212 protein-coding genes and 2 pseudogenes (2 of these 214 only partly in view) are annotated in these 230,686 nt (G+C 68.5%); 96 read left to right on the forward strand and 118 right to left on the reverse strand.

Features of this window, described 5'->3' with window-relative positions; genetic code table 11:
- The 3 genes in view from ACQPYS_RS18485 to ACQPYS_RS18495 are tightly spaced (at most 10 nt apart) and all read right to left on the reverse strand, a layout consistent with a single transcriptional unit that may run on beyond the window.
- On the reverse strand, positions 1-244 hold the 5' portion of the coding sequence (locus tag ACQPYS_RS18485) for a MerR family transcriptional regulator (RefSeq protein WP_433490317.1). 107 nt of this gene lie to the left of the window's left edge; 244 of the gene's 351 nt are visible here — the first part of the coding sequence; it begins with the start codon at positions 242-244; its stop codon lies beyond the left edge, outside the window.
- A 10-nt stretch (positions 245-254) separates the two neighbouring features.
- The gene (locus ACQPYS_RS18490; RefSeq protein WP_433490318.1) at positions 255-1,082 is read right to left on the reverse strand and encodes an SDR family NAD(P)-dependent oxidoreductase; all 828 of its coding nucleotides are present in this window, start codon (positions 1,080-1,082) and stop codon (positions 255-257) included.
- Positions 1,049-1,588 carry a DoxX family protein gene (locus ACQPYS_RS18495; protein ID WP_433490319.1) on the reverse strand — a complete coding sequence of 180 codons (540 nt, stop codon included), beginning with the start codon at positions 1,586-1,588 and terminating at the stop codon, positions 1,049-1,051. Before ACQPYS_RS18495 ends, ACQPYS_RS18490 begins: the two co-directional genes overlap by 34 nt.
- Before the next feature lie 89 nt (positions 1,589-1,677).
- Here ACQPYS_RS18495 and ACQPYS_RS18500 point away from each other — a divergent pair.
- Together ACQPYS_RS18500 and ACQPYS_RS18505 are read left to right on the forward strand one after the other, a co-directional pair.
- Positions 1,678-1,806, forward strand: a pseudogene (locus tag ACQPYS_RS18500) (transcriptional regulator); the annotation flags it as partial.
- A gap of 175 nt (positions 1,807-1,981) precedes the next feature.
- On the forward strand, positions 1,982-3,037 hold the full coding sequence (locus ACQPYS_RS18505; protein ID WP_433490320.1) for a Gfo/Idh/MocA family protein: 1,056 nt from the start codon (positions 1,982-1,984) through the stop codon (positions 3,035-3,037).
- A gap of 145 nt (positions 3,038-3,182) precedes the next feature.
- Here ACQPYS_RS18505 and ACQPYS_RS18510 read toward each other — a convergent pair whose 3' ends face one another.
- Positions 3,183-3,884, reverse strand: a complete 702-nt coding sequence (locus ACQPYS_RS18510; RefSeq protein ID WP_433490321.1) for an NAD(P)H-dependent oxidoreductase — start codon at positions 3,882-3,884, stop codon at positions 3,183-3,185.
- Between the two features lie 54 nt (positions 3,885-3,938).
- Here ACQPYS_RS18510 and ACQPYS_RS18515 point away from each other — a divergent pair, with 54 nt between their 5' ends.
- Entirely contained in the window at positions 3,939-4,316 is a 378-nt protein-coding gene (locus tag ACQPYS_RS18515; protein WP_084481405.1) for a MerR family transcriptional regulator, read from the forward strand.
- Between the two features lie 654 nt (positions 4,317-4,970).
- Here the strand turns inward: ACQPYS_RS18515 and ACQPYS_RS18520 are convergent.
- From ACQPYS_RS18520 to ACQPYS_RS18530, 3 genes are all read right to left on the reverse strand, one after another.
- On the reverse strand, positions 4,971-5,861 hold the full coding sequence (locus ACQPYS_RS18520) for a Vgb family protein (protein ID WP_431940229.1): 891 nt from the start codon (positions 5,859-5,861) through the stop codon (positions 4,971-4,973).
- A gap of 89 nt (positions 5,862-5,950) precedes the next feature.
- Complete coding sequence (locus ACQPYS_RS18525) at positions 5,951-6,385, reverse strand: hypothetical protein (protein ID WP_433490322.1); 435 nt, start codon at positions 6,383-6,385, stop codon at positions 5,951-5,953.
- Positions 6,386-6,412: 27 nt separating this feature from the next.
- Complete coding sequence (locus tag ACQPYS_RS18530) at positions 6,413-6,565, reverse strand: alpha/beta fold hydrolase (protein WP_433490323.1); 153 nt, start codon at positions 6,563-6,565, stop codon at positions 6,413-6,415.
- 163 nt (positions 6,566-6,728) lie between these two features.
- On the opposite strand from ACQPYS_RS18530, the pseudogene ACQPYS_RS18535 reads away from it, so the two are divergent.
- The 3 genes and pseudogenes from ACQPYS_RS18535 to ACQPYS_RS18545 all read left to right on the forward strand — a co-directional run.
- Positions 6,729-6,857 (forward strand): annotated as a pseudogene (locus ACQPYS_RS18535) (cobalt transporter); the annotation flags it as partial.
- A 247-nt stretch (positions 6,858-7,104) separates the two neighbouring features.
- Entirely contained in the window at positions 7,105-8,232 is a 1,128-nt protein-coding gene (locus tag ACQPYS_RS18540) for an NDMA-dependent alcohol dehydrogenase (protein WP_433490324.1), read from the forward strand.
- Positions 8,233-8,291: 59 nt separating this feature from the next.
- Positions 8,292-9,386 carry an NAD(P)H-dependent amine dehydrogenase family protein gene (locus ACQPYS_RS18545; RefSeq protein WP_433490325.1) on the forward strand — a complete coding sequence of 365 codons (1,095 nt, stop codon included), beginning with the start codon at positions 8,292-8,294 and terminating at the stop codon, positions 9,384-9,386.
- Here ACQPYS_RS18545 and ACQPYS_RS18550 read toward each other — a convergent pair.
- Positions 9,372-9,797, reverse strand: coding sequence for a nitroreductase/quinone reductase family protein (locus ACQPYS_RS18550; RefSeq protein ID WP_433490326.1), 426 nt, complete (start codon positions 9,795-9,797; stop codon positions 9,372-9,374). The two genes, ACQPYS_RS18545 and ACQPYS_RS18550, sit on opposite strands and share 15 nt — an antisense overlap.
- 83 nt (positions 9,798-9,880) lie before the next feature.
- A complete protein-coding gene (locus tag ACQPYS_RS18555; protein ID WP_433490327.1) occupies positions 9,881-10,495 on the reverse strand; it encodes a lipocalin family protein in 615 nt (204 codons plus the stop codon).
- An 88-nt stretch (positions 10,496-10,583) separates the two neighbouring features.
- On the opposite strand from ACQPYS_RS18555, the gene ACQPYS_RS18560 reads away from it, so the two are divergent.
- From ACQPYS_RS18560 to ACQPYS_RS18605, 10 genes are all read left to right on the forward strand, one after another.
- A complete protein-coding gene (locus ACQPYS_RS18560) occupies positions 10,584-10,949 on the forward strand; it encodes a hypothetical protein (RefSeq protein WP_433490328.1) in 366 nt (121 codons plus the stop codon).
- A gap of 81 nt (positions 10,950-11,030) precedes the next feature.
- Positions 11,031-11,873, forward strand: coding sequence for a MerR family transcriptional regulator (locus ACQPYS_RS18565; RefSeq protein ID WP_433490329.1), 843 nt, complete (start codon positions 11,031-11,033; stop codon positions 11,871-11,873).
- 175 nt (positions 11,874-12,048) lie between these two features.
- Positions 12,049-13,374 carry an NAD(P)/FAD-dependent oxidoreductase gene (locus ACQPYS_RS18570; protein ID WP_433490330.1) on the forward strand — a complete coding sequence of 442 codons (1,326 nt, stop codon included), beginning with the start codon at positions 12,049-12,051 and terminating at the stop codon, positions 13,372-13,374.
- Positions 13,371-14,093, forward strand: a complete 723-nt coding sequence (locus ACQPYS_RS18575) for a DUF1365 domain-containing protein (protein ID WP_433490331.1) — start codon at positions 13,371-13,373, stop codon at positions 14,091-14,093. Before ACQPYS_RS18570 ends, ACQPYS_RS18575 begins: the two co-directional genes overlap by 4 nt.
- 2 nt (positions 14,094-14,095) lie before the next feature.
- Positions 14,096-15,367, forward strand: coding sequence for a class I SAM-dependent methyltransferase (locus tag ACQPYS_RS18580; RefSeq protein ID WP_433493078.1), 1,272 nt, complete (start codon positions 14,096-14,098; stop codon positions 15,365-15,367).
- Between the two features lie 4 nt (positions 15,368-15,371).
- Positions 15,372-16,382 carry an SDR family NAD(P)-dependent oxidoreductase gene (locus tag ACQPYS_RS18585; protein WP_433490332.1) on the forward strand — a complete coding sequence of 337 codons (1,011 nt, stop codon included), beginning with the start codon at positions 15,372-15,374 and terminating at the stop codon, positions 16,380-16,382.
- A gap of 67 nt (positions 16,383-16,449) precedes the next feature.
- Positions 16,450-17,559, forward strand: a complete 1,110-nt coding sequence (locus ACQPYS_RS18590; RefSeq protein ID WP_433490333.1) for a 4Fe-4S binding protein — start codon at positions 16,450-16,452, stop codon at positions 17,557-17,559.
- 552 nt (positions 17,560-18,111) lie between these two features.
- Positions 18,112-18,747 (forward strand): precorrin-8X methylmutase, encoded by a 636-nt coding sequence (locus tag ACQPYS_RS18595; protein ID WP_433490334.1) that lies wholly within the window; start codon positions 18,112-18,114, stop codon positions 18,745-18,747.
- Entirely contained in the window at positions 18,744-20,318 is a 1,575-nt protein-coding gene (locus ACQPYS_RS18600) for a precorrin-2 C(20)-methyltransferase (protein ID WP_433490335.1), read from the forward strand. The genes ACQPYS_RS18595 and ACQPYS_RS18600 overlap by 4 nt, the downstream gene beginning before the upstream one ends.
- 56 nt (positions 20,319-20,374) lie before the next feature.
- Positions 20,375-20,902 (forward strand): PadR family transcriptional regulator, encoded by a 528-nt coding sequence (locus tag ACQPYS_RS18605; protein WP_433490336.1) that lies wholly within the window; start codon positions 20,375-20,377, stop codon positions 20,900-20,902.
- A gap of 170 nt (positions 20,903-21,072) precedes the next feature.
- Here the strand turns inward: ACQPYS_RS18605 and ACQPYS_RS18610 are convergent, their stop codons facing one another.
- From ACQPYS_RS18610 to ACQPYS_RS18625, 4 genes are all read right to left on the reverse strand, one after another.
- Positions 21,073-21,846 (reverse strand): cobalt-precorrin-6A reductase, encoded by a 774-nt coding sequence (locus tag ACQPYS_RS18610; protein WP_431940354.1) that lies wholly within the window; start codon positions 21,844-21,846, stop codon positions 21,073-21,075.
- Positions 21,843-22,466 carry a hypothetical protein gene (locus ACQPYS_RS18615; RefSeq protein WP_431940240.1) on the reverse strand — a complete coding sequence of 208 codons (624 nt, stop codon included), beginning with the start codon at positions 22,464-22,466 and terminating at the stop codon, positions 21,843-21,845. The genes ACQPYS_RS18610 and ACQPYS_RS18615 overlap by 4 nt, the downstream gene beginning before the upstream one ends.
- A 93-nt stretch (positions 22,467-22,559) precedes the next feature.
- Positions 22,560-23,828, reverse strand: a complete 1,269-nt coding sequence (cbiE, locus tag ACQPYS_RS18620) for a precorrin-6y C5,15-methyltransferase (decarboxylating) subunit CbiE (RefSeq protein WP_433490337.1) — start codon at positions 23,826-23,828, stop codon at positions 22,560-22,562.
- A complete protein-coding gene (locus tag ACQPYS_RS18625) occupies positions 23,825-24,589 on the reverse strand; it encodes an SDR family NAD(P)-dependent oxidoreductase (protein WP_063038703.1) in 765 nt (254 codons plus the stop codon). The genes cbiE and ACQPYS_RS18625 overlap by 4 nt, the downstream gene beginning before the upstream one ends.
- 84 nt (positions 24,590-24,673) lie before the next feature.
- Between ACQPYS_RS18625 and ACQPYS_RS18630 the strand changes: the two genes are divergently transcribed.
- Positions 24,674-25,078 carry a PPOX class F420-dependent oxidoreductase gene (locus ACQPYS_RS18630; protein WP_063038705.1) on the forward strand — a complete coding sequence of 135 codons (405 nt, stop codon included), beginning with the start codon at positions 24,674-24,676 and terminating at the stop codon, positions 25,076-25,078.
- A gap of 113 nt (positions 25,079-25,191) precedes the next feature.
- Here ACQPYS_RS18630 and ACQPYS_RS18635 read toward each other — a convergent pair whose 3' ends face one another.
- Complete coding sequence (locus ACQPYS_RS18635) at positions 25,192-25,776, reverse strand: TetR/AcrR family transcriptional regulator (RefSeq protein ID WP_433493079.1); 585 nt, start codon at positions 25,774-25,776, stop codon at positions 25,192-25,194.
- A 76-nt stretch (positions 25,777-25,852) separates the two neighbouring features.
- Here ACQPYS_RS18635 and ACQPYS_RS18640 point away from each other — a divergent pair, with 76 nt between their 5' ends.
- Positions 25,853-26,746 (forward strand): NADP-dependent oxidoreductase, encoded by an 894-nt coding sequence (locus tag ACQPYS_RS18640; protein WP_433490338.1) that lies wholly within the window; start codon positions 25,853-25,855, stop codon positions 26,744-26,746.
- Between the two features lie 184 nt (positions 26,747-26,930).
- On the opposite strand, the gene ACQPYS_RS18645 is transcribed toward ACQPYS_RS18640, so the two are convergent.
- Complete coding sequence (locus tag ACQPYS_RS18645; protein WP_433490339.1) at positions 26,931-28,070, reverse strand: M24 family metallopeptidase; 1,140 nt, start codon at positions 28,068-28,070, stop codon at positions 26,931-26,933.
- A gap of 71 nt (positions 28,071-28,141) precedes the next feature.
- Between ACQPYS_RS18645 and ACQPYS_RS18650 the strand changes: the two genes are divergently transcribed.
- Positions 28,142-29,110, forward strand: coding sequence for a 5'-3' exonuclease (locus ACQPYS_RS18650; RefSeq protein WP_431940245.1), 969 nt, complete (start codon positions 28,142-28,144; stop codon positions 29,108-29,110).
- A 63-nt stretch (positions 29,111-29,173) separates the two neighbouring features.
- Here ACQPYS_RS18650 and ACQPYS_RS18655 read toward each other — a convergent pair whose 3' ends face one another.
- The 11 genes from ACQPYS_RS18655 to dop form a co-directional block, all read right to left on the reverse strand.
- A complete protein-coding gene (locus ACQPYS_RS18655) occupies positions 29,174-29,926 on the reverse strand; it encodes a DUF4333 domain-containing protein (protein WP_433490340.1) in 753 nt (250 codons plus the stop codon).
- A 141-nt stretch (positions 29,927-30,067) separates the two neighbouring features.
- Positions 30,068-32,767, reverse strand: coding sequence for a DEAD/DEAH box helicase (locus tag ACQPYS_RS18660; RefSeq protein WP_431940247.1), 2,700 nt, complete (start codon positions 32,765-32,767; stop codon positions 30,068-30,070).
- 69 nt (positions 32,768-32,836) lie between these two features.
- A complete protein-coding gene (tatC, locus tag ACQPYS_RS18665; protein WP_431940248.1) occupies positions 32,837-33,805 on the reverse strand; it encodes a twin-arginine translocase subunit TatC in 969 nt (322 codons plus the stop codon).
- Between the two features lie 169 nt (positions 33,806-33,974).
- The gene (gene tatA, locus ACQPYS_RS18670) at positions 33,975-34,229 is read right to left on the reverse strand and encodes a Sec-independent protein translocase subunit TatA (RefSeq protein WP_063038718.1); all 255 of its coding nucleotides are present in this window, start codon (positions 34,227-34,229) and stop codon (positions 33,975-33,977) included.
- Positions 34,230-34,385: 156 nt separating this feature from the next.
- Positions 34,386-35,369, reverse strand: coding sequence for a helix-turn-helix transcriptional regulator (locus ACQPYS_RS18675; RefSeq protein WP_433490341.1), 984 nt, complete (start codon positions 35,367-35,369; stop codon positions 34,386-34,388).
- Entirely contained in the window at positions 35,366-36,361 is a 996-nt protein-coding gene (locus tag ACQPYS_RS18680; RefSeq protein ID WP_157107337.1) for a helix-turn-helix transcriptional regulator, read from the reverse strand. Before ACQPYS_RS18680 ends, ACQPYS_RS18675 begins: the two co-directional genes overlap by 4 nt.
- A 496-nt stretch (positions 36,362-36,857) precedes the next feature.
- Positions 36,858-38,216, reverse strand: a complete 1,359-nt coding sequence (gene pafA, locus ACQPYS_RS18685) for a Pup--protein ligase (protein WP_218020796.1) — start codon at positions 38,214-38,216, stop codon at positions 36,858-36,860.
- 759 nt (positions 38,217-38,975) lie between these two features.
- Positions 38,976-39,728, reverse strand: coding sequence for a proteasome subunit alpha (gene prcA, locus ACQPYS_RS18690; protein WP_063038724.1), 753 nt, complete (start codon positions 39,726-39,728; stop codon positions 38,976-38,978).
- On the reverse strand, positions 39,725-40,597 hold the full coding sequence (gene prcB, locus ACQPYS_RS18695) for a proteasome subunit beta (RefSeq protein WP_063038726.1): 873 nt from the start codon (positions 40,595-40,597) through the stop codon (positions 39,725-39,727). Before prcB ends, prcA begins: the two co-directional genes overlap by 4 nt.
- On the reverse strand, positions 40,594-40,788 hold the full coding sequence (locus tag ACQPYS_RS18700; protein WP_030521323.1) for a ubiquitin-like protein Pup: 195 nt from the start codon (positions 40,786-40,788) through the stop codon (positions 40,594-40,596). The genes prcB and ACQPYS_RS18700 overlap by 4 nt, the downstream gene beginning before the upstream one ends.
- 165 nt (positions 40,789-40,953) lie before the next feature.
- On the reverse strand, positions 40,954-42,453 hold the full coding sequence (gene dop / locus ACQPYS_RS18705) for a depupylase/deamidase Dop (protein WP_039825236.1): 1,500 nt from the start codon (positions 42,451-42,453) through the stop codon (positions 40,954-40,956).
- Between the two features lie 92 nt (positions 42,454-42,545).
- Here dop and ACQPYS_RS18710 point away from each other — a divergent pair, with 92 nt between their 5' ends.
- The 4 genes from ACQPYS_RS18710 (at position 42,546) to ACQPYS_RS18725 (ending at position 46,802) form a co-directional block, all read left to right on the forward strand.
- A complete protein-coding gene (locus tag ACQPYS_RS18710) occupies positions 42,546-43,733 on the forward strand; it encodes a DUF418 domain-containing protein (RefSeq protein WP_433490342.1) in 1,188 nt (395 codons plus the stop codon).
- 156 nt (positions 43,734-43,889) lie between these two features.
- Entirely contained in the window at positions 43,890-45,233 is a 1,344-nt protein-coding gene (locus tag ACQPYS_RS18715) for a DUF3533 domain-containing protein (protein WP_433490343.1), read from the forward strand.
- 87 nt (positions 45,234-45,320) lie between these two features.
- Positions 45,321-46,241, forward strand: coding sequence for a helix-turn-helix domain-containing protein (locus ACQPYS_RS18720; protein ID WP_063038728.1), 921 nt, complete (start codon positions 45,321-45,323; stop codon positions 46,239-46,241).
- Complete coding sequence (locus tag ACQPYS_RS18725; protein ID WP_431940253.1) at positions 46,242-46,802, forward strand: dihydrofolate reductase family protein; 561 nt, start codon at positions 46,242-46,244, stop codon at positions 46,800-46,802.
- Between the two features lie 311 nt (positions 46,803-47,113).
- On the opposite strand, the gene ACQPYS_RS18730 is transcribed toward ACQPYS_RS18725, so the two are convergent.
- The 4 genes from ACQPYS_RS18730 to arc all read right to left on the reverse strand — a co-directional run bounded on the left by ACQPYS_RS18730 (position 47,114) and on the right by arc (position 51,729).
- On the reverse strand, positions 47,114-47,791 hold the full coding sequence (locus tag ACQPYS_RS18730; protein ID WP_063038732.1) for a TIGR00266 family protein: 678 nt from the start codon (positions 47,789-47,791) through the stop codon (positions 47,114-47,116).
- A 73-nt stretch (positions 47,792-47,864) separates the two neighbouring features.
- Positions 47,865-48,230: an arsenate reductase family protein gene (locus tag ACQPYS_RS18735; RefSeq protein WP_431940254.1), complete on the reverse strand. Its 366-nt coding sequence runs from the start codon at positions 48,228-48,230 to the stop codon at positions 47,865-47,867.
- 18 nt (positions 48,231-48,248) lie between these two features.
- The gene (locus ACQPYS_RS18740) at positions 48,249-49,775 is read right to left on the reverse strand and encodes an ArnT family glycosyltransferase (protein WP_433493080.1); all 1,527 of its coding nucleotides are present in this window, start codon (positions 49,773-49,775) and stop codon (positions 48,249-48,251) included.
- A gap of 193 nt (positions 49,776-49,968) precedes the next feature.
- Positions 49,969-51,729 (reverse strand): proteasome ATPase, encoded by a 1,761-nt coding sequence (arc, locus tag ACQPYS_RS18745; protein WP_063038736.1) that lies wholly within the window; start codon positions 51,727-51,729, stop codon positions 49,969-49,971.
- A gap of 179 nt (positions 51,730-51,908) precedes the next feature.
- Between arc and ACQPYS_RS18750 the strand changes: the two genes are divergently transcribed.
- On the forward strand, positions 51,909-52,445 hold the full coding sequence (locus ACQPYS_RS18750; RefSeq protein WP_433490344.1) for a hypothetical protein: 537 nt from the start codon (positions 51,909-51,911) through the stop codon (positions 52,443-52,445).
- A gap of 65 nt (positions 52,446-52,510) precedes the next feature.
- On the opposite strand, the gene ACQPYS_RS18755 is transcribed toward ACQPYS_RS18750, so the two are convergent.
- Entirely contained in the window at positions 52,511-53,344 is an 834-nt protein-coding gene (locus ACQPYS_RS18755) for a tRNA (adenine-N1)-methyltransferase (RefSeq protein WP_431940256.1), read from the reverse strand.
- Between the two features lie 84 nt (positions 53,345-53,428).
- On the opposite strand from ACQPYS_RS18755, the gene ACQPYS_RS18760 reads away from it, so the two are divergent.
- On the forward strand, positions 53,429-54,325 hold the full coding sequence (locus ACQPYS_RS18760; RefSeq protein ID WP_431940257.1) for a RecB family exonuclease: 897 nt from the start codon (positions 53,429-53,431) through the stop codon (positions 54,323-54,325).
- Positions 54,326-54,843: 518 nt separating this feature from the next.
- On the opposite strand, the gene hisG is transcribed toward ACQPYS_RS18760, so the two are convergent.
- The 8 genes from hisG to metH all read right to left on the reverse strand — a co-directional run bounded on the left by hisG (position 54,844) and on the right by metH (position 66,506).
- The gene (gene hisG / locus ACQPYS_RS18765) at positions 54,844-55,695 is read right to left on the reverse strand and encodes an ATP phosphoribosyltransferase (RefSeq protein WP_063038744.1); all 852 of its coding nucleotides are present in this window, start codon (positions 55,693-55,695) and stop codon (positions 54,844-54,846) included.
- 35 nt (positions 55,696-55,730) lie between these two features.
- On the reverse strand, positions 55,731-55,994 hold the full coding sequence (locus tag ACQPYS_RS18770) for a phosphoribosyl-ATP diphosphatase (protein WP_030521337.1): 264 nt from the start codon (positions 55,992-55,994) through the stop codon (positions 55,731-55,733).
- Positions 55,995-56,238: 244 nt separating this feature from the next.
- Positions 56,239-58,053, reverse strand: coding sequence for a choline/carnitine O-acyltransferase (locus ACQPYS_RS18775; protein ID WP_433490345.1), 1,815 nt, complete (start codon positions 58,051-58,053; stop codon positions 56,239-56,241).
- Positions 58,054-58,096: 43 nt separating this feature from the next.
- Positions 58,097-58,918 carry a class I SAM-dependent methyltransferase gene (locus tag ACQPYS_RS18780; RefSeq protein ID WP_433490346.1) on the reverse strand — a complete coding sequence of 274 codons (822 nt, stop codon included), beginning with the start codon at positions 58,916-58,918 and terminating at the stop codon, positions 58,097-58,099.
- 44 nt (positions 58,919-58,962) lie between these two features.
- Positions 58,963-59,823, reverse strand: coding sequence for a HalD/BesD family halogenase (locus tag ACQPYS_RS18785; RefSeq protein ID WP_431940260.1), 861 nt, complete (start codon positions 59,821-59,823; stop codon positions 58,963-58,965).
- Positions 59,824-60,196: 373 nt separating this feature from the next.
- Positions 60,197-60,895: an HAD family hydrolase gene (locus ACQPYS_RS18790; RefSeq protein WP_063038749.1), complete on the reverse strand. Its 699-nt coding sequence runs from the start codon at positions 60,893-60,895 to the stop codon at positions 60,197-60,199.
- Between the two features lie 109 nt (positions 60,896-61,004).
- Positions 61,005-62,591, reverse strand: a complete 1,587-nt coding sequence (locus ACQPYS_RS18795; protein ID WP_431940261.1) for a serine/threonine-protein kinase — start codon at positions 62,589-62,591, stop codon at positions 61,005-61,007.
- Between the two features lie 318 nt (positions 62,592-62,909).
- On the reverse strand, positions 62,910-66,506 hold the full coding sequence (gene metH, locus ACQPYS_RS18800) for a methionine synthase (RefSeq protein ID WP_433490347.1): 3,597 nt from the start codon (positions 66,504-66,506) through the stop codon (positions 62,910-62,912).
- A 144-nt stretch (positions 66,507-66,650) separates the two neighbouring features.
- Between metH and ACQPYS_RS18805 the strand changes: the two genes are divergently transcribed.
- Entirely contained in the window at positions 66,651-67,538 is an 888-nt protein-coding gene (locus tag ACQPYS_RS18805; RefSeq protein ID WP_030521346.1) for a PAC2 family protein, read from the forward strand.
- Positions 67,539-67,568: 30 nt separating this feature from the next.
- Here the strand turns inward: ACQPYS_RS18805 and ACQPYS_RS18810 are convergent, their stop codons facing one another.
- Positions 67,569-67,874: a hypothetical protein gene (locus ACQPYS_RS18810; protein WP_063038755.1), complete on the reverse strand. Its 306-nt coding sequence runs from the start codon at positions 67,872-67,874 to the stop codon at positions 67,569-67,571.
- 214 nt (positions 67,875-68,088) lie between these two features.
- On the opposite strand from ACQPYS_RS18810, the gene ACQPYS_RS18815 reads away from it, so the two are divergent.
- On the forward strand, positions 68,089-69,321 hold the full coding sequence (locus ACQPYS_RS18815; protein WP_433490348.1) for an XRE family transcriptional regulator: 1,233 nt from the start codon (positions 68,089-68,091) through the stop codon (positions 69,319-69,321).
- A gap of 145 nt (positions 69,322-69,466) precedes the next feature.
- On the opposite strand, the gene ACQPYS_RS18820 is transcribed toward ACQPYS_RS18815, so the two are convergent.
- The 6 genes from ACQPYS_RS18820 to ACQPYS_RS18845 all read right to left on the reverse strand — a co-directional run bounded on the left by ACQPYS_RS18820 (position 69,467) and on the right by ACQPYS_RS18845 (position 74,998).
- Positions 69,467-70,015 carry a M15 family metallopeptidase gene (locus ACQPYS_RS18820; protein ID WP_433490349.1) on the reverse strand — a complete coding sequence of 183 codons (549 nt, stop codon included), beginning with the start codon at positions 70,013-70,015 and terminating at the stop codon, positions 69,467-69,469.
- Between the two features lie 161 nt (positions 70,016-70,176).
- Positions 70,177-70,923, reverse strand: a complete 747-nt coding sequence (locus ACQPYS_RS18825) for an HpcH/HpaI aldolase family protein (RefSeq protein ID WP_433490350.1) — start codon at positions 70,921-70,923, stop codon at positions 70,177-70,179.
- A complete protein-coding gene (locus ACQPYS_RS18830) occupies positions 70,923-71,675 on the reverse strand; it encodes an SDR family NAD(P)-dependent oxidoreductase (RefSeq protein ID WP_431940357.1) in 753 nt (250 codons plus the stop codon). The genes ACQPYS_RS18825 and ACQPYS_RS18830 overlap by 1 nt, the downstream gene beginning before the upstream one ends.
- 134 nt (positions 71,676-71,809) lie before the next feature.
- Positions 71,810-73,132: a histidinol dehydrogenase gene (gene hisD / locus ACQPYS_RS18835; protein ID WP_433490351.1), complete on the reverse strand. Its 1,323-nt coding sequence runs from the start codon at positions 73,130-73,132 to the stop codon at positions 71,810-71,812.
- Positions 73,123-73,857: an alpha/beta fold hydrolase gene (locus ACQPYS_RS18840; protein ID WP_063038762.1), complete on the reverse strand. Its 735-nt coding sequence runs from the start codon at positions 73,855-73,857 to the stop codon at positions 73,123-73,125. Before ACQPYS_RS18840 ends, hisD (ACQPYS_RS18835) begins: the two co-directional genes overlap by 10 nt.
- A 1-nt stretch (position 73,858) precedes the next feature.
- Positions 73,859-74,998 (reverse strand): cupin domain-containing protein, encoded by a 1,140-nt coding sequence (locus tag ACQPYS_RS18845; RefSeq protein ID WP_063038765.1) that lies wholly within the window; start codon positions 74,996-74,998, stop codon positions 73,859-73,861.
- A gap of 316 nt (positions 74,999-75,314) precedes the next feature.
- Here ACQPYS_RS18845 and ACQPYS_RS18850 point away from each other — a divergent pair, with 316 nt between their 5' ends.
- From ACQPYS_RS18850 to ACQPYS_RS18880, 7 genes are all read left to right on the forward strand, one after another.
- A complete protein-coding gene (locus tag ACQPYS_RS18850; RefSeq protein WP_433490352.1) occupies positions 75,315-76,319 on the forward strand; it encodes a LacI family DNA-binding transcriptional regulator in 1,005 nt (334 codons plus the stop codon).
- A 429-nt stretch (positions 76,320-76,748) separates the two neighbouring features.
- Positions 76,749-77,669, forward strand: coding sequence for a carbohydrate ABC transporter permease (locus ACQPYS_RS18855; RefSeq protein ID WP_433490353.1), 921 nt, complete (start codon positions 76,749-76,751; stop codon positions 77,667-77,669).
- Entirely contained in the window at positions 77,666-78,553 is an 888-nt protein-coding gene (locus tag ACQPYS_RS18860) for a carbohydrate ABC transporter permease (protein WP_063038771.1), read from the forward strand. The genes ACQPYS_RS18855 and ACQPYS_RS18860 overlap by 4 nt, the downstream gene beginning before the upstream one ends.
- Positions 78,550-79,938 carry an ABC transporter substrate-binding protein gene (locus ACQPYS_RS18865; protein ID WP_157107338.1) on the forward strand — a complete coding sequence of 463 codons (1,389 nt, stop codon included), beginning with the start codon at positions 78,550-78,552 and terminating at the stop codon, positions 79,936-79,938. The genes ACQPYS_RS18860 and ACQPYS_RS18865 overlap by 4 nt, the downstream gene beginning before the upstream one ends.
- 35 nt (positions 79,939-79,973) lie before the next feature.
- Entirely contained in the window at positions 79,974-81,005 is a 1,032-nt protein-coding gene (locus ACQPYS_RS18870; RefSeq protein WP_433490354.1) for an ester cyclase, read from the forward strand.
- A 1-nt stretch (position 81,006) separates the two neighbouring features.
- Positions 81,007-82,089, forward strand: a complete 1,083-nt coding sequence (locus tag ACQPYS_RS18875; protein WP_063038777.1) for an ABC transporter ATP-binding protein — start codon at positions 81,007-81,009, stop codon at positions 82,087-82,089.
- Positions 82,090-82,253: 164 nt separating this feature from the next.
- Entirely contained in the window at positions 82,254-83,237 is a 984-nt protein-coding gene (locus ACQPYS_RS18880; RefSeq protein ID WP_063038779.1) for an ester cyclase, read from the forward strand.
- Here ACQPYS_RS18880 and ACQPYS_RS18885 read toward each other — a convergent pair.
- Positions 83,231-84,166, reverse strand: coding sequence for a LysR family transcriptional regulator (locus ACQPYS_RS18885; protein WP_433490355.1), 936 nt, complete (start codon positions 84,164-84,166; stop codon positions 83,231-83,233). The genes ACQPYS_RS18880 and ACQPYS_RS18885 overlap by 7 nt on opposite strands.
- Positions 84,167-84,169: 3 nt before the next feature.
- Between ACQPYS_RS18885 and ACQPYS_RS18890 the strand changes: the two genes are divergently transcribed.
- The 10 genes from ACQPYS_RS18890 to hisD (ACQPYS_RS18935) all read left to right on the forward strand — a co-directional run bounded on the left by ACQPYS_RS18890 (position 84,170) and on the right by hisD (ACQPYS_RS18935) (position 95,356).
- Positions 84,170-85,702, forward strand: coding sequence for an amidase (locus ACQPYS_RS18890; protein WP_433490356.1), 1,533 nt, complete (start codon positions 84,170-84,172; stop codon positions 85,700-85,702).
- A 325-nt stretch (positions 85,703-86,027) separates the two neighbouring features.
- The gene (locus ACQPYS_RS18895; RefSeq protein WP_433490357.1) at positions 86,028-86,516 is read left to right on the forward strand and encodes a DUF1269 domain-containing protein; all 489 of its coding nucleotides are present in this window, start codon (positions 86,028-86,030) and stop codon (positions 86,514-86,516) included.
- 115 nt (positions 86,517-86,631) lie between these two features.
- Positions 86,632-87,171 carry a hypothetical protein gene (locus ACQPYS_RS18900; protein ID WP_063038785.1) on the forward strand — a complete coding sequence of 180 codons (540 nt, stop codon included), beginning with the start codon at positions 86,632-86,634 and terminating at the stop codon, positions 87,169-87,171.
- Positions 87,172-87,405: 234 nt separating this feature from the next.
- Positions 87,406-88,446 carry a GAF domain-containing protein gene (locus ACQPYS_RS18905; protein WP_433490358.1) on the forward strand — a complete coding sequence of 347 codons (1,041 nt, stop codon included), beginning with the start codon at positions 87,406-87,408 and terminating at the stop codon, positions 88,444-88,446.
- Positions 88,331-89,323, forward strand: coding sequence for a PucR family transcriptional regulator (locus ACQPYS_RS18910; protein ID WP_433490359.1), 993 nt, complete (start codon positions 88,331-88,333; stop codon positions 89,321-89,323). The genes ACQPYS_RS18905 and ACQPYS_RS18910 overlap by 116 nt, the downstream gene beginning before the upstream one ends.
- Positions 89,324-89,472: 149 nt before the next feature.
- Positions 89,473-90,747, forward strand: a complete 1,275-nt coding sequence (locus ACQPYS_RS18915; protein WP_433490360.1) for a hydroxymethylglutaryl-CoA reductase, degradative — start codon at positions 89,473-89,475, stop codon at positions 90,745-90,747.
- Position 90,748: 1 nt separating this feature from the next.
- Positions 90,749-91,711, forward strand: coding sequence for a hydroxymethylglutaryl-CoA lyase (locus ACQPYS_RS18920; protein WP_063038789.1), 963 nt, complete (start codon positions 90,749-90,751; stop codon positions 91,709-91,711).
- A 33-nt stretch (positions 91,712-91,744) separates the two neighbouring features.
- Positions 91,745-92,236 carry a hypothetical protein gene (locus ACQPYS_RS18925; protein ID WP_433490361.1) on the forward strand — a complete coding sequence of 164 codons (492 nt, stop codon included), beginning with the start codon at positions 91,745-91,747 and terminating at the stop codon, positions 92,234-92,236.
- The gene (locus ACQPYS_RS18930) at positions 92,233-93,612 is read left to right on the forward strand and encodes a tripartite tricarboxylate transporter permease (RefSeq protein ID WP_063038793.1); all 1,380 of its coding nucleotides are present in this window, start codon (positions 92,233-92,235) and stop codon (positions 93,610-93,612) included. Before ACQPYS_RS18925 ends, ACQPYS_RS18930 begins: the two co-directional genes overlap by 4 nt.
- Before the next feature lie 415 nt (positions 93,613-94,027).
- A complete protein-coding gene (gene hisD, locus ACQPYS_RS18935; protein ID WP_433490362.1) occupies positions 94,028-95,356 on the forward strand; it encodes a histidinol dehydrogenase in 1,329 nt (442 codons plus the stop codon).
- Between the two features lie 156 nt (positions 95,357-95,512).
- On the opposite strand, the gene ACQPYS_RS18940 is transcribed toward hisD (ACQPYS_RS18935), so the two are convergent.
- Positions 95,513-95,848: a hypothetical protein gene (locus tag ACQPYS_RS18940; RefSeq protein WP_433490363.1), complete on the reverse strand. Its 336-nt coding sequence runs from the start codon at positions 95,846-95,848 to the stop codon at positions 95,513-95,515.
- A 499-nt stretch (positions 95,849-96,347) separates the two neighbouring features.
- On the opposite strand from ACQPYS_RS18940, the gene ACQPYS_RS18945 reads away from it, so the two are divergent.
- The 4 genes from ACQPYS_RS18945 to ACQPYS_RS18960 all read left to right on the forward strand — a co-directional run bounded on the left by ACQPYS_RS18945 (position 96,348) and on the right by ACQPYS_RS18960 (position 98,269).
- Positions 96,348-97,235 (forward strand): helix-turn-helix domain-containing protein, encoded by an 888-nt coding sequence (locus tag ACQPYS_RS18945; protein ID WP_431940282.1) that lies wholly within the window; start codon positions 96,348-96,350, stop codon positions 97,233-97,235.
- Positions 97,222-97,431 (forward strand): DUF397 domain-containing protein, encoded by a 210-nt coding sequence (locus ACQPYS_RS18950; RefSeq protein ID WP_431940283.1) that lies wholly within the window; start codon positions 97,222-97,224, stop codon positions 97,429-97,431. The genes ACQPYS_RS18945 and ACQPYS_RS18950 overlap by 14 nt, the downstream gene beginning before the upstream one ends.
- Before the next feature lie 218 nt (positions 97,432-97,649).
- Positions 97,650-97,964, forward strand: a complete 315-nt coding sequence (locus ACQPYS_RS18955; protein WP_433490364.1) for an Rpn family recombination-promoting nuclease/putative transposase — start codon at positions 97,650-97,652, stop codon at positions 97,962-97,964.
- A complete protein-coding gene (locus ACQPYS_RS18960; RefSeq protein WP_433493166.1) occupies positions 97,910-98,269 on the forward strand; it encodes a hypothetical protein in 360 nt (119 codons plus the stop codon). The genes ACQPYS_RS18955 and ACQPYS_RS18960 overlap by 55 nt, the downstream gene beginning before the upstream one ends.
- Before the next feature lie 140 nt (positions 98,270-98,409).
- Here the strand turns inward: ACQPYS_RS18960 and ACQPYS_RS18965 are convergent, their stop codons facing one another.
- Positions 98,410-99,294 (reverse strand): SDR family oxidoreductase, encoded by an 885-nt coding sequence (locus tag ACQPYS_RS18965; RefSeq protein WP_433490365.1) that lies wholly within the window; start codon positions 99,292-99,294, stop codon positions 98,410-98,412.
- A 491-nt stretch (positions 99,295-99,785) separates the two neighbouring features.
- On the opposite strand from ACQPYS_RS18965, the gene ACQPYS_RS18970 reads away from it, so the two are divergent.
- The 5 genes from ACQPYS_RS18970 (at position 99,786) to rph (ending at position 105,605) form a co-directional block, all read left to right on the forward strand.
- A complete protein-coding gene (locus ACQPYS_RS18970) occupies positions 99,786-100,562 on the forward strand; it encodes an alpha/beta fold hydrolase (RefSeq protein WP_433490366.1) in 777 nt (258 codons plus the stop codon).
- Positions 100,563-100,980: 418 nt separating this feature from the next.
- A complete protein-coding gene (locus tag ACQPYS_RS18975) occupies positions 100,981-101,505 on the forward strand; it encodes a winged helix-turn-helix transcriptional regulator (protein ID WP_063038803.1) in 525 nt (174 codons plus the stop codon).
- Between the two features lie 263 nt (positions 101,506-101,768).
- Positions 101,769-102,239, forward strand: a complete 471-nt coding sequence (locus ACQPYS_RS18980; RefSeq protein WP_431940289.1) for a MarR family winged helix-turn-helix transcriptional regulator — start codon at positions 101,769-101,771, stop codon at positions 102,237-102,239.
- Positions 102,240-102,298: 59 nt separating this feature from the next.
- The gene (locus ACQPYS_RS18985; protein WP_063038808.1) at positions 102,299-102,676 is read left to right on the forward strand and encodes a DUF5313 family protein; all 378 of its coding nucleotides are present in this window, start codon (positions 102,299-102,301) and stop codon (positions 102,674-102,676) included.
- Positions 102,677-102,986: 310 nt separating this feature from the next.
- Positions 102,987-105,605 (forward strand): rifamycin-inactivating phosphotransferase, encoded by a 2,619-nt coding sequence (rph, locus tag ACQPYS_RS18990; RefSeq protein ID WP_433490367.1) that lies wholly within the window; start codon positions 102,987-102,989, stop codon positions 105,603-105,605.
- Between the two features lie 76 nt (positions 105,606-105,681).
- On the opposite strand, the gene ACQPYS_RS18995 is transcribed toward rph, so the two are convergent.
- From ACQPYS_RS18995 to mftE, 4 genes are all read right to left on the reverse strand, one after another.
- Positions 105,682-106,998, reverse strand: coding sequence for an acyltransferase (locus tag ACQPYS_RS18995; protein ID WP_433490368.1), 1,317 nt, complete (start codon positions 106,996-106,998; stop codon positions 105,682-105,684).
- A 271-nt stretch (positions 106,999-107,269) separates the two neighbouring features.
- On the reverse strand, positions 107,270-108,946 hold the full coding sequence (locus ACQPYS_RS19000) for a fumarate hydratase (RefSeq protein ID WP_063038994.1): 1,677 nt from the start codon (positions 108,944-108,946) through the stop codon (positions 107,270-107,272).
- A gap of 452 nt (positions 108,947-109,398) precedes the next feature.
- Positions 109,399-110,616 (reverse strand): pre-mycofactocin synthase MftD, encoded by a 1,218-nt coding sequence (gene mftD, locus ACQPYS_RS19005; RefSeq protein ID WP_433490369.1) that lies wholly within the window; start codon positions 110,614-110,616, stop codon positions 109,399-109,401.
- On the reverse strand, positions 110,613-111,314 hold the full coding sequence (gene mftE, locus ACQPYS_RS19010; protein WP_433490370.1) for a mycofactocin biosynthesis peptidyl-dipeptidase MftE: 702 nt from the start codon (positions 111,312-111,314) through the stop codon (positions 110,613-110,615). The genes mftD and mftE overlap by 4 nt, the downstream gene beginning before the upstream one ends.
- A 245-nt stretch (positions 111,315-111,559) precedes the next feature.
- Between mftE and mftR the strand changes: the two genes are divergently transcribed.
- The 7 genes from mftR (at position 111,560) to ACQPYS_RS19045 (ending at position 117,366) form a co-directional block, all read left to right on the forward strand.
- Entirely contained in the window at positions 111,560-112,177 is a 618-nt protein-coding gene (mftR, locus tag ACQPYS_RS19015) for a mycofactocin system transcriptional regulator (protein ID WP_063038817.1), read from the forward strand.
- A gap of 117 nt (positions 112,178-112,294) precedes the next feature.
- Positions 112,295-113,197: an STAS domain-containing protein gene (locus tag ACQPYS_RS19020; protein WP_157107340.1), complete on the forward strand. Its 903-nt coding sequence runs from the start codon at positions 112,295-112,297 to the stop codon at positions 113,195-113,197.
- Between the two features lie 10 nt (positions 113,198-113,207).
- Positions 113,208-113,594 carry an STAS domain-containing protein gene (locus tag ACQPYS_RS19025; RefSeq protein ID WP_063038819.1) on the forward strand — a complete coding sequence of 129 codons (387 nt, stop codon included), beginning with the start codon at positions 113,208-113,210 and terminating at the stop codon, positions 113,592-113,594.
- On the forward strand, positions 113,572-113,997 hold the full coding sequence (locus ACQPYS_RS19030) for an anti-sigma regulatory factor (RefSeq protein WP_063038821.1): 426 nt from the start codon (positions 113,572-113,574) through the stop codon (positions 113,995-113,997). Before ACQPYS_RS19025 ends, ACQPYS_RS19030 begins: the two co-directional genes overlap by 23 nt.
- Positions 113,990-114,634, forward strand: coding sequence for a SpoIIE family protein phosphatase (locus ACQPYS_RS19035; protein WP_084481426.1), 645 nt, complete (start codon positions 113,990-113,992; stop codon positions 114,632-114,634). The genes ACQPYS_RS19030 and ACQPYS_RS19035 overlap by 8 nt, the downstream gene beginning before the upstream one ends.
- 16 nt (positions 114,635-114,650) lie before the next feature.
- On the forward strand, positions 114,651-116,981 hold the full coding sequence (locus ACQPYS_RS19040) for a SpoIIE family protein phosphatase (RefSeq protein WP_433490371.1): 2,331 nt from the start codon (positions 114,651-114,653) through the stop codon (positions 116,979-116,981).
- 46 nt (positions 116,982-117,027) lie between these two features.
- A complete protein-coding gene (locus tag ACQPYS_RS19045; protein ID WP_063039000.1) occupies positions 117,028-117,366 on the forward strand; it encodes an STAS domain-containing protein in 339 nt (112 codons plus the stop codon).
- A 71-nt stretch (positions 117,367-117,437) separates the two neighbouring features.
- Here the strand turns inward: ACQPYS_RS19045 and ACQPYS_RS19050 are convergent, their stop codons facing one another.
- Entirely contained in the window at positions 117,438-118,478 is a 1,041-nt protein-coding gene (locus tag ACQPYS_RS19050; protein ID WP_433490372.1) for an LLM class F420-dependent oxidoreductase, read from the reverse strand.
- A 130-nt stretch (positions 118,479-118,608) separates the two neighbouring features.
- Here ACQPYS_RS19050 and ACQPYS_RS19055 point away from each other — a divergent pair, with 130 nt between their 5' ends.
- The 7 genes from ACQPYS_RS19055 to ACQPYS_RS19085 all read left to right on the forward strand — a co-directional run bounded on the left by ACQPYS_RS19055 (position 118,609) and on the right by ACQPYS_RS19085 (position 126,483).
- Entirely contained in the window at positions 118,609-119,271 is a 663-nt protein-coding gene (locus ACQPYS_RS19055) for a cyclodeaminase/cyclohydrolase family protein (RefSeq protein WP_063039002.1), read from the forward strand.
- Between the two features lie 217 nt (positions 119,272-119,488).
- Positions 119,489-119,773 carry a hypothetical protein gene (locus ACQPYS_RS19060; RefSeq protein ID WP_157107341.1) on the forward strand — a complete coding sequence of 95 codons (285 nt, stop codon included), beginning with the start codon at positions 119,489-119,491 and terminating at the stop codon, positions 119,771-119,773.
- A gap of 174 nt (positions 119,774-119,947) precedes the next feature.
- Positions 119,948-121,195: a glycosyltransferase family 4 protein gene (locus tag ACQPYS_RS19065; protein ID WP_433490373.1), complete on the forward strand. Its 1,248-nt coding sequence runs from the start codon at positions 119,948-119,950 to the stop codon at positions 121,193-121,195.
- Entirely contained in the window at positions 121,192-123,303 is a 2,112-nt protein-coding gene (locus ACQPYS_RS19070; RefSeq protein ID WP_063038832.1) for an amylo-alpha-1,6-glucosidase, read from the forward strand. The genes ACQPYS_RS19065 and ACQPYS_RS19070 overlap by 4 nt, the downstream gene beginning before the upstream one ends.
- Before the next feature lie 119 nt (positions 123,304-123,422).
- Complete coding sequence (locus ACQPYS_RS19075) at positions 123,423-124,175, forward strand: L,D-transpeptidase (RefSeq protein WP_433490374.1); 753 nt, start codon at positions 123,423-123,425, stop codon at positions 124,173-124,175.
- 119 nt (positions 124,176-124,294) lie between these two features.
- Positions 124,295-125,422 carry a hypothetical protein gene (locus ACQPYS_RS19080; RefSeq protein ID WP_433490375.1) on the forward strand — a complete coding sequence of 376 codons (1,128 nt, stop codon included), beginning with the start codon at positions 124,295-124,297 and terminating at the stop codon, positions 125,420-125,422.
- 68 nt (positions 125,423-125,490) lie between these two features.
- Positions 125,491-126,483, forward strand: coding sequence for an Acg family FMN-binding oxidoreductase (locus tag ACQPYS_RS19085; RefSeq protein ID WP_433490376.1), 993 nt, complete (start codon positions 125,491-125,493; stop codon positions 126,481-126,483).
- Positions 126,484-126,495: 12 nt separating this feature from the next.
- Here the strand turns inward: ACQPYS_RS19085 and ACQPYS_RS19090 are convergent, their stop codons facing one another.
- From ACQPYS_RS19090 to ACQPYS_RS19165, 16 genes are all read right to left on the reverse strand, one after another.
- A complete protein-coding gene (locus ACQPYS_RS19090) occupies positions 126,496-127,722 on the reverse strand; it encodes a cytochrome P450 family protein (protein WP_433490377.1) in 1,227 nt (408 codons plus the stop codon).
- A 26-nt stretch (positions 127,723-127,748) separates the two neighbouring features.
- Positions 127,749-128,879, reverse strand: a complete 1,131-nt coding sequence (locus ACQPYS_RS19095; protein ID WP_307718775.1) for a cytochrome P450 — start codon at positions 128,877-128,879, stop codon at positions 127,749-127,751.
- Between the two features lie 363 nt (positions 128,880-129,242).
- Entirely contained in the window at positions 129,243-130,505 is a 1,263-nt protein-coding gene (locus tag ACQPYS_RS19100; RefSeq protein WP_431940301.1) for a cytochrome P450, read from the reverse strand.
- 145 nt (positions 130,506-130,650) lie between these two features.
- The gene (locus ACQPYS_RS19105; protein ID WP_431940302.1) at positions 130,651-131,868 is read right to left on the reverse strand and encodes a cytochrome P450 family protein; all 1,218 of its coding nucleotides are present in this window, start codon (positions 131,866-131,868) and stop codon (positions 130,651-130,653) included.
- A gap of 11 nt (positions 131,869-131,879) precedes the next feature.
- Complete coding sequence (locus ACQPYS_RS19110; RefSeq protein WP_063038845.1) at positions 131,880-133,151, reverse strand: cytochrome P450; 1,272 nt, start codon at positions 133,149-133,151, stop codon at positions 131,880-131,882.
- Positions 133,148-133,771 carry a GTP-binding protein gene (locus ACQPYS_RS19115; RefSeq protein WP_063038847.1) on the reverse strand — a complete coding sequence of 208 codons (624 nt, stop codon included), beginning with the start codon at positions 133,769-133,771 and terminating at the stop codon, positions 133,148-133,150. Before ACQPYS_RS19115 ends, ACQPYS_RS19110 begins: the two co-directional genes overlap by 4 nt.
- Positions 133,746-134,093: a DUF742 domain-containing protein gene (locus ACQPYS_RS19120; RefSeq protein ID WP_063038849.1), complete on the reverse strand. Its 348-nt coding sequence runs from the start codon at positions 134,091-134,093 to the stop codon at positions 133,746-133,748. Before ACQPYS_RS19120 ends, ACQPYS_RS19115 begins: the two co-directional genes overlap by 26 nt.
- Positions 134,090-134,524, reverse strand: a complete 435-nt coding sequence (locus ACQPYS_RS19125; RefSeq protein WP_030521402.1) for a roadblock/LC7 domain-containing protein — start codon at positions 134,522-134,524, stop codon at positions 134,090-134,092. Before ACQPYS_RS19125 ends, ACQPYS_RS19120 begins: the two co-directional genes overlap by 4 nt.
- A complete protein-coding gene (locus ACQPYS_RS19130) occupies positions 134,524-136,104 on the reverse strand; it encodes an ATP-binding protein (protein WP_063038851.1) in 1,581 nt (526 codons plus the stop codon). The genes ACQPYS_RS19125 and ACQPYS_RS19130 overlap by 1 nt, the downstream gene beginning before the upstream one ends.
- 822 nt (positions 136,105-136,926) lie before the next feature.
- A complete protein-coding gene (locus ACQPYS_RS19135) occupies positions 136,927-137,316 on the reverse strand; it encodes a metal-sulfur cluster assembly factor (protein ID WP_431940305.1) in 390 nt (129 codons plus the stop codon).
- On the reverse strand, positions 137,313-137,816 hold the full coding sequence (gene sufU / locus ACQPYS_RS19140) for a Fe-S cluster assembly sulfur transfer protein SufU (RefSeq protein WP_431940306.1): 504 nt from the start codon (positions 137,814-137,816) through the stop codon (positions 137,313-137,315). Before sufU ends, ACQPYS_RS19135 begins: the two co-directional genes overlap by 4 nt.
- Positions 137,817-137,819: 3 nt before the next feature.
- On the reverse strand, positions 137,820-139,073 hold the full coding sequence (locus tag ACQPYS_RS19145; RefSeq protein WP_063038857.1) for a cysteine desulfurase: 1,254 nt from the start codon (positions 139,071-139,073) through the stop codon (positions 137,820-137,822).
- Between the two features lies 1 nt (position 139,074).
- Positions 139,075-139,845, reverse strand: a complete 771-nt coding sequence (sufC, locus tag ACQPYS_RS19150; RefSeq protein WP_063038859.1) for a Fe-S cluster assembly ATPase SufC — start codon at positions 139,843-139,845, stop codon at positions 139,075-139,077.
- Between the two features lie 44 nt (positions 139,846-139,889).
- Positions 139,890-141,068, reverse strand: a complete 1,179-nt coding sequence (sufD, locus tag ACQPYS_RS19155; protein WP_433490378.1) for a Fe-S cluster assembly protein SufD — start codon at positions 141,066-141,068, stop codon at positions 139,890-139,892.
- Positions 141,068-142,504, reverse strand: coding sequence for a Fe-S cluster assembly protein SufB (gene sufB, locus ACQPYS_RS19160; protein ID WP_039825481.1), 1,437 nt, complete (start codon positions 142,502-142,504; stop codon positions 141,068-141,070). Before sufB ends, sufD begins: the two co-directional genes overlap by 1 nt.
- A complete protein-coding gene (locus ACQPYS_RS19165) occupies positions 142,501-143,352 on the reverse strand; it encodes a helix-turn-helix transcriptional regulator (protein WP_431940358.1) in 852 nt (283 codons plus the stop codon). The genes sufB and ACQPYS_RS19165 overlap by 4 nt, the downstream gene beginning before the upstream one ends.
- Before the next feature lie 488 nt (positions 143,353-143,840).
- On the opposite strand from ACQPYS_RS19165, the gene mptB reads away from it, so the two are divergent.
- The 4 genes from mptB (at position 143,841) to ACQPYS_RS19185 (ending at position 148,567) form a co-directional block, all read left to right on the forward strand.
- Positions 143,841-145,562: a polyprenol phosphomannose-dependent alpha 1,6 mannosyltransferase MptB gene (gene mptB, locus ACQPYS_RS19170; protein WP_431940308.1), complete on the forward strand. Its 1,722-nt coding sequence runs from the start codon at positions 143,841-143,843 to the stop codon at positions 145,560-145,562.
- A complete protein-coding gene (locus ACQPYS_RS19175) occupies positions 145,559-146,491 on the forward strand; it encodes an ABC transporter ATP-binding protein (RefSeq protein WP_063038868.1) in 933 nt (310 codons plus the stop codon). Before mptB ends, ACQPYS_RS19175 begins: the two co-directional genes overlap by 4 nt.
- A 245-nt stretch (positions 146,492-146,736) precedes the next feature.
- The gene (locus ACQPYS_RS19180) at positions 146,737-147,528 is read left to right on the forward strand and encodes an ABC transporter permease (protein ID WP_063038869.1); all 792 of its coding nucleotides are present in this window, start codon (positions 146,737-146,739) and stop codon (positions 147,526-147,528) included.
- Positions 147,529-147,592: 64 nt separating this feature from the next.
- Positions 147,593-148,567 carry a COX15/CtaA family protein gene (locus tag ACQPYS_RS19185; protein ID WP_433490379.1) on the forward strand — a complete coding sequence of 325 codons (975 nt, stop codon included), beginning with the start codon at positions 147,593-147,595 and terminating at the stop codon, positions 148,565-148,567.
- A gap of 194 nt (positions 148,568-148,761) precedes the next feature.
- Here ACQPYS_RS19185 and ACQPYS_RS19190 read toward each other — a convergent pair whose 3' ends face one another.
- Both ACQPYS_RS19190 and ACQPYS_RS19195 read right to left on the reverse strand, forming a co-directional pair.
- Positions 148,762-149,994 carry a PucR family transcriptional regulator gene (locus tag ACQPYS_RS19190; RefSeq protein WP_433490380.1) on the reverse strand — a complete coding sequence of 411 codons (1,233 nt, stop codon included), beginning with the start codon at positions 149,992-149,994 and terminating at the stop codon, positions 148,762-148,764.
- A 138-nt stretch (positions 149,995-150,132) separates the two neighbouring features.
- Complete coding sequence (locus ACQPYS_RS19195; protein ID WP_431940313.1) at positions 150,133-150,483, reverse strand: hypothetical protein; 351 nt, start codon at positions 150,481-150,483, stop codon at positions 150,133-150,135.
- A 138-nt stretch (positions 150,484-150,621) separates the two neighbouring features.
- Here ACQPYS_RS19195 and ACQPYS_RS19200 point away from each other — a divergent pair, with 138 nt between their 5' ends.
- Complete coding sequence (locus ACQPYS_RS19200; protein ID WP_431940314.1) at positions 150,622-151,587, forward strand: quinone oxidoreductase family protein; 966 nt, start codon at positions 150,622-150,624, stop codon at positions 151,585-151,587.
- Between the two features lie 21 nt (positions 151,588-151,608).
- Here ACQPYS_RS19200 and ACQPYS_RS19205 read toward each other — a convergent pair whose 3' ends face one another.
- On the reverse strand, positions 151,609-152,211 hold the full coding sequence (locus ACQPYS_RS19205; protein ID WP_431940315.1) for a TetR/AcrR family transcriptional regulator: 603 nt from the start codon (positions 152,209-152,211) through the stop codon (positions 151,609-151,611).
- Between the two features lie 96 nt (positions 152,212-152,307).
- Between ACQPYS_RS19205 and ACQPYS_RS19210 the strand changes: the two genes are divergently transcribed.
- Positions 152,308-153,735 (forward strand): FAD-dependent monooxygenase, encoded by a 1,428-nt coding sequence (locus tag ACQPYS_RS19210; RefSeq protein WP_433490381.1) that lies wholly within the window; start codon positions 152,308-152,310, stop codon positions 153,733-153,735.
- An 84-nt stretch (positions 153,736-153,819) separates the two neighbouring features.
- Here the strand turns inward: ACQPYS_RS19210 and ACQPYS_RS19215 are convergent, their stop codons facing one another.
- Positions 153,820-154,809 carry a heme o synthase gene (locus ACQPYS_RS19215; protein ID WP_431940317.1) on the reverse strand — a complete coding sequence of 330 codons (990 nt, stop codon included), beginning with the start codon at positions 154,807-154,809 and terminating at the stop codon, positions 153,820-153,822.
- A 351-nt stretch (positions 154,810-155,160) separates the two neighbouring features.
- Here ACQPYS_RS19215 and tkt point away from each other — a divergent pair, with 351 nt between their 5' ends.
- From tkt to pgl, 5 genes are read left to right on the forward strand one after another with little or no spacing between them, the layout of a single operon-like run.
- Positions 155,161-157,302, forward strand: a complete 2,142-nt coding sequence (gene tkt / locus ACQPYS_RS19220; RefSeq protein WP_433490382.1) for a transketolase — start codon at positions 155,161-155,163, stop codon at positions 157,300-157,302.
- Positions 157,303-157,308: 6 nt separating this feature from the next.
- Positions 157,309-158,514 carry a transaldolase gene (gene tal, locus ACQPYS_RS19225; protein WP_084481432.1) on the forward strand — a complete coding sequence of 402 codons (1,206 nt, stop codon included), beginning with the start codon at positions 157,309-157,311 and terminating at the stop codon, positions 158,512-158,514.
- 5 nt (positions 158,515-158,519) lie between these two features.
- Complete coding sequence (gene zwf / locus ACQPYS_RS19230; RefSeq protein ID WP_433490383.1) at positions 158,520-160,094, forward strand: glucose-6-phosphate dehydrogenase; 1,575 nt, start codon at positions 158,520-158,522, stop codon at positions 160,092-160,094.
- The gene (gene opcA, locus ACQPYS_RS19235) at positions 160,091-161,002 is read left to right on the forward strand and encodes a glucose-6-phosphate dehydrogenase assembly protein OpcA (RefSeq protein WP_174551720.1); all 912 of its coding nucleotides are present in this window, start codon (positions 160,091-160,093) and stop codon (positions 161,000-161,002) included. Before zwf ends, opcA begins: the two co-directional genes overlap by 4 nt.
- Positions 160,992-161,735, forward strand: a complete 744-nt coding sequence (gene pgl / locus ACQPYS_RS19240; protein WP_433490384.1) for a 6-phosphogluconolactonase — start codon at positions 160,992-160,994, stop codon at positions 161,733-161,735. Before opcA ends, pgl begins: the two co-directional genes overlap by 11 nt.
- 144 nt (positions 161,736-161,879) lie before the next feature.
- Here pgl and ACQPYS_RS19245 read toward each other — a convergent pair whose 3' ends face one another.
- Positions 161,880-162,011, reverse strand: a complete 132-nt coding sequence (locus tag ACQPYS_RS19245; protein ID WP_431940320.1) for a hypothetical protein — start codon at positions 162,009-162,011, stop codon at positions 161,880-161,882.
- Between the two features lie 154 nt (positions 162,012-162,165).
- Between ACQPYS_RS19245 and ACQPYS_RS19250 the strand changes: the two genes are divergently transcribed.
- The 6 genes from ACQPYS_RS19250 to ACQPYS_RS19275 all read left to right on the forward strand — a co-directional run bounded on the left by ACQPYS_RS19250 (position 162,166) and on the right by ACQPYS_RS19275 (position 169,577).
- A complete protein-coding gene (locus ACQPYS_RS19250) occupies positions 162,166-164,526 on the forward strand; it encodes a thiamine pyrophosphate-dependent enzyme (protein ID WP_433490385.1) in 2,361 nt (786 codons plus the stop codon).
- 245 nt (positions 164,527-164,771) lie between these two features.
- Positions 164,772-165,758, forward strand: coding sequence for a hypothetical protein (locus ACQPYS_RS19255; protein WP_433490386.1), 987 nt, complete (start codon positions 164,772-164,774; stop codon positions 165,756-165,758).
- A 125-nt stretch (positions 165,759-165,883) separates the two neighbouring features.
- On the forward strand, positions 165,884-167,533 hold the full coding sequence (locus ACQPYS_RS19260; protein ID WP_433490387.1) for an AMP-binding protein: 1,650 nt from the start codon (positions 165,884-165,886) through the stop codon (positions 167,531-167,533).
- A 21-nt stretch (positions 167,534-167,554) separates the two neighbouring features.
- Complete coding sequence (locus ACQPYS_RS19265) at positions 167,555-167,827, forward strand: acyl carrier protein (RefSeq protein ID WP_433490388.1); 273 nt, start codon at positions 167,555-167,557, stop codon at positions 167,825-167,827.
- Positions 167,828-167,845: 18 nt separating this feature from the next.
- Positions 167,846-169,093 (forward strand): cytochrome P450, encoded by a 1,248-nt coding sequence (locus ACQPYS_RS19270; RefSeq protein WP_433490389.1) that lies wholly within the window; start codon positions 167,846-167,848, stop codon positions 169,091-169,093.
- Between the two features lie 94 nt (positions 169,094-169,187).
- Positions 169,188-169,577, forward strand: coding sequence for a hypothetical protein (locus ACQPYS_RS19275; RefSeq protein ID WP_433490390.1), 390 nt, complete (start codon positions 169,188-169,190; stop codon positions 169,575-169,577).
- A gap of 271 nt (positions 169,578-169,848) precedes the next feature.
- On the opposite strand, the gene ACQPYS_RS19280 is transcribed toward ACQPYS_RS19275, so the two are convergent.
- The 3 genes from ACQPYS_RS19280 to ACQPYS_RS19290 form a co-directional block, all read right to left on the reverse strand.
- Complete coding sequence (locus ACQPYS_RS19280; protein ID WP_433490391.1) at positions 169,849-170,685, reverse strand: SMP-30/gluconolactonase/LRE family protein; 837 nt, start codon at positions 170,683-170,685, stop codon at positions 169,849-169,851.
- 97 nt (positions 170,686-170,782) lie between these two features.
- Positions 170,783-171,451 carry an HAD family hydrolase gene (locus ACQPYS_RS19285; protein ID WP_433490392.1) on the reverse strand — a complete coding sequence of 223 codons (669 nt, stop codon included), beginning with the start codon at positions 171,449-171,451 and terminating at the stop codon, positions 170,783-170,785.
- A gap of 5 nt (positions 171,452-171,456) precedes the next feature.
- On the reverse strand, positions 171,457-171,939 hold the full coding sequence (locus ACQPYS_RS19290; RefSeq protein WP_433490393.1) for a MarR family winged helix-turn-helix transcriptional regulator: 483 nt from the start codon (positions 171,937-171,939) through the stop codon (positions 171,457-171,459).
- A gap of 78 nt (positions 171,940-172,017) precedes the next feature.
- On the opposite strand from ACQPYS_RS19290, the gene ACQPYS_RS19295 reads away from it, so the two are divergent.
- Positions 172,018-172,887 carry an alpha/beta fold hydrolase gene (locus ACQPYS_RS19295; protein WP_433490394.1) on the forward strand — a complete coding sequence of 290 codons (870 nt, stop codon included), beginning with the start codon at positions 172,018-172,020 and terminating at the stop codon, positions 172,885-172,887.
- A gap of 81 nt (positions 172,888-172,968) precedes the next feature.
- On the opposite strand, the gene ACQPYS_RS19300 is transcribed toward ACQPYS_RS19295, so the two are convergent.
- Positions 172,969-173,895 (reverse strand): alpha/beta fold hydrolase, encoded by a 927-nt coding sequence (locus tag ACQPYS_RS19300; protein WP_063039008.1) that lies wholly within the window; start codon positions 173,893-173,895, stop codon positions 172,969-172,971.
- 96 nt (positions 173,896-173,991) lie between these two features.
- Here ACQPYS_RS19300 and ACQPYS_RS19305 point away from each other — a divergent pair, with 96 nt between their 5' ends.
- Positions 173,992-174,840, forward strand: coding sequence for an SDR family NAD(P)-dependent oxidoreductase (locus tag ACQPYS_RS19305; RefSeq protein ID WP_063038900.1), 849 nt, complete (start codon positions 173,992-173,994; stop codon positions 174,838-174,840).
- Between the two features lie 8 nt (positions 174,841-174,848).
- Here the strand turns inward: ACQPYS_RS19305 and secG are convergent, their stop codons facing one another.
- The 3 genes from secG to ACQPYS_RS19320 all read right to left on the reverse strand — a co-directional run bounded on the left by secG (position 174,849) and on the right by ACQPYS_RS19320 (position 178,341).
- Complete coding sequence (gene secG / locus ACQPYS_RS19310; protein WP_063038902.1) at positions 174,849-175,082, reverse strand: preprotein translocase subunit SecG; 234 nt, start codon at positions 175,080-175,082, stop codon at positions 174,849-174,851.
- Between the two features lie 177 nt (positions 175,083-175,259).
- Positions 175,260-176,870, reverse strand: a complete 1,611-nt coding sequence (locus ACQPYS_RS19315; RefSeq protein WP_157107342.1) for an MFS transporter — start codon at positions 176,868-176,870, stop codon at positions 175,260-175,262.
- Between the two features lie 121 nt (positions 176,871-176,991).
- Entirely contained in the window at positions 176,992-178,341 is a 1,350-nt protein-coding gene (locus tag ACQPYS_RS19320) for an MFS transporter (protein WP_433490395.1), read from the reverse strand.
- Between the two features lie 145 nt (positions 178,342-178,486).
- Between ACQPYS_RS19320 and ACQPYS_RS19325 the strand changes: the two genes are divergently transcribed.
- A complete protein-coding gene (locus ACQPYS_RS19325; protein ID WP_431940328.1) occupies positions 178,487-179,281 on the forward strand; it encodes an META domain-containing protein in 795 nt (264 codons plus the stop codon).
- 58 nt (positions 179,282-179,339) lie between these two features.
- On the opposite strand, the gene ACQPYS_RS19330 is transcribed toward ACQPYS_RS19325, so the two are convergent.
- Complete coding sequence (locus ACQPYS_RS19330) at positions 179,340-179,885, reverse strand: type VII secretion system-associated protein (protein ID WP_433490396.1); 546 nt, start codon at positions 179,883-179,885, stop codon at positions 179,340-179,342.
- A 144-nt stretch (positions 179,886-180,029) separates the two neighbouring features.
- Between ACQPYS_RS19330 and ACQPYS_RS19335 the strand changes: the two genes are divergently transcribed.
- Entirely contained in the window at positions 180,030-181,055 is a 1,026-nt protein-coding gene (locus tag ACQPYS_RS19335; protein ID WP_433490397.1) for a hypothetical protein, read from the forward strand.
- A 390-nt stretch (positions 181,056-181,445) separates the two neighbouring features.
- Here the strand turns inward: ACQPYS_RS19335 and tpiA are convergent, their stop codons facing one another.
- Genes tpiA through gap form a run of 3 tightly spaced genes read right to left on the reverse strand, consistent with a single transcriptional unit; the run spans position 181,446 to position 184,483 of the window.
- Complete coding sequence (gene tpiA / locus ACQPYS_RS19340) at positions 181,446-182,231, reverse strand: triose-phosphate isomerase (RefSeq protein WP_433490398.1); 786 nt, start codon at positions 182,229-182,231, stop codon at positions 181,446-181,448.
- Positions 182,232-183,455 (reverse strand): phosphoglycerate kinase, encoded by a 1,224-nt coding sequence (locus tag ACQPYS_RS19345; protein WP_063038912.1) that lies wholly within the window; start codon positions 183,453-183,455, stop codon positions 182,232-182,234. It abuts the gene before it with no gap.
- Positions 183,456-183,463: 8 nt separating this feature from the next.
- Positions 183,464-184,483 (reverse strand): type I glyceraldehyde-3-phosphate dehydrogenase, encoded by a 1,020-nt coding sequence (gene gap, locus ACQPYS_RS19350; protein ID WP_063038914.1) that lies wholly within the window; start codon positions 184,481-184,483, stop codon positions 183,464-183,466.
- Positions 184,484-184,648: 165 nt separating this feature from the next.
- On the opposite strand from gap, the gene ACQPYS_RS19355 reads away from it, so the two are divergent.
- Positions 184,649-185,248 (forward strand): GNAT family N-acetyltransferase, encoded by a 600-nt coding sequence (locus ACQPYS_RS19355; protein ID WP_431940333.1) that lies wholly within the window; start codon positions 184,649-184,651, stop codon positions 185,246-185,248.
- 83 nt (positions 185,249-185,331) lie between these two features.
- On the opposite strand, the gene whiA is transcribed toward ACQPYS_RS19355, so the two are convergent.
- From whiA to uvrC, 4 genes are all read right to left on the reverse strand, one after another.
- The gene (gene whiA / locus ACQPYS_RS19360) at positions 185,332-186,309 is read right to left on the reverse strand and encodes a DNA-binding protein WhiA (RefSeq protein WP_174372421.1); all 978 of its coding nucleotides are present in this window, start codon (positions 186,307-186,309) and stop codon (positions 185,332-185,334) included.
- A complete protein-coding gene (locus tag ACQPYS_RS19365) occupies positions 186,306-187,370 on the reverse strand; it encodes a gluconeogenesis factor YvcK family protein (RefSeq protein ID WP_063038915.1) in 1,065 nt (354 codons plus the stop codon). Before ACQPYS_RS19365 ends, whiA begins: the two co-directional genes overlap by 4 nt.
- Complete coding sequence (gene rapZ / locus ACQPYS_RS19370) at positions 187,367-188,323, reverse strand: RNase adapter RapZ (RefSeq protein WP_084481436.1); 957 nt, start codon at positions 188,321-188,323, stop codon at positions 187,367-187,369. Before rapZ ends, ACQPYS_RS19365 begins: the two co-directional genes overlap by 4 nt.
- 143 nt (positions 188,324-188,466) lie before the next feature.
- Positions 188,467-190,521, reverse strand: coding sequence for an excinuclease ABC subunit UvrC (gene uvrC / locus ACQPYS_RS19375; RefSeq protein WP_431940334.1), 2,055 nt, complete (start codon positions 190,519-190,521; stop codon positions 188,467-188,469).
- 220 nt (positions 190,522-190,741) lie between these two features.
- Between uvrC and ACQPYS_RS19380 the strand changes: the two genes are divergently transcribed.
- Both ACQPYS_RS19380 and ACQPYS_RS19385 read left to right on the forward strand, forming a co-directional pair.
- Positions 190,742-192,694 carry a gamma-glutamyltransferase family protein gene (locus ACQPYS_RS19380; protein WP_433490399.1) on the forward strand — a complete coding sequence of 651 codons (1,953 nt, stop codon included), beginning with the start codon at positions 190,742-190,744 and terminating at the stop codon, positions 192,692-192,694.
- A 72-nt stretch (positions 192,695-192,766) separates the two neighbouring features.
- Complete coding sequence (locus tag ACQPYS_RS19385) at positions 192,767-194,113, forward strand: DUF1254 domain-containing protein (RefSeq protein WP_433490400.1); 1,347 nt, start codon at positions 192,767-192,769, stop codon at positions 194,111-194,113.
- 58 nt (positions 194,114-194,171) lie between these two features.
- Here ACQPYS_RS19385 and ACQPYS_RS19390 read toward each other — a convergent pair whose 3' ends face one another.
- The 5 genes from ACQPYS_RS19390 to ACQPYS_RS19410 all read right to left on the reverse strand — a co-directional run bounded on the left by ACQPYS_RS19390 (position 194,172) and on the right by ACQPYS_RS19410 (position 198,336).
- Entirely contained in the window at positions 194,172-194,672 is a 501-nt protein-coding gene (locus tag ACQPYS_RS19390) for a PH domain-containing protein (protein ID WP_433490401.1), read from the reverse strand.
- A gap of 3 nt (positions 194,673-194,675) precedes the next feature.
- Positions 194,676-195,155 carry a 6,7-dimethyl-8-ribityllumazine synthase gene (ribH, locus tag ACQPYS_RS19395; RefSeq protein ID WP_433490402.1) on the reverse strand — a complete coding sequence of 160 codons (480 nt, stop codon included), beginning with the start codon at positions 195,153-195,155 and terminating at the stop codon, positions 194,676-194,678.
- A 28-nt stretch (positions 195,156-195,183) separates the two neighbouring features.
- Complete coding sequence (locus tag ACQPYS_RS19400) at positions 195,184-196,428, reverse strand: bifunctional 3,4-dihydroxy-2-butanone-4-phosphate synthase/GTP cyclohydrolase II (RefSeq protein ID WP_030521457.1); 1,245 nt, start codon at positions 196,426-196,428, stop codon at positions 195,184-195,186.
- 78 nt (positions 196,429-196,506) lie between these two features.
- Complete coding sequence (locus tag ACQPYS_RS19405; RefSeq protein WP_063039020.1) at positions 196,507-197,127, reverse strand: riboflavin synthase; 621 nt, start codon at positions 197,125-197,127, stop codon at positions 196,507-196,509.
- 96 nt (positions 197,128-197,223) lie between these two features.
- Positions 197,224-198,336: an IS630 family transposase gene (locus ACQPYS_RS19410; protein ID WP_433492984.1), complete on the reverse strand. Its 1,113-nt coding sequence runs from the start codon at positions 198,334-198,336 to the stop codon at positions 197,224-197,226.
- 639 nt (positions 198,337-198,975) lie between these two features.
- Between ACQPYS_RS19410 and ACQPYS_RS19415 the strand changes: the two genes are divergently transcribed.
- A complete protein-coding gene (locus tag ACQPYS_RS19415; protein WP_063038925.1) occupies positions 198,976-199,437 on the forward strand; it encodes a hypothetical protein in 462 nt (153 codons plus the stop codon).
- 88 nt (positions 199,438-199,525) lie between these two features.
- On the opposite strand, the gene ACQPYS_RS19420 is transcribed toward ACQPYS_RS19415, so the two are convergent.
- The 3 genes from ACQPYS_RS19420 to rpe all read right to left on the reverse strand — a co-directional run bounded on the left by ACQPYS_RS19420 (position 199,526) and on the right by rpe (position 202,562).
- Positions 199,526-201,403 carry a caspase, EACC1-associated type gene (locus ACQPYS_RS19420; protein ID WP_433490403.1) on the reverse strand — a complete coding sequence of 626 codons (1,878 nt, stop codon included), beginning with the start codon at positions 201,401-201,403 and terminating at the stop codon, positions 199,526-199,528.
- Positions 201,403-201,768 (reverse strand): effector-associated constant component EACC1, encoded by a 366-nt coding sequence (locus ACQPYS_RS19425; RefSeq protein ID WP_431940343.1) that lies wholly within the window; start codon positions 201,766-201,768, stop codon positions 201,403-201,405. Before ACQPYS_RS19425 ends, ACQPYS_RS19420 begins: the two co-directional genes overlap by 1 nt.
- 122 nt (positions 201,769-201,890) lie before the next feature.
- A complete protein-coding gene (gene rpe, locus ACQPYS_RS19430; RefSeq protein WP_063038931.1) occupies positions 201,891-202,562 on the reverse strand; it encodes a ribulose-phosphate 3-epimerase in 672 nt (223 codons plus the stop codon).
- 237 nt (positions 202,563-202,799) lie between these two features.
- Here rpe and ACQPYS_RS19435 point away from each other — a divergent pair, with 237 nt between their 5' ends.
- The 3 genes from ACQPYS_RS19435 (at position 202,800) to ACQPYS_RS19445 (ending at position 206,458) form a co-directional block, all read left to right on the forward strand.
- A complete protein-coding gene (locus ACQPYS_RS19435) occupies positions 202,800-203,222 on the forward strand; it encodes an ATP-binding protein (RefSeq protein ID WP_063038933.1) in 423 nt (140 codons plus the stop codon).
- Positions 203,223-203,338: 116 nt separating this feature from the next.
- Positions 203,339-204,112 (forward strand): SigB/SigF/SigG family RNA polymerase sigma factor, encoded by a 774-nt coding sequence (locus tag ACQPYS_RS19440; protein ID WP_431940362.1) that lies wholly within the window; start codon positions 203,339-203,341, stop codon positions 204,110-204,112.
- A gap of 195 nt (positions 204,113-204,307) precedes the next feature.
- Entirely contained in the window at positions 204,308-206,458 is a 2,151-nt protein-coding gene (locus tag ACQPYS_RS19445) for a molybdopterin oxidoreductase family protein (RefSeq protein ID WP_433490404.1), read from the forward strand.
- A gap of 58 nt (positions 206,459-206,516) precedes the next feature.
- Here ACQPYS_RS19445 and ACQPYS_RS19450 read toward each other — a convergent pair whose 3' ends face one another.
- From ACQPYS_RS19450 to ACQPYS_RS19545, 20 genes are all read right to left on the reverse strand, one after another.
- Positions 206,517-206,864 (reverse strand): MmcQ/YjbR family DNA-binding protein, encoded by a 348-nt coding sequence (locus ACQPYS_RS19450; RefSeq protein ID WP_433490405.1) that lies wholly within the window; start codon positions 206,862-206,864, stop codon positions 206,517-206,519.
- Positions 206,865-206,927: 63 nt separating this feature from the next.
- The gene (locus ACQPYS_RS19455; protein ID WP_431940346.1) at positions 206,928-208,238 is read right to left on the reverse strand and encodes an RsmB/NOP family class I SAM-dependent RNA methyltransferase; all 1,311 of its coding nucleotides are present in this window, start codon (positions 208,236-208,238) and stop codon (positions 206,928-206,930) included.
- Between the two features lie 833 nt (positions 208,239-209,071).
- Positions 209,072-209,992 (reverse strand): methionyl-tRNA formyltransferase, encoded by a 921-nt coding sequence (gene fmt / locus ACQPYS_RS19460; protein WP_063038939.1) that lies wholly within the window; start codon positions 209,990-209,992, stop codon positions 209,072-209,074.
- The gene (gene def / locus ACQPYS_RS19465) at positions 209,992-210,534 is read right to left on the reverse strand and encodes a peptide deformylase (RefSeq protein WP_063038941.1); all 543 of its coding nucleotides are present in this window, start codon (positions 210,532-210,534) and stop codon (positions 209,992-209,994) included. Before def ends, fmt begins: the two co-directional genes overlap by 1 nt.
- Positions 210,535-210,736: 202 nt before the next feature.
- Positions 210,737-211,690, reverse strand: a complete 954-nt coding sequence (locus ACQPYS_RS19470) for an esterase/lipase family protein (RefSeq protein ID WP_433493081.1) — start codon at positions 211,688-211,690, stop codon at positions 210,737-210,739.
- A 134-nt stretch (positions 211,691-211,824) separates the two neighbouring features.
- Complete coding sequence (locus tag ACQPYS_RS19475) at positions 211,825-212,496, reverse strand: PadR family transcriptional regulator (protein WP_433490406.1); 672 nt, start codon at positions 212,494-212,496, stop codon at positions 211,825-211,827.
- 306 nt (positions 212,497-212,802) lie between these two features.
- Positions 212,803-215,217: a primosomal protein N' gene (locus tag ACQPYS_RS19480; protein WP_433490407.1), complete on the reverse strand. Its 2,415-nt coding sequence runs from the start codon at positions 215,215-215,217 to the stop codon at positions 212,803-212,805.
- A 104-nt stretch (positions 215,218-215,321) separates the two neighbouring features.
- The gene (gene metK, locus ACQPYS_RS19485; protein WP_433490408.1) at positions 215,322-216,533 is read right to left on the reverse strand and encodes a methionine adenosyltransferase; all 1,212 of its coding nucleotides are present in this window, start codon (positions 216,531-216,533) and stop codon (positions 215,322-215,324) included.
- A gap of 292 nt (positions 216,534-216,825) precedes the next feature.
- Positions 216,826-218,046 carry a bifunctional phosphopantothenoylcysteine decarboxylase/phosphopantothenate--cysteine ligase CoaBC gene (gene coaBC / locus ACQPYS_RS19490; protein WP_431940350.1) on the reverse strand — a complete coding sequence of 407 codons (1,221 nt, stop codon included), beginning with the start codon at positions 218,044-218,046 and terminating at the stop codon, positions 216,826-216,828.
- 42 nt (positions 218,047-218,088) lie between these two features.
- A complete protein-coding gene (rpoZ, locus tag ACQPYS_RS19495; RefSeq protein WP_030521475.1) occupies positions 218,089-218,367 on the reverse strand; it encodes a DNA-directed RNA polymerase subunit omega in 279 nt (92 codons plus the stop codon).
- A gap of 62 nt (positions 218,368-218,429) precedes the next feature.
- The gene (gmk, locus tag ACQPYS_RS19500) at positions 218,430-219,002 is read right to left on the reverse strand and encodes a guanylate kinase (RefSeq protein ID WP_431940351.1); all 573 of its coding nucleotides are present in this window, start codon (positions 219,000-219,002) and stop codon (positions 218,430-218,432) included.
- Positions 219,003-219,022: 20 nt separating this feature from the next.
- Positions 219,023-219,343, reverse strand: a complete 321-nt coding sequence (gene mihF / locus ACQPYS_RS19505) for an integration host factor, actinobacterial type (protein WP_030521477.1) — start codon at positions 219,341-219,343, stop codon at positions 219,023-219,025.
- Between the two features lie 877 nt (positions 219,344-220,220).
- Positions 220,221-221,045, reverse strand: coding sequence for an orotidine-5'-phosphate decarboxylase (gene pyrF, locus ACQPYS_RS19510; protein ID WP_063039946.1), 825 nt, complete (start codon positions 221,043-221,045; stop codon positions 220,221-220,223).
- Between the two features lie 11 nt (positions 221,046-221,056).
- Positions 221,057-224,416 (reverse strand): carbamoyl-phosphate synthase large subunit, encoded by a 3,360-nt coding sequence (carB, locus tag ACQPYS_RS19515; protein WP_431939617.1) that lies wholly within the window; start codon positions 224,414-224,416, stop codon positions 221,057-221,059.
- Entirely contained in the window at positions 224,416-225,534 is a 1,119-nt protein-coding gene (gene carA / locus ACQPYS_RS19520) for a glutamine-hydrolyzing carbamoyl-phosphate synthase small subunit (protein ID WP_431939618.1), read from the reverse strand. Before carA ends, carB begins: the two co-directional genes overlap by 1 nt.
- Positions 225,531-226,028: a hypothetical protein gene (locus tag ACQPYS_RS19525; RefSeq protein ID WP_063039953.1), complete on the reverse strand. Its 498-nt coding sequence runs from the start codon at positions 226,026-226,028 to the stop codon at positions 225,531-225,533. The genes carA and ACQPYS_RS19525 overlap by 4 nt, the downstream gene beginning before the upstream one ends.
- Positions 226,028-227,359, reverse strand: a complete 1,332-nt coding sequence (locus ACQPYS_RS19530; RefSeq protein ID WP_433490409.1) for a dihydroorotase — start codon at positions 227,357-227,359, stop codon at positions 226,028-226,030. The genes ACQPYS_RS19525 and ACQPYS_RS19530 overlap by 1 nt, the downstream gene beginning before the upstream one ends.
- A gap of 71 nt (positions 227,360-227,430) precedes the next feature.
- On the reverse strand, positions 227,431-228,387 hold the full coding sequence (locus ACQPYS_RS19535) for an aspartate carbamoyltransferase catalytic subunit (protein WP_063039957.1): 957 nt from the start codon (positions 228,385-228,387) through the stop codon (positions 227,431-227,433).
- Positions 228,384-229,016 carry a bifunctional pyr operon transcriptional regulator/uracil phosphoribosyltransferase PyrR gene (pyrR, locus tag ACQPYS_RS19540; protein WP_063039959.1) on the reverse strand — a complete coding sequence of 211 codons (633 nt, stop codon included), beginning with the start codon at positions 229,014-229,016 and terminating at the stop codon, positions 228,384-228,386. The genes ACQPYS_RS19535 and pyrR overlap by 4 nt, the downstream gene beginning before the upstream one ends.
- A 165-nt stretch (positions 229,017-229,181) precedes the next feature.
- Positions 229,182-230,024 carry an SAM-dependent methyltransferase gene (locus ACQPYS_RS19545; protein ID WP_433490410.1) on the reverse strand — a complete coding sequence of 281 codons (843 nt, stop codon included), beginning with the start codon at positions 230,022-230,024 and terminating at the stop codon, positions 229,182-229,184.
- Positions 230,025-230,126: 102 nt separating this feature from the next.
- On the opposite strand from ACQPYS_RS19545, the gene ACQPYS_RS19550 reads away from it, so the two are divergent.
- Positions 230,127-230,686: the 5' portion of a TetR/AcrR family transcriptional regulator gene (locus ACQPYS_RS19550; RefSeq protein ID WP_245664713.1), read on the forward strand. The gene runs 4 nt beyond the window's last position; only the first 560 of its 564 coding nucleotides appear in the window; the start codon lies at positions 230,127-230,129; its stop codon lies off the right edge, out of view.

Genomic DNA, 230,686 nt, shown 5'->3' on the forward strand with positions numbered 1-230,686 from the left:
TGGCGGGACAAAGCGTAGCGGCGGCGAGGTCCTGATCCAGGCAGGGCAGGAGGGCCCGGACGTCGTCGGTGGTGAGGCCGAGGGAGAGTAGGAGCCTGATTCTGCCGACGTGGCCAATGGTTGTCTCGTCGTACTCCCGGTAGCCGTTGGGTGCTCGCTGGGGATGGAGCAGGCCCTGCTGTTCGTAATACCGCAGTGCGCGAATGGTGGTGCCGGCCGCGTTCGCCAGTTCTCCGATCAGCATCAGTCCATTTTCACCCGGCCGCGCTCAGTCCGCCGTCGACGCGGATGACCGCGCCGGTGAGGTAGCCGGCTTCGGGGCGCGTTGCGTTCACGATCCACCACGCGATCTCGTTGGGCTCGGCGATGCGGCCCAGTGGAATTCGGGCCCGAAGCTGCGCCCCCGCCGCAGCGATCTGCTCGTCGGATAGACCGGCGTGGGCGAGTACCGGTGTCGCCGTGATCCCCGGTGCCACCGACAGAACGCGAATGCCTCGCTGCGCGAGTTCGACAGCCCACGTGTGGGTGAGGAAGTCGAGAGCTACTTTCGTGGATCCGTAGACCGAATTGTTCGGCCATCCGTAGTACGGCGGGTTGGATGTGACGTTGACGATGGTGGCACCGGACCGCAGATGCGGCAGAGCATGCTGGGTGAGAAAGATCGGCGCGAGAAGATTCGTGGCGAGTTGTTCCTCGGCGACCCTCCGGTCGATGGCCCCGAGGGGAGCCGGCCGGGTGATCGCGGCATTGTTGATCAAGACATCAATGCGTCCGAAGGCCTCCAACCCGGCGGTCACGATACCGGCGGCGGCGGTCGACTCGGTGACGTCGGCCACGAATGCCCGAATTCGGGGATGCTCGTCGGCCGTCTCCGCCAACCGCCCGGCGGACCGGCCGACGATCAGGACGTCGGCGCCCGAGGCCGCGAACTGTAGGGCCGTCGCCCGACCGATCCCGCTGCCCCCTCCGGTAATCAGCACTGCTCGCCCGTACAGGGTGTTCGTCTCTTCCATGCCCGAGACGCTAAGCCTTGACCCGGGCGTCAAGGTCAAGGCCCGGAACGGGAAACGCGCGGCGGACACCTCGCATCATGCCCTCGCCGATCCCCGTCGCGAGTGAACCGAGCACGCTGGGCTATCACCGCGTCCAGTGACCAGCGGCCGGGGCCGGCCCACAGCAGGAAGATCAGCCCGAGCAGCATCGCGAAATCGGTGCGGGCATCGTGGGCCATTTCCCAGAAACCCTCTTTCCCATCGAACCCGCCGGGGCGCAGCTGCGGCAGTTTGGTCAGCACGATCGCCCCGCTGATGTCGACGAGCAGAGGGATCACCGCCACACGGGTCAGCAGGCCGAAGACGATCAAGGCGCCGCAGGCGATCTCGACGGCCCCGTCGAAGTCGGCGAAAAACGTCGCCGCCGGTATCCCGATCTTCTCGAAACGATCCGGCCCCAGCGTGTGCGGGTAAAGGAACTTCTGGATCCCCTCACTGAGGAATACGAACCCCACCGCCACCCGGATGCAGATCACCGCCGCTGGGCCCTCGGAGCCCAGTATCTGCGGCCACGACCACCGTCGCGTTTCCGTCATCGGTACTCACCTCCCGATCCCGTCATCTGCTACAACTTCCTTGAAATTTCATCATTTCCTGAATCAGATTCAGATGCACTCTTCCGGGTATGGAAACCGCCGTACACACCGATGCCCTGGCCCGGTTCGGGCACGCCTGATCCGATCAGACCCGCACCCGGGTCCTGCCGTCCCTGCGCCGGGCACTCGGATATCCCTCCGAACTCGCCGAGCAGATTCACTGGTGAATCATCGCCGACCAGCGATGATCACGCGCGCCCACTGTTGAGGAACGCATCCTTTTACGACACTGCGTCGCGGCGCACGGCGATGAAGGACGAAGGACGTTCCCCCGGCACGTGTTGGATGCGAAAAACCTTTGTGGGTTTTCCGCTGTGTGTGTACACCGGTGGGGTGCGTATCGGAATCGTGGGTTTGTTGCGGGGTCTGTATATAGCCGAGTTGGCATACCGGATCGGGGTCGAGGTGATCGCGATCTGTGATCGCGATTCCGAACGACTGGCTGCTGCACAGGCGAGTTTTCCGGCAGCCCGGGCGACCGAGCACTGGACGGAACTGCTCGACGCCGGTCTCGATGGTGTCGTACTCGCCAATGATTTCGACGCGCACACGGCGTTGGCCGTCGCATTCCTGGATCGCGGGATCCATGTGCTGTCGGAGACGGCGGCCTGCGTGTCCGAGGAGGAAGGGCGTCGGCTTATCGCCGCGGCCGAGCGGTCGACGGCGACCTATTCGTTCGCGGAGAACTACGTCTTCCATCCACACACCCGACTGCTCCGGGAGTCGGTGGATTCCGGCGAGCTGGGCGCCATCGCATTGGTGGAGGCCGACTATCTGCACAGCCTGTCGCCCCAGGACACCGCCGCGCTGATCGGTGATCCAGCGCACTGGCGTGGTCGCATCGCGCCGACTGCCTACTGCACCCACACCGTCTCGCCGCTGCTGAACCTCACCGGAGAATGGCCGGTCGAGGTCAGCGCCTTCCCGGTCGGTCGGGGCGGCGACCGACCTGCCGCCGTGGTTCTGGCGATCCGGCTATCCGACGACACCCTGGCCCTGGTTCGCCATGGTTTCCTCGCCGGCGAAACAGGCAGCCATTGGAGCTGGGTCTCTGTGCGCGGCGCCCACGGCCTGGCCGAATCCGTCCGTGCCACCGACGGAGATGCTTGGTCGGTGCGAGTACGCAAGGAGGGCTGGGCACAGGCCGACGGGCAGGCATGCGAGCAGATCCGCGTACCGGGTCCCTACCTTGTGGACGACGAACCGGTCGACCGTATGGCGGAGGGGACCGTCGCGGTACTCGAAGGATTCCGTGCCACCGTGGAACGCGGCACGCCTCCACTTATCCCGGTGCGTCCCGCGGTCGCGGCATCACTGGTCGGCGTTGCAGGTGCGGAATCGCTCGCGAGGGGTTCCGCGCCGGTTCCCGTTCCGGACGTATGCCCCTAGGTTCCTGATCGCACTTACCGGCGTCCAGGAATGCGTCAGTTTGTGAATAGTGCACGAAAGCGGTATCGCATGCCAGGGGCGTTTCCGGAGGCTCCACCCCGATGAAAATCAGCTCCAGCCTCCCGCTCCTCGTCAGATCTGGACATCAGCGTTTCGCTGCCCCACCGGCACCGCGTTCGGTCACCGGTCCCGCGGCTGGGTTGTGACGCTCGATCATTCGGACCGCGACCGAGTCGTACGCAATCTGCGCACGCTGCGCCATCGCGACGCCGATTTCGTATCCCTGAGCGATCAGTTGCTCGTGGACTGCCGAGTCCTCGGACTCGGTGTCGTAGAGAAATTCCATGGACGAGTCGCCGATCTGCGAGTAGTCGGCGATGCCATGCATCGTCTGAGTTGTCAACGCAGTCTTGTATCCGTGCCGGGCGAACGTACTTTCACCGAGACCGGCACTTGCGACGAGATGTAGTTGCTTCACCACACTGGGGCTACCGTGCGAAACATCGTCGTAGGCCCCGAATACCCGGTCGAACCAGCCTTTGGTGAGTGCCGGCATGGACCACCAGTAGACCGGGAAGAGAACGACGGTCACCTCGGCGGATTCGAGCAGTTCCTGCTCCCGCCGGACGTCGGGGGAAAGTTCGGAAAGCCCTCGATGATGCGCCAGATCCGCCTTTCGGTAGACCGGATCGAAACCGGATGCCACCAGGTCATGGGTAATGGCGGTGGTACTTCCATCGGACTCGATGCCCTGCTCGATGGCCCGTGCAATGGCCCAGGTAGCCGAATCGTGGTCCGGATGCGCAACTACGAGCATCACCTTCGGTCGGCTGCTTTCGTTCATCATGCCGGCCAAACTAAAGTATGACGCTGACGTCAATGTCAAGGAGAAGGCAGCTGGATGCGGATACGCGAATTGAGCCAGGCCACCGGTGCGAGCCCGCGAATGCTCCGACACTACGAGGGCGCCGGGATCCTGTCGCCCGAACGCGACTCCAACGGCTACCGGAACTACCGCCCAGACGATGTGCAGATCGTGGACCACATACGCTGCTTGCTGGCATCCGGCCTGTCGCTGTCGGAGGCATCCGCGATACTGCAGGTCGCATGCCTCGATCCCGGCGGCGCCTCCGAAGCCGACCGGAGAGCCGCATTAACGCAACTCGACGAGCGGGCAAGCCAATTGAACGCTGGAATCGCCCGCCTCAGGACCCAGGAAGCCGAGATCCTCCGACTTCGTGCGAGCATCGAGGCCGCGGCCCCTCCCCCATCGGATTGATTCGATACAGGCACGGCCGGAACCACGCTGCGACCGCCCCGACCGGACTCCGGCCCTCAGGTGGATTCGAGCCACCACCCGCGCACTGGGTACCTGCCGCGAGCGTATTCGCCACCATCACAGTCGCGGGCCGGGGAGAGTGATGGGCACACCAGTCGGCCGGGAACATGGCTGGGTCTGATCCAGCGATTCGGCGCCCAGCAGGGACGATTACTCGAAACGGACGAAAACGAGGCAGACACCTATCCCGACCCCGGCGCCACAGAGTCTCAACTACTGATGGCCGAGCACCGACTCGGTCGCCCTCTGGATCCGCAGTATCGAGTGTTGCTGCCGGCAGCCGATGGTTGAGACTACTCCTATCTGTTCTCTCCTCGCTCGGCACAGCCGACCTTGGCACCGGCCCGCGCCGGGAATCGGCTTCGGAGCCCGCTCGGATCTGGTTCGAAGACCCCGAAAGGGCGAGGAGATCAGCGGCCTCGACGACTGTGCGGCATATAGGCGTCCAGTAATGCGTCGTTCGACGGATGCTTGTCCGAACGTGCAGCTCACCCGTTGATGAGTCCTCCGGGCCGGAGGCGCACACGTGGCTGTGTACTGCCCACCGCGATTTCGGAAGTCGCCGAGATCGACCGCCTGTGGCAGTCGCCTGGGTCACGGCGCGACGCGGGCGATTGCTCCGATCTCCAGTGCCGCCCACACCGCGCCGTCGGGGCCCACGGTGATGCCGTGTGGTTCGGATTCCGGTGTGGGCAGGTCGTGTTCGGTGATGGCGCCGGCGGGGTCGATCCGGCCGAGCCGGTTGGCTCCCCACTCGGTGAACCAGCAATCACCGGAAGCCGATGCGGTGATGGCGTGCGGTTTCGCCGCGGGGTCGGGCAACGGGAACATCGTCATCGTGCCACCGGGCTCGAGGCGGCCGATCCGGCCTGCCGCGATATCGACGAACCAGATGGCGTCCGGACCGCACGTGATCCCCACCGGCGCGCCCGGATCGGGCAATGGGTACTGGGTGACGTTGCCGTGGTGGTCGACCCGTCCGATAGCGCCGGCCTGGTTGAGGGTGAACCACAGTCCGCTGTCGGGACCGCGGGTGATCATGGATGGGAATCCGCCCCGGACAGGGAGGTCGATGTGGGTGATCTGTCCGTTGGGCGTGATACGGCCGATGCGGTCGGTGTTCATCTCGGTGAACCATATGGCCTCGTCCGGACCGGCGCAGACCCCGAACGGGCCGCTGCCCGCCGGTAAGCCGAACGCTGTCACGATCCCGTCCGTGGTGATGCGCCCGATGTGGTCGTCGCCGGTTCGGGCGAACCACAGGGCGTCGTCCACGCCCGCGGCGATGACGGTAGGCCGGCATCCGGAGGGGCCGGCCGAATAGCGGTCGAGCACACCGTCGACGGTCAGGCGAGCGATCTCGCCGCTCTGCGCCAGCGTGATCCAGAGCGCGCCGTCGGCACCGGTGGTGATGCCGTAGGGTCCCGCTGCGGCGTCGGCCACCGGAAACTCCTGGACGAGGCGACTTTCGGCATTGCGTGTCATTGATGGCCCTTTCCGGCTCGGTTATTCGGTGGCAGCGGCGACCCGGTACACCAGGTCGACAATGATCGCAGCCAGTTCGGCGGGCCGGGTCATCGGCACATTGTGTCCGGATACACGACCGCCTCGGGGTCCGGCACCGCGGTCGACGCGATCTCTTCTACGGTCGGCCGCCGCACATACCCGCCGTCCGAATGCGGCATGAAGCAGCGGCGCACGACCTCCCGCACCAGCTCCGGACGGGCGCCGGCGTCGAGCCGATCCGTTCGGGCCTCCCGCGCGCACTGCTCGATGTAGTCGAGCATTCGGCGTTCGTCGGCGCGCCACCCGTACCGAAACATCTCCCGCAACTGTCGAGCCGCTGCCGGTCCTCGCCACTGCGCGTTGCCGCGCACCGCTGTCTCACGATCATCGAGCACAAGCCCATCGACCACGCACAACGCCGCCGGATCGACGACACCGGCACTGTCGCTGCCGTTACCGCGTATCCACCGGTGGAATGCCCCACCAAGACCGGCCGATCCCATCCCAGAGCGGCCACCACCTCGCCGAGATCACGCCCAATACTGCTCGGGTGTGCGCGAATCGGCCGCCGTATGCCCGTGCCCGCGCAAATCGAATGCCACCGCACGGCAGTGCGCCACCAGAGAAGACGCCACCTCCGACCATGCCACACAGTTGTGGCCGCTTCCGTGCACCAACAGCACCCTGTGCCCTCGCCGCCGAAGTCCACCCCCGAGAACACACCACCGGATACACGCACCTCGACCTCGGTCCCCAACACAAGTCCGACACTGTGCCCGCCGCAGACACCACCCGCAACTGTTTATCGGTACAGGGACTCATATCCGCGCACCCCGGAGCCGGCCCTCGGCGGCCGCGGTCGCCTGACAGTTCGCCGGCCGCGACCCCGACGCCCGGCATAAGATCACGCTGCGGATCATCGCCTTCTCCTTCTGCGCTCTTGCCACCTACGTGGTCGTCGACTCGGTGCGCAGCGCCGCGCCGGCCGCGAACTCGGTTCCGCGTCTCCGACCTGCCGAACCGCGGGGCCCCGCTACGCCGCTGTCCTCCGATCCTGCATTCGGTCGATCGGGTCCGCACCGGCGTTATTGCCGGACGGATTCCGCGACGCCGGCCACACCCGTGTCGTATTGTCGTCTGGACTGATGTCCATACACTTGTGCATTCAGCCGGACCCGGCTACTTCCCGGACCCGGAGCGGTAGGAGAAAGCAGGTTCACCGATGAAGACCAAAGGCGCTCTCATCTGGGAATTCGACCAGCCGTGGCAGATCGAGGAGATCGAGATCGGCGATCCCCGCAAACATGAGGTCAAGGTCCAGCTGGAAGCGGCCGGAATGTGCCATTCCGACCACCACCTGGTCACCGGCGGCATCCCGATGATAAGATTCCCGGTACTCGGCGGGCACGAGGGCGCCGGCATCGTGACCGAGGTCGGCGAGGGCGTGGAGGATCTCGCGGTCGGCGACCACGTCGTCCTGTCGTTCATCCCGTCGTGCGGGAAATGCAAATCCTGTCAGGCGGGTCTGCGCAACCTGTGCGATCTCGGCGCGCTCCTGCTCGCGGGCACCTCGGTCACCGACGGATCGTTCCGGATCCGGGCCCGCGGCCACGATGTCTACCCGATGGCCCTGCTGGGCACCTTCTCCCCGTACATGGTGGTGCACCAGAGCTCGGTGGTGAAGATCGACCCGACGATTCCGTTCGAGGTCGCTTGCCTGGTCGGCTGCGGTGTCACCACCGGATACGGGTCGGCCGTCCGCACCGCAGATATCCGGCCGGGTGAGGATGTCGCGATCATCGGCCTCGGCGGCGTGGGCATCTCCGCGCTACAGGGCGCGGTGCACGCGGGCGCCCGCTACATCTTCGCGGTCGACCCGGTGCCGTGGAAGCGCGAACAGGCCCGGAAATTCGGGGCCACCCACGCCTACGCCACCATCGAGGAGGCGACCGCCGGTTGCGCGGAGGTCACCTGGGGCGGTATGGCCAAGAAGGTGATCGTGACCGTCGGCGAGGTGCACGGCGAGGACGTGGACAGTTGGTTGGGCATCACCGCCAAGGCCGGAACGTGCGTCCTCACCGCCATGGGCAGCCTGACCGAGAACAAGACGACCCTGAACCTGGCCATGCTCTCGCTGTTGCAGAAGAATCTGCAGGGCACCATCTTCGGTGGCGGCAACCCGCACTACGACATCCCGCATCTGCTGTCGATGTACCAGGTCGGCAAGTTGAACCTCGACGATATGGTCACCCGGCAGTACCGGCTCGAGGACATCAACGAGGGATATCAGGACATGCTGGCCGGCCGAAATATCCGCGGCATCATCCGCTACACCGACACGGACCGCTGAGCCGCCCGGACCCATCGCCGCCGGCCTGCCGCGCGACCGGACACCGACGAGGAGGACATGTGAGCTACCGGGTCGTGCAGTGGGCCACCGGATCGGTCGGCCGGGCCGCGCTGCGAGCCATCATCGATCACCCCGATCTCGAACTGGTGGGATGCTGGGTGCATTCACCGGACAAACGCGGCCGCGATGTGGGTGAGATCCTCGGCCGCGCACCCGTCGGGGTGCGGGCGACCGACAGTCTCGACGAGATCCTCGCGCTACCCGCCGACGCCGTGGTCTACGCGCCACTGCTCCCGCGCACGCAGGAGGTGGCGGCACTGCTGCGGTCGGGGAAGAACGTGGTGACACCGGTCGGCTGGTTTTATCCCGACGAGGAGCAGGCCGAACCGGTCCGGCAGGCCTGTCTGGCGGGCGGGGCCACATTGCACGGCACCGGAATCGATCCCGGTGGGGTCACCGAGGTGTTCCCGCTGATGCTGTCGGCCATGTCCGCGGCGGTCACCTTCGTGCGCGGCGAGGAGTTCTCCGATATCCGGACCTACGGCGCGCCCGATGTGGTGCGCCATATCATGCGGTTCGGTACCACTCCCGCCGAGGCAGCCGCGGGCCCCATGCGGAAACTGCTCGACGGCGGCTTCCGCCAATCGGTCCGGATGATCCTGGACACGCTGGGTTTCGGCGGGAACCCGGAGATCCGCACGGTGCACGAGACGGCGGTCGCGACCGCACCGATCGAATCACCGATCGGCACCATCGAACCCGGGCAGGTGGCCGGCCAGCGCTTCCACTGGGAGGCGGTGGCCGGTGGTGAAACCGTCGTACGCATCGGGGTCAACTGGCTGATGGGGCAGCAGCATCTCGACCCGCCATGGACCCTCGGCGCCGAGGGCGAACGGTTCGAGATCGAGATCGACGGCGACCCGGGCACATTCGTCACCATCCGCGGCTGGCAATCCGAACCCGGTGACCCGCCGGAGGCCGAGAATCCCGGGATCGCCGCGACGGCCGCGCACTGCGTCAACTCCGTCCCGTACGTCTGCGCGGCCGAACCCGGTATCCGCACCTCGGTCGAACTACCGATGGTGGCGGGCCGGGCCCATCCGCGATTCGCGCGCGGATCGCAGGCGCCCGGCGGACCGCTAGGCGCGCCGTAAGGCCAAAACCGGAATGGTGCGGAAGCCGGCCGCCTTCTGCTCGTATTCGGCGAAGCCGGGATAGCGCCGGGCCTGTTCGCCGTAGATGCGGTCGCGCTCCGCGCCGGTCACCTCCGTGACCGTGACGGGGTAGCTCTCGGTGCCCCGCTCCACCGTGGCCTTACCGGCCGCGGTCAGGTTGCGATACCAGTCGGGATTCGTCGGCGCACCCGCCTTGCTGGCGAATACGTAGACCAGGCCGTCGGGATCCTGTTCATCGGCCAGGTACATCATCGGCGTCACCGACTCGCGGCCGGTACGCCGGCCGCGATGGTGCACCAATGCCAGCGGGGCACCCTCGAAAGGCCCCCCGACCCGGCCCTCGTTGGCCCGGAATTCCGCGATGACCCGGTCGTTCCAGTCGTCTGCCATACCCGGCATTATGCAGCGGCCGGGCGGCCGGGTCCGTACTCCCGGCCGCGCGGCGGGTTATCGCCGAATGCGCGGCGCGGCGGTCAGCGCAGGCACAGCGGCGTGATATCGGAGCGGCCACCAGTGGTGGGCGAGCTCAGGTACATACACGTTGTCTGGCCCGCCGCGGTGATGGCGGACTTCACCTCGTCCCAGGTCGGCGCGTCGAGCGCGGCCGAGCGGGCCAGTACGAAACCCGACAGCCGGCTCGGGTCGGTCACCAGAGCCCAGGAGTAATCGGGCGCCAGCGCGGTGACGATGTAGTTCGTCGGGCCGTCGAGCGAGTCCTGACCCGGCACTCCGGGGAAGCTGACGTGCAACTGCGCACCCGTCACCGGGTCGTTCACCTTCGCGGTGCCGCGGATCTCGTTCCGGCCGCCCGCCCAGGTGGTGCAGGAATTGTGCACGGCGACATTGCCCTGCGGGTCGAGCGTGTACCGCGCGCGGGTATCGCGCGCGCAGTCCAGGTTGAACAGCTGAGGTACCGCGGCGAGCTGGTTCCAGTCGCCGAGGTACCGGTTCAGGTCCAGCGCGGGGACGGGGGCGGGCCCGGCCGGCAGCGGCGGCTGGGCGACCGAGCCACCGGCGGCGAGGGCACCGAAGGTCAGCAGGGCGGCCACGAGGCCGGCGGTGCGGCGAACTGCGCGATGTGCTGTCACGGAAACTCCTCGCGTATCGGCGGTGTGCGACCACTCTAACCCATATAGATGCATAATCGATGCATCCCCAGTCGGTACAGGAGGATCGATGGTAGCTATGGGACTCGCCGGATTCGCGGGAGCGGCCACGGCGTGTTACGGACTGGCCGTGGCGATCCGCCCGGCGGTGCTGCTGCGCCCGTGCGGCTGGGCCGAGGACGATCCCGCCGCCCGCGCGCTGGCGCGGATGACCGCCTGCCGGGATATCGTCTCGGGCCTCGGGATGGCCCTCGCCCCGACCCCGGCCGCCCTGCGGGTGGCCACGGGCTGCCGGGTGCTCGCCGACCTGTCCGACGCCGTGGTCCTCGCCGCCGCGCTGCGCGACCGGCCGCAGCGCACCAAGGCCGTCGCGGTGGCCGCCGGCTGGGGCCTACTGTGCGGCACGGCGGGCCTGACCGCGTCGCGGACCCGGTGAATACGGACGTAGTGCCGGGGCGCCCACGCCGAAGTCCCGGGTCCACCCCGGCCGGCGAATCGGGACAGGCAGAATAAGACGATGCCCGACGGTTCCAGCTCCGCTTCCGACGCGGCCGGCTACACCGTCCGCGCGGTCGCCGAGCGGCTCGGTATACCGACCGCCACCCTGCGCAGCTGGAACCGTCGCTACGAGATCGGCCCCACCGGCCACCGGCCGGGTACCCACCGGCTGTACACCGAAGCCGATATCGCCCAGCTCGATCGGATGCTCGGACTCATCCGCGGCGGCGCCACCCCGGCCGGTGCCGCGTCCGCGGTGCGGGCACCGGCCGTCGCGCCGGGTGACCTACCCTCGCTGCTGACCGCAGCCTTCGCCCTCGACTACCGTTCGGTGACAGCGCAATTGGCCGGTGCACTACGAATCTACGGCGTGGTCGACACCTGGGAACGGCTGTGCCGCCCCGCCTTCGCCGAGATCGTCGCCCGCCAACTGGGCGGCGAGGGCTGTATCGACGTCGAGCATCTGCTCTCCTGGTGCATCACCTCGGCGCTGCACCGCAACAACCCGCCGGACCGGCTGCGCCCGCGGCCGATCGTGCTCGCCTGCACCGGCGGCGAATCCCACGCGCTCCCCCTCGAGGTGCTGCGGGCCGCACTGGCCGAGCGCGAGATCGGCGCGCAGATGCTCGGCGCGGATGTACCCACCACAGCCCTCGCCGACACCCTGGCGCGGCTGGACCGGCCGGCCGAGCTGGTGCTGTGGTCGCAGCACGAGTCGACGGCGCTGACCTCCAGCGTGCGGGCCGGCACCGACGCCGGCGCACAGGTCTTCGTGGGCGGCCCGGGCTGGGACGCGGTCATCCTCCCGGCGGCGGTCGAACGCCTGGCGAGCCTCCCGGAAGCGGTCCGGCGACTCGGCTGAGTCCGCTTCTCCTCTCACCCACCCGGCGCACCCATCCGGCATCCCGGACACCGCGAACCACCACGCGGCCACGTGCCCAACGGCCCGTCTACCGGCACCGGGGTCGCCATAGACCATAAAACGATGCATACTCGATGCAGACAAGCGGCCGGTGGTCGCCGAGCAGAGGAGTGTGATGGTCGATCAGGGCAAACCGGACCGGTCCGGGCGCCGGGTCGCGGTCGTGGGCAGCGGGGTGGCGGGTCTCACGGCCGCCTGGGTGCTGTCCGGCTCGGCACAGGTGACTCTCTACGAAGCCGACCCGCGGCTCGGCGGCCACGCCGATACCCATACGGTCCGCACGGCCGCGGGCCGCGAGATCGGGGTGGACACCGGATTCATCGTGCACAACGACCGGACCTACCCGACCCTGCTTCGACTGTTCGCCGAGCTGGGAATCCGAACCCAGGAGACCGATATGAGCATGTCGGTCCGCTGCGACGGCTGCGGACTCGAATACGCGGGAGCCCGCGGTCCCGGTGGCCTGTTCCCCACTCCCGGGACGGTCACGCGGGGCCGCTACCTACGGTTGCTCGCCGAAGTGCCGCGCTTCCACCGGCTGGCCCGCGCCGAACTCGCCGCCGCGCCGGAACATGAGCTCACCCTCGGCGAATTCGGGCGCCGTGGCCGCTTCTCCGGCTACTTCATCAGCCACTTTCTGACTCCGCTGGTGTCGGCGGTCTGGTCGTGCGATCCGGCGACCGCGTTGCGCTACCCCGCCCGCTATCTGTTCACCTTCCTCGAACACCACGGCATGCTCACGGTTTTCGGCTCCCCCACCTGGCGCACGGTCCGCGGTGGATCGGCCACCTATGTGCGGGCGGTCGCCGAACGCCTCGATTCGGTCCGCACCGCCACCCCGGTACGCAGCGTGGACCGACTGGCCGACGGCGTGGCGATCCGCGACGACGGTGACGAGGTCGCGGTATTCGATGCGGCGGTCATCGCGACCCACCCCGGCCAGGCACTGCGGATACTGGCCGAGCCCACCGCCACCGAACGCGCGGTCCTGTCCGCCATGCCCTACTCGGTGAATCACACCGTGCTGCACACCGACACCACCGTGCTTCCCGGCGCCCACCGGGCGCGCGCCTCGTGGAACTACCGGCTTCCCGCCTGTGACGCCACCCCCGACCGGGTCCTGGTGAGCTACGACCTCACCCGCCTGCACCGGCTCGGCGAGTCCGGCGAACCCCGATTCGTGGTCACCCTCGGCGACGCCGACCGCATCGACCCCGCCGCCGTACTGGACCGGATGGTCTACGAGCATCCGCAATACACCCCCGACTCCGTGGCCGCCCAGCGGCGACTCGGCGAAATCGGCGACGACCGGATCGCGTTCGCCGGCGCATACCACGGCTGGGGCTTCCACGAGGACGGGGCGCTGTCGGGCCTGCGCGCTGCCGAGCGCCTCGGCGCCCGCTGGCCCGTCCGCGCCCTCCGTCCGGTCCCGGCGTCATGAGCGCGCGGATCGTCTACACGACTATCGACCATGTACGCCGGACACCGATTCATCACCGGTTCCGCTATCGCAGCTACAGCTGGCTGGTCGACCTCGACGATCTGCCGCGGCTGCCCCGCCCGCTGCGTCCGCTGGCCCGCCTGAGTTCCCGCGACCACCTCGGCGATCCGGAGCGCAGCCTGCGCGCCAATATCGACGATTACCTGGCCACGCACGACATCGCGCTACCGGGCGGCCGGATCCTCATGCTCACCAACGCGCGCGTACTCGGTTTCGTATTCAATCCGCTCACGCTGTACTGGTGCCGCGACCGCGCCGGAACCCCGGTGTGCGTAGTGGCCGAGGTGCACAACACCTACCGCGAGCGGCACCGCTACCTGCTGCGGACCAACGGCAGTGGAGGCGCCGAAACCGCCAAGCAGTTCTATGTCTCGCCGTTCGACGAGGTGTCCGGTGGGTACCGGATGTCGCTGCCGGAACCCGAGGACCGGCTGCGCCTGTCCATCACCCTGCACCGCGACCGGCCGGTGCTCACCGCGTCGATGACCGGGGACTGCCGCCCCGCGACCACCGGCGCCGTCCTCGCCGCCGCATTGACCATGCCGCTGGCCCCGCTCGCCGTGGCCGCCCGGATCCGCGTGCAGGGCATCCGGCTCTGGTTACGCCGTCTTCCCCTTGTTCCCCGCCCCGTCTCGCCGCTTCAGGAGCCGTCCCGGTGACCATCGATCTGTCGACCCCGATCCCGCCCCCCACCCTGCGCCGGCCCGATATCGACCGGGCGCCCGCGGGCTTGCGCGCCACCGTCGCCGCGGCCGTCGCCGGCGGGCTCTTCCGCCGGGCGGTCCGCCGGTTGCCCCTGCGGGTCGAATACCCGGACGGGACCGTGCTCGGGCAGCACCCGGACGACCGCACCGCCCCTACCCTCGTCCTGCACCGGCCCGACGACTTCGCCGCCCGCCTCGGTATCGGCGGACTGATCGGTTTCGGCGAGTCATATATGGCCGGTGACTGGTCGGCACCCGATCCGGCGGCGGCCCTCACCGTGCTCGCCGCGAATATCGAGCACCTGGTCCCGCCGGTCCTGCAGACACTGCGCGGGCTCTATGTCGCGAAACATCCCGGCTCCGAACGCAACACCCGAGCCAACAGTCGCGCCCACATCGCCCACCACTACGACCTGTCCAACGAGTTCTTCGCACTCTTCCTGGACGAGACCATGACCTATTCGAGCGCGCTCTTCCCGGCGACCACCCCCGCCCCGCAGTGGGCCGACCTGGCCGGCGCCCAGCACCGCAAGATCGACCGCATTCTCGACGCGGCGCGAGTCGGTCCCGGGACACGGTTGCTCGAGATCGGCACCGGATGGGGGGCGCTGGCCGTCCGGGCCGCCGCGCGGGGCGCCCGCGTACGGTCGGTGACGCTCTCGGCCGAACAGCGCCGGCTCGCCCTGGCCCGGATCGAGGCGGCGGGCGTGGCCGACCGCGTCCGGGTCGACCTGCTCGACTACCGCCTGGTGGACGGCGAATACGACGCCGTGGTCTCCGTCGAGATGATCGAAGCTGTCGGATGCGAATATCTCGATATCTACTTTCGCTGCATCGAGGGATTGCTCGCCCCCGGTGGCCGCGCGGCGCTGCAGTCGATCACCATGGCCGACCACCGCATGCACGCCACCCGCGACACCTACACCTGGATTCAGAAGTACATCTTCCCCGGTGGATTCATACCCTCCGACCGGTTGATCGCCGAGACCGTCGCCGCGGGCACCGGTCTGCGGGTCACCCAGCGATTCTCGATGGGCGAGCATTATGCGCACACACTGCGGCTGTGGCAAGAGCGATTCGATGGGTATATCGAAGAGATGAGCGCGCTCGGCTTCGACTCCGTGTTCCAGCGCATGTGGCGGTTCTATCTGGCGTATGCCGGGGCGGGCTTTCGCAGCGGCTATCTGGATGTCGAGCAGTTCGTGCTGATGAGACGAGGCGAGGTGTGATCCGATGATCCGTACAGTCGACGCTCTGCTCGACCGGACGATAGTGCCCGGCTACACCCGCCTCGGCTACCACCTGCGCAAGGTCTCCTGGACCCGGGACGATCCGGCCACCGACGCTCTGCGCGGGCGAACCGTCCTGGTCACCGGCGCGAATTCGGGAATCGGGAAATCGATCGCCACCCGCTTCGCGGGCCTGGGCGCACGCACCGTGCTCGCGGTCCGGGACGCGGGCCGCGGCGAGCGGGCCCGCCGGGAGATCCGCGACGCCGTCCCCGGGGCGCAGGTGGAACTGGAGATATGCGATATCGCCGAACCCGGCAGTATCGATGCCTGCGCTCGGGCCCTGCACGCACGCCACGAGGCGCTGGATGTGCTCGTCCACAATGCGGGCGTCCTGCCCGGCGACCGCACCGAGAACTCCGCCGGGCACGAACTGACCCTGGCCACCCATGTCCTCGGCCCGTTACGCCTCACCGACCGCCTCGCCCCGCTGCTCGCCGGCTCCGGCGACGCCCGTGTCATCTTCGTGGCCTCCGGTGGGATGTACACCCAGCCGCTGCCGTTCCGGGATCCGCAGTATCGCCACGGCGCATACCGGGGCGCCACCGCCTATGCCCGCACCAAACGGATGCAGGTGGCGTTCGGGCCGCTGCTGGACGGGCGTCTCGCCGATCACGGGGTGAGCGTGCACAGTATGCATCCGGGCTGGGTGGCCACACCGGGGATCACCGCCGCGCTCCCCCGTTTCAGTTCCGCGCTGCGCTCGGCGATGCGCACCGCCGCCGAGGGCGCCGATACCGCGGTCTGGCTGGCCACCACTACCCCGGCGCCGCTGTCGGGCCATTTCTGGCACGACCGGCGTATCCGTGACGAACACTACCTGCGCCACACCCGCTATACCGAGGGCCACCTCCTGTCGCTGTGGGAGTACTGCCTCGACGCGGCGGAAGTGCCCTTGCATCCGCCCTGCCGCCCACCCGCCCGCCGGCCGGGCCGGTGGCACGGCGACCGATGAATTCCGCTCGCCCACGCCGTCGTTCACAGTGAGCCCGCGTGGATCTCGTCGCGAGTAAGGAGTCCCGATGCCGGATACCGAGCACGAACCGGCCGCCCCGCGGCGGCTGGCACAGCATCCGACCGTCCGGCGGATGGCCGGTCGGGAGCGCGAGAAACCCGACCCGGTCCTCGCCGCCGACCGGCTCCGCGAGATCTGCCGCACGGCCGGCGCCGACGATATGGGGTTCGTCGCCGTCACCGACCCCCGGGTCGCCGACGAACTCGAGCACGCCCGGGCGATCCTGCCCGCCGCACGCACTTTCGTCTCGTTCTGTGTGCGGATGAACCGGGATAATCTGCGCAGCACGCAGCGCAGTCTCGCCAATACCGAGTTCAATCACGCGGACGACGAGACCAACGCGGTATCCCGCCGGATCACCCGGGCACTCCAGGACGCCGGTTATCGCGCGGTCTATCCCGCGCCGGGATATCCGATGGAAGTGCAGCAGTTTCCCGGGCGTATCTGGGTGATCGCGCACAAGGTGGTCGCCGAGGCCGCCGGGCTGGGGGTCATGGGCATTCACCGCAATGTGATCCACCCCCGGTTCGGCAATTTCATCCTGCTCGGCACCGTGGTCACCGACGCGGTGATCGATACCCCGAGCGCGCCGCTGGATTTCAATCCCTGCCCCGAATGCAAACTGTGTGTCTCCGCCTGCCCGGTGGGCGCGATCACCCCGGGCGGGGGTTTCGATTTCCAGGCGTGCTACACGCACAACTACCGGGAATTCATGGGCGGCTTCACCGATTGGGCGGAAACGGTCGCCGACAGTGCCGATCGGGACGAGTACCGGCAGCGGGTCACCACCGGGGAATCGTTCTCGATGTGGCAGAGCCTGTCGTTCAAACCGAACTACAAGGCCGGCTACTGCATGGCCGTGTGCCCGGCCGGCGAGGATGTGATCGGTGCCTACCTCGACGATCGCCGAGCCCATCTCGACGAGGTGGTCCGGCCGCTGCAGAGCAAGACCGAACCCGTGTACGTGCTCCCCGGTTCGGCGGCCGAAGAGCATGTCGCGCGCCGCTTCCCGAACAAGACACCGCAGCAGGTCACCAATGGTTTCCCGGACGAGGTCAACGATCTGCTCGACCAGATCGGCCCGCGCCCGCGGGGCGGCGCCGGTGGGACCGCGTAAGCCCGGCCCGCTCCCCCGGTGAGACGGGTGCCGCTCCGGTAGCGTTGTCCGCAGGAGGTCGAGGCGTGACGTCGGCCGCGGGGGCGATATTCGCCGGATACCCGGCCTGCTGCCGGCCACCCCGGCCGATACCGGCTACCAGGGCGCCCTGCGCCGATCTCGACGTCCTGAACAACGGCGGCGCACCGGCCGTGGAATACGCCCAGGACAATGACCTCATCTACTACGTCCGGTCCTTCAGGCGCGCGATCCGCGACGCGACTCCACCTTCGCCACCGATATCGACAACGACAGCACCCGGGAACAAACGTGGACACGTCCCTCGGGGCGAGGGCGGCAGCGCTGGAGCGACTATCCCGGCACCGGTCTGTTCACAGTCTCCTTCGACGACCCCGGCCGGGCCTGGTCGTCCCCGATATCTCCTGGCCGCACCACACCGGGCAGGAGATCGTCGGCCGCTGGTGGGCGGCGGCCGGCGGTCACCCGGGCACCCCGGTGACCGAGGCCCACCCACACCGGCCCGGTGCGCCCGGCCCGGCATAGGGTGTCCGCATGCCCGACACGCGCACCAGCTACGTCACCGACGCGGCCGAGATCTACCGCCGGTCGTTCGCGATCATCCGAGCCGAGGCCGAACTGGACCGCTTCCCGGCCGATATCGCGCAGGTCGTGGTGCGGATGATCCACGGCTGCGGCCAGGTCGACCTGGCCGGCGACGTGCTGTTCACCCCGGGGGTGGTGGCCGCGGCGCGGGCCGCGCTGCGCGCCGGCGCGCCGATTCTGTGCGATGCGAACATGGTCGCCGCGGGAGTCACCCGGACCCGGCTGCCCGCGGACAACGAGGTGCTGTGCCTGCTGCGGGACCCCCGGGTGCCGGGGCTGGCGGCCGAACTCGGGACCACCCGGTCGGCGGCGGCACTGGAGTTGTGGCGGGAGCGGCTCGACGGCGCGGTGGTGGCCATCGGCAATGCGCCGACCGCGCTGTTCCACCTGCTGGACATGATCGCCGCAGGCGCCCCGAAACCGGCCGCCGTGCTCGGTATCCCGGTGGGCTTCGTCGGCGCGGCCGAATCGAAGGACGCGCTCGCGGCGAGTACGGGCGTGGAGTTTTTGACGGTGCGCGGGCGGCGCGGCGGCAGCGCCATCACCGCGTCCGCCCTGAATGCGATTGCGAGCGAAGTGGAATGACGGTGGCTACGGGAAAGCTCTGGGGGGTCGGGCTGGGCCCGGGCGATCCGGAACTGGTAACGGTGAAGGCGGCCCGGGTGATCGCCACGGCCGATGTGATCGCGTTCCACAGTGCCCGGCACGGCCGCAGTATCTCGCGCGGTATCGCCGAACCGTACATGCGGCCGGGCCAGCTCGAGGAACACCTGATCTACCCGGTGACCACCGAGACCACCGACCATCCCGGCGGTTACCAGGGCGCGATCGACGAGTTCTACGCCGCGGCGGCCGAACGGCTGGCCGCGCATCTGGCGGCGGGACGGTCGGTGGCGCTGCTGGCCGCCGGGGACCCGCTTTTCTACAGCTCCTATATGCATATGCACCGGCGGCTGGCCGACCGGTTCGAGGCGGAGATCGTCCCCGGGATCACCTCGGTGAGCGCCGCGTCGGCGGCCCTGGCCACTCCGCTGGTGGAGGGGGAACAGGTACTGACGGTATTGCCCGCGACCCTGCCCGCCGACGAACTCACCCGCCGCCTCGCCGACAGCGAGGCCGCCGCGATCATGAAACTCGGCCGCACCTACCCGGCTGTCCGCAAAGCGCTCGCCGACTCCGGCCGCCTCGACCGCGCCTACTACGTCGAACGGGCCAGCACCGGACGCGAGCGGGTGCTCCCCGCCGGCGAGGTGGACGACGCCCAGGTCCCGTATTTCGCGATCACCCTCGTCCCGGGCCCCGAACCGACCACCCCGGTCCCCGCCCGCCGGAGCCCGGCGGCCGCCGAACCGGTGACCCGTGCGGCGAGCACTCCGGCGGCCGAGAGCGCCGCGCCGCGCGGTGCCACGGGCTCCGGGGAGGTGGTGGTCGTCGGCCTGGGCCCGGGCGATACGCGCTGGACCACCCCGGAGGTCTCCGCCGCGCTCGCCGCCGCCACCGACCTCGTCGGCTACACCACCTATATCGACCGCGTCCCGGCCCGCCCCGGTCAGCGGCGGCACAGCAGCGACAACCGGGTCGAATCCGAACGCGCCGCCATGGCTCTGGACCTGGCCCGCCGCGGCGGCCGGGTCGCCGTGGTGTCCTCGGGCGACCCGGGCGTTTTCGCGATGGCGGCGGCCGTCCTGGAAGAATCCGCGGACCCGCAGTGGGCGGGGGTGCCGGTGCGGGTCCTGCCCGGGATGACGGCAGCGAACGCGGTGGCGAGCCGCGTCGGTGCCCCGCTCGGGCACGACTACGCCACGATCTCCCTGTCCGACCGCCTCAAACCGTGGGACGTGGTGGCCCGGCGCCTGGCGGCGGTGGCCGCGGCCGATATGGCCATCGCCGTCTACAACCCCGCCTCGAGCAAACGCACCTGGCAGGTGGGGGCAATGAAGGACATCCTGCTCGCGCACCGCGCGCCGGACACCCCGGTGGTTCTCGGCCGCGATGTGGGTGGCCCGGGCGAATCGGTGCGGGTGGTGCCGCTGGGTGAACTGGAACCCGCCGAGGTCGATATGCGGACGCTGCTGATCATCGGCGCCTCCACCACCGCGGTGGTCGACGGCACCGGGGCACCGCGGGTCTACACCGCGCGACGCTACAACGCCTGAGCGCACCCATCCGATAGCATTCCACTATGGAATAGTCTCGGTGGAAGGACAATGCGGTGAACGGCAAACAGAAGCGGCCGCTGAACTCCACGGCCGCCTCACTTCTGGGTTTTCTGCACGAGGGTCCTATGTCGGGCTGGGATCTGGTGACGCTGGCCCAGGACCGGATCGGCGATTTCTGGACCATCACCCAGAGCCAGGTCTATCGGGAACTCGCCAGCATGGACTCGGCGGGCCTGGTGGTCAAGGGCGAAACCGGTGCCCGCGAACGCACTCCGTACCACATCACCGAGGCCGGCCGCGCCGAATTCGCCGAGTGGATCGCGCGCGATCCCAGCCCGGAAACCATCCGGTTCCCGCTGCTGCTCACCCTGCATTTCGGGGGTCATATCGAGCCTGCGCATCTGGCCTCGATCATCAACAACGCTCGTAAGATCCACCAGGAAAGGCTGGACCGTTACCGCGCCGAGGAAGCGGGCCCGGACCTGTCCCCGCATTCCCGGGCGACACTGGAATTCGGTATCGGATACGAGCGCGCGGTCCTGCACTGGTTCGACCGCCTCCCCGACCTGCTCGGCTCCTGAAGGCGCACTATCGATCTCGCGCGGCTCTTCGCGGCAACCCGTGATCGGCAGCCGGTCCCGGGCCGTTCCGGGCGACTGCGGTGCCCGCCGAACAGCACCTATGTGCGGATACCGCCGAGCACGCGGAGCAGTCCGGCCGGGTAGCGCCCGGAAGTGGAATCCGAAATCGATCAGCGCGTTCCGCCCGGCCGCCCACCGCGGCCCGCGGCGACCCACGCGGACAGCACTTCCCGCGCCTCGTCGACGGTGGTCACCACCGTGACCCCGGACGGCAGGGGCGGCCGGTCCACGACCACCACCGGAATACCGGCGATACGCGCGGCGGTGAGCTTCGCGGCGGTCGCCGTACCTCCGCTGTCCTTGGTGACCACGACATCGATCCGGTGCCGGGTCAGCAACTCCGATTCGTCGGACACTGTGAAAGGCCCGCGGGCCAAGAGTATTTCGTGCCGCGGGGGAAGTTGGTCCGTGGGCGGGTCGATGGCTCGGATCAGATACCAGGGCCGGGTATGGCCGGCGAAGGCCGCCACCCCCTGACGGCCGATAGTGAGTAGGACCCGGTCCCCCAGTCCGGCGGCGGTGTCCGCGGCGGCGGCCAGGTCGGGGACCCTGTACCAGCGGTCGCCGGGGCCGGCGGTCCAGCCCGGACGGCTCAACCGGATCATGGGCAGCCCGAGTCGCGCGGTGGCCTGCGCGGCATTGGCGGTGATCACCCCGGCGAAGGGGTGGGTGGCGTCGATGACGAGTTCCATCCGATTGTCCGCCAGCCAATCGCGCAGCCCGTCGGCGCCACCGAAGCCGCCGACCCGCACCTCGCCGACGGGCCGGATCGGCGCGGAGACCCGACCGGCGAGCGAGGACACGATCTCGTGTTCCCGCTCGCCGGTGAGCAGTCGGGCGAGTTCCCGGGCTTCCCCGGTGCCGCCCAGTAGCAGAATTCTCAGGGCTGGCCGCTGAAGTAGGCGATGGCCGAATCCAGCAGCGGCGGGCCGCCGGCGACGGCGAGCCCGATACCCGCGCCGATGATCGCGCCCGGGATGAATCCGACCCCCAGGAACAGGAGGCCGACGGCAGCGCCGATCGCCGCGCCCACGGCCGCACCCAGCGAGGCCGCCTGCAGTTCGCTCATGAACCACTGCTGGGCCCCGATGAACTGCGCCTGCGACGGCGCACCCGCGACCGGGGTGGCCCGCGGGGTCAATGTCAGCCGGCTGTCGCCCTCATCGATGGTGGCGGCGACGGCGACGACCTGTCCGTCGGTGGCCTGGGTCAGCGGGATACTGGTCAGGCGCTCCCCCGCGGCGTTGCTCAGTACCACGGCGTCATTGGCGGCGTCCAGGCTGAACGCACCGCCCGACACCGTCGTGACCAGTGATTTTCCGGCCTCGGCCAGCGCCAGGGTGTAGTCGACGCCGCGATCGTGGCCGGTAACCTCCGGAACCGCGTTCTGCTGCTGCTCGACAGCGGGCGCCGTCGGAGCGGGCGCCGCGTAACCCGTGCCCGCGGCGATACCCGTGGCCGCCGCCGCCATGATCGCGGTCGCGGCGAACTTCTTGTATTTCACTATCGATCTCCCCGTCGCGCGCGAATCCGTCGTGACCCGCGCTAGGAACCCCCGTGACCTTACTCCCGATGCCCGATTCGTCCATTCGTGTTGTCACATACGGGAAGTCCTGCCGGCGCGCCCTTTCACCACCGACCATTGGGTCACCGGCAACTGGGGCCGCCACGTGGTGAAGCGCCCCAGCGGTTCCCCGCGGTACACCTGGAAGCGGCGCAGTCCGCCGCCGTGCGCCGCGGACCAGTCCAGGAGCAACGCCTCCGATTCCGCGGTCACCGCGTTCGCCACCAGCCGGCCGCCGACGGGCAATCGGGACCAGCAGTGCTCGAACAGCGCGGGCGTGGTGAGTCCGCCGCCGAGGAAGATGGCGTCGGGATCGCCGGCCACCGCGTCCCCGGCGAGTTCGGCCACCGCCTCGCCGCGCACCTCGATTCCGGGGACGCCGAGCGTGACGGCATTGGCGGCGATCTGCGCCCGGCGCCGCGCCAGGATCTCGAATGTGATCGCGTGGCAGGTGGGATCGGTGCGGCACCATTCGATGGCGATACTGCCCGAACCGCCGCCGATATCCCACAGCGTCTCCCCGGGTCCGGGGGCGAGCGCCGCCAGGGTGAGCGCCCGGATCTCGGTCTTGGTGAGCTGGCCGTCCCCGCCGTACGCGTCGTCGGGCAGGCCGGGCAGCCGGGTGAGGCGGGTACGCCCGGGCTCACCCGCCGCGGTGACGGCGACGATATTGAGTGGGTCACCCGCGGGCTCCCGCCAGGTGGCGGCGGTACCGGACACCGATCGCTCGGCGGGCCCGCCCAGCTGCTCCAGCACGGTCAGCGCGGAGGGACCGAACCCGTGGCGGCGCAGCAACTCCGCGATCCGCTCCGGGGTACCGGCGTCGGCGCTGAGCACGAGGAACCGCCGCCCGTCGGTCAGGTCGGGCAGCAACCGCTCCACCGGCCGGCCGACCGCGCTGACGATCCCCACCTCGGCCACCGGCCAGCCCAGCCGGGCACACGCCAGCGAGGCCGCCGACGGTTGCGGGAACACCCGCAGCGCGCCGGGCCCGAGCAACCGGGCGAGGGTGACACCGATTCCGTAGAACATGGGGTCGCCACTGGCGAGAATCCCGAGGCGGGTGTCGCGATACTCGGCCAGCAGCCCGGGCAGCGCGGGGACCAGCGGCGACGGCCACGCTTCCCGCCGCGCGGTCACCTCATCGGGGAGCAGCGCCAGCTGCCGCGCCGAACCGAACAGTACCGCGCAGTCGCGCAGCATCTGCCGGGAACGGTCGGGCAACCCCGCCCAGCCGTCGGCGCCGATACCCACCACCGGAATCGGGGGCCCCGCCCAGGAGAGCGCGGGGTCGGCGGTCACCGGGGCAGCCGCCGCCAGACGGCCTGCGGCAGCAGGCGCATGCCGAAGAACACCGGGCGCAGGATCCCCGGAATCCAGACCCGAGCCGAGCGGCGGCCCAGCGCGGTCACCACCGCGGCGGCCACCTGGTCCGGCGTGCTGGAGAACGGGGCCGGTGTCATCCCCTCGGTCATCTTGCCCACCACGAAGCCCGGCCGCGCCAGCAGCAATTGCACCCCGCTTCCGTGCAGCGCATCGGCGAGCCCGGAGGCGAACCCGTCCAATCCGGCCTTGGCGGATCCGTAGACGTAGTTCGCGCGCCGCACCCGGACCCCGGCCACCGAACTGAACACCACCAGCTGACCGCTGCCCCTGGACCGCATCTCGTTGGCCAGGATGGTCAGCACGCTGAGCTGGGCGGTGTAGTCGGTGTGCACCACCGCCAGCGCGTGGGCGGGGTCGGCCTCGGCGCGGGACTGTTCGCCCAGCACCCCGAAGGCCAGTACCGCGACCCCGATCGGTCCGTAGTCGGCGGCGATCTTGCCGAGCAGGGCGGGATGGCTCGCGGTGTCGTCGGCGTCGAATTCCACCGGATGCACCGCGGTCGCGCCGGCGGCGGTGAGCGCCGCGGTCTCGGCGTCCAGATCCTCGCAGCGCCGCGCGGCCAGCACCACCGCCCGCCCGGGCGCGAGCCGCAGTGCCACCTGCAGCCCGATCTCACTGCGTCCACCCAGCACCAGCACCGTGCCCGGGTCGATCCCTCGTGTTCGACGCACAACCATGCGCTCAGTCTGTCATCCGCACGCGGCGGTGCGCGGAACCGGGAGACGTGCCGGGCGCGTGCGGCGACCCGCTACGGTCGATCCATGACGCTGCGTACTGCCGAATTGTCCCCGGCAGCCGTCGAGTTCCTCACCGAACGGCATCTGGCGACCCTCACGACTCTGCGGGCCGACGGCACCCCGCATATGGTACCGGTGGGCTTCACCTGGGACCCCGACGCCGGATTGGCCCGGATCATCACCGACGGCGCCTCGGTGAAGGCCCGGAACGTCCGGCGATCGGGCTATGCCGCCGTCGGCCAGGTGGACGGTGCCCGCTGGCTGACCCTGGAGGGTCCGGCGGTTGTCCTCGACGACCCGGCCGCGGTCCGGGACGCCGAACGGCGTTACGCCGAGCGCTACCGGGTGCCGCGGGAGAACCCGACCCGGGTGGTGCTGGCCATCGAGGTCCAGCGGGTGCTGTGTGGGGCCCGGTTGCGCGAGGCCTGAAAGCTATAGCTGCGCAGTTGCCTTGCGTGACATGGGTGTCTGCGTCGAGTCGGTGACATTCCCTCATGAGGCCGGGGTCACGGTAAGGATCTCGGTTGCGTCGAGGAGCATCCTCACGTATGCCCCGAGGGGTCGGTGGTTTCCCAAGCCGCCTCGATCATCCGGAAGATCTCGTCCACCGCGGCCTCTGGATCGGGCGCCTCACGGGCCAGTGCATGGGCGTCGACCACAAACCTCGCGATCGCCCGACAAGCCGTTGTCGGCCGTGCCAGCCCGAGGTCGGCGGCGATGGCGGTTGCCAGCGACTCAGCGTGGCGCAGCCTCATCGACTCCTCGTATTTGCGCAGGTTGGGCGATTCGTCGATCAAGTTCCAGATTGGCGCGCCACCGTCCGCCGCGCTGCAGTATCGCACCTGGGCTCGGATCTCGCGGCGCAGCGCGGGGATGAGCGGCTCATGCGGCGTCCGGGCGACGACCGCCTGTGTGAGGCTTTGCTCGAAGTTCTCGTCCTGCTCGAACACCAGGGCCTCTTTCGAGGCGAAGTGGGAAAAGAGAGTGGTTACGGCCACGTCCGCCGCGGCGGCCACATCACGGATGCCCACTGCGTCATATCCGCGTTCCAGGAACAGTCGTAGAGCGGTGTCGGCGATCTTCTGGCGGGTCGCGGCCTTCTTACGCGCACGGCGTCCGGACGGCATGGTCACTTCTTGACACTATCAGGAACAATAAGATACCAGATTCAAAAATGTAACTGTTAGTGTTAACGTCGCTCGCATGAAGCAAGTGATCTTCGCCGACTTCGGCGGTCCGGACGTACTCGAACTCGTCGATGCCGAGGCACCCCACCCGGGCCGGGGTCAGGTGCGCATCGCTGTGCGAGCGGCGGGTGTGAACCCTGCCGATTGGCGGATCCGGGAAGGCCAGATCCTCGGGGCCCATCCGGTCGAACTGCCGTCCGGCGTCGGGCTGGATGCCGCCGGGGTGGTGGACGAGATCGGTGAGGGCATCGACGGTGTCGAGATCGGCGATCACGTGTTCGGCGAAGGCTCGAGCACTTATGCCGAGTTCGCCGTGCTTTCGGTGTGGGCCCGTATGCCCGAAGGCCTGACGTTCGAAGAGGCGGCAGGGTATCCCTCGGTGGTCGAGACCGCGCTGCGGATCATCGGCCAGGTCGGTGTGGAGCCCGGGCAGAGATTGCTGGTCAGCGGCGGGGCCGGGGGCGTAGGGTCCGCGGTGCTGCAGATCGCCCGGGGCCGAGGTATCGCCGTGATCGCCACGGGCGGGGCAGCCAACCAGGACTATCTACGGAGTCTGGGGGCTGTTGCCACGACATACGGCGAAGGCTGGGTCGAGCGCGTTCGGCAGTTCGGGCGGGTCGACGCGGCTCTCGATCTGGCCGGCTCGGGCGTAATCCCTGAACTTGTCGAACTGGTCGGGAATCCACAGAAGGTGGTCTCCATCGCCGATCTCAGCGCGCCGGAGTTCGGTGTCCGATTCTCGGGGGTGGCCGGGAGTATGTCGACCGCTCTCGCCGCGGCCGCCGAACTCATCTCCGAAGGAAATCTTCACATCCCGGTGGAAAAGTCGTACACGCTCGCCGAAGCCTCGGCCGCACACATCGACAGCCGAGCCGGTCACACGCGCGGCCGCCGGGTCATAGTCATCTGAGCAGGTCGCCCGATCGATCCCCCTGCCACGGAACATTGCCGGCGAAGACCGGCCACCGACCGGTCGGCGAACGGAGCCGGATCGCGAAACTCGTGGCCGCTCGGCCGAGCCGTGGCCGAACACTCCGAGATTCGGCCACGAGTTTCGAGACCCTACCCGCCGCCGACGTCCATGGTCAGTACCTCTAGCTGTCGGCCGGTAGGACCGTCAGTCCGTGCGGACGCTCGTTCATCGCAACGCAGCCGTCCTCGGTGACGACCACGATGTCCTCGATCCGGGCGCCCCATTCGCCCGGATAGTAGATCCCGGGTTCGATACTGAACGCCATACCCGGGCGCAGTTCCAGGTCGTTGCCCGCGACGATATAGGGCTCCTCGTGCACCGACAGGCCGATACCGTGCCCGGTCCGGTGCACGAACGCGGGCCCGAACCCGGCGGCTTCCAACGGCTCGCGGGCGGCCGCGTCCACGGCCTCGGCCCGGACACCGGGCCGCACGGCGGCCACCGCGGCGGCCTGGGCGCGTTCCAGTTCGGCGCAGCGCGCGGCGATCTCCGGATCGGGTTCGCCCAGCACATAGGTCCGGGTGGAATCGGAGTAGTAACCGGGATCCACCGGGCCGCCGATATCGATCACCACCACGTCACCGGCCTCGATGCGGCGCTCCGACACCTCGTGGTGCGGGTTGGCTCCGTTGGGCCCGCTACCCACGATCACGAACGCGGCCTCGGTATGCCCCTCGGCCACGATGGCGTCGGTGATATCCCTTCCGACCTCGGCTTCGGTCCGCCCGACCCGCAGGAACTCACCCATCCGGGCGTGTACGCGGTCGATGGCCGCGCCCGCCCGGCGCAGCGCTGCGATCTCGGCGTCGTCCTTGATCATGCGCAATTCGCGCAGTACCGGGGTCGCCGACACCGGGAGCCCGCTGAAACTATGCGCCAGCGGCAGCAGATGCAGCGCGGGCATGGAATCGGCCACCGCGACCCGGGAGCCGATATGCAGGGCCGACCGCACCAACTGGTACGGATCCACCCCGTCCACCCAGTCCAGCACCCGCAGGCCGAGTTCGTCCACCGCGGACTCCGCCAGCCCCGACACCTCGAGTTTGGGGATCACCACCGAGGGGGTGGCCTTGTCGGAGGTGATCACCAGACAGGTCAGTCGTTCGAACGATTGGGCCGCCGATCCGATGAGGTACCGCAGGTCCGGGCCGGGGGTGATGAGCAGGGCGTCGAGATGGGCGGCGCGGATCAACTGGACCGCCCGCTCCAATCGCTGCCCGTAGACCTCCGCCGCGAACCGTGACTCCGTGTGCGCGCTCATGACCTCGAACCTACCTCGCACCCGGGGGGCGGCACATCGGATACGTCGGTGGGTCCTTGTAGATTCACCGGGTGACTACGACCGAACCCACGCCGCGTCCCCTGCTGCTGCTGGACGGCGCGAGTCTGTGGTTCCGGGCCTTCTACGCGATCCCGGACAAGATCACCGCGTCCGACGGCCGGTCGGTGAACGCCCTGCGCGGGTTCACCGATATGGTCGCGTCCCTCGTCACCAGGCATCGCCCCGCCCGGCTCGTGGTGTGCCTGGACCTGGACTGGCGGCCGAAGTTCAGAGTGGATCTGGTGCCTACCTACAAGGCCCATCGTCTCGACACCTCCGCCACGGCCGCACCGGGCGCCGAGGAAGTACCGGACCGGCTCACCCCGCAGGTCGACATGATTCTCGAGCTGCTGGCCGCCGCCGGGATCGCCACCGGCGGTGCGGAGGGCCTGGAAGCCGACGATGTGCTGGGCACCCTGGCCTCCACCGAACTCACCGATCCGGTGATCGTGGTCAGCGGCGACCGGGACCTGCTGCAATTGGTCCGCGATACCCCCGAACCGCCGGTGCGGGTGCTGTACGCGGGCCGCGGGCTGGCCAAGGCCGAATTGTTCGGGCCGGCCGAGGTCGCCGCGAAATACGGTGTCCCGGAGCAGAACGCGGGCCCGGCCTACGCGGATATGGCGACGCTGCGCGGGGATTCCTCGGACGGGCTCCCGGGCGCCGCGGGGATCGGCGAGAAGACCGCCGCCACCCTGATCAGCAGGTTCGGTTCGCTCGAGGCGCTGCGGGCGGCGGTCGACGATCCCGCGGCCGAGCTGGCCCAGGGCATCCGGACCAAACTGCGCACGGCCGCCGGCTATCTCGACGCGGCGGCACCGGTGGTGCGGGTGGTGCGCGACGCCGATGTGATCCTGTCCCGGCCCGACACCCTGCACCCCATTCCGGCCGATACCGACGCGCTGCGGGAACTCGCCCGTGCCTACAACGCGGAGAGCCCGGTCGAGCGGTTGATCACCGCGCTGGCGAACTGCGCCTGACCGGTCCGGGACAGCGAAAACCCGCCGGAGGGCAGCGTCCGGCGGGTTCGTCCGACGAGGCGATCAGCTCGGGCGGCCGACCTCGTAGGTGCCGTCGTCCTTGGTGATCTTGATGTTGACCTTCTTGGCCTCGCCGCCGACCTTCAGATCACAGGTGAACGTGGCGTCCACCGCGACCTCCTGGCCCGCGGGGCACTGGACATCCTTGACATCGTCGATACCGTAGGAATCCGCGAGGACCTGCGCCACGCCCGTCTGCACGGCGGCCTGATCCAGCTGGTCCTTGGCGGTGAGGGTCAGAATGCCGACGACCGCACCGACCACGAGTACCACCACCAGCACGGCCACGCCGATGATGAGACCGGTTTTCTTACCACCGCCCGACTGCTGCGGCTGCTGCCCCCACTGCTGCTGATTCGGCTGACCCCACTGCTGCTGCGGCTGCTGCCCCCACTGCTGGTTCGGGTCACTCCACTGCGGCTGCTGTTGATTCGGGTCGCCCCACTGCGGCTGCTGCCCCCACTGCTGCTGATTGGGGTCATTCCACTGCTGCGGCTGGGGCTGCTGCGGTTGCGGTTGCGGCTGGCTCCACTGTTGCTGCGGCGGGGCGGGCTGCCACTGCTGACCGCCCGGGTCGCTACCCCACTGCTGGGTGGGCTGCGCCTGCTGCGGATCGGGCACCGGATGCTGCGCGGGCGGCTGGTTCCCCCACTGCGGCGCCGCGCCGGGCGGCTGCTGCCCACCCCAGACCTGGGTGGGATCGTTACGTCCCTCCCCGGTGCCCGGGGCGTCGTTCGGTCCGTACGGCCCGCTCATCTGGTTGCCTCCACTCGCATTGTCCAACACACGGTAGCCCCCCGCGTGCGGTAGAAATCAAATCACAATCGATGGTCTCACGCTGTGCCTACCGAACCATGAGCGAGGGCCCTGCGTGGTTATGCTCCGCTACCGCCTCTCTCATGCCGCGTCCACCGCGACGACACCACGCCGGATCGCCCGGACGGCCTTGGCCGCGGTGGCCGCGACCTCGGTATCGTCTGCGGTGGTGTGGATCTGATCGAGCAGGTCGATCACCTGCCGGCACCAGCGCACGAAATCCCCGGCCGACAGCGGTGTGCCCTGATCACCACTGGCCAGCAGTGAATCCGCCAGTGCGTCACCGCGCGCCCATTTGTAGATACCGCCCACGAACCCGAGATCCGGTTCGCGACTGGGGGCCAGCCGGTGCTCGGATTCGTCGATACGCAACCGTGACCATTCGGCGAGGGTGTCGGCGACCGCGCGCCGGATCGGCGCGGTCGGTCCGGTGGCGCCGAGATAGCCTCCCTCCGAACGTGATTCGTACACCAGAATCGACACCACGGCCGCCAGCTCGGCCGCGCCGAGGCCGCGCCACAGCCCCTGCCGCAGACATTCGGCCACGAGCAGATCGCTTTCCGCGTAGATACGGGCCAGCCGCCGCCCGTCCGCGGTGACCTCCCCCTCGTGCACGAAACCGCGTTCCTCCAGCAGCCCGACGATCCGGTCGAAGGTACGGGCCAGCGAATTCGTGGTCGTCGCGACCTTCTGCCGCATCGACTCGGTCTCCCGCGCCACCCGGTTGTAGCGCTCCCCGATCCGGGCCAGCTGCTCCCGGTCCGGCCGGGTATGGGCGGGATGGGCGCGCAGCGCCCGGCGCAGGGCGCCCAGTTCGGGATCGTCGGCACCCGCGGCCCGCTTGTCCCGGCGCGGCCGATGCGGTGCGGTGATCCCGGTGCTGCGCAGCGCCGAGGCGAGATCGCGGCGAGTGCGCGCGGTGCGATGGTCCACTCGGCGCGGCAGCCGCATCCGGCCCAGCGGCTGGGCCGGCACCGGGAAATCGGCCACCGACACCCGCCCCGCCCATTTGTCCTCGGTGAGCACCAGCGGGCGCGGATCGCCGGGGGTGGCGTCGGGTTCCAGGATCACGGCCAGCCCCGCCCGGCGCCCGGCACCGATGGCGACCACATCACCGCGGCGCAATTCGCTCAGCGCGGCGACACCGGCGGTGCGCCGATCGGTACGGGTCTGCTGGTTGAGGTGGCGTTCCCGCTGTTTGATCCGTTCCCGCAGGCCGAAGTACTCCAGGAATTCCCCGTCCTCGCCGCCGAGTTGGGCGGCGAGTTTACGCAACTGGCCCTCATTGCGTTCGATACCGCGGACCAGGCCGACCACCGACCGATCGGCCTGGAACTGGGCGAAGGAACGCTCCAGCAGCAGCCGCGCCTCCTCGGCACCGAGCCGATCGATGAGGTTGATCGACATGTTGTAGCCGGGTTTGAAGGAACTGCGCAGCGGATAGGTGCGGGTCGAGGCCAGACCGGCGACCGCGCTGGTATCGACCTCGGGCTGCCACAGCACGACCGCGTGGCCCTCCACGTCGATCCCGCGCCGACCGGCCCGGCCGGTGAGCTGGGTGTACTCCCCCGGGGTCAGTTCGGCGTGGGTCTCGCCGTTGAACTTCACCAGCCGTTCGAGCACCACCGTGCGCGCGGGCATATTGATCCCCAGCGCCAGCGTCTCGGTCGCGAATACCGCCCGGACCAAGCCCTTGACGAACAGTTCCTCGACGGTGTGCCGGAAGGCGGGCAGCATTCCGGCGTGATGGGCGGCCAGCCCGCGGTGCAGCGCCTCCCGCCACTCCCAGAACCCGAGCACCTCGAGATCGGCGCGCGGCAGTTCGCCGGTGTGCTTGTCGATGATCGCGTCGACCACCTCCGGATCCGCCGCGCCGCTCAGATCCAGCCCGGACCGCAGGCACTGGGCCAGCGCGCCGTCACAGCCGGCCCGGCTGAAGATGAAGGTGATGGCGGGCAGCAGGCCCTCTTCGTCCAGCCGGGCCAGAACCTCGGGCCGCGGCAGCGGCCGGAAGAACCGCCGCGGCCCGCCGCGCCCGCGCGGACCGCCCCAGCCCCCCATCCGGTCGGCGCTCTCCCGCTGTTTGATGTAGCGGACCAGATCCGAATCGACCAGTACCCGCTGATCGGAGGATTCGCTGTCGAACAGATCGAACATCCGGCGCCCGACCATCACGTGCTGCCACAGCGGCACCGGCCGGGTCTCGTCCACCACCACGGCGGTATTACCACGCACGGTCTCCATCCAGGCGCCGAACTCCTCGGCATTGGACACCGTGGCCGACAGGCTCACCAGCCGCACCTCCGGCGGCAGATGCAGGATCACCTCTTCCCAGACCGCGCCGCGGAACCGGTCGGCCAGGTAGTGCACCTCGTCCATCACCACATGGGACAGGGAGCGCAACGCGTCGGACGAGGCGTAGATCATATTCCGCAGCACCTCGGTGGTCATCACCACGACCGGGGCATCGGCATTGATCGACTGATCGCCGGTGAGCAGACCCACCAGATCGCGGCCGTACCGTTCGGTGAGATCGGCGAACTTCTGGTTCGACAGCGCCTTGATGGGCGTGGTGTAAAAGCATTTCCCGCCCGATGCCAATGCCAGATGCACCGCGAATTCGCCGACGACGGTCTTCCCGGCGCCGGTCGGCGCGCAAACGAGTACCCCGTGCCCCTCCTCGAGGGCGGTACAGGCCTGGCGCTGGAAGGGGTCCAGCTCGAATGTCAGCTGGGCGGCGAACCGGGACAATTCGGCGGTCAGCGACGCGTTCGGTGTCACGGCTCCGAGACTAATCGAGGAATCCGACACCGGTCGCGCCGATAACTCCCGGGGACGGGCCCGCAGCGGTCAGAGTGTGTCCGAATAGTCCGTGGTCGTCCGGCCGGGCCGCTCCGGGGCGGGCACCGTATCGGCCGACGGAATGGGCGTCGCAGGATCGACCGCGTTCGGCGCCTCGATCCGCGAGGCCTCCTCGTCGTCGAGCGCGCCCAGCTGCTGCTCCTCGATCCGGGCCCGGCGCCGGTCGTTGAACCGGGCGAACTGCACCGCGAACTCGAACAGCACCGTCAGCGCCAGCGCCAGCGCCAGCATGGAGAACGGATCCTGCGGGGTGACGATCGCCGCGAACACGAACAGGCCGAAGATGATGCCGCGCCGCCATGCCTTCAGCTTCTCGTACGGCAGCACCCCGATCAGGTTGAGACCCACGATCAGCAGCGGGGTTTCGAAACTGACACCGAAGATGATCAGCAGCTGGATGATGAAACTGAAGTACTGGGAACCGCTCAGCGCGGTGATCTGCACATTGTCGCCGATACTGAGCAGGAAACTCAGCGCGTGCGAGATGACCCAGTAGGCCAGCACCGCGCCGCCGACGAACAGGAACGAGCCGGTCACCACAAAACCGACCGCGTACCTGCGTTCCTTCGGATACAGACCCGGCGTGATGAACGCCCACGCCTGATACAGCCAGACCGGGCAGGCCAGCACCACACCGGCGGTCAGGCCGACCTTCAACCGGAGCATGAACTGCTCGAACGGCGCCGTGGCCAGCAAGCGGCACTCACCGCCGGGAGTCAGCGAAGCACGCGCCGAATCGGGTAGCGAACAGTAGGGACCGCGCAGGATCTCGCCGAGGCTCTCCAGCCCGAAAAACGAATGCGCGTACCAGAGGAAACCCACGATCGTGGTGACCAGCACGGCCGCCAACGAGATCAACAGCCGGGTGCGCAACTCCCGCAGATGGTCGACCAGGGACATGGTGCCATCGGGATTGGTCCGGCGCTTACTGTGCCGGGGGTCGAACGGAATTCGCATGGTGTGTGGATGCCCTCGTATCAGCGTGCCTCGCTCCGCTCGGCCTGCGGCGCTGCCCGGTGCCCCGGCGATACTCCGCCCGGTTTTCGGTCAGGGCCCGGTCGGCAGCGCCGGGTCGACAGCGTCGTATCGGGGTCCGGGTGTACCACCCGGACCCGCGAATACGGGCTCAGAGCGTTTTCGACTCGCTCCGCGTCTCCGTGACCGGCGGCGCCGCCTCCCGGCCGGCCGGCAGTTCCGGAGCGGGCTGCGCGGACGCGGTGCTCGCGGGCTTGCCGTCGTTGTGCATCTCGCTCACTTCGCTCTTGAAGATGCGCAGCGACCGGCCGAGACTGCGGGCCGCGTCGGGCATCCGCTTCGCGCCGAAGAACACCACGAACAGCGCCGCGATGATCAGCCAGTGCCAGATGCTCAGACTGCCCATTGTGGTTACCTCCCAAGACTGTGGTCTTCCCGATGCTACCTGCCCAGACAGCCGCATCGAACGCAACCTGGGCAGATGCCCGCACGTCACCCGCCGGTAGACTGCCGTTCACCGCCGCATCCGGTGGTCGCGGGCGCGCGCGGAGTCCGCCGGTTGTCAGGTGGACTCGTCGAGCCCCGCGGCCGCATATGCCGCCAGAGCGGCATCGGAGCGGTCCCGGACCGCCGCCACCAGATCGGGCGGGCCCAGCACCGTCACCCCGGGTCCGAACCCGAGCGCCAAGCGCGCCATCCAGTCCAGTGTGGCGAAACGCATGGTCGCCTCGATACTCCCGTCGGCGTGCACCGCCACCCGGTGCATCGGGTACTGGTCCAGTACCCAGCCGTGATCGGCGGCGATCAGCAGCCGGGCCGACGGGACCGCGGGATCGTCCTGGAACAGATCCAGCCCCGCCTCCGTATCGCGCGCCTCCCGCGGCGGGCGGGCCGGTTCGTCGAGCTCGGCCGCCGATTCGATGCGGTCGAATCGGAACAGTCGCACGCCCTCGGCCTGCCGGCACCACGCCTGCAGATAGCTGTTGTCGTCGACGGCCACGATCCGAATGGGATCGACTACCCGGTCCGACACCACATCGCGGCTCGCCGAGTAGTACTCCAGTCGCAGCGCCCGGCGCGCCGCCACCGCGGACCGCACCGTAGTCACCGCCGGAGCCTCGGCGGGAAGTCCGCCGCCCGGCACGCCCCCCGTGTCCTCGGCCGGCGCCGCACCGGAGATCGCCGCCTCGAGCTTCGCGATGGCCGAATGGGCGGCGGTCGGATCCACCATGCCCGGCAGATCGACGATCGACCGCAACGCCACCAGCACCGCCGTGGCCTCGATCGAGGTCAGCCGCAACGGCCGCTCGATACCCGCGGTAAACGTGACCTGCACACTCTCCTCCGAAAAGGACAGATCTATCAGGTCACCGGGACCGTAGCCGGGCAGCCCGCACATCCACAACTGATTCAGATCGGCCATCAACTGCTTGGTCGTGACCCCCAGATCGGCCGCGGCCTCGGCCGCACTGATCCCCGGATTGGCCACGAAATACGGGACCATATTCAACAGCCGCGACAGCCGCGCCGACAACCGCGTGCTCACAACGCCACCTCCGTCCGGTCGATCACCGAACGCAACCGCGCCACCACATCGGCCCGCAACTCCGCCGGTTCGAGCACCAGCGCATCGGCACCCAACCCAGTGATCAACCGGGCCAGCCAGTGCTGCGACCGGATCGGCACCTCCAGCACACTGCCCGGCCGGTCACCGACGGTCCGGCTACCCACCACCTCGCCGATCCGGCGCAGATCCCGGCCCCGGCCCTGCGCCACCCAGATCGTGGCCGACCCGGTGACCGGAGCACTACCGGTCACCCTGGTCACGATTTCCCGCAGATCCGTCCCGGCGGGCGGATGCACGGCATTACGCGGCCCGTACGCGGCGATCTCCTCCCCGATCCGGGACAACCGGAACGTCCGCACCGCATCCCGGTCGCGGTCGTGCCCCACCAGATACCAGCGCCCCCGCCACGTCACCACCCCCCACGGCTCCACATCCCGCATCAAAAACGGCGCATTACTGGCCCCACGATGCTCGAACCGCACTGCCTGCCCGGCATCGATCGCCGCCAGCAACTTACCCAGCACCGGCTCCGACCCGCGCGTCCGCGCCGGCACCGCCGGAATCGCCGCGAACGCGGTATCGGTCTCCACGTGCACACCCCCCGCCCGCAATTTCAGCAGTGCCCCCGCCGCGGCCGCCGCCAGCTCCGGCGACTCCCACATCTGCAGAGCCACCGCCACCGCCGCCGACTCCTCACTGGTCAGATCGATATCCGGCAGCTCATAGGCATCCCGGTTGATCCGGTAACCCTCCACCGTCGAAAAACGACCGGACGGGCCCACCTCGAGAGGTATGCCCAGATCCCGGAGCTCGTTCTTGTCCCGCTCGAACATCCGGCTGAATGCCTCGTCGCTGGCACAGTCCTCATAGCCCGCGACACTCTCCCGGATACGCTCCGCAGTCAGGAACTGCCGAGTCGACAGCAGCGCGATGACCAGATTCATCAGGCGCTCGACCTTGGATATCGCCACCCGAGCAGAATAATGCAGTGTCTATTGGCGCCGCCTGCGGCGTCGCGGGGTTGCCGCCCCCTTGGTCTCGCCGTTTCGGCTTCGAGACTCGAGCCTTCGGCTCATGCGATGTGCGGTGAGCCATCCACAGAGTGCAACTGTTGAGCACCTTCGACCAAGGGGCGAGACGGGCCTCAACCCGTCGAAATGTCTCGTAAGGCTCGACGCATGCGGGTTACGTCGGCATTCGAAGTCCTGGCCGGATGCCGACTCGACCGCCCGGCCGACCTGGTGTCTGATCGCTTTCACGAACGGCGGGACCGAGGGGTCCTCGACCCCGCGGCGCCGCAGGCGCGGCAATAAACACAGCACCTTCGCGAGTGAGCCCACCACCTTCGCCTTCGCGAACGAGTGACTTCCGGAGGCTCGCCCGGTACCTCGACGCGAAGCGGACAGGCGGAGAACAAACACCTGGGACCGACCGGACCACAGCCCGACCGGCCCCAGGCGACGCGCACTACATCGAGGCGATCAAACGGTCCACTCGCTCGTCCACCGAGCGGAACGGGTCCTTGCACAGCACGGTGCGCTGGGCCTGGTCGTTCAGCTTGAGATGGACCCAATCGACCGTGAAGTCCCGGCCGGCCGCCTGGGCGGCGGTGATGAAATCACCGCGCAGTTTCGCCCGGGTGGTCTGCGGTGGGGTGTCGACCGCGGCGTCGACCGCATCGTCCTCGGTGATCCGCTTGGCCAGACCCTTGCGCTGCAGCAGGTCGAAGACGCCGCGGCCACGTTTGATGTCGTGGTAGGCCAGATCCAGCTGGGCGATCTTGGGATCGGACAGCTCCATGTTGTAGCGGTCCTGGTAGCGCTGGAACAGTTTGCGCTTGATCACCCAGTCGATCTCGGTGTCGACCTTGGCGAAATCCTGCGACTCCACCGCGTCCAGGGTGCGGCCCCACAGATCGACCACCTGATCGACCTGCGGATCACGGTCCCGATTGCGTAGATGCTCCACGGCGCGGGCGTAGTACTCGCGTTGGATATCCAGGGCGCTGGCCTGCCGGCCACCCGCCAGCCGCACCGGGCGGCGGCCGGTGAGGTCGTGACTGACCTCCCGGATGGCCCGGATGGGATTGTCGAGCGCGAAATCGCGGAACGACACCCCGGCCTCGATCATCTCCAGCACCAGGGCGGCGGTGCCGACCTTGAGCATGGTGGTCGTCTCGGCCATATTGGAATCGCCCACGATCACGTGCAGACGCCGATACTTCTCCGCGTCGGCATGCGGCTCGTCCCGGGTGTTGATAATCGGACGCGAGCGGGTGGTCGCCGAGGAGACGCCCTCCCAGATGTGCTCGGCCCGCTGCGACAGGCAGAACGTGGCCGCCTTCGGCGTCTGCAGCACCTTGCCGGCCCCGCAGATCAGCTGCCGGGTCACCAGGAACGGCAGCAGCACATCGGAGATCCGGGAGAACTCGCCGGCCCGCACCACCAGGAAGTTCTCGTGGCAGCCGTAGGAGTTGCCCGCCGAATCGGTGTTGTTCTTGAACAGGTATATGTCCCCGCCGATACCCTCCTCCGCGAGGCGCTGCTCGGCGTCGATGAGCAGCTCCTCCAGTACTCGCTCCCCGGCCCGGTCATGAGTGACCAGCTGGACCAGGCTGTCGCATTCGGCAGTGGCGTACTCCGGATGCGAACCGACGTCGAGGTAGAGCCGGGCGCCGTTTCGCAGGAACACATTGGAGCTGCGCCCCCAGGAAACCACCCGGCGGAACAGATACCGGGCCACCTCGTCGGGACTGAGCCGGCGGTGTCCGTGAAAGGTGCACGTCACACCGAATTCGGTCTCGATCCCCATAATTCGTCGCTGCACACTATCGAGGTTACAGCGCGGACGGATTCCTGCGGGGCAGTGCGCAAAACCCGATGTATACGGCTTGGCAACGATTGGGCTGTGTTTATCGGCCCCGCCTCCGGCGGGGCGGGTCGGGGCCCTGTGACCCCGATTCTTCCCTCCTCCGCTCAGTCGCTACGCTCCCTCGCTCCGTCAGTCCAGAATCGGGGGCGGGCCCCGACCACGAACGCCGACCATCCGAAACAGACAGCAGGCGCACGCTGCCGTGCACCTCGATCGGCCCGAAGAGGCTCACAGCACTGTAAGTGCCCAACGGTCACCGATCCAGGACGGCAGGCCGCGCGCTCAGTCGCTACGCTCCCTCGCTCCGTCGCTCCAGAATCGGGGGCGGGCCCCCACCACGAACGCCGACCATCCGAAACAGACAGAAGACGCACGCTGCCGTGCACCTCGATCGGCCCGAAGAGGCTCACAGCACTGTAAGTACCCAACGGTCACCGATCCAGGACGGCAGGCCGCACGCTCAGTCGCTACGCTCCTTCGCTCTGTTCCTCCGAGTCGGGGCACAGGCCCCGACCAGGACGCCAACCGTCGGGAGTAGACAGAAGGTGGGTGCGGGTACGTCATGACCAGCCTGGGCAGGGGCACAACACTGTCAGTGCTCAATGGTCGCCGATCTATGGACGTCCAATCGCACATCGCACGGCACGAAGGCGGGTCGCGCACCGTTGTCGGTGCGCGACCCGTGGATTCTCGTCCGGCGCGGAGCCGGCCTGTTCAGTCCGGCTTGCCGCCGGTTTCCGGCTCCGCCGAGCCGGCCTCACCCGCCGAGCCGAGCAGCTCTTCGAGGGAGGCGCGGCCGATCCGGCGGAACGCCCGCCGCGGCCGTGCCTGTTCCAGGGTGGCGACCTCCAGCGTGCCGACGCCAAGGGCACGCTTGTCCTTGTCCGCGCCCTCGCTGGACTGCAACGCCTCCACCGCGACCCGGATCGCCCCGGCCAGGTCCAGCCCCCGCCGGTAGGACTCTTTGAGCGCGCTGACGATGGGTTCGGTGGTACCGCCCATCACCACGTATTCACGCTCGTCGACGATCGATCCATCGAAGGTGATCCGGTAGAGGACCGATTCGGGTTCCTGGTCCGAATAGCTCACCTCGGCGACGCAGATCTCCACCTCGTAGGGTTTGAGCTGATCAGTGAATATCGAGCCCAGCGTCTGGGCGTAGGCGTTGGCCAGCGCTCGGCCGGTGACATCGCGGCGGTCGTACTGGTAGCCGCGCAGATCGGCCTGCAGGATGCCGCCCCGGCGCAGGTTCTCGAATTCGTTGTACTTGCCGACGGCGGCGAAACCGGTCCGGTCGTAGAGTTCGCTGACCTTGTGCAGGGTCGCCGACGGATTCTCCGCCACGAACACCACACCCTTGTCGTAGGCGAGCACCACGACACTGCGGCCCCGGGCGATACCTTTGCGCGCGAGCTCGGTCTTGTCGCGCATGATCTGCTCGGCGGATGCATACAGCGGCAGGGTCATGCCCGGGCGCTCCCTTCCTCTGCGGCCTGACGGTCGGCGGCGATACCGCGCGCGATCTCCTCGAGCCGGGATTCGGCCACCTCGACGGCGCCCTCGTCATCGATCAGGATCGCGGTCGGATAGATCCCCCGCAGCAGATCCGGCCCGCCGGTGGCGGTATCGTCGTCGGCGGCGTCCACCAGGGCCTCGACCGCGATACGGAGGGCGCGATCGGCGTCGATCCCCTTGGCGTACAGCTTCTTCAGCGAGGTCCGCGCGAACATGGAGCCGGACCCGACGGCGGTGAATCCGAACCGCTCCTCGCTGCGCCCACCCACCACATCGTAGGAGACGATGCGCCCGGCCCGGTCCGGATCGGTGGCCTGCTGGTCGTAGCCGACCAGCAGCGGCACCACCGCCAGGCCCTGCATGGCGGCCGGCAGGTTGTCGCGCACCATCTTCGACAGTTTGTTGGCCTTGCCGTCGAAAGTGAGGGAGACACCTTCGATCTTCTCGTAGTGCTCGAGCTCCACCGCGAACAGGCGGACCAGTTCGATGGCCATGCCCACGGTCCCGGCGATACCGGTCGCCGAGTAGGTATCGGTGATATGGACCTTCTCCACATCGCGGCCCGCCAGCAGATTGCCCTGGGTGGAGCGCCGGTCACCGGCGATCAGGACACCGCCGCGATAGGACACCGCCACCACGGTGGTGCCGTGCGGTGCGATATCCCCCGCGGCACCGCCGCCGGGGTTTCCGGCGGCGGTGGGCTGGCTCAGGGCGTCGAATCCGCTTCCCGGCAGGAGATCCGGGGCGTGTTGACGCAGATGTTCGGAAAAGGACGAGAGGGCGTACCCCAGTTGGAGACGCAAGGGGTCACCTGCGGTCACTGGCCACCTTTCTGCACGTAGGCACGAACGAAGTCTTCGGCGTTCTCTTCGAGCACATCGTCGATCTCGTCGAGCAGGTCGTCGGTGTCCTCCGCCAGCTTCTCGCGCCGCTCCTGACCCGCGGCGTCTACGCCGTCGACGCCTTCGTCATCGTCGCCGCCCCCGGCGCGTTTGGTCTGCTCTTGTGCCATCGCAGCCGACCTCCTCTGTTTCCACCGACCGGCCGCGCTCGCGTACCGGACGAATCGTGAGCACCTCTGTGCTCGTTCTTCAACACTACCCAGCCGGGACGACACGTAGTCGGATTACGTCCCACCCCGGTGGTCGCGACCTCCGGGAACATTCCCGGTGAACACTCAGGTGGTGAGCTGTTGCACCAGGTCAGCAGCGGTATCGACCCCGTCGAGCAGTTTCCCGACGTGCGCTTTGGTACCGCGGCGAGGCTCCAGGGTGGGAATACGGACCAGCGAATCGCCACCCAGGTCGAAGATCACCGAGTCCCAGCTCGCGGCGGCGATATCGGCCCCGAACCGGCGCAGGCATTCCCCGCGGAAGTAGGCGCGGGTATCGGTGGGCGGTTTGGTCATGGCGTCGAGCACCTGCTGTTCGGTGACCAGCCGTTTCATGGATCCGCGCGCCACGAGGCGGTTGTACAGGCCCTTGTCCAGGCGCACATCCGAGTACTGCAGATCCATCAGATGCAGTTTCGGCGCCGCCCAGCCCAGGCCCTCGCGGCTGCGCATCCCCTCGAGCAGGCGCAGCTTGGCCGGCCAGTCCAGCAGGTCGGCGCATTCCATCGGATCGCGTTCCAGTAGGTCGAGCACCATCGACCAGTTGTCGAGCACATCGCGTACCCGCTCGTCGTCGTTGCCCTGCTCCTCGACGAACTTCGCGACCCGTTCGTGATAGAGCCGCTGGATCGCCAGCCCGGTGAGCTCCCGACCGTCGGCCAGGGCGACCGTGGCGCGGAGGGTGGGATCGTGGCTGATGGTGTGGACCGCGGTGACCGGGCGGGCCAACTGCAGATCGGACAGATCGGCACCGGATTCGATCAGGTCCAGCACCAGCGCGGTCGTCCCGACCTTCAGATAGGTCGACATCTCGGCCAGATTGGCGTCGCCGATGATGACGTGCAGCCGGCGGTATTTGTCGGCGTCGGCGTGTGGTTCGTCGCGGGTGTTGATGATGCCGCGTTTGAGCGTGGTCTCCAGCCCGACCTCGACCTCGATGTAGTCCGAGCGCTGCGAGAGCTGGTAGCCCGCGTTATCGCCGGACTGCCCGATCCCGACCCGGCCGGAACCGCAGATCACCTGCCGCGAGACGAAGAACGGGGTGAGCCCGAGAATTACCGCGTTGAACGGGGTTTCGCGGCTCATCAGATAGTTCTCGTGGGTGCCGTAGGAGGCGCCCTTGCCGTCGACATTGTTCTTGTACAGCTGCATCCGGGGCGCGCCGGGCACGCTGGACGCGTGCCGGGCGGCCGCCTCCATCACTCGTTCACCGGCCTTGTCCCAGATCACCGCATCGAGCGGATCGGTGACCTCCGGCGCGGAATATTCCGGATGCGCGTGGTCGACATAGAGGCGGGCGCCGTTGGTGAGGATCATATTCGCCGCGCCGACCTCGTCGGCATCGATCACCGGCGCCGGACCGTTCATCCGGCTCAGGTCGAAACCGCGGGCATCGCGCAGTGGCGACTCGACCTCGTAGTCCCATCGGGTGCGCTTGGCACGCGGCACCCCCTCGGCCGCGGCGTAGGCCAGAACCGCCTGGGTAGAGGTGAGGATCGGGTTGGCCGACGGCTCGGTGGGGGTGGAGATCCCGTATTCGACCTCGATACCGATGATGCGCTGCATGAGTTCGAGCGTAGGCGAAGGACGGCGAATCATCCGTCGAGTGGTACTTCCGGCCGATGCCGCGGCGTAGCCCGCGACCACATGCTCTGACCATGCCCCGCACCGTCGCCGACCCGCTCGTCCCCGGACCGAATCCGCCGCGCCCGTCTCGGCTCGCGGCCCTGGATGTGCTGCGCGGAATCGCCATCCTGGGCACGCTGGGCACGAATGTCTGGATCCTGACCGACCCCGAGGGCCTGAGCGGATATCTGCACCGGATCTCGATGTCCCCCACCGACGGCTGGATGTGGGCCGAGAAGGTGCTCCAACAACTGGCCCAGGGCAAATTCCTGGGGCTGCTGACGGTGATGTTCGGTATCGGCCTGGCCATCCAGCAGCGCTCGGCCCGCCGAGCCGGGCGCCCCTGGCCGGGCGGGTACCCCTGGCGCGCCGCACTGCTGTTCCTCGACGGCCTGCTCAATTTCCTCCTGATCGCCGAGTTCGACGTGCTCATGGGGTATGCCGTGACGGCGGCGGTCGTCGCGTTCCTGCTCACCCGCAGTGGGCGGGCACAGGGCCGGTGGCTCTACACGATGCTCGGCGTGCACCTCACCTTGATCGCGCTCTACGTCGTCTCGCTGGTCTTGGCGGAGCCTTCCGCGCCGCGCGAGCGGGCACCGCTGGACCCCAACCCGTACGCCGACGGCTCGTTCTGGGATCTGGTGCTGTTCCGGGCCGAGCACGCACTGGCGTTCCGCGCCGAAGCGATCGTCATCCTGCCGCTGTCCGTCGTGCTGTTCCTGGTGGGCGCTCGCCTGTTCCACGCCGGTGTGTTCCGGCCCGAGGGGGCGCGCCTGCGGCGCCGGCTCCTGTTTCTGGGCTTCGGCGTGGCCGCGCCGGTCGACCTGCTCGCCGGACTGGCCGGCGGGGGCGATCTGGTACTGATCACCCGCTACGTCGTGGCGCCGGTGGTCTCGCTGGGCATTCTCGCGCTGGTCGCGGAGTTCTATGCGCGCCGCTCCCACACCGGCTTCGCCGGACGCCGGCTGAGCGAGATCGGCCGGGCCGCGCTGAGCTGCTATATCCTGCAGAACCTGGTGGCGTCGATCCTGTGTTACGGCTGGGGGTTCGGGCTGGCCGCGCGGTTCGCGCCGGAGTCCCGGGTACCTTTCACCGTCGTCGTCTATGTGACCGTATGCGCGGTGATCGCGCTGTTCGCGCACTGCTGGCTGCGCCGGTTCGCACGCGGTCCGGTGGAGTGGCTGTGGCATTCGAGCTACCGGCTGCTGAATCGGGCATAGCCGCCGCGCTGCGCTGATACGCCCGCCACAGTGAGCAGACACACCCGGTCGCGGTACCACTGCGCGCCCGGGTAGCTGCCACCATTGACCCGGCCGTACCGGCAGACGCCCGGCCCGCACACCCGGGCCGGACGCGCAGCTTCGACGGAGGACGCGATGGGGACCGACAGCACCGGCGACGACCCGGGCGCACACGCCGTACCGGACGAGACGGGCGATACCGACACCCGCGCCCGGGTACGGCGCCGTATCCGGATCTGGGCCGGGCCGATCGTAGTGGTCACGCTGCTGATGGCACTGTTGTCGACGATGTATCTGGGCTACGTCGTCAACCCGGAAGAGAATCTGCATGATTTCCCGATCGCGCTGGTGAACCAGGACGACGGCGATATCCGCGATGGACAGCAGATCGATATCGGTGATCAGATCACCGCGGCGCTCACCGAGCGTGTACCGGCCGGCAAGGTGGATCTGCGCGTGACCGGTATCGGTGAGGCCCAGCGCCTGCTCGACAACGGCGAGGTCTACGGCGCGATCATCCTGCCCAGCGATCTGTCCAAACGACTGTCGATCCTCGGTGCGGGCAGTGTGGTGCCCGGCGATATCCAGCAGCCGGTGATCACCGTGGTGACCAATCCGCGTACCGGGACCTTCGCCACCCAGATCACCCAGCTCATCGCCCGGCAGGCGCTCACCCAGGTGAACGCCGAGGTCGGCAGACAACTCACCGCAACTGTCGACAGCGAGCTGAGTTCCGGCCCAGGTGGCGGCACCCAGGTCTCCGGCGCGTCCAGGCTGATACTGGCCGAACCGATCGATGTGCTCATCGAGCAGTACCGGCCGCTTCCGGAAGGGACCGGGCAGGGCCTGTCCGCGTTCTTCTACACCCTGCTGGTGGTGCTGGCCGGTTTCACCGGCGCCATGATCGTGCACACCATGGTGGATTCGGCGCTCGGTTTCGTCCCCACCGAATATGGGCCGTGGTTCGTCCACCATCCGACCTCGCCGCATTCCCGGGCCCGCACCCTGCTGCTGAAGTGGGGGGTGATGGCCGTGGTGGCCCCGATCGCCTCCGGGTTGTTCGTCGGTATCGCCACCCTGCTGGACGTACCGCTCGAACACGGCCTGGCGCTGTTCCTCTTCGGCACCCTGGCGATCCTCGCGGTCGGGGTGACGGCACTGTCCGTACTCGCGGTGTTCGGCTCGGCGGGGCTGCTGATCAACCTGATCCTGTTCATCGTGCTCGGGCTGCCCTCGGCGGGCGCCACCATCCCGCTGGAGGCCACCCCGCACTACATGGCCTGGCTGGCCGCCTTCGAACCCATGCACCAGATCTACCTGGGCATCCGCGCCATCCTGTACTTCGACGCACACGGCAACCCCGGACTGGCGCGCGGGGTCTGGATGAGCCTGGCCGGGCTGGCCATCGGGCTGGTGCTGGGGCTCGTCTTCACGATCCTCTACGACCGCAAGGGCCTGGAGCGCCGCAGCGACCGCTGAGCGTCGGCGCGGCTCCGGCCGGCGACACCGGCCGTCTGCGCAAGATCGGTCAAGCGCACCGGCCGGCCGATCCGTCAGACTCGACGGGTGAACAACCGACGGGACCGACTGCGGGAACTGCTCGACGCCGTTCTCGACGAAGACAACACCACGCTCGGGCAGATGGCCGCCGACGCGTACAGCTCGCGGTATCACTTCGCACGGCAGTTCAGCCGCGGAACCGGCGAGTCCCCGGTGGGCCTGCGGCGGCGCGTGCTGCTCGAGCGCGCGTGCTGGCAACTCGGCGGCGGCGCGGCGGTCACCGAGGTGGCCTTCGCCGCGGGCTACGACACGGTGGAAGGGTTCAGCAGGGCGTTCACCCGTGCGTTCGGTCACCCGCCGAGTGCGACCCCGCCGCTGACGGGCCGGACACCGCGCTGGCTGCCCGCGGCGAACGGCATCCACTTCCACCCGCCCATGTCGCTGTGGGTGGAGGGTGAACCGAGAGGACGATCCGATATGGACCCGACCGCGCTGCTGCTGCACCACGACCTCGAGGACACCGCCCTCCTGGTGAAGGCGGCCGCCGGATTGACCGAGGAACAGTACCGGCGGCCCCGGGGCAGCACCGGGACCGTGCTGCCCTGGGACGGTCCCGAGGACTCGGTCGCCGCGGTATTGCACCATCTGATCCGCAGCAAGGAGTGCTGGCTGGCCTCGATCGAAGGCGCCGACACGCCGGTAGCCGGCGGCGACGACCCGCCCGCGCTCGCGGCCCGCCTCGACGAGGTGGGTCCGCGGTGGCTGGATACGGTCCGCGAGATCGATCGGCGCGGCGGCTGGGGCGACACCCTGATCGATGCACTGTGCGAGCCGCCGGAGAGTTTCGTCCTCGGCAGCGTAGTCGCGCATGTGCTCACCTACTCCGCGTATCGCCGCCAGCTGGTGCGGTACTGGATACGCGGTACCGCACCCGATGATCCCGTCGGATGGGGCGACCCGATCGACTGGCTGCGAAGGAGAGAGTGAATGACCACCCCGGCGACCGGACCCCGGACCATCTACTACACGGCGACCAGCCTGGACGGCTTCATCGCCACCCCCGACCACTCGCTGGACTGGCTGCTGTCCCGGGAGGCCGACAACGACAACGGCCCCATGGGAACGACCGAGTTCATGGCCGGTGTCGGCGCGATCGTCATGGGCGCCAACACCTACCAGTGGCTGCTCGACAACGAGGCCGGGCAACCCTGGCCCTACGAGGTCGCGACCTGGGTCTGCACCCATCGCGAATTCGCCCCGCGCACCGATGGCGATGTGCGATTCACCCAGGATCCGGTCGAACTCGTCCACAAGTCGATGACCGAGGCGGCGGCCGGTAAGAACCTGTGGGTCGTCGGCGGCGGCGAACTGGCGGGACAGTTCGCCGATCGCGGCCTGCTCGACGAGGTGATCGTCTCGATCGCGCCGGTGACCCTGGGCGCCGGCGCACCGCTGCTGCCACGCCGGCTGGAGCTGCGGGTCGACGAGGTGGCCGGCAACGGGGAATTCGCCTGCGTGCGCTACACGGTGGTCGCGCCGAACGAATGAACGGCGCGGTGCGGTCGGCCGGGGGTCGACCGCACCGCCCGGCGGATGCGGGCGGCGAAACCACCGCAATCCGCGCCAGGCCGGACGCGAAGGTCGCGCCCGGACGCACACGGACCGAGCGAATGCGGAGGTACCCGGATCGGCGCGATCGGCGAGCCCCCTCGGCAGCCCGCGCCCGGCCGGCGCCGACGCGAAGCCACGCGGACGACACACGGCCGGAGCGAGGGTCGCGGTACGCACAGAGCGCACGGCCGGAGCGAGCACGGAGTTCGCCCGGAAAGCACCTGGCCGGCGCGGAGGCGGCGGTACGCCTACCCGGAGGAAACCGAGGCCGTCCAGGAGGCGAAGGCGCTGGGGTTGCGCGTCTGCAGCAGGACCCGGCCGGGACCGACGAAGTCGAAGACCAGGCCTTCACCGGATTTGAGCGACTGGAGAGAGCGACCGGAGACCGCGCGCCGGATGGTGAACCGGATCGACAGATCGTAGGCGACCACATGCCCGGTATCGATGGTGACCGGCTCGCCGGGCGCCAGATCGATGACATCGATGGCTCCGAATACGCCGACCACGACTTCGCCCTGGCCCGAGGCGCGCAGGCCGAAGCCGCCCTCACCGCCGAACAGATTGGCGAAACCACCCCATTTGCTCTCCACCTGGACGCCGGTCGAATTGGCGATCCAGCCGCCGCGGCTGATGAAATACGGCCGGTCCGGAGCGATCTGCAGTGCGAGCATGTCCCCGGGCAGCGAAGGCGCCACATCCACCCAGCCGCCCTGCTGCGGCGCGGTGAAGGTGGAGACGAAAAACGATTCACCCGACAACATCAACCGTCTCATACCGGCCAGGACGCCGCCCTCGGCCTTGGCCTCCAGGCCGACTCCTGCCGAATGCGCCACCATGGCACCGGATTCCACGCGGACCGGCTCACCGCCCGCGAGGACACACCGGGCAACCGTCGACGACGGGTTGTGCCGCAGTTCAACTTTCATGAGCCGACACTACCGCCACCGCGGGTGAGAGTCCGCCAACGTTAGCGCTACACCCCGGCGAACCGCCGCGGACTCAGCCCAGCGAATCCAGAGCTTCCGCGTCCCGGGCGATGACCCCACGCCCGGCGGTGAACACGAGCGGACGCTGGATCAGCCGCGGATGCTCGGTCAGCGCCGCGAGCCAGCGGTCCCGGTCCGCCTCGGCCCGGCCCCACGCGGCCATACCCAGTTCCTTCGCGATATCCTCACCGGTGCGGGTGATATCCCAGGGTTGCGCGCCGAGCCGGTCGAGTGCCGCACGGAGTTCCGCGACGGTGGGCGGCTCGTCGAGGTACCGGCGGACCGAATACTCGATGCCGGCGGCGTCCAGATGGGCCACGGCGGCCCGGCTCTTGCTGCAGCGCGGGTTATGCCAGATCTCGGTCTCCGGAGTGCTCATGAGGGTGAGCGTAGCCCGCTACAGGTGCATCCATTCCGGCCACACCTGCGACCACGCCCGCCGGGGCTGCGCGCATTTCCAGAGCGTGACATCGCGGGTGTTGCCCAGGAAGCCGAGCCGGGTGTCGACGTGGCCGATCGGTTCGAGGGTGGCGAACTGCGCGCGCAACAGGTGCTCGTCGCCGCCGACACACACCAGGGTGGTGGCCGATTCGGCGGGTGCGCCGAAATATCCGAAACCGCGCGAGGGACTGTGCACCTGCGGCAATTCCGTCCGCGCCAGCTGATCCAATGCACCTGCCTGCCAGTAGCTTTCCGTGATCACCGCCGATCGGGCCTGTTCGGCCGCGGGCAGCGAGCGGTAGGCCGTCACCACCGCGTCCGCCAGTTCGGTCCAGCCGAATTCGCCGTACAACCCGATGTTCAACGCGGCCTCGGTATCGTTCGCGGGCGGGTCGATCGCGTCGGGTTCCCGCCAGGGTGTGGAGCCGGCGATCAGGGCGAGCGATACCGCTACCACCGCCGCGCCCGAGCCGAGGATCGCCCGCCGACGGGCCGATCCGACCCGCCGCACCGCCGCCGCCAGGGCGACCGCACCGGCCGCGAAGACCACGCCGTACATCCCGGCCAGATAGTAGACACGACCACCGGAGACGAGGAACACCACGAGCAGCAGCACCGTGGCCACACCGAGGAAACGGTACGGGCGCAGCGATTCGTGCCGCAGCAGCGCCCACAGGCCGTAGCACAGCAGCACCGCGCCCAGCGCTCCCGCGAGCAGCACGGCCAAGGGTATGAAGGCCATCGGGCCGCCGGAGTACTGCTGTTCCGCGCGCACCACCGCACCCAGGCCCAGCTGGGGCCACCCGTGCCGGGCCTGCCAGAACAGGGCGGGGGCCGAGACCAGCAGCACGACCAGCCCGCCCACCCAGAGCAGCGGCCGGCGCACCAGCTCCCGTGGACCGAAGACCAGTGAACTCGCCACCACCGCGAGCCAGAAGAAGGGGATCAGCCATTTGACCTGCATATCCAGCGCGGTGACGAGGGTGGCGGCGAACAGCAGCCCGTCGCGGCGGGTCCGCACCCAGCGCACCACCAGCCAGGCGATCAGTACCCACAGGGCGGAGTCGATCGCGTTGGTGGACAGATTCTTGGCCTGCATGAGCAGGAACGGCGAGGTCGCGTAGCCGACGGCAGTCAGAACCTGGGCGCCGCGACCGCCACCGAACTCCCGCGCGACGAGTGCGGCGACCACGATCGCGGCCACCGTCAGGAGGATCGCGGGCAACCGCAGCACCAGCAGCGAACCCGGGGCGACGCTATCCCCCAGCGCCGCGAGCAGGGGCAGTACCGGGCCCTGATCGGCATAGCCGAACGACAGCCGCCGACCCGCGGCCAGGAAGTACAGTTCGTCGCCGAAATAGCCGTATCGGGTCGCCGAGAGCAACAGGACGACGGCGGCCACGGCGGCCACACCGAGTACGGGGGCGGTGGCGAAGGGACGGTCGGCATACGCATCGGGCCGTGGCGGGACGGAATCGGTCATCGTGGTCACGGAGGTACTCCTGGGTTTCGTGAAACCTGGCCCTCGGAACATATCCGCGACCGCACCCCTCCGGCGTCCACCTATCGGTGGAATCCCGCCGGACACACGGTGTACCCGCGTAAGCCGCGAGATGGACCCCGGCAACGACCGAGGCCGCGCCCCCACGGGAGCGCGGCCTCGGTGTCGGTGCCGGTTACAGGTACTGGCCGGTGTTCGACTCGGTGTCGATCGCCCGGCTGGCACTGGCGTTCTTCCCGGTGACCAGTGTGCGGATGTAGACGATCCGCTCGCCCTTCTTACCCGAGATACGGGCCCAGTCATCCGGATTCGTGGTGTTGGGCAGGTCCTCGTTCTCGGAGAACTCGTCCACGATCGAATCGTAGAGATGCTGGATCCGCAGACCCGGGTTACCGGTGTCGAGCACCGCCTTGATGGCGTACTTCTTGGACCGGTCCACGATGTTCTGGATCATGGCGCCGGAGTTGAAGTCCTTGAAGTACAGGACCTCCTTGTCGCCGTTGGCGTAGGTGACCTCCAGGAAGCGGTTGTCCTCGCTCTCGGCGTACATCCGGTCCACCACCCGCTCGATCATCGCGCGGACGCAGGCCACCTTGTCGCCCTTGAACTCCTCCAGATCGTCGGCGTGCAGCGGCAGCCCCTCGGTGAGGTACTTCGAGAAGATGTCCTGCGCGGATTCGGCGTCCGGCCGCTCGATCTTGATCTTCACGTCCAGGCGGCCGGGCCGCAGAATCGCGGGATCGATCATGTCCTCACGGTTGGAGGCGCCGATGACGATGACGTTCTCCAGCCCTTCCACACCGTCGATCTCGCTCAGCAGCTGCGGTACCACCGTGGTCTCCACATCCGAGGAGACACCGGAACCACGGGTGCGGAAGATCGAGTCCATCTCATCGAAGAACACGATCACCGGCGTCCCTTCCGACGCCTTCTCCCGGGCCCGCTGGAAGATGATCCGGATATGGCGTTCGGTCTCACCGACGAACTTGTTCAGCAGCTCGGGACCCTTGATGTTCAGGAAGTAGGACTTCGCCTCCTTGGCATCCTCGCCGCGCGCCTCGGCGATCTTCTTGGCCAGCGAGTTCGCCACCGCCTTGGCGATCAGCGTCTTACCGCAGCCGGGCGGACCGTAGAGCAGCACACCCTTGGGCGGGCGCAGCGCGTACTCGCGGAAGAGATCCTTGTGCAGGAACGGCAGCTCCACGGCGTCGCGGATCTGCTCGATCTGGCGCCCGAGACCACCGATGTCCTCGTATCCGACGTCGGGAACCTCTTCCAGCACCAGATCCTCGACCTCGGCCTTGGGGATGCGTTCGAACGCGAACCCGGCCTTCGTATCGACCAGCAGGGAGTCACCGGGCCGCAGCTTGCGGATCGGTGAGTCCGGATCGGCCAGATCATCGGCGTCGGCGAGTTTGGCCAGTGGACCGGACAGCCAGACCACCCGCTCCTCGTCGGCATGCCCGACGACCAGCGCGCGGCGGCCTCCGTCGAGGATCTCCCGCAGCGTGCCGATCTCCCCGATCGCGTCGAACATGCCGGCCTCGACCACCGTCAGCGCCTCGTTGAGGCGGACGGTCTGGCCGTAGGCCAGGGTCGTGGTCTCGATGTTCGGCGAGCAGGTCAATCGCATCTTGCGGCCGGAGGTGAAGACGTCGACGGTCTGATCCTCGTACACCCCGATCAGAATCCCGTAACCGCTCGGTGGCTGACCGAGCCGGTCGACCTCCTCACGCAACGCGACGAGCTGCTGCCGCGCTTCTTTCAGGGTATCCATCAGCTTGGTGTTGCGAATGGTCAGCGAATCGATACGGGCTTCCAATTCCCGTGTGCGATCCGGTGAGTCGGCGAGTTGCCTCCGGAGTGCAGCCGCTTCGGCGCGTACTGCCTCGAGTTCTCTCCAGGCCGCCGAATCCGAATTCTCGATGGGGCTCATGTGCTGCTCCTCCCAGTCCCGGTCTATCAACGCTACCGGGCGCGGCCCGTTTGCGCTGTCCGACACGATTTCGTCGTGATCACATCTGGTCCGCGGCCCTCTGCAGGTCACACCATGTTAGCCTCCCCTAACCCAACAATGGTGGGCACGCTCACCGACTAGCCGAAAGGTTGCCAGATATGCAACTTCCCGCACGGACACGGCGATTGTCCCGCGTCGCGGCGGCTACCGCCGCGGCCGCCGCCCTGGCGCTGGGCCTCACGGCCTGCGGGTCCGACGACGGCGGCGATACCGCCGCCGCCAGCAGTGTCGCGGTCTCCACCAGCGCCGCGGCGCACGACCACGATGACGATCACGGTGAGACCGCGCCCGCGCCCACCGCGGCGAGCCTACAGGCCGGCCTCGAGCAGATCACCAACCCGGATATCCCGGTGGACGAGAAGGTGAAGCTGATCGACGACGGCGAGAACCGGCGGGACATGCTCGAGAAGCTCAATGCCGCCCTGCAGACCTATCGCGGGATCAGCTACCAGGTCGACGAGGTCACCGTCGACGGCGATACCGCCACCGGCCGGACCACCATCACCAGTCCCTCCGGTCAGAGCGCACCGCCCATGCCGCTGACCTGGGAATACGAGGACAGCACCTGGAAGCTGTCGGACGCGAGCGCCTGTGTGCTGTTCGGGTTCGCGCAGCTCCCCTGCTCCCCCGCCTGACCACGACGGGGCCACGGGAGCCGGTGATCCGGCCCCGTGGTCCCGCGACCGTCCGTAGCGCCCGCTCAGCCCTTCGACGGCCGGCGCTGCGGTTTCGGGGTGACCACTCCCTCGGCGAGCCGCCGCGCGCTCACCAGAAAGGCCGTATGGCCCTGCATCCGGTGCTCGGGACGCACCGCCAGGCCCACCACGTGCCAGCCGCGCACCATCGACTCCCAGGACCGCGGTTCGGTCCAGCACTGCTGCTCACGCAGGGCCTCCACCAACCGGGAGAGCTGGGTCACCGTCGCGACGTAGACCATCAGCACCCCGCCGGGCACGATGGCCCGCGATACGGCCGGTAGCGCGTCCCACGGCGCCAGCATGTCCAGCACCACGCGGTCCACCCGATCCCCCTCGTAATCGGCCACATCGCCGACGGTGAGCTGCCAGTTCGCAGGCCGTTCGCCGAAGAAACGCTCCACATTGCGGACGGCGTGCTCGGCGTGATCCTCGCGGATCTCGTAGGACACGACCGCCCCGTCCGATCCCACCGCGCGCAGCAGTGAGCAGGTCAGCGCACCCGACCCCGCCCCCGCCTCCAGCACCCGGGCGCCGGGGAACATATCGCCCTCGTGCACGATCTGCGCGGCGTCCTTGGGATAGATCACCGCCGCCCCGCGCGGCATGGACATCACGTAGTCGGTCAGCAGCGGGCGCAGGGCCAGATACGGCGTGCCGTTGTTGGAGTGCGCGAGGGTGCCCTCGTCGGCGCCGATCAGGTCGTCGTGGGCGATGGCGCCGCGGTGGGTGTGGAACTGTTTACCCGGTTCCAGCAGCACCGTGTACAGCCTGCCCTTGGCGTCGGTCAGCTGCACGCGGTCGCCGACGACGAATGGCCCGGTCCGTCTGGCCGTCATGGATCTCCGTTCCCGATGAGGACTGCGCCCGGGACGATCACCGGGCGCGGCACCGTGTCGGTGCCGCGGGATAGCCTGCCAGGTATGTCAGCGCCACCGAGCACGCCCCCGGCCGGTTCCGGCCTCGAACCGGCACCCGCCTCCGCCCGACCGGCGTTGTCCCCTTCGCGCGCAGCCGATTTCAAACAGTGCCCGCTGAAGTACCGGCTCCGCACCATCGACCGCATTCCCGAGCCGCCGACCCGCCAGGCGGTGCGTGGCACCGTCGTACACGCCGTTCTCGAAGATCTCTATGCCCTGCCGGCCGCCGAACGTGATCCCGACCGCGCGAGCACGCTGGCCGAACCGGCCTGGACCCGGGTGCTGGCCGAGCGCCCCGAAGCGGCCGAACTCCTCGCCACCGGCCTCGACGTCGCGCCCTTCCTCGACGAGGTCCGCGCCCTGGTGCGTACCTACTACCGGCTCGAGGACCCACGCCGGTTCGATCCCGAATCCTGCGAGACCCGGCTCGAGGTCCACCTGCCCGACGGCGCCCCGCTACGCGGTTTCGTGGACCGCATCGACGTGGCCCCCAGCGGGGAACTGCGGGTGGTGGACTACAAGACCGGCCGGGCGCCGGGGCCCACCCAGGAGACGCGGGCGCTGTTCCAGTTGAAGTTCTACGCGCTGATGCTGCTGCGCACCCGCGGTGTGGTTCCCACCCAGCTGCGGTTGATCTACCTGGCCGACGCCGAACTGCTCACCTACACCCCCGACGAGGACGAACTACTCCGCTTCGAACGCACCCTCACCGCCCTGTGGGACGCGGTGCGCGCAGCGGGCCGGACCGGAGATTTTCCGCCGAATCCGAGTTGGCTGTGTGATTACTGCGCCTACAAAAGCCTGTGCCCGGCATTCGACGGCACGCCTCCGCCCTACCCCGGCTGGCCCGCGGACGACGAACCCCCGGCCGAATCCTTCGCCGAATCGGTATCGGATTGAGACTGTGTTCATTTGCGCGCCTCCGGCGCGCGGGTCGAGGCCCTGTGCCCCCGATTCTTCCCTCCTCCGCTCAGTCGCTGCGCTCCTTCGCTCCGTCGGTCCAGAATCGGGGGCGGGCCCCGACCACTGAGATAGACCACCCGGAATAGACAGAAGGTGCAGGCTGTCGTGCTCCTCGACCAGTCCGGGGAGCTCACAGCACTGTAAGTGCTCAATGGTCACCGATCCATGGACGGTCGGCTGCACACGCTCGGTCACTGCGCTCCTTCACCCCCGTCAGTTCAGAATCGGGGCGGGCCGAGACCTCAGTGGTCGCCGCCGTACGAGCAGTCGCCGACATGTGCCAGGACCGGGACGGAGAACCGGCACAGCGCTGATTCGGGCTGGGTACTGGGTAGGGAGGTCAGGGTCCATGCCACTCACGCAAGGTGACAGCCCACAACACACATCACGGGCGCTCGGCGCCGAGGCGGGGCCTCGGCGCCGAGCTGGAACAGACCGTCCCTACGCCCGCTGATTCAGAAAGCGCGGCAGGAGCGGATATCGGTGGCCAGGATGGCCCGCGCGCCCAGTTCCGCCAGCTGATCCATCAGCTCGTTACCCTGCCTCCGCGGCACCAGCGCCCGGACCGCGACCCAGCCGGGGTCGGCCAGCGGAGCGACCGTCGGGGATTCCAGGCCCGGGGTGAGCTCGGCGGCACGTTCCAGCAGGTTCTTCGGGCAGTCGTAATCGAGCATCAGGTATTGCTGAGCGAACACCACGCCCTTGACCCTGGCGATCAGCTGGTTACGCGCCCGGTCGCGCTGGTCGGACCCGGCTCGTTCGATCAGCACGGCCTCCGAATCGCACAGCGATTCACCGAAGGCGACCAAATTGTGCTGGCGCAGGGTGCGGCCGGAGCCGACCACATCGGCGATCGCGTCGGCCACCCCGAGCTGGATGGAGATCTCGACGGCCCCGTCCAGCCGGATCACCTCGGCTTCGATCCCGCGGCGTGCCAGATCCGCCAGCACCAGGTTGGGGTAGGAGGTGGCGATGCGCTTGTCCTGCAGATCCTCGACCTTCCAATCCTGGCCCTGCGGGGCGGCGTAGCGGAAAGTCGAACCGCCGAAGCCGAGCGAGAGCCGCTCGTGCACGGGTGCGCCCGAATCCAGCGACAGATCGCGGCCGGTGATCCCCAGGTCGAGTTCGCCGGAACCTACGTAGATGGCGATGTCCTTGGGCCGCAGGAAGAAGAACTCCACCTGGTTGGCCGGATCGAGCACGGTGAGATCGCGGGAGTCGGTGCGTTTACGGTAGCCGGCCTCGGTGAGGATGGCGACCGCGGATTCGGAGAGTGCGCCCTTGTTGGGTACTGCGACGCGCAACATGATGGTCCTTTCGGTCGGAGGAACGGTCGGGGCGTCTACAGATGTCGGTAGACGTCCTCCAGCCGCAGCCCGCGGCCCACCATCAGAACCTGCACCCAGTAGAGGAGCTGGGAGATCTCCTCGGCGAGCGCCTCGTCGCCCTCGTGTTCGGCGGCCAGCCACACCTCACCGGCCTCCTCCAGCACCTTCTTGCCCTGGGTATGGACGCCCGCGTCCAGCGCGGCGACGGTGCCCGACCCGGCGGGGCGGGTGGCTGCGCGATCCTGGAGCTCGGCGAACAGGGCCTCGAAAGTCTTCACGGCAGGTCATTGTTTCAGACCACCGCCACACGACTCCGGCCGAGTGGGCGCCACTGTGTCGTGGCACCCACTCGGGCGACCGGCGAGTACCGCTCATGCTGCGCCTATCGCGCATGAGCGAGGGCCCCTACGTGGTCACACTGCGCTACCGCCTCCGGGCCCGACTCACTCATGCTGTGCCTATCGCGCATGAGCGAGGGCCCTGCGTGGTCACACTGCGCTACCGCCTCCGGGCCCGACTCGCTCATGCTCCGGAGAACAGCGCCTCCAGTTCGGCGACGGCGGTGCGCAGGTGCCCGGCGAACGCGTGCATCCGATCGGCGACAGCCGCCGGGGTGGCCAGGTAAAGATTCCACCGGTCGGGCAGCAGTACGTAGGCGATACCGATGCATTTCGGGCTGGTGGACCCGAAACCGAAGTAGCTGATGTTCACCGACGGCGCGGAGCTGGTGCTCAGATAGTCGTCGCGCAGGACGGTCCAGCCGGGGCTGGAGTACAGCGGAATCGGGTCGGTGACGCCGAGTTCGGCGCCGCGGCGCCGCTGGATCCATTCGAGTTCCCACAGATGCTGTTCCGGCGCCGCACCGGACTGGCACTGTTTCGCCCGTTCCACATGCGCGGTGGCGGCGGCGCGGGCGGCGGCCAGTTTCGCGGCGGTATCGGCCGTCGGGTCCGTCATGGTGTCGGCGAAAGTCACCATCTCCGGGGTCACCACCCGCATCGCCTCGGTGCGGCCGTTGCGGTACTGCCTGGTGGCGATGGATTCGTAGGTGGCGCCGGTGACGCCTTTACTGCGCCGGTGCGCCAGCTGGTAGCTGAGCTGAGCGAACGCGTCCGGGGAGATACCGAGCTGTTTGGCCCGGGCGGTGCCGAAATCGGTGAACGAGACCACCGTGGTGGCATTGTCCGCGGCGTACTGCCCGAACGCCGACCCGGCCGCGACCACTTCGGCCTGCTGCTCCGCGTCGAGTCGGAACTCGATCGGCTCGGCCGGCGGCAGCCCCTGCTCCCGCGCCCCGGACCGCTGGAGATGTTCGCCGACGGGGGTCTCCAGCAGGGTATCGACGAACGACAGGATCGTGGTGCCGTCCAAGCCGCAGTGTTCGACATTGATCCCGGCCCGGCCGTCGGCGAAGACGATGAACGAGATCGACTTGTCGAACCACCGGTTGGCGCTGTCACCGTGCAGTAGCGTGTCGGCGGCGTGCAGGTCGTCGCGCGGGGCGAAATCCTCGAGGCAGACGGCGAACAGCGCCGTTTCGATGGTGTCGAGCGCTTCGGCATTGTGCGGGTCGGTCAGCAGCCGGGCGCGGGCGCGGGCCCAGTCGGCGCGCGCCGCGGTGGTCAGCTGTCCCACCGAGGTCCCTGCCGGGGCCGGCTCGGTGGCCGATTTCAGGATCGTGCGCAGACCCGCGGTCACGTCCTCGAAGGCGTACGGGTCGCCGTCGGGCCCGAGAACATCCAGCCGGAACATGGCTCCGCGGTGCAGTACGAGGATATGCCGCGCGGTGGACGGGCCGGGTTCGGCCTCGCTGTAGGGCACCCGCACGGTGTCCTGCTCGAGGCCGGGAATCCGGGTCTCGGAGAACAAGTACTTGTTCTGCCACATGGACAGGCGCTGCCCGCGCTGGGTGATCGGCGGGATCTCCTCCCGGTCCAGGGCCAGCTTGTAGTCGACCGCGGCGGCGACCAGCGCGGCGGCGCGTTCGGCCTGGCCGGCCGCGGTGGAACTCGCCAGCGCCGTATCGTCACGGAACAGGAAGAAGAAGTTGGCGTTCAACGCGATCCGGTCCCGCCGGCCCAGGTAGCGCGAGGGCCAGAACCGGTCGAGCCAGCTGCCCACGCCCGGGGTCTCGTCGTATTCGCGCAGCGCGTCGTGCAGCACGCGGCCGGGGCCGCCGGGGCGTAGCAGATCCGCCACGGCCGCCTCGGTGGCGGCGAGCTGCTCGGTGGTCAGCAGCGGGGTACACCACTGGACGAAACGCGCGCAACTGTCCTCGAGGGTCGGCAACGGGACCCTCGGGAGCTGATCCTCGGCGGCGAAGGTGGGTTCGGTCAAGTCGTTCTCCGGTTCGGTTGTCGGTCGTCGGGTTCGCCCGGCGTCAAGCCATGGATGCGGGCGCCGAAAGTGGCCGGGACACATAGAGATTGGCATACAGCCAACCGTCGTTCTCCAGGCCGGTGGTATCGATGCCGTTACCGGCCAGCGTACTCAGCACCTGCTCCTGCTCGGCCGCCGAGGCGAACCTGCGCTGGGCGAACTCGCCGGGCATCCGCTCGGTGCGGTAACCCAGGGCGGCCAGCTCCGCCTCGATGGGTTCGAAACCGTACATACGAAGCACGAAATGGGCCATCCAGGGGCGCCGGTCGGGATGGGCCGTGGCGATGCGCACGATTGTCTTCTCGGTGACATATCCGATACAGCCGGTCGAGACGACCAGGTCCGCCGAGGCGAGGATCGCGCGTTGTTCGTCGCTGGGGTCGGTGGCCTCGAGGTCGGCGTGCACCACGGCGTCGAGCAACCCCGCCGCGCGCGCGTAGTCCAGTGCGGGCGCGGAGGCATCCATACCGAGGAACCGCACCCCGGGCAGCGCGTCGGCGCCGGCCGGCCGGGCGCGGTCCCGCGCGATCAGCTCGTCCGTATCCATGTCGCCGTCCGCATACCATCCGGCCAGCTCGGCGAGGGTGGTATCCCAGCGCAGCAGGGCCGCGTTCACGCCGTAGGAGCAGCCGATATCCAGCACGCCGGGTGCGGCCCCCCGGGCCGCGGCGCATTCGGCGATCTGCCGCCACAGATGCGGTCTCGCCAGTTCCGGAATGCGATAGCCCAGCTCCGACATCCGCGCGTAGTAGTCGCGTGGGTCGGGCCTCGAGTAGATGTCGTCGAAGGATGCTTTCCCGGTGGTGTGCAACGGAACTGGCACGGTGTGTTCCTCTCCTCGGGCGGTATCCACTCGATCGCGTCCGGTCAATCGAGCAGCCGGTCACCCCGGACGGCGTCGGCCGCGGCGAGATGATCGGGGAGCACCCGTCCGAACAGTTGACGGGTGCGTTCCACGGTGCCGATGACACCGGGACGGTCGCTGTAGGCGAAGATCGCCGTATGCCGCGCGGCCGCGCCCGCCACCGGGGAGACCCGGTGCAGCGAGAAGCGGCCCTGGAAGAGTTGCAGATCGCCCGGGCGCAGTACGAGGCGCCGGATGAGACGTTCACCCGATCCGGTCAGGACCGCGTGCACATCCGCCAGGTTCTCGGCCTGCGGGGAACGGATACCGGGACAGTATTCGAAAACGCCACCCATCTCGGGGGTGGCGGTCAGCATGCTGACGGTGAACTCGTTGGTATCGAAATGCCAGGGATGCGATTGCCCCGGGGAGACCACATTGAGAACCAGCCCCGCCAAGGGGTCGGCGAATTCGTGCAGCCGGTCCCGGCCGAAACAGTCGGCGAGGAAACGCTGGAACAGCACATCGGTGTACAGGCGGTGGATGAGCGCGTCGGCGGGGATGCGGTCGCGCGGCACGAAGGCGTTACCGCGTTCGAACACGATCCGGCCGGGATGGCCTTCGGGTAATTCGCTGTCGAGCGGGATGTTGTAGGCGTTGACCCGCTCGGTGCGATAGTAGGCGTGCGGCGCCATCCGCTGCCCCTGCTCGGCGAGCAGGGCGTGCAGTTCGGGCCGGATGAACTCGCGCAGGACGGTACAGCCGTCCTCGGCGAGATCGGCCCGGGCCGCCGCCACCGCGGCACGCCGGCCGGGGGAATCGGGCTCCGCGAGCGGGTAGCGGGATGTGTCGACGATGTCGTTCAAGGTCACCGTGGCGGCCATAGCGACATTGTTATCGGACTGTCTGCGACACGCCCGGGGTTTGCCGGAGACAGCAGGTGAGTCCGGTCACGGACCGTTCGGTCTTGTTGTTCCACAACATCGTTCGCGACCGCTGTTCGTCCCTGATCACAGCGTTGGCGACCGATACGGCGCGAAAAGCAGCCCATCATCGGATGTCCGGGCGCGCGGACCCGAACGGCACCGTGTGGGGAGCACATTCGTGTACCTGCTGGAGGACGAGCAGGCGGTACATCGTCGAGGGTCGGGGCACACGAGTAGTTCGTCGTCGTCCCGGCACAGCGCGGCCGTGACCGTGGTGAGAACCCGTGCCGATCCGAGATTTGTGGATACCGCCCGGGGGGAAGTGACCTGTTCAGGACACGGAGGGATCGCCCGCGGCGACCGCGCGGCAGGTCCGCAACACCTCGTCGAGGTCGGTGTGCGACAGCCCGATCAGACTGTCGCGGTGCACGCGGGACGGGTGCGCCTCGACGGGGATCTCACACGGCACCACCAGTACCGCGCACCCCGCGGCCGTCGCGGCCGCCACCCCGGTGACGGAATCCTCCACGGCCACACAATCACCGGGCTCGAGGCCGAGTAGCTCTGCCGCCCGCAGATACACGGCCGGGTCCGGTTTCCCGTGCGGAACCTCGTCACCGCAGACCGAGACGTCGAAGCGATCGCGGCCCAGGGTCTCCAGCGCCAGCTCGGTGAGGGACCGTTTGGTGTTGGTCACCAGCGCGGTGGGCAGGCTCGCGGCACGCACCATCTCCAGCGCTTCCACCGCGCCCGGCCGCCACGGGATCGGCCCGCTCATCAGTTCCGTGACGCGCTGTTCCAGGAAATGTCCGGCCGCCGCCACGGCCTCGGGCTCCGGGGGCAGACCGAGCTCGGTGAAGATGATCCGCAGCGCGTTCGCCCCGGACGCCCCGATCAGGGCGTGCCGGATCTCCTGGGTCATCTCCCGGCCCAGTTCCCGCGCCAGCTCCCGCACCCCGATATCCCAGAGCTTCTCCGAATCGAGCAGGGTGCCGTCCATATCCCACAGCACTCCGGCAACCCGGTTCATATGTACGGCCTTTCGTCGCGGTCGGTCACATCGTCTGTGCCCGGGAGACCCGGAACCCCTGGCCGACCCTCGCGGGCGCGTGGCCGGTGGGAAGGTCTCGGGCGGCGGCTCACTGCAGCTGGGACGCGGTGATCACCAACTGGCCCCCCTCCGGTACCACCTGGAACGACCGGCTCTCCGACTGCACGGAACCGTTGCTCATCGTGTAGGTGATGGTGGCCACGGCCGAGCCGGTGCCCGACGGCGTCACCGCGCCGATGCTGACGGCGGAGATGGTCGACCAGAAGCGGGTGTACTCGGCATAGCCGCCGGTGGTGGCCTGGTATGCGGGCGAGAGCTGGGACCAGGCAGCGGACGGGTTACCGGGCAGCAGGCCGTAGTACCCGCGGACGAACTGTTCGACGCGGGCCGCCGAGGGCGGACCGGTCTCCGCCGTGGTGGTCGGCGACGGTGTGGTGGTCGACGACCGGGCGGTGGTCTCCGTATCCGATTCGGAGGTTTCGGAGGCGAGTGCCTGTGAGGTGTCCGGGCCGAGCGCCGCCGGATCGTCGGGGTCGTCGCCGCCGGTGAAGTTCGCGAGGACCAATCCCGCGACGACCACCAGGATCAATGCGGCGGCACCCGCCAGCAGCGCCGTCCTGGTGCGGTTCCCGGAACCACCGCGGGCCGGTGCGGTTTGCGGCGCCGGAGCGGGGGCACCCGCCGGAACGGCCGCCGCGGCGGGCGGCGGGGCACCGCGGAACGCCGGCGGGGTGCCGCCCGGCGGCGGCACCGGGGCTGCGGCAGCGGCGTCCGGCGACAGCGGGGTGGTCGCGGCCGCATCGGCGGGCAGGATCTTGGTGGCGGCGGGGGCCACCGGATCGACCGGTTCCGGTGCTCGCCCGGCGGCCACCTCCTCGAGCATGACCTGCGCCTCGTGCATGGTGGGACGGATGGCGACCTCGGTCGCCAGCAGGCGCATCAGCACCGGCCCCAGGGCCCCGGCGCCGGCGGGCGGTTCGACCTGTCCACCGGCCACCGCGTGCAGTACCGCCAGCGGATTGTCGCCGTCGCCGAAGGGCGGGCGGCCGGTATGCGCGTGGTACAGCGTGGATCCGAGCGCGAACACATCGGAGGCGGGTATCGGCTGCTCACCACGGGCGACCTCGGGGGCCAGATACGCGGGGGTGCCGGCCAGGAACCCGGTGGCCGTGACGGTCACATCGCCGGTGGCACGCGAGATTCCGAAATCGGTGATCTTCACCGTGCCGTCATCACCCACCAGCAGATTCGCCGGTTTCACATCGCGGTGCACGATTCCGGCGTCGTGCGCGGCCGCCAGTGCGGCCGCCGCCTGGGCACCGAGTCCGGCGACCTCGAGCGGGCTCATGGTGCCGTCGAGATTCAACCGGCTCGCCAGGCTCGGCGCGTTCATGTACTCCATGACCAGCCAGGGCTGGCCGTCCTCTTCGGCGACATCGAACACCGAGATGGCATTGGGGTGGTGCAGGCGCGCGGCGATCCGGCCCTCGCGCAGTGCGCGTTTGCGCGCCTCCGAGGTCTGCTGCTCGGTCAGGTTGGGTCCGAGCAGCACCTGCTTGACCGCGACGGTGCGCTGGAGCCGGATATCGAGTGCCCGCCACACCACACCCATGGCGCCGGTGCCGATGGGATCCGTGAGCCGATACCGTCCGGCGATCAGCCGATCCTTGGTCATCTCTGTCGTGGCCCCTTCTGTTCGCCGCCGAGTCTTCCAGCACTCCGCGCGTCACAGGCGGCTGCCTACGGTTCCGCTCCGGCCCGGCGCGACCGAACCCCCCGACAACATTGTCGAGACTTCTGATTCGGCGGTAACCTCAGCGGAAATTCCCGGAAATCCTACGCTCCGGCACCCGGAAGCCGCGCGGGCAGTAGGGGTTTACCGAGCCCGTCGCACCCCGATCACCTGCGTTTTCGATCTCTGACGGCGGTTCGGAGCAGCCGACCCACCGCATGAGTGATGACAATCACATTGCCCGCAGGTTTATCCGCGCTGTCAGACATTGAAGTACTTCGCCTCCGGGTGCAAGAGAACGAACGCGTCCGTGGACTGCTCGGGATGCAGCTGCAGTTCCTCCGACAGCGTCACCCCGAGCCGCCCGGCGTCGAGTAGATCCACCAGTTTGGCGCGGTCCTCGAGATCCGGGCACGCGCCGTACCCGAACGAGTACCGGGCGCCGCGATAACCGAGCGAGAAGTAGTCGACGATATCGGCCGGATCGGAATCGGCGATCGCATGCCCCTCCAGGGTGAGTTCCTCGCGGATACGCCGATGCCAGTACTCGGCGAGCGCCTCGGTGAGCTGCACCCCGATGCCGTGCACCTCCAGATAGTCCCGGTAGTTGTTGTCGGCGAAGAGCCGGTTGGCGTAATCGGCGATCGGCTGACCCATGGTGACCAGCTGGAACGGCAGGACGTCCACCTGCCCGGTCTCGCGGGCACGCTCGCGCGAGCGGAGGAAATCGGCGACGCACAGGAACCGGTCCCGCTGCTGGCGCGGGAAGGTGAACCGGTGCCGCTGCGGCGCATCGGGTTCCGGTTCGGTGAGCACCACGACATCGTCGCCCTCGGACACCGCCGGGAAATAGCCGTACACCACCGCGGCGTGCTGAAGCACTCCCGCGGTACTGAGCTCGTCGAGCCAGGCCCGCAGGCGGGGCCGGCCGTCGGATTCCACCAGTTCCTCGTAGCTGGGGCCGTCGCCGCCGCGCTGGCCGCGCAGCCCCCACTGGCCGAGAAACAGCGCTCGTTCGTCCAGCAACCCGGAATACTCGTGCACCGGGAGACCTTTGATCACCCGGGTGCCCCAGAACGGCGGCACCGGGACCGGCAGATCGGCGGCCACATCCGATCGGTCCGGCACCGCGACCGGTGTCTCGGTCGCCCGCCGCTGTTCGGCGATCCGGCGTGAGCGCTGGTGCCGCGCTTTGCGTTCGGCCGCCTTCTCGCGCGCGGCCACCGCCTCCGGACTGTCCGGATCGGGACCTTCACCGCGCTTCTGCGACATGATCTCGTCCATCAGCCGCAGGCCCTCGAAGGCGTCGCGGGCGTAGTGCACCTCGCCCTCGTAGACGTCGGTGAGGTCGTTCTCCACATACGACCGGGTGAGCGCGGCACCGCCCAGCAGCACCGGGAACTGGTCGGCGACGCCGCGGGAGTTGAGCTCCTCCAAGTTCTCCTTCATCACCACGGTGGATTTCACGAGCAGCCCGGACATGCCGATCACATCGGCCTTCTTGTCCAGGGCGGCGTCGAGGATGGTCGCGATGGGCTGTTTGATGCCGAGGTTCACCACCTCGTAGCCGTTGTTGGACAGGATGATGTCCACCAGGTTCTTGCCGATATCGTGCACATCGCCCTTGACCGTGGCGAGGACGACGCGCCCCTTACCGCTGTCGTCGGTGGCCTCCATATGCGGTTCCAGGTGGGCGACCGCGCCTTTCATGACCTCGGCCGACTGCAGCACGAACGGCAGCTGCATCTGCCCGGACCCGAACAGCTCGCCGACGGTTTTCATCCCCGACAGCAGGGTCTCGTTGATGATCTTCAGCGGCGGCACTTCCCGCATGGCCTCGTCGAGATCGGCTTCCATCCCGGCCCGCTCACCGTCGACGATGCGCCGTTCGAGCCGGTCGAACAGCGGTAGCGCGGCCAATTCGTCGGCCCGCGAGGCGCGGGAGTCGGCCGTGGACACACCTTCGAACAACTGCATGAGTTTCTGCAGCGGGTCGTAGCCCTCACGACGCCGGTCGTAGACCAGGTCCAGAGCCGTCTCCCGCTGCTCGTCCGGAATCCGGCTCATCGGCAGGATCTTCGAGGCGTGCACGATGGCGCTGTCCAGGCCGGCCTGCACGCATTCGTGCATGAACACCGAGTTCAGCACCTGGCGCGCGGCGGGATTGAGCCCGAAGGAGATATTGGACAGACCCAGCGTGGTCTGCACATCGGGGTGCCGGCGTTTGAGTTCCCGGATGGCCTCGACGGTCTCCAGGCCGTCGCGACGCGACTCCTCCTGTCCGGTGCCCAGGGTGAAGGTGAGGGTGTCGATGATGATGTCGCTCTCGCGCAGACCCCAGTTGCCGGTGATATCGGTGATGAGTCGTTCGGCGATGGCGACCTTGTGCTCGGCGGTGCGGGCCTGCCCTTCCTCGTCGATGGTCAGCGCGACCACCGCGGCGCCGTGTTCGGCGACCAGGGCCATGGTCTGCTGGAACCGGGAATCCGGGCCGTCGCCGTCCTCGTAGTTCACCGAGTTCACCGCGCAGCGCCCGCCCAGGTGTTCCAGGCCCGCGCGCAGCACCGGCGTCTCGGTGGAGTCGAGCATGATCGGCAGGGTGGAGGCCGTGGCCAGCCGGGATGCCAGTTCCGACATATCGGCGGTTCCGTCGCGGCCCACGTAGTCGACGCAGAGGTCGAGCATATGGGCGCCGTCGCGGGTCTGGTCCTTGGCGATATCCAGGCATTTCGCCCAATCCTGGGCGAGCATCGCCTCCCGGAACGCCTTCGAACCGTTGGCGTTGGTGCGTTCGCCGATCATCAGCACACTCGCGTCCTGCCGGAACGGCACCGCGGTGTACATGCTCGAGATGCTCGGCTCGGGTTCGGGCGTGCGACGCTGCCCGATCGGCGCCAGCCCGGTCTCGACCTCCCGGACCGCCTCGGCCACCTGGCGGATATGTTCCGGGGTGGTACCGCAGCAGCCCCCGACCAGGGCCAGGCCGTAGTCGGCGACGAACCCGCGCAGCGCGGTGGCCAGTTCCTCCGGGGTCAGCGGGTACTCGGCGCCCTGCGCGCCGAGCACCGGCAGGCCCGCATTGGGCATCACCGACACCGGGATGCGCGCGTGCTGGGACAGGTAGCGCAGATGTTCGCTCATCTCGTCCGGGCCGGTGGCGCAGTTGAGGCCGATGAGGTCGATACCGAGCGGTTCGAGCGCGGTCAGCGCCGCGCCGATCTCACTGCCGACCAGCATGGTGCCGGTGGTCTCCACCGTGACGTGGGTGATGATCGGGATCCGGCGACCGGCCCGCTCCATGGCGCGGTGGGTACCGGTGATGGCGGCCTTGACCTGGAGCAGGTCCTGACAGGTCTCGATCAGCACCGCGTCGGCGCCGCCGTCGAGCATGCCGAGCGCGGCCTCGGTGTAGGCGTCGCGCAGGTCCGCGTACGGCGCGTGGCCGAGCGTAGGCAGTTTGGTCCCGGGCCCCATGGAGCCCAGCACGTACCGCGGCACGCCGTCGGGATCCGGCCCCATCTCGTCGGCGACCTCGCGGGCCAGCCGGGTCCCCTTCTCCGAGAGATCCCGAATCCGGTCGGCGATCCCGTAGTCGCCCAGATTGGGCAGGTTGCAGCCGAAGGTATTGGTCTCCACGGCATCGGCGCCGGCCTCGAAATAGGCACGATGGATATGCCGCAGCACCTCGGGTCGGGTGTCGTTGAGGATCTCGTTGCAGCCCTCCAGCCCGCGGAAATCGTCGAGCGTGAGATCCACGGCCTGCAGCATCGTGCCCATCGCGCCGTCACCGATCACGACACGCCTGGTAAGAGTGTCGAGCAATGTGGTATCGAACTCGGCGGAGCGGGAGGCAGACATGGATTCCAGACTAGTGTGCGCCTCCGTCACAGTGTCGCCCTCCTTCCTGCCCTGTGCGGGCGACCACAACCGGCGACGCCGCCGACAGGCGCGGCGGGACCGATACTGCGCGCCGGTGGCGCCCTGCCCCGTAGGCTGGCAGGGGTGAGCTCGAGTGAATCTCCGGTGGATCGGGAACTGCCCGCACTGCGCGACCCCGTGCTCGTTGCGGCCTTCGAAGGCTGGAACGACGCTGGTGACGCCGCCAGCGGCGCGGTGGAGCATCTGGAGTTGATCTGGGATGCGCGGCCGCTGGCCGAACTCGATTCCGAGGACTATTACGACTACCAGGTGAACCGGCCGATGGTCCGGCAGGTGGAGGGCGTCACCCGGGAGATCGTCTGGCCGGCGACCGTCCTGTCGGTGTGCTCCCCGCCCGGCAGCGATCGCGATGTGGTGCTCTTACGCGGGATCGAACCGAATATGCGGTGGCGGCGCTTCTGCGCGGATCTGCTGGAGTTCATCGATCAGCTCGGCGTGCAGACCGTGGTGATCCTCGGGGCGCTGCTCGCCGATACCCCGCACACCCGGCCGGTGCCGGTCACGGGTTCGGCCTACAGCAAGGAGGCGGCCGAGCAGTTCGGCCTGGAACAGACCCGCTACGAGGGGCCCACCGGTATCACCGGGGTGCTCCAGGACCAGTGCGTGAAGGCCGGGGTCCCGGCGGTGTCGTTCTGGGCCGCGGTGCCGCATTACGTGTCGCAGCCGCCGAACCCGAAGGCGACGATCGCGCTGCTGCACCGGGTCGAGGACGTCCTCGATATCGAGGTGCCGCTGCGGGAGCTGCCCCAGCAGGCCGAGGAGTGGGAGTCGACGGTGAACGAGATGACCGTCGCCGACGACGAGATCGCCGAGTACGTGCATTCGCTGGAGGAGCGCGGCGACGCCGCGATCGATGTCAACGAGGTGATGGCCAAGATCGACGGCGACGCCCTGGCCGCCGAATTCGAGAAGTACCTGCGCAGACGAGGACCCGGCGGCTTCGGGCGCTGAGGGGGTACGCCGGGCCACCGGGTCCTCGGTTCAGCCGGCCACCGACCAGATACGGGCGGCGGCATCACTGGCCAGTTTCGCGATGAGCAGTTCGCGTGGAATCGTCTGGCCGGTGAGGTGATCGAGCGAGGGAACCACCACGTGATGGGCGTCCGCCCGCTGGAGCTCCCGGGTCAGTTCGGCGAACGCCGTCCCGTCACCGGGACGTGATTCGCGGAACGTCGCGGCGAAGCACAGTCCCCGGGCCTCGGCCAGCTCACGTAGCGCGGCCTCCATATCGTCACCGTCGCCCGCGGCCAGATCGTCGCGTAAATACCCGTATACCAACGCTTCCACCCGAACCTCCTGAATCCTTCCCCACACGGGGGCGGGGAACCATTTCCTGCTCCGGGATCTCCTCCCCGCATTCGCGGGGGTGTTGCTTGAACCGGTACGAAGCCGGTCCGATTCGAGCATGACCCATGCGCGACAACGACAGAAGAGGTCATGCGGGGGACATCTGGATGCCCTCTGGGGTCCACGGAAAGTTTGCTGGTGCAATACTGGCCGCGTGACTGCTGCTGAAGATCGTCCGCTGTGGGCCGTCCGGATGCGCTCGGAACGCGATGCGCGTGGGTGGTCACAGGCGGACGCCGTCCGTGCCCTGCGCGCCAAGTCGTCCCATAATCTCCCGACCGACAGCACCCTTCTACGCAATTGGCGGCGTTGGGAATCCGGCGAATCACGACCCGACGACTTCTACGCGCCCCTCATCGCGTCCGCCTTCGATTCGGTGGCCGCCGCATTCTTCCCGAAGGCCCGGCCGAGCCGCGACGACGAATTGCTCACCGCCACCGGAATGGACACGCTCGAATTCATGGGACGCCTTCGGATGTCCGATATTTCGACGGCCACCCTGGACGCGGTGCGGATCACCGCACAGCGGCTGTGCTGTGACTACGCCTCCACCGATCCGCACGAACTCCATCTCGAGGCCGCGGGCTGGCTGCGCCGGATCGCCGCGCTGCTCGACAGCCGGCTCACGCTGGCCCAGCACAAGGAGGTCCTGGAACTGGCCGGCTGGGTGGCTCTGCTGCTCGGCTGTCTCGAATACGATCTCGGCCGGCGCAGCAGCGCCGAGGCCACCCGGCGGGCGGCCCGGTCGCTGGGACAGGAGGCCGGCCACGCCGAGATCATCGGCTGGAGTTCGGAACTCGCCGCCTGGTTCGCGCTGACCCAGGGCAATCATCGCGGCGTGATCCAGGCGGCCGAGGCGGTCCCGGCGGAATGCACGGTCAGCGGGGTCGGTGTCCAGCTGGCCGCCCAGCGGGCCAAGGCCTGGGCGCGGCTGGGCGATCGCGCGGCCGTGGACGCGGCCCTGGCCGAGGGCCGCACCCTGCTGAACCGGCTCGGCCATCCCGACGATCTCGAGAATCATTTCGTCGTGGACCCGCAGAAGTTCGACTTCTACGCCATGGACTGCTCCCGGGTCGTCGGCGACGATGCGCGCGCCGAGATGTACGCGCAGGCGGTGTTGGCCGATTCGGTCGCCCTGGACGGTTCGGTACGCAATCCGATGCGGGTCGCCGAAGCCCACCTCACCCTGGCCGTGGTCGCCGCGCGCGGGCGCGATCTGGAACTGGCCGTGGCATTGGGGCGGCGGGCGTTCGAGGCGAAGCGACGGTCCCTGCCCTCGCTGCTGTGCATCGGCAGCGAGGTAGCGCAGGAACTGGTGGAGAATTTCCCCGGCGATCCGCGGACCCGCGCCTTCCTGGACGAGCTCCGGTCGCTGTCGGGCGTCTGAGCTACATCGGCCGCGCCGGAGCGGGGCGCGTGGGCCGTAAACCGTCGCCCCGCGTGGCCGAGCGGCTCCACGCCCCGGTCGAGGCCGGCGCACCGGCGCTGTTTTCCGGAGTGCTGATCAGCACGGATCGCCGGCCGACGCCGCGTCACCGGTGCGCGGCATCGGGAACCCGGGCCGGGCACGCGGCCCCCGGGAGGGTGGCGAGTTCGAAATGCCACCATTCGTTGTCGAAGGTCCGGCACAGCCCCCAGCGGTTGCCGTTGGCCTCCAGCCAGGCAGCACCCTCCCGGGGCGCGATATCGACGGCCCGGCCGGTGACATGGGTGGACTCCTCCGGGGGCAGCACCCAGCGCCGGGTCTCCTCCGGACTCCCGTAGGTGCGCAGGCCTTCTTCCCACATCGCCCGCTGTTCCTCGGGCGAGCGATAACCCGAGTTGATCGTCATCGGCACACCGCGGGCGTATGCCTCCTGTTCGGCCATGGTGTAGGCCAGGGCCAGCAGCGGGTCCAGGCCTTCGGTACCCGCCGCGGCCACCTCGGTGAGCGGCGGGACCGGGAACGCCGGCGCGGGAGCGGGAGCTGCGGGCGCTGCGGTGGCGGGCGCGGTGCCCAGTACCGGTCCGGCGGCCGTGGCCGCCAGGAGCGCGGCCGTCACAGCGAGGCGGCGGGGCAGGAGGCGCGCGGGGTCGATCATGCCGGGAATGCTATCGGCGCATACCCGCCGCTTCCATAAAAAATCACCCTGAGCTGCATAAACGTAATCCGTAAGCCATTGTTCTGTCACCCGCCGCACGCTCGGGGCCATTCGCGACCACCCCCTGGCATCGAGGAACCACGCGAATGACCACCGACCGATCAGCGCACCGACCGCAACCTCGCGAACATCTCCATCAGCACCTGCGTGAGGTTGAAGACCACCAGGCCCGCGCCCGACTCGAACGCGGCGGCGGCCCGGTGGTCGCTGGAGACGATATCGAGCCGGATCCGCTCGTGATCGGCCACGGCCGCGTGGACCTTCTCGATTTCGGCCAGGACGGCCGGGTCCGCCGGACCGTTGGTGCCCATGGACACCGCGAGATCGGCCGGGCCGACCATCACACCGTCCACCCCGGGGGTAGCCACGATCTCCGGGGCATTGCGGCAGCCCGCCGTGGATTCGATCATGGCGATGACCAGCGTTTCCCGCGCGTCGGCGGCGAGGTGGTCGGCCGGGGTCCGCGTCCCGTACCGGCCCGCCCGGCCGTAGGTCGCGAAACCGCGGTCGCCCACCGGTGGGTACCGTGCCGCGTGGACCGCCCCCGCGGCCTGCCCCGCATCGTCGATATGGGGTACCACCACCCCGGCGGCGCCGTGGTCGAGGGCCCGCTGGATCAGCGCCGGTTCCTGCTGCCCCACCCGCACGAGCACATCCATGCCGTGCACCCGGGCGGCGGCGATGTGCTGCCGCAACGGGATAAGGTCGGCGGGGCCGTGCTCGCAGTCGATCAGGACGTAGTCGAATCCGGCGACCCCCGCCATCTCGACGAGTTCCTCCGCCGGCATCCGCACCAGCACACCGAGCAGCCGCTCACCGTCGCGCAGGCGCTGTTTCATCGCCGTCATCAGCGGGCCACCATTCCGGCCGACAGATCGATATCGGCGGCGCACAGACCGGGCATCGCCAGCATCGCCAGCACCGCCCGGGCCACCTCGTCCTCGGTGACCATACGGCCGAGCGCGGCCCGCGAGACAAACGCCTGTTCGGCCTCCTCGTAGCTGGTCCCGATCCGTTCGGCCTCGAGCCGGAAGTTTCGGTGCATCCGGGCGCTGTCCACCGGACCGGGCGAGAGCGAGTTCACGTTCACCCCCAGCGGCCCGACCTCGGCGGCCAGTGTGGTGGTGAGCCCGATGACCGCCATCTTCGACGCACAGTAGGGCGTGCGCCGGGCCAGGGGCCGCTTGCCGGAGACCGATGCCAGGTTGATCACGTCGCCGCGGCCCGCGTCGACCATCGCCGGGACGAAAGCGCGGCACAGCAGGTACACGCCGCGCACATTGACCGCGAAGACGTCGTCCCACTCGTCGGGGTCGATCTCGGTGAGCGGCCCGACCGGGCCCGGTACGCCCGCATTGTTGATCAGGATGGAGACGTCCTCGCCGGCGAGTTCGGTGGCCAGCGCGGTCACCGATTCCGGGGAGGCGACATCGCAGACCGCGGCCCGCATCGACGCGGGATGCCGCGCCACGACCCGGTCCAGTTTGTCCCGGTCCCGCCCGACCGCGATCACCCGCGCGCCCGCGCCGGCCAGCGCCAGCGCGATGGCCGCACCGAGCCCGCTGCCACCACCGGTGACCAGCGCGGTACGGCCGGTGATCGGGTCAACCGCCGAGGGGTTCGGCGGAACCGCTCCGTCCTCTTCCCCGGCCGGGGCAGCGATCTCCCCCGTTCCGAGGCCGTCACCCGGGCCCCCGGACGCCGGGCCACCCGCCGCGCCGCGCGGCCCACCGCTCACGAGTTCGCTCCGGCGTAGATGTTCCCGGCCCACGGCAGCTCGGCGCCCGCGTATTTGGCGGCCCGCACATCGCCGGACCGGGCATGCCCCTCGAACAGTTCGACGCGGGCGGCCCGGCCGCATACCTCGCCCAGCCGCGCGCTCGACGCCTGGTCGACGACCTCGGAGTAGGTGACCGTCTTCAGGTACTTCCCGACCCACAGCCCGCCGGTGTAGCGGGCCGAGCCGCGGGTCGGGAGCACATGGTTGGTCCCGATCACCTTGTCACCGTAGGAGACGCAGGTGCCCTCGCCCAGGAACAGGCCACCGTAGTTGGTCATCTTCTCCAGTGCCTCACGCGGTGCGCGGGTCAGCACCTCCACGTGCTCGCTGGCATAGGTGTCGGCGAGCTCGTAGGCCTCGCCCAGGGAGTCGACCACGATGATCTCGCCGTGGTCGCGCCAGGCCGGCGCCGCGAAATCGGCGGTCGGCATACCCGGCAGCAGTGTCTCGATATGGTCGAGAACCTGCCGGCCCAGCGTCTCGGAGGTGGTGATCAGTACCGCGGGCGAATCCGGGCCGTGTTCGGCCTGGGAGAGCAGGTCGACCGCGACGACGAACGGATCGGCGGCATCATCGGCGATGATCAGGATCTCGGTGGGCCCGGCGAACAGGTCGATACCGACCTCGCCGAAGAGCTGCCGTTTGGCCTCGGCGACATAGGCGTTACCCGGTCCGGCGAGCAGATCGGCCCGGTCGATGGTCTCGGTACCGCGGGCGAGCGCACCCACGGCCTGGACACCGCCCAGCAGGTAGATCTCGTCGGCCCCGGCCAGATGCATGGCGGCGACGGTCGCGGCCGGGATCTCGCCCCGGATCGGTGGGGTGCAGGCGGCCACGCTCGGTACCCCGGCGACCTTCGCGGTCACGATGGTCATATGGGCCGAGGCGGTGAGCGGGTAGCGGCCGCCGGGCACGTACGCGCCGACCCGGTCGATCGGGATGTGCTTCTGTCCGAGGTGGACACCCGGCAGCGTCTCGACCTCGAAATCGGTGAGCGAATCGCGCTGGTGCTGCGCGAAGGTACGCACCTGCCGCTGGACGAACTCGATGTCCTCGACGACCTGTGCGGGCAGCGAGGCGATGATCTCCTCGATCCGGTCCGGAGAGAGCCGGAACGATTCCGGGCTCCACTTGTCGAACTGCTCGGAATACCTGCGCACCGCGGCGTCGCCGCCGAGCCGGATGTCCTCGAGGATCGCGGCGACGCGTTCGCCCACCTCGGAGCGGTCCTGACGGACCACTTCGGCAGGGACCGGCTTCTTCAGAACTACGGGCATGTCGACTCCTGTCGGATGGTTCGGTACCGAGCGACGGCCGGCAGCCACTCGCTCAGAAGTTCGGAAATTCGGTGCGGCACTTCCCAGGTGCACAGATGACCGGCACCGGCGATCGTCTCGAAGCGGGAGCCGTCGATCGCCGCGGCGATGGCGCGGTGGTATTCGCGGGGGCACAGTGCGTCGTCATCCGCGGAGACGATCAGGGCCGGGCAGTCCACGGCACCCAGGGACGGGACCGAATCGAAACGGTCGGCTTGGGCCCGCAGCTGGCTCTGGAATCGGCTCGGCCCGACGCGCCGGGCCATGGCGACGAAGCGGTCGACCAGTTCGGGCGTGCCGGACAGTTCGCCGAACATGGTGGGCGCGATGAGCTCACGCACCACGGTCTCGAACTCCCCGCGCGTGGTCCGGAAGGCCATATCGTGCCAGGAGCGGTACTGGGTGGCGGTCGGGGCGTGCGGATTCGTCGATATCGCGCAGAATCCGAGGACGCGCTCCGGCGCCCGGCGCAGCACCTCGAACCCGGCGATCGCGCCCAGGCTGAGACCGGCCAGTACGAAAGGCCCGTCCACCGCGCTCAGCACCTGCTCGGCCATACCGGTGAGGGATGGCGCGTCGATGGCACCGGGCACAGTGCGGAAACCGGGCCCGGGGTCCACCTGCTCCCACAGCTGTGCGTCGCACAGCATGCCCGGGACGAATACGACGGGTATATCCGCGGTCATCTCAGCGCTTCCGGCGCGGCACCAGCGCGTACGGCGCGAGGTAACCGTTGTGGTCGAGGGCGTCGCCGGCGTCGGCCGCCGCCTTGACGACCTCCTCGTCCCAGGTCAGCCGGACCCGGCCGTCCCCGCTGTTGACCACGAGCATGAGCGCGGTCTGCCCGCCCACATTCCGGATCGACCGGTAGGCGCCGGCCGGGACCGACAGCATGTCCCACTCGCCCAGCCGGACTGTCCGGGCGTCGACGCCACGGTTGAGGGTGACCTCCCATTCGCCGTCCTTGACCATCAGTACCTGACGTTCCGCATGCCGGTGCGCGGAGACGCCGGCACCCGGCTCGGCACGCAGCCATGCGATGTTGTGCCCATGCGGATTGTGGATCCGCGGCACCTGGGTCGCGTCCTCGGTCATGCCGTAGCCGATCACCAGGCCGAGTTCGACCCCGCCGCCGGGGAGCGCGGAATCGAGCAGTGCGCGCCGGGACCATTCGATATCGTCCGGGGTCGCGATCCGTTCCCGCATCTGTTCGGCCGTGAACGGACGCAGCGCCGCGATCTGTTCGTCGCTGACCGGTTCGACCAGTTCGACACCTTCCGGGATCTCGTCCCCGGCGACGGTATCGACGAGTTTGTTGTCGGCGGTGAGGTAGAGGCCGTGCCCCTTGGCCTCCTCGAGGACCGAGGGACCCCAGATGATCCCGCCGGTGTCGTCCATGCCGAGCGCGGTGAACAGGAAGCCGTCGTCGGGGCCGATATTGGTGAAGCCGCGGAAGATCCAGGTCGGGATGGAGGCGATCTCACCTTCCCGGAGCACGAGTTCGCCCTGCTCCCCCTGCGCGCCCCATCGCAGCAGGTACTCGCCCTTGAAGCACAGGAAGACCTCGGCGGTGAAGTGCAGGTGCAGGTTGTTGGTGACCCCGTTGGGCATCGCGGCCGCGCCGATCTGGAAGCCGTGCGGTTCGCGCAGGTTGACCACCTGACCGGCGCTCTGGCTCACGCCGCGCCCGATCATCGAGTAGTTCTCCTTGCGGTCCGAGCCCGGTGTCCGGCAATCGATGAACGCCTGGTTGCAGGACACGAAGTCGGTGCGCCGGATGGTATACCGGTCCAGATCCTCGGCGGTGACGGTGACTTCGGCAGACATCTGACCTCTTCTCCTCACGGTGGGCGCTCGACACGATCGGGCGGCGCAACCACACGGACGGAAATCGCGAATTCGACAATGATTTATACGTATGCATCGTGCCGGAGCAGGCGCTCGGTGTCAACGCCCGCCAGTCGATCGGCGGCACCATCCGCCCCGTTTTCCCCGATCATGAGGGCTATTCGCCGCCTCGAGACGATCGACGCCCTCCCCGGGAAGCAGACAACAGCAGACCCGCTTACATCGACTAAGATTCGTATTCACACAACCGCACCGGTCGCTTCCACGGCGGCCGCGCACCCGATCAGGGAGATCCATGCCGATCACGAGCCGCGATGTCGCACGACTGGCAGGCGTATCGCAGCCGACCGTCTCGCGCGCGCTGCGCGGCGATCCCCGGGTCGCCGAGGAGACCCGGGCCCGGGTACAGGAGGCGGTGGCCGCCCTGGGCTATGTGCCCAGCGAGGCCGGACGCAGCCTGGTGACCCGCCGGACCAGACGCATCGGCATCGTGGTCAGCGATCTGACCAACCCCTTCTATCCGCATCTGCTCGGCCCACTGCACGACGAGCTGGAGCAGCACTCCTATCGGATGATGGTGTTCACCGAGCGGTCGGACAATCAGGTCCCGCTCGAACAGCTGGTGGACGGCTCGATCGACGGCGCGGTCCTGCTGACCAGCAATATCGACTCGCTGCTCCCGGGGGAGCTCCTGCGCCGTCGGCTACCGTTCGTCTTCCTGAACCGCGAGAGCACCCCGCATACCGCCGACGCCGCGGTGGTGGACAACGAGCTCGGCGGGCGCCTGGCGGCGAACCATCTCACCGAGCACGGCCACCGCCGAATCGCCGGAATCTTCGGTCCCGCCGCCACCAGCACCGGACGCGACCGGGAGACCGGGTTCCGCGCCGCGCTCGCCGAGGCGGGCATCGCGTTGCCGAGCGTGTTCACCCGCCGGGGCCCGTTCGAATTCGAGACCGGCTACCGGGCGATGCTGGAACTACTCGATGCCGACCCGCGCCCGACAGCGGTGTTCTGTGGTAACGACGTCATCGCGATCGGGGCGCTCAACGCTGCCCTGGCCAGGGGCGTTAGCATTCCTGGGGACATCGGCATCATCGGCTTCGACAATATTCCGATGGCCGAGTGGGAGGCATTCCGCCTCACCACCGTGGGTCACGACCTCGACGCGATGGCCGCGGCGGCCGCGCGCCTGCTCGTCGAACGTCTCGAAAAAGAGAACAGCGACGACGGCCCGCGCCGCATCGTCATGACGCCGCAGCTCATCGAACGCGCCACCGTTTCCGCCCCGCGCCCGTAACAGCGTCGGCGCTGTTCGCGGTGCCCGACACCGGCCGTCCACGTGTGGATTCAGCGCACCTCGGGCCGGTAGTGCATACGTATCATGACCTCGCCCGACAAGGCCGTCGCTCCCGCGATCCGGAAAGCCGGCACAACGGCTAACCAGACCGCTTGTGACCTAGTTAAGCCCACAAGCACGAGGTGACGGGTATGTAAACCTTACCCGGCCGCCCCAGTACGACCCCTTGTCTTTCTCGAATACATACGCATACACTCACCGGACACTGAGAGCCGCGTTACATTGCGCCGCCTCCCCCTCCCTCTCCCCCGTCCTGTGGGATCACAATCCGAAGGAGTTCAGAGTGAAGCCGAGCCGCCCCCACCGGGCCGAGCCACTCGCCGACCCCGGCGCCCCGACCTCCTGTCCGCCGCGATCGCGGGCCCGGCGATGACGGCCACCACCGCGGCCTCCCCCCGCCGCGGACATTCCGCCTGGCGCCGGATCGGCGTGCCGTACGCGCATCTGGCCCCCGCCCTCGTGGCCATCGTCCTCACGACGATCTACCCGCTGGGCGTCGCCCTGGTGAACAGCTTCCGGCACTGGCGGGTGAACGAGACCCGCGAACCCGAGCAGTTCGTGGGATTCGCGCAGTACACCAAGGCGCTGACCGACGATACCTTCCACAACGCGGTGTGGGTGACCGTGCTCTTCACCGTCATGTCGGTGGTGCTGTCGGTCGGGCTGGGCCTGATCATGGCCCTCGTCCTGAACAAGGCGACCTGGTTGAACAGCCTTACCAAGGCGCTGCTCATCCTGCCGTTCGCCATCGCCCCCGCCCTCAAGGGCTATTCCTGGCGCTTCATGTTCAACCCCGACTACGGCGTCTACGACGACATGCTCGACACCCTGCTGCCGTTCACCCGGGACATCAACTGGCTCGGTGAACCGTTCTGGGCGCTGGTCGTGGTGACTCTGAGTGAGATCTGGGGCTGGGCGCCGCTCATCGCGCTCATGTTCCTCGGCGGCCTCGGTTCCATCTCACCGGAGATCCGCGATGCCGCGCGTGTCGACGGCGCCAACCCCTGGCAGGAGTTCTGGCGGATCAAGTTCCCGCTGCTGCGGCCGCTGATCCTGATCGTCGTATTCCTCAAGGCCGTGTGGTCGGTGAAGATGTTCGACCAGGTCGTCACCACCACGGGCGGCGGTCCGGGCCGGGCCACCGAAACCCTGAACTTCTTCGCCTACGAGCAGGGCTTCACCTTCCTCGATATCGGCTACGCCTCGGCCGTCTCGTGGATCCTGGTCGTCGTGCTGGGCGTGCTCGCCACCGGATACCTGATCCTCATGGGTCGGCAGGAGCAGAAATGACCGACACCCTCGAATCCGTTCCCACCGCCGCCCGGCCGGCCCCGAAGGCGGTCCGCCGCGGTCCCTCGCTACTCGGGCGGGCAGGCAGTCTGCTACGCCTGCTGGGCACCCTCGTGATCCTGTTCTTCGTGATGTTCCCGATCCTGTGGCTCACGCTCACCGCGTTCAAACCGGATCGTGCGGTCTTCTCCACCTCGATCCTGTTCCGGCCCTCCCTCGACAACTTCCGGGCGATCATCGGCGGCCAGAACGATCTCGTGGGGCCGATGTGGAACAGCGTCATCGTCGCCGTGGTCACCACCGTGATCGCGGTACCGCTGTCCATGCTGGCCGCCTATGGTTTCTCCCGGTACAAATTCCCCGGCGCGAAACCGATCCTGCTGGGCATCGTCGCGACCCAGTTCATCCCGGGTGTCGCGATCGCGCTGCCCTTCCTCACCATGTACCGCGACCTGGGGCTGCTCGACACCCATCTCGCGCTGATCGTCACCAACCTGGCCATTGTGGTGCCGTACAACACCTGGTTGCTCAAGGGCTTCGTCGACGGCCTGCCCGTCGAGATCGAGGAGGCCGGCCGACTCGACGGCTGCGGCCAGCTCGCCCTGCTGTGGCGCGTGGTGACGCCGCTGGCCGCACCGGGCATCTTCGTCGGCGTGGTGTTCTCGTTCCTGCTGTCCTGGAACGAATTCCTCTTCCCGACCTTCCTGGCTCGCAGCAACGCGGTCACCCTCCCGGTCTCGCTGATGACGCTGGACCAGCCCGACGGTGTGCTGTGGGGCCAGATGGCGGCGGCCGGCCTGCTGGTGATGGTGCCGATGATCGTCCTGGCGACACTGGTGCGTAAGCACTTCGCGCAGGGCATGACCCTAGGAGCAGTCAAGTGAGGGCGCTGTCCGGACGACCGGAACACAAGAGACGGGGACGCGGTGTCCTGGCCTTGGTCTTCGCGACCGTGCTGGCCGTTCTGGCCGGGGGTTGTACGAGCGCCCCGGAGACCAAGAGCCTGATGGACCAGGTCGCGACGGCAGCCGTAGGGCCGGACGGCCTGCTCGACGGCAAACCCTACGACGGCACCACGATCCGCCTGCTCACCTGCTGTGCCACCGTGCCGCAGTTCGCCGCGCTGCACCAGCGCACCGCGGAGTTCACCGAGCGCACCGGTATCGAGGTCGAATGGTCGAATATCCCCTACGCGGCCTACCTGCAGAAGATCGTGGCCGAGAGCGCCATCGGTGGCGGCACCTACGACGCGCTCATCTGGCCGGACGCCTGGGGCCCGTCGCTGAAGATCGGGGTCCAGCCGCTGAACGAGGTGATGGCCGCCCACGGGGTGACCATGGACGATTTCTCCGGGCCGTTCAAGGAGGCCGCGTCCGCCGGTGATCCGGAGACAACCTACGGGATGCCGCTGCGCGGTTTCTCCTACAACCTCTTCTACCGCAAGGACATCTACGCGAAGCTGGGCCTGGAACCGCCCACGACGTGGGCGGAATACTATCGCCAGCTGGAGACGATCAAGCGGGCCACCCCGGAATATCCGGTGGCCGGTCAGTTCAACCGACGCAACGGCCAGAACCTGAACACCTGGCTGGCCATGCTGTGGAGCAACGGCGCGGAACTTCTCGACGAGAACGGCGACGCGGCATTCGACACCCCGGCAGGAGTAGCCGCGACCGAGAAGTACCTGGAGTCGTTCCGCGCGGGCTACAGCCCGCCGGAATCGTCGAACTGGAGCGAGCTGGAATCCACCAAAGCCTTCCAGAACGGCGATGCAGCCACCGTATTCACCTGGTCCTGGCATATGGAGGATTTCGTCAACCCGACGAAAGCGGCCCCCGAGTTGGCCGGCAATGTGGGCGTAGCACCGATGCCGGGCTTCCCCGGCCACGAGGCGCAGAGCTACGCCTACACCTGGCTGGCCGGCGTCATGAACACGTCGAACAACCAGGGCGCGGCCTGGGAGTACGTGAAGTGGATGACCGACGCGGCGACCGAACGCGCTATCGCGCTGGACAAATCGTCGCCGGCGACGAGCACCGGGATCACCATGCACGATTCGAACATGCTCGATCCCGAGGTCAACGCGGCCAACAACGACCTGCCCCGGCGACAATACGAAGCGCTGCAGTCCGCCCGCGCCATTCCGATGAACCTGGATTGGCCCCGGATCATGGATGTGCTGGCCGTGGCCGTCAGCAATATGGCCAACGGCGACGATGTGCGCGAGCAACTCACCGACGCGGCACGCCGAATCGACGATCTCGACTGAGCGAGCGCCCTCGCTTCCACACGAAAGCCGAATGTATGACTTTGAAAGACAGTGCCTTCCTGCCCTATGCCGATCCGGAGGAGTTCATCGTCGAGTGGACCGACCGCATCTGGGTGCAGCGCGGGGTCGGACTGATCAGGCAGAACTACGCCCCCGACGCGATCGTGCACGGCGCCTACGGCACCGGGGTCGGCGTGGAACCCGTGGTCGCCTCCACCCTGGCCAAGATCAGCGCCTTCCCGGACCGGGTGGGCCAGGCCGAGGACGTGGTGTGGGAAGCCCGCGGTGACGACGCGTTCCTCAGTTCGCATCGCATCTTCAGCAGCGGCACGAACTCCAAGCACACCGTCTACGGACCGCCCACCCATCGCCGGTTCTCACACCGGACCATCGCGAACTGCCTCTATCGCAACGGAGTGATGGAGGAGGAGTGGGTGATCCGCGACGAACTCGCCGTGGTCCAGGACCTCGGCCTGGATCCATTCGAGGTGGCGCGCACCCTCGCCTTCCGCGGTTTCACCGGTTCGGCCGCTCGCGAGAAAGCGGTGCAACCCCTCACCGCCGGCGATTCGGGCGCCCGCCCCGATACCCACCGCGACGAATGCGCCTTCGTCCTGGACATGTTCGACACCGTGCCGGGCCAGGCCATGTTCCACCGGATCGACGAGTACATCGCCCGCGATATCACCTGCCACACGGTCGGCAACCGCACGCTCACCCGGCCGCGGAACTACCAGGAATCGTGGATGGACCTGCTCGCGCCCTTCCCCGATGCCCGGATCGAGGTGCGCGACATCGTGGCCAATGATTCGGCGCCGCACGGCGGGCTGCGGGTAGGTGTCGTCTGGTGGCTCACCGGTACCTACTCGGGACTGCCGGTTCTCGGCCCGGCCACCGGGTCCCGGGTCGAAATTCTCGGGTCCTCGCAGTTCCGGCTGCGCGAGGGCCGCATCGTCGAGGAGTGGCGGGTCTACGACCAACTCGCCGTCCTGGCCCAGCTCGCCCGCGCCCGCGGCGACGAACCCACCGCGGCGGCGGCCGCCGCCTCCGCTCCGGAAAGGCAGTGACATGGCAGAAGTCAGTTACCAGAAGGCGACCCGCCGCTACGCCGGGTCCGACAGCGCCGCCGTCGACCGCCTGGACCTGGATATCGCCGACGGCGAATTCCTGGTGCTGGTCGGACCGTCCGGCTCGGGTAAGACCACCGCGCTGCGCATGCTGGCCGGGCTCGAGGACGTCGACGACGGGTCGATCTCCATCGGCGACCGCGATGTCACCTTCGTCCAGCCGAAGGAACGCGATATCGCCATGGTGTTCCAGTCCTACGCGCTGTACCCGCATATGACCGTCGGCGACAATATGGGCTTCGCCCTGAAGCTCCAGGGCGTACCGAAGGACACCATCCGGCAGAAGGTCGCCGATGCGGCGAAGATGCTGGACCTCGCCCCGTTCCTCGATCGCAAGCCCAAGGCGCTCTCCGGCGGGCAGCGCCAGCGCGTGGCGATGGGCCGGGCGATCGTCCGCGATCCGGCGGTGTTCCTGATGGACGAGCCGCTGTCGAATCTCGATGCCAAACTGCGCGTGGAGACCCGCGCCAATATCGCCTCGCTGCAGCAGCGGCTGGCCACCACCACGGTCTACGTCACCCACGATCAGGTCGAGGCCATGACGATGGGCCACCGGGTCGCGGTGCTGAAAGACGGTGTGCTGCAACAGGTGGCGACCCCGCGCGAACTGTACGACCGTCCGGCCAATGCCTTCGTGGCGGGTTTCATGGGCTCGCCCGGCATGAACCTCACGACCTTGAGCGTATGCGCCGACGGAGTCGAGATCGGCGATTGCACCGTCCCGGTGGCGCGGTCGGCGGTCGCGGATCTGCGCGAGATCGTGTGCGGGATCCGGCCGGAGACACTGCGGTTGATCGGCGAAGAAGACGAGGGCTTCGCACTCACCGTGGAACTGGTCGAGGAGCTGGGCGCGGATGCGTATGTCTACGGCACCGTGCTGAGCCCGTCCGGACCGCATCGGGTGAATGTCCGGGTCGACGGCCGGACCCCGCCACGAATCGGGCAGACGGTGCGCGTCGGTGTCCGCAACCATGAGGAAGTGCATCTGTTCCATCCGGATACGGGCGCTCGCCTGGCGGCCTGAGCTGCCCCTTCACCGTGCGCCGGCCGGGCTCCGCCCCGGCCGGCGCATTGTGCTGTCCGCGCCCGGCACGGCTTCCGGCGCGTCGGCGCAGTTCCCGGATATCCTTCCCACATCGCCGCAACCGGCACTTCCCTGGCGATGAATACGTATGTACCCTAGGTCTCATGCCACTCGATCCGATTGCCTATCAGCCCTACGCCGACCCCGACGACTTCATCCGCGAGGTCACCGATCACATCTGGATCGAGCGCGCGATCGGCCATATCAACGACAACTACGAACCGGATTCGATCGTGCACGGCGTGTACGGCACCTCCACCACCGCACGCGAGGTGATCGAGGGAACACTCATGCGGATCTCGACCACCCCGAACCGGGTGGGCCAGGCCGAGGACATCGTCTGGGAGGCCCGCGGCGACGACGCGTTCCTCAGCTCGCATCTGGTGCTCGGTACCGACCTGGAGAACATCGAATACCGCAGCCGCAATATCGCCAACTGCCTCTACCGCCGCGGCCGGATGGTCGAGGAATGGGTCGTGCGCGACGCGCTGTCGGTGGCGCGCCAACTCGGCCAGGACCCCGACGAACTCGCCCGCCGGCAGGCATTCCGCGGCTTCAGCGGTTCCATGGCCGGCCCCGCCCCCGCCGATGTGATCACCGAAGGCGGGAGCGGTCCGCGGCCGGACGATTTCCGGCCCGAGGTCGAAATGGTGCTCGAGTTCATCGACTCGGTCTGGAACAAGCGCGAACTGGAACGGGTCGAGCAGTTCTGGATCCGCGACCTGTGGCTGAACACCATCGACGATCGCACCATCGCCCGCCCCGAGGGCTATCGGCGCGCACTGCTGCGTATGCTGCGGCCCTTCCCGGGCGGCACCTTCGACATCCGGGATGTCGCGGCCAACGACTCACCCCGCTACGGCGGCCTGCGCATCGCGGTGACCTGGAAGTTCACCGGAAAGTACGACGGGATCGCCGATTACGGCCCGCTCACCGGCTCACCGGTCGAGATCATCGGCATCTCCCAGTTCCTGGTCCAGTCCGGCAAGATCGTCAAGGAGACCCGGATCTACGACGATATCGCCACCCGGTCCCAGATCTACGCCCGTCGCGGCGACGAACCGTATGTGAGCCAGAACATCTACTGATCGCCGTCCGGGTCGCCGCCGGGCGCGGCGGCGACCCGATTGCGCAGCAGCATCTGCTGCGCCATCCGCGCCAGCTCTCGCGTCGCCGGCGACAGCACCCCCGATTCCCGCTGGACCAGCGCGATGGTGTCGTACAGCGGCGGCGCGAAACTCACCACCCGCACCTCGGGCGGGCAGGCGGAACTGGTCGCGACGGCGCGCGAGATGATCGTGTCCCCGATCCCCCGCCGCACCAGCCCGAGCGCCGATTCCACCTGTTCCACCTCGATCAGCGGTTCGATCCGGTGACCCGCGAGCTGAGCCCGTTCGGCCAGTTGGCGGCGGGTCGGTTCCTTCCATCCGTAGTGCGCGTCGTAGAGGACCACCGTGGCGTGGGCGAACTGGTCGATGGTGACAGCGCTCGCCACGCGCTCCGGTACGACGGAGGCGTAGAGCACTTCGTCCCGGACCAGCGGGGTCACCCGCAGCCCGTCGGCATCGATGGGCAGTACCACCAGGCCCGCTTCCAGCCGCCCCTCGGCGACCTCCGCCGCGACCTCGACCGAGTTCATCCCCACCAGCCGGATCCGTACCTCCGGGAATCGGCGATGGAACTCCTCGGCCAGCTCGGACAGCAGATAGTACGAGGCATTGCGGAGCACGCCGAAGGTGGCCACACCGCCGGTCAGCGACCGCACCGATTTCAGCGCCGCCACCCCGCTGTCGGCCGCGGCCAGCGAGTGTTCGGCATGCGGCAGCAGCGCGACCCCGGCGGCGGTGAGGACAAGTTTGCGGCCGCCGCGGACGAATAGGATTGTCCCGTATTCGTCCTCGAGGGTCCGGACCAGTTCGGAGACCGAGGCCTGGGCGATACCGAGCGATTTGGCGGCGGCGGTGAACGTCCCGGTCCGGGCCGTGACGAGAAACGCGCGCAGTTGCCGGAGAGTCACAGGATGATCCTATGCCAAGAGCAGCAACTACCCCGGTTGTCCGGGGCCGAGCTGGTTTCTAGGTTCGAATTCGTGACCCTCTCGCCCTGGCAGACCCACAGCGTCGCCGACCTCCGCCGGCTCCTGACGGACGGAACCGTGACCAGCGCGGAGATCACCCGAACGTATCTGGATCGGATCGACCGCTGCGACGGCGCCGGATCCCCGCCGCCGAACTCCATCGTCGATATCGACCGGGCGGCGGTCGAGCATGCGCGCGCCCGGGACCGCGAACGTGCCGCGGGCCGGGTTCGCGGCCCGCTGCACGGCATCCCGTTCGTGGTGAAAACCAATATCGCCGCGGTCGGCCTGCCGGCGACGGCGGGCAATCACGGGCTCGCCGCCTACCGCCCCCGCATCGATGCCGCCGTGGTCCGCGAACTCCGCGCCGCCGGGGCCGTCGTCCTCGCCTCCGCGAACATGTCGGAATTCGCCTGGCACGGGACATTCACCGAAAGCTCCGTCCGCGGTGTCACCGCCAATATCTTCGACCCCGCTCGCAGCGCGGGCGGGTCGAGCGGCGGGAGCGCGGTGGCGGTGGCCGCGGGTTTCGCGCCGATCTCCCTCGGCACCGATTCCTGCGGCTCGGTGGTGGGACCGGCGGTGCACGCCGGACTCGTCGGTTTCCGGCCGTCCGGTGGCGCGGTCGGCCGCAGCGGCGTCATCCCGCTGTCCCCGTCCCAGGATGTCGTCGGACCGATCGGCCGGACCGTGCGCGATATCACGGAATTCGCCGACGCGATGACGGGCGGCCGGCATTCCTGGCTCGCCGGAGCGGCGGAAACCGATCTCACGGAACTCACCGCCGCCTACCTGACCTGGCCTTTCGAGACACCCTCCGGTCGCTCCGCGCCGCGCGGCCGCGACGACCGATCCGCCCGATTACGGATGCTCGCCGACCAGACGATCGACACACTCACACACGAATTCCGGCTGCGCCGCGCCGAGTTGCCGGAGCTGGACGCCGCTTTCGCCCGTGATGTGCTCACCGATAGCGGGTGGACGGACGCACGGCATTCGATCGACCGGTTCCTCGAACGGACCCCGGCCCGATACGAGCCGGCCGCCGACGTCCGGCCGGGATCCCGCCCCACCTTCGCCGACCTGCTCACCACGACGGCCCTCGACCGGGACACGGTCGCGGCGTGGCTGGCGGCGCCGCCGATACCGAACCCGGCCCACGACGCGGCCCTGGCGAAACAGCGCGCCGGGCGCCGAGCACTCACCGAACTGCTCACCCGCCGCGGCGTCGATGTACTCATCTATCCCACGGCCCCCGATATCGCACACCCCGGCTGGGCCGGGACCGCCGCGGCCGGAATCGCCTCGAACACCGGCGCGCCCTCGGTGCAGGTGCCCATCGGCGAGATCGCGGGTTTCCCGGTCGGTCTGACGGTCACCGCGGCACCCGGCCGGGACACCCGCGCGCTGGCGGTCGCCGCGGCCCTGGAGGCGGTCGCGCCGAACGCGGTACGACCGCCCGGAATCGGAACTTGAGGCCGTACCGTTCACGGAGGTCCCGAGAGGCGAGCGGTACGTGTCGGACGGGGGTGCCCGGCCGTCGGCCGCCCGCGACCGCCGCGGTTTCCGACGGGCGCGGAGGCGCGGGGCGGGGCAACCCTCCGCCACGAGCCGGGTGACATGTGGGGGGCGACCGCGGCGCTGCCTACCTCGGTGGCGATCGGGGCGGATGGCGGCCGCGGTGGACGAGTTTCCCGGTACCGGCGCCCTGATCTCTCACCCGCAGCGGGTGAGGAACCGGCGTGCGACCGGCCCTAGGGTCGGTCCGGAAGCGTGCGCACCCTCGACGAAGGAGCCGGAGATGGCCGGTACGTTGACCGTCTGGAAGTTCCCCACCGCCACCGGCGCCGATACCGCCGTATCGACATTGGGCGATCTGCAACGCCGGGAGTTGATCACCGTGCAGGACGCCGCGGTGGTGAGCTGGCCGGCGGACGCGAAGAAGCCCAAGACCCGTCAGTTGCACAGCCTGGCCGGGCTCGGTGCGCTGGGCGGCGCGTTCTGGGGCCTGCTGTTCGGGCTGTTGTTCTTCATCCCGCTCATCGGTGCCGCGATGGGTGCGGGTCTGGGCGCGATGTCGGGGTCGCTGGCCGATATCGGTATCGACGACGACTTCATCAAAGAGGTGCGCGACAAGCTGACCCCCGGTACCTCGGCGCTGTTCGCGTTGACCTCCAATGCCACGGTGGACCGCGTGCACGAGGCGTTCCACGGCCAGTCGGCGGAGTTGGTCTCCACCAACCTGTCCCATGAGCAGGAAGCCAAGCTGCGCGAGGTCTTCGCCGACTGATCTCCGGCTCCCGCCCCGCAGGAGTGCCTGTGAACACTCATCCACCGATTACCGGGCACGGGATCGTGGGCGATCGGCGGACCGCGGCGCCGGTGTCCTCGGCCGGGACGCTCCGATGAGGGATTCCGACCTGACCACTGTGCTGCACGGGCCGCTGTTCTCCCGCCGGATCCCACTGGACCGCGATAACGCCGCCAGCCGGATCAGCGCCTACATCTACGGCAACATTCTCGTGCTCACCGCCCTCGTCCCCGTGGCCACCGCCGAGAAACACCTCGGCATCCTCATCGTGGCCGGCACCGCCGTCTCCACCTTCCTGGCGCACAGTTTCGCCGAAACGGTCGCCCGCACCGTCCGCGAACAACACACCACCACCGTCGCCGACCGGGTCCGCGCCCTCCGCAATTCGGTACCGATCCTCACCTCCGCGGTCCTGCCCTGTGCCGTCCTCGCCGCCGGCCGGCTGGGCTGGCTGCAACCCCGGACCGCACAGGTTCTCGCCGAAGTGATCATCCTCGTGCGTATCGGCGGGATTGTCTTCGTCATCGGCAGACTCCGCGGCCGGCGTCCCACCCGTGCCACCGCGATCACCGCGCTGCTGCTCACCCTCGCCGCCGCCCTCGTCGTGATCGTCAAGATCGCGCTGACCCATTGACGCCGCCCCACGCGACCCGCCGACACCGCGGCCCATGGGCTTACCTCGGCGCCGGAGGCGATCGCGGCGCACCCGGTCGCGTCGCCACGGATCGGGACGTGGGCCTGCTCCTCCTGCTCGCCGGCGGCGTTCCGGGATCAGCGCGTGGAACACCTCGGCTCCCTGGTGTCGTACTCGGCGGCGGTCACGGGGAGCGCATCGAGCCGGGCCGATGGACACAGGCAGTCTGTAACCATGAACAGCAGTGACCTCGCCCGTATCCTGCACGAGGTTCTTCGCGCCGTCACCCGCGGCGAACCGGATGTCACCACACTGGCGACCTCGCTGACCGAACTGGGACTCGATACCGGGACGGTCGGCGATATCGTCGACCACGCACGTCGCGACCGGGCCGAGGTCACCCGCCTGCGCCGCCGTGAACAGGAGCTCACCGCGCTGTTCTCCAGCGCCCGTGATCTGGCCGAGGAGCGTGATATCGACGCGCTGCTGGCCAGGTTGGTGGCGCGCGCCCACGAGATGATGGGCACCGACGTGACCTATCTGTCGGAATTCGACACCACCACGCGCGACCTGCACGTCCGCAAGACGATGGGGGCGGTGACCCCGCAATTCCAGGACCTGCATGTCCCCGCCGGAACGGGACTGGCGAGCCGGATCGCCGAGACCCGGGCAGCGCAGTGGGTGCCGCGATACAGCGAGTACGCGGATGGCACCCACGAGCACACCATCGACGATGCCGTCTTCGCCGAGGGGATCATCTCCATCCTCGGCGTGCCCATGCTCTCCGACGGGACCGTGCTCGGCGTGCTCTTCGCCGCGACCCGGCAGGAACACCAGTTCACCCCCGACGAGATCGCGCTGCTCTCGGCGCTGGCCGACCACGCCTCGGTGGTGTTGCAGACCGCGAACATCCTCACGCAACTCCGGGAGTCGCAGGACCGCACTCGCGGCGCCCTGGATAAATTGACCGCGCACCTGGAAGCACGCGATCGGTCGAGCGCGGTCCACCAGGAACTCGTCCACGCCGTCCTCTCCGGCGGTGGCTTCACACAGGTCGCGCGCACCTTGGCGGCGGCGCTGGACCGGCGGGTGACGATCATCGACGCCGATTCCTTCTCGCTCGCCGCCTCCGCGGCCGCGGACCAGGAAGCATACGGCGGTGAGTCTGGCCCCGGATGTGCGTGCCGCGATCTCGCTGAGTCGTGCGAGCGGGCACTGCCGGACCGTCGCGAACAACAGATCGGTCGAGGCGGTCGCCGCCGTCACCGCCGGTGAACTCCACTTCGGAGCCCTGCTGCTCAGCCCGGGCAGCGTGGAACTGGGTCCGGTGGAGCGACGCACGATCGAACGGGCGGCTCAGGTCGCCGCTCTACTGGCCCTGCAACAGCGGGCGGTCACCGACGCATACCGCCGTGAGCGCGGCGAACTCATCGCCGACCTGCTGCATTCCTCGCCAGAGCGGCGTCGCGGCATGGACCAGCGGGCGCGCAACCACCGCCTGACGTTGTCCGAACTGCGTACGCTGCTCATCGTCGATGTGCCGCCGGCCCGGCGGACCGGGGCCGAACGCGCCGTCGCGGGTTTTCTCGGCCGCGGCGGGTTGGTGGGTGAGCACGCGGCCACCATCACCGTCATCGCATCGGCTGCCGATCCGATAGCCTTGGCGAACGATCTGCGCAGGCATCTCATCGGCGCACTCGGGGCTCCGGTGCTGGTCGTGGCCTCGCCGCGGGCCGCCACGCCCGACGAACTCCCGGACCTGTTCCGCACAGCGCAACAGACAGTGCGACTGCTGGCCGGGCTGGGCATCGACGACCGCGCGGTCGCCACCGACGCCTACGCCCCGTACACCGTCCTGTTCGGCGCCAACCCGCAAGCCCTGCAGTCCTTCCTCGATCTCACCATCGGGCCGGTCGTCGACTACGACGCCCGGCACGGCACCGATCTGCTCACCACACTGCGTACCTTCGTGCGGCACGAGGCAAGCCCGACGAAGACCGCGCGAGCGCTGAACTACCACCCCAATACGATCCTGCAACGCCTCGAACGTCTCAAAGCCCTGCTCGGAGCGGATTGGCGCCAGGACGAACACCTGTTCCGTATCTCGCTCGCCACTCGGCTGGACGAGTTGCGTCCGGTATCCCGAGCATGAACAGCAAAATATGCCCTCAGCACACTGAAATCACGGTTTCATGTGGTCATGACACATGTCGCGGGTTACAGCGCGGTCGTACCGTCGGACCCGGCAAATGTTCATCGGGGTCACGGATACCGCGCCCCCGCGATGTGGAGGGCGGCCCAGTGACCGTGAACAGCAGGATTCCGGGATTCAAGGACTCGTCCGTCGAGCACCGTCGCTCGGTGGTTTCCGAGCGGACCGGAGTAGCTGTCGCGGAGCTGGACGTTCTCGAACCCGCGCACGGCCTGGACACCGAGCATGCCGATCACATGATCGAGAATGTGATCGGAGTGCTGGGTATTCCGGTCGGCATCGCCACCAACTTCCGGGTGAACGGCCGAGATTATCTGGTCCCCATGGCCACCGAGGAGCCGTCGGTCGTCGCCGCGGCGAGCAATGCCGCACGCATGGCCCGCGAGCGAGGCGGATTCTTCACCTCCGGCACCGGTCCGGTGATGCAGGCGCAGATCCAGCTGCTGGACCTCCCCGATCCCGAGGCCGCGCGCCTGCGAATTCTGGAGCAACGCTCGACCATCGTGGACCTCGCCAACGAGCAGGACCCGACCCTGGTCCGGTTCGGCGGCGGCGCGACAGACCTACAGGTGCGCCTGGTGCCGACGCGAACCGGCACGCATGTCGTCGCGCATCTGGTGGTCGATGTGCGCGATGCGATGGGGGCCAACGCGGTCAACACCATGGCCGAGGCCATCGCGCCCCGGCTCGCGGCCGTCGCCGGCGGGCGGCCCCTGCTCCGCATCCTCACCAATATGGCCGATCGGCGAATCGTGCGGGCCCGCGCCGTTTTCGACCGTGACCTGCTGGGCGGTGAGCAGGTCGTCGACGATATCGTGCACGCCTCCGCACTCGCCGAAGCAGACCCCTACCGTGCCGCCACGCACAACAAGGGCATCATGAACGGCATCACCGCCGCGGTCCTGGCCTCCGGTAACGACACCCGCGCCGTCGAAGCGGGCTGTCACTCCCACGCCGTCGGTCCCGAGGGGCGGTACGCAGCTCTTTCGCACTTCGAGAGGACCGCCGACGGACACCTGTCCGGCACGCTGGAGGTGCCGATGGCGGTGGGTCTCGTGGGCGGAGCCACCAAGGCCCATCCCGTCGCACGGGCAGCGATCAAGATACTCGGCGTGGCGTCGGCCACCGAACTCGCGGAGGTCGTGGTCGCGGTGGGACTGGCCCAGAATCTCGCCGCCTGCCGCGCCCTCGCGGCCGAAGGTATCCAGCGTGGCCATATGAGCCTGCACGCCCGTACCGTCGCGGTCACCGCCGGAGCGAGCACCGGGGAACTCGACGCTGTCGTCGCGCAACTCATCCAGGACCGCAACATTCGCGTCGAGCACGCCGAGAAGGTGCTCACCGACCTGCGGAACGGGAGCTGAGGTGGCGCCGGACACCGAGGCCGTCCGCCGGCCCGCACCGCAGGTCCACCGCAGGCCGGATCTGCCGGCCGCGGTCCGGGTGTACGAGGTCGGCCCCCGCGACGGTCTCCAGGCAGAAGCCACTGTGGTGCCGACACCGGTCAAAGCCGAATTCTGTCGGCGGCTCGTCGCCGCGGGGGTGTCGGCGCTCGAGCTCACGAGCTTCGTCTCACCGCGATGGATCCCACAGCTGTCCGATGCCGAGCGACTGCTGGCCGTGCTGGACCTGCCCAGCGATATCCGCCGGGTGGTGCTGGCACCGAACCGCCGCGGGCTCGACAGGGCGTTGGCCGCCGGCGCCACGGAACTCGCCGTATTCGTGAGCGCGACCGAGACCTTCGCGGACAAGAATCTGCACACCACCGTCGCCGGCGCGATCGAATCCGCACGCCCCGTAGTGCACGGTGCCGGAGCACAGGGGCTTGCCACGCGCGGATACATCTCGATGTGTTTCGGGGACCCCTGGGAGGGCGCTGTCGGCACCTCGGCCGTAGCCGATATCGCCGAACGTCTCCTCGACCTGGGGGTGGCCTCGATCTCGCTGGGCGACACCATCGGGGTGGCCACGCCCGGACACGTCCTCGACCTGCTGGAAGCCCTGTTCGACCGCGGTATCCGCCCGGAGATCACGGCGATGCATTTCCACGACACCTACGGCCAGGCGCTCGCGAACGTCTATGCCGCCCTGAGCGCCGGGATCACCGAGTTCGACAGCGCCGCCGGCGGCCTGGGTCGCTGTCCGTATGCCGCCGGAGCCACCGGAAATCTCGCCACCGAGGACCTGGTGTGGATGCTGCACGGCCTCGGTATCACCACCGGTATCGATCTGGACGCGCTCATCGCGACTTCCTGGTGGATGTCGACCGTCATCGGTCGACCCAGCCCTTCCCGAGTGGTCCGCGCCCGCACCGCCTCGACATCCTGACCTGCCCGACCCCTCGACGCCGACGGAGTACCCATGCCCACCCAACCCCCGCCGACCACGGCACCGACACCGGTCGGCCCGCCCACCGCAGAGCCGGCCGCCGGCAACGAACAACCGCAGTACCTGGAGGTATGGGGTGATACCGTCGTCGGTCGCCACCTGGCCCTATCCGTGGTCATCGGCATCGGCGTGAGCCTGTCCGCACTTCTGCTGTCGGACCGGGCTTTCTCTTCGTTCGTGGCCAACGACTCGCTCGCCGACGCCTACGCTCTCCTCGTGGGGATCGCCGGATGTGTGATCGCCGGTCTGATCTGCGGGTGGCTTTTCCGTCCGAAACGGATCGTGGTCACCGAGGTGTCCGAAGACGCGGCCGTCGGCGAGGTCATCGCCGCACTGCGCGAGGAACGACACGGGCTGGGCTCGCTCGACGATCTGCCCGCACACACCCGGCGCGAACTCGACGAACTCGGGTTGAGCCGGCGGTTCACCGAAGCCGAACACTCCACCACCGGGACAGTGTCATGAGTTCGATCCTCACCAGCGATATCGCGCTGGCCATCATGCTCGCCGTGGTCGGCGCAATCGTCTTCTCGTTGATCGGGATGGTCTCGGGTACCGACGAAACCGCGACCATCGCCCCGCTGACCCTGCTGGTGATTCTGCTCGGCGCTCCCCCGGCAGGCGTGTTCACCTTCTTCCTCGCCGGAGCCGTGGCCAAACATATGACGCATGCGGCGCCGACCACACTCCTCGGTATACCCGGGGACACGATGGCGGTTCCGCTCATGCGCGAAGCGCGGATGTTACGCGCACTCGGCGTGCCCCATATCGCGCTCCGCAAAGCGATCTCCGCGGCCCTCATCGCCGCTGTGATAGCCGTCCCCGCCGCCGTACTGTTCGCCGTGCTGCTGGCCCCGGTCGCCGACACGGTCCAGTCCGCCGCGCCGTGGTTGTTCCTGCTGGCCGCCCTCGGCATCGCCTACGCTTCGCCCGGGAAATGGGCGGGCGTGCTCGCGCTCGTACCCTTCGTGGTCCTCATCCTCGGCCTCAAACAGCTCACGGCCTCCTACGATGTCGCGCTCAACATCAGTTACTTCCTCGGCATCGCCGTCGGGCCACTGATCGCCGATCTCTTCTTGTCGTTGGGACCACAGGGACGTGCCGAGATGGCACGCAAGGAGCCGGCGACGGTATGGCTGGCACCCGACGTCAAGACCTGGAAGGGCTACTTTCCCAACCCCTTCCGGATCCTCGACCGTGGCCAGACCGGCTATGTCGCGGCCACCGCCACCGTGTCGAGCGCCACCTTCGTTTTCAGTCCGGTCGCCATGACGGTCCTGATGGGTGAAGTGGTCGGGAGCCGTATCAAGCACGGCTACCGTCGGCTCACCTCGGTGATCGCCGCCCGCAACGGCACGACCGAATCCACCTATATCGCCGAAGCCCTGATCCCCCTCATCGCCTTCGGACTGCCACTGAGTCCGGTCGCCGCCGGGCCCGCCGCCCCCCTGTTCAACGCGCCACCGGTTTTCACCACCGACGACGGCAACGGCAATATCGACAACCTGTCCACCGCACTCACCAGCACCGAATTCCTGTTCTACGGACTCGCTGCCGTCGCGGTGGCCGGGCTCATCGCCTACCCCTTCGCGATGAACTTCGCCCACCGGGCCGCGACCGTCGTCGTGCGGTTCGTGAGCCATGAAGCCATCATCGCCGCCTTCGCCGGACTGGTCGTGGTGATCAGCGTGTGGGAGGGCGGGATCCTGGGACTCGCCGTGACCCTCACGGTCGGCCTCGTGGGCGGCCTGCTGTGCCGGTTCTTCAAGATCCACGCCGGAGTGTTGTTCATGGGTTACTACGTCGCGGTATTGACGATCCCCGCGGTGCTCGCTCTCTGAGCGAGCACCGACCGTCTCCGGGAAATCCGAGGGTTCCGCCGCCGCTACCGACCACGGTGCGGCGGCGGAACCATTGCCATACAGCGTCTCCACAGTCCACACCGGTAGGCAAGCGACTCGCCGATTCCGGTGTCCTGGTCGAGCATGTTCCGGCGGGGCGTCATCGAGGCCGACGGACTCGCCTCGTCAGACGGGCTCGCGTCGGCGGCGGACTCGCGGCCGGGCATCCACCCACGCCACCGTGATCCCCACGGTGCCGCTCACCCTGGTCACAGCCCTCGCTGTGGTCGTCGATATCGCCCCGGCCCGCCGATAGCGCCCCTGCGGACACGGCAGAACTTCATAGGGTTTCCCTTTGGTTATCCAAGGATTGCAATGGGTTGTCCATTGATACGGGAGGCCATACCGTCGAATCATGAAGTTCACCCCCGCCCGCCTCGCCGAACTCGAAGGCTCCTTCCAGATCCTCAAGCGCCCCGCGCTGGACCGCCCGGCCGCCCAGCGCGACCCGAGGGTCATCGCCACCGTCTCGGAGATGCTCTCCACGATCGAGCAGGGCGGCCTCGACGCGGTGCTGTCCTATGCCCGCGATCTCGACGGCTTCACCGCCACCCAGGTCGAACTCGGCGCGGCCGAACTGGCGCGGTCCGGCGATTCGCTGTCGCCCGAGCTGCGGGCGGCACTGGAACTGGGCCACGAACGGACCAGCGCGTTCGCCCGCGAAACCCGTTCGCATCTGGTGGATTTCGAAACCCGGCCGGCAACCGGCCTGACCACCGGCGTGCGCTACGTACCGATCTCCCGGGTGGGCGCCTACGTGCCGGCCGGCCGTTTCCCGCTGCTCGCCGGGGCGTTCATGACCGTCGGCGTGGCCAAGGTGGCCGGGGTCCCGACCGTCCTCGCCTGCACTCCCCCGCGCCGCGACGGCACCGCCGACCCCGCCGTGCTCTACTCCTGCCATCTCTCCGGCACCGACCGCGTCTATGTGCTGGGCGGTGTCCAGGCGCTGGCCGCCATGGCGTTCGGCCTGCTCGGTGAACCGTCGGTCGATATGCTCGTCGGCGCCGGCAACGCCTATGTGGCCGAGGCCAAACGGCAGCTTTTCGGCAAGGTCGCCATCGACCTGCCGGCCGGCCCGTCGGAGGTCGCGGTGATCGCCGACGAGACGGCCGATCCGGCCACCGTCGCCGCCGATCTCCTCGGCCAGGCCGAACACGGCACCGAATCGCCCGCCGCCCTGGTCACCACCTCGCGGCAACTCGGCGAAGCGGTGATCGCCGAGGCCGACCGGCAACTGGAAACCCTGAAGACCCGCGAGATCGCCGGACCGGCCTGGCGCGACTACGGGTCGGTGACCTGGGCCAAGGACCCCGCGACCGCCGCGGCCCTGATGGACGATCTCGCGCCCGAACACCTGGAGATCCAGACCGCCGACGACGAGTACTACCACAACACCCTGCACAACTACGGCTCGATCTTCCTGGGCCGCTGGAGCACGGTGGCGTACTCCGACAAGGGTATGGCGGGCACCAATCATGTGCTGCCGACCGCCGGTGGCGCCAAGCACAGTGCGGGCCTTTCGGTCTCCCGCTTCCTCAAGCCGCTGACCTACCAGCGCGTGGAGCGGTCGGCCACCCCCGAGGTGGCCGGTGCCGTCGAAACCATCTCGCAGTACGAAGGTATGGCCGCTCACGAGGCGACCGCGACCCTCCGCCTCGATGCCTACCGGGCCGGCGAGGCCTGAAATACGCCCCGGCGGGCCGTCGGCCCGCGCGGCCGTAACCGGCGTGCCCCCACCCCGAATCACGCGAGGTGGGGGCACTCCGATTCTCGAGCTCAGGGCCACCAGAGCGCGACCGTGAGCCCCAGCAGACCCAGCACCAGCTGCATCAGCGTCAGGTCAGCCATCCACCGGCCGCCCCCGCGGGCCCTCGGCACTGCCCCAGCGGTGACCGCGCGGGTAGAGCCGGATCGGGGTGATCAATGCCGCGTGCTCGGCGACCAGCTGCCGCACCGATTCGGCGTGTTCGAAACCTGGTACGACCACTGCCCGCGCACCGAACTCGCTCGCATGCCGAACCAGCGCCAGCACGGTCACCAGCGGACGCGCGTCCGTGTACACGGTGTACACGAGCCGATATCCGTGCCGCCGCGCCAACTCGTGCAGGTCCACGGTGGGAGTGGGAACATCACGCCTGACCAGACCGATCGCAGCCGGACTCTCAGCACTGACCACGCGGGCCTCCCGCGTCCGCGCACCATCGCCGCATCGCGGACGCGATGAACTCCAACTTCTCGATCGGCGGCAGCACCGCCGCGGGCCCGTCCGGAATCCGCGTGACCCCGGGGGTTCGAGCAGGTAGCCGGTCCGGACACGCTTGGCTCGGCCGACCGCGCCGTAATCCTTTGGCATACATGAGTGATCCACTGCTCCTGGCTAGTCTTGGAGGGCACCCGGCGCAGGGTCCAACAGGGCATCAGCGACCAAACTGTGAATGATGGACCACCAGTTCGCGGCGCTCCTGGCGTTGATCTGGTGTCCCCCAGCACTTCTGAGGGGTGGCCTGCGCCGGGTGCGTCCTCAGTAGACAAGAGCTCCAGCGGGTTTGGAAGCTTCCGATATCTCAATTTCTGAGAAAATCTGCAACATTCCAGTTTTCGCCCTCCCGGCATTCCAATTCGAGGCACACTGCCTTCCAATGCGGGATGCGGAGGCCCGCGCAAAGGGGAGTGGGATGGCAGATAGGGAGACCGACAGCACTTTCGCGCGACGGACGCTGGGGAGGCAGCTACGACACCTGCGCGAGACTTCGGGGGTCAGCGTCCAAACGGCCAGGCAGGCCATCGGGGTGGGTCATCAGACCCTGTGGCGCTTGGAGACCGGACAGTCCACGCGAATCTCGGCCTTGCAGGTGCGAGAGCTGTGTCGAATCTACAAGGCGCCTGACGAGGTCAGGGATGTTCTTCTGGACCTTCTGAGTGGACTGTCGTACAAGTCGTGGTGGCACGCCTACCGCGAAGCGGTACCGAAAGATTTCGACCTCTACCTGGGTCTGGAGGTTGCGGCCAGTCGATTCCTGACCTACGCCCCGACCCTGCTTCCAGGGCTGGTCCAGACCCAGCCATACCGGCGGGCAATGATCTGGGTATCGAATCCGGGAATGCGCACCGTAGAGGTAGAACAACATATCGAGATCGCAACCCGTCGCCAGTCACGGGTGCACGATGATCCCGGCCTGACAGTAGAGGTCCTGGTGAGCGAGGCTGCCTTGCGGCACCGGATCGGGGGACCCGCTGTAATGGCCGAGCAACTGGAGTATCTCGCCGAGTTGAGCGAGCTTCCGAATGTGTCGGTCAGGGCCATCCCGTTCATTGCTACTCACGTGGGCCTCGACGCAGGATTGTTCGTCCTGCTGGAGTTCCCACCGCATCGAACACCGTGGCTCTCAGAGCCGCCGGTTGTGTACGTTCAGGGCTACACCAGCGACCAATACCTCGAGCGGCCGGAGGAAATCGACCGATATCAGATGGCTGCCGCCGACATCAGGCGCGTCGCGCTCGATGAAGACCGAACCCGAGACCTGGTGCACAAGATAGCGAAGGAGCACCATGAACAGCGCTGACCTACCCGAGGCCCGGTGGTTCAAGAGCAGCCGGAGTTCCGGCACCAAGGAGTGCGTCGAAGCCGCGCATCTGAGCGGAGGTCTCGTCGGCGTGCGCGACTCCAAGAATCCGACCGGCCCCGCTCTGATCTTCACACCTGGTGAATGGGACGCCTTCCTGGCGGGCACCAAGTCCGGAGAGTTCGACCGGTCGTAGCCCTCGACCAATGAACCACCGGCCCGAGGCCGGTCACTCGGTCGCCGCGACTGCCTCGAGACGGGGCCGTGACGGCGACCGAGTCGTTTCCGCTTCCGGCCGGCCCACCCGTATCCCTCGGCTTGCTCGACCGGCCGATGCCTACGGGACCGCCTCCTGAGTACGCGGAACATACTGGGCCAGTGGGCAAGTCAGAGACTGTGAGTAGTTTCGCAGCCATGTCCGCCCAACCGTCGAACCCGCACGACGCGTATTTCCGGCACGTCCTGGCCCGCCCCGCCGACGCCGCCTCGGAACTTCGTACCGCGCTTCCGGATGCCCTCGCCCGGCGGATCAACTGGAGCCGACTACAACTGCAACCGGGTAGCTCGTCTCCACCGAACTACGCTCCCGATACAGCGATCTGCTCTATCGCACCCACCTCGACGGCCACGCGGCGTACATCTATCTTCCCCGTAACACAGACCTCGGCTCCGATATGCTGGAGCTGGTCGACGACCTGCGAGCCCTGTCGGCAGGACCGAACCCGATAAGCGACCTCCAGGCTGTCATGACCTACATACTCATAGTGGGCGAAACCACCGAAGAAGGTCTGGACCCGTTGATCGAGCAACTCGGTCCCCGAGCCAAGGAGGCAATAGTGACCACAGCCGAACGGCTCCGCGCCGAGGGCCGCGCCGAGGGCCGCGCCGCAACGTTGATCGAGTTGCTGACCGTAAAGTTCGGATCGGCACCGGAGACAACGATTCGCACGATCCGCGCTGCCGCCCCGGACCGCGTCGACACCTGGCTCCATCGCCTGATCACCGCCACCACGCTCGATCAGGTTTTCGCCTGAGGGCCACGGCCTCCTCGACCGTATGCGCGTTCCGTCGTCGGCCGGGCATACGGCTCGGCCACGACAGCACCGTGTACCGGCTGCCCTGGTGAGACACGGCACCGCACGCTCGGCACGACAGACCGGAGTCGCCGTCTGCCCTAATTGTCCGCGCTGAGCGCCTGGGTGCGCGCGCTCAGCGAACGACCGAGCTCGCTTACCTCCGCATCCATCTCGGGCAGCCAGGTGCGGGTGGCGGTGCCGACGAATCGCTCGACCAGGGGGGTCTGCAGCACCGGTTTCAGCCAGCGCAGCGCGCCCGCCCACCCGGGCACATCGATCCGCTCGGCACGCCGCTCGATGCCCCGTTCGAAGGCGGCAGCGCACTCCCGCACCGTGACAGTTTTCTGGAACAGGGCCGGCAACGAGGCGAGCGCCCGCGCGGCGGCCGGCAGGTCGATGAACGTTTCTCGCACCAGCGCGGTGTCGATCCACAACATATGCGCCGACCCGACCGCGACGCCCCGGTAGCCGACCTCCGCGCGCACCGCGTTGGCGAACTGCTCGACCCCGGCTTTCGTCGCGGAGTAACCCGCCAGCCCCGGCATCGCCACATAGGCGGCGACGGAGGAGACGAACAGCACGTAGCCGCGACGTTCGATGACCGCGGGCAGGGCGGCACGCACGGTATGGAAACATCCGACGAGGTTCACGTCGATCACCCGCCGGAAGGCGGCGGGGTCCACCGCCAGAACCGATCCGTAACTGCCGATACCGGCATTGGCCACGACGATATCGATTCCGCCGAACCGTTCGGTTCCCCGCGCGACCGCATCCTCCATCGCGGCGAGATCACACACATCGGCGGTAACCGCCACGACGTACTCGTCGCCGCCCAGCTCTATGGCGAGCTCCCGCAGCGGGGGCGGGTCGATATCGGTGAGCACCAGCCGCGCGCCACGCACCCGCAGCCGCCGGGCGAGCTCCGCACCGATACCGCGGGCGCTCCCGGTGATGAGTACGACCTTTCCGGTGAAGGCGGTCATGACGTTGAAGGTTAGACCGGCCGGTCCGGCTCCGGAAGGGTTCGACCGCCGATATCGGCGCCTGTGAGCGTGCTGTTATCGCGACGGCGGACTCTGCGCGCCCCGGACCCGAATTGTGACCCGGCCACTCTGCCGCGAGATATGGCACCGGCGTCGCCCTCGGGCTCGGCCGAGGGCACTTCGTGCGATGTTCCGCGGGTGCCGCCGCACCCGCGGACAGCCGGTGGCCGGCCCCTGATCCGGGTGGCGGGTCAGCGACCCCGGGATGATCTCCCGCGCACCGCGGACGCGTAACCGGCCGGGCCCCCTCCCAGACGTTCGCCGCCGGCGCGCATAGCACCACGCGGGACACATCGCCGGTATCGCGGAACCCGCCGATCGACACGCCATCTCGGGCGACGTTCTCCACTTCCACCACGATCGCGTGGAACGGCCCGTCCAGTCGTCTCCCGGCCCAGCGGCCGGAGCGGCCACTGGGCCGGGGCTGTGGGATGGCCGACTCGGTCACAGCTGGTTCAGCAGCCCCCTCACACTCCCACGAGTGGCGCAATGTCGTACCGCACATCGAGGCCGCCGGCTTCCGCGCCGTCACCTACGACCTCTTGGGATACGGCCGCTCCGAGCGGCCGGTGAACCGCGACACATCCGTCGCCGCCCAGACGGACCTGCTGGAACATTTCCTCAGCGCGCTGGACATCGACCAGGTCAACATCATCGCTCACGACATCGGCGGCGCCATCGGCCTGCGGTTCTCCATCACCCATCCCCACCGAGCGCGACGGCTGATGGTCATCGACACGGTCAGCTACGATTCGTGGCCCTCCTCGACCTGGCAGAAGATCATCGAGGAGAACCTGGACGACTACACGAGCATGCCGCAGGACACGTTCAACGCCCTGCTGACCCGACAACTCGCGATGACCGTGACCGACCACACGCTCATGAGCGAAGACGTACTCCAGGAATATCTTGCTCCACACCAGTCCACGCTCGGCCGCGTCTCCTTCTTCGAACACCAAGTACGCCACTACGACTCGAAGTACACCGAGGAGATCAGTGACGAACTCACGCAGCTGACTGTGCCCGTCCGGATCCTGTGGGGCGAGGAAGACCAATGGCAGCCCCTCCACTACGCTAAGCGGCTCGGCAACGCCATCCCGCGGGCCGACCTCATCATCGTCCCCGGGGCCGGCCATTTCCTGATGGAGGACGCCCCCGAACGTGTCGTTCACGAAATCAGCGACTTCCTCCGCACCCCGCCCCGATGACCGCCCGCGGGTGATTCCCCGGCGCCGGCGGCGCACCCACGGCCCGCATCAGCCCGCGCGAAGGGCGAGGACGCCCCGGGTCTCCGCTCGATGAATGTGTCCGGCAGGGATCGGCCGGGCCATGAGCAGCACACCACGGACACGCCGCCGCCGACGCGTACATCGAGATCCCCCGCAGCCTTCGCCGCCGAGTCGAGCGTTTCCTCCGGGATGGTCCGCACGAAATGGAATGTGGTGCCGCCCTCTATCTCCCGTGTCGGCCGCTGCTGGCGAGTGAAGGCGAACACTGGAATGCCGAAGGGCGGGGTCGGGCCCCAGGTTCAGATCGACTCGGACGTCGCCATTCACCACTCCTCAAGTGATTGTAGAATGCAATCACTAGGCTGAATGGGGTGCCCGGCCGTGTGAAGGAGGAGCTATGGAGCCGAGATCCGGATGTGCGATCAATGCCGCAGTCGAAGCGCTCGGCGATCACTGGTCGGTACTGGTGCTGCGCGACGTGATCTTCGGAGACCGCCGATACTTCCGCGAGCTGCTCAACGGATCGATCGAGGGCATCGCGTCGAATATCCTCAGCGACCGACTCAAGAAGCTCGTCGCCGCCGGCATCTTGACCAAGGAGGACGTCACGCGCGGTCGACGCGCCCGCTACAGCCTCACCGAGGCCGGCATCCAGACCCTGCCGATCATCTACGCCCTCGGCAACTGGGGTCTCGACTGGCGCACGGGGACACCGGAGTTGCGTGCCCGCCAGGAACTCATGCGCACCGAAGGCATGCCGTTCATCGAAGAACTCATGCAGGATCTGCGCACCCGGCACCTCGATGCCGCGCCGGCCGAGCGGGAGGGCCCGGGTCCGCTCGAACGGCTCGCCGCGGTGTATGCCGCGGCCACCGTCGATACCGCGCTCGAAACCCCCGCCGACGACCGCAGGACGACATAGGCATCGCCGCGGCAAAGACATCCGCGGCCCCGCCCGCATCGGTCCACCACGGAGTACGCACCGGCCCGGCACCACCGCACCGACCCGGATGCCGCGGGCCGCACTCCTCCCACCGAGCCTCCGCGCCGACCACGGCACGGAAGAGGCCGGCAAGAAGTCGATTCGGCGGGCCGGTGCTCGACATCACACGCTAATAGTTGTTGCGTTAACTATTAGCGGACTACATTCGAGTCGGCAGGGGTATCCGGGCGAATGGAGGCGCGTTGACCACGGAAATCGACGACCCGCTGCGGCTGGAGCGGCAGGTGTGTTTCGCATTGGCTGTGGCGAACCGCTCGGTACTCGCTGTGTACAGGCCGCTGCTGGAACCACTCGGCCTGACCCACCCGCAGTATCTCGTCATGCTGGCGCTCTGGGGTGAGGCACCGATGTCGGTGAAGGCCATCGCCGAGGCGATCCAGCTCGACTCCCCCACACTGTCCCCGCTGCTCAAACGCTTGGAGAGCGCCGGTCTGGTGACCCGGCGGCGCGACCCCCGCGATGAACGCACCCTGGTCGTCGACCTCACCGCCGCGGGGCGCGCGCTCCGCCGCGAGGCCGAGCGGATTCCGCCCGCCGTCGTCGACCGGCTCGGCGTGGAACTCGCCGACCTCGAGGAGTTACGCGAAGTACTCGGCCGCGTCAACGCGGCGGCCCGCCGAGCGGCACTCGCGTACCCGGAGAACGAATCATGAACGTCCCCGCGAACCACTTCGGCGTACCGCGGCGTCCGGACCGTCGACAGGAGGGCCCCGTGACAGGCCAGACCCCCACCCCGGCACAGCGCATCCGCTACCTCCTCGGCGAGCCCCTGCCGCCCTCGATGCAGCAGTGGGTCCTGCGGGACCAGACCGGCCCGGGCGCCACCCGACGGTACCTCCAGCGCTTCCTACTACCCCCGCTCCCGTTCCTGTGCCTGTTCGCGCTGGTGCCAGGACCGTGGTGGATGGGATTCTCGATGGCCACGCTGGTGTTCATCCCGCTCGCCTTCTTCGCGGTCGCCCTGGTGTACGTGCACCGGCGCCATGTCCTGGTCAAGCACGGTCTCGATCCCGCACTGGCCGACCCGAACCGCAACCGCCGCGCCGCCGAGGAGCGGGCGAGCTACGAAATGCGCTATCACCGCGGCTGATCCCCGTCCGGCGCGGCGTCGGGGGCGCCCGGACCCGACACGTCGGCGCCCGCGGTCCCGACCGGGCCCCTTCGCGCAGCGGTGGTCTTCGACCACGCCCAGGATCTGCTCGTACTCGAAGGCCACCGCTCACCCGGCGCGACGCGGTCGAGTTGGCCGACGCGGCCACCGAGACTCCGACGATGTGCTCGTCGGCGACTGCTTTCCCATCCCCCTTCTACGTTATACACGATCCGCGGCCCTCATGAGACGCCGAAATGTGGTCCATAATCGCCCACTGATGCGTAAACCACCAGGTGAGGAGCGGCGGATGAGTTATGTGCTGGGCTTCGAAGAAATCGACCGGACGCAGCTCGCGACCGTCGGCGGCAAGGGCGCCAACCTCGGCGAGTTGTCGCGGATCGAAGGCATCGCGGTACCGGAGGGTTTCTGCGTGACGACGACCGCCTTCCAGCGTGTCGTGGCCGAAATGCCGGCGATCGACGACCGGATCGATCGGTTGTCGCAGCTCGAACCGGGTGACCGGGAGTCGATCCGGGTACTGAGCGCGGAGATCCGCGCGGAAATCGAGGAATGCGCTGTTCCCGGCGATGTGGCGGCGGCGATCACCGGCGCACTCGCCCGGCTCGGGACGCACGAGCCCTGTGCCGTCCGATCCAGCGCGACGGCCGAGGATCTGCCGACCGCGTCGTTCGCCGGGCAGCAGGACACCTTCCTGAATGTCGTGGGACCGGAGGCGGTACTGCGGCACGTCGGGCGGTGCTGGGGATCGCTGTTCACCGAACGAGCCGTCGTCTATCGCCTGCGCAACGGCTTCGACCAGCGGAAGGTGCGAATGGGGGTGGTCGTGCAGCGGATGGTGTTCCCGCAGGCGGCCGGCATCCTGGTCACCGCGGACCCGGTCACGTCCAACCGTAAGGTCGTTTCCGTGGATGCCGGCTTCGGCCTCGGTGAGGCCCTGGTTTCCGGACTGGTGAACCCGGATGTCTACACGGTGCGCGACGGCACAGTCGTTTCCGAGACCGTGGCCACGAAACGGGTCGCCGTCCGGGCCGCGCCGGAGGGCGGCACGCGCGTCGAGGAGGTCGAGCCCGAACGGCAGAACCGGCGGGTGCTCACCGAGGCGCAGATCGTGCGCCTCGCGCACCTGGGCCGCCGCATCGAGGCGCATTTCGGCAGCCCACAGGACATCGAATGGTGCCTGGTGGACGACGAGTTCCGCATCGTGCAGAGCCGGCCGCTCACCGCATTGTTCCCGATTCCCGAGGCCGACGACGACGACAACCACGTATACATCTCCGTCGGCCATCAGCAGATGATGACCGACCCCATGAAGCCGCTGGGTATCTCGGTATGGCAGCTGACGAGCCCGGCGCCCATGCGGCACGCGGGCGGCCGGTTGTTCGTGGATGCCACCCGGGGACTGGCGACACCGGCGACCCGCGCGGCCATGGTCGAGGGTTTCAGCAGATCCGATCCGCTGACCGCAGACGCGCTGCGGACCGTCCTCGAACGTGACAGCTTCCTCCGGCCGGGTCCGGAGGCGGCGCCCGGCGGTCCGCTGTCCGGTGCCGGGCCCGACCTGATCGAAGCCGATCCGGCCGTGGTCGACGAGCTGATCGCGGACAGCGAGGCCTCCCTGGAAACGCTGAAACGCGCTATCGGCACCAAGTCCGGGCCGGAACTGGTCGACTTCGTGCTGGCCGATATCGAGGAGCTGCGGCGGGTGCTGTTCCACCCGCGTAGCCAGCAGGTGATCAAGGCGGGGATGGAGGCCACCTGGTGGCTCAACGATCGGCTGCGGGAATGGCTGGGCGAGAAGAATGCGGCCGACACCCTCGCGCAATCGGTTCCGCACAATGTCACCGCGGAAATGGGCCTGGCGCTGCTCGATGTCGCCGATGTGATCCGGCCGCACCCGGAAGTGGTGGCCTTTCTACGGCATATCGAGGACACGGGTGCCGAGGGGGCCGGTTTCCTGGACGAGTTGGCCCGGCTGCCTGGCGGTGATGCGGCACGCGCGGCCATCGACGCCTATCTCGACCGGTACGGAATGCGTTGTGCCGGCGAAATCGATATCACGCGGCCGCGCTGGAGCGAGCGCCCCGCCGCGCTCGTACCGACGATCATCAACAACATCAGGAGTTTCGAAGCGGGCGCCGGCACCCGACGCTTCGAGAACGGCCGGTGCCAGGCCGAGCGGAAAGCGGAGGAACTACTGGCGCGGCTGCGCGCGCTACCGGACGGGGACCGGAAAGCCGAGGAGACCGCGCGCATGATCGCCCGGGTCCGCGTCTTCTCCGGATACCGGGAGTATCCGAAGTACGGCATGGTCAGCCGTTACCAGGTCTACAAACAAGCTCTGTCCCGCGAGGCCGAGCGTCTCGTGCGGGCCCGGGTGCTGCGTGAAACCGACGATATCTTCTTCCTGACATTCGAGGAACTCCGTGAGGTCGTGCGCACGCACCAGGCGAGCGCGGAACTCATCCGCGAGCGCAGGGACGCCTTCCGCTCGTACGGGGCCCTCACACCACCCCGGGTGCTGACCTCGGACGGCGAGACCGTCACCGGTGCGTACCGGCGCGCGGATGTACCGGACGATGCGCTCCCCGGCATGCCGGTCTCCGCCGGGACCGTCGAAGGACGCGCCCGCGTCGTCCGGGATATGGCGCGGGCCGATCTGGAACCCGGCGATATCCTGGTCACCGCCTATACCGATCCGAGCTGGACTCCCCTGTTCGTCGCGCTCACGGGTTTGGTGACCGAGGTGGGCGGACTGATGACCCACGGTGCGGTGATCGCCCGCGAGTACGGCCTGCCGGCCGTCGTGGGTGTGGAGCACGCCACCCGGCTGATCCGGGACGGGCAGCGGATCCGGGTGAACGGGACGGACGGGTACATCGAGATCCTGTCCCGGCCGGACGAGTGAGATCCGGGGCCGGCCCGGCGGCCGGACCCGGCACGCCGTAGCCCGCACCCGACGAAGCCGCTCCTGGGGAGACGGATCACTCGGTCGTCGCGGCCTTGCCGGCAGCGGGGTTCGCGACGACCGGACCGTTCGCCCCGGCCCCGGCGGAGTCCGGGTCACCGAGCGTGCCGACGGTAGCTCCGGGCGTGCCCGCTCCGGAAGCGGCGGGCCCGCCGCGACGTTCGCGCCGCCACAGCGGCCGGCGCGGCCGGGCGACGAGAACAGTGCTCAATGGCGTACGCAGGGCGATCTCGACCACCGCGAGACTCGCGGCCAGCACGATCACGGTGAGCACCGTGGAGCGCAGAGGCGGGACCGGGTCGAGCAGCGGATCCACCGGCAGCACCCGGTACACGACGTCGATCATCATCGGGTGCACCGCGAAGACCCCGAACGCGCGGAGCGCGCCGTAGCTCACCACCCGCGCGACCGGCCCCGTACCGTCGCCACGATGGTCGTTCCAGGCCATACCCACGAGGTAGATCAGGGTCAGTGTGCCCACGAAAAGCGGCAGGAACTGGGGATTCCACGCCGCGGAGGTGCGCATCGGATCGATCCCCTCGGCAGCCACATCGCGCAGATGCCCGGCGATACCGTACGCGCAGCCCACCGCGGCCGCCCCGACCACCAGGGGCAGGTTCGCGCGGATCCACGCATCCGCGCGGTCGAAATGTACCGCGAGCAACGCGCCGATCACCGCGAACAGCGCGTACATCGGGAGGGTCTTCCACAGGTGGAGGTAGGCGCCCCAGCCCAGCAGCTCGGGTGCGCCGGGCCAGTCGAAGAATGCGAACATCGCCCATTGCACGGCCAAGGCGCCGACGAGCAATTCCAGATGGTGCCCGGCCGTCCGGGTGATCAGCCATTGCAGCGCGGGGAACAGCAGATAGATCTGCATCGAGATGAGCAGGAAGTACAGGTGGTACCGGCCGTCGCCGGTGAGGACACTGTGAGCCGAATCCCGGGCCAGATCCCGCGGTCCCGGCATCGGCGTGGAATCGTCCCACCAGACCAGGAACACTGTGTAGAGCACCGACCACGCCAGATACGGCAGGACCACCTGACCGAATCGCCGGCGCCAGAACGCGAGCGGCGAGACCTTCCGGCCCGAATAACCCAGGAACAGTACGAAGACGGTGATCGCCACGAACCCGTACCGGGTGGTGTGGGCCACGGTCGCCATCAAGCCGGTACCGCCGGCCACATCGGGGGTGGTCCCGTGCGTATGTGAGGCGACGACCAGGGTGAACAGGGCGACCCGCACGAAATCGGCGGTGTGGTTGTACGGACGCGCCGCCGGGGGTTCGGCTGCCTGTGGAGCGTTCGCGTGCGTCTTTGCCAGCGTGTCAACCACAGAAAACCCTTACCCATGCTTACGAGACCGAATCTGTTTACCGCATCGGTGTACCCAGCGGCAAGCCAGTGCGACAGGTCTCCCCGATCACCGCGATACGTTGCCGTACAGCGGATCTGTCGTGCCGGTGCCGGATGGGGCAGTGCACCCGCCACCCTGCCGACGTTTCGGCCCGTAGGCTTCCGCGAAGAGCGCCCTGGCGTTCACCGCCGGGCGGGCGGGCGAGGTGCCGGTGCCGGGCACGGGATGCCCGGAATCGACACCCGAGCGGTCAGACGCGCTCTTTCGACCTGGTCCGCACCCGCAGCGCGATCGGCTTCTGGGTTTCGGCGAAGAAATCGTTGCCCTTGTCGTCCACCACGATGAACGCCGGGAAGTCCTCCACCTCGATCTTCCAGACCGCTTCCATACCCAGTTCGGGGTATTCCAGGACCTCCACCGATTTGATGCAGTCCAGGGCGAGCCGGGCGGCGGGGCCGCCGATGGAGCCGAGGTAGAAACCGCCGTGTTCCTTGCACGCCTTGGTGACCTGCGCCGACCGGTTGCCCTTGGCCAGCATCACGAACGACCCACCGGCCGCCTGGAACTGGTCGACGTAGGAGTCCATTCGGCCCGCGGTGGTCGGACCGAAGGAACCCGATGCGTAACCGTCGGGGGTTTTGGCGGGCCCCGCGTAGTACACGGCCATATCCCGCAGGTATTGCGGCATCTCCTCGCCCGCGTCCAGCCGCTCCTTGATCTTGGCGTGCGCGATGTCGCGGGCCACCACCAGCGGCCCCGACAGCGAGAGGCGGGTCTTCACCGGATATTTCGACAGTTCCGCGCGGATCTCGTCCATCGGCCGGTTCAGATCGACCTGCACCACATCGCCGCCGAGGATCTCATCGGTCTGCTCGGGCAGATACTGCGCGGGTTCGCGTTCGAGCTGCTCCAGGAACACACCCTCGGGGGTGATCTTCGCCAGCGCCTGGCGGTCCGCGGAACAGGACACCGCGAGCGCCACCGGGCAGCTCGCACCGTGCCGGGGCAGGCGCACCACTCGCACGTCGTGGCAGAAGTACTTTCCGCCGAACTGGGCGCCGATCCCGAAGGACTGGGTCAGCTTGAAGACTTCCTGCTCGAGTTCCAGATCACGGAAGGCGTGCCCGGTCATCGACCCCTCGGTGGGCAAACTGTCCAGGTAGTGCGCGGACGCGTATTTGGCGGTTTTCAGCGCGAATTCGGCACTGGTACCGCCGATCACCACGGCGAGATGGTAGGGCGGGCAGGCCGCAGTGCCCAGCGAGCGGATCTTCTCGTCGAGGAATTCCAGCATCCGGGTGGGGTTCAGGATGGCCTTGGTCTCCTGGTACAGGAACGATTTGTTGGCCGAACCACCGCCCTTGGCCATATACAGGAATTTGTAGGACGGCTGCGCGGGATCGCCGGGCGTGGAGTACAGCTCGACCTGCGCGGGCAGATTGGAGCCGGTGTTCTTCTCGTCCCACATGGTGAGGGGTGCGAGCTGGGAGTACCGCAAGTTCAGCTTCGTGTAGGCGTCGAACACGCCGCGGCTGATCCACTCGGCGTCGTCGGCACCGGTGAGCACGCCCTCGGATTTCTTGCCCATCACGATGGCGGTGCCGGTGTCCTGGCACATGGGCAAAATGCCGCCGGCCGAGATGTTCACGTTCTTCAGCAGGTCCAGCGCGACGAAACGGTCGTTACCGCTGGCCTCGGGGTCGTCGATGATCCGGCGCAGCTGGGCCAGATGCGCCGGCCGCAGGTAATGGCTGATGTCGTGCATCGCCTCGGCGGTCAGCAGTCGCAGGACCTCGGGGTCGACCTGGAGGAAGGTCCGGCCGCCGGATTCGAAGGTGCTGACGCCCTCGGTAGTGAGCAGCCGGTACGGGGTGTCGTCGGCGCCGATCGGGAGCAGGTCTGAATAACGGAACTCGGGCGCGGTCACCGATCGCACTCCTTTGAAGGTGGGCTGCGGGTCGAACACGGCGCAGCCGCCGGTGAAGGCCACTGCGCCGGGGTCTGGCACAGCGAGCGTAGCGGCCGGCGGGCACCCCACCTGGAGTTAGGCGACCCTAAATCGTAACCCGGCGGCCGCTCCGGCGGGCCGCCGTCCGAATCCGGCGCATTCCGCGGCGGCTCCGTGCCACGTTTCACGGGCGATCCATAGGGGCGCCAGGTCTCGGCCGACAGGCCTCCCGGTGCCGCGCGATCCTGCGCCCCGGTGACACCGGTCATCCCCGTCCCGGTATGCCGCCGGTCCGAGGGCCGGCCCTCGGCCGCGCGCCGACGGCTCGGCCCGCACGCACCGGCACCAGACCGTCCGCCGCTCCGGGAGCGGGTCCCGCCGGATGCCGGTGAGATCGGCCACCCGGCTACGAAATACGCACGGCGACCGCGCTATACCGCTTCCGAAGCCGGTTCCGGAACCCGCAGCTGCGCCGACGCGTCGACGCCCAACCGGCGCTCGAAGCCCTCCGGGATCACGATATCGGACCGGTCCAGCTCGGCGACCGTGGTCTTGCGCAGCCCGAGCAGCGCGGAATCGATTCCGCCGCGCAGGATATCGAGCACGTTCTCCACCCCGGCCTGACCGTTGGCCGCCAGACCCCACAGGTACGCGCGGCCGATCATCACCGCGCGCGCTCCGAGGGCCACGGCCTTGACCACATCGCTGCCGCGGCGAATACCGCCGTCGAGCAGGATCTCGATCTCGTGCCCCACCGCATCGGCGACCACCGGGAGGGCTCGGATGGAGGCCGGGGTGCCGTCCAGGTTGTTCCCACCGTGGTTGGACACCGAGATGGCGGCCACACCGGCGTCGACCGCGCGGCGTGCGTCGTCCACCCGCATCACACCCTTGAGCATGACCGGCCCGTCCCACTGTTCGCAGACCCAGGCGACATCGGCCCAATCCGGCGGAGGCGTACCCATCCATTCGCCGTAGGCGCCGAAGAAGCCCGGCGCGGGCGCCTCGCCGAGCGTCATATTGGGCGCGGTGAGATCGGGCAGCGAGCCCGATTTCAGATACCGGGTCAGCCAGCGCGGTTTGGCCACCACCTGCGGCGCGAAACTCGCCATCGTCTTCAAGTCCAGTTTCTCCGGGATCACCGGGCTGCCCCAGTCGCGGCCGTGCGAGAACGACCAGTCGAGGGTGAGGATCAGGCCCACCGCGCCCGCGGCCTTCGCGCGCGCCATTCGCCCGGCGATATCGTCCTTGCTGCCGCACCAGTAGAGCTGGAAGAAGGTGGCCGGGTTGGCCGCGACGACCTCCTCGACCGATTTGCTGGCGAACGAGGAGAGCCCCATGGCGGTGCCCCGGGCCGCCGCGGCGCGGGCCACCGCGACCTCGCCGTCGGGATGGACGGCCTGGACGCCGGTGGGCGAGATGACCACCGGCATGGAGATCCGCTGGCCCAGCACGGTGGTGGACTGGTCGCGTTCGCCGATGGGTCCGGCCACATGTGGGGCGAACCCGAGTTCACCGAAGGCGGCTTGGTTGTCGTCGATGGTCAGCCCGCGTTCCGAACCTGCCACCAGCGCGCCGTACACGGATTTCGGCAGCCGTTTCTTCGCCCGCCGATGCGCTTCGGCGACGGTTTCGAACCACGGATTCATGGTCGGATCCTTTCCACTGGTTCCGGCCACCACTGCCGGATCTGGTCGTACAACTGGGAAATGAGCAGGTCGAGCAGTCGGGCACCCTCGGCCGCGGTGGCCCCGGTGGGATCGCCGAGTACACCGTTGGCGCTCACCGCCGCCACCCCACCGGACCGCAGCTGCGGCAGGATGTCGGCGAGCGGCCTGATATCACCGGGTTCGGCGCGGTCGACGCGGACGCGGTCCGGGGCGAGCGCCAGCTGCAGCGAGGTTTCGGTTCGCCCGGCGTGCGCGTCACCGCTGTGGCGCGGCAGGAAGAGCCGGATATCGCGGGATTCGCGCCGCAGCAGGTCCACGGCCCGGCGCAAGGCCTCGATATTGCCGCCGTGCGCGTTGACCAGCACGATCCGCTCGAAGGTCGCGGTCGCCGACCGGCACAGTTCCACGATGAGCAGTTCCAGGGCCGCCAGCCCGATCGACAGTGTGCCGGGGAAGCCGGCGTGCTCACCGCTGGCGCCGTAGGCGATTGCGGGGGCGACGAGTACCTGGGGACAGCGCGCGGCCACGCCCGCGCACAGCGCGACGGCGAGATCGGTGTCGGTGGACAGCGGCAGATGCGGCCCGTGTTGCTCGGTCGCGCCCACCGGCACGACCAACACCGGCGCGGTCGCGCGCAACGCGGCCACGTCGGGCGATGTGAGGTCCGCCACCTTCATGGGCCGAGATTAACGTCAGTCACTGACATAATCAATAGGCCCGCCTGCGGAGTGGCCCGCAGCGTACGACTCCGACCGGTTGCCCGGGAAGTGAGACGTCGCCACGCCCGACCCGGAAACGGGATACCGGCGCACGTGCCCGAGTCCGCGACACCTCGCCGACTCGGGCCCGCGACGCCGCGGCGGGGCCGGAGAACTCGGGGGTACCGTCCCCGAACCCGGTGGCAGCAGCGCAGTATTACCTCGTGACACCACAGCACTCCCGCGGCCGGCCGCGGGGAACCACCAAACGCGAGCTCGAGCTGATCGCGATGCGGTTGTTCAGCGAACAGGGCTTCGACGAGACCACCGTCGAGCAGATCGCCGCCGCGGCCGGGATCAGCGGTCGCACCTTCTTCCGCTACTTCCCGGGAAAGGCGGAGGTGCTCTGGTACTCGTTCGACGACGAGGTCACCGCGCTACGCGCCGCGTTCGCCACCGTGCCCGAGACCGAACCCATGATGGCGGCGGTCCGGCGGGTGGTGGTGAACGCCAACCGGTACCGCGCCGAGGACGTCCCTGAGCTGCGGATGCGGATGAAACTGGTCGCCGATGTGCCCGCGCTGGCCGCCACCGCCGGCACCCATTACGACGCGTGGGAGCGGGCGGTGGGCGAGTTCGCCGCCGGTCGGCTCGGGGAACCCGCCGATTCGCTCGTCCCGATGGCGGTCGGCCGCACCACCCTGGCCGCCGCCCGGGCGGCCTTCGACGCGTGGCTCGCCCGGGCGGACGCGGACCTCACCGTGTATCTCGATCGGGCGCTGGCGGCGCTGGAGCGGGGTTTCGCCACCCCCGGCGCGGCTCCGCTCACCTCGGCGCGGTAGAACCGGACCGGCAGGTTTCACCAGTATGGGCACAGGGGTATGACTAGGCTCGGTATCGGCACGACCGCCGGAAAATCTATGATGTACCCGACCGCCGTCGAAAGGGGCCCGAGTTACATGTCCGAGGTGTCCATGGGCCTTTCGGCGGACTCATTGGCCGAGGTTTCCGTCGACAAGCTGCTTCCGCAGCTCGTCGAACACCTGCGCCAGAACCGCACCGCACTGCGTGAGGAGTGGGCACGGCGCATCAGCGAAGCACGGCTGCTCACGGCGATGACGCCCGAAGAGGTCTTCTCCGAGGCGACCTCCACGTACGACTATTACGTGGAGGTGCTCGAAACCGGAAGCGTCGAAGCGCTGCAGGGTTATGCCCGCGATCTGTCCGAGCGCATCATCCCGAGAGGGGTGGAAACCGACGAGATCCTCGGGATGGTGCTGCTGTTGCGGGACGTATTGGCCCGCTCCTTGTTCGAGAAGTACCAATCCAACTTCGACCTCCTCAATGCCGTCCTCGACGCGTACGAGCCGGCCGCGAATCGGATCGCCAACACGGTGGCCATCTCCTTCGTACAAGAACGCGAGCGGGTGATACGCCAGCAGCAGGAAGCGATCCGCGAGCTGTCCACCCCCGTGCTCCAGGTGCGCGAACAGTTGCTGATCTTGCCGATAATCGGCGTTCTCGACAGCCAGCGGGCCCGGCAGCTCACCGAACAGCTGCTGCGGGCGATACGGGACAACCGCGCCAAGGTCGTGGTCATCGACATAACCGGTGTGCCCGATATCGACTCCACGGTCGCCAACCACCTGGTGCAGACCGTGGATGCCTCCGGGTTGATGGGTGCGAGCGTGATCATGACCGGCCTGTCCTCGGAGATCGCGCTGACCCTCGTGACCATCGGCTTGGATCTGTCGAAGGTGAACGCGGTCGGCGACCTGCAGGGCGGCATCGAAGAAGCGGAGCGGTTGCTGGGCTACGAAGTATCCCGCGCGACCGAGCGCAGCGAACGCGATTCGCGCTGACGGAATAGATATGCCGGTACCGATCCTCAAACAGGGCACATATCTGATCGCGTCAGTTCAGTCCGCGCTGACCGACGCCGATACCGAGCGCCTACAGGCCGACCTGATGAGCCAGGTCAGCAAGTATCGCGCCCAAGGCATCATCGTCGACGTGACAGCCATCGATGTGATGGATTCCTTCGCCGCCAGGTCGTTGCGCACCATCGCCCATATGACGCAGCTACGCGGCGCGGAGACCGTCATCGTCGGCCTGCAGCCCGAGGTCGCATTCGCTATGGTGCAACTCGGCCTCACCTTCGAGGACATGCACACCGCACTGGACCTCGAGGAGGGCTTGGCTTGGCTGAACCGCAAGGCTTCGGCCCGGCACCGAGATGGTCGTGACCGTGGCCGCTGAGCAGGTGGTTATCGCGGTGAAGATGTCGAACGACATCGTGACCGCACGTCAGGCCGGGCGGGAGCTGGCCGAGGAACTCGGCTTCACGCTCACCGACCGGACGATGATCTCCACGGCGATCTCCGAGGTCGCGCGGAATATCACCAGTTACGCCGGTAGCGGCGAGATCCGGCTCCAGGTCGACGAGCGCGACGGGCGCCGTGCACTCGTGGTCCAGGCCAAGGACCAGGGGCCGGGGATCATCGACATCCCCCGGGCCATGGAGGACGGCTATTCCACCGGTCTCGGCCTGGGTCTGGGGCTCCCCGGAGCCAAACGCCTGATGGACGGTATGGCCATCGAATCCGCGCCCGGCCAGGGCACCCTGGTGGAGATGTGGAAGTGGGTGCCGCACGGTGCATGAGGACGGGTACATCGGCCGGATCGAATGGGCGATGGCCGGCCGACCCCTCCCCGGCCAGGATGTGTCCGGGGATCGGTGTGTCGCCCTGGACACCGGTACCGGCACCGTATTGTTCGCGGTACTCGACGGTCTCGGCCACGGCGCGGCCGCGGCCGCCGCGGTGGACCGCGCGACCCGGGTGCTCGCCGAGAACCGCGCCGAGCCACTGGACGTGCTGATGGCGCTGTGCCATCGGGCCATGTCCGATACTCGTGGCGCCGCGGTCACCCTGGCTTTGTTCGGCGCGGAGGAAACGCAGTGGCTGGGTGTCGGAAATATCGATTCGATCGTGCTCACCGCGGGCCCCGCCGGGCCGCAGGTCAGCGCCACCGCGCTACAGAGCGGGGGGATCGTCGGGTACCGGCTGCCGTCCACCCTGCAGCCGCAGACGGTCCCGGTCCGGCCGGGCGATCTGCTGCTGATGACCACCGACGGGGTGGAGGCGGAACCGGGCCAGGGTGTGGACCTCGCGAAATCCACCGCCGAAATCGCCCAGGAACTGCTGAGCCGGCACGCCAAGGACACCGACGACGCCCTGGTGCTCGCGGCGCGGGTCCGGGGCGTGTCCAACGGCGTCGCCCAGCGGGAAGCATCGTGATCCCGCGAGGCCGGCGATGAGCACCGTGCTCGCGGCATTCCTCGACGCCTACGCCGATGCGTTACGCCGCCATCTCGCCGACCCGGAGGGCGACGGCCTGGCCGAGGGCCACGAGCTGGGCCGCCGGGCACTGGTCGAGGGCATCAGCCTGCTCGATCTCACCGAGCACCACTTCCGGGTGGTGAAACAGGCACAGGCCGAGGCCGGTGAGACGGCCGGGCCGCCCGATGCGGGCCGCGCGGAGAATCTGCTCGCCGAGGGCGCGCTCGAATTCCTGTTACAGACCCTGATCACCCTGGACGTGGCCACCCGCGGCTACCTCGACGGCACCCGCCGGTACGAGCAGCAGCGTTCCCGGGCCGACGATCTGGCCGGACGCGACGAATTCCGCACCGCCCTGGTCGAATCGCTGCAGGACGGGTTCTTCGTCGCCGACGCCCGCGGCAGCATCATCGAGGTGAACAAGGCGTTCGGCGAGCTCACCGGCTACGGCGCGGCCGGTGTCCCGTATCCGCTGCCGCATCCCTGGTCGATCCCGGAGGGCCCGCGCTACCCGGACCTGGGCACCGAGGCGTCCCGGTTCGTGGTACCGATCCAGCATCGGGACGGCCGCCGCCGCTGGATCGGGGTGAGTACCAGCGCGCTGGTCAAGCCCGACGGCGAGGAGCATATCTTCGTCGGCACCGTCCGCGATGTCACCGCCGAACACGACGCCCAGGCGCGCGACCAGGCCGCGAACCGGCTGGCGACCGCGCTGGCGGCGGCCACCACGGTCGCCGAGGTCCTCGAGGTTGGTCTGGACGAGTTGCGGCGCACGGTCGGCGCGGAGACCGCGGTGGTGGCGGTCTGGGCCGGTCCCACCGCACCGGAGGTCTATATCTCCGGCAATCCCCCGGCCGCCGCGGTGGGTTCCCGGCTCGAACCGGCGACGGAGGCGATTCTCAAACGCGCCCGCGTGCGGCCCGGGCGCACGCTTATCGCGGTCCCGGAGGGCGCGGGCAGCGCACAGGGCATCGTGGCGCCACTCGGCGAGAAGAGCGATGCCGCGCTGTGGCTGCGCTTCGCCGTCCCGCGAGTCGTCGACGCGGCCGACTGGACGCTGTTCTCGCTGCTCATCGGGCATCTCAGTCTGGCCGTCCAGCGAGCCCGCAACTTCGATCAGGCGCGCTCGACCTCACTGACCCTGCAGCGCGCCATGCTCGGTCCCATCGAACTCCCGCCCCGGTTCTCGGTGCACTACGAACCGGCTCTGCCGCCGCTGGAGATCGGCGGCGACTGGTACGACGTGGTCCCGCTGCCCAACGGCACCATCGGCGTGGTGGTCGGTGACTGTGTGGGCCGTGGCCTGTCCGCGGCCGTGGTGATGGGGCAGTTGCGTACCGCCGCCCGCGCGCTGCTGCTGCGCGGGGCCGGGCCGGCCCAGTTGCTCACCGAACTCGACCCGGTGGCGGCCCGGATTCCGGGAGCGCTGTGCACCACCGTCTGCGCGGCGGTGCTGGATCCGGTACGCGGGCTGGTCCGGTACAGCAACGCGGGCCATATGCCGCCCATCCTGGCCGATGTGGACAAAACCGGCCGCATGCTCGAGGGCGGCCGGTCGGTGCCGCTGGCGACCTTCGAGACCGCGCGCCGCCCGGAGGCCACCACGCCGCTGCCACCCGGGTCGACCCTGGTGTTGTTCACCGACGGCCTGGTGGAACGCCGCGGTGAGGATATCGACGAGGGTTTCACCAAGATCGCCACCGTTTTGGCCGACACCGCCGAGAAGCTGCCGCGCCAGGTCGCCGACTCGGTATTGTCGGCGCTACGGCCCGAGGGCGGATACGACGACGATATCGCCATGGTGGTCTACCGGCAGCCGCCCGCGCCGCTGCGGCTGGATGTACCGGCCCGGCCGGACCGGCTGGCCATGCTGCGTCGTACGCTGACAGCATGGCTGTCGTCCGCGGCGGTACCGCACAACCTCACCTCGGATCTGGTGGCCGCCACCAACGAGGCGTGCAGCAACAGTATCGAGCACGCCTATCGCAACGGCGGCAGTGACGCCGAACGGGTGGTGCTCACCGCCGAATGCGTAGGCGACCGGGTGGTCATCGAGACCATCGATACCGGGACCTGGCGTCCGCGTCCGGCCGATCCGGGGCCACGAGGCCGCGGCATCGATATGATGCGGGCGCTCACCGAAGAACTCGAAATAGATCACCACCGGGGACCCGGAACCCGGGTACGGATGTCGGTCACGCTTCCGGCGATCACGTTCCCGGTGGCCAGCGCCTTGCGCGGGACGGGGAATCGGTCCGGCGGGGATACGATGCAGCGAGATCGAGAGACTCATGGCAGATTGTGATGATGTGACCAATACTCCTCCAGACGCGAACCCGCTTACGGATACGATGACGACCTCTGTCGCCGACCACGACGGTGTCACCGTGCTCACGGTGACCGGCGAGGTCGATCTCGCCACGGCTCCTGCCCTGGAGACCGCGATCGATGCAGCCCTCGAGGCCGAACCGGTCGGCCTGGTCGTCGACCTCGCTGCCGTGAGCTTCCTGGCGTCGGCCGGGATGGCCGCGCTGGTCGCCGCCCATCAGCGGGCCGGTGACAAGACCACGATCGCCCTGGTGGCCGACGGGCCCGCCACCAGCCGGCAGCTGAAGATGACGGCGCTGGACCAGGTCTTCGCCCTGCATACGACGCTGGACGCGGCCCTGGCGGGCTTCCGGGCGGGCTGAACCGCGCCACCACACCGGGCCGGGCCGGCGGATAATCCGCCGACCCGGCCCGGGCCGTTTCCGGAGCCGGATCAGTCGCAGATTGCGCGGAACTGTTCGATCAGCTTGACCCGGTCGGCCGGTGTCGCGGCCAGTGGCGCGACATTGAGCACGGTGACTCCCGCTTCGGCGAACGCGGCGACCCGTTCCTTCACGTATCCGGCCGGGCCGATCAGCGAGATATCGCGGACCAGCGAGTCCGGAACCACCTGCGCCGCTTCGTCTTTCCGGCCCGCCAGATACAGCTCCTGGATCCGGTCGGCCTCCGCGTCGTAGCCGTAACGGGTGGCGAGGGTGTGATAGAAGTTCTTGCCCTTGGCGCCCATTCCGCCGATATAGAGCGCCAACATGGGTTTCACGAAGCCCAGGAGCGGTTCCACGTCTTCGCCGATGGCCAGGGCCGGTCCGGCGTAGATGTCGAGCGGGCCGAGTTCCGGGTCGCGCCGGTCCTTTCCGGCCCGCAGCGCGTCACCGAAGACGGCGTCGGCGCGTTCGGGCAGGAAGAAGATCGGCTGCCAGCCCTCGGCGACCTCGGCGGCCAGGGCCACGTTCTTGGGACCCAGCGCGGCGAGCAGCACCGGGATACGTTCGCGCACCGGATGGTTGATCAGCTTCAGTGGTTTGCCCAACCCCGTGCCGACCCCTTCGGGCAGCGGGATCTGGTAGTACTTGCCCTGGTAGTCGAGCCGTTCCCGGCGCCAGACCTTGCGGCAGATCTCCACGAGTTCGCGGGTCCGTCCGATCGGCGCATCGTAGGGCACCCCGTGGAATCCCTCGATGACCTGGGGCCCGGAGGCACCCAGGCCGAGCACGAACCGGCCGTCGGAGACGAAATCCAACCCCGCGGCGGTCATCGCGGTCAGCGTGGGCGTGCGGGTGTAGAGCTGCAGGATCCCCGAGGCCAGCTGCAAACGGGAAGTCTTGGCGGCGAGATAGCCCAGCGCGCTCACCGCGTCGAAGGAGTACGCCTCGGGCACGAACACGATGTCCAGTCCGGCACGCTCCAGATCGGCCACTTCGGCCGCCGCCTCGCTGAAGCCACCCGAGTAGTTGATGCTCAATCCGATCCGCATGCCCTCAACATAATCCCGGCTACGGGGTGGCCACGCACCGGCCACGCCGGGCGACGCGGTAGGTTGAACACGAGAGCACAGCGCACTGCGCAGCTAACTTCGAGCAATTATGATCAAGAAAGGCCGAATCGTGTCGGAGCCCACCCAATCGCCACAGCACACCGCCAGCGGTTTCGCGGGTTCACCGATCGGTGACTACCTGGGCGAACTCGCGGCGAAGGTCCCGGCCCCGGGCGGCGGCGCGGTGGCCGCGCTGCACGCCGCGCAGGCGGCCGCACTGGTCGCCATGGTCGCGCGCTACACCACCCGCGCCAAGGACGCCGACCATCGACCGGTGATCGACCGCATCATCGCGGCTGCCGATATCGCCCGCGGGGGCGCGCTGGCGCTGGCCGACGCCGACGCCCGGGCCTTCACCGCCGTCGGCGCCGCCTACAAGCTGCCCAAGGGCACCGACAGCGAAGCCGCCGCGCGGACGGCGGCGATCCACGACGCCCTGCTCGAGGCCGCCCGTGTCCCCGCCGCGGTCATCGACGCGGCGGACGAAATCCTCTCGTTGGCAACCGAACTGCTGCCGATCGGAAATCCGAACGTGGTCACCGATATCGGCGCGGCCGCCGCGGCGGCGCGGGCCGCCGTGGTGACCTCCCAGCTGAATATCGAGATCAATGTCGTCTCGCTTCCGGAAGAACACGCCGCCGCTTTCACCGAGGTGCCGGCGCGGATCGGGGAAATCACCGATCGGGCCGAAACACTGCATCGGGAGGTACTTCGCGCGGTTCGCGGCGGATGATTCGGGTACACAAACAGCACGTGCGAAATTAACCAGGTTTATGCCGAACTGGGATTTTTCGAGATCAAGTGCAGAACGGAGCACGCGTAGAATGGGCTTCGTTCCTGATATTCACACTGCTCCACCGCTCGACCAGGCTCGAGCAGCTAGACCGGCCGGCGGCGCACCGGCGGCCGGGGAACTGTTTGCCCCAGCTCGACGAGTGCAGGAGGTAACGGTGAGGATCGGGTACACATCGGCTCCGGTCGCGGCGGAACTCCCCGACCCAGGTATCGATGTCATCACCGAACACGGAGTCGTTTCCAATATCGCCGACTGTTCGGCGGATCCAGGAGTGTTGACGCTCGGCCAGGCCCGGCGCGCACACGATATCCACCGGCTCTGTTCTCCCGAATGCCAGGTCCGCAGACGGGCCCGTCTCACCTTGGCCGTCGCTTCGGCCGCCCCGGATCGTCCCACATTCGGCATTTCGCCCGGGCGGTCCGCGCACTACGGCGATTGATTCCCGCGTGGCGGGTGAAAACATCGTCCCGCCACGCCCCTTTCCGGCGCCGGGTATTCCGGCGCGCTTTGGATAGCGGTACCGAACTCGCACCGAATGGTTCTCTAGCAGCTCCACCCAATGGCCGGGTGGCGATCGGCGTATGCCGCGCGGCCACTAGTAGAGGAGGAAGAGTTGAGCACCATATTCACGAATGCGGAATCCGAATCGGATACTCCGGCGCGAAAACCGCGGCGCGCCCGGTTCAGTGGTAACGGCCGAAATCACCCGCTGAACATCGTGTTGGTGGCCCCGCCCTATTTCGATGTCCCCCCGGCCGGTTACGGCGGCGTCGAAGCCGTGGTCGCCGAACTGGCCGACACCCTGATCGCACGCGGCCACCGGGTGACGCTCCTGGGCGCCGGAAAGCCCGGTACCGAGGCGGAATTCGTCCCGGTCTGGGAGAGCACGCAGGCCGAGCGGCTGGGCGACCCCTTCCCGGAAGTGGTCAATGCGCTCAAGGTGCGGCGCGTAGTGGAAAAACTGGCCCGCTCCCGGCATATCGATATCATCCACGACCATACTTTCGCCGGCCCGTTGAACGCCCCCGCCTACGAGGCACTGGGCATTCCGACCGCGGTCACCGTGCACGGGCCGGTCGACAACGATATGTGGGAGTACTACGGCGCCCTGGACGAACACACCCGTCTCGTCGCGATCAGCGACCGGCAGCGTGAACTGGCGCCGAGTTTCAACTGGATCGGCCGGGTGCACAATGCGCTGCGACCCAGCGAATGGCCCTTCCGGACCGAGAAGCAGGACTATGCGCTGTTCCTCGGCCGCTACGCCTCCTACAAGGGCCCCCACCTCGCATTGCGCGCCGCGCACGAGGCCGGGATCAAGCTGGTCCTCGCCGGTAAGTGCAACGAACCGCCCGAGAAGGCGTTCTTCGCCCAGGAGATCGAGCCGCTGCTCACCGATACCGACCACGTCTTCGGGGAAGCCGACGCGGTCGCCAAACGGGAACTGCTGGCGGGCGCGCGCTGCCTGCTGTTCCCGATCCGCTGGGAAGAGCCGTTCGGCATCGTGATGATCGAGGCCATGGCCTGCGGCACCCCGGTGGTGGCGTTGCGCGGCGGCGCGGTCGAGGAAGTGATCGAGCACGGGGTCACCGGCTTCATCTGCGATCATCCCGACGAACTGCCCGCGGCGATCGCGCGGGCCGGCGAACTGGATCCGCACGCGTGCCGACGGCGTGTCGAGGATTATTTCGGCGTGGATCAGCTGGGTGCCGGGTACGAGACGGCCTATTACCGCATACTCGATGCGTGGGACGAAGCCCACAGCAGCGCCCAGGCATTGTCCGCCGTCGGTACGCGTCGCACTGCGGTACCCGAGATACGCGCCGACGCCGGCACGACACCGGTATGGAGTAGGGCATGAACGCACCGCCGAGGATTCTCAACTCCGGCCAACCCGCCGCCATCAATGGCGGCGGGGGGACCGTGACCCTGGTCGAGGCGAGCACCTTCTGCTTGTCCGACCCCCTCGGCGATATCCATTCCGGCACCTCGCAGGGCCTGTTCTACCGGGACTCCCGGGTGATCTCCAGATGGGAGCTCCGTTTGGACGGGCAACCGGCCGAACACCTGACGGTGCTCACCCCGGAAGCCTTCAAGGGCCGCTTCATCCTGCGCAAACCCCCGCGCGCCGGTGTCGCCGACAGCACTGTGCTGGTGGTGCGCCGGCGGCTCATCGGCAACGGGCTCAAGGAAACCATCACCGTGCGCAACCTCGGGCACGAGGACACGGCGATGACCATCACCCTGTTCGTCGATTCCGATTTCGCGGATCTGTTCGCGGTCAAGGAGGGCCGTAACCACGGCGGCGGCGCCGAGCACAATGCCGTCGACGGCGATCTACACCTGACCGACCATGCCGAGCCCGGACGCGGCCTGACCATCAGCGCCACCGCCGGGGCGGTCATGCTGCCCGGCACCATCACCTGGCAGGTGGTGGTGCCGGCCCGCGGGCGCTGGGATACCGAGATCCTGGCCCATCCGGTCATATCGCACCGCCGGGTGCCGATGGCGTTCGGGGACGACGAGGACAGCCCGATCAGCCGGTTGAAGGCATGGCGGGCCACCGCCACCGACCTCACCGCCACCGATCCGGCCCTGTCGGAGGTGCTACAGCGCACCGAGAGCGATCTGGGCGCGCTGCGTATCGACGGCAGCACCGACGGCGCTCCGGCCTATGTGGCCGCGGGCGCCCCGTGGTTCATGGCCCTGTTCGGCCGGGACAGTCTGCTCACGTCGTGGATGGCGCTGCCGCTGGACTCCGCGCTCGCCGTCGGTACCCTGCGCCGGCTGGCGGATCTACAGGGTACGAAGGTCAACCCGATCACCGAGGAGGAGCCGGGGCGCATCATGCACGAGATGCGGCACGGCCCGGCCAGCGGCCAGGTACTCGGCGGGACCGTCTACTACGGTTCGGTGGACGCGACACCGCTGTTCGTGATGCTGCTCGCCGAATGCTGGCGCTGGGGCGCGGGGGACCAAGTGGTCCGCGAACTGCTACCGGCCGCCGACGCGGCCCTGGCCTGGATCGATGAATACGGCGACGCCGACGGCGACGGATTCGTCGAATACCGCCGTAAAACCGATCGCGGCCTGAGCAATCAGGGCTGGAAGGACAGTTTCGACGCGATCAACGACGCCTCCGGCCACCTGGCCGAACCGTCCATCGCATTGTGCGAGGTCCAGGGCTATGTGTACGCGGCCCGTCTGGCCCGTGCCCAGCTCGCCGATCATTTCGGCGATACCGGCACCGCCGCCCGGCTGCGCGAGCAGGCCGAGAACCTCAAGGACCGGTTCGACGAGGCGTTCTGGGTCGCCAAGAACGGCTGGTACGCCGTGGCCCTGGACGGCCAGAAGAACCAGGTCGACGCGCTGACCAGCAATGCCGCCCAATGCCTGTGGTCCGGCATCGTATCCGACGAGCGTGCCGCCGAACTCATCGAACGGCTGGCCGATGGGTGTATGGACAGCGGTTTCGGCCTGCGCACCCTCGCGGCGGGAATGGGCGCCTACAACCCGATGAGCTATCACAACGGTTCGGTGTGGCCGCACGACACCGCGCTCGCGGTCGCCGGGCTGCTCCGGTACCGGCATATCGCCGGCGCCTCGGACCTGGCCGAGCGCCTCACCACGGGCCTGCTCGACGCGGCCATCGACTTCGGCGGCAGGCTGCCGGAGCTGTTCTGCGGATTCGCCCGGACCGAGTTCCGCTCGCCGGTCCCCTACCCCACCTCCTGCTCCCCGCAGGCGTGGGCGAGCGCGGCGCCGCTGCTGCTGGTGCGCTCCTTCCTCGGGCTCTCGCCGTGTGTACCGCATCGTGTCCTGCGGGTGACCCCGCAGTTGCCCCGGGAATGGGGGAAGGTGGGCCTGACTGACCTGAGACTGGGTTCTGCCACGGTCAGCATCCACGCCGAGGGCTCCACCATGCACGTCCACGGGCTGCCCGACGACTGGCAACTCGTCACCGAATAGCAATCACGCGGTGTGTCTACATCGCGAACAGGTGCCGGGACGATATCTTGGGTGGTTGAGTTGATCATGGCCCCTTAGGATGGACGTCTGTCCACCAGTCGTCCGTAAGGGGTGGAACCATGAATATCGTTGCCCGGCACCTTTTTCTAGCGATCGCGATCGCACTCTCGCTGGCCGTCGCCCCCGCCGGGGCGAACGCCATGACGATCGATCCACCCGGCCCCGCGCCCGTGGCCTCGACAACTCCCGCCGACGGCGCTCTGGTCGGAATCGCCCATCCGGTTACCGTCCGGTTCTCCGGCGCGGTCACCGACCGGGCCCGCGCCGAGCAGTCGCTGTCGGTGACCGCCGGCGATCCACTGCCCGGCACCTATACCTGGCGCGGTGACCGGGAACTGACCTGGACACCCACCGGATATCTGCCGGCGAACAGCACGCTCACCGTGAATTTCGGCGACCGCCGTACCCAGTTCCAGACCAACGGCGGGGTGATCGCGGACGCGAACATGTCCACCCACACCTTCACCGTCAGCATGGGCGGCGTAATGGTGCGGATCATGCCCGCGTCCATGGGCAAACCCGGTTACGAGACACCCACCGGCACCTATCCGGTGCTGGAGAAGTTCCGCAACATCATCTTCGATTCGCGGACCATCGGTATCCCCCTGGATTCTGCGGAGGGCTACCTGATCGACGGAGAATGGGCCGAGCGGCTCACCTGGGGTGGTGTCTTCGTCCACTCCGCGCCCTGGTCGGTCGATCAGCAGGGCAATTCCAATGTGAGTCATGGCTGTATCAATCTGGCTCCCGGCGACGCCTCGTGGTACTACGAGAACGTCGGTATCGGTGATCCGGTGAACATCCACTGGTGATCGGGCCACCGGGCGCGCCTGCCGCGCCCGGTGCCCGCCCCGCGCTGCGGTCCGGTCGCCGAGCCACTAGAACAATGAAGAGCGATCGCGCGTCGTGAACCGATGAAGGGGGCCGCGCCATGGATCGACCGCCGTCGGGTCCCGCCGACGGGGAACGGTATCCCCGGGATCGCACCGGCCCACCCCGGGAGCGGGACCCGCGCACGCCACCCGGACCCGGATACACGAATCAGGACCCGTCTCGCCGTGGCCACCCGGCCCCCTCCGGGCAGCGGAACCCGTACCCGGCACCCGCGTCCCGCGACGCCGACCCGGACCGGTATGCCGGCCTCTACCGGCCGCATTACGGCGATTCGGCGGCACCGGCCGATTCGATGCCCACCGAACCCATACCGGTGCTCCGGCTGCCGGGATGGGACAGCGGTAACGCCCGCTACGAGGGCTCCTGGTCGGACTGGGTCGCCCGGTCGAGCGCCGACCCGGCCGAACCCGAGGCCACGGCGGTGGATCCCGGTGTGGTTCCGCCTCCCGCCGATACCGCACCACCGCCCGCGGCCAACCCGGCCACCGAGTCCCCCGCCGCAGCCGAGGCCGAGCCGGTAGCGCCCCCCGCGGACACCTCCCCCGCAGGCGCCCGAGAACGCCTGCGCCGGCGGTTGACCCCACCCGACCACACCACTCCGGCGCCCGTCCTCGCGACGGCCCCCACGTCCGGCCGGAGCCGCGTAGCTCCGGTGCTGCTGGGAGTCGCGGGGGTCGCGGCCCTCGGCGCGGCCGCGTATGTACAGTTCGCGATCGTCGGCGGGGACGAACAGCGCGCCCCCGCCGCGGCGGCGCCCAGCGCCACGGCGCCCGCCGCCCCCGGCGCCGACCCGCACTGCGTGGCCGAACGGGTCGGTAACACCGTGCAGGGCAACGAACCGGGTGGCACCGATTCGGGGCCGTCGGCCATCTTCGGGTTCCAGCACGCCTACTACGTCGCCCGGTCCGGGGAGCAGGCCCGCGCGCTGGTCGCGGGAGACGCCGCCGTCCCGGCGGCCGCCGATATCCAGCGCGGTATAGACACCATCCCGGAGGGAACCACCTACTGCGTCCGGATCGCTCCTGGCGCGTTCGTCGGCCAGTACACCGTCACCGTCACCGAGTACCGGCCCGGCTCGGCACCGCTGGGATACAACCCGCAACTGGTCACGACGATGCGAATCGGTGACCGGACCTTGATCACCGGTATCGGCCCCATGCCCTGAGTGCCACGATTCGGCCCGGATCGGCGAACGAGGTGGTCCGGCGCGCTCGCGAAGCGCAGACTCGGGGGATGGACGCCATCGGTACGGCCCGGGTGCCGGATCATCCGACAGTACTGGCCGCCCTGTCCCTCGCCCGGCGGGCGCCGTCGGTGCACAATACGCAACCGTGGCGCTGGGTGTTCGACGGTCACCGGCTGCATCTGCACCGCGACACCAGCCGGCAGCTGTTCTCGGCAGATCCGCAGGGCAGACAACTGACCATCAGCTGCGGAGCCATCCTCGACCACACCAGGACCGCGTTCGCGGCGGCCGGCTGGGATACCGAGGTGATCCGGCTGCCCGATACGGCGCCCGACCACCTCGCCACCATCGATTTCGCGCCCGCCGCCGAGGTCTCCGATACCGTCCGGGCCCGTGCCACGGCCATCGAGCAACGCTACACCGACCGGCTGCCGATGCTGCCACCCCGCGACTGGGACCGGGTGGAACCGGCCCTGTACGCGGCGGCCGATGCCCGCGGGGCCCGGATCGAGGTACTCGGCGACTCCGCCCGGCTCCGCCTGGCCGCCGCCTCGGCGCAATCGGCGGCGCTGCGCGAATACGACCCGCAGTACCTGAACGAACTGCACTGGTGGGCGGGTAACACCTCCCCCGCCGACGGGGTGCCGATCTCCGCGCTGGTCTCGGCGGCGGAAGCTGCGCAGGTCGGGGTGGGCCGGGCCTTTCCCACCGCGCCGCCCTCGCTGCGGCGCGGGGAACTGACCGACGCATCGCGACTACTGGTGCTCGGTTCGGACACCGACGGCTCCCTGGATTGGCTGCGAATTGGGGAAGCACTGTCCGCGGTACTGCTCGACTGCACGGCCGCCGGGCTGGCGACCTGCCCGCTGACCCATATCACCGAAGTCCCGGTGAGCCGGCGCGCCATCGCGGCCCTGCTTCCCGAGCCCGCGATTCCGCAAGTCGTGGTCCGGGTGGGCATCGCGCCCACCTCGGCGGCTCAACCCCCGACCCCGCGACGTACCGTCGCCGATTTTCTGGAACTGCATCGCACCGCCTGACCGGTGCGCACCTTACCTACCGTTCAGGTACACCGGCAGCCGGTGATGACTGGAGATGAAACTCGGCACCACTCCCAGTTCCGCGGGCGCCACGGCGAGTTCCATCTTCGGGAAGCGCTCGAAGACGGCCGGTAGCGCGACCACCGCCTCCAGCCGGGCCAGCGGCGCGCCCAGACAGTGATGGGCACCGTACCCGAAGGCCAGATGCTTCTTCACCGTGCGGGCCGGGTCGAACTCGTCCGCAGTGTCCCCGTAGATGTTCGGATCCCGATTCGCCCCCGCATAACCGGCGAGGATCGCCTCGCCCTTCGCGATCTCGACACCACCGAGCACGAGATCCTCGACCGCATAGCGCAGCGGCACATGCGCTACCGGCGCCTCGAACCGAAGCGCCTCCTCCACCAGATCCGCCCAGGACACCCTGCCCTCGGCCAGATCGGCCCGTTGCCCCGGGCGTGTCAGCAGCAGATACATCGCCTGGTCGAGCAGGTTCACCGTGGTCTCGTGCCCGGCGCTGATCACCAGTAGCAAGGTATCGACGAGTTCCTGTTCGGTGAGCGAGGACTCGACGTCGGCGCTGTCGACTATCAGCAGGCTGGTCATATCGTCGCCCGGGTTCTCCCGGCGATAGGCCACCAGACGGAAGAGTAGCGCCTGCATCTCGGCGAAGTTCTGCTGAGACTTCGCCGGGGACAGAGTGGTGTCGAAGATACGGTCCACACAGTTGCGCAGTGGCGCCTTCAATTCGTTCGGCACCCCCATCAGTTCGCTGATCACTCGGATGGGCAGCGGATAGGCCAGTCCGTCTCGGAGGTCGGCGCTCTCACCGTCCGGCGTCGCGGCCAGCGTATCGAGCAACTCCTCGGTGATCGCTTCGATGCGGGGACGCAACGCCATCGTGCGCCGCTGGGTGAATGCCGGGGCAACGAGTTTGCGCAGCCGGCGGTGTTCGGGGCCGTAAGCGGTGAACATGTTGTTCACCGCGACCCAGGGCAGCAGCGGCCACTCGGCCGAGATCTCGCCGCTCTGGAACGCCGGCCAGTGCGCCCGGGGGTCCTTCGATACCTGCGGTCCGGATAGAATCTTCTCGAGGATGGTCGCGTCGGTGACCGACCAGGCACGCACGCCGCCCGGGAGCTCCACCAGAATCACCGGCCCCTGTTCCCGGAGCCGGGAGATCTCGCCCTGGATATCCGAGCCGCCGGGGTCCAGGACGACGGGGTCGATACGGTGCTGCATCGGGTACTCCTTTTCGACTCGGCGAACTACTGCATGCCGGCCACAGTGATCGGCGGGCTCTTGGGGAAGGTGACCGGAAGCGATACCAGCGACCGGTTGAACGGACCGGGTCGCCAGCGCAACTCCTCGGGAGGTACCGCCAATTCCAGCTCCGGAAGTGCGTCCAGCAGTTGATCGATCGCGTCCTGCACGATAAGCAGGGCCCCCGGGCGTATGGGACAGGCGTGCGGTCCGGCGCCGAACGCCAGATGCGCCCGGTTGTCGGTGAAATCGCCGGTGCGGATGGCCGGATCGTTGTTGCAGCCGGTCATGCTGATCAACACCGGTTGATGTGCGGGCAACCATACGTCCCCGATGAGGATCGGTTGCCGCGGATAGCTGATGCAGTAGTTGGCCATCGGCGGATCGTTGAACAGCACCTCGTCCAGCGCATCCCGGGTGGACAGGCTTCCGTCCAGGACATTGGCCGCGAACCGCTCGTCGGTCAGCATCAGCAACAGCGTGTTCACGATCAGATTCTGTGTCGGCTCGATTCCCGCGCCGTAGAGCGTCACGAGCTGGTGGATCATTTCCTCGTCGGCCAGATTCGCCGAGTGCTCCACCAGCCAGCTGGTCACATCGGCGCCCGGTTCGGCCCGTTTGAGGCGGGTCAGTTCCAGAAACGCCTCGGACAGCATCTGGCTGCCCGCCGCGGCATCGACCGTATCGAACATGGCCGCCATCCCGGTCGCCGCGCGGTGCCCGAGTTCGGGCGAACAGCCGATCAATTCGTTGAGGGTGGCGAAGATCAGCGGGAGTGCGAACTGGCTGATCACATCGCAGTGACCGTCCGCGCAGAACGAGTTGATCAGCGGGATCGCATTGGCTTCCACGGTCTGGTGCAGCCGGTGCAGGTCGATCTTGTTCAAGGCCGACGCGGCCGCCGACCGATATCGCACATGGTCACGACCGGCACTGCGGAGAGGGTTGGGCCGCCACTCCATCATCGGCCGGATCGGTGAGTCGGCCGGAATATTACGTTCCCACATCCGCGGATCGGCGGGGAAATGTTCCGGGTCGTTCAGGATTCGCAGGGCTGTGTGATAGCCGATCACCAGGGTGGCGGGCACTCCCGGGGCCAGCTCCACCGGAGCCAGCGACCCGAAACTCTGTCGCATTTCCCGGTACACCCGGTGTGGATCGGCAGCGTACTCGGCAGAGTACAAGGGGACACGTGGGCCGTCGAAATCTATCGGCGCTACGGTCGACAGAGGTTCGCTCTCGATATTCAACGTCTGCTGGTTCCTGCGGCTGTAGTCTGCGGCCGGCCGTCCGGCCGCGGGGCTGAATTCGCGACTCTACCCGAGCCTCGCACAGGCGAAAGGGTTTTCGCAGCCCGAACGATGATTCGACCCGACCCAAGACCGTAACCCCCTGCCCGACAGGCACATCGGCTCGTCTACCGCCACGGTTGCGCCGTGGCCCGGGTCCGGCCGAGGCGGAATTACCGGAGCACCCGGGCGGGGACCACGGTCGGCGGCTCAACCTATCCGAATCGGCGGACTCTCGGGAAAGGTGACCGGCAGCGATACCAGCGCGCGATGGAACGGCCCGGGCCGCCAGCGCAACTCCGTACGTGGCACCGCAAGCCGCATTTCCGGCACCGCGTCCAGCAGTTGATCAATGGCATCCTGAACCACCAGCAAAGCCACCGACCGGGCCGGACAGCTGTGCGGGCCCGCGCTGAAGGCCAGATGGGACCGGTTGAGGGCCGGCCCATCGGCTTTGATGGCGGGATCGTTGTTGCACGCGGTCATCCCGATCAATACCGGCTGGTGTGCCGGCAACCAGATCCCGTCGATCAGTATCGGCTGCCGCGGATAGCTGACGCAGTAGTTGGACAGCGGCGGATCGTTGAACAGCACCTCGTCGAGGGCGTCACGGGTGGAGAGACTGCCGTCCAGCACATTGGCGGCGAACCGCTCATCGGTCAGCATCAGCAGCAGCGTATTCGCGATCAGGTTCTGCGGCGGCTCGGTACCCGCGCCGTAGAGCAGCGCCAGCTGCTGCCGGGTCTCCTCGTCACTCAACTGCACCGGATGCCGGACCAGCCGGGTGGTGATGTCGTCACCGGGCTTGATCCGTTTGAGCCGGGCCAGTTCCAGCAGCGCGTCGGCCTGGGTGGCATTACCTTCGGCCGCGTCCACCGTATCGAACATGGCCGCCAGGCCGCGGGCCGCGCGGTGCCCGAGTTCGGGCGGGCAGCCGAGCATGGCGTTGAGGGTGGCGAAGATCAGCGGGGAGGCGTACTGCCCGACCACATCGCAGTAGCCGTCGGCACAGAAGGAGTTGATCAGCGTGACCGCGATCTGCTCGATGGTGGTGCGCAATTCGTGCATATCGATCTCGCCGATGGCCGAGACCGCGGCCGATCGGTAGCGGATCCGTTCCTGACCGACGGTGCGCAGCGGATTGGGCCGGTATTCCATCATGGGCAATACCGGGCAGTCTTCAGGTATGCCGCGCTGCCATACCCGAGGGTCGGCGGGAAAGTGCTCGGGATCGTTGAGGATTCGCAGGGCGGTGTGATAGCCGATCACCAGGGTGGCCGGGACACCCGGGGCCAGCTCCACCGGAGCCAGCGACCCGAAGCGCTGCCGCATCTCCCGGTACACCTTGTGCGGATCAGCGGCGAACTCCTCCGAGTACAGGGGAACGTAGGGGCCGATGGGATCTACCGGAGAGCCGTGGATCACCAGGCGTGGATCGGAAACGCGGTCCTGCTCATGTTGTGCTGTGGTCAAGACATCACACTCCGAGGTTCATATGAATCGGCGAATAGTGCGTTCTCGCAGACCTATCCGCCGACCCATACATTCCGCTCAGCGACGTCCGCGACGAGCCATCAGCATGAAGTTGTAGTAACCGGAACCATTTACGCTACCGGGTTCAGCCCAGGTACACGGGCAATTCCTGGTGACCGTTGGAAACGAAGCTGACCACCGGCTTCAATTCGCCGACCTCGACGGCCAACCGGATATCCGGGAACCGCCGGAACAGCGCGGGCAGCGCCAGCTCGCCCTCCATCCGGGCCAGGGGCGCACCGATGCAATGGTGCGCACCGTGCCCGAAGGACACATGATCCTTGACCACCCGGGTCACGTCGAAGATATCGGCGGTGGCACCGTGGATCTTGGGGTCACGGCCGGCCGCGGCGTAGGAGGCCAGGATCGCCTCGCCCTTGCCGATCCGCAGCCCCTCGATCTCGATGTCCTCCACCGCGTACCGCAGCGGCAGATGCGCCACCGGCGCCTGGTAGCGCAGTGTCTCCTCGACCACTTCCGACCAGCTCACCTCACCCGCCAGCGCGGCCGCGCGCTGCTCGGGATGGGTGAGCAACGCGACGATGGCCTGGTCGAGCAGGTTGACCGTCGTCTCGTGGCCGGCATTGATGACCAGCATCAGGGTTTCGACGATCTGCTTCTCGGTGAGCTGCGAACCGTCCTCGTCGCGGCTGCTGATCATCACGCTGGTGATGTCGTCGCCGGGGTTGTCGCGCCGATAGGCGACCAGTTCGGTCACCAGACCGTACATCTCGACGAAATTGGCCTGCGCCCCGGCCTGATCGATCGTGGTGTCGAAGTACCGGTCCACACAGACCCGCAGGCCCGCACCGAGGGATTCCGGAACGCCCAGCAGTTCGGTGATCACCTGGATCGGCACCGGGTAGGCGTAGCCCTCGCGCAGGTCGACGACCTGACCCGCGGGTACGGTGGCCAGCCGGTCCAGCAGATCGGCGACGAGCGCTTCCACCCGTGGGCGCAGCGCGGCGGTCCGCCGATGAGTGAAGGCCGGGGACACCAGCCGGCGCAGCCGGCGATGATCGGCCCCGTAGGTGGTGAACATGTTCTCCACCGCGATCCACGGCAGCAGCGGCCAGTCCTCGGTGATCTCACCGTTCACGAACGCCGTCCAGTGCTGGCGCGGATCCTTGGACACCCGCGGATCGGCCAGCAGGCTCTTCAGGACCGCCGCGTCGGTGACCGACCACGCGGGCACATTACCCGGCAACTCGATCAGCGCGGCGGGACCCTGGGCACGCAACCTCGCCGCTTCCCCTTGGGTATCGGCACCGGCCATATCCAGGACGATGGGTTGGCGTTCCAACGACTGACTCCTTAGACGAGAGGCAAGGGAGGAGAAGGCGGAAAAACGACGGGTAGGGCGGCCAGGGCCCGGTGGAAGGGCCCGGGGCGCCAGACGAGGTCCTCGGGTGCCACCGCGAGTTCCAGTTCGGGCAGCGCGTCGAGCAGCAGGTCGATCGCCCCCTGCACCACCACGAACGCCGGCGACTGCGCGGGACACGCGTGTGGTCCGATACTCCAGGCCAGATGGGAGCGGTTGCCCGTATGGTCGGCGCCCCGGATGGCCGGATCGTTGTTGCACGCGGACAGGCTGATCACCACCGGCTGGTGGGCGGGCAACCAGGTGTTCTCGACGAGAATCGGCTGCCGCGGATAGGTGGTGCAGAAGTTGGCCATCGGCGGGTCGTTGAACAGCACCTCGTCCAGCGCGTCGCGGGTGGACAGCGCACCGCCGAGCATGTTCCCGCCGAACCGCTCGTCGGTCATCATGAGCAGCAGGGTGTTGTTGATCAGGTTCTGCTGCGGCTCCACACCGGCGCCGTAGAAGCTGATCAGATTGGACAGCAGCTCTTCGTCGTCGAGTTTCGCCGGATGATGCACCAGCCGGGAGGTCACATCGTCGGCCGGATCGGAACGCTTCATGAAGACGAGCTCCATCAGCGCTTCGCTGAGATGGGTCATCCCCCATTCGGCGTTGACCGTGTCGAACAACGCGGCCATCCCGTTGGCGACGCGCTCACCCAGCTCCAGTGAGCAACCCACCATCCGGTTGATCACCTCGAACACCAGCGGGAACGCGTACTGCGTGACCAGATCGGCCTTGCCCGTCTCGCAGAAGGAGTTGATCAGCGGAACCGCGATCCGCTCCACGGTCTGGTGCAGTTCGTGCAGGTCGATACCGTCGATCGCGTGCACATACGCCTGGCGGTACCGCTGATGCAGTTCACCGCTATTGCGCAGGGCGTTGGGGTACCACTCCATCATCGGTTTGATCGGCGAATCCGGCGGGATGCTCGTCTGCCAGGTCCGCGGATCGGCGGGGAAGCGGTCGGGATCGTTGAGGATCCGCACGGCCGCGTCGTAACCGATCACCAGGGTGGCGGGCACATCCGGGGCCAGATCGATGGGGACCAGCGACCCGTACCGGCTCCGCATCGCGGCGTAGGCGCGATGCGGATCACCGGCGAACTCTTCGGAGAAGAGACCGAAGCGGTCGCCGGCACCTCCGGTGGGGTCTCCGTGAACGACCGGGCAGCCGGCGAACGGAGGTTGTTGTTGCGGAACCGGAGAGAACTGCGTTGTCAAAGACGAGACTCCAATCGGCGGAACAGGAACTCGACGAGCGTGATCAGCGACTGCAGGCAGGTGCGCCGATCACGGGCGTCGAGGGCTATGAGCGGAGTGTCGTCGGTCAGGTCGAGTGCCTCGCGCACTTCCGACAGCGGGAAGCGGTTAGAACCCTCGAACTCGTTCACCCCGACCGCGTACGGCACCCCGCGCTCCTCGAGGACCGCCAGTACCTCGTCGGCCTTCTCGATACGCCGGGTGTCCACCAGGACCAGCGCGCCCAGTGCGCCCTTGGCCAGTTCCTCCCACAACGGAATGAACCGCTGCTGGCCCGGCGTACCGAAGAGGTACAGGGCCAGTTCGGGGTTGAGCGTGATACGGCCGAAGTCCATCGCGACCGTGGTCTGCGTTTTCGACCCCAGCCCACCCAGATCGTCGATACCGACGCTGGCCTCGGTGATGGTCTCTTCGGTACGCAGCGGTTTGATCTCGGAAATACTGCTCACGAAGGTGGTTTTGCCGACGCCGAAATTACCGGCCACCAGCAATTTCACCGAGCGGGTCACCGTCTCCGGCACATAGTCGACCGCGCGGCCGTATTCCGCGGACCGATCAGGCCGGGAGAGCACGGAGCCCATTGAGTACCTCCTCGAGCAGGGCGATCTCCGGCATTATTTCCGCCGGGGTCGGGATATTGAGATGTCCGCTGTCCAGCAGATCGGACACGACGATCGTCACCACCGAGGGCGGGAGGTCGAGATAGGCGGCGACCTCCGCGATCGACAGGGCGCCGCGGGCACAGACATCGACCACCCGGCGCGCATCCGGTGTGGAGCCCGGCGCCGCATCTCCGACGGCGACGACCAGGGTGACCAGGCCGAGCTCACGGGTCGGACGGGAGCGTCCGCCGGTCCGCACATACGCGCGGACCAGGTCTGGATCACGCCGCGACCGGCTCATTGCAGATCGCCGCCGTGTGCGCCTCTGCGAGGTTCACTCCCGAGCTCGTGGCCGACCCGCCCGGCGAGCTCGTTCATCCGGTGGGCGATCAGGCCCACGTCGATATCGGTCATGGTCGCCACACCCAGGAGCGCGCCCTCGCCCGCCGCGGTGATCATGATCATGCCCTGGTCGTATTCGGTCATGTTCTGCCGTACATCGTTTCCGTTGCTACCGCAGAACTCGCCGAGCGCCTTACCGAGCGAACGCAGGCCGGAGGCGGCAGCGGCGAACCGCTCGGCATCGTCTTTCGCGATACCCGCCGAATGGGCGATACGCAGCCCGTCCTCGGACAACAGGACGGCGAATCGGACGCCGGGAACCTCGAGATCGTCCAGTAACCAGCCCAGTTTGTTGGTGCTGTCGGATACCACTGTCCTCGGTGAACCCATCAGGATGTCATCCCTTCGGTGTGTTCGGATGCGGCGGCACGGCCGCTCTTGGAGCCGCTCTGCCAGGCAGCGGCGATATCGGGGCGGGGCTGCCCCGGTTCGGTCCTGTCCTGTCCGGACACGCGATCGTTGATGTCATCAGGGACGGCCGCGGCACGGCGCCGACGCCGGGGCAGACCGCCGCTGGTGATGTCGTGGACTGTCGTACGCTGCTCGCTCTCGGTCTCGTCGATGCCACCTGCCGCCGAAGTCCGTTCGACAGGCCGGGAGCTCTCGGACACGACCGGGATCGCGGCGTGCGCGCCGGTACTTGTCGCCGAATGTGCTCCGATACCGGACGATACGGCGTTCCCGCTCAGAGCGTTACCGGAGCTTCCCGATACCGACGAGGCCTGGCCACCGGGAACCGCGGCGAGTTCCCGCGGTGCCGACGCGCCGGCCGGGGACGCGGCGTCGTTGTCCTGGTTGGACTTCGGTGCGACCAGCAGTGCCTCCGGGATGTAGACCATGGCACGCATACCGCCGTAGGCGTTGGGTCCGTCGATGTAGACGGTGAACCCGTACCGGCGGGCGAGCGCGGCGATACCCGGGAAACCGACCTTGGGAGCCGGCCCGAGCTGATGGATATCGATCGAGCGTTCGTTGGCCAGGACCTGGCGGGCCTCTTCCATCTGCTCGGCGTTCATCCGGACACCGGCGTCGTCGACGATCACGGTCACACCGTGATGACCTTCCTGGAAGGTCACGTCCACGAAGGAGGTGGGCGGGGAGTAGCGCAGCGCGTTGTCGATGAGCGAGGCCAGCGTGTGCACCAGCGGTTCGACCGCACGACTGATGACGATGCGGTCCAGCTGGGACGGACGGACCCGCAGGTAGTCGCGGACACGACCGGTCGCGCCGCCGACGACGTCGGTGAGCGACTGGGCGGGCCAGCGGCGGCCGGGCAGACCACCACAGACGATCACGTAGGACTGCGCCTGACGGATCATCTGCTGCACGGTGTGGTCGATCCGGATGAGGGTCTCGTAGACGCGGTCGTCGCGGTGTTCGCGGAGCGCGGAGCTCACGACCTGGGAGACGTCGGCTCCCAGGCTCACCACGGAGGTACCGAACGAGCGGACCGCGGCGCTGGTCGCCTCGCGGGCAAGGGTTTCCGAGCGTTCGCGGCCGGCGTCGGCCTCGGTCCGGACGTTCCGTTCGGCGGCGGAGACGGCGGTACGGACCTGCTCCTCCATCTCCCGGGTGACGGCTTCGCGGGCTTCGCTCTGGACCGTCCGCAGGTCTTCGGTGACCCGGTCGAGGATCCAGCGCAGGCACTGGGCGAAACGCGAATTCTCCAGTCCGGGGGGTACTTCGGGCGCTACGGAGGTCTGGTCGAAGCGGCGGGTGGACTCCGAGAGGGCGGGCAACGTGCTGGCCGCGAGATGCTCGAGCGCATCGTCGCGTACGGCTAGTTCCCGCTCGAGCACATCGAGTCGTTTCTGTTGGTCTCGCACGGCCCGAACGGCGTACCACGCCACGCCGAGCACCAATATGGGGGCGAGTATCCAGGGAAGCAGCACGGCGGTATTCAGATTCATCAGCTTTCTCGTCGTTGACGGGGCTCGAGGCGCGCCACGCGGTGCCGTGGCATGCCACGACGCTTCGTCTCGCCTTCCTCGCGACGCCGACCATGTTCGCCCCTGGCCGGATGAGGTCCGCGCCGGGCACCGCGGTAACGGTCGGTGACATATCCCTTAGTTACTTTCGAGTACTCGAAAGTAACTAAGGGACAAGTCATTCGGCCGATCGATGACCACCGGAGCACATACGCCGATGGCCCGGAACCCGACGACTCGCCCACAGTAGCAGCATTGCCGTGAACTCTCTCAATAACGGCTGATAATCGATTGTCACCGTTCCGTGATAGGGCCGCGACCTCGCAGAATGCGGAAAGGTATTGCGAGCGTGAAGATCACGACCACGGGACTCCGCGGGGACCGCGCGTGCAGCCGGGGGTGCCCCAACGCACATTGCGATCGCATGGCCGATCACCAGGGCCGGAACACCGAAAGAAGACCGACCGGTCGGTGATTGGCGACGGACCCGGAAAATTGATATCAAGACAGGTCCAATACTGTCCGGGGCCACTCGAATCGGACGCCCCGCCCCGGCCGAAATGCCCAATGCGCGCATCCCGGCACACGGCGCGATGATCACCGCGGAGCCTGGAATAGCCGTATTCCAGTAAAGCCCCGGCATTACCGGACGAAATGCGACCGGGGCTCCGGAACGGCCGACCGGTCCGTACCGCCGGCCGGCTTCCGGGCTTCTGTCCGCACCAATTCGGGTACAGACCGGAACGCGACGGCGACCCTGTCGGTCGCCGTCGCGAAGTACTGCGCGCGGTGGGTGCGCGGGCCTCAGACCGTGAAGCCCAGCGCCCGCAACTGTTCCCGGCCGTCCTCGGTGATCTTGTCCGGGCCCCACGGCGGCATCCAGACCCAATTGATCTTCAGATCGTCCACCAGCCCGCTGCGCACCAGCGCATTCCGGGACTGATCCTCGATCACATCGGTGAGCGGGCAGGCGGCCGAGGTCAGCGTCATATCCAGCACCGCGGTGGTCTCCTCGACCCGCATGCCGTAGACGAGGCCCAGATCCACGACATTGATACCGAGCTCGGGATCGACCACATCGCGCATGGCCTCCTCGAGATCGGCGAGCTGCGCCAGATCCTCGGCCGAGAGTTCGGCTTCGGGTCCGGCGGCCGACTCCGGCGCGGTGTCCTCGGTGGCAGATATGTCGGTCATGCTGTTTCCCCGTTCCGTGAGCGGTCGGTAGCGGACGCACCGGGCTCCGCGGCGGAATCGGCCGCGCCGTCGACCCGCAGCACCGCGTCCTTGAATGCCATCCAGCCCAGTAACGCGCATTTCACCCGGGCCGGGTATTTGGCGACACCGGCGAAAGCGATTCCGTCGCCGATAACGTCCTCGTCGCCCTCGACGGTACCCCGGCTGCCGATCATCTCGTTGAACGAGTCGACCACACTCAGCGCCTCCCGTACCGGCAGCCCGATCACCTGATCGGTCAGCACCGAGACCGAGGCCTGGCTGATCGAGCAGCCCTGACCGTCGTAGGACACATCCTCGACCTCGCCGTTGCCGCCGAGCCGCACCCGCAACGTCACCTCGTCACCGCAGGTGGGATTCACGTGGTGCACCTCGGCGCCGAACGGTTCCCGCAGGCCGCGGTTGTGCGGATGCTTGTAGTGATCCAGGATCACTTCCTGGTACATCTGCTCCATACGCATGTTCTAGGCAACCCCGAAGAAGCTCTGAGCCTTCCGCACCGCGGCGACCATCTTGTCCACCTCGTCCACGGTGTTGTACAGGGCGAACGAGGCGCGGGCGGTCGCGGCCACACCGAAACGCCGGTGCAGCGGCCAGGCGCAGTGGTGACCCACCCGGATCGCCACGCCCTCGTCGTCGAGGATCTGGCCCAGGTCGTGCGCGTGGATTCCGTCGGCGAGGAAGGCGACCGCGCCACCGCGGTCGACATTCTCGGTCGGGCCGATGATCCGCACACCCGGTACGTCGCCAAGCCCGGCGAGCGCGGCATCGACGAGGGTGTGCTCGTGCGCGGCCACCGCGTCCATCCCGACCTTCTCGAGGTAGCGCACGGCGGCGCCCAGTCCGATGACCTGAGAGGTCATCGGGACACCGGCCTCGAAACGCTGTGGCGGCGCCGCATAGGTCGTCTGCTCCATGGTGACGGTCTCGATCATGGAACCGCCGGTGATGAAGGGCGGGGTCTCCTCGAGCAGCGTTCGCTTCCCGAACAGCACACCGACTCCGGAGGGGCCGAGCATCTTGTGCCCGGAGAAGGCCGCGAAATCGACGTCCAGGGCACGGAAGTCGACCGGGGCGTGCGGTACCGACTGGCAGGCGTCGAGGACCACCAACGCGCCCACGGCCCGGGCCCGGCGCACCAACTCGGCGACCGGCGCCACCGCACCGGTGACATTCGACTGGTGGCTGAAGGCCACGACCTTGGTGGCCGGCGACAGTTCGAGCGAGTCCAGGTCGATACGGCCGTCGTCGGTGACGCCGTACCAGCGCAGGGTGGCGCCGGTCCGGCGGGCGAGTTCCTGCCAGGGCACCAGATTCGCGTGATGCTCCAATTCGGTGATCACGATCTCGTCGCCCGGGCCCACGCGGTATGGGAACCGGTCGTCGGAGAACGCGTAGGTCACCAGATTGAGCGATTCGGTCGCGTTCTTGGTGAACACGATCTCCTCGGCGACGGCACCGACGAAACGGGCGATCTGTGCGCGGGCGTCCTCGTAGGCGTCGGTGGCCTCCTCCGACAGCTGATGGGCGCCGCGGTGGACGGCGGAATTGCTCGCCAGCAGGAAGTCACGTTCGGCGTCCAGTACCGCCAGCGGCCGCTGCGCGGTAGCCCCGGAATCCAGGTACACCAGCGGTTTCCCGTCCCGAACCGTACGGTTCAGGATCGGGAAGTCGGCCCGGATCCGGGCGACGTCGAAGGCGGGAAGGGTCGCGGTCATGTCAGGCTCCGGCTCCGGCCGTCCGGGTGAACTTCACATAGCCGCCTGCATCGAGTTCCTCGGCGAGCTCCGGGCCGCCCTCGGCCACGATGCGCCCGCCCACGAAGACGTGCACGAACTGCGGCTGGATATAGCGCAGGATCCGGGTGTAGTGGGTGATCAGCAGGACCCCGCCGTTCTCCCGCTCCCGGTAGCGGTTCACGCCCTCGGAGACGATACGCAGCGCGTCCACGTCCAGGCCGGAGTCGGTCTCGTCGAGGATGGCGATCTTCGGCTTCAGCAGACCCAGCTGCAGGATCTCGTGCCGCTTCTTCTCGCCACCGGAGAAGCCCTCGTTCACGCTGCGGTCGGCGAAGGCGGCGTCGATATCGAGTTCGTTCATCGACTCCTTCACCTCCTTGACCCAGTGCCGCAGCTTCGGCGCCTCACCGCGGACCGCGGTCGCCGCCGTACGCAGGAAGTTCGACATCGAGACACCGGGGACCTCCACCGGATACTGCATGGCCAGGAACAGTCCGGCCCGCGCCCGCTCGTCCACCGACATCTCCAGCACGTCCTCACCGTCGAGGGTGATCGACCCCGAGGTGACGGTGTACTTGGGATGCCCGGCGATGGCATAGGACAGCGTCGACTTACCGGAGCCGTTGGGGCCCATGATGGCGTGCGTCTCGCCGGATTTCACGGTGAGATTCACACCGTTGAGGATCTGGACGGTGTCCCCGTCGGGGGTGGCGACCTCGGCGTGCAGGTCCTTGATTTCCAGGGTGGTCATAGGGTGTCGAATTCCTTCGGTGGTCTGGGAGGCCGGGTGGTCGGTCAGGCGCCGATAGCGGCGAGTTCGGCTTCGATGGCCGCCTCGAGCCGCTCGGCGACCTCACCGACTCCGATCTTCTGGATGATCTCGTGGAAGAAACCGCGCACCACCAGGCGGCGGGCGGCGTCCTCCGGAATACCGCGGGCACGCAGATAGAACAGCTGCTCGTCATCGAACCGGCCGGTCGCCGAGGCATGGCCCGCGCCGACGATCTCACCGGTCTCGATCTCCAGGTTCGGTACCGAATCGGCACGGGCGCCATCGGTGAGCACCAGATTGCGGTTGATCTCGAACGTATCGGTGCCCTCGGCCGCGGCCCGGATCAGCACATCGCCGACCCAGACCGTGCGGGCATCGCCCTTCGGCGAATGGGGTTCGCCCTGCAGCGCGCCCTTGTACAGCACGTTCGATTTGCAGTGCGGCACCGCGTGATCGACCAGCAGGCGCTGTTCGAAATGCTGGCCGGCATCGGCGAAGTAGAGACCGAGCAGTTCGGCGTCACCGCCCGGGCCCGCGTAGCGGACATTGCCGGTGAGCCGGACCAGGTCACCGCCGAGGGTGACCGCGGTGTGCCGCAGCACCGCGTCGCGCCCCACGAGGGCGTGGTGCGCGGTGACGTGGACGACGTCATCGGCCCAGTCCTGGACCGCGACCACCGTCAGCTTGGCGCTGTCGCCGAGCACGAATTCGACGTTCTCGGCATAGGTTCCGCTGCCCCGCTGGTCGATCACCACGGTGGCGGCCGCGAATTCCGCCAGCCGTATCTGCAGATGGCCGTAGGCGGTCTTGCCCTCGCCCGGCCCGGTGATCCGCACGACGACTGTTTCGGCGACCTCGGTCTCCTTGCCCACCGAGAGGATCGTCGCCTGCTCGAAACCGGAGTACGCCTGCGCGGCGACCCGATCGGACGGGGTGCCACCCTGCCCGAGCCGGGCATCGTCGCGGCCCACCGTTTCCACGGTGACCCCGGCGACCGGCCCGACTTCGACCTCGGCCCGCCCGTCGGCGGTCGCGGTGCCGTTGTGCAGGCCGCGCAGCCGGCGCAGCGGGGTGAACCGCCACGCCTCGTCCTTACCGGAGGGGATCTCGAAGGCGTTCACATCGAAGGAGGTGAACACCTCTCCCTTGTTGATCGCCGGAGTACGAGCCTCGGCGGCCTCGGCAACGTTGTCCAGTGCCATCAGCCGACGGCTCCTTCCATCTGCAGTTCGATCAGGCGGTTGAGTTCCAGCGCGTATTCCATCGGGAGTTCCTTGGCGATGGGCTCGACGAAGCCGCGCACCACCATGGCCATCGCCTCGTCCTCGGTCATCCCGCGGCTCATGAGGTAGAACAGCTGATCCTCCGACACCTTGGACACCGTCGCCTCGTGTCCCATGGTCACGTCGTCCTCGCGGATGTCGACATAGGGGTAGGTGTCGGACCGACTGACGGTGTCGACCAGCAGCGCATCGCATTTCACGGTCGACTTGGATCCGTGGGCACCCTTGTTGACCTGCACCAGACCTCGGTAGGACGCGCGGCCGCCGCCCCGGGCCACCGACTTCGACACGATGGTCGAGGAGGTGTGCGGCGCCAGGTGCACCATCTTGGCGCCGGTGTCCTGGTGCTGGCCCTCACCGGCGAACGCGACGGAGAGCACCTCGCCCTTGGCATGCTCACCGGTCATCCACACGGCCGGGTACTTCATGGTGACCTTGGAGCCGATATTTCCGTCGATCCACTCCATGGTGGCGCCCGCTTCGGCCTTGGCCCGCTTGGTGACCAGGTTGTACACGTTGTTCGACCAGTTCTGGATGGTCGTATAGCGGCAGCGTCCGCCCTTCTTCACGATGATCTCGACGACCGCCGAGTGCAGCGAATCCGATTTGTAGATCGGCGCGGTGCAGCCCTCGACGTAGTGCACATAGGCGCCCTCGTCGACGATGATCAGGGTCCGCTCGAACTGGCCCATGTTCTCGGTGTTGATCCGGAAGTAGGCCTGCAGCGGGATGTCCACGTGCACGCCGGGCGGCACATAGATGAAGGACCCACCCGACCACACCGCGGTGTTCAGCGCGGAGAACTTGTTGTCCCCGGCCGGAATGACCGTGCCGAAGTACTCGCGGAAGATCTCCGGGTGCTCCTTCAACGCGGTATCGGTGTCGAGGAAGATGACGCCCTGCTGTTCCAGGTCCTCGCGGATCTGGTGGTACACGACTTCGCTCTCGTACTGGGCGGCGACACCGGAGACCAGCCGCTGCTTCTCCGCCTCCGGGATCCCCAGCTTGTCGTAGGTGTTGCGGATGTCCTCGGGCAGGTCCTCCCAGCTCTCGGCCTGCTTCTCGGTCGAGCGCACGAAGTACTTGATGTTGTCGAAGTCGATACCGTCGAGGTTGGAGCCCCAGTTCGGCATGGGCTTGCGGTCGAAGATGCGCAGCGCCTTGAGCCGGTTCTCCAGCATCCAGGCCGGCTCGTCCTTCTTGGCCGAGATATCGCGAACGACCTCCTCGGAGAGACCACGCTGCGCGCTGGCGCCGGCCGCATCCGAGTCGGCCCAGCCGTAACCGTATTTACCCAGCGAGGCAATGGCCTCCTCCTGGGTGAGCGGTGGCACCTGGTCGGTGGTGGTCGTCATTCGGCGCTCCTTCCGGAGTCGTTCGGTGCGTCCGTTGCGGGCTGCGCAACGGTTGAAGGTGAAGCATGCTTCGGTCGATCGGTGGCCGCCGTGGGCAGCACCGTCAGTGGTACATGGGTGGTGCAGGCGCAGTCACCGTTGGCGATGGTGGCCAAGCGCTGCACATGGGTGCCGAGAACCTCCCGGAAGGCCGCGAGTTCGGCCTCGCACAGTTCGGGGAATTCCTCGGCGACATGAGCGACCGGGCAGTGGTGCTGGCAGATCTGCACACCCGCGCCCACCCGGCGGGTACTCGCGGCGAACCCCGCGTCCGAGAGCGCCGTGGCGATCTCCTCGGCCTTGGCGGCCGTACCCGCTCGCGCGGAATCGTCCCCGGTGGTGGACTCCGCCGCCGGCTCCGCGCCGTGGCCGGGGAGCGGTTCGATCCCGTCGACCAGGGTGCGGGCGCGTTTGCGGGCGAATTCGGTGACCGCTTCCTCGCCGCCGATCTCCCGCAACTGCCGGATGGCCGCACCGGCGAGATCGTCGTAGGCGTGCCCGAGCATGCCGCGCCCGGCCGCGGTGAGCTGGTACTGCTTGGCCGGCCGTCCGCGACCCTTCTGCTGCCAGGGCGCCGACCGTCCGGCGCGCGCCTGCCCCGATTCGATGAGCGCGTCCAGATGCCGGCGTACACCGGCGGGCGCCAGGCCCAGGGCACCACCTATCGCGGTCGCGGTGATCGGTCCCTCCTCCAGCAGCAGCCGGACGATCGCGGCGCGAGTATGCCCTTCGCCGCCGGTCGCGGGCGCGCCGACGGACCCGGGGCCGGCCCGGTGACCAGCCCTTTCGTCCACATTCGGCAAACCCATAGTTTTCACAACATCAGTGTGGCGGAATTCGTTCCCGAAATCTAATAAGGGTGCCCTGAGCAGGTGGGTCGTCCGCTGCGGCGGCGCCGGACATAAATTGCCGAAATAGCCTGCTCGGGCGAGAAAGCGCCGTTCTTGCCTCTCCTGCCGGATCAGGGCAGTGATGTGCTTCACTGCGCTGGAGGTCCGGGCGGATCCGCGACACCGCGCCGGAGAAGTTGCTGCCCGGCTGCGCCCCGTCCTGTCCTCTGCCCGACCGAATGGTCCACCGGGCCCACCGCACCGCGCGTCGGGAAGTCCCGCGCGGATCTCCACCGGCGCCGGAAATCGCGCGCCCGGCGCCGGACACCCCCGGTAGCCAGAAGATGTCCGGACCGGAACCGGCGCCGCGGCCACCGGTCGGCCCGCGGCCGGCGCGCCGGCCCGCCCGCGCGTGATGCCGCGACCCGGGCACCGGCAGCGCCCCCGGCGAACTAGTCTCGGTGACCGTGGCAGGACAGGCAGGCGCCCCGGGCGCAGTGGCGTCGCGCGGGCAGCGCGCACTGAAACTGGTGCGGCGCGCCCTCGGACTCGATGTCCCACCCTCGGATCACACCATCGCGGTCCTGCACAGCGACGAATCCGAGGTTCCGGGGCTCGACCGCCGGGAGCGGGCGCAACTGGACCGGATCCGGCTGATGGGCGCCACCGGCACCGTGCTCATGGCGATCAGCGCTCTCGGTATCGGCGCCCAGCCAGTCCATCAGAATCCGACCTCGGGAATGCGGGTCCTGGGCATTTTCGCGCGGGCGCACACCGGATCCCTGGCCATGTGCATGGTCGGCACGGTGACCGTGGTGCTGGCGTGGCTGCTGCTCGGGCGGTTCGCCGTCGGCGGGATCGGCGGTTCGCCACGGCACCGGCTCACCCGGCGCCAGTTCGACCGCACCCTGCTGTTGTGGATCATCCCGCTGTGCGTGGCGCCGCCGATGTTCAGCAACGACGTCTATTCCTATCTCGCGCAGAGCGAGATCGCCGCCCGCGGGATCGATCCGTACCTGGAGGGCCCCGTCGCCGGGCTCGGTATCGACAATGTGCTGACCAACAATGTCCCCAACATCTGGCGCGAGACGCCCGCGCCCTACGGACCGCTGTTCCTGTGGATCGGGCACGGAATCGCCGAGCTCACCGGGGAGAACATCCTGGCGGGGGTCTGGGTGCACCGGCTGCTGGCGCTGGCAGGTGTGGCGCTGATCGTCTGGGCGCTGCCGCGCCTGTCCGTGCGCTGCGGGGTGGCGCCGGTGAGCGCGCTGTGGCTGGGTGCGGCGAACCCACTGGTCCTGTTCCATCTGATCGGCGGGGTGCACAACGACGCGCTCATGCTCGGTCTGATGCTGGCCGGCCTGGAGTTCATGCTGCGCGCGATCCACGGGGTGCCCGGCGACGGCGGGCCGCCGCCGCTGGACGGCCGCGGCTGGGCGCTACTGGTGGGCGGGGCGGTCGTGATCAGCCTGTCGTCCTCGGTGAAGGTCACCTCGATCATCGCGCTGGGCTTCGCGGGAATGGCCCTGGCCCGCCGCTGGGGGCCAGGGCTGCGGCCGATCCTGACCGCGGCCGGGCTGCTCGGCTTGATCGCGGTGGTGGTCACCGTGGTGATCAGCAGCGCCAGCGGTCTCGGTTTCGGCTGGCTCTACACCCTGAACACGGCGAACGCGGTGCGCAGCTGGATGTCGCTACCCACCGCACTGGGCATTGTCACCGGATTCGGCGGTGTCCTGCTCGGCCTCGGCGACCACACCACCGCGCTACTCTCCATCACCCGGCCCATCGCCGCCGTGGTAGCGGGTTTCATCACCGTGCGCATGCTGGTCGCCACCTGGACCGGACGCCTGCATCCGGTGGGCGCGCTCGGGGTATCGCTGGGCGCGATCGTGCTGCTGTTCCCGGTCGTCCAGCCCTGGTATCTGCTGTGGGCCATCGTCCCGATGGCGGCCTGGGCCACCCGGCCGGCCTTCCGCGGCCCGGCGATCGGTATCTCCGCAGTGGTCAGTGTGATTCTCATGCCGCGCGGCGCCGACCTCGAGGTGTTCCAGATCGTGGGGTCGGCGGTGGCCACCGTGATCGTGTCACTGCTGTTCATCGTGGTCACCCGGAACTCATTGCCCTGGCGGGCGCAGCAGGGGGTGTCGGCCCCGTCACAGCCGGCCGGGGCCTACGGTGGGACCTCGTGACCGCTTCCCGGGTGCCCGCCGTACAGGTGGACCACGTCGCCAAACGCTACGGCGAGACGATCGCGGTGGACGGCATCGGTTTCACCATCGAGCCCGCACAGGTTTTCGCCCTGCTCGGTCCGAACGGTGCCGGTAAGACCACCACGGTGGAGATGTGCGAGGGCTTCGTCCGACCGGATTCGGGCCGGGTGCGGGTCCTGGGCCTGGACCCGATCGCCGATTCCGAGCGGCTGCGCCCCCGGATCGGAGTAATGCTGCAGGGCGGCGGAGCCTATCCGGGCGCGCGAGCCGGGGAGATGCTGGATCTGGTCGCCTCGTATTCGGCGGACCCGCTGGACCCGGGCTGGCTACTCGGCGTGCTGGGCCTGGACGAGCACCGCCGGACCCCCTACCGCCGGCTCTCCGGTGGCCAGCAGCAGCGGCTGTCGCTGGCGTGCGCACTGGTCGGCCGCCCGGAGATCGTCTTCCTCGACGAACCCACCGCGGGGATGGACGCACAGGCCCGGATCCTGGTGTGGGAGTTGATCGATGCATTGCGGCGCGACGGTGTCAGTGTCCTGCTCACCACCCATCTCATGGACGAGGCCGAGGAACTGGCCGACCATCTGGTGATCGTCGACCACGGGCGCATTGTCGCTTCCGGTACGCCGGCCGAGGTGACCGCGCACGGCGCGGCCGGACAGCTCCGTTTCGCCGCGCCGCCGAAACTGGACCTGGAACTGTTGCAGATGGCGCTGCCGGAGGGCTTCTCGCCCAGAGAGACCAGCCCCGGCTCGTACCTGGTGGAGGGTGAGATCAACCCGCAGGTGCTGGCCACGGTGACCGCCTGGTGTGCCCGCGTGAACGTGCTCGCGACCGATATCCGGATCGACCAGCGCCGGCTCGAAGACGTATTCCTGGAACTGACCGGACGGGATCTGCGCGCATGAGGTGCTATACCTCCGCCTCCGCGGAGCGCATCCGCCGGCTTCGGAAAAGGCCGAGTGTGCGATACCTCCCTCGCCACGGACCGGACCTGTCGGTCTCGAAGGAGACCCGGTGATGCGATACCCGCGCCTGCGCTACGACCCCACGGACCGCATCGGATCAGTTTCGAGGGAGGCGCTGTGATGCGATACCTCCGCCTTCGCTGTGGCCTCCGCGGACCGCATGCGTCAGTTTCGAGGGAGGCCCTGTGACCAAGCCGGAGTTGACGGCCAACCGGTTCGAACCCGGTACTTTCGCGCCCGCGCCCCGGCCCGCACCGCGGGCGGCCATGTTGTTCGCGCAGACCCGGCTGGATCTGGTGCTGCTGCTGCGCAACGGCGAGCAACTCCTGCTCACCATGTTCATCCCGGTGACCCTGCTGATCGGGCTGGCGCTGTTGCCCTTCGGCGATATGGGCCCGGACAAAATCGACAAGATCGTGCCCGCCGTGATGATGGTGGCGGTGATGTCGACCGCGTTCACCGGTCAGGCCATCGCTGTCGGTTTCGACCGCCGCTACGGCGCGCTCAAGCGACTGGGCGCCACTCCCCTGCCGCGCTGGGGGATCATCGCGGGTAAGAGCGGGGCCGTCCTGCTGGTGGTGATCCTGCAGGCGGTGCTGCTGGGCCTCATCGGAGTGGCGCTGGGCTGGCGGCCGACACCGCTGGGGTTGCTGCTGGGCGCGGTGCTGATCGCGCTGGGTACCGCCACGTTCGCGGCGATGGGCCTGCTGCTCGGCGGCACGCTCAAGGCCGAGGTGGTGCTGGCGCTGGCGAATATCCTCTGGTTCGTCATGCTCGGTATCGCCAGCGTGGTCTTCGCCTCCGACGAACTACCCACGGCGGTCCATACTCTGGTGCGGCTGGTCCCTTCGGGGGCGCTGGCGGTCGCGCTGGAACACGCGCTGAGCGGCGGGGTCGACTGGCTCGGAGTGGGCGCGTTGATTGTCTGGGGTACCGGCGCGGGCCTGCTGGCGGCCCGCTGGTTCCGTTTCGAATGATTTCCACGACATGCTGTAGTAGTCCGGGTGTGGGCCGGCGGTTGCCGCCCGCTACCATCGGCACGTGCTGTATCGCGCATTCCTGCGACTCGTCGACCGGCTGCCGCTGCCCTCGCGGCGCACCCAGCTGCTGATCGCGCTGGCGGTGATCGCCTCCCAGGCCGGTATCGCCGTGACCGGCGCGATCGTCCGCGTCACCGCGTCCGGTCTGGGCTGCCCCACCTGGCCACAGTGCTTCCCGGGCAGTTTCACCCCGATCGGGGTCTCCGAAGTGGCCGTGCTGCACCAAGCGGTGGAGTTCGGCAACCGCATGCTCACCTTCGTGGTGACGCTGTGCGCGGCGCTCATCGTGCTCGCGGTCACCCGGGCCCGGCGCCGGCGGGAAGTGCTCGTCTACGCCTGGCTCATGCCCGCCGGCACCGTCCTGCAGGCGGTCATCGGCGGTATCACGGTGCTGTCCGGGCTGCTGTGGTGGACCGTCGCGCTGCACCTGCTCGCGTCCATGCTCATGGTGTGGGTGGCCGCGGTGATGTACGCGAAGGTCGCCTCCCCCGACGACGGTGTCGATACCGTCCGCGCGCCCGCACCCCTGCGCTGGTTGACCGCACTGAGCGGAGTCGCACTGGCCGGGGTCCTGATCGCGGGCACGCTGGTGACGGGCGCCGGTCCGCATGCCGGCGACAAGAGCATCGAGCGTCCGGTGGCCCGGCTCGAGGTGGAGATCGTGACCCTGGTTCATCTGCATTCGCAGTTGTTGATCGGCTATCTCGCGCTACTGATAGGTCTCGCCTTCGGCCTCTTCGCGACCGGTATCACCAAACCGGTGCGGGACCGCCTGTTCGTCCTGCTCGGGCTGGTGCTCGCGCAGTCACTGGTCGGCGTCGTCCAGTACTTCACCGATGTCCCGGCGGCGCTGGTCGCGATCCATGTCGGCGGTGCGGCCCTGTGCACCGCCGCGACCGCCGCACTGTGGGCATCCCTGCGCACCCGGGAACCACTACCCGCCGCGGTGGTGGAATCGAGCGCTCAGCCGGCCTGAGCCGACCGTGCCGGCGGCCGGACCGCTCGGCTCGGCTCGGCCCGGCCGCTGGCGCTTCGTCCGGCCGTGCGATACCCGCCCGGTCACTGGAAACGGCTCGGATGCGTGCTCAGCGAACAGTCCCGTCGCCATGGACATGCGTGGCCACCCGGCTCGCAACACCTTCCACAACGGGCATCGCCGCCGGTGCCGCCTCAGGTCGCGCTCGGCCCGTTCTGATAGCTGCGCGCGACCAACGCCGAGGTCAGATACCACAGCCCGGTGGGGATCGCGGGATCGAACCCGGTGAGCATCCGGACCCGTTTGAGCCGGTAGTCAAGCGTATTTGTGTGCATATGCATGAGCCGGGCGGTGCGCTGGCGATTGAAATTGTTGGCGATGTGCTGGCGCAGTGTTTCCAGCAGTTCGGGATGTTCGTCGAGCGGATCGAGGATGGCGCTCAAATGCTCCCGCGCCGGGCCGGGCCGGGTGATCTGGAACTCCAATGCCAGATCGGTGAATCGATGCAGACCGCCACCATCGGTGATGCGCTGCACGGTGTCGAGGAGTTCGTGGGCGCGGTCGGTGGCGTCGGGGATCTCGGCGGTGGCCGCGGTGACCACCGTGCCCGTGACCGGCACCTGCGCCGCCTGCGCCAGGCGCGCGATCAACTCGTCCAAGGTGTCCTCGGGGAAAGCGTCCGCGGGCAGCAACACCGTGCCACCGTCGATGCTGAGCAGCGACAGCGCCTTCTCCCCGCAGCTGCGGGCGAGCTCGGCCTGGAGCCGGCGCAATTTGCGCCGCGCGACGATCCGGCCGTCGACCTGGGGCGCGGATTCGTCCGGATGCGGCGCCAGCGCCAGCGCCAGCACCTGGTACGCCTCCGCGATCTCGATCCCGCATTCGCGGGCCATGGTGGCGGTACTGTGCCCGCCGAGAAGCGCCGAGGTCAGCGTGTGTACCGCGGTGTGGTGTTCGGAGACCGCCCCCCGGTATTCGCCGACATAGGCCAGCGCCACCTCCGAGGTGATCGTATCCAGGATCTCCAGCATCCGGCGGGCGGTGGCGACCAGGGTCGCCGAATCCGCCGGCCCCGCGGTGGCCATGATGCGGTCGAAACCGAGTTTGAAGCCCTCGTGGATGGCGTGGGTGATGGTGTCGATCGGGATACCCTCGCGCGCCCATTCGGCGGCGGCTTCGCGGATCCGTTCGATCTTCTCCGGCAACTCGCGGCCGTCGAGCCGGCTCACCGTGAGTTCCAGGCAGAGCCGGGTGACCGCGGTGACATCACCCTGGAGCGCGTCACCCGGAAGCGTCCCGCACGGTGCGACGTGTTCGACGAAATGACCGACCATCTGACGCGACAGGGTCGATACGTCCCGCAGGTGGTTCGAGATCGGACGGCCGGACACCGTGAGTCTGGAACGGGTCGGACTACTGACCGTCATATCGGCTCCTTCTACCCCGGGGCTGACGCTCGAGGCACCAACGGTAGCGCGAACCGGTTACTCGTCAGTAGTTTTTGGTCGGGAAACTGTTCGAGCTACCTGCGGCCGGGGTGGACGACCTGTGAGCACGCACAGGTCTCAATTCTCGTTACGAGCCTTCGGGAATCGCGTCTGACCAGCGACCCAGCCGGCCATCTTCGCCCAGTGCCCGGTCCGCGGCGTGGTGCGGGCCACCAGATCGCGTTCCCAGCCCTCGGCGGCGGTGAGCCCGTCCACCGCGTCGATCACGGCCTGCGCGGTGGCGGTATCGGCGACCATCCGGTCACCGAGGACACCGTCGGACCCGACCAGGGTGAGCCGCACGCCCCGGCGACCCACCGGCTGCGGCACGACCTCGGCCGAACCCCCGTGCGCGGCGACGAACTTGCGCACCGATTCGACGATCTCCCGGGGAGCGGCGACGGTGGCGGTGGCGGAATCTGCACTCATGCCGAGGAGTTTACCGGCGAGTAGGGCGCCCCCTCGGGCGCCGGTCCGAACCATCCGGTCGCCACGACGCCGGTAGCCCGTCCCGCCCGCGGCGGACCCCCGTGTTCCGGGTACGGGCACCGGTGTAGAACTGGACCCATGCGCGCGATCCAGGTAGACCGGCACGGCGGTCCGGAAGTGCTGACCCTCGCCGAGGTTCCCGATCCGGAGCCCGGACCGAATCAGCTACTGGTGGATATCGATGCCGTCGGCGTCAATTTCATCGATACCTATTTCCGCACCGGTATCTATCCGCGCCCGGTGCCCTACATTCCGGGTTCCGAGGGCACCGGAGTGGTGGCCGAAATCGGCTCCGAGGTCACCGAATTCGCGGTCGGCGACCGGGTGGCGTGGGCGGCGGGGCCGAACAGCTACGCCCCGCGCGCGGTGGTGGACGAGGCGGTCGCCGTGGCGGTACCCGGCGATATCGATCCGGCGGTGGCGGCCTCGGCCTTGTTGCAGGGTATGACGGCGCACTATCTGATCGAATCGGTCTACCGCCCCGAACCGGGCGAGACGATCCTGGTGCACGCGGGTGCGGGCGGAGTCGGGCTGCTGCTCACCCAGCTGGCCGTGGCGCGCGATATCCGGGTGATCACCACGGTGTCCACCGACGAGAAGGAGGCCCTGTCGCGCGGCGCCGGCGCCTGGGAGGTGCTGCGCTACGGCGACGATCTCGCCGAGCGGGTCCGTGAACTGACCGGCGGCGAGGGTGTCGCGGCGGTCTACGACGGCGTGGGCGCGGCCACTTTCGACGCCAGCCTCGCCTCGTTGCGGGTCCGCGGCACGCTGGCACTGTTCGGCGCGGCCAGCGGCCCGGTGCCGCCGGTCGATCTGCAACGGCTCAACGCGGCCGGGTCGGTATTCGTGACCCGCCCCAATATCGCCCACTACACCCGCGACCGCGCCGAGCTGGACTGGCGGGCCGGCGATATCTTCGAGGCCGTCGCCGACGGCTCGCTCACCGTCCGGGTCGGCGCGACCTACCCGTTGGCCGAGGCCGAACAGGCACATCGCGATCTGGAGAGTCGTAAGACCACCGGCTCGATCGTGCTGCTGCCCTGACCCGTCCGACCGGACGCGGTCTCAGTAGTCGCGTCCGGTCAAGCCGCGGTAGACGAAGCGGGTCAGGCTTGCCACGGCTTCGTCGTCCGAAATCTGTACCGCGCCGTCCTCGACCCCGGCCGAGATGGCCTGGATGAGATAGAACATCATCGCCAGGCTGGTGTCGACGGTGCCGGGTAGGGTCATCCCCTTCGCCGCCAGACCGTCCAGATGGTCGGCGATATCTCGGCGCTGTTCCGCGCCGAATTGCGCCATCTCGCGCGCGAATTCCTCGTTGACCAGGGCAGCCTGCCCCATCGCCCGCATGACCGCGGCGTGCTCGCGGGCGAAGTGCCAGAAGCCGGCGATATGAAACCGAACGGCGTCGGGGTCGCTGAAATCCGGATTGTGATCGGCCTGCCCGGCCTGTTCGTCCCCGGCCTCCCCCAGATCGGCGAGCAGAGCCCGGAGCAGTTCTTCTTTGCTCGCGAAATGATTGTAGAACGACCCCGCCGACCGGCCTGCCGCCGCCGTGATGTCGGTGATCTTGGTGTTCAGATAGCCGCGCTCCGCGAAGACCCGCCGTGCGGCCGCCTTGAGCGCCAGCTCTGTTTCTTCCGCCCGTTCGCGACGGCTCGATCCCACCGACCTCACCTCCTTGACACGGCAACCTACCAACCTCAATACTGAATTCAGATTCACTGAATCGTCATTCAATCAAGTTCGCGATCAGGAGCTCTCATGTCGCCTTCCGTCCTCATCGTCGGCGCCGGCCCCACCGGCCTCACCCTCGCCCTGGACCTGGCCCGCCGGAACATCGCCGTGCGTATCGTCGACAAGGCCGTCGAGTTCTGCCCCGGATCGCGCGGTGACGGCATCCAGCCGCGGTCGCTCGAAGTGTTCGACGATCTGGGGGTGCTCGAGGCCATGCGGGCAGCGGGCGCCCCGGCGCCGGTCATGCGGGCCTATTTCGACGGGCAGCCGGTCGGCGAGCACCGGATGGCCGAGCCCGTCGATCCCACCCCGGCGGTCCCCTACCCCAACAGCTGGTTTCTCGGACAGGCGCAGACCGAGGCGATCCTGCGGACCCGGCTGGCGGAGTTCGGTGTGCGGGTAGAACTCGGCACGACGCTCCTGTCGTTCACCCAGGACGACTCGAGTGTCACGGCACGCCTGTCGAGTGACCGGGGCACGGAAACCCTGCGGGTCGCCTACCTGGTCGGCGCCGACGGCGGCGGCAGTACCGTCCGTAAACAGGCAGGGATCGCGTTCGAGGGAACCACCGACGAATCACTGCGGATGCTGCTCGGTGATGTCCGGGCCGACGCCCTCGACCACGACTACGGCTACTGGTTCGCCGCAGCCGCCGAACCGCACCAGGGCGTTGCGCTGTCGCCACTTCCGGGCGGGCGTCATTTCCAGTTCGCCGCGCCCTTCGCCGACAGCACCGAACCCACCCTGGAGACATTGCAGACAGCCATCGATCGCTGGTCGGGACGCACCGATATCACCCTGACCGATCTGATCTGGACAACGGTCTGGCGGCCCAATATCCGGCTCGCCGAGCGCTTCCGGGCCGGGCGTGTGCTGCTGGCGGGTGACGCCGCGCATGTGCACCCACCCACCGGTGGGCAGGGTATGAACACCGGCCTCCAGGACGCCTACAACCTGGGCTGGAAACTCGAGGCCGCGCTGGCCGGCGACGAAGAGCCGCTGTCGACCTACGAACCGGAACGCCGCACGGTCGCGGCCCGGGTGCTCGGTATCAGCTCCGCGCTGCTCGGCAAGCTCGTCGACGGGGCGGAAGACGCCATGGAACGCGGTGAGGAGACCCGCCAGCTCGACATCAGCTACCGCGACCCGGCCGACACCCGACCTATCGCGGCCGGCGACCGCGCCCCCGACGCACCGCTGAAAGGTGCCGAGGGCCGGCCGCTGCGGCTGTTCGATCTCTTTCGCGGGCCGCACGCCACACTGCTCTGCTTCGGCGCCACGGGCGAGTTGCCCGAGTTGCCCGGCACCCGGAGTTATGCGGTGGTCGAGCCGGGCGTCTCGGTCTCCGGTCCCGCGGTGATCGACGTCGAGGGTCACGCCCGCGCCGCCTACCACGCCGGCGCGGGGACTCGGATCCTGATTCGCCCGGACGGCTATATCGGGCAGGTCGGTTGACGGCGGGTTGATTCCGGCAGGCCACCCCGAAAGCAGGCGCTACCCGGGAGAACCGGTGCGGCTCACCGGGGTGGTGCCGGGGGTTCAGCCGAAGAAGACGTCACCCAGCGTGGTCCAGCCGAGTACCGAATCGACGGCCAGGCCGCAGAACACCACCGCGAGGTAGTTGTTGGACTGGAGGAACAGCCGCAGCGGTTTGACCGATTCGCCCCGGCGCACCCCGGCGTAGAGCTGGTGGGCCATCAGCAGGAACCAGGCGCCGGCGACCAGGGCCACCGCCGTGTAGATCACCCCGGTGGCCGGGACCAGTGCCAGCGTGGTGAGCACGGTCAGCCAGGTGTAGATGACGATTTGTTTGGTGACGGTCCGCTCGGTGGCGACCACCGGCAGCATCGGCACCCCGGCCGCGCGGTAGTCCTCCTTGTAGCGCATGGCCAGCGCCCAGGTGTGCGGCGGCGTCCAGAAGAAGATCACGCCGAACAGCGCCAGGGCGGGCCAGCCGATGGTGCCGGTGACCGCCGACCAGCCGACGAGCGCGGGCATACACCCGGCCGCGCCGCCCCAGACCACATTCTGCGAGGTACGCCGTTTGAGGCCGAGGGTGTAGACGAAAACGTAGAACAGGATGGTCGCGACGACGAGCACACCGCTGAGCAGATTGGCCTGCCACCACAGCCAGGCGAACGAGCCGATACCCAGGACGACCCCGAAGACGAAGGCGTGCGAGGTCGGGACCGCGTCCCGGGCGAGCGGCCGTTTGGCGGTCCGCTTCATCACCTTGTCGATATCGGCGTCGGCGACGCAGTTGAGCGTATTGGCGCTGGCCGCGCCCATCCAGCCGCCGAACAGGGTGGCCAGGATCAGCCGGATATCGACCGTGCCCCGGTCGGCCAGCAACATCGTGGGGATGGTGGCCACCAGCAACAGTTCGATGACGCGCGGTTTGGTGAGCGCGATATAGGCGAGCGGACGGCGGGCGACGCGGGCGAGTTTCGCACTGCCGAGGACGCGGTCCGCGGGTGCCGGAGCGGAATCGTGGGCGCCGCCGACTCCCGTGTCATGACCGATCCGCACTATCTCTCCTCGCACGCTGTGCTTCCGCATCCGGTTTGGGAAGGAGCAGCGCGCGGCTGCGACGCGGCTACTACTACAGACGATGGTAGACCCACGCCCGGTGCGCGCCGCCGCTCGCCCCTGTGCGCTCACCCGGACGCCGTGCTCCTCGGGTGCGCCCGGCGCGGCCGGACGTCTCGGCCATCCGGGGAACGACCGGCGCGCGCGACTGGCCGGGGGGCGTGCACGGGGGGCGGCCGGTCGCAATTAGGGTAGGGGGTGTATGCGGCGCCACAGTCACCGCGCCGCACTGGTTCGCCACCCCGCCCGCCCCCAATTTCGACGCCTCGAAATGTCAGGAGAAACACGGTCGTGTCAGTGACAGACGACATCCGCGCCCTCACCCAGCCGAACCTTCCGGACGACTGGACGGATCTGGACACCAAAGCTGTCGACACCGTCCGGGTCCTGGCCGCCGACGCGGTGCAGGCCGCGGGCAACGGCCACCCCGGTACCGCCATGAGCCTGGCGCCGCTGGCCTACACACTGTTCCAGCGCACCATGCGGCACGACCCCGCCGACCCCGAGTGGGTGGGCCGCGACCGGTTCGTCCTGTCGTGCGGACACTCCAGCCTGACCCTCTACATCCAGCTGTACCTGGCCGGTTTCGGCCTGGAACTCGACGATCTGCGCAACCTGCGTAAATGGGGCTCGCTGACACCGGGCCACCCGGAGTACCGGCACACCAAGGGCGTGGAGATCACCACCGGTCCACTGGGCCAGGGCCTGGCCTCGGCGGTGGGTATGGCCATGGCCGCCCGCCGTGAGCGCGGCCTGTTCGACGCCGAAGCCGCGGCCGGGGCCAGCCCGTTCGATCACCACATCTACGTGATCGCCTCCGACGGCGATATGGAGGAGGGCGTCACCTCCGAGGCCTCCTCCCTGGCGGGCACCCAGCAGCTCGGCAACCTGGTGGTGATCTACGACGACAACAAGATCTCCATCGAGGACGACACCACCATCGCCTTCACCGAGGACGTGGCGGCGCGGTACGCGGCCTACGGCTGGCATGTGGAGGTGGTGGAGGGCGGCGAGGACGTCGTGGCGATCGAGTCGGCACTGGCGGCGGCCAAGGCCGAGATCGGTAGGCCGTCGCTGATCCTGCTGCGCACCATCATCGGCTACCCGGCCCCGAACAAGATGAACACCGGTGCCGCGCACGGCGCCGCGCTCGGCCCCGACGAGGTAGCCGACACCAAACGCGCCCTCGGTTTCGATCCCGAGCAGAGCTTCCAGGTCGCCGACGAGGTCATCGCCCACACCCGCAAGGCCGCCGAACGCGGCGCGCGGGCGCATGCGGACTGGACCGTCGAGTTCGACGCCTGGGCCCAGCGCGCACCCGAGGCCAAGGCGCTGTTCGACCGGCTGTTCAACGGACAGCTGCCCGAGGGCTGGGACAAGGGCCTGCCCACCTGGGAGCCCGACGCGAAGGGCCTGGCCACCCGGAAGGCTTCGGCCAAGGTACTGAGCGCCCTGGGCCCGGTACTGCCGGAGCTGTGGGGCGGATCGGCCGACCTCGCCGAATCGAACAACACCACCATTCCGGATTCGCTCAGCTTCGGCCCCGAGGCCATTTCAACCGGTATGTGGAAGGCGAGCCCCTACGGCCGGACCCTGCACTTCGGCGTCCGTGAGCACGCCATGGGTTCCATCCTCAACGGCATCGCCCTGCACGGTCCCACCCGGCCCTACGGTGGCACCTTCCTGGTGTTCAGCGATTACATGCGCCCGGCCGTCCGCCTGGCCGCGCTGATGCGGGTGCCGGTCACCTATGTCTGGACCCACGATTCGATCGGTCTCGGCGAGGACGGCCCGACCCACCAGCCCATCGAGCAGTTGGCCGCGCTGCGGGCCATCCCGGGCCTGTCGGTGGTGCGTCCCGGTGACGCCAACGAAACCGCGTACGCCTGGCGTACCGTGATCGAGAAGCACAGCGGTAAGCACAATTCCCCGTTCGTCTCCAGCGATGCCGTGGGCACCGGCGGTCCGGCCGCACTGGCCCTGACCCGCCAGGACCTGCCGGTACTGGAGGGCACCAGCCTCGAGGGTGTCGCCAAGGGCGGTTACATCCTGGCCGAGGCCTCCACCGGCGTACCGCAGGTGATCCTCATCGGTACCGGCTCCGAGCTCCAACTCGCCGTCGCCGCCCGCACTACGCTGGAGGAGCAGGGCATCGGCACCCGGGTGGTCTCGATGCCGTGCGTGGAGTGGTTCGACGCGCAGGACAAGGCGTATCGCGACGAGGTGCTGCCCCCGGCGGTCGCCGCGCGCGTCGTCGTCGAGGCCGGTATCGCGATGCCGTGGTACCGGTTCACCGGCGACGCGGGCGAGATCGTCTCGATCGAACATTTCGGCGCCTCGGCCGATTACAAGACCCTGTTCCGCGAGTTCGGCTTCACGTCGGAGGCTGTCGTCGCCGCCGCGCAGCGCACGCTCGACAATGTGAAGGGATAAGGGCCCATGGCACAGAACGAGAACATCGCCGCCCTGGCCGCGGCCGGGGTATCGGTGTGGCTGGACGATCTGTCCCGCGATCGGATCAATTCCGGCAACCTCGCCGAACTGATCGCTACCCGCGGGGTCGTCGGAGTCACCACCAACCCCACCATTTTCCAGGGCGCCCTCAGCAAGGGCCACGCCTACGACGCACAGGTCCGTGAGCTGGCCGCCCGCGGCGCCGACGTCGACGCCGCGATCCGCACCATCACCACCGATGATGTCCGCGCGGCCTGTGATGTGCTGGCCCCGGTATTCGATCGGACCGGTGGCGTGGACGGCCGGGTTTCCATCGAGGTGGACCCACGGATGGCCTTCGATGCCGACAAGACCGCCGCCCAGGCGGTCGAACTGTGGAAGATCGTCGACCGGCCGAACCTGTTCATCAAGATCCCGGCCACCGAGGCGGGCCTGCCCGCCATCACCGCGGTGATCGAGGAGGGCATCAGCGTGAACGTCACGCTGATCTTCTCGGTGCAGCGCTACCGCGCGGTCATGGGCGCCTACCTCGACGGGCTGCGCAAGGCACGGGTCGCCGGACACGATCTCGGCAAGATCCATTCGGTGGCGTCCTTCTTCGTCTCGCGGGTGGACACCGAGATCGACAAACGCCTCGAGGCGATCGGCACCCCGGAGGCACTGGCGTTGCGCGGGAAGGCCGGCGTGGCCAACGCCCGCCTCGCCTACGCCGAGTACGAGGACGTTTTCGCGCCCGGCGGCAACCACGTCTCCACCTTCAACCACCTGGCCTCGTCCGGTGCCAACCGGCAGCGGCCGCTGTGGGCGTCGACCGGTGTGAAGAACCCCGACTACCCGGACACCCTCTACGTGACCGAACTGGTCGCGGCGAACACCGTGAACACGCTGCCGGAGAAAACACTCGAGGCCGTCGCCGATCACGGCGAGGTCCGCGGGGACACCGTCTCCGGCACTGCCACCGAGGCCGCCGAGGTCTTCGACCAACTGCGGGCGGCCGGTATCGATCTCGACGACGTCTTCGCCGTGCTCGAACGCGAGGGCGTGGACAAGTTCGAGAAGTCCTGGGAGGAACTGCTGGAGGCCACCACGGCCGAACTTCGGTCCGCTGCGACGGCGTCCTCCGCGGGTCCCTCCGTGGCCACGCAGGCCACTTCTTCCGGGCCCGACGCTGCGGACGCAGGGGGTAACTGACCACGATGGCCGGCGCTCCGGAGAGCACTGACACCGCATCCGGCACACCGTGGCGTAATCCGCTGCGGGACAGCCGGGACAAACGGATTCCGCGGATCGCGGGCCCGTGCAGCATGGTGATCTTCGGGGTCACCGGTGACTTGTCCCGGCGCAAACTCATGCCGGCCATCTACGATCTGGCGAACCGGGGGCTGCTGCCCCCGGGTTTCGCATTGGTCGGATTCGCCCGCCGGGAGATGTCGGACCCGGATTTCGGCGAGATCGTGCACGACGCCGTCCGCGAACACGCGCGCACCCCGTTCCGCCAGGAGGTCTGGGATCATCTGGCCGAGGGTTTCCGGTTCGTGCAGGGCACCTTCGAGGACGATGCCGCGTTCGGCCGCCTCGCCGATACCCTCGCCCGCCTCGACGACGAGCGCGGCACCGGCGGTAACCATGCCTTCTACCTGTCGATTCCGCCGAACGCCTTCCCGGTGGTGCTGGACCAGCTGCACCGCCACCGGCTGACCAGTTCGGCGGCCGCGCTCGGCCGCGCGCCGTGGCGGCGGGTCGTGATCGAGAAGCCGTTCGGGCACGATCTCAAAAGCGCGCACGAATTGAACGCCCTGGTGAACCGGGTGTTCCCCGAGGAGACGGTCTTCCGGATCGACCACTATCTCGGCAAGGAGACGGTGCAGAACATCCTGGCGCTGCGTTTCGCCAACCAGCTGTTCGATCCGATCTGGAATGCCAACTACGTCGATCACGTCCAGATCACCATGGCCGAGGACATCGGGCTGGGCGGCCGGGCCGGGTACTACGACGGTATCGGCGCCGCCCGCGATGTGATCCAGAACCACCTGCTGCAGTTGCTCGCGCTCACCGCCATGGAGGAGCCGATCAGCTTCGAACCCCGTCAGCTGCAGAACGAGAAGATCAAGGTCCTCTCCGCCACCAAACTTGTGGAACCGCTCGACGAGACCACCGCCCGCGGCCAGTACGCGGCCGGCTGGCAGGGCGGCCAGGAAGTGGTGGGCCTGCTGGACGAGGAGGGTTTCGATCCGCAATCGCGCACCGAGACCTACGCGGCGCTGACCCTCGAGGTCGATACCCGGCGCTGGGCGGGCGTGCCGTTCTACCTGCGCACCGGGAAACGCCTCGGCCGCCGGGTCACCGAGATCGCGGTGGTGTTCAAACGTGCCCCACATCTGCCCTTCGACCAGACGATGACCGAGGAGCTCGGCGAGAACGCGCTCGTCATCCGGGTGCAGCCGGATGAGGGCATCACCATGCGATTCGGGTCGAAGGTGCCTGGATCGTCGATGGAAGTGCGCGATGTGAACATGGACTTCACCTACGGCGAGGCGTTCACCGAATCGTCTCCGGAGGCCTACGAGCGGTTGATCCTGGATGTGCTGCTCGGCGAGCCCTCCCTGTTCCCGGTCAACGCGGAGGTCGAATTGTCCTGGCGCATCCTGGACCCGGTCCTGGCCCACTGGGCCGCCGACGGGAAACCCGAACAGTACGAAGCCGGGACCTGGGGCCCGGATTCCGCCGACGCCATGCTGGCCCGCACCGGCCGGGAATGGCGGCGGCCGTGATCATCGATATCCCCGACACCACGACCGGCACGGTCACCAAGCGTCTGGTGCAGCTGCGCGAGAGCAACGGCGTGATCACCATGGGCCGGGTGCTGACCCTGGTGGTGTGCACCCTGGACAGTTCCGAAGCCGAGGAGGCCATCGACGCCGCCAACGACGCCAGCCGCGAACACCCCTGCCGGGTGGTGGTTCTGGCGCGCGGTGACCGGTCGGCCCCGACCCGGCTGGACGCGCAGATCCGCGTCGGCGGGGACGCGGGCGCCGCCGAGGTGATCGTGCTCCGGCTGCAGGGGCAGCTGGTGAACCACGAGAGCAGTGTGGTGATCCCGTTCCTGCTGCCCGATACCCCGGTGGTGGCGTGGTGGCCGCGGGGCGCCCCGGAGTTCCCGTCCCGGGATTCGGTGGGCCGGTTGGCGACCCGGCGGATCACCGACGCCACCTTCGCACCCGACCCGCAGGCGACCATCAAGAAACGGCGCGGCTCCTACGCGCCCGGTGATTCCGATCTGGCGTGGAGCCGGATCACCTACTGGCGGGCGCTGCTGGTCGCGGCGATGGACGAACCCCCGTTCGAACCCGTCCATTCGGTGTCCGTTTCGGGGCTGCGCGACGAGCCCGCCCTGGACATGCTGGCGGGTTGGCTGTCCCGGCGACTGGGTTGCCCCGTGTACCGGCAGACCGGGGAGCTGCGGGTGGAGTTGCGCCGGAAGTCGGTGTCCATCGCCATCGAGCGCCCGCAGACCGGTGTCACCGCCACCCTGACCCGCACCGGTGACCCGGTGCAGCGGATCGCGCTGGCGCGCCGTGAGACCCGCGACTGCCTGGCCGAGGAACTGCGCCGGCTGGACGCGGATGAGATCTATGCCGAGTCCCTGGCCGGAATCGAAGGAGTTACCTATGACCACTAGCTCCGCGGCCGCCGTCGAAGTCCATGCCGACGGTGACGCCCTGACCACCGCCGCCGCCCGGCTGTTCGTCGAGGTCCTGGCCGCCGCCCAGGCCGAACGCGGCTCGGCGTCGGTGGTGGTGACCGGCGGTGGCACGGGTATCACCCTGTTGGAGAAGGTCCGGAACGATCCGGGCGAGCTCGACTGGTCGAAACTCGACGTGTTCTGGGGCGACGAACGTTTCGTACCCGCCGGGGATCCGGAGCGCAACGAACTCCAGGCGCACCGGGTCCTGCTGGACCACGTCCCGGTGGACCCGGCCCGGATCCACACCGTGGCCACCTCCGACGGTGAATACCCTGACCCGGTCGAGGCGGCCGCCGAATACGCCACCGCCGTACGCGCCCATCTCGCCACCCACGGCGCGTTCGACCTGCACCTACTGGGGATGGGCCCGGACGGGCATATCAATTCACTGTTCCCCGGGCACGCCGACGCGATCGGCGAGAAACACGAATACGCCGTCGCGGTCACCGATTCCCCCAAACCACCGCCGGTGCGGGTCACGCTGACCTATCCGGCGATCCGCCGCTCCCGCCACGTGGTGCTGGTGGTGTCCGGTTCCGGGAAGGCCGAGCCTGTCGCGGCGGCGGTCAACGGAGCCGACCCGCTCGAGATCCCGGCGGCGGGGGCGCACGGTACGGAGTCGACCACCTGGCTGCTGGACGAGGACGCCGCTGCCGGACTGCGCTGACGGCGGCTCGCCGGTCGCGTGCCGTGGTCGGCGCACGCAATCCGACTTCGCGACCATGAGCAGCCGCGGCTGCCCGGCCGGTTCGGGTCCGGCCGGCGCAGCCCGATTCTGGCCGGGCATTCCGGGGCCGCGCCGAATCGCCGATCAGCCGGTCGGCACGGCTCCCTGTCGGGGCAGGCCCAGCGATTTCACGACGTCCAGCATTTCGGCATGGTGCAGGGCAGCGGGGTCCCGCGCCACCGGATCGATATCCGCGCGGGCGCCGGCGAAGAGCATGTGCACCAGGTGCGCGGCGGGAACGGAATCGCCTGCCGGCGGGCCACCCGGGGACAGACGGTCAGCGGCGCACCGGAGCCGGCGCGACACGATGCGGCCCGGTACACCACCCGGTCACCCGCTCCGCCCCCTAGTCTGGTGAGGTGAGGACCCGGTGAGTATCCAGGACCCCGACGAGCGGTTCCGCGCGGAGATCGCGGCGCTGCGCGGCCCCACGCCGACCTTCTCCGACCAATTCCTGCCACCGGGGTTCACCGGACCCGATTTCGTGGAGTTGTTCGAGGCGCAGGTGCTGAGCCGGCAGGCCGATCTCACCACGCGGCGGCTGGCTGCGAGCGGGCGGGGCTTCTACAGTATCGGTTCGGCGGGGCATGAGGGCAATGTCGCGCTGGCGGCGGCGAGCCGGCTCACTGATCCGGTTCTGCCGCACTATCGCTCGGGTGCCTTGTTCGTCCATCGCGCCCGCCGGGCCGGGGTGACGGATCCGGTGCGCGATATCCTGCTGGGGGTGGTGGCCGCCGCGGCCGACCCCATCTCCGGGGGACGGCACAAGGTGTTCGGCAGCGCGGTGGCGAATATCGTCCCGCAGACCTCCACCATCGCCTCGCACTTGCCGCGCGCGGTCGGGCTCGCGTTCGCCCTCGAGCGCGCCGAGCGGCTCGGAGTGGCCTGTCCGTGGCCGTCGGACGCGGTGGTGCTCTGTGGTTTCGGGGATGCCTCGGCCAATCATTCGACCGCGGCGGGCGCGATCAACGCCGCGGTCCATACCGCGCATCTGGGCGTTCCCGTCCCGGTGCTGTTCGTCTGCGAGGACAACGGGATCGGGATCAGTGTGCCCACTCCGCCCGATTGGATCGAGCACGCGTACGGGCACCGGCCGGGTCTGCGCTGGTTCGAGGCCGACGGCTGCGACCTGCCCGACGCTTTGCACGCCGCCGTGGCGGCGGTGGACTGGGTTCGTACCCACCGGCGTCCGGCTTTTCTGCATCTGCGCACGGTGCGGCTCTTCGGACATGCCGGATCCGATGTGGAGAGCGGCTACCGGAATCCCGCCGCGATCGATAGCGACCTGGCGCGCGATCCGGTCACCGCCACCGCGCGGTTGCTGATCGAGGCCGGTATCCGCACACCGCGGGAAGTACTCGGCCGATACGACCGGCTGGCCCATCAGGTCGCCGCCACCGCGGCGGAAGTGTGCCGGGAACCCGAACTCACCACGACCGGCGCGGTACTCGCACCGCTGGCGCCGGCCCACCCGGAGCGAGTGCGTGACGAGGTCCGGCGCCGGCCCGGTGAAGGGCAGGGAGTCGCGGAGAGCTGTCCCGCGCCCCGGCGGACTGCGGAGGTGCCCGGCACCGCGGCCCGGTCCGGAGAAGAGGCCGGGCCGGAAGGCGGTGTCCGGCCCGCCGACAGAGCGGGCTCCGGACGCGGCGTGGCGGGCGGACCGGATTCCGGCTCGGAGACGCTGGCACAGGCGATCAACCGCACCCTCGCCGACCTGCTCGCCCGGGACCCCGAGATCCTGGTGTTCGGCGAGGACGTCGCCCGTAAAGGCGGCGTCTACGGTGTGACAAAAGGACTACGCAAGCGCTTCGGACCGCGACGGGTGTTCGATACCTTGCTCGACGAGCAGAGCATTCTCGGGACGGCACTCGGCGCCGGCCTCGCGGGTTTCCTGCCGATTCCGGAAATCCAGTACCTGGCCTACGTACACAATGCGCTGGACCAGGTACGCGGCGAGGCGGCGACCCTGTCCTTCTTCTCGGCCGGCAGCTACCGCAACCCGATGGTGGTGCGTATCGCCGGCTACGCCTACCAGCGCGGATTCGGCGGCCACTTCCACAATGACAACTCCGTTGCCGCGCTGCGTGATATACCCGGCGTGATCGTGGCATCACCGTCGCGACCCGACGATGCGGCGGCGCTGCTGCGCACCTGCGTCGCCGCCGCCCGCGTGGACGGCCGGGTGTGCGTGTTCCTGGAGCCCATCGCCCTCTATCACACCCGCGACCTGTACGAACCCAACGACGGCCGGTGGGCGGCGGCCGCTGCGGAAACCGACCATGTGCCGATCGGCCGGGCCCGTATCTACGGCGACGGAACGGATCTGACGATCGTCGCCTTCGCCAATTCGGTACCGATGAGTCTGCGGGTGGCCCGCCGTCTCGCGCAGCGCGGTGCCGGTGTCCGGGTCCTCGACCTGCGCTGGCTCGCCCCGCTCCCGCACTCCGATCTGATCCGACATGCCGAGGCCACCGGACGGGTCCTGGTCGCCGATGAGACCCGGCGCAGTGGCGGTGTTTCCGAATCCGTGTACGCGGCACTGGTGGACGCTGGATTCACCGGCGCACTGGCCCGGGTCACCAGCGCGGACAGTTTCGTCCCACTGGGTCCTGCCGCCGCGACCGTGCTGCTGAGCGAAGCCGAAATCGAAGCGGCCGCCGACCGGCTGCTCGCTTCCGACCCCGGCCGACCCGTGGCCGCGCGATCGATCAGCGACCGATACCGGGACTGATCGCCGCGAGATAGGTGTCGTCCGGCGGCCCGATCGCGAACATCCCGGATTGACCGGACCGGTCGTGACGCCCGGCCCCGCGGCGGAGTTCTGTCACCCCGGAACTCGCCGCGGGGCCGCATCGATCCGATCCGCCGAACGCCCTAGTTGCCCGATCCGCATATCCGTCATGCGTCGCAGACCGTCGCGCTCGGGAAGTGCCCGTGGAACCGTGGCGTCGGGGACTTCGATCGTGAGGAGCGCTGATGAGAGTAGCGGGCCGGGTCTCTGTCACGGCCGCGTCGGTTTGCCTGCCCACGGCGGTCCGGACCGTCGCGACGGCGACCGCCTCCGGCGCGTTGTCCGCTGCGCAGGCTGCGGTGAGCGAGCCGGGCCGGGTGTTCGTGGGGGACGGTCGATCTGCCGAGGAGCTCACGGTCGAGGCGGCACGCGATGCGTTGTCGAAAGCGTCCATCACCGCAGCCGATCTCGATCTGGTGTTGTCCGCGTGCATTCTGGAGACCCGGACGAGTTGGAAGGCCGCGCCACACGTGGCCCGGCTCATCGGTGCCGAGAACGCCCTGACCGTAGGCCTGCGGCAGATGTCCAACGGAGGCGCGATCGGCGCACAGCTGGCGATCGCACAGCTGCTTGCGCATTCCGGATCGGGGCACGCTCTGGTGACCAGTGGTGATGTGCTGGATCCCGACGGCCACAGTCGCTGGCGACTCGGGCTGCTGGCGGCGGCGCTGTGCGACGGTGCGACAGGTCTCGTACTGACCCGTGGGCCGGGACGATTGGCGGTGAAGTCGATCGTGTCCCGGGGCTGGTCGGGTCAGGAGGCCGATATGGCCGACACCAATCCGGCCGTCGGCGGCAACGGCTATATCGACGCACCCGATGCCCCGGACGTGCGCTCGACGTTGAAGTTGCGCAAGCAGATCCGGCTGTGCGTCGAACAGGCGCTGACCGAAGCGGGGAGTACGCCGGATCTGGTGGTGATGCCGCGGGCGGGCACGAAATGGTCGCAGCTCATCGCCGGCGCGCTTCCGCCGATCGCCGACGCGGCGCGGCAGCTGGACCTGACGTCGGCGACCGGGCACCTGGGTGCGGGCGATATGACCGCCAACCTCGCATATCTACTCGAGCACAACGTGATCGGCAGGAGTCGCCACGCGGCATTGATCGGCGTCGGCGGCGGTTTCGCCACCACCTGCCTGGTCGTCGGCCCCGACGACACGAACAAGGAGTAAGGGCAGTCCGACCGACGGCGGGCTCGGCGGCGGGACCGCCTGTTGCAGCACCGATACCGAGGTACAACGCGGCTCGGACCGGAATTCGAGTCGGCGGATCGAAGAGTCGAAACGGGAGGCCGACCATGACCGATATGACCGAACTGAGCACCGATACGGCTGTGCACCTGCTCGACAGCCTGGCTTCGAGTCCTGCGCACGTCTTCTTCCCCGAGTCCGGGCAGCAGACAGCCCACACCGCGCTACCCGAGCTCGCCTGGGGCGTGGCGGCCGCCCTCGCCGCCGACGACACACGGCGCGGCTCCACCATCGGTATCCTCACCGGCACCGAACCGGATTTTCTTCCGGCAATCCTGGGGTCGCTCGCCGCCGGTATCCCGGCAAGTGTCCTCCCTGTTCCCCCGGTTCTGCTCGACCCCCGGCATACGGCCGAGGCGCTCTCCGCCATTGTCGACGCGGCACGAATGTCCACGGTCCTGGCCAGTACGGCTCTGGTCCCCACCGCCCTCGAGCTGCAAGCGCTCAGACCGGCAATCCAGGTGATCGATATTTCCCGCCTCGGCCCCCGCTCCCGGCCGGATCACCCGCCGATGCTTCGCGACCGAGAACCGGCCATCATCCAGTTCACCTCGGGAAGCACGTCCGCGCCCAAAGGGGTGGTCATCAGCCACAGCGCCTTTCTGGCAGGCGTCCACGCCATCGCCTCGCGTCTGCGCATGACATCCGATGATGTAGGTGTCCAATGGGTGCCGCTGTTCCATGATATGGGCCTGGTGAGTCTGTTCGTCTCGCTTGCGGTGTCCGGGGATGCCCACCTGTTCACTCCGCTGAGTTTTGTCCGGCGCCCGGAGTATTTCCTGGAACATATGGCGCGGGTCGGCGGTACCGTCACCAACGGCCCCAACTTCGGCTACGAGCGTTTGATCGCCGCACTACCGAAGACTCGGCTCCCGGCATCACTGAGCCGGTGGCGGCTGGCCATCAACGGCGGCGAAGTCGTCGGCCCGGCCACCATCGGTCGCTTCCGGGACGCGTTCGCTTCCGTGGGAGTCCCGTCGACAACGATGTTCCCTTCCTACGGGATGGCCGAAGCCACCCTCGCGATCACCATGCCGCACCCCGGCGAGGAACCATCGGTCCTCCACATCGATCGTGGACACCTGACCCCCGGCCGCGAGATATGCCCGGCCGGCCCGGATGACGAGTGCGCCATGCCGGTCGTCTGCCTGGGCCGGCCCCTGCGAGGTCTGCGGCTACGGATCGTCCACGACGGCAACCGTCTTCCCGACGGCCACCTGGGCGACATACAGGTGCGCGGCGCCTCGCTGACCAGCGGCTACCTCCATAACGACGAAGCCACCGATAAAGCCTTCACCGATGGGTGGTTCGATACCGGTGACCTGGGCTTCCTGCACGGCGGTCAGCTTTATGTCACCGGGCGTCGCAAGGAATTGATCGTCGTCCGGGGGCGCAACTTTTTTCCCGACGATGTGGAGGCATTGGCCCGTGATGTGCCCGGGGTCTACCGCCGGCACGCTGTCGCATTCGCCGATGCCGAAGGCGAGCAGATCATCGTCGTCGCCGAGCAGGGCGTCCGGAACAGACAGGACCTCGTCGACGCCGTCGAGAAGGCGGTCACGGATCGGCTGGGCCTGACCGCCTGCCGAACCATCCTCGTTCCCCCCAATACTTTGCCGCGCACCACCAGCGGTAAATGGCAACGCACCCGGATCCGCGCCCGCTTCATCGATCACCGCGCCGCCGAGCACCACTGAACGAACAGGCAGGTATCCGCCATGGAAGCAGATCCCACCACGTTGACCGTCCGAGTTCGCCAACACCTCGCCCGGGTCCTCGGGACCGCTATCGGTCCGGAGGATATGGACACTCGCATCACCCAGCTCCCGCGGATCGATTCCCTCAAGATCGTCGAGGTGATCGTCGCGGTCGAGAGTGATCTCGGGATCCGGCTCGATGAGGACGATCTTTTCGAAGTCCGCACGCTGACCGACCTGTGCCGACTGATCCAGCACGTAGCCGCCGAGCAAAACGCCGGCAAGCCCGACTGACCCGTAGGAGGCCGTCTCATGGAATTCGACACACGTATTTCCCACTCCCGCCCGACGGAGGTCGAACTCGACACACCCGCCTACCGCGACGACGCCGACGCCGCCTACCGGCAGATCAGCAGCCACGCACCGATCGTCCCCCTGGTCCTGCCCGAGGGATTGCGCGTCTGGGCCGCTACTCGCTACCGCGAGGGAATGCAGGTTCTGCGCGACCCCCGGTTCGTCAAATCTTCCGATGACTTGCCACCGCCACTCCGCGCATTCGGCGGCCGCCGATACACCGAAGATCTGATGGCTGTCGAGGGCCGTCATATGAACAATGCCCCTGTCCGCGACCACACCAGACTTCGCAGGCCCGTCGCCAAGCATTTCTCCGCGCGCCGGATCCGCCATCACGAACCGTTCATCACCCGGACCGCCGAGGGCCTGCTGCGGCCGCTCGCGGATGTCGCCGGGTTCGATCTCGTCAGCGAGTTCTGCCGGCCACTGGCCTCCCAGGTGCTGGGCGAGATCATGGGCCTGCCGGTGGGCCTGCGGGGGGATGCGTCCCGGCTGATCGGCATGCTCGGCAGTCGCAACCACCCGCTCACTCCGCGGATGCGGCAAACCTACACCGACCTGGTGGACCTGCTGCGCGACGTACTACGCGAGCAGCCCGCCCCCGGCAGCGTCATCGCCACTCTGCACAACGAACACGCGGCCGGACGGATGAGCAAACGCGAGATGGTGTCGACGCTGATCTTCGTGCTCGGCGCCGGCACCGTCTCCACCCAGAGCACCATCGGCTACGGCACTGTGGTCCTGTGCCGGCATCCGGCCCAGCGTCGGCAGTTGCTCATCGACGAGAACCACGCCGAGGCCGTTATCGAGGAGCTGTGGCGATACCATTCGCCGTTCCCATTCTCCACCTGGCGTTTCGCTGCCGAGGATGTCGAGATAGCCGGTCGGGTCATCCCCACGGGGTGCCCCGTCCTGGTGCTGCTCGCGTCGGCCAACCGCGACCCGGATATCCACGACGACCCGGATACGTTCTGTCCCTACCGGCCGACCGCGGCCGCACAACTCACTTTCGGCCACGGTCCCCACTACTGCATCGGCGCCCATCTGGCGCGCAGCGAAGCCCGGATCGCCTTGACCACGCTGTTCACCCTGCTCCCCACGATCACCCTCGATACCGCTCCCGAAGCACTCGCCTGGCAAGGCATGCTCCACGACAGAACACTGGCGGCACTGCCACTTCGTCAGGAGAGCCGTCTACCGACCTGACACGACCGATTCGGTTCTTTCCACACCACCGCAGCCCGATTCGGGCGGATTCCGCTGTGCCCGCCCGCTATTTCGAGCATCATCTGTTCGTGTGATGATCAGACGAGTTCATGGAATTGCCCTGCTGTCCCTGGCTGCCGCGACATTCGCACCCCTCACCGCCGCGTCGGCGGTCGCGGACGCACCCTTCACCGCACCGCAGGTCACCTTCGCGGGTACCGCACCGGGAACGGTGATCGCGACCCTGCACAACCCGAACGACCGGGGTCAGTGCTGGGCGGAGGCGGGAGTCGGCCCGGAGAACAACCACGTCTTCTTCGGGGAGGCAAAACCGGAATCGCTGGCCGGCCCCGGCCAGACCGTCGAAACCTCGCTGACAGGCCTCGAATCGGGGACCACGATCACTGCCCGCGGCGGATGCGCCGATACCGGTCCCGCGGGCGGGTACGAGCTGGGCGACTTCGTCACGGTCGTCGTCCCCTAGCCGGATACGGCCCGGGTCATCCGGGCCGTCTGCGCGAAATGGGCGCCGAGCACCGCGCCGGCCTCGTCGGAGCCGACACACAATGCCGTGGCCGATGCCGAACGCCGGCCACCCCTACCGATGCCGTGCCGATCTCCGGCGCGAGAGGGGCCGCGGAGGCAGCGCAGAAGACCGGAGTCCGGCCGCGACGCACGATGATCGACCGCCCCGAGGCCGGGACGCTCGCCGTGGCGTCGGCACGGGCATCGAGGGCCGCCGCAGTGCCCTGTTCTCAGGGCCGCCCTGCCCCCGGTGCCGGCGCGGGGAAGGCCACCACCCGGCCAGTGGGTCCGGGCGTCTCCGCGCCGTACTCCTGGCCGACCACAAAGAGCCGGGGACGATCGGGGTCACGGTCCAGCACGCAGGCGAATGCTCCGCGGTCGAACTCCACGGTGTCCAGGATCGCGCCGCCTTCGGCCACTCGGACGCAATGCCGGTTACCCACATCCGCGTACCAGACCGCACCCTCGGTATCGAGGCAGATACCGTCGGGGTGGTCGCCGGGCGTGGCTGCCCAGACCCGGCGGCCGGCAAGGTCACCCGTGGATGTGATGTCGTAGGCGGTGAGTCGCTCGGCGTAGGATTCGGCGACGACCAGGGTGGCGCCGTCGGCGGTGACCGCCATCCCGTTCGGGAACGCGAGATCGTCGGCGACCCGACGCACGGTACCGTCCGGAGTCACCAGCACGACGAATCCGGGTGCGAAATCCCCACCAGGGAATTCGAATCCGATGCTGTTGACGTAGGTGTTGCCCCGCTCATCGACGACGATATCGTTCCACGGTATGTCCGCTTCCCCGCCGAGGTCGGCATGGGTTACCAGAGTGCCGCCGGGTTCGCGGCGCAACAGACGCCGGCGGCCCGAATCGACGATCAGCAGCCGCCCGTCCGGCAGGAAGTCGATACACATCGGGAACGAGGGCACAGCGGCGATCACCTCCCCCCGGCCCGAGCCGTCCACCGCGATCACCTGGTTCGCTCCCCAGTCGGAGAACCACAGCCGGCCCGCGTACCAGCGCGGCGATTCACCGAACACGACTCCCTCGAGCACCACCTCTGGTGTCTCCACGTGATCTTCCCTTCGTTAGCCGATGGTGATACGGACCCGGCGAACGCCCGGAATTCATCGCTCGGCGCGGCCGTGATGCGCGGCTGCGGGTTTGCGATCAGCCGATTCCGTACGCGGCGAACGCGTCGAGCAGGGCGCGTGGGCGCTGCTCGGTCGGTAGTGGATCGACCAGTTCGACCACGCAGCCGATATCGGCGGCGGCACCGTCGGCCTCGGCACTGTCCCCGATCATCAAGGTCTCGCCCGGCGGTACACCGATGCGTTCGCAGGCAAGAGCGAACAGCCGCGGATCGGGTTTCACGGCGCCTTCACGATACGAGAGCACGAACTCGCGCACGTAGTCGGCGGTTCCGGCGCGTTCGAAGGCCGGCCGGATATCCCAGGCGATATTGCTGAGGACCGCCACCGGCAACTCGAGAGCCGCCACCGCCTTCAACGCGGCCGCCGTATCCGGGTACGGGGTCCACGCGTCGGCCGATATCAGCTGGTCGTAGAGATGGTCCGGGTTACCGACCCCGGACCCCGCCAGCACGGCCGTATACAGTTCGCGGTGCAGCGGCGGGTCGAGATCGCGGCGGTTCCAGTCGTCGTACAGACGTGCGGGCAGCCCCTCGGGTCGTCCGGTCGGCGCGGTCATCCGGCGCATGATCTCGGCCTGGCGGGCACCGGCGAGCGGTGCACCGTGATGATCGATCAAGCCGTCGAGTATCGGTTCGAACCGGAAGAGTGTGCCGGAGAAGTCGAAGAGCACGCCGCGGATGGTCATGCGAGTCAGGTTACGGATGACCGCGAGCGGCCGGACGCGGGCCGCAGCCGCGACAGGGTTCCCGGGGTCAGCCGCTGCGCGAGTGTCTCCAATGCGGTGACCACTCCGGCGACCTCCTCGGGGTCGTCGGTGCCGAGCGCCGCCGCGAGCGCGGTATCGATCGTGGTCGCTCGGACCGTATCGACCCGGTCCGAGGCGTCGGGCGCCTGGCGGATCAGGACGCGACGCCGGTCGGCCGGATCCGGCTCGCTCACGATCGCGCCCGCCTCCCGCAGCCGCGCGACGCATCCGGAGACCTGGCTCTGCGGCAGACCCGTGCGCGTGGCGATCTCCCCCACCGCGCTACCGGGATGCTCGACGATATCGCTGGCCACGATCAGCACCGACCGCACACTCGTCGAGTACCGCGGCAGCCCCTCGGTCGGCATCGCCTCCTCGCCGATCTTCATCAGCGTGCGCCCGAGCAGGAAGAGTTCGACTCCGTTCACTCGGGGCACGCTACCCCAAACGCATCACCAAATACATCTTTCTTGATGTATCTAAAAAGATGGATTACGGTTCTCGGCATGCGCAACTTCCGAACCGGCCGCCTCCCCGTCCCCGGCGCGACCCTGTACTACGAGATCCGCGGGACCGGCCCGCTGCTCCTGCTGCTACAGGGCGGGGACGGCAATACCGCCCGCGCCGCCGACCTGGCCGGACGACTCGCCACCGACTACACCGTGGTGGTCCCCGACCGCCGCGGACTGTCCGGCAGCGCGCTCGACGATCCCGCCGCGCCGGTCACGGTGGCCACCCACGCCGACGACAGCCACCGGCTGCTGGCCGCACTCACCGACGAGCCGGCTCGGATATTCGGCTCCAGCTACGGCGCGCTCATCGCGCTCACCCTGGCCGGCGATCATCCGGAACAGGTCCACACCCTCATCGCCCACGACCCCGCCACGATGGGCCTGCTACCGGCCGCGGCCCGCGAGCGTGCCGAACGCGACCTCGCCGCCCTCGACGAGGTCTACCGTCGCGACGGCGCACTGCCCGCGCTCCGGAAACTCGCCGAACTGGTCCACGCCGATTCCTCCGATCGGGAGCCCGGCGTCGCACCACCGGCACCGCGTGACCCCGGAGACCTGCGCGATCTGGACTTCTTCCTGTCCCGGGATCTGCCGGAGATCCGCTCGTCGGTCCTCGACGCCGCGCATATCGCCGCACTCGCCGCGACCCCGGTCCATATCGTGCCGGCCGCCGGGCGCGGCTCCCGGGAGATCTGGAACTACGACTGCACCCGGGCCCTGGCCACCCTGCTGGACAGAACGGTCACCGAATTCCCCGGCGGCCACAGCCTTTCCACCCATCCCGCCGCTTTCACGGCCCGGCTGCGCGAAGTGCTGCGCGATGCCGAACGCACACCGACGGCGGCAGGCCCGCACAACGGCTGACCGGCACTCACCGGCACGGTGCGGTTCCGGCCGAACCGGCACATTCGGCTCGACACCACCTCGCCGACGGCCGAGAAGCCCTCACCCGGCGGTGAGCTCGGCGAGGGCGCCCAGCAGGAAACTGTTCACGGTCTCCGTCGCCTCCAACTGCACCAGATGCCCGGCGCCCGGGACCCGCTGCACGGCACGCAGATCCGGCAGCAGGGCGCGCATCGTTTCGAGGGGATCGCGACCGCTGAAGCCTTCCATATCGGGATCGTTCTCACCGTAGACGAAGTACACCGGAACCGTGGGTACCGCCGCGGCGTAGCCGGCCGTCAGTTCCCAATTGCGGTCGATGGCCCGGTACCAGTTCAGACCACCGGTGAACCCGGTGCGTTCGAAATCGCCGGCCAGGATGTCGAATTCGTCCTCCGACAGCCACGACCAGGGCAGTTCGGGCGCCACGGGCAGAGCATCGATATAGCGGGTGCCCGGCGGGTTCTTCCACACATCGAGATAGTGGAAATCCCCACTCAGCGCGAAGTAGACCCGGGAAAGGAATTCGCGTGGCCGGTCGGCCAGATGCGCGTCGGCCACGCCGGGTTCCTGGAAATACTGCAGGTGCAGGAAATGCCGCTCGGCCATCTTCCCCCAGTAGTAACCGGGCGGTTTCGGGGCGCGCGGGGCGAAGGGGTTGTTCAGGATCACCAGTCCGCGTACCCGTTCCGGCGCGCGCAGCGCGAGCTCCCACAGCAGGGCCGCGCCGAAATCGACGCCCACGAAAACCGCCTGGTCGGCGTCGATATCGTCGAGCAACGCGAGCAGGTCGCCGACCACGGCCTCGTTGGTGTAATCGTCGATCGACTGCGGCGCACCGGTCCGGCCCGCGCCGCGTAGGTCGGGGGCCAGGGCCCGGTATCCGGCGGCGCCGGCCGCGGCGAGCTGGCGATGCCAGACGTACCAGGTGTGCGGGAATCCGTGGCAGAAGATCACCGGGTGGCCCCGGCCCTGGTCGGCTACATGCATTCGCACGCCGCCGGTGTCGACGAAACGGTGTGTCGGCCCCACCGAACCTCCCGAATGCTAGAACGCGTTACAGTTTCACGGTAACGTCCCGGGACTGTGAGCGGAACACCACACCCCCTGCAGAACCGGATCGCGGTGGTCACCGGCGCCAGCCGTGGGATCGGTAAAGGCATCGCCCTGGAACTGGGCGCCGCCGGCGCGACCGTCTACGTGACCGGGCGCTCGGACCGGCCGGGCAAACTCCCGGGCACCGTGGGCGAAACGGCCGCGCGGATCGACGAACTCGGCGGCACCGGCGTACCGGTGGTGTGCGATCACCGCGACGACAACGCGACCGCCGCCCTCTTCGAGCGGATCGGCAACGACCACGACCGGCTCGACATCCTGGTGAACAATGTCTACAACTCCCCCGCCGCCGCCCGCTGGCTCGGCCGCAAATTCTGGGAGGTACCGCCCGCGGCGTGGGACGAAACCTTCGAGGTGGGTGTCCGCTCGCACTACGCGGCCGCCGTCTACGCCGCGCCGCTGCTGCTGAAGGGCGACGGCTTGATCGTCAATGTCTCCTCGCCGGGTTCGCAGCGGTATATGCACAACGCGGTGTACGGGGTCGCCAAAACCGCCCTCGACCGGATGACCGCCGATTTCGCGCGCGATCTCGCCGGTACCCGGGTGACCGCGGTCTCGATCTGGCCGGGCATCGTCGATACCGAACTACTCCAGATGGTGCCCGCCGACGCGGACGGCAACCGGGTGGTAACACTGCCCGGAGAGGGCAGTGTCGACCTGAACCAGGCGGAGAGCCCACGGTTCGCGGGCCGTGCGGTGGTGGCCCTCGCCACCGACCCCGAACGCGGGAAACGGTCCGGGCAGGCCTGGAAGGTCGCCGATCTGGCCGGCGACTACGGGTTCACCGATGTGGACGGGAGAGTCCCGCGTCACGACTGACCGGCAGGTCAGGCGAATTTGATCTCCAGCCCGATCCCCAGGATCGCGATGAACCAGATCATGCCGGTGAAGATGGTGATGCGGTTGAGGTTCTTCTCGGCGACGGTCGACCCGGACAGACTCGACTGCATCCCACCACCGAACAGGCTGGACAGACCTCCGCCCTTGGCCCGGTGCAGCAGCACCAGCAGCACCAGCAGCAGGCTGGTGACGATCAGGAGGATATCCAGGAACATCCGCATGCCGGACAGTCTAGAGGGTGCGCCGGGGCGAATCCCATTCGCCGTCCGAGCACGGCAGCAGCGACAGCTGGGCGGGAAAGCGCACGGGCGAAGAACTCGGTGGCGCCCGAGCAGCGCACGCCGGGGCGGGCGGTGGTGCACACCGAGCGCACGGCCGGGGCGAACGCGGAGGTACGCCTATGGTCGCGGTTCCACCGATACCAGGTGAGTGAGCCTCTCGTCGTGCGCGAATTCCGATACCGCCCGCTCACGCATCAGGTCCTGGGCCGTCAGCCGCACCTTGTGCTGCTGCATGTGCTCGGACCAGGAGCGCACCACGAACGCCTCCACATAGCGGTCCGTACTGCCCACATCGCGATAGATCCGCCATTCCATCGCGCCCGTGCGCTGCCGTGACCGCCCCACGAAGCTCATGGCCGCCAGGAATTCCGGCACCTTGTCCGCCGGCACGTCGTAGTCCTTGAGCACCAGTACCGGACCGTCGTCGGGGTCCGGTTCCACCACCAGCTGTGGTTCCGGCCAGTACGCATGCGGCGTCAGATCGAAACCGGGTACAAACTGCCGCAGCGGCAGCCAGATCGTGCTGAGCGCGCACCCGCCGAGTAGTACTGCCGCCGCCAGCAGCGCGGTGACCGCACCGTAGGCCCCGGCGACCAGGCCCCACACCACCGAGCCGATCGCCTGCCCGGCCATGAACACCAGCAGGTACACCGACAGTCCCCGGGCCCGGACCCAGCCGGGCAGCAGCAACTGCATGGTCGCGTTCATGGTGGACAGGGTCAGCAGCCAGGACGCGCCCGCGAAGACGAGCAGGAGCAGCACCAGCGCCTCCACCCGCAGCAGCGCGGTACCGCAGCAGGCGATCCCGAACACCACCGCGGCGACCGCGACCTGCTGGGTCGGGGTCAGCAGGGCCCGCACCCGGGCCAGACCCAGCGCGCCGAGGACCGCGCCCACGCCGAGCGCGCCCAGCATGAGGCCGTAGCCGGAGGAACCGAGACCGAGCTGGTTGCGCGCGATCACCGGTAGCAGTGACCACAGCGCGCTGGCGGGCGCGACGAACAGGGCGGTGCGCAGCAGGACGCGCCGAATCGCGGGCGCGGATTTGATGAAGCGCGTGCCCGCTTGCAGGGCCGCCAGCGGTCGTTCGCTGGGCAGGTCCTTGGTGGTCACCCGCGGCCGGCGCCAGAACAGCAGTGCCGCGACGATCGCGGCGAACGATACGGCGTTGAGCGCGAACACCAGGGCCGGACCCGACAGGGCGACCAGGACACCGGCGATGGCCGGTCCCACGGCCCGGCCGATGTTCATGTTCATACTGCCGAGCGCGGCTGCCGAGGGGATCTGGTCCCGCGGCACCAGTTCGGGCTGGATCGCCTGCCAGGCGGGGCCCACCACCGCCTGGCCGCAGCCGAGCAGGAACAGCAGGGTGAGCAGGACCGAGGGCGTGGTGTGCCCGGCGGCGGTGGACACCGCCAGCGTGATCGCCAGGACCGCCATGGTGGATTGCGCGCCCAGCAGGAGGCGGCGGCGATCCAGCAGATCGGCCAGTACCCCGGACGGGATGGCCAGGATCATCACCGGCAGCGTCGTCGCGGTCTGCACGAAGGAGACCAGCGCGGCGGCATTGGGTTCGTCGACCAGTACCCACTGCGCCCCGACCATCTGCATCCAGGTGCCGAGATTGGACACCAGCTGCGCGATCCACAGCGCCCGATAGACCCGCGACCGCAATGGCGCCCAAGTGGAAACTGGTTTCGCTGCGGCGGTAGTCACTCGGGTCAGCATAGCGTCGCGCTCTGACCGGCCCGCCGGACGAAGGGACCCGCACCCGCTTCCCGGCACAGCACGCTCCCGGCCCGCGTCGGAACCCGGGCCCCGCGCGACCGTGTTCCGGCGCCGCGCGGGCTCATGCGGTGAGCCGGTCGTCCTCGCTGATGAACCAGGTGGCGATCACACTCACCACCGCGGTCGACACCAGATAACCGCAGGCCAGCCATGGTGTGGAACCGCCCGCCGCGATCAGCGCCGTGACGATCATCGGAGTCAGGCCCGAGGCGTATATCCCGGAGAACTGGTAGACGAAGGACAGCCCGGTGTACCGCACCTGGGCCGGGTACAGCCCCGCGTACAAGGTGCCCTGGGCACCGTAGAACAGTGCGTGCGCCACACCGAACACCACGATGATCGCGACGGTGAAGATGACGATATTACCGATCTCGAAAAGCGCGAACACCGGATACACCAGCACCCCGTAGGCGGCGATACCGGCGATGTAGACCCGGCGCGGCCCGAAGCGGTCGGCGAGCAGACCGGACACCGGGATGAGCGTCGCCATCACCACCGCGGCGGCGGTGACCGCCACCAGCACCGGCACCTGCTCGAAGCCGAGATGCCCGGTCGCGAACGTGATCGCGAAAACACCCCAGGTGTTGAACGCCGCGCCCTCACCCCAGCGCGACAGCAATCCGAGCGCGGTGTTGCGCCGGGAGCGGGCATTGCGGAACAGCTCGACCACGGGCACTTTCGAGATCCGGTTGAGCCGGTCGACCTCCCGGAAAGCGGGAGTCTCGTCGATTTTCAGACGCACCACCAGGCCGATCAGCACCAGCACCAGGCTGGCGCCGAACGCGATCCGCCAGCCGTAGCCCAGGAACGCCGTTTCGCTCAGCGTCGTCCGCAGCACCGCGAACACACCGGTCCCCAGAGCGAGCCCGAGTGCCAGCCCGACCTGCGGATAGCTGCCGAACAGGCCGACTTTCCGGCGCGGGCTGTGCTCGACGGCGAGCAACACCGCGCCGGCCCACTCACCGCCCAGCGCGAAACCCTGCAGCATCCGCAGCAGCAGGAGCAGGATCGGGGCCGCCACGCCGATCGCGGCGGCGGTGGGCAGTACCCCCATCAGTGCGGTGGACCCGCCCATGATCGCCATGGTCAGGGCCAGGGTCTTCTTTCGTCCGATCCGATCGCCGATATGGCCGAATACGAGTCCGCCGACCGGCCGCATCACGAAACCGACGGCGAAGGTCGCGAACGACAGCATGGTTCCGACGAAGGCACTGTTGTTCGGGAAGAAGAGTTTGTCGAAGACGAGACCCGCCGCGGTGGCGTAGAGGAAGAAGTCGTACCACTCGACGGTGGTGCCGATCAGGCTCGCCACCACCGCCTTCCTGGTGTCCGCGGCTCCGAGCTCCACCACGGGCGGCGCGGCGCGATCATCCGGGCGGGCGCCGGCCGGCCCCGTTTCCAGTAAGGACATCGTGTTCCCTTCGCTCCCGCGTCGATCGCCGAGCGAGGATACGAAGACAACGGCACAGGTAGGAACCGTTGGAATCAGCAAGATTCGAGCACCGGGCGAGTTTCGGCGCCCGGGACCCGGCCGCGCGCCGGGTAGCATCGCAGTCATGCCGGGACCAGCGCTCCGAATCGGTGCCGCCCTGTCACTGCTGCTGCTCGCCGCGACAGCGTGCTCGCACAACGAGCCGGCGCCGACCCCACCCGAACCCACACCCATGGGCCACACCTATATCTCCACCGAGGTCACCGGCACACCCATTCCCGGCGGCGGCCCGCTCACCCTCACCTTCGCCGACGACCGGATCTCGGCGGCGGCCGGATGCAACACCCACAGCGGTGCGGTGGATCTCCGCGACCACGTCCTGCACGTCTCCGAACTCGCGAGCACGCTCGTCGGCTGCCCGGGCGACCGGGCCGGCTCCGACGCCTGGGTCGGGGACCTGCTGCGCGCGGACCCCAGCTGGCAGCTCGACCGGGATCGGCTGACGCTGACCGGGAAGGGCACCACCGTCGTCCTCACCGACAAGAAGGTGCTGCAACCGGACCGCCCGATCCGCGGCACCGAATGGGTGGTGACCAGCCTGCTCACCCCCGACGCACAGATCAGCTCACAGATCGTCGATCAGATCCGGCCGGCACTCACCATCGCCGCCGACGATTCGCTCACCGGGTTCGCCGGCTGCAACCGGATGACCGGCCGGGCGGTGATGGTCGCAACACCGGCCGGAGCCGATATAACGTTCACGGCGGCCACCACCCGGATGATGTGCGGTCCGGAGATCATGGAAGTCGAACAGGCCGTTCTGACCGCACTGGACGGGACGGTACAGGCCACAGTGGATGCGGATACCCTCACACTGCGCAACCCCAACGGCCACGGGTTGATCCTGCGTACCCGATAGTGTGACGTTGCCGCCGACGGAGTCCGGCGGGGCTCGTCCGGGGCTCCGACGATATCCGTCATCCGTCGTCGCCGCCCGCCTCCTCCGGAGCGATACCCAGGTTTTCGACCGAGAGACGTATCGGCGCGGCCCCGGTCGGGTTCATCAGTACTTCGGCTCCGGACGGGACAACGTCCGCGAGCGCCTGCCCGTGGACCGGAAACCACAGGTCCACATCGACATCATTCTTCTGAAGTTCGGCCGTGACCACGACGACGCACGGGATCCCGTCCGGCGCCGCGCCCAGCAGCGGCCGGCCCGATCTGTCACAGCCGATCTCCACCACCGAGTCCCGGAGCATCCGGATGAGGTCCGCACCGAGCCGACCACCGACCGCGACCCGGCGCAGGACGGCGTCTAGGGGGTCGGTCGGTACCTCGGGTCCGCTCGGGCAGTAACGCGGATTGGGCCGAAACGGGCCGGCACTACCGTCCGCGCGTAACTCCCAGCCGCCCACCACGGCCTCCACCGGCGGCGCCCCGGCACTATCCTGGCCGCCCCGGCCGGGATCGATCAGAACGAACCAGTTGTCGTTGCGAACAGCTTCGGACGGTGGCTCAACCACGAGTATCCGTTCTCGAATCCTTCTGGTCGACCGTATTTTTCCATGCGGACGATGTTGCAGCCAACTGAACGAATGCTGTTTCGTATCACCGTGACTGGGGATCTCCCTCTCCGCGCCGGTCACCTGGATCCGCATACTCGACGGATGAAAGGGCTGGCGTCGGAGCCGATCTCCGGTTCCAGGTTGGCTGTGTCGATGCGCGAGGCGACCGAGCTCCTTGCACGAACGGCACGGAACGAAGGCCGGAACCTCCACGAGGTGTTGACCGCGTACAGCGGTACCGTCCGCAATTCCGCGGGGCAAGTTTCCAATGCCGACAGTGCGGGTGCGGACCTTGCGCAAGTCGTCGCGGGTACCGGCCCCCGGGGGCCGTGGCTCATCGGCTGGGACGGCAGCTACCGGCATTTCACCTTTGAATCCCGTCATGTCCGCAGCGTGCCGCTGCTGGATCATGAGGGAAGAATCATCGGAGTTTCCTTCCCGACTCATCACACAGGTGACAACGCGGATCGGAAGGCCTATCGGACGTGGTCGCGAATGCCGAACCGACTGAGCGATACCGAGATCGTTCCCGAAATCCGCATCGACCGGGCCGGGCGCCGGGAACCCAGATGGAAGGATCGGGGACCCGCCCAACTTGCGCCCTGGGCAGTGGACGCGCACGACGGGGTGCTTTACGTGCACGCCCACGCAGGCCGGCGCGGTTTCGAGATAGACGCCAATGTCGGCACCGACGACGACCCGGACTGGCGGACCCTCCTCGCACCGAGGCGTTTCTTCGGACATATCCTCGCGGCGAATCGGCATTTCCAGGTAGCTTCCAGGGCAGCACCACGCCGACCGCTGGTGATGCTGTGCTGCCACGCCGGAAACCCTGAGTACGGGCACGCGCTGCACGCCACGGAGGTCCTGCACAGTGAAGGCCTACGCCACGACGTCTACGCGACGGTCGCCCAGAACTGGATCGGGTGGGATAAAGAAAACGGAACCGCGGGAGTCATAGTGGAGGTGCCGGCGGGCATCTCTCCGAGCGACGCGGTGGTCGCCATCCGGGCGCCGGACGAGGCCGCACCGCCTGTCGGCACCGGCCAGGGGGCACCCCTGGCCGCAACCATTCCCCCGCCTGCGGAACGACGCGGCGGCGCGGATGCGCTCCCATCGACGGACTGATCGGGACGGAGAAGTGATTCGTCGCGCATCGCCACGTCGATGCGGCTCGATCAAGGGCAAGCCGCGGTCGTCGGCAGGGTGGTGGATTCACTGAGCGGTGGCCACCGTATGGCGGCTGGGCTGCCTCGCCTTTCCGGCCGGAGTGAACAGTGTTCCCGCCACCGCGAACACTGCCACGACGGCTCCGGGGTCGCCGCGGCGCGTCCAGGTAGTCGATGCAGTTGTCGCACCCACTCCTCAGGTTTCCGCCGCGGCGTCGTGTACCGCCGTTACGCCGCCGACAACCGTCCGCGTGATCGCATGCGGCCCAGGCCCGCGGTAGCCCACCGGTACGTGGACGATGAGGCCCGCCGGTGGGGAACCGGCGGGCCTCATCGGGTTATCGATCGGTCAGGGCAGCGGGCCGCCCGCCGCGATGGCGGACAGGGTGGCAAATTCGTCGCCCTTGAGCGACGCCCCACCTACCAGGGCCCCGTCGATATCGGTCTGCTTGGTCAGCTCGCCGACATTCTTGGCATTCACCGAACCGCCGTACAGCACCCGGACGGTCTCGGCGACCTGCTCGCCGGCCAGCTGCACCAGTTCGCCGCGGATCGCACCACAGACCTCCTGCGCGTCGGCGGGGGTCGCGACCTTGCCGGTACCGATCGCCCACACGGGTTCGTAGGCGATCACCACCTTCGCGATCTCCTCGGCCGACAGACCCTTCAGCGAACCTCGCAACTGTTCGAGGTTGTACTCGACATGGGTGCCCGCATCGCGCACGTTCAGGCCCTCACCGATGCAGACGATCGGCGTGATGCCGTGCTTCAGCGCCTGCTTGGCCTTCGCCAGCACCGTGGCGTCGTCCTCGTTGTGGTACTGACGGCGCTCGGAATGCCCGACCACCGCGAACGCGCAGCCGAGTTTCGCCAGCATCGCCGCGCTGATCTCGCCGGTGTAGGCGCCCGATTCGTGCACCGATACATCCTGCGCACCATAGGTGATACGCAGTTTGTCGCCCTCGACCAGCGTCTGCACGCTACGGATATCGACGAACGGCGGGATCACCGTCACATCGACCTTGTCGAAGTACTTGTCGGGCAGCGCGAACGCGATCTTCTGCACCAGGGCGATGGCCTCGAGGTGATTGAGGTTCATCTTCCAGTTGCCCGCGATCAGCGGTTTCCGGGCCATCTACGCACCCTCCGCTTCCTCGAGCACGCTGATACCGGGCAGTGTCTTACCTTCCAGGTACTCCAGCGATGCCCCACCACCCGTCGAGATATGCGAGAAATCGCCCTCCGGGATACCCAGCGCCCGCACGGCCGCGGCGGAATCGCCGCCACCGACCACGGTGAACGCGCCCTTACCGGTGGCCGTGGCAATGGCCTCGGCGACCCCGCGGGTTCCGGCCGCGAACTTCTCGAACTCGAACACACCCATCGGGCCGTTCCAGAACACGGTGCGCGCCTCGGTGAGCAGCACCGCGAAACGCTGCACCGACTCGGGGCCGATATCCAGACCCAGCCAACCGTCCGGGATCTCGTGCGCCGACACCACCTTCGACTCCGCGTCGGCGGAGAAGGAGTCGGCGACGACGATATCGCGCGGCAGATGGATGACGTCGGCGTAGCGATCCAGCAGGCCCTTGCAGGTCTCGATCATCTCCTCCTGCAGGAGCGAGGAACCGACCGAAAGACCCTCGGCGGCGAGGAAGGTGAAGCACATACCGCCACCGATGACCAGCGTGTCGACCTTGGGCGCCAGCGCCTCGATCACCGCCAGCTTGTCCGACACCTTCGACCCGCCCAGCACCACCGCGTACGGGCGGTCGGTGGACTCGGTCAGCTTGGCCAGCACATCGGCTTCCGCCGCGACGAGTGTGCCCGCGTAGTGCGGCAGCATTTTCGCCACGTCGTACACCGAGGCCTGTTTGCGGTGCACCACGCCGAAACCGTCGGAGACGAACGCGCCGTCGTCGCCGACCAGTTCCACCAGCGCGGCGGCCAGCTTCGCACGCTCGGCGTCGTCCTTGCTGGTCTCCCGCGGGTCGAAGCGGACGTTCTCCAGCAGCAGCACATCACCGTCGGTCAGGCCCTCGGACCGCGCCAGCGCGTCCTGGCCCACCACATCGCCGGCGAGCTGCACATTGCGACCCAGTTCGGCGGCGAGCCGGGTCGCCACCGGAGCCAGCGACAGCGCCGGGTCCGGGGCACCCTTCGGACGGCCGAGGTGCGCGGTGACGACCACCTTGGCGCCGGCTTCCACCAGCGCGCGAATGGTCGGAACCGACGCCACGATGCGGCCCGGATCGGTGATCTGCCCGTTGTCCAGCGGAACATTGAGGTCGGAGCGCACCAGCACCCCGCGCCCCTCGACGCCCTCGGCGAGGAGATCTTCCAGAGTTTTGACAGTCACGCCGTTCCTCAGAGGGATTTGCCGACGAGGCCGATGAGGTCGGCGAGACGGTTGGAGTAGCCCCACTCGTTGTCGTACCAGGAGTAGACCTTCACCTGGTCGTCGATCACCTTGGTGAGCGGCGCGTCGTAGATAGACGAGTGCGGGTCGGTGACGATATCGCTGGACACGATCGGGTCGACGCTGTACTTCAGGATGCCCTTCAGCGGCCCCTCGGCGGCCGCCTTGAACGCCGCGTTGATCTCGTCGACAGTCGCCTTCTTGGCGAGATCGGCCGTCAGGTCGGTGATCGAGCCGGTGGGAATCGGCACCCGCAGCGAGTAACCGTCGAGCTTGCCGTTCAGTTCCGGCAGCACCAGGCCGATGGCCTTGGCCGCACCGGTGCTGGTCGGCACGATGTTCACCGCGGCCGCGCGGGCGCGACGCAGATCCTTGTGCGGGCCGTCCTGCAGGTTCTGGTCCTGCGTGTAGGCGTGGATGGTGGTCATCAAGCCCTTGACGATGCCGAACTCGTCGTTCAGCACTTTGGCCAGCGGGCCCAGGCAGTTGGTGGTGCAGGAGGCGTTGGAGATGATGTTCTGGCTGCCGTCGTACTTGTCGTCGTTGACACCCATCACAATGGTGATGTCCTCGCCCTTGGCCGGGGCGGAGATGATGACCTTTTTCGCGCCCGCGGCCAGATGCCCCTTGGCCTTGGTGGCGTCGGTGAAAATACCGGTGGACTCGACCACGACGTCTACGCCCAGGTCACCCCACGGCAGCGCCGCCGGGCCCTCCTTGATCGCCAGCGCCTTGATGCGCTGATCGCCCACCACGATGGTGTCCTCACCGTCGAGGGACACATCCTGGGGCAGCCGGCCCAGGATCGAGTCGTACTTCAGCAGCGTGGCGAGGGTCGCGTTGTCGGTGAGATCGTTGACCGCCACGATCTCGATATCGGTGGTGCCGAGCGCCTTCTGCGCCTCCACCGCCCGGAAGAAGTTACGTCCGATACGACCGAAGCCGTTGATACCTACCCGGACAGTCACGTTATCGCTCCTCAGCTGTCAAGCGGATCGTTCCGATGCCCTGTCAACCCTAATGCCTCGCGGTCGCCTCTCCGACAGGCACCTGGTGTTCGTGAGCACCGGGTATCCGCGCACCCGGCCGGATCTCTCCGGCAGTCCCGCCCGGCGTCCGGGAGGATGGTGGAGATGCCGAACGAACCCGCTGCCACGACCCCGCACATCCGCCCCGCCACCGCCGCCGACACATCCCGCGCCGTCAGCACCCTCACCCGGGCCTTCGCCGACTATCCGTGGATCCGGCACACCCTCGCCGCCGATGACCACGAACGCCGCCTGGCCACCTTCCAGGAACTGTTCCTCACCCGGATCGGCCTCCCGCACGGCAGGGTGTGGGTGGCCGACGACGGTGACGCGGTAGCCGTCTGGACCACCCCGACCACCGACGCCGAGGCCGTATTCACCGAACTCGGTCCACACTTCGCCGAACTGGCCGGCGATCGCGCCGCCGCCTACAGCGCCGCGGAGGCAGCCCTGGCACCGCATCGCCCGGCCGGCCCCGTCTGGTTCCTGGGTACCGTCGGCGTGGATCCCGTACGCCGTGGGCACGGGCTGGGCCGCGCGGTGATCGAACCGGGCCTGGCCGCGGCGGAACGCGACGGAGTCCCCGCTTTCCTGGAAACGTCCACGGAGGCCAATGTCCGTTTCTACGAACATCTCGGATTCCGGATCAGCGCCGAAGTGGAGATCCCGGACAACGGTCCCCGCACCTGGTGCATGCTGCGCTGAGAACGCCGGCTGCGCATACCCGCCGCAGCGGATCGGCCGGGACGGACCGGTGCGGACCGTCCGGGCCTGGCCGCCGGACGGCCTCAGGCGTCGTCGAGCAGCTCCGCGGTGACCGCCGATTCGGTATCCGGCACCCCGAGCTCCTTGGCCCGCCGGTCGGCCATCGACAGCAATCGTCGAATCCGCCCCGCCACCGCGTCCTTGGTCATCGGCGGGTCGGCCAGCTGTCCGAGTTCCTCGAGGGAGGCCTGCCGGTGTTCCACCCGCAGCTTCCCCGCCGCGGCCAGATGGTCGGGCACATCCTCGCCGAGCAGTTCGAGGGCCCGCTCCACCCGGGCGGCCGCGGCCACCGCGGCGCGGGCGGAGCGACGCAGATTGGCGTCGTCGAAGTTGGCGAGCCGGTTGGCGGTGGCGCGGACCTCACGGCGCATCCGGCGCTCTTCCCAGGTGAGCCGGGTGTCCTGGGCGCCCATCCGAGTGAGCAGGGCACCGATGGCCTCCCCGTCACGGACCACGACCCGGTCGGTGCCGCGCACTTCGCGGGCCTTGGCGGAGATTCCGAGCCGGCGGGCGGCACCGACCAGTGCCAGCGCGGCTTCGGGGCCGGGGCAGCTCACTTCGAGGGCCGAGGAGCGACCGGGTTCGGTGAGCGAACCGTGGGCCAGGAAGGCACCGCGCCATGCGGCTTCCGCGTCCGCGACGCTACCGCCGACGACCTGGGCGGGGAGTCCGCGGACGGGCCGGCCGCGGACATCGAGCAGGCCGGTCTGCCGCGCGAGGGCCTCGCCCTCCTTCGCGACCCGGACCACATAGCGGGAGGATTTGCGCAGGCCGCCGGCGCTCAGCACATGCACATCCGACCCGTATCCGTAGAGTTCGAAGATCTCCCGCCGCAACCGCCGGGCAATGGAACCCATATCGACTTCGGCTTCGACTATCACCCGCCCGCCGACGATATGGAGGCCGCCGGCGAAACGCAGCAGGGCGGACAGTTCGGCTTTGCGCGCACTCACCTGTGTTACGGCGAGCCGGCTCAGCTCGTCTTTCACTTCGGCTGTCATCGCCACGAGACGTGCTCCTTTCCACCCAACCCGGACCGCACATCCTGACCCATGTGCCGTCCCTCGACTCGAAGCCCCGGCAACTGTGGCCGAGGCGCGCGGATCAGTTGATCCAGTGCGGCGGCGAGCTTTCCGGGGTCGTGCCGGTCGGTTCCCGCGTCGGCGACATCGGAAAAGACTACTCGCGCCCGTAATTGGCCGGCAGCCCTGGCCACATGCTCACGTTCCCGCCCTTCCGGCACGCACCCGGAGTCGACCAGAACCTCGTCGACCGCGAAATCCGGTGCGTGCTGGGACAATACATGGAGATGCCGTTCGGCGGAGAACCCCGCGGTCTCACCGGGCTGCGCGGCGAGGTTCAGAATCAGCACTTTACGCGCCCGGGTGTGGACCAGTGCGTCCCGGAGCCCGGGTACGAGCAGATGCGGTATCACACTGGTGAACCAGGAGCCCGGCCCCAGAATCACCGCGTCCGCGCGTTCGATGGCGGCGGTGGCCGCCGCGCAGGACGGTGGATCGGCGGGCAGCAGCCGTACCCGCCGCACCTTGCCCGGTGTCGTGGCGACCGCGACCTGGCCGCGGATACAGCGGCTCACCCGCGGATCGGCTTCCAGACCGGAGACATCGGCCTCGATATCCAGCGGGATATCCGACATGGGCAGGACCCGCCCGCTGATACCGAGCAGCTCGCCCACCTGGTCGAGGGCGGCCACCGGGTCCCCGAGCACCTCGGTGAGCCCGGCCAGCAGCAGGTTGCCCACGGAATGCCCGGCCAGGGCGCCGGTGCCGCCGAACCGGTGCTGCACGGTCCGGGTGAGCACCCCGTCGGCGTCGGCGGCCAGCGCGGCCAGCGCCATCCGCAGATCACCGGGCGGCGGCACCCCGAGTTCGGCACGCAACCGGCCGGAGGAACCGCCGTCGTCGGCGACCGTCACCACCGCACTGATCCGGCGCGTGATGCGCCGGATCGCCGTGAGTGTCGCGTACAGCCCATGGCCACCGCCGAGCGCGGCGACCGCGGGACCGGACGGGTCGGCGGCTCCGTTGTCCGCGCGACTCATTCGCGCCCCAGATCCCGGTGCAGTACCCGTACCGCGTCCACCGGCCCGTCCGCGCCCGCGTCGATCCGGCTACCGGTGATCTTGCCGAGGGCCTCGGCGATCGCGACGCTGCGATGTCTACCGCCGGTGCAGCCCACTGCGACCGTCATGTAACGCTTCCCCTCTTGGCGATAACCTTGCGTGGTCAGCTCGATCAGGTGATCACAGGTCCGCAGATAGTCGTCGGCGCCCGGACGCGACAGCACATAGTCGCTGACCACCGTTTCCTGACCGCTGTGCTGCCGAAGTTCTGGTACCCAGTGCGGGTTGGGCAGGAAACGCACATCCAGCACCATGTCCGCGTCCAGCGGGACACCGTACTTGAATCCGAAGGATTGAACGGTCAACTGCAGCGCAGCGGGCGTGCCGCCGCCGTAGACCTCCTCCAGTTTCCGGTGCAACTGGTGGATGGACAGTTCGGTGGTGTCGATGACCACATCGGCGGCGGCCTTCACGCCCGCGAGCCGGACCCGTTCGGCGGCGATGCCGGCCGATAGGGTCCCCTCGGCGCTGTCGTTCTGCAGCGGATGGCGGCGCCGGGCGAATCCGAACCGGCGAATCAGCACATCGTCGGAGGCCTCCAGGAACAGGATGCGGGTGGGGACGCCGCGGGCGCGCAGCTGTTCGATGACGGCGGGCAGATCTCCGGTGAAGAATCGGCTGCGCACGTCCATGACGATCGCCAGCCGCAGAATGGGCGGATCGGCCGAGGCACCCAGTTCCACCATGCGGCCGATGAGTTCCGGCGGCAGATTGTCGGTGACATACCAGCCCAGATCTTCCAGTACCCGCGCGGCCGTGCCCCGCCCCGCACCGGACAGGCCGGTCACCATCACGACTTCGACCGGGGTGCCCGGGCCGGAATCGGTACCCGGCACCACTGTCGTACTGTTGTTCGATTCGACGCGAGTCATGTACCACCCGGATCTTGTTCGGGAATTGCGTTTCGGTCACCCAGCTGTAGGTCGGCACCCCGGAACTGTCGCGGGGGCGCAGGAACAAACGTACGTGACCGGCGCCGGTCGCCGCGCGGTTGCCGCGGCCGCCGCGCCGGACGCTATTGCTCGTGCAGCGCCGCCAGTACCGCCTCCGCGGTGGCGCGGCCGATACCGGGCACCTCGATGATCTCCTCGACAGTGGCCTCTTTGAGTCGCGCGACCGAACCGAAATGGGTCACCAGCGCGGTCCGCCGGGTCTCCCCGAGGCCGCGGACCGCGTCCAGCGCCGACGCCGTCATCCGCCGCGACCGTTTGCTGCGATGGAAGGTGATGGCGAAGCGGTGTGCTTCGTCACGCACCCGCTGCAGCAGGTAGAGGGCCTCGCTGGTACGCGGCAGCACCACCGGGTCGGGTTCGCCGGGAACCCACACTTCTTCGAGCCGTTTGGCCAGGCCCACCACGGCGATATCGGTGAGGCCGAACTCCTCGAGCACCTCCGCCGCGGCCGCCACCTGCGGCGCGCCACCGTCGACGACATAGAGGTTGGGCGGATAGGCGAACTTGCGCGGCCGGCCGGTCTTCGGATCGATACCGGGCCGGGTCACGATCTCCGCGTCGGCCTCCGCCGGGCCGGTTCCGTCGTCCGCCGGCGGCGTACCGAATTCGGGTACCTGCGCCGACCCCGCGAGATCGGCCTGCTCGGCGGCGTCGCGTTCCCGGCGCAGCCGCGCGAATCGGCGCCTGGTCACCTCGGCGATACTGCCGACATCGTCGGAGCGCCCCTCACCGGCGGCCTCCCGGATCGCGTAGTGGCGGTAGTCGGACTTCTTGGGCAGCCCGTCCTCGAAGACCACCAGCGAAGCCACCACATCGGTGCCCTGTACATGGCTGATGTCCACACATTCGATACGCAGCGGCGCGCTGTCGAGGTCGAGGGCGTCCTGGATGTCCTGCAAGGCCACCGACCGGGAGGTCAGGTCACCGGCGCGGCGAAGTTTGTGCTGGGCCAGCGCCTCCTTCGCATTACGCGCCACCGTCTCGGCGAGGGCTTTCTTGTCGCCGCGCTGCGGTACCCGCAACCGCACCGACGCGCCCCGCAGGGTCGACAGCCAGCGCTGGACCTCCTCGGCATCGGCCGGGAGTTCGGGGACCAGCACCTCACGCGGTACCACGGCCGCGGCCTGCTCGCCTGCGGTCTGCTCGGCCACGGCGGTCTGCTCCGCGTAGAACTGGGTGAGGAACTGCTCCACCAGTGCGGCCAGCTCGCCCTCCTGCTCCGGGGTATCGGCCGCATCACCGGATTTGTCGACCACCCAGCCACGCTGCCCGCGCACCCGGCCGTCGCGGACATGGAAGATCTGCACCGCGACCTCGAGGTCGTCCCCGGCGAAGGCGATCACATCGGCGTCGGTGCCGTCGCCCAGTACGACGGCCTGTTTCTCCAGTGCCCGGCGCAGGGCCTGGACATCGTCGCGCAGCCGGGCCGCGTTCTCGAAATCGAGGTCCTCGGCGGCCGCCTGCATCCGGCGTTCCAGGTCCTTGACCATCCGGTCGGTGCGGCCGGCCAGGAAATCACAGAAATCGTCGACGATCCGCCGGTGCTCGGCGGCCGAGACCCGGCCCACACACGGGGCCGAGCATTTGTCGATATAGCCGAGCAGGCAGGGGCGGCCCATCTGGCTGTGCCGTTTGAACACCCCGGCCGAGCAGGTGCGGGCGGGAAAGACGCGCAACAGCAGATCGAGAGTCTCCCGGATCGCCCAGGCGTGGGCATAGGGGCCGAAATAACGCACCCCCTTCTTCCGGGCGCCCCGGTAGACGAACAGTCGCGGGTACTCCTCGTTCAGCGTGACCGCCAGCACCGGATAGGACTTGTCGTCGCGGTAGCGGACGTTGAACCGCGGATCGAACTCCTTGATCCAGTTGTACTCGAGCTGCAGCGCTTCCACCTCGGTGGAGACCACGGTCCATTCCACGCTCGCGGCGGTGGTGACCATCTGGCGGGTACGCGGATGCAGGGCGGCGATATCGGCGAAGTACGAGTTGAGCCGATTGCGCAGGCTTTTCGCCTTACCGACATAGATGACCCGGCCGTAGGAGTCCCGGAACTTGTAGACACCGGGTTCGAGTGGAATGGAGCCGGGCTGCGGCCGGTACGTCGCGGGATCTGCCACGTATCCAGCGTAGTAGCGGGCTCGGACACATCCGGCCGCCGGTCGGCAGAGCCCGGGAGAGGCCGCACGGCCGCATCTGCGACCGGAGGCCGTGCGGGCGGGACACCCGGCTCCGAGCCCCGGCCCCGCCGGGGTCCGCCACCCGGCCGCTCGCCGCCTGTTTCCCCCACGCGGGGCGAGTTCGCCCACCACTGTCGCCGCATCCCGCTACAGTTCGAATATGCGCCCGATACAACGGATTCGGTACGCGCTGACGGTGACGGCGCTGCTCGTGGCAGGCTCGCTCAGCGGATGCTCCGACGATACCGGGGCCGCGGGCCCCTGCACCCCGGCACCGAACGGCACTCCGGTGACCGCCGCGCCGGCCGCGGGTTTGGCCGCCCCCACCTCGCGCGATCTGGCGACCAACCCGGAGATCGCGTCGGGCTATCGCAGCGAGATGACCGCGGTCCGCACCAACGGCTATGCCGTATCCACCGCCAACTCCCACGCGACGCGCGCGGCCTGCGAGGTGCTCCGGGCCGGCGGCACCGCGGCGGACGCGCTGATCACCGCACAGACCGTGCTGGGGCTCACCGAACCGCAGGCGTCGGGTCTGGGCGGTGGGGCGTTCCTGCTCTACTACGACGCGGAACACGAGACGCTGGAGGCCTACGACGGCCGGGAGACCGCACCGGCCGCGGCCACCGAGAACTATCTGCGCTGGATCAGCGATACCGACCGCACCGAACCGAAACCGGACACCCGCGCCAGCGGGCGCTCCATCGGGGTGCCGGGGGTGGTCCGGATGCTCGAGCTGGCGCATACCGAGCACGGCCACATCCCGTGGCGGGAACTGTTCGATCCCGCCGTGGCGCTGGCGGACCAGGGATTCGAGATCAGTCCACGACTCGCCGGGCAGATCGCCGACTCCGCGGCCGAACTGGCCCGGGACCCGGCGGCGGCCGAGTACTTCCTGGACACGGACGGTTCCCCCAAGGCGGCGGGCACGGTTCTCACCAACCCCGCCCTGTCGAAAACCCTCACCACGGTGGCCGCCGAGGGCGCGGAGGGTTTCTACACCGGCCCGATCGCCGAGGACATCGTCGCCGCGGCCACCGCCCGGGACGGCGGGCGCACCCCGAGTCTCCTGGAAGCCGCGGACCTCGACTCCTACCGCGCGGTGAAACGCACTCCGCTGTGCACCGGCTACCGCGCACACGAGATCTGCGGAATGCCCGGCCCGTCCTCCGGCGGTATCACGGTCGCGGCCACGCTCGGCATCCTGGAGAACTTCGATCTTCCCGCCCTGCCGCCACAGCAGGTCGACCGTAACGGTGGTGTCCCGCGGGCCGAGGCGGTACACCTCATCGCCGAGGCCGAACGCCTCGCCTACGCCGACCGGGACAAATTCGTCGCCGATCCGGATTACGTTCCGCTGCCCGGTAATTCACCGGAAACACTGGTGAACCCGGATTACCTGGACAAACGCGCCGAACTCATCGACCCACGCCGGAGCATGGGCACCGCGCAGGCCGGGAACTTCGGCGCCGCGCCGGTGGGTATCGGCCCTCAGCAGCCCGAACACGGCACCAGCCATATCTCGGTGGTCGATTCCTACGGCAATGCCGCGGCCATGACCACCACGGTGGAATCGGCCTTCGGTTCCTTCCACATGGTGGACGGGTTCCTGCTGAACAACCAGCTCACCGATTTCGCGACCGACCCGCTGGGCACCGACGGCAAGCCGGTCGCCAACCGGATCGAACCGGGAAAGCGGCCGCGCAGTTCCATGAGCCCGACACTGGTGTTCGAGCAGGCCAAGGACTCCGAGCGCGGTGCGCTCACCCATGTGGTCGGCTCCCCCGGCGGCTCGGTCATCATCCAGTTCGTAGTGAAAACCCTTGTCGGCATGCTGGATTGGGGCCTGGATCCACAGCAGGCGGTCTCCGCGCCGGCCGTCGGCGCCGCCAATACGCCCGTCACGAATGTAGGCGGCGAGCATCCGGCGATCGACCCGAGCGACGACGGCGCGCACGACCTCCTCGTCACCCGGCTGCGCGAACGGGGCCATCAGGTCTCGGTGGCCCCGCAGACCAGCGGGCTGAGTGTGCTCGGCCGGGACGGTGACCACAGCTGGATCGGTGGGGCCGATCCCCGGCGCGAAGGCGAGGTCCTCGGCGATACGCGGTGAATCACGCCGGACCGTGGCGGCTCACCCGCGCCGGGTGAGCCGCCGGGCGGTTTCCGGTGGTCCCCTGGTGTCATGCCGAGCACCGATACCGCCGGGCTGTCCCGGGCCGAACTCACCACCCTGGCGGCCGAGGCGTTCATCTACGGTTTCCCACTCGTCTACGACCTTCGGCAGATCACACGGTTCACCGGAGAAGGGGTAGGTGGCCTGCCGCCGGCACCGCTCAATGTGTTCGGCCATGCCACCGCGCTGGCCGGGCCGCAGGACACCTTCGTTTCTATCAACAACGACACCGTGTATTCGATCGCCACCATCTCCACCGCGGCCGGCCCGGTGCGCCTGGACATACCGGATACGGCCGGCCGCTACTACGTCATGCAGTTCGTCGACGCCTGGACGAACAACTTCGCCTATATCGGTCATCGCGCCACCGGGACTCTCCCGGGGGCCTATCTGCTGGTGGCGCCCGGCTGGGACGGTATGCCGCCGGAAGGCGTCACGGTCGTCGAGTTCCCGACCACGGTCGCCACCATTGTGGGCCGGTGGGCCGTGGACGGGGAATCGGATCTGCCGGCGGTCCGTGCTCTCCAGGACGCCCTGCACCTGACGCCGACCGCCGCCGCACCGGATCTGCCCGCCCCCACACCGGGGGTCCCGGAAGATCTGCGCTTCTTCGAAGAGCTCCGCGTCGGTATCCGGGCCTTTCCGCCCGCTGAGCGTGACCGCCGCTACCAGCAGCGCTTCGCGCCGCTGGGGTTACTGGACGCCGATACGCCCTATTCCGATCTCGACCCGGATCGGGCGTCGGCGCTGCGGGAGGGTCTCGCGGCCGGCAGGGAGCGCCTCGAGACGGCTGCGACCCACGGCGGCGCGCCGCGGCAGAACGGCTGGAATCTGACCTACCACATCTTCGACTACAACCTGGATTTCTTCGGCGTCGGAGCCCTCGACGATCCGCACTGGAAACTCCCCGACGACCCGGATCGCTATCTACTGCGCGCGGGCGCGGCCCGCGGCGGGCTCTGGGGCAACCACGGCTACGAGGCCGCCTACGCGATGGCCTTCACCGACCGCGAAGACCGGCCGCTGCACGGCTCCCACCGTTACGAGGTGCGCTTCGCCGAGACTCCGCCGTGCGGCGCGTTCTGGTCGCTGACCATGTACGACACCCCGGATTTCCTCCTCGTCGAGAACCCGATCGGACGCTACTCGCTGGGTGACCGGACCCCCGGCCTGCACACGGTGAACGGATCGCTGACCGTGGTGGTGCAGCACGACGAACCCACCGATCCGCAGCGGCGGGCCAACTGGCTCCCGGCCCCGGCCGGCCCGTTCCGGCCGATGCTGCGTATCTACGAACCGCTCGATGCCGTGTTCGACGGCAGCTATCAGCTGCCACCGATAGTCCGGGTGGAGTAGCCGACCGGGACCGAGCAGGCGATTCGCCCCGGCCCGGGGAACCGGACACCGGGTCCGATCAGTCCGGTGGGGCGTACTTGATACCGAGGTCGCGGAGCCGGTCCAGCGCCGCCGCGGCGTGCTCACCGTCGTTGGATCGCACCGCCAGCATCGGGACGTAGTCGTCGTTCACCAGCTCGAGCCGGGCCCACGCCTTACGGTCCGGGAACGACACCCCGCGGATGTGTTTCCATTCGAATTCGTTGTCGCCGAGCACATTCCGGACCACGACCCCGCGGCGGCCGGCCCGGACCCGCGGGCGAGTGAGCAGCAGGACGGCCGCTGCGCCGAAAATCCCGATACACGCCATCGCGAACTGATCGACCACCCGGAAGTTGACCCCGGTGTAGCCGGTCCGCAGGAAGATCCCGAACAGTGCGAAGGCCACCACCAGGAACACCGCGACGATCACCGCCGTGCGTCGCGCTTTCCGCGGGCGTACCTCCAGCTCCCATTCGGCAGCGGCCCCCGGGTCACCGCCGGAGGCTTCCCCCCGGCGTCGGATCCATCCGACCGGCACGACTCAGCCTGCCGCGCGCAGACCGCGCAGGGTGAGGGCGGCGTCCAGGGCGGCGGCCGCCGCCTGTTCGCCCTTGTTCTCCGTCGAATCCGGCAGTCCGGCCCGGTCGAGGGCTTGCGCTTCGTCGTTGGTGGTGAGCACGCCGTTGGCGACCGGGGTGCTCTCGTCCAGCGAGACCCGGGTCAGGCCGGCGGTCACCGAATCGCAGACATAGTCGAAATGCGGGGTGCCCCCCCGGATCACCACACCGAGCGCGACCACGGCGTCGTGGGTGCGGGCCAGCTCCTGGGCCAGTACCGGCAGCTCCATCGCGCCGGCGCACCGCGCGACGGTGGTGTGCCGCACCCCGGCCTCGGCCGCGACGCGTTCGGCATTGGCGACGAGGGTGTCGCAGATCTCGGTGTGCCAGCGCGAGGCCACGATCGCCAGCCGCAGGTCCTTGGCGTCGGCGAGCGCGAAGCTCGGTACCCCGGTGCCGCTCATCGGTTTCCGCCTTTCGATCCGGGGGACGTCACTGCGCCGTCTCCCCGAGGTCCAGATCGTCCAGACCCACCAGGTCGTGGCCCATCCGGTCGCGTTTGGTGCGCAGGTAGCGCAGGTTCTCGGCATTGGCCCGGACCGGCATGGGCACCCGCTCGGTGATGCGCAACCCGTAGCCGTCGAGCCCGACCCGTTTGGCCGGGTTGTTGGTGAGCAGCCGCATGGACCGCAGCCCCAGATCGACGAGGATCTGCGCGCCGGTCCCGTAGTCGCGGGCATCGGCGGGCAGGCCGAGCTCGATATTGGCGTCGACCGTATCGTGGCCCGAATCCTGCAGCTGATAGGCCTGCAGCTTGTGCATGAGCCCGATACCGCGGCCTTCGTGCCCGCGCATGTAGAGCACCACGCCGCGGCCCTCGGCGGCCACCATCTCCAAGGCCGCGTCCAACTGCGGCCCGCAGTCGCAGCGCAGCGAACCGAACACGTCACCGGTCAGGCATTCCGAATGCACCCGGACCAGCACGTCCTCGCCGTCACCGACATCCCCACGCACCAGCGCGACATGTTCGACATCGTCGTAGATGCTCTGGTATCCGACGGCGGTGAACTCGCCGTGCACGGTCGGGATACGCGCCTGCGCCACCCGCACGACATGTTTCTCGTGCTTACGCCGCCAGGCGATCATCTCGGCGATCGAGATCAGCGCCAATTCGTGCTCGTCGGCGAAGACCCGCAGCTCGTCGGTGCGGGCCATATGCCCGTCTTCCTTCTGGCTGACGATCTCGCAGATCACCCCGGCCGGCCGCAGCCCGGCCATCCGCGCCAGATCCACCGCGGCCTCGGTATGCCCGGGCCGGCGCAGCACGCCCCCGTCCTTGGCGCGCAGCGGCACCACATGACCGGGACGGGTGAAATCGTTCGGTTTGGCGTCGCCGTCGGCCAGCAGCCGGATGGTGGTGGCCCGGTCGGCACCGGAGATACCGGTGGTCACGCCCTCCCGCGCATCCACCGACACGGTGTAGGCGGTGCCGTGCTTGTCCTGGTTCACCGCGTACATCGGCGGCAGTCCCAGCCGATCGCAATCATCACCGGTGAGTGGTGCACAGATGTAACCCGAGGTGTAGCGGATCATGAACGCCACGAGCTCCGGGGTGGCCTTCTCGGCGGCGAAGATGAGGTCGCCCTCGTTCTCCCGGTCCTCGTCGTCGACCACGACGACCGGTTTACCGGCCGCGATATCGGCGACCGCGCGCTCGATGCTGTCGAACCTGGTCACGTCTGCAATGCTCCATCTCGATAGGTCCCGATCACACTACTGGGTCTGTTCGGCCGGTCCGGGCGCGGCCGCCGGTCGTCAGCCGCGCTGCTGGAGGCGCTCGACGTACTTGGCGATCACATCGACCTCGAGATTCACGACGGTCCCGGGGGTGGATGTGCCCAGATCGGTGAGACTCAGCGTGGTCGGGATCAGCGAGACCTCGAACCAGTCCCGGTTGCCGTCCGCGGCCGGTGTATCGGCCCGGCCCAGCCCGGAGACGGTGAGCGAAATACCGTTCACGGTGATGGATCCCTTCTCCACCACGTACCTGGCGATCGCGTCGGGCAGCGAGATCCGGACCACTTCCCAGTTGTCCGCCGGGGTCCGGGCCAGGATGGTGCCGGTGCCGTCCACATGCCCCTGGACGATATGACCGCCGAGCCGGCTGTTCACCGCCGCCGCACGCTCCAGATTGACCCGCGAACCCGGCTCCAGACCGCCGATACTCGACCGGCGCAGTGTCTCCCCCATGACATCGACGGTGAACGCGTCGTCGACGACATCGACGACGGTCAGACAGACCCCGTTGACCGCGATCGAATCACCGTGTCCGGCATCGGAGGTGACCACTTTCCCGCGGATCGTCAGCCGCGCCGCGTCGGCGGATTGTTCGCGGGCGACGATTTCGCCCAGTTCCTCGACGATGCCCGTGAACATGTCTTCTCCCGTTTCGCGTCGGTGTTCCGCATACGGAACGGCGGGAGTGGTACCGGGTATTCCCAGTTCGCCGTCCACGACCAGACTAGTGCCTTGTCAGGCAACGTTGGGTAGGTAATCCGGGCGGCGGATTGGTGAGTTGACTGCGAAGTCTCGTTTGGGTCGGGCGTGTTGATTGTGCCAGCGGATGTAGGCGCCGATCGCAGCGTCTTGCTCGGTGTGGCTGCGGTGGTCGGTGCCGTTGAGAGCGAAGTACCGCAACGCGGCGAACTCCGATTCGATCCAGTTCAGCCACGACGAATAGGTCGGTAGGAACACCAGCTCCACATTGTTGGCCGCAGCCCAGGCCCTGACCTCGACCCGCTTGTGCGGGGAGAAGTTGTCGACGATGACATAAAGCTTCTCGCCCGGCCAACGAGCCCGCAGGGTCTTCAAAAACGCCAGGAACTCGATCCATCGTTTCCGGTCCCGGATCCGGTAGTGAATACGGCCGGTGGCCAGGTCCAACGCGCCGAGCAGGTGCCGCACCCCGTGGTCGCGATGGTAGGTCGCCCGCAACCGGCGGGGTTTGCGGGCCGGGAACCAGCCACGTCCCGGGCGGGGTTGCAAGTTCAACGGACCGAACTCGTCGACACAGACCACACGTCCGTCGGCGGGCGGGTGATCGTAGAGATCGAGGATCCGGTTCATCTTGGCGGTGAAGTCGGGGTCGGTACCGCCCTTCCAGGTCTTGGTGGCCTGCCACGACACCCCCTGGGCCCGCAGGATCGTGCGCAGTGTTTCACGGCTGATATCAGCGATCTTGCTGGTGGCAAGCCAGTCTCGAAGTTTCGACAGGCTCCACGTCGAGAACGGCCGACCGAACTTGCGGGGGCAGCACCGGGCGATGCAGGCGATGGGTTCACGCGTCGCCCGATCCACCTTGCTCGGCCTGCCCCCACTCCATTTTGGGTCCAACGCGTCGAACCCCCGTTCGTTGAAATCGTGGATCACCTGGCGCACATAGGCTTCCGAGACCTGCATCAACCGCGCTATCGCCGGCACCGGTTGATGCTGCGCCGAGGCCATCACCACGATCGCGCGACGAGTCCTGATCGGCTGCCGGCTCGACTTGGTGATCTTCTGCAATCTGCGTCCCTCATCCGGGGACACCTCCCGCACGAACACTTCCGGTTTCCGGGCCATCGACACCACCTCCAACAGCAGCATCACCGACGACAAGCAACAGCTCAAACCGACACCCGGATTACCAGCGCAACCTATCTGGACGGGGCACTAGTTCTCGCCCTCCGACCCGGCCATGACGCCGACCACCCTGCGGGAACCCCGGTCGGGCGGTCACGACACCGCAGGAGCGTATCCGGAAATTTTCCGATCGAGAGATGGCGGTCACATTCGGCCGGCACGCCCCTATACGGCTTCCGACGGGCAGAGATCCGGTCCGGACCGAACCCGATCGCACTCTCTTTCCCCCACCGATATCGCATCGAAACCCGAAATGTTTCTCGATTTGCACGCTCACAGCGGCTGACGCAATATTGTGAGGTGACCGGCTCGCCCACCTCGACGACCCCGCGGTGCGGCCCGGCGCAGCATTCGTACGAGGACGGCCACCGCCGCGGAACACCGTGCGCCACAAGCCATCACGACAATTGGATCCGCCCACACCGGCGCGGGCCGGGAACTACCGCACCGACGCGGGGCTCCGGCAGCTCCCGGCCCGGCGGCAGTGTTGTCCGGGCACCGGATCCGCGCGGGGACAACACCCGGCGGATCCATGCGATATCCGCCCCGGCGGATGCCCGCGCACCGGCCGGCCACGCCACCACTCGAGGAAGCCGCACCGCTATGACCACTTTCACCGAATCCGCCCTGGAACGACACTGCCGGCGGTACCGGGAGAAGGATCTGCTGCCCGCGGTGGTCGATCCGGCCTCCCGGCGCATCCTGTTGCATGTGGGCGCGACCTACGGCGCCATCACCATGCCGACCGAGCTCGGCGAACAGGTGTTGACCCGCCTGCGGGCGAAAGGGATCGCCGGGCCGGTCTTCGCCCACCCCCGGGCCCGGCGCTGGACCTTCCTCACCGGTCCGACCCGGCACGAGGAATTCACCGCTACCGCGGCCGCCGAACTATTCCGCCTCTACACCACCGTGGCCGGTACCGGCAGCCAGATCGTGCTGCCCTCACCCGAGGACGAGGCCAGCGGCTACCGCCTGTGGGTCGCGGGCCCCGAGGTACTGGGGACTCGGCCGCCCCAGCACGCGGTGGTCGACGCCGCGCGCGAATGCGCCGCCGGTACCCGCTGAACCCGGCGCGATCGTCGCCGGGTGGACCGCGATGGAGCCGACCCACGCTGTCGGGTTCCCGGCGGCGCAATCTCCACGTCGCACCCGGTCATGCCGGAGGTGGATCGGTCTTTCGCCGGTACAGCCCGGGCAGCACTGCTCGGGCCGCCTCCTGCCAGTGCCGGGCTTCCGCCGGATCGCCACGCTGTTCGAGGAGCAGTGCCAGCGCGCCCATCCCCTCCACCCGGCCGGCTTCGGCGGAAGCACGGCACATCCGCTCGGCTTCGTCCCATTCGTCTTGCTGGATGAGCAGTTTCGCCAAGGCGAGCACGCCGATACCGGCACCGGCCCTGATGCCTTTCCGGTACCAGTCCTCGGCCTCCGGGAGGTCACCGGCCTTTTCCCGGATCTTGCCGACTTCGACCATGGCAAGTCCGTTTCCCTCGCGGACCGCCAGCCGGAACCACCGCTCGGCGGCGGCCGTATCGCCTGTCGCCATGAGCTCGTTCCCGAGCCGGACCATCCCATCGGTGCTGCCCACCGCCGCGGCTTCGCCGAACCACCGGATCCCCTCCGACCGCTCGTTTCGCGCCAGGTGCTGAATACCGAGATTGATCATCGCGTCGGGTTCACCGGCCGCGGCCGCCATCCGGAGCCATGAGTCGGCCTCGACGGTCTCGCCCTGATCCGCTGCCATCAGTCCCAAGCATGTCCAGCCGGCCGCGTCACCCGCGTCCGCCGCTCGCCGATACCACGACACGGCCTGTTCGCGCTCCCCCCGGCGCTCGAGTAGTCCACCCATCCTGAGCATGGAACGCGTCCGGCCCGCGGCGATCGCGGCACGGTACCAACGTTCGGCTTCGCCGGTGTGGCCGCGCCGCTCCAGCACATCGCCCAGGAGTTCGGCCGCCTGTGGTTGCCCTGCCTCGGCCGCGTGCCGATACCACGATTCGGCCTCGGCGACGGCACCCCGGTTGTAGAGGAATGTCCCCAGGAGGGTCATCCCGTTGGACAGTCCCGCACCGGCCGCTTCGCGGTACCAGCGTTCGGCCCGCGTATCGTTTCCCTTTTCCTGGTGGTGTGCGCCCAGCAGGAGCATCATGTCGGTATTCCCGGCCGATATGGCCCGCCGGTACAGCTGTGCGGCTGCCTCCGGACGACCTTCCGTTTCGAGCCGGTTGCCAAGGCTGTACACCCCGGCCGGATCGGCGAGGTCGACCGGCTCGTACCCGGCACCGGCCGGGTGCCAGGATGCGTTGCGCACCAATGGCAGCCGGCCGACGGTATCGCTGCCGCTCATCCTCGGCTCCGGGAGACCGGCACTGCGCAACCGGTACAGCAGTTGCTCGTGGAGCGTGGTGATGTCGAGCAGCTCCGGACCGTCGGCCACACCGCACCTCAGGACATCGACGAGCCGGCCGGTGTACGCGGTGAAAACCGCTCCCGGCGGCGCCTTCGCCATCTCGTTGCTCTTCGTGGCGGTCAGCACACAGGTGCCCCGGATATCGAGCTGCCCGGCGACCTGCGCGGCATTCCCGGCCATGGTGCCGTGGGCATGCCCGCTGAAACAGCAGTCGAGCACCACGACTTTGGTGCGCGCGTCGGAGGACAGCATGGCTCGCCGCAGATCGTCGTAGGCGAGCGAGGTGAAATGCGGCTTGCTGTCCAGCGCGTACGAGGTGGCCAGGTAGAGGCGGCCGAAATCGGCATCGATGAGCCCGTGCCCCGCGAAGTAGACGAAGAACATATCGGTCGCTCGGCCGGCGATATCCTCGACTCGAAGCGCCAACTCCTGGGCATTCGCCGGGTCGCGGATGACGACACAGTGGTCATCCGGGAGACCGGCGAGCAGCGGATCGGTGAGAATCTCGTGGAGCGCGTCGAGGTTGTGCGGTACGGCGGGGATATCGGCGAGACCGTCGTCCCGGGGGTAGCTACCCACTCCGATGAGGCAGGCCCAGCTCCGGGCCGGGTCCGGCAGAACCATCACAACTCCCCCGCTGCCTCCCGTAATGCCTCGACCACCGCGAGCGGGTCCCTGACCCGCTTCCCGTCCAGCTCGACGGTCCCCTTCTGTCCGCGAATGGTCACCTTCACATCGGCGGTGCGGTGCCGCACCCAGACACTCAGCGATCTGGCCAGCACGACGCCGGTACCCGACCCCAGCACCACCACCAGAGCGTCGCTCAGCCCGCCCATGTCTTCCGGGCCGGGCGCTGCCGGTGTGAATGCCGGGTTCGGTAGGTCCTCTTCCCGCTGGAGCCACCGGAACAAGGATCTGACCTCGGCGGCGGAGTCCGACGCGGCCGACACACTGATGGATACATCCACCGAACCCCCACTCACAGACACGAATTCGATCCTACGGGGTCGATACCGTGTGGCTCGGGGTTTCCGGCCCGATTCGTGGGCCGCGGCCGGAAGATGCTCTGCGGACGGGACCGGCACCGCGGCGAACAATACGGCCGCGGACTTCAGTGGGCCAGGTGATGCGCCGACCAGCTCGATTCCGCCTGCCGCCGCAACTTCTCCACCGTCGCGCCGGGATCCTCGGTGTTGTACACCGCCGACCCCGCCACGAAGCAGTCGATACCGGCCGCCGCGGCCTGCTCGATGGTGTCGGCGTTGATCCCGCCGTCGATCTCCACCACCAGGCGCAACTCCCCCGCGTCGACCAGACGCCGCACGATCCGGGCCTTCTCCAGCACCTCCGGAATGAACGACTGGCCGCCGAACCCGGGCTCCACACTCATCACCAGCAGCGTGTCGAAATCACGCAGGATCTCCAGGTACGGCTCGATGGGGGTGTTCGGCTTCACCGACAGGCCCGCCTTGGCGCCGGCGGCCCGGATATCACGGGCCACGGCCACCGGATCCTCGGTCGCCTCGGCGTGGAAGGTCACGTTGTAGGCGCCCGCCTCCGCGTACGGCGGCGCCCACCGGCCCGGATCCTCGATCATCAGATGGCAGTCCAGCGGAATATCGGTGGCCTTCAGCAGGCTCTGCACCACCGGCAACCCCAGGGTCAGATTCGGGACGAAATGCGCGTCCATCACATCCACGTGCAACCAGTCGGCGGTCGATACCGCATCGGCCTCGTCGGCCAGCCGGGCGAAATCGGCGGACAGGATCGACGGGGCGATCATCGGGACCGGAGGACGGGTGAACGTGGGGTCGGACGCAGTCACAGCGGGAGTGTATGGCGGCGCCCGCGGCGGCTCGGGCCCGGGGGCCGTGTTCGCCGGTGACGCCTCGGGCACGGCGGGGCCGGCGGCCGTCCGGAATACGGGTGAGGCACCGGCGGACCGGTTTCTCGGCAGGATTCCGCCTGCGGGTGTGCCCCGCTCCCCGCTTTGTGACAATGCGCCCATACACTCGGCTGCGTGATCAATACTTCGGCGGAACAAGGGCTCCACGGTGCCCCGGTGGAGATTCGGGTGGCGGCATCGGTGACACAGTTGCCGATCGTGCGCGGTCTCGCCGAGGCTCTGGTCCTGCTCAGTGATTTCACGCTGGACGAGGTCGCCGACATCCGGCTGGCGGTGGACGAGGCATGCTCCACTCTGATCGGCCTGGCGGCGCCCGAGACGAGCCTGCGGTGTGTGTTCAGTATCGGTGACACCGAATTACGGGTACAGGTCGCCGGGGTGGCGGCGCAGGAGGGACTGCCCGACGCGCGCAGTTTCGGCTGGCACGTCCTACGTACCCTGACCGATTCGGTGGACACCCGGCAGGACCCTTTCGATCAGCAGGTTTCCGGATATCCGACAGCGGTCGAGTTCCGTCGGGTCCGGGGGAAAGCGTAGTGAGCGAGCAGGACAAGCCGCTCGAATCTCCCGAGGACGAGCGGCACCGGGGATCGGCGAGCGCGGCCGACACCACCGAAGCCGACGCCGAGGCCGATACCGAAACCCGTGAGGAGCTGGAGAACTCGTCCTCGGCGGGCGGATACGACGATGTCGCGGATCTGTTCGGCCGGCTCGCCGCTGCCGAACCGGATTCGCCGGAGCAGGCGGCACTGCGCAATGAGTTGATCGCGCGTTGCATTCCGCTGGCCGACCATATCGCCCGGAAGTTCAGTGGCCGCGGCGAACCGTTCGACGATCTGACCCAGGTGGCCCGGGTGGGTCTGGTACACGCGGTGGACCGTTTCGATATCTCGCGCGGTTCGAATTTCCTGTCGTTCGCGGTGCCCACGATCATGGGCGAGGTACGCCGGTATTTCCGGGACAACACCTGGGCGATGCGGGTACCGCGGCGGGTCAAGGAGACCCATCTGCGGATCGGTGCCGCGGTGGATTCGCTGTCGCAGTCGCTGGGCCGTTCGCCGACGGCCAAGGAGATCGCCGCCGAGTTGGATGTCGACCCCGACGAGGTGACCCAGGCCGTGATCGCCGGTAACGCCTATCAGCCGACATCGATCGACGCCGCCTCGGTGGGACGCGATACGGACGCGTCCCTGCTGGACACTCTCGGTGAAGAGGAAGCGCAGTTCGACCGCGTCGAGGAGTACGTGGCGATCCGGCCGCTGCTGGCGGGATTGCCCGAGCGCGAGCGGCGGATTCTCACCATGCGGTTCTTCGAGTCGATGACCCAGACGCAGATCGCACAGCAAATGGGTATTTCGCAGATGCACGTGTCACGCATTCTCGCCAAGACCCTGGCCCGGTTGCGCGATCAGTCGTCCCGGGAGTAATCGCCGCACCTGTTGTGCCCGCTTCGCCGTTCGGTCTACCCTCACCCTTGAGAGTATGAGTGGGAATTTATCTCAAACGACCATTCCGGGAGCCCGCTTTTCTCCCTCCAGCAACCGATCAGCCGGATCAGCCCGTAATCCGGCGCTCCTGCGGGTCGCGCGTCGACGACGACGCGGCGGAAGGTGATGTGAGTTATGACCGCGGAAACCATCGCCCGGCAATGCACCCTGTGCGAAGCGCACTGCGGCATCCTGGTGACCGTCGAGGACACGAAAGTGGCCAGGGTCGAAGGCAATCCCGATGATGTGCTGTCCAAGGGCTACATCTGTCCCAAGGCCACCGCCATGGCGGGCCTGCACGACGATCCGGACCGGCTGCGCACCCCGGTGCGCCGCGTCGGCGAGAAATTCGAGCCCATCGGCTGGGATGAGGCCTTCCGCGAGATCGGCGAGCGCCTGCGCCGGGTGCGCCGGGAGCACGGACCGCATTCGGTGGGCATGTACCTGGGCAATCCGGCCGCCCACAATTCGGCGATCATGTACGCCTTCGCGCTGCGCATGGCACTGATGACCCGCAATTTCTACACGGCCTCCTCGATCGACCAGTTCCCGCAGGAATTCGTGGCCTGGCAGATGTACGGGTCGAATTTCCTCATGCCCATTGCCGATATCGACCGCACCGACCGGATGGTGATCATCGGAGCGAATCCGGCGGTCTCCAACGGATCGGTCACCACCATGCCGGGCGCCCGCGACCGGATCAAGGAGGTGCGCGCCCGCGGCGGCAAGGTCGTGGTGATCGATCCACGGCGTACCGAGACCGCCCGGCTGGCCGACGAGCACGTCTCGGTCCTGCCGGGTGGTGACCCCTATCTGCTGCTGGCCGTCCTGCACGTACTGATCACCGAGGATCTGTGCGACCGGACCGCCGTCCGCACCCAGTGCGCCGGGTTGGACGAGCTGCGCGAACTGGTCGCCGGGTTCTCGCCCGAGGACGCCGCACCCTACGCCGGTGTGGACGCCGAGACGATCCGACGGCTGGCCCGGGAGCACGCGGCCGCGAGATCGGCGGTGATGTACGCGCGGATCGGGGTGTGCCAGACGCTGACCGGCACCGTCACCCACTGGCTGGTCAACACCATCAACGCGATCACCGGCAATCTCGACAGCCCGGGCGGTCAGATGTATGCCACCCCGGCCGTGGACCTGCTGCCGCTGGCGCGCCGGGTGTCACCGTTCTACGGCGCCTGGACCGACCGCTCCGGTAAGTACAGATCGTTCCGGTTCGAACTGCCGGTGGCCGCGCTGGCCTCGGAGATCCTCGACGACGGCCCGGACCGGATCCGCGCCATGATCACCTACGCGGGCAACCCGGTACTGTCCACCCCGCAGCGCGGACAGCTCGACGAAGCACTGGGTTCGCTGGATTTCTATGTGGCCGTGGACATGTACGTCACCGAGACCACCCGGCACGCCGACATCATCCTGCCGCCGCTGTCGCCGCTGGAACGCGAGGATCTCGACATCCTGCTCACCATGTTCAGTGTGCACAACAATATTCGTTTCAACGCCCGAGCGGTCGCGCCCGAGCAGGAGGGGCTCGAGGACTGGGAGATCATGGCGCGGCTGACCACCGAGATCCTGCCGCTTCCACTGCGCTCGCTCACCGGCCGCGCCCTCAACGCGGTCTTCGCCCGGGTCAGCCCGCTGCGGGCCGCGGCCGTCGGTATCGCGGTCGGCCCGCACGGCGTACTGCGCCGGGGCCGTAAGGGCGTGACCGTGAAGAAGGTGCGCGCCGCCCGCGGCGGCATCGACCTGGGGCCGCTGCAACCGCGGCTGCATTCGCTCATCGCCACCCCCGACCGCAAAGTGCACCTGGCGCCACGGCAGTTCGTCACCGAGGCGCGCCGGCTCCTCGACGAGGCGCGCGCGGGCGGCGTGGACCGCGACCTCGGGTTCGATCTGCGGCTCATCGGCCGGCGTCATCTGCGCAGCAACAACTCCTGGCTGCACAATATGCCCTCGATGGTGAAGGGCCGCGACCGCTGCACCGCGCTCATGCATCCGCAGGACGCGACCGCTCGCGGACTCACCGACGGCGGCCGCGTCATGGTGAGCTCACCCATCGGCTCCATCGTGGTGCCGGTGGAGATCAGTGACGAGATCCGGCCTGGCACGGTCGCCATCCCGCACGGCTGGGGTCACGGCGAACCGGGTGTCGGCTGGACTGTCGCGGCCGCGGTACCCGGCGCGAATGTGAATCTGCTGCACGATCCGGAACAGGTGGACCGTATCTCCGGTAATGCCGCGGTCAACAGCACCTGGGTGAAAGTCCACGCCGTATAGGCGGCACCCGCCGCGGGCCGGGCTCGCCCCACGACGACCCCGGTGAGCGCGAGAACGGTCAGAGATCGCGCTCGCGGGCACGCCGTAACCGAGCGGGCGCGACCAGCCACCAGGCCGCGTCCAGCAGTTCCCGCAACTGCCCGGGATCGACGCGGTGGAGGTCGATGAGGATGTAGGGGTAGCCGTCGTAGTGCGGGGTGGTGTAGAAGGCAGGGTCGCCGGAAGCCAGCAGCGCCTCCTTCTCCACCATCTCGCACCGCAGCGCGAGACCGCCCTCGGCTTCCGTGCGCAACCGTGCGAAACTCTTGCTCTCCGCTTTCAGAGCCGGGGTACGGTGGGAGGTGGCTTCGGTGACCTCCGGCAGCTCGGTGGCCATCCGAACCACATGCGCCCAGGTGATACCCATAGCGACAGTGTGCCGGGCGCGGACGCGGCAGGTCCGGAAATCCGTCGCGCCTGCGCCCGGCGGTTACGCCGGTTTGCGCAGCGCGGCCACGAACATGGCGTCGGTCCCGTGCCGATGCGGCCACAGCTGGGCCGCCGGGCCCGCGCCGAGACCGGTGACCCCGGGGAGCAGCGGACGGGCGTCGAGCTGTTCGGCGCCGGTACGGCGAACCGTATCCGCCACCACGGCAACGGTTTCCGGTAGATGGGGTGAGCAGGTGGAATACACCACCACACCACCGGGGCGCACCAGGTCCCAGGCCGCGGTCAGCAGTTCGCGTTGCAGGGCGATCAGGTCGGCGATATCGCCGGGGGTCCGCCGCCACCGGGCCTCAGGGCGGCGGCGCAGCGCGCCGAGACCGGTACACGGGGCATCCACGAGGACGCGGTCGTAGCCGGCGGTCAGGCCGCTGTCACGGCCGTCGGCGATATGCACCTGCACGGGCAGCCCGCGCGTCGCGGTGCGGACCAGTTCGGCCCGGTGCCGGGCCGGCTCCACCGCGTCGATCCGGTAACCGTCGATATCGGCCAGCGCGCCGAGCAGCGCCGTCTTCCCGCCCGGACCCGCACACAGGTCCAGCCAGCGACCGCCGTCTGTGCCGTGTAGCGGGGCGCGGGTGAGCGCCAGGGCCACCAGCTGGCTGCCCTCGTCCTGGACCGCGGCCATGTTCTCTCGCACGGGTTCCAGCGCACCCGGGTCACCGCCCTCCAGATACACCGCGTACGGCGACCACCGGCCCTCCTCACCGCCAGTGACCAGCGCGAGCTCCTCGGCGGTGATATCGCCGGGACGCGCCACCAGATGCACCAGCGGCCGGGCGTCGTCGGCGGCGAGCAGCTCCGGCAGTTCACTCGCGTCCGCGCCCAGTGCGTCGGCGAATGCCTGCGCGATCCACGTCGGATGGGCGTATTCGAAGGCCATCCGGCCGATCGGATCGGTGGGGGCGAGCCTTTCGATCCACTCCCGCGGACTCCGCTCGGCGACCCGGCGCAGCACCGCATTGACGAAACCGGAACGCGCCGTGCCGGATTCGGCACGGGCGAGTTCGACCGCGGTGTGTACCGCGGCGTGGGGTTCGATCCGGGTGCGCAGCAACTGGTAGGTGCCGAGGCGCAGGATGTCCAGCAGCGAGCCGTCTATCTCGTCGATCCCACGTCCCGCGCAGTCGGCGATCACCGCGTCGAGCACACCCAGGGCCCGGCAGGCGCCGTAACCGAGTTCGGTGGCCAGGGCCGCGTCCCGTCCCTCCACGCGGTACTCGCGCAGCAGTCCGGGCAGCACCAGGTTGGCGTAGGCGTCTCGTTCGCGGACGGCGCGCAGGGTCTCCAGCGCCACGGTGCGCGCCGGATCCGCCGACGTGCGCGTGGCACGATCACCCCGGCCGGGCCGCTCCCGGCCCGGGCCGTCGGGCCGTCTGCCCGCGCCGCGGCTCTGCGGCGCCGGCCCCCGGCGCCGGTCGTCCCGGCTGTTACCCGCCCCTTTCCGGGCGGCATCCGGGCCCGCGGCGCCACTCCGGCCGGGCCGGTCCGACGATCCGGCCGGGCGGCGGCCACGGCCCGCACCGGTCTCTCGATCGGGGCGGCCGCCGCCCGCGCCGCGACCGGGCTCGGCCCCGCGGTGCCGCGGCTGGCCGCGGTCCCCACCGGACTCGGCGGTGCCCCTGAACTCGGGCCGATCCCGGCGTCGACGGGGCCCGGTGACGCCGTCGGAATCGCCCCGGGATGTCCCCGCCGGACGATCGCGGCGGGAACCGGTGGTGCGGTCCGGACGATCGCCGGTCGGACGCCGGTCGGTACGGGAACCGCCCTCGCGCCGATCCTCCCGGGATCCGGCCGGCGATTCGCCCCGGTGGAAACCCGCCGAGCGCTGGTCCTGCCGGGTCGTGTCCGACCGCTCGCTCTGCCGGGAATCATCCGCACCCCGGCGGAAACCACCCGGACGCCGGTCCGGCGCGGTCCCGGACGCACGGTCGCCCCCGCGAGAACCGCCCTCGCGCCGATCCTGCCGGGGTTCGTCCGGCCGCCGGCCCGAGCCGGTCCCGGCCGAACGGCCACCCGGCCCGGAATCGTCCCGGCGCTCGGGCGATTCGTTCCGCGGTGCACCGGATTCGGCCGCGCGAGGTTCGGCGTGGCGCCGGAAGCCCCGGGGCCGGTCTCCACCCGAGCCGGTCATTCGACCACCGCGCCGGGCGCCGGCCGGGCACCGCGCGCCCAGTCGAGTGCCGCCATCATCCGTTTGCCCTGCGGCTGCACCTGGTCCAGCCGCACCGCGGTGGTGGCGGTGCCGACGAGCACACCGGTTTTGCGCACCTCGATCTGCCGCTCGGGCAGCACCTCTTCGACCAGTTCCACCGGGCCCAGTTTGAGACGGTTCCCGGCGACCGTGGTCCAGGCTCCGGGGAACGGGGTCACCGCGCGGATGGCGCGGCCGACGGCCAACGCGGGCTGATCCCAGCGGACCTGCGCCGCCTCGACGGTGATCTTGGGTGCGTAGGAGACACCGTCCGCCGGTTGTGGAATCGCCTGCAGGGTGCCGTCCTCGACACCGTCGAGCGTCTGCTCCAGCAGCGCCGCGCCACTGTCGGACAGTCGGCCCAGGAGATCGGCCGCGGTATCGGTGACCGCGATCCGCTCGGTCACCACGCCGTAGAGCGGTCCGGTGTCCAGACCGGTCTCGATCCGGAAGGTGGACGCGCCGGTGATCTCGTCGCCGGCCGCGATGGCGGCCTGCACCGGCGCCGCGCCGCGCCAGGCGGGCAACAGCGAGAAATGCAGATTGATCCACCCGTACTTCGGGATCTCGAGCACCCGAGGCGGTAGCAGCGCGCCGTAGGCGACCACCGGGCAGCAATCCGGCGCCAATTCCGTGAGTGCCTCCACGAATTCGGGATCGCCCGGCTTACCCGGGGTGAGGACCGGAATGCCGTGTTCGTCGGCGAGTCGCCCGACCGGTGAGCGTTTCAGCTTGCGGCCGCGTCCGGCGACGGCGTCGGGCCGCGTCACCACGGCGACCACCTCGTGCCGGGAGTCGAGGAGCCGGCGCAGTGACGGGACCGCCGGGTCGGGGGTACCGGCGAAAACGATCCGCATCAGTGGTCCCGCTCCGCGAGGGCGCGGCTCGGCCGGACAGTGAGCCCGGCGATGAACCAGTCGGATTCACGGATGGTGCGCATGGCCTGCTTCCGGTCGGGGGGATCGAGCCGATCGATGAACAGCGTGCCGTCCAGATGATCGGTTTCGTGCTGCACACAGCGCGCCAGCAGCCCCTCGGCCTCGAATTCGACCGGGTTGCCGTCCACATCCACACCGGTCGCCCGCACCCGCATGGCCCGCCTCGTATCGTGATTGACTCCCGGGATCGACAGGCAACCCTCCGGGCCGATCTGTTCCTCCTCGTCCAGCGCGGTCCAGCTCGGATTGACGAGATGCCCGCGGGCGTCGCGGGTGTCGTAGACGAACACCCGCAGACCGACACCGATCTGCGGCGCCGCCATCCCCACGCCACCGTCGTCGTACATGGTGTCGGTCAGATCGGTCACCAGCTGCCGCAGTTCGGGGCCGAACTCGGTGACCTCCGCCGCGCGGGCTCGCAGGATCGGATCGCCGAAGAGGCGGACGGACTGGACGGTCACGGTAGCTCCCGAAGACAGGTGGCAGGGCAGGAAGGTTTCATTCTAGGTAGCCCGGCCGGACCGTGTTCAGGCCGTCCGCCCACACCTGCGCTCCACTCCGGCCGGCCGGCCCGATACGGCCGAAGCGCGCGCATACCCCCGGTCCCCCGGATGGTGGATATTCGTGGCCGGGGCCAGTCGGCCCCGGACCGCGGCGCCGGAATCAGATATTGCCGCCGATGATCACCTCGGGGATACCGGTGCCGAGCGGTACGGGTACACATACCGGTTCGGGAGCGTGGGCGGGGTCGAGGATCTGGAACAGCAGCTGGAACACATACGGGTCGTAGACCATGTGGAAATGCCCGGTGAGATCGACCGGGCAGCGGTCCTGCAGGACAATGTTGTGCGCCCCCGGGCCGCGCAGAGCGATATTGCCGAACGGCTGGATCACTTCGTCGACCCGGCTGCCGACCGTGGTGTAGCGAACCCCGGGCACGGTGTCGCCGCCCGCGTTGAGTGCCCGCATGAACGGCGAATCCTGCACCTGTTGGACCGCCGCCACGGAGACCGCCCGGGTCGCCAGATCCATCGCACCCGGGAGTTGCTCGGCAACCGGGACCAGGCCGTACAGCACCCCACCGTAGGTGGGTGAGGCCAGGCCGACCCAGTTGCCGACGTCGGGTGCACCGCCGAGTTTGTTGATGTAGTAGCGGGTGACATTGGCGCCCTGGGAGAAACCGACGAGATCGACCTGCCGGGCCCCCGTCGCGGCGCGTACCTCGTCGACGAATTGCGCGATCTGGTAGGCGCTGAGCACGATGTCCTCGGTGCCGTAGGTGCCGGCGCCCGGTTTACCGCCGTAGTTCAGCGCGAAGACACAGAAGCCGTGGTCCACGAGCTGCGGCCCGATGACCGACCAGTCCGTGTAGGCGCTCGCGTCGGTGCCGTGCGCGAGGATCACCGGTCGCGGATGGGCCGCGTCCGGGACACAACCGAAATCGTTGACGCCGCGCGGCACCGCGTCCGGATGGGATTTCATATAGAGCACCGCTCCCAGCTGGTCGGGTTGCGGTGGCGCGGGATCCGTGGGGACCGACGCGGGAAGGTATCCGGCCGGCTGGGCGGTGCTCTCGACGCTCGCGAGCAACACCGACCCAGCCAATGCGACAGCCACGGTCACCGCCCGCAGGACACGCCTGCCGGTTTGTGAACCGTCCCGCCCCATCGGCCATCGAAATTGTTTCACAACACAATCTTCTACCCTGCCGGCCGGACGGAAAACCGGGGCCGGAGGTCTTGATCACCCCGTTACTTTCCGGAGTCGTCGTCTCCGGCGAGGATGCGGTACAACGCTTTCCGGGCATCGGTGAGCACCTCGGCCGCCTTGGCCGCCTGCTCGGGGGTGCCCACCGCCGCGACCTGCGCCACCGCGCCCATGAGCGGTCCGATCAGGGCCCGCAGATCGCTGGTGTGGGCGCCGACCCCTTCCTTGACCTCGGCCCACGGGTCCCCGAGGTCGGCCCGGTTCTCCGTAACGTGAGCGGTACCTGTCTCGGTCAGTTGCGCGGTCTTTCGGCCGGCGACTTTCTCGATGGTGATCAGACCCTCGTCCTCCAACTGTGACAGCGCCGGATAGATGGACCCGGGGCTGGGCCGCCAGAGATCGTCACTACGTTCGCGGATCTGCTGGATCAGCTCGTAACCGTGCATGGGTCGCTCGGCGAGCAGCAGCAGGATCGCCGCCCGTACGTCACCGCGCCGGCCCCGGCCACCCCGGCCGCGCCCACGTCCGAAACCCGGCCCGAATCCGGGGCCGAATCCGGGGCCGAAACCGGGACCGAAGTCCCCGCCGAAGCCCGGACCGACGCCGGGCGGGCCGCCGTGCCGGAAGGGACCGCCCGGACCGAAGCCACCCGGACGCGGGCCGCGCCCACGACGCCCACGACCCCGGCGGAATTCTGCGTTCTCGATGTTCTCCATAGCAACCTCCTGAGCTACTCGATCGGTTTGTGTAGCATCGACGATATATCGACAATCTATCCAACGCAACCGTGTGCTCGATTAGTTCCTGGATCGTCCCGGGACGCCGCGGACCGCCGAGCCGACCGCTCCGGGCGGCCGTCGGATCGACGGGTGCATCCGCGAGCGACCGGATCGTCCGCGAATACCGGAGCGGTACGTCGATACCGCCCGCTCACGCAGTGGCCTCGGCGGCGCCGGGGACCTGTGCACGCGGTCTGCCGCGCGGGTCCGGGGCGGGGCACTACACGGCCCGGCTCGCGTGGGTCAGCCGATTTCCAGCGGGTCTATCTGAACCCGCGGCGGCGACTCCGCCCGCTGACTACTCCGGATCGCCTGCGCCGCGGTGAGTGCCCGCGCCAGCGCCGCGCCATGCGTTCGCGGTGTACGCAGCAGCACCCGTTCGACCTCGACACCCGGGCCGTCGCCGCGCGCGCCGGAGGGCAACCGCGCGGCAGCCGGTAGCGGCACCGGACCCAGCACCTCCACCGCCGCCGGGAGTTCGGCGGCGGCGAGTAGACCGGCGATACCGTCCGGAGTGCCGTCGACCGCCGCCATCCGTACCGCCGGCGGGAATCCGACCTCGGTGCGCTGCGCCAGTTCGGCAGCCGCGTGCCCCGCCGGATCCCAGCGCAGCAGCGCCTGAACGGTCGGCACGGCGGGATCGGCCATCACCAGCACTTCACCATCGGGCCGCACCAGGGCCGCGGCGCTCAACCATCGGCGCAGGGCGTCCTCCGCGGCGCGTAGATCGGCGCGGCCGAGCAGCGCCCACCCGTCCAGGAGCAGCCCCACACCGTAACCACCGGCGAGCAACGGTTCGGCGCCGACAGTGGCCACCACGACCTGGGGTCCGGGCGGCACCGTGTCCAGTACGGCCGCACCGCTGGACCCGCGGATCGGCACCCCGGGGAACGCCCTGCCGAGCTCTTCGGCGGTACGCACCGCACCGATGACCACGGCACGCAACGCCCGGCCCCCGCAGGCCGGGCAACGGAACGCCGCCTCGGTGCGCCCGCACCAGCGGCAGAGCGGGCTGTGCGCCGCACTCTGGTCACCGGCGGGACGATCCGACCCTGGCAAGGACAGCGGCCCCACACACCGCCGGCAACGGGCGGGTGTGCGGCATCTCGTGCAGGCCAGCGCCGGAACATACCCGCGCCGCGGCACCTGCACCAGCACCCCGGCCCCGGCGGCGAGCGCCTTGCGGGCCGCGGCGAAGGCGGCGGCGGGGATCCGGATCGCGCGCGCCATCGGATCGCGTTCGAGCGCGGCATCGCTGTCCCCCGGGGCGCTGATCCGCGGTGCGGCGGCCCGTAAGGTCGCCCGGTCGGCGAGCAGATCATGGGCCCATCCCGTGTCCACGACGGACTGGATCTCGGCGGTCCGGGCGAACCCGGCCGCCACGAAGGCGGCGCCGGTGTCGTGGGCACGGAGCATGGCGACCTCGCGCGCATGCGGGTAGGGGGCGCGGGGTTCGGCATAGGTATCGTCGCCGTCGTCCCAGATCGCGACAAGGCCCAGGTCGGCGGCGGGTGCGAAAACCGCACTGCGGGTCCCCACCACCACACGCGCGGTTCCGCGCAGCACGGCCAGCCAGCGCCGGTATCTGGCCGCCGGGCCCAGACCCGCCGACAATCCGACCGCCGAATCCCCGACCAGCCGTTCGCATTCGCGCAGCACCCGGTCGAGGTCGCGCTGGTCGGGCACCATCAGAATCGCGCTGCGGCCGTCCGCGGCCACTACCGCCGCGAGCTCGGCCAATCGCCGCGCCCAGTCCTCTCCCGGCAGTGCCTGCCACGCCGCCCGGGGGCCCCGGCGGCTCGCGAGTGCGGTCAGGAAGGCATCCCCGTGCCGGTACCGGCGCCAGGCGCCGGTATCCACTCCCGTGGGTGGCGCCGTGCGTTCCGCCGTCTCGGAACGGCCCGCCTCCCGCGCCCCCGCGCCGCCGGTATCCGAGCCGCGCACCGACGAATCGGCGGCCTCCGGCGCCGCGGCGGCTCCGGGCCCATCGACCACACGCAACGGCACCGCCGCATCGCCCGAGCCGGCCGTTCGACCGAGGCGACGCGACGCACCCGCCTCGGCGTGTGTACCCGCGTCGGTGCCCATTCCGGTCTCCGTGCCCGACTCGGTTTCCGTACCCGATACGGTCTCCGTACCCGTCCCGGCATCGGGACGCAACCCCGGGTCCGTGCCCGGCTCGTCATTCACGCTCGACTCTGGCGCCGCGTCCGGCCCCACGGCCCCGGACGTCGTCGGCACGGTCGGGTCGTCCGTCGCCGCGCCCTTCTTCGCCGGCCCCCCGTTCTCCACCCGCGCATGCCGCGGCGGAATCGCCAGGCGCAGCACATCGGCACGGGTCCCGGCGCACCGGGCCGCTACGGTCGTCGCCAGTCGCAGGATCTCCGGGGTGAGTACTTGTTCGGCCGATACCACCCGCTCCAACCGGACCAGTTTGCCCGGGTGATCGGATTCGGCGTGCCGGGACAGCAGATAACCGTCCACCAGCCGCCCCGCGAACCGGACCCGGACGCGCACACCGGGGCGGGCTATATCGTCGAGCTCCGGCGGCACCAGATAGTCGAAATCACGGTCCAGGTGTGCGGGGGTGAGCAGCGGCAGCACCCGGGCGATCGGGCGCTCGACCGGTCCCAGGGCCGCCGTCGCGGCCTTCTTCACGCGAGCGCCCCGGCGCCGTGCCGGCCCCGACTCGGCCGACACCCCCGTCGACGCGGGGTCGGCGGGGGTGTCGGTGGGCGGTCGATCCACGCGGGACGTGGAACTTACAGTCCGGCCGCGGCGCGCAGCTTGTCCGCGCGGTCGGTGCGCTCCCAGGGCAGATCGATATCGGTGCGGCCGAAGTGCCCGTAGGCGGCGGTCGGCGCGTAGATCGGGCGCAGCAGATCCAGGTCCCGGATGATCGCGCCCGGGCGCAGGTCGAACACCTCGGTGATCGCCGACGAGATCTGGGCCGGATCGACCTTCTCGGTACCGAAGGTCTCCACGAACAGCCCGACCGGCGCCGATTTGCCGATCGCGTACGCGACCTGCACCTCTACCCGGTCCGCCAGACCGGCGGCGACCACGTTCTTGGCGACCCAGCGCATGGCGTAGGCGGCCGAGCGATCGACCTTCGAAGGGTCCTTACCGGAGAATGCGCCGCCACCGTGGCGGGCCATACCGCCGTAGGTGTCGACGATGATCTTGCGGCCGGTCAGGCCGGCATCGCCCATCGGGCCGCCGAGCACGAATTTGCCCGTGGGATTCACCAGCAGGCGGATATCGGAGATGTCCAGGTCGGGGATGGCGATATCGGCCAGCACCGCGTCGACGACCTTCTCCTGGATATCGGGGGCCAGCAGATTGTCGAGATCGATATCGGCGGCATGCTGGGTGGACAGCACCACGGTGTCCAGCCGTACCGCCTTGTCACCGTCGTATTCGATGGTGACCTGGGTTTTACCGTCCGGCCGCAGATACGGCAGCACACCGGTCTTGCGGACCTCGGTGAGCTTGCGCGACAGCCGGTGGGCCAGCGCGATCGGCAGCGGCATGAGTTCGGGGGTGTCGGTGTTGGCGTAACCGAACATCAGGCCCTGATCACCGGCGCCCTGCTGTTCGATCTCGTCGTCGGAACCGCCGACCCGCGCCTCGTGGGAGGTGTCGACACCCTGCGCGATATCGGGCGACTGCGCACCGATCGCGATATTGACACCGCAGGAGTTGCCGTCGAATCCCTTTGCCGAGGAGTCGTATCCGATCTCGAGGATCTTTTCCCGGACGATATGCGGAATATCCGCATATGCCTCGGTGGTGACCTCGCCCGCGACGTGCACCTGACCGGTGGTCACCATGGTTTCCACGGCGACCCGGCTGCGGGGATCCTGGGCCAGGAGTGAGTCGAGGATGGAATCGCTGATGGCGTCACAGATCTTGTCCGGATGACCCTCGGTCACGGACTCACTGGTGAATAGCCGGCTACCGGACGTGCGCACAGTTTCCCTCTTCCTCAACGGTTACTCGTGTCCGGAGGGACCGTAGCGCACGGCTCCGGTCACGCCCCTGGACTCCCAGACTATTAGAACGGGCGGCGTGATTGGGGTTCTGGACACCATCCTGGACGGGTTTCCGACCGCGGTGTTCGCTCCCCGGCACGCGCACCCCCGAGCGGGCTGGATCGTATCGCGTTCATGCCCCCGGTGGGCGTCTCTCGCCGCGCCACGGCCGTGCCGACAGACGGATCCCGCGGTTCGCCGGGCCGCCCGGGGCTCAGCTCAGCGCCGGGGCTCAGCTCAGCAGGGGGCCCAGCGCGTCGAGGACGCGGCTGGCCAGCAGCGCTTTGGATCCGTGGTCCAGCGCCTGTTCGCTACCGTCCGCGCGCAGCAGCCAGCCGTCATTGGTGTCGACCTCGAACGCCTTACCCTCGCCCACCGCGTTCACCACCAGCAGATCGCAGCCCTTACGGGCCAGTTTGGCCCGCGCGTGGGTGATGACGTCGCCGTCCGCGTCGCCGGTTTCGGCGGCGAATCCGACAATGGCCGTTCCGGGCAACCGGCCCTCCCGACGCTCCTGGACCAGACCGGCGAGGATGTCCTCGTTCTTGGCCAGGGCGATGGTGTCGGGCTCGTCCTTGCCCTTCTTGATCTTGGCGGCGGCCACCGTGGCGGGCCGGAAATCGGCGACGGCGGCGGCCATGATCACCGCGTCGGCGCCGACCGCGTGCTTGTCGACCGCGGTTTTCAGCTGCTCGGCCGTGGTGATGTGGACCAGCTCGACCGCCGCCGGCGGTGCCATCTCGATGGTGTTGCCGGCGATGAGCGTGACCTGGGCGCCGCGCTGAGCGGCGACCCTGGCGAGCGCGTACCCCTGTTTACCGGAGCTGCGGTTGCCGAGGAAACGGACCGGGTCCAGCGGTTCCCGGGTGCCGCCCGCGGTGATCACCACCCGCCTGCCCACGAGGTCCCGCGGGATCGCGTCGGGGCGTTCGAGCAGCAGGGACGCGAGACCGAAGATCTCCTCGGGTTCGGGCAGACGGCCCGGACCGGTATCGGTACCGGTGAGCCGACCGGACGCGGGCTCCATCACGGTGGCGCCGTGCGCGCGCAGAGCCGCCACATTCGCGACGGTCGCCGCGTGCTCCCACATCTCGGTGTGCATGGCGGGCGCGAACAGCACGGGACATCGGGCCGTGAGCAGGGTCGCGGTGAGCAGATCGTCGGCCCGCCCGTGCGCGGCCCGCGCCATGAGGTCCGCGGTGGCGGGCGCGATGACGACGAGTTCGGCCTCCTGGCCCAGCCGCACATGCGGCACCTCCGGCACATCCGAGAAGACCCCGGTGTGCACGGGATGGCCGGACAGCGCCTCGAAGGTCGCCGTGCCCACGAACTGCAGTGCCGCCTCGGTGGGAATCACCCGGACGGTATGGCCGGTCTCGGTGAACCGCCGCACCAGCGCGCATGCCTTGTACGCGGCGATTCCGCCGCCCACCCCGACAACTACCCGCGCCATAGCGCGCCTCCTGCCCTATCGGCCCATCACCCGGCTAACGGGTCATTCACCTTCGGTGTGTTCGAGCAGATCGCTGTGGATCTCCCGCATCGCCACCGACAGCGGCTTCTCCTGGGGCAGCGGCTCCACCAGCGGGCCGACGTATTCGAGGATCCCGTCACCCAGCTGGTTGTAGTAGTCGTTGATCTGGCGGGCCCGTTTGGCCGCGTAGATCACCAGGCTGTACTTGGACGAGGTGCGGTCGAGCAGTTCGTCGATCGGCGGATTGGTGAGGCCGACCGGGGTGTCGTAGGCGGGCGTAGCGGTATCCGTACTGCTCACTGAGGAAGCTCCTGCGGGGTCGGTGGCTCGGCTGCGCGGCGGCTCTCCGGCCGCGCAACTGGCTACGAATTGGAATTCGTGCTGACGAACAACGATACCAACTGCGCGCAGGCGCTGGTCACGGTGTCGTTCACGATCACAGTGTCGAACTCGTCACGTGCGGCCAGTTCCACCCGTGCCGTCGCCAGGCGGCGTTCGATGACCTCCGGCGATTCGGTGCCGCGGCTGCGCAGCCGGTCCACCAGTTCCTCCCAGCTGGGCGGCGCGAGGAACACCAGCACGGCCTCCGGCATTACCCGCCGGATCGAACGTGCACCTTCGAGATCGACCTCGATGAGCACCGGCCGCCCCTCCGACAACGCGGCGCGCACCGGCGCGGCCGGCGTACCGGACCGCTGCAACCCGCCGTGGATATCCGCCCATTCGAGCAGATCGCCGGAGTCGATCATCGCGTCGAACTCGGCCCGGCTGACGAACCGGTAATCACGACCGTCGACTTCACCGGGACGCGGGTCCCGTGTTGTCGCCGAGACGCTGAAAACCAGTTCCGGCAGCCGTTCGCGGACACATCGCACCACGGTGGATTTGCCCACGGCCGAGGGGCCGACCAGTACAACCAGCCGACCCTTCGTCATGTTCTCGATCACCGAGGGTGTCAGGCGCCGAGATCGAATTTGGCGAGCAGCGCCTTGCGCTGCCGGTCACCGAGACCACGCAGCCGGCGGGTCGGCGCGATCTCGAGCTCGTTCATGATCTCCTCGGCCTTGACCTTGCCGACCTTGGGCAGGGCTTCCAGCAGTGCGCGCACCTTCATCTTGCCGATGATCTCATTGCTCTCGGCCTGGCCGAGGACCTCTTTGAGGTCGGTGCCGCCGCGCTTCAGGCGATCCTTGAGTTCTGCCCGCTCACGGCGAGCGGCAGCCGCCTTCTCCAGAGCAGCGGCGCGCTGCTCATCAGTCAGCTGGGGAAGGGCCACGGTTCCTCCGTCTCATCATTCCTGCATCAAAACCTGCCGAACTACCCGGCAGTCTCAGCGACCGTACCCACGACGCCCCCGGATTGCGAACCCACCCCCCAGGTCAGGGCATGAATCGGACCCGGTATCGCCCCCTTGCCGACTCGCCCGCATCCCTGCTTGCCGTAACTGTGATCCGCACCCCCTCGCGCACGAAACAGCCTGCCATCAGCGGCTTTTCGTGCCCAAACCGAAGTAGCGGCGCGATAACCACACTTCCGCCGGACCCGCTGGCTACCTCTCAGCCGCCCTACCAGGAATTTTCTGGGAAATTTTCGCCGGAGCCCCTGCCGAGTGAGCGGAAGCGGCTCCGGCAACAAAAAACGGGCTCTCCCGGACCCCGCGAGACAACCCATTAGGCGCCCGTATCGTCCGAATATGTACAGCGTACAGCGGATGGCCGGGTGGGCATACACGAATCATCCGGAACGGAGCCGAGTATCGGATGCGGCACACTCCGGCGTCTCGTCGGCACCCGATCCAGGCCTCGAGTTCCGACACAACCCGAATGCGTCGAGTTCTGCGAGACACCTCAAAAGGTTGAGGCCCGTCTCGCCGTTTCGGCCTCGAAGTGCATGCGGCGGAGCCGCGAATCTCGAGGCCGAAACGGCGAGACCAAGGAGGCCTCAACCCCGCGGCGCCGAAGGCGCCGCCAAAAAACACAGCACCTTCACAAACAAGCCCACATATCTGCCTTCACGTGCAAGCCCACTTCTCCCCTACGAAAACGGCCACCACGCCGTCACAAACAGGCCCACGCCGCGGCCTGCACGGGCAAGCCCGTTACGCACCCTCACGCGAAGCCCACACCCCGTCTCGTGCACGCACGGCACCCCCTTCACCGGAGGAAGGCGAACTCCTTCTGGAACTCCGCCAGACGGCTGCGCAGCGCTTCGACCGAGGGTCCCGCCCGGAGTACATCCCGGGAGACATTCGGTACCGCCGCCCGCCACAGTGGGCGCGGCAGCAGTGCCCGGACCTTCTCCGCGGTGCCGCCCTGCGCCCCGACCCCGGGGAGCAGGACCGGCCCGTTGAGCATGGTGAGATCCGGGATCTCGGGGAGTGTGGCGCCGACCACCACTCCCACCGACCCCGGCTGCCCGGCGGGGTTGAGCTGGGCGGCGTCGTCGACCACCGTCTGCGCGACGGTGCGGCCACCGACCGTCGCCTGTTGTATCTGGGCGGCTTCGGGGTTGGAGGTGGCGGCCAGGACGAACACGCCGCGGTGGTTGGTGTGGGCCAGCTCCAGGGCGGGACGGAGGGCACCGAAGCCCAGGTAGGGCGATACGGTGACCGCGTCCGCGCCCAGCGGACCGTCGGCGAGCCAGGTGCGGGCGTAGGCGTCCATGGTGGAGCCGATATCGCCGCGTTTGGCATCGGCCAGCACCAGGGTGCCCGAGGCGCGCAGCACCTCGATGGTGCGTTCGAGCACCCCGATCCCCGCGGCGCCGTAGGCCTCGAAGAAGGCGACCTGTGGTTTGACCACCGCCACCGTTCCGTCGAAGGCTTCGACGCAGCGCTCGGCGAAGGCCTCGAGCCCGGCGGCGTCCTCGGACAGGCCCCAGGCGCCGAGCAGGGCGGGATGGGGATCGATCCCGACACAGATCGGCCCGTGGGTGTTCATGGCGGCGGCCAGCCGCTCACCGAACGTCGTGGTCGTCATCGCCCGCGCCCTCAGCCGCGCAGCGCCGAGTGCAGTTCCTGCAGCGACCGCACGCCCAGCCCGCCGTTGATACTGGCCTCGATGCCCTGGACGGCTGCCGCGGCGCCCTGGACCGTGGTGATACAGGGGATGTTCACCCCGACCGCGGCGCTGCGGATCTCGTAGCCGTCCACTCGGGGGCCGGAGTTGCCGTAGGGGGTGTTGAAGACCATATCGACTTCCCCGTCGCGGATCTGGTCCACGATGGACGGCTGCGGGGGTGTGTGGCTGCCGCCCGCCGGGGAGACCGGATCCGAGTGTTTGCGGACCTGCTCGCAAGGGATCCCGTTGCGGCGCAGCATCTCCGCGGTTCCGGCGGTGGCCAGGATACGGAAGCCGAGATCGTGCAGGCGTTTCACCGGGAACACCATGGCGCGTTTGTCCCGGTTGGCGATGGAGACGAACACGGTGCCCTCGGTGGGCAGCGACCCGTACGCCGCGGATTGGCTCTTGGCGAAGGCGGTACCGAAGTCGGCGTCGATGCCCATGACCTCTCCGGTGGATTTCATCTCCGGGGAGAGCAGCGAATCCACCTGGCTCCCGTCGGGACTGCGGAAGCGGTGGAACGGCAGCACCGCTTCCTTCACCGCCACCGGAGCGTCCAGTGCGACATGCCCGCCGTCGCCCTCGGGCAGCATGCCCTCGGCGCGGAGTTCGGCGATGGTGGTGCCGAGCATGATCCGCGCGGCCGCCTTGGCCAGCGGTACCGCGGTGGCCTTGGAAACGAACGGAACGGTGCGGCTGGCGCGCGGATTGGCCTCGAGGACGTAGAGGACATCGTCCTTCAGCGCGTACTGCACGTTCAGCAGACCTTTGACGCCGATCCCCTTGGCCAGCGCGATCGTGGAGCGGCGCACCGCCTCGATATCGCTGCGGCCCAGGGTGATCGGCGGCAGCGCGCAGGCCGAGTCGCCGGAGTGGATACCGGCTTCCTCGATATGTTCCATGACACCGCCCAGGAAGACCTCGTCGCCGTCGCAGAGCGCGTCCACGTCGATTTCGATGGCGTCTTCCAGGAACCGGTCCACCAGCACCGGATGTTCGGGGCTGAGTTCGGTGGCACGGGAGATGTAGCCCTCGAGGGACTGCTCGTCGTACACGATCTCCATACCGCGGCCGCCCAGCACGTACGAGGGGCGCACCAGGACCGGATAACCGATCTCGGCCGCGATCTTACGGGCCTGCTCGAAGGTGGTGGCGGTACCGTACTTGGGGGCGGGCAGCCCGGCGGCGATCAGCACGTCACCGAATTCACCACGGTCCTCGGCGAGGTCGATGGCGGCGGCACTGGTACCGACCACCGGCACCCCGGCGGCGGTGAGGCGTTCCGCGAGCCCCAGCGGGGTCTGCCCGCCGAGCTGCACGATGACCCCCGCGACCGTGCCGGACTCGGATTCGGCGTGGTAGACCTCGAGCACGTCCTCGAAGGTGAGGGGTTCGAAGTACAGGCGGTCGGCGGTGTCGTAGTCGGTGGACACCGTTTCCGGGTTGCAGTTGACCATGACGGTCTCGTAGCCGGCCGCCGACAGCGTCTGCGCGGCGTGGACGCACGAGTAGTCGAATTCGATGCCCTGGCCGATACGGTTGGGCCCGGAACCCAGAATGATCACCTTGTCGCGGTCGGGTTGCGGGGCGACCTCGGATTCGGCCGCTGGGTCGAGTTCGTAGGCCGAATAGTGGTACGGGGTCTTGGCCTCGAATTCGGCGGCACAGGTATCGACAGTTTTGAACACCGGTCGCACCCCGAGCCGGTGCCGCAGGGCCCGCACGCCGCCCTCACCGGCCAGTTCCGGCCGCAGTTCGGCGATCTGGCGATCGGAGAGGCCCTGGTACTTCGCCCGCCGCAGCAGCGATTCGTCCAGGACGGGAGTCTCCAGCAGTTCCGTGCGCAGGTCCACCAGTCCGGCGATCTCGGCGACGAACCACGGGTCGATCCCGGAGGCGGCGGCGACGTCCTCGATGCCCGCCCCGAACCGCAGGGCGCGTTCCACCTGGTAGATCCGGCCTTCGGTGGGGGTGCGCAGATCCGCCAGGATCTCCGCGATCGCGGCGTCGATATCGGCCTGATCGGTGGAGGCCGGTGCCCATTTCCCGTCGGCGGCCGTCCAGAACCCGACCGCTTTGGTTTCCAGCGAGCGCAGCACCTTACCGAGCGCCTCGGCGAAATTGCGGCCGAGCGACATGGCCTCGCCCACCGATTTCATGGTGGTGGTCAGGGTGGGGTCGGCGCCGGGGAACTTCTCGAACGCGAATCGCGGCGCCTTCACCACGACATAGTCGAGGGTGGGTTCGAAACAGGCCGGGGTTTCCTTGGTGATGTCGTTGACGATCTCGTCGAGCGTGTACCCGATGGCCAGTTTGGCCGCGATCTTGGCGATCGGGAAACCGGTGGCCTTGGAGGCCAGCGCCGAGGACCGCGAGACGCGCGGGTTCATCTCGATGACGATGAGGCGGCCGTCTGCGGGATCCACCGCGAACTGGATATTGCAGCCGCCGGTGTCCACTCCCACCTCGCGCAGGATGGCGATACCGAGATCGCGCATCTTCTGGTATTCGCGGTCGGTGAGGGTGAGGGCGGGGGCGACGGTCATGGAGTCGCCGGTGTGCACCCCCATCGGGTCCACATTCTCGATCGAGCAGACGATCACGACATTGTCGCGTCCGTCGCGCATCAGCTCGAGTTCGTATTCCTTCCAGCCGAGGATGGACTCCTCGATCAGCACATTCGCGGTCGGTGAGGCGGCCAGGCCGCCGCCGGCGATCCGGTCGAGATCGGTATCGTCGTAGGCCATTCCGGAACCGAGCCCGCCCATGGTGAACGAGGGCCGCACCACGACCGGGAAGCCCAGTTCCGCGACGGTTTCACGGACCTCGTCCATGGTGTAGCAGACCTGGGAGCGGGCGCTCTCCCCGCCGACCCGCGCCACGATGTCCTTGAATTTCTGCCGGTCCTCACCGCGCTGGATGGCATCGAAATCGGCACCGATCAGCTCGACCCCGTACTTCTCCAGCACGCCGCGCTCGTGCAGCGCGACGGCGGTGTTCAGCGCGGTCTGCCCACCGAGGGTGGCCAGCAGCGCATCGGGACGTTCCTTCTCGATGACCTTTTCGACGAATTCCGGGGTGATCGGTTCCACGTAGGTGGAATCGGCGAATTCCGGATCGGTCATGATGGTCGCCGGATTGGAGTTGACCAGCGAGACGCGCAATCCCTCGGCGCGCAGCACCCGGCACGCCTGGGTGCCCGAATAGTCGAACTCACACGCCTGACCGATGACGATCGGGCCCGAACCGATGACCAGAATGTGTTCGAGGTCGGTACGGCGTGGCATCAGGCTCCCTCCATAAGACCGGAGAACCGGTCGAACAAGTACGCGGCGTCATGGGGCCCGGCGGCCGCTTCCGGGTGGTATTGCACGGAGAAGGCGCGGCCGTCGATCAGGCGCACCCCCTCCACGACGCCGTCGTTGGCGCAGACATGGCTGACCTCGGCTTTGCCGAACGGGGTGTCGAACTGTTCGCCGCGCTCCCCCTCCAGCGCGAACCCGTGGTTCTGCGCGGTGATGGAGATACGGCCGGTGTCGTGTTCGACGACCGGGATATTGATTCCCCGGTGCCCGAATTTCATCTTGTAGGTGCCGCGGCCCAGTGCCCGGCCCAGAATCTGGTTACCGAAGCAGATACCGAACAGCGGCAGTCCCTTGTCGAGGATGCCCTGGGTCAGGGCGACGGCGGTGTCCGCGGTGGCCGGGTCGCCCGGACCGTTGGACAGGAACGCGCCGTCGGGTTTCAGTTCCAGAATCTCGTCCAGGCTCGTCGAGGACGGAACCACATGCACCCGCATACCGCGGGCGGCGAACATCCGCGGCGTGTTGGATTTGATCCCGAGGTCGACGGCGACCACGGTGAACCGGGGAGTGCCCTCCGGTTCCACGGTGTAGATCCGGTCGGTGCTGACCTCACCGGCGAGATCGGCGCCCAGCATGGACGGCTGGCCGGTGACCCGCGCGAGCAGTTCCTCGGTATCGGCGAGCGCCGGGCCGGAGAAGATTCCCGCCTTCATCGAGCCGCGGCTGCGCAGATGCCGCACCACCGCGCGGGTGTCGATGCCGGCGATACCGACGATGTTCTGCTCTTCCAGCTGTCCCGGCAGGGTGCCGTTGGACCGCCAGTTCGAGGCGCGGCGCGCGGGATCGCGGACCGCGTAGCCCGCGACCCAGATCTGCTGCGATTCGTCGTCCTCGTCGTTCCAGCCGGTATTGCCGATCTGCGGGGCGGTGGCCACCACGATCTGCCGGTGATAACTGGGATCGGTGAGGGTTTCCTGATACCCGGTCATGGCGGTGCAGAACACCGCTTCGCCGAGGGTCTGGCCCACCGCGCCGTAGGCGGTCCCGCGGAAGACCCGTCCGTCTTCCAGAACCAGGGCTGCGGCCGTTGTTGTCGTCATTTCTCGTCGTCTCCCGTCGTTGCCCGCGCCCAGGCCGGATACACCGTTTTGTCGTCGCCGCGGAACCCGGTGTCGATCTCGGTCCCGGACGGCAGCGTCCAGCGGATCACCAGGACGCCGCCCTCGCTCATGACCTTGCCCGCGTGTCCGCGTTCGGTGCGGATCGCGGAGATGGATTCCTCCGGGATCCAGATCGCGGACGCGCCCTGCCGTTCCAGCAGAATTCCGTGTTCGAAGCGGGTGAGCTCCGCGGTCGCGCGGAAGCCGAGGTCACCGACCGCGATCCGGTCCTGCCAGCTCGGCGCGATGGTGCTGCCGAGGTAGAGGCCGGTGGTCGGGTCCAGCACCTGCGCGCCCGTCTCCGCCGGTACCGGAGGCAGGTCACCGATACGGTCGGCCTGCCGGGCGGCACGGTTACGCCAGCCCCGGTACATCAGATAGACGAACAGTGCCCACAGCAGCAGGCAGCCGATAACCCACAGTGTCCGCTCCATCAGCGCTCTCCTACTCGTACCCCCGCGGGGGCGGCGGCCACTCCGTCGCGGGCGGTGATCCGGCCGCGCAGCAGCGTGGTGGTGACCCGTCCCGGCAGTGTCATCGCCTGATAGGGAGTGTTGCTCGCGATACTCGCGAGATCTTCGCCCTGCACGGTCCAGGTGGCCTCGGGGTCGACCAGTACCAGGTTGGCGGGCTCGCCCTCGGCGATCGGACGGCCCTGATCGTCGAGGCCGACGATCTCGGCGGGCCGTTCGCTCATCACCCGGGCGACCCCGCGCCAGTCCAGCAGACCGGGCCGCACCATGGTCTCCACCACGATGGACAAGGCGGTTTCCAAGCCGAGCATCCCGGGCCGGGCCGCGGCGAACTCGCAGCACTTGTCCTGTTCGGCGTGCGGGGCGTGATCGGTGGCGACACAGTCCACGGTGCCGTCCGCCAGCGCCTGCCGCAGCGCCTCGGTATCGGAGCCCTCGCGCAGCGGCGGGTTCACCTTGTTCACCGCGTCATAGGTTTCCAGGCGGGCGTCGGTCAGCAGCAGATGATGCGGCGTGACCTCGGCGGTGATCGAAATACCTTGCGCTTTCGCCCATTTCACCAATTCCACGGTGCCGGCTGTGGAAGCGTGGCAGATGTGGACCCGTGCGCCCGCGTCCCGGGCCAGCAGCGCGTCGCGCGCGACAATGGACTCCTCCGCGGCTCGCGGCCACCCCGCCAGACCCAGCCGGGCCGCCGTCGGTCCTTCGTGCGCCACCGCACCGGAGGTGAGTCGCGGCTCCTCCGCGTGCTGCGCGACGAGTACGCCCAGCGAGCGGGCGTACTCCAGCGCGCGCCGCATGATGAGCGGGTCGTGCACGCAGTGCCCGTCGTCGGAGAACATGCGCACCGCGCCCGCGCCGGTGGCCATGGTGCCCATTTCGGCGAGCTGCGCACCGGCCAGGCCCACCGTCACCGCACCCACCGGATACACGTCGACCAGCCCGACTTCCTGCCCGCGCCGCCACACATGGTCGGTGACCACCTGGGTATCGGCGACCGGCGAGGTGTTGGCCATGGCGAAGACCGCGGTGTAGCCGCCCAGCGCCGCGGCGGCGGACCCCGATTCGATGGTCTCGGTATCCTCGCGGCCGGGTTCACGCAGGTGGGTGTGCAGATCCACGAATCCGGGCAGCAGCACCTGCCCGGCGCCGTCGACGATTTCGGCATCCTCGGCCGGCAGGCCGGTCCCGATCCGCCTGATCACCCCGTCGGTGATCAGCACATCCACCGGTTCCCCCTCGCCGTAGAGCCGCACTCCGGTGATCAGCACGGTGTCACCCGACTCGCTCACGCTGTGTTCTCGGGGCGTGCGCGAGGGTCCGCCGTGGTTACGCTCCGCTGCCGACTCCGGGCCCGACTCGCTCACGCCGCGGCCTCCTGCACGCCGACCAGCAGGCGGAACAGCACCGCCATCCGCATATGGACTCCATTCGTCACCTGTTGCAATACGGCGGCGCGCGGCGAATCGGCCACCGACGACGCGATCTCCATACCGCGCAGCATCGGGCCGGGGTGCAGCACCACCGCCTGTTCGTCGAGCAGCGCCAGCCGCCGTTCCGAGAGGCCGTAGCGGATCGAGTACTCGCGGGCCGACGGGAAGAATCCGCCGTTCATCCGCTCCGCCTGGACCCGCAGCATGAGGACGGCGTCGGCGCCGGGCAGTTCGGAATCCAGGTCCGTCGAGACCCGCACCGGCCAGCCCTCGACGCCCACCGGCAGCAGCGTGCGCGGCGCGACGAGCACCACCTCCGCGCCGAGCGTGGACAGCAGGAACGCATTGGACCGGGCCACCCGGCTGTGCAGGATATCGCCGACGATCACCACCCGCTTACCGGCGATATCACCGAGCCGCTGCCGCAGGGTCAGCGCGTCCAGCAGCGCCTGCGTGGGGTGCTGATGGGTGCCGTCACCGGCATTGATCACCGCGGGGACCGAACTGCCCGACTGCCGCGACCAGTCCTCGAACCAGCGGGTGATCTGATGGGCCGCGCCGGAGGCGGGATGCCGCACGATGAGCGCGTCGGCACCCGCGGCGTGCAGGGTGAGCGCGGTATCGCGCAGCGACTCCCCCTTGGCGACCGAGGAGCTGCTCGCGCTCACATTGATCACATCGGCACTCATCCACTTACCCGCGACCTCGAAGGAGACCCGGGTACGGGTGGAATTCTCGAAGAAGACCGTCATCACCGTGCGCCCGCGCAGGGTGGGGAGTTTGCGCACTTCGCGACCCAGCAGCGCCTGTTCGAATCGTTCGGCTTCGTCGAGCAACCCGGTGGCGGTGGCGCGATCCAGGTCGGTCACCGTCAGCAGATGTCTCACTGTCCCTCTCCCTGATGCAGGAAAACCCCGTCGCGGCCGTCGTGTTCGGACAACAGCACCGAGACGTCCTCGGTGCGCGCGGTGGGCACGTTCTTGCCGACGAAATCGGCGCGGATCGGTAGTTCGCGGTGGCCACGGTCCACCAGGACCGCCAGCTGGACGGCACGCGGCCGGCCCAGATCGCGCAGCGCGTCCAGAGCGGAGCGCACCGTACGCCCGGAGAACAGCACATCGTCGACGAGCACGACCAGCGCGTCCTCGATGCCGCCCTCGGGGACCGAGGTGCGTTCCAGCGGCCGATGCGGTTTGGTACGCAGATCGTCGCGGTAGAGCGTGATGTCGAGCGAACCGAGCGCGGGTCGGACTCCGGAAAATTCCTCGATCTTGGCGGTGAGCCGATGCGCGAGGGTGGTGCCGCGGGTCGGGATACCGATGAGAACCACCCGGGGCGTAGCGGGATCGCCCGAATCCAGGGCGGTGCGTTCGATGATCTGATGCGCGATCCGCGCGACCGTGCGGCCGACATCGGAGGCGGAGAGCAGTTCGCGCCCTGTCGCAACCCATTCCGGGGTGTGCCGCTCGGGAGGTGGCGTCGCCTCGGCAGCACCGCGTTCTTCGGGCACGGCCATACCGACCTCCTTCCCCGCCTCACTGGACGGTCCGTTAAAGGATGTCTTACGCCGAGCAGCCTATCAGCCGCCCAACGGGGACTTTCACCAGGTGAGGACCGGACTCGAAGTGTGAGTGCGACCACCTCCGCGGGTGCGACCGGCGGGCGTGACGGCGGTTACCGATCATTCACGAATGGCGAGCACCGTGCCCATTCCGGGAACCTCACCGAGACCGGAGCGCGCGTAGGGAGCGACGAGGTCGTTCCAGGCGCGGAAGGTGGTGTGCCAGCCGTGCGTGGTGAACCACGATTCCGCGTCCGGGCCCAGGCCGTTGACCGGCCGTGCGGCGTCGGAGTCGGCGGATACCAGCTCCCGTAGATCCCGATACCGCGCCGCGGCGCTGTCGACCTGGAACCGGCCGATATCGAAGCGACTCCCCGGCGCCGACAACTCGGTCACCGTTTCGATCACCGTGTGCGCGTCCCGCCGGGGAAGGTAGTCGAGGACCCCTTCGTCCACCCACAGCGTCGCCACATCCCGGCGGAACCCGCGCGCCGGCAGAGCTCGCGCCCAGTCGGCACGCAGATCGGCCGCGACCACCCGGCGGACACATTCCGGCCGGGCCCGGTGCGCGGCCAGGACCGGCTCCTTGAAAGCGAATAGTTCGGGGAGGTCCACTTCGAAGAACACCGTCTCGGCGGGCAACCCGAGCCGGAACGCCCGGGTGTCCAGTCCGGCACCGAGCAGGACGATCTGCCCGCACCCCGCGGCTACCGCCGCACCGAAGCTCTCGTCCACGACCTTCACCGCGAGGGACCGGCCTTCGTAGAACTGGTCGGCCAGTACCTCGAGCCGCGCCCAGCGATCGTCGTCGAATGCCGTACGAGCCGCCGCGACGAAGGCCGCGGCGAAGGGATCGTCGTAGAGCCGGTCGGACCGGGCGCTCTCGCGGGCCCGGATGACTGCTACCCCGATCGCGGTCATGGCCACCCCGGCAGTCGGTACCTGGACGAAAGGATCTGCCATCCGAACTCCCCTGAAAACTTACCTGCCGACCGGCTGGTAACCGGTTACAGCGGAGACGTTAGGCTCTGCCCTGCGAACCGTCAACCAGAAGAAGGGGGCGCAGTGGGCACTCGGCGCAGCGATACCCGCGACCGCATCCGTGCGGTGGCAATGGAACTGTTCGCCGAACAGGGCTACGAGAAGACCTCGTTGCGGCAGATCGCCGAGCGGCTCGAAGTCACCAAGGCCGCGCTGTACTACCACTTCCGCACCAAGGAGGACATCGTCGCGAGCCTCTCCGACGATGTCCGCAGTGGTATCGACGAGCTCGTCACCTGGGCCGCGGGCATCCCCGCGGGCCGGGCCCGCGCCGAGGAGATCCTCGACCGGTACGGCGCGCTGCTGCACAGCACGGGCCGCGACATGGTGCGGTTCATGCACGAGAACCAGCCGGCGTTCCGAGAACTCGGTTTCGGGGTGAGCCTGCGCTATCAGTTCCGGCTGCTCGCGGATCTCATGACCGAACCCGCACGGGATCCGCTCGATGTGTTCCATGCCCGCCAGGCCCTGCTCGCCATCAGCTGGAGCACGGCGATGATGGGCGATCTCCCGCTGTCCGACGACGAATGCCACCGCGCCGCCGTGGATATCGCACACGAACTGCTACGCCGCTGCCGGCTCGG

The sequence above is a fragment of the Nocardia grenadensis genome, assembly GCF_050942415.1.
In the GTDB taxonomy this organism is placed as follows: Bacteria; Actinomycetota; Actinomycetes; order Mycobacteriales; family Mycobacteriaceae; genus Nocardia; species Nocardia grenadensis.

Coding starts and splice junctions, on each gene's coding strand:
- ACQPYS_RS18495 (WP_433490319.1), bottom strand. CDS start 1,588: ATGACGGAAACGCGACGGTGGTCGTGGCCGCAGATACTGGGCTCCGAG.
- ACQPYS_RS18510 (WP_433490321.1), bottom strand. CDS start 3,884: ATGATGAACGAAAGCAGCCGACCGAAGGTGATGCTCGTAGTTGCGCAT.
- ACQPYS_RS18515 (WP_084481405.1), top strand. CDS start 3,939: ATGCGGATACGCGAATTGAGCCAGGCCACCGGTGCGAGCCCGCGAATG.
- ACQPYS_RS18520 (WP_431940229.1), bottom strand. CDS start 5,861: ATGACACGCAATGCCGAAAGTCGCCTCGTCCAGGAGTTTCCGGTGGCC.
- ACQPYS_RS18525 (WP_433490322.1), bottom strand. CDS start 6,385: ATGGGATCGGCCGGTCTTGGTGGGGCATTCCACCGGTGGATACGCGGT.
- ACQPYS_RS18540 (WP_433490324.1), top strand. CDS start 7,105: ATGAAGACCAAAGGCGCTCTCATCTGGGAATTCGACCAGCCGTGGCAG.
- ACQPYS_RS18550 (WP_433490326.1), bottom strand. CDS start 9,797: ATGGCAGACGACTGGAACGACCGGGTCATCGCGGAATTCCGGGCCAAC.
- ACQPYS_RS18560 (WP_433490328.1), top strand. CDS start 10,584: ATGGTAGCTATGGGACTCGCCGGATTCGCGGGAGCGGCCACGGCGTGT.
- ACQPYS_RS18565 (WP_433490329.1), top strand. CDS start 11,031: ATGCCCGACGGTTCCAGCTCCGCTTCCGACGCGGCCGGCTACACCGTC.
- ACQPYS_RS18570 (WP_433490330.1), top strand. CDS start 12,049: ATGGTCGATCAGGGCAAACCGGACCGGTCCGGGCGCCGGGTCGCGGTC.
- ACQPYS_RS18575 (WP_433490331.1), top strand. CDS start 13,371: ATGAGCGCGCGGATCGTCTACACGACTATCGACCATGTACGCCGGACA.
- ACQPYS_RS18585 (WP_433490332.1), top strand. CDS start 15,372: ATGATCCGTACAGTCGACGCTCTGCTCGACCGGACGATAGTGCCCGGC.
- ACQPYS_RS18590 (WP_433490333.1), top strand. CDS start 16,450: ATGCCGGATACCGAGCACGAACCGGCCGCCCCGCGGCGGCTGGCACAG.
- ACQPYS_RS18595 (WP_433490334.1), top strand. CDS start 18,112: ATGCCCGACACGCGCACCAGCTACGTCACCGACGCGGCCGAGATCTAC.
- ACQPYS_RS18600 (WP_433490335.1), top strand. CDS start 18,744: ATGACGGTGGCTACGGGAAAGCTCTGGGGGGTCGGGCTGGGCCCGGGC.
- ACQPYS_RS18625 (WP_063038703.1), bottom strand. CDS start 24,589: ATGGTTGTGCGTCGAACACGAGGGATCGACCCGGGCACGGTGCTGGTG.
- ACQPYS_RS18630 (WP_063038705.1), top strand. CDS start 24,674: ATGACGCTGCGTACTGCCGAATTGTCCCCGGCAGCCGTCGAGTTCCTC.
- ACQPYS_RS18635 (WP_433493079.1), bottom strand. CDS start 25,776: ATGCCGTCCGGACGCCGTGCGCGTAAGAAGGCCGCGACCCGCCAGAAG.
- ACQPYS_RS18640 (WP_433490338.1), top strand. CDS start 25,853: ATGAAGCAAGTGATCTTCGCCGACTTCGGCGGTCCGGACGTACTCGAA.
- ACQPYS_RS18645 (WP_433490339.1), bottom strand. CDS start 28,070: ATGAGCGCGCACACGGAGTCACGGTTCGCGGCGGAGGTCTACGGGCAG.
- ACQPYS_RS18655 (WP_433490340.1), bottom strand. CDS start 29,926: ATGAGCGGGCCGTACGGACCGAACGACGCCCCGGGCACCGGGGAGGGA.
- tatC (WP_431940248.1), bottom strand. CDS start 33,805: ATGCGAATTCCGTTCGACCCCCGGCACAGTAAGCGCCGGACCAATCCC.
- tatA (WP_063038718.1), bottom strand. CDS start 34,229: ATGGGCAGTCTGAGCATCTGGCACTGGCTGATCATCGCGGCGCTGTTC.
- prcA (WP_063038724.1), bottom strand. CDS start 39,728: ATGACCCTGCCGCTGTATGCATCCGCCGAGCAGATCATGCGCGACAAG.
- ACQPYS_RS18700 (WP_030521323.1), bottom strand. CDS start 40,788: ATGGCACAAGAGCAGACCAAACGCGCCGGGGGCGGCGACGATGACGAA.
- dop (WP_039825236.1), bottom strand. CDS start 42,453: ATGCAGCGCATCATCGGTATCGAGGTCGAATACGGGATCTCCACCCCC.
- ACQPYS_RS18710 (WP_433490342.1), top strand. CDS start 42,546: ATGCCCCGCACCGTCGCCGACCCGCTCGTCCCCGGACCGAATCCGCCG.
- ACQPYS_RS18715 (WP_433490343.1), top strand. CDS start 43,890: ATGGGGACCGACAGCACCGGCGACGACCCGGGCGCACACGCCGTACCG.
- ACQPYS_RS18725 (WP_431940253.1), top strand. CDS start 46,242: ATGACCACCCCGGCGACCGGACCCCGGACCATCTACTACACGGCGACC.
- ACQPYS_RS18730 (WP_063038732.1), bottom strand. CDS start 47,791: ATGAAAGTTGAACTGCGGCACAACCCGTCGTCGACGGTTGCCCGGTGT.
- ACQPYS_RS18735 (WP_431940254.1), bottom strand. CDS start 48,230: ATGAGCACTCCGGAGACCGAGATCTGGCATAACCCGCGCTGCAGCAAG.
- ACQPYS_RS18740 (WP_433493080.1), bottom strand. CDS start 49,775: ATGACCGATTCCGTCCCGCCACGGCCCGATGCGTATGCCGACCGTCCC.
- arc (WP_063038736.1), bottom strand. CDS start 51,729: ATGAGCCCCATCGAGAATTCGGATTCGGCGGCCTGGAGAGAACTCGAG.
- ACQPYS_RS18750 (WP_433490344.1), top strand. CDS start 51,909: ATGCAACTTCCCGCACGGACACGGCGATTGTCCCGCGTCGCGGCGGCT.
- ACQPYS_RS18755 (WP_431940256.1), bottom strand. CDS start 53,344: ATGACGGCCAGACGGACCGGGCCATTCGTCGTCGGCGACCGCGTGCAG.
- ACQPYS_RS18760 (WP_431940257.1), top strand. CDS start 53,429: ATGTCAGCGCCACCGAGCACGCCCCCGGCCGGTTCCGGCCTCGAACCG.
- hisG (WP_063038744.1), bottom strand. CDS start 55,695: ATGTTGCGCGTCGCAGTACCCAACAAGGGCGCACTCTCCGAATCCGCG.
- ACQPYS_RS18785 (WP_431940260.1), bottom strand. CDS start 59,823: ATGGCCGCCACGGTGACCTTGAACGACATCGTCGACACATCCCGCTAC.
- ACQPYS_RS18790 (WP_063038749.1), bottom strand. CDS start 60,895: ATGAACCGGGTTGCCGGAGTGCTGTGGGATATGGACGGCACCCTGCTC.
- ACQPYS_RS18795 (WP_431940261.1), bottom strand. CDS start 62,591: ATGACCAAGGATCGGCTGATCGCCGGACGGTATCGGCTCACGGATCCC.
- metH (WP_433490347.1), bottom strand. CDS start 66,506: ATGTCTGCCTCCCGCTCCGCCGAGTTCGATACCACATTGCTCGACACT.
- ACQPYS_RS18820 (WP_433490349.1), bottom strand. CDS start 70,015: ATGATCGACCCCGCGCGCCTCCTGCCCCGCCGCCTCGCTGTGACGGCC.
- ACQPYS_RS18825 (WP_433490350.1), bottom strand. CDS start 70,923: ATGACGGCGATGAAACAGCGCCTGCGCGACGGTGAGCGGCTGCTCGGT.
- hisD (WP_433490351.1), bottom strand. CDS start 73,132: ATGCCCGTAGTTCTGAAGAAGCCGGTCCCTGCCGAAGTGGTCCGTCAG.
- ACQPYS_RS18840 (WP_063038762.1), bottom strand. CDS start 73,857: ATGACCGCGGATATACCCGTCGTATTCGTCCCGGGCATGCTGTGCGAC.
- ACQPYS_RS18845 (WP_063038765.1), bottom strand. CDS start 74,998: ATGTCTGCCGAAGTCACCGTCACCGCCGAGGATCTGGACCGGTATACC.
- ACQPYS_RS18850 (WP_433490352.1), top strand. CDS start 75,315: ATGCCGATCACGAGCCGCGATGTCGCACGACTGGCAGGCGTATCGCAG.
- ACQPYS_RS18855 (WP_433490353.1), top strand. CDS start 76,749: ATGACGGCCACCACCGCGGCCTCCCCCCGCCGCGGACATTCCGCCTGG.
- ACQPYS_RS18860 (WP_063038771.1), top strand. CDS start 77,666: ATGACCGACACCCTCGAATCCGTTCCCACCGCCGCCCGGCCGGCCCCG.
- ACQPYS_RS18870 (WP_433490354.1), top strand. CDS start 79,974: ATGACTTTGAAAGACAGTGCCTTCCTGCCCTATGCCGATCCGGAGGAG.
- ACQPYS_RS18875 (WP_063038777.1), top strand. CDS start 81,007: ATGGCAGAAGTCAGTTACCAGAAGGCGACCCGCCGCTACGCCGGGTCC.
- ACQPYS_RS18880 (WP_063038779.1), top strand. CDS start 82,254: ATGCCACTCGATCCGATTGCCTATCAGCCCTACGCCGACCCCGACGAC.
- ACQPYS_RS18890 (WP_433490356.1), top strand. CDS start 84,170: ATGATCCTATGCCAAGAGCAGCAACTACCCCGGTTGTCCGGGGCCGAG.
- ACQPYS_RS18895 (WP_433490357.1), top strand. CDS start 86,028: ATGGCCGGTACGTTGACCGTCTGGAAGTTCCCCACCGCCACCGGCGCC.
- ACQPYS_RS18900 (WP_063038785.1), top strand. CDS start 86,632: ATGAGGGATTCCGACCTGACCACTGTGCTGCACGGGCCGCTGTTCTCC.
- ACQPYS_RS18905 (WP_433490358.1), top strand. CDS start 87,406: ATGAACAGCAGTGACCTCGCCCGTATCCTGCACGAGGTTCTTCGCGCC.
- ACQPYS_RS18925 (WP_433490361.1), top strand. CDS start 91,745: ATGCCCACCCAACCCCCGCCGACCACGGCACCGACACCGGTCGGCCCG.
- ACQPYS_RS18930 (WP_063038793.1), top strand. CDS start 92,233: ATGAGTTCGATCCTCACCAGCGATATCGCGCTGGCCATCATGCTCGCC.
- hisD (WP_433490362.1), top strand. CDS start 94,028: ATGAAGTTCACCCCCGCCCGCCTCGCCGAACTCGAAGGCTCCTTCCAG.
- ACQPYS_RS18945 (WP_431940282.1), top strand. CDS start 96,348: ATGGCAGATAGGGAGACCGACAGCACTTTCGCGCGACGGACGCTGGGG.
- ACQPYS_RS18950 (WP_431940283.1), top strand. CDS start 97,222: ATGAACAGCGCTGACCTACCCGAGGCCCGGTGGTTCAAGAGCAGCCGG.
- ACQPYS_RS18955 (WP_433490364.1), top strand. CDS start 97,650: ATGTCCGCCCAACCGTCGAACCCGCACGACGCGTATTTCCGGCACGTC.
- ACQPYS_RS18960 (WP_433493166.1), top strand. CDS start 97,910: ATGCTGGAGCTGGTCGACGACCTGCGAGCCCTGTCGGCAGGACCGAAC.
- ACQPYS_RS18965 (WP_433490365.1), bottom strand. CDS start 99,294: ATGACCGCCTTCACCGGAAAGGTCGTACTCATCACCGGGAGCGCCCGC.
- ACQPYS_RS18970 (WP_433490366.1), top strand. CDS start 99,786: ATGGCCGACTCGGTCACAGCTGGTTCAGCAGCCCCCTCACACTCCCAC.
- ACQPYS_RS18975 (WP_063038803.1), top strand. CDS start 100,981: ATGGAGCCGAGATCCGGATGTGCGATCAATGCCGCAGTCGAAGCGCTC.
- rph (WP_433490367.1), top strand. CDS start 102,987: ATGAGTTATGTGCTGGGCTTCGAAGAAATCGACCGGACGCAGCTCGCG.
- mftD (WP_433490369.1), bottom strand. CDS start 110,616: ATGAATCCGTGGTTCGAAACCGTCGCCGAAGCGCATCGGCGGGCGAAG.
- mftE (WP_433490370.1), bottom strand. CDS start 111,314: ATGAAGGTGGCGGACCTCACATCGCCCGACGTGGCCGCGTTGCGCGCG.
- ACQPYS_RS19020 (WP_157107340.1), top strand. CDS start 112,295: ATGTCCGAGGTGTCCATGGGCCTTTCGGCGGACTCATTGGCCGAGGTT.
- ACQPYS_RS19025 (WP_063038819.1), top strand. CDS start 113,208: ATGCCGGTACCGATCCTCAAACAGGGCACATATCTGATCGCGTCAGTT.
- ACQPYS_RS19030 (WP_063038821.1), top strand. CDS start 113,572: ATGGTCGTGACCGTGGCCGCTGAGCAGGTGGTTATCGCGGTGAAGATG.
- ACQPYS_RS19040 (WP_433490371.1), top strand. CDS start 114,651: ATGAGCACCGTGCTCGCGGCATTCCTCGACGCCTACGCCGATGCGTTA.
- ACQPYS_RS19045 (WP_063039000.1), top strand. CDS start 117,028: ATGACGACCTCTGTCGCCGACCACGACGGTGTCACCGTGCTCACGGTG.
- ACQPYS_RS19050 (WP_433490372.1), bottom strand. CDS start 118,478: ATGCGGATCGGATTGAGCATCAACTACTCGGGTGGCTTCAGCGAGGCG.
- ACQPYS_RS19070 (WP_063038832.1), top strand. CDS start 121,192: ATGAACGCACCGCCGAGGATTCTCAACTCCGGCCAACCCGCCGCCATC.
- ACQPYS_RS19075 (WP_433490374.1), top strand. CDS start 123,423: ATGAATATCGTTGCCCGGCACCTTTTTCTAGCGATCGCGATCGCACTC.
- ACQPYS_RS19080 (WP_433490375.1), top strand. CDS start 124,295: ATGGATCGACCGCCGTCGGGTCCCGCCGACGGGGAACGGTATCCCCGG.
- ACQPYS_RS19085 (WP_433490376.1), top strand. CDS start 125,491: ATGGACGCCATCGGTACGGCCCGGGTGCCGGATCATCCGACAGTACTG.
- ACQPYS_RS19090 (WP_433490377.1), bottom strand. CDS start 127,722: ATGCAGCACCGTATCGACCCCGTCGTCCTGGACCCCGGCGGCTCGGAT.
- ACQPYS_RS19095 (WP_307718775.1), bottom strand. CDS start 128,879: ATGCGACAGAGTTTCGGGTCGCTGGCTCCGGTGGAGCTGGCCCCGGGA.
- ACQPYS_RS19115 (WP_063038847.1), bottom strand. CDS start 133,771: ATGGGCTCCGTGCTCTCCCGGCCTGATCGGTCCGCGGAATACGGCCGC.
- ACQPYS_RS19120 (WP_063038849.1), bottom strand. CDS start 134,093: ATGAGCCGGTCGCGGCGTGATCCAGACCTGGTCCGCGCGTATGTGCGG.
- ACQPYS_RS19125 (WP_030521402.1), bottom strand. CDS start 134,524: ATGGGTTCACCGAGGACAGTGGTATCCGACAGCACCAACAAACTGGGC.
- ACQPYS_RS19130 (WP_063038851.1), bottom strand. CDS start 136,104: ATGAATCTGAATACCGCCGTGCTGCTTCCCTGGATACTCGCCCCCATA.
- ACQPYS_RS19135 (WP_431940305.1), bottom strand. CDS start 137,316: ATGACCGACATATCTGCCACCGAGGACACCGCGCCGGAGTCGGCCGCC.
- sufU (WP_431940306.1), bottom strand. CDS start 137,816: ATGCGTATGGAGCAGATGTACCAGGAAGTGATCCTGGATCACTACAAG.
- ACQPYS_RS19145 (WP_063038857.1), bottom strand. CDS start 139,073: ATGACCGCGACCCTTCCCGCCTTCGACGTCGCCCGGATCCGGGCCGAC.
- sufC (WP_063038859.1), bottom strand. CDS start 139,845: ATGACCACCCTGGAAATCAAGGACCTGCACGCCGAGGTCGCCACCCCC.
- sufD (WP_433490378.1), bottom strand. CDS start 141,068: ATGGCACTGGACAACGTTGCCGAGGCCGCCGAGGCTCGTACTCCGGCG.
- sufB (WP_039825481.1), bottom strand. CDS start 142,504: ATGACGACCACCACCGACCAGGTGCCACCGCTCACCCAGGAGGAGGCC.
- ACQPYS_RS19165 (WP_431940358.1), bottom strand. CDS start 143,352: ATGGGTTTGCCGAATGTGGACGAAAGGGCTGGTCACCGGGCCGGCCCC.
- ACQPYS_RS19190 (WP_433490380.1), bottom strand. CDS start 149,994: ATGACGGTCAGTAGTCCGACCCGTTCCAGACTCACGGTGTCCGGCCGT.
- ACQPYS_RS19195 (WP_431940313.1), bottom strand. CDS start 150,483: ATGAGTGCAGATTCCGCCACCGCCACCGTCGCCGCTCCCCGGGAGATC.
- ACQPYS_RS19200 (WP_431940314.1), top strand. CDS start 150,622: ATGCGCGCGATCCAGGTAGACCGGCACGGCGGTCCGGAAGTGCTGACC.
- ACQPYS_RS19210 (WP_433490381.1), top strand. CDS start 152,308: ATGTCGCCTTCCGTCCTCATCGTCGGCGCCGGCCCCACCGGCCTCACC.
- tal (WP_084481432.1), top strand. CDS start 157,309: ATGGCACAGAACGAGAACATCGCCGCCCTGGCCGCGGCCGGGGTATCG.
- zwf (WP_433490383.1), top strand. CDS start 158,520: ATGGCCGGCGCTCCGGAGAGCACTGACACCGCATCCGGCACACCGTGG.
- pgl (WP_433490384.1), top strand. CDS start 160,992: ATGACCACTAGCTCCGCGGCCGCCGTCGAAGTCCATGCCGACGGTGAC.
- ACQPYS_RS19245 (WP_431940320.1), bottom strand. CDS start 162,011: ATGCTCTTCGCCGGCGCCCGCGCGGATATCGATCCGGTGGCGCGGGAC.
- ACQPYS_RS19255 (WP_433490386.1), top strand. CDS start 164,772: ATGAGAGTAGCGGGCCGGGTCTCTGTCACGGCCGCGTCGGTTTGCCTG.
- ACQPYS_RS19260 (WP_433490387.1), top strand. CDS start 165,884: ATGACCGATATGACCGAACTGAGCACCGATACGGCTGTGCACCTGCTC.
- ACQPYS_RS19265 (WP_433490388.1), top strand. CDS start 167,555: ATGGAAGCAGATCCCACCACGTTGACCGTCCGAGTTCGCCAACACCTC.
- ACQPYS_RS19270 (WP_433490389.1), top strand. CDS start 167,846: ATGGAATTCGACACACGTATTTCCCACTCCCGCCCGACGGAGGTCGAA.
- ACQPYS_RS19275 (WP_433490390.1), top strand. CDS start 169,188: ATGATCAGACGAGTTCATGGAATTGCCCTGCTGTCCCTGGCTGCCGCG.
- ACQPYS_RS19285 (WP_433490392.1), bottom strand. CDS start 171,451: ATGACCATCCGCGGCGTGCTCTTCGACTTCTCCGGCACACTCTTCCGG.
- ACQPYS_RS19295 (WP_433490394.1), top strand. CDS start 172,018: ATGCGCAACTTCCGAACCGGCCGCCTCCCCGTCCCCGGCGCGACCCTG.
- ACQPYS_RS19300 (WP_063039008.1), bottom strand. CDS start 173,895: ATGCATGTAGCCGACCAGGGCCGGGGCCACCCGGTGATCTTCTGCCAC.
- secG (WP_063038902.1), bottom strand. CDS start 175,082: ATGCGGATGTTCCTGGATATCCTCCTGATCGTCACCAGCCTGCTGCTG.
- ACQPYS_RS19315 (WP_157107342.1), bottom strand. CDS start 176,870: ATGCTGACCCGAGTGACTACCGCCGCAGCGAAACCAGTTTCCACTTGG.
- ACQPYS_RS19320 (WP_433490395.1), bottom strand. CDS start 178,341: ATGTCCTTACTGGAAACGGGGCCGGCCGGCGCCCGCCCGGATGATCGC.
- ACQPYS_RS19325 (WP_431940328.1), top strand. CDS start 178,487: ATGCCGGGACCAGCGCTCCGAATCGGTGCCGCCCTGTCACTGCTGCTG.
- ACQPYS_RS19335 (WP_433490397.1), top strand. CDS start 180,030: ATGAAAGGGCTGGCGTCGGAGCCGATCTCCGGTTCCAGGTTGGCTGTG.
- tpiA (WP_433490398.1), bottom strand. CDS start 182,231: ATGGCCCGGAAACCGCTGATCGCGGGCAACTGGAAGATGAACCTCAAT.
- ACQPYS_RS19355 (WP_431940333.1), top strand. CDS start 184,649: ATGCCGAACGAACCCGCTGCCACGACCCCGCACATCCGCCCCGCCACC.
- whiA (WP_174372421.1), bottom strand. CDS start 186,309: ATGACAGCCGAAGTGAAAGACGAGCTGAGCCGGCTCGCCGTAACACAG.
- ACQPYS_RS19365 (WP_063038915.1), bottom strand. CDS start 187,370: ATGAGTCGCGCGGACAACGGAGCCGCCGACCCGTCCGGTCCCGCGGTC.
- rapZ (WP_084481436.1), bottom strand. CDS start 188,323: ATGACTCGCGTCGAATCGAACAACAGTACGACAGTGGTGCCGGGTACC.
- ACQPYS_RS19380 (WP_433490399.1), top strand. CDS start 190,742: ATGCGCCCGATACAACGGATTCGGTACGCGCTGACGGTGACGGCGCTG.
- ACQPYS_RS19385 (WP_433490400.1), top strand. CDS start 192,767: ATGCCGAGCACCGATACCGCCGGGCTGTCCCGGGCCGAACTCACCACC.
- ribH (WP_433490402.1), bottom strand. CDS start 195,155: ATGAGCGGCACCGGGGTACCGAGCTTCGCGCTCGCCGACGCCAAGGAC.
- ACQPYS_RS19405 (WP_063039020.1), bottom strand. CDS start 197,127: ATGTTCACGGGCATCGTCGAGGAACTGGGCGAAATCGTCGCCCGCGAA.
- ACQPYS_RS19410 (WP_433492984.1), bottom strand. CDS start 198,336: ATGCTGCTGTTGGAGGTGGTGTCGATGGCCCGGAAACCGGAAGTGTTC.
- ACQPYS_RS19415 (WP_063038925.1), top strand. CDS start 198,976: ATGACCACTTTCACCGAATCCGCCCTGGAACGACACTGCCGGCGGTAC.
- ACQPYS_RS19420 (WP_433490403.1), bottom strand. CDS start 201,403: ATGGTTCTGCCGGACCCGGCCCGGAGCTGGGCCTGCCTCATCGGAGTG.
- rpe (WP_063038931.1), bottom strand. CDS start 202,562: ATGATCGCCCCGTCGATCCTGTCCGCCGATTTCGCCCGGCTGGCCGAC.
- ACQPYS_RS19445 (WP_433490404.1), top strand. CDS start 204,308: ATGACCGCGGAAACCATCGCCCGGCAATGCACCCTGTGCGAAGCGCAC.
- ACQPYS_RS19450 (WP_433490405.1), bottom strand. CDS start 206,864: ATGGGTATCACCTGGGCGCATGTGGTTCGGATGGCCACCGAGCTGCCG.
- fmt (WP_063038939.1), bottom strand. CDS start 209,992: ATGCGGATCGTTTTCGCCGGTACCCCCGACCCGGCGGTCCCGTCACTG.
- ACQPYS_RS19475 (WP_433490406.1), bottom strand. CDS start 212,496: ATGGAGAACATCGAGAACGCAGAATTCCGCCGGGGTCGTGGGCGTCGT.
- coaBC (WP_431940350.1), bottom strand. CDS start 218,046: ATGGCGCGGGTAGTTGTCGGGGTGGGCGGCGGAATCGCCGCGTACAAG.
- gmk (WP_431940351.1), bottom strand. CDS start 219,002: ATGACGAAGGGTCGGCTGGTTGTACTGGTCGGCCCCTCGGCCGTGGGC.
- pyrF (WP_063039946.1), bottom strand. CDS start 221,045: ATGACGACCACGACGTTCGGTGAGCGGCTGGCCGCCGCCATGAACACC.
- carB (WP_431939617.1), bottom strand. CDS start 224,416: ATGCCACGCCGTACCGACCTCGAACACATTCTGGTCATCGGTTCGGGC.
- carA (WP_431939618.1), bottom strand. CDS start 225,534: ATGACGACAACAACGGCCGCAGCCCTGGTTCTGGAAGACGGACGGGTC.
- ACQPYS_RS19525 (WP_063039953.1), bottom strand. CDS start 226,028: ATGGAGCGGACACTGTGGGTTATCGGCTGCCTGCTGCTGTGGGCACTG.
- pyrR (WP_063039959.1), bottom strand. CDS start 229,016: ATGGCCGTGCCCGAAGAACGCGGTGCTGCCGAGGCGACGCCACCTCCC.
- ACQPYS_RS19545 (WP_433490410.1), bottom strand. CDS start 230,024: ATGGCAGATCCTTTCGTCCAGGTACCGACTGCCGGGGTGGCCATGACC.